We start from the raw sequence: 230,686 nt of genomic DNA on the forward strand, positions 1-230,686 counted from the left end.
GGTTATTTTAAGATGTTTTCAAAGTTTCCTCTGTAACATCAACCACTTGCGCTTTCGATCTCTCGTTAGCGGGAGGCGAATTCTACAGCGTTACACGCTGCTGTCAACACCTCATTTCCTGCTTCGATGACTTGAAGCTGACACCGCCGAAAACCATCCAACTCATTGAAACTCAAGGAGTTTTCCGTTTCGACTGCGCCGGAAGTGGGGCGAATTATAGACAGTTACAATTTCGAGTCAAGGGTTAATTGAACAAACCTATCAATTAACCCTAAACCCCAGCATTACTCGGCTTTCAGGGTGATTCGCGCGAAAGCCTTCTTACCTGCCTGACACACATGGGTGGAACCCAATGCATATATATAGGTGCGATCAACCACTTCACCATCTATACGCACACCACCCGACCCCAGCAGGTCGCGCGCCACTGCAGAGTTCTTCACCAGGCCCGCTTTATTAAGGACAGCAGCAATAGGCATATCCTCAGTAGCAGTCAGTTCAACCTCCGGCAGATCATCAGGCAGCTCGCCATCCTTCATCCGGTTACCGGCGCCACGATGCGCATTGGCAGCAGCCTCCTCACCGTGGAAGCGGGCAACAATCTCTTCAGCCAGCTTGATCTTGATGTCTCGAGGATTGGCACCGGCTTCGACTTCAGCCTTGAATGCATTGATTTCGTCCATGGAACGAAAGCTCAGCAATTCAAAGTAACGCCACATCAGAGCATCAGGAATGGAAACCAGCTTGCTGTACATCACGCCTGGCGCTTCCTGGATACCGACATAGTTACCCAGGGACTTGGACATCTTCTTGACGCCATCCAGACCTTCGAGCAAAGGCATGGTCACAATACACTGAGCTTCCTGACCGTAGCCGCGCTGCAACTCACGACCCATCAGCAAGTTGAACTTCTGATCAGTACCGCCCAACTCAACGTCTGCCTTGAGCGCAACCGAGTCATAACCCTGCACAAGCGGATAAAGGAACTCGTGAATCGCGATAGGCTGATTGGTGGTGTAGCGCTTGTCGAAGTCATCGCGCTCAAGCATGCGAGCAACGGTGTATTGAGAGGTAAGCCGAATGAAGTCGGCAGGCCCCATTTGATCCATCCAGGTGGAGTTGAATGCCACCTCGGTTTTTGCCGGATCAAGGATCTTGAACACCTGAGTCTTGTAGGTCTCGGCGTTCTCGAGCACCTGCTCACGCGTCAGCGGTGGACGGGTTGCGCTTTTGCCACTTGGATCACCGATCATCCCGGTGAAATCACCAATCAGGAAGATCACCTGATGACCCAGTTCCTGGAACTGGCGCAGCTTATTAATAAGCACGGTATGACCCAAGTGCAGATCGGGCGCCGTAGGGTCGAAGCCGGCCTTGATTCGCAACGGCTGACCGCGCTTGAGTTTCTCGACTAATTCAGACTCGACCAGTACCTCTTCGGCACCCCGCTTGATTAGCGCTAGCTGCTCTTCTACCGACTTCATATCAGACCCGTAAGGCTCAAATTCAAAGGGAACCAACGATACAAGATCAGGGACTAATTACAAGTTCCGGCAGGCATACGGCCGACTATCCGCGCGCGAATGGTTCGCAGACTTGCTTCAAGGGCGATTTGGTTATATTTTATACAGTTATTTCATATTCATTGTGTCAGTCATCTTTTCCAATTCATCCTTATCTCAAAGTCAAAATCATCTATGACCAGTCAACCGCCTAAAGCGCCACCGCTTTATCCGAAGACCCACCTGCTTGCCGCAAGTGGTATCGCCGCCCTCTTAAGTCTGGCCTTGCTGGTCTTTCCCTCCAGCGAAGTAGAAGCCAAAAGAACGACCCTGAGTCTGGAGCTGGAAAGCCCGGCAGAACAACTGACACAAGATCAAGACGCTGCAGATCTCGTTCAAGCCACAAATGAAGCGAATCCATCGCCATTTGCCCAGATTGAACAGCAGGACAGCGCCCCGGTAGCGACCGCCAAAGTCGAGCCAGAAGTTGCCCCTGCCCCAAGCCACCGCGAAGTGATCGTCAGCAAGGGCGATACGCTTTCAACCCTGTTCCAGAAGGTCGGCCTGCCTGCGACCTCCGTGCATGAAGTACTGGCAAGCGACAAGCAAGCCAAGCAGTTCAGCCAGCTCAAGCACGGCCAGAAACTCGAATTTGAAATGAGCCCCGACGGTCAGCAGCTGAACAAGCTGCACAGCCAGGTCAGCGACCTGGAGACCATCACCCTCAACAAAACCGCCAAAGGCTATACCTTTCGCCGCGTGACCACCCAGCCGACCATGCGTTCGGCGTATGCACACGGCGTGATCAGCAGCTCCCTGTCTGTTTCGGGTCAGCGCGCAGGCTTGCCACACAGCACCACGATGGATATGGCCAAAGTATTCGGTTACGACATCGACTTCGCCCAGGACATTCGCCCTGGCGACCAGTTTGAAGTGATCTATGAGCAGAAAGTGATCAACGGCAAAACCGTTGGCACCGGCAATATCCTCTCTGCACGCTTTACCAACCGCGGCAAAACCTTCACCGCAGTGCGCTATACCAATAAACAGGGGATCAGCAATTACTACACCGCTGATGGCAGCAGCATGCGCAAGGCATTCATCCGCACACCGGTGGACTTTGCCCGTATCAGCTCGCGCTTTTCCTCAGGCCGCAAGCACCCGATCCTGAACAAGATCCGCGCCCACAAAGGTGTGGATTACGCAGCGCCACGCGGTACTCCAATCAAGGCTACCGGTGACGGCAAAGTGCTTCTAGCCGGCCGTCGGGGAGGCTATGGCAACACCGTGATCATTCAACACGGCAACACCTACCGTACCCTTTACGGGCACATGCAAGGCTTCGCCAAGGGCGTGAAAACCGGCGGTTCGGTCAAGCAGGGCCAGGTGATTGGCTATATCGGGACTACCGGCCTTTCGACCGGCCCGCACTTGCACTACGAATTCCAGGTTAACGGCGTACACGTTGACCCGCTGGGCCAGAAACTGCCGATGGCCGACCCGATCGCCAAGGCCGAACGCACCCGCTTCCTGCAGCAGAGCCAGCCGTTGATGGCGCGCATGAACCAGGAAAAGGCCACTCTTCTGGCCTCGAGCAAGCGCTAAGCCATGGCCCTCTATATAGGCGTGATGTCCGGAACCAGCCTGGACGGTATGGACATTGCCCTTATAGAGCTGGAGGCAGGCATCAAGTTGCTCGCCACCCATTACACCCCCATGCCGAAGGCCTTGCGCAGCGAGTTGCTTGGCTTGTGCGCCAGCGGCACAGATGAAGTGGCCCGCTGTGCAATTGCCGAAAACCACTGGGTCGAGCTGGCGGCTCAGGGCGTCAACACCCTTCTCGCACAGCAACAACTCTCCCCTGCTGATATCCGCGCAATCGGCAGTCATGGTCAGACCATTCGCCACGAGCCCGCCCGGGGCTTTACCGTGCAGATCGGCAATCCGGCACTGCTGGCCGAACTGACTGACATCTGCGTCGTCGGTGATTTCCGTCGTCGCGATGTGGCTGCCGGGGGCCAGGGCGCGCCCTTGGTTCCTGCGTTCCACGAGGCCTTGTTCACAGGTGAAGGCGGCAACCGCGCGGTACTGAACGTAGGCGGCTTCAGTAATCTGAGCCTGATAACCCCCGCCCTTCCCGTTGCAGGATTCGACTGCGGCCCCGGAAACGTCTTGCTGGATGCCTGGATACAGGAAAAACGTGGCGAACTCTATGACCGCAACGGCGACTGGGCAGCCAGCGGCAAGGTTGAACCGCTGCTGCTCAACGCCCTGCTCAGCGACCCGTTCTTCCAGACCCAGGGCCCAAAAAGCACAGGCCGTGAGGTATTCAACCTCGCATGGCTGAAGCAGCACCTGTTCAATCTGCCGACCTTTCCTGCCGAAGACGTTCAAGCAACCTTGCTGGAACTCACCGCACAGACCATCGTGCAGTCGCTGCAAACAGCCCAGCCACACACGGACGAGCTGCTGGTATGCGGTGGTGGCGCCCATAACGCAGCCTTGATGGCCCGCCTTGGCGATTTGCTTGCACCCGCTCGAGTGAGCAGCACCCAGGCCAAGGGGGTTGACCCTGACTGGGTTGAAGCCATGGCCTTTGCCTGGCTTGCCCACTGCTGCCTGGAAGGCATCCCCACCAACCGCCCCAGCGTTACCGGCGCACGCGGCCTTCGCGTGCTGGGCGCCATCTACCCCGCCTGACTCCTCCGCCAAACGCCAGACAGCAAAACGCCGCGAATCGACGCGGCGTTGAGTTTAAAGCCTGTTAATGCAATCAGATCGAGAACGACGAGCCGCAACCACAGGTGGTGGTGGCATTCGGGTTCTTGATTACAAAGCGCGAGCCTTCCAGACCTTCCTGATAATCCACCTCGGCACCCGCCAGGTACTGGAAGCTCATGGGATCGACCACCAGGCTAACGCCTTCGCGCTCAACCAGGGTGTCGTCATCGGCCACTTCTTCATCGAAGGTGAAGCCATACTGAAAACCGGAACAACCGCCGCCCGTAACGAATACGCGCAACTTCAAACGATCATTACCCTCTTCATCGACCAGGCTCTTCACCTTGTGCGCAGCACCTTCGGTGAATTGCAAAGCCATGGGGGTGAAGGATTCGACGCTCATGCTGACTATCTCCCGGCGTTATGCCGCCATAATGCGTGATGACGCGCATTATCCGCTTCTCCTAGAAAAGCGGTCAACTATTCATAAGTAGCAACGGCAAGCGAAGCACTGCCCGCTTGCCGTTTGAAGCCGCAAATCTACGCTGCAGTCAAGGCAACATCCCAGCATGGGACAAGCCCAGACGCTCATCCAGACCGAACATGATGTTCATGTTCTGCACGGCCTGGCCAGACGCGCCCTTGACCAGGTTGTCGATCACCGACAACACCACCACCAGGTCGCCATCCTGCGGACGATGCACCGCAATACGGCATACGTTGGCACCGCGAACGCTACGGGTTTCAGGGTGGCTGCCAGCCGGCATCACATCGACGAAAGGTTCGTTGGCATAGCGCTTCTCGTACAAGACCTGCAGATCAACGGAGCGATCAACCACGGTTGCGTACAGCGTGGAATGGATACCACGGATCATCGGCGTCAAATGCGGAACGAAGGTCAGCCCCACATCCTTGCCCGCTGCGCGGCGCAGACCCTGACGAATTTCTGGCAAATGACGATGACCTTTAACGGCATACGCCTTCATGCTTTCTGACGTTTCGGCATACAGCGCGCCCACACTGGCACCCCGACCGGCACCGCTCACACCTGACTTGCAGTCAGCAATCAACTGCGTCGTCTCTGCAAGACCGGCCTCCAATAGCGGCAGGAAACCCAACTGCGCCGAGGTCGGATAGCAACCTGGCACAGCGATCAAGCGGGCCTTTTTGATTTGCTCGCGGTTCACTTCCGGCAGGCCGTATACGGCTTCGTCCAGTAATTCTGGCGCACCGTGGGGCTGACCGTACCACTTGGCCCACTCTTCGGCATCCTGCAGACGGAAGTCAGCAGAGAGGTCGATAACTTTGGTGCCTGCGGCCAGCAGTTCACCCGCCAGGGCATGGGCTACGCCGTGAGGTGTAGCGAAGAACACCACATCGCACGCGCCCAGGGTTTGCGTGTCCGGCACGCTGAAGGCCAGGCCGTCATAGTGGCCGCGCAGGTTGGGATACATATCGGCAACCGGCAGGCCCGCCTCGGATCGAGAAGTGATGACTACCACTTCTGCCTGCGGATGCTGTGCCAGCAAACGCAGCAATTCGACCCCGGTGTAACCCGTGCCGCCGACAATACCGACCTTGACCATAACCTGCCCTCAACGAAACCACTGGAAAGCCTTTGATAATAGGGTCAGCGCGCCCCTGCGACAACCGCCAAGGTGACTCACAGACGCTCTACTACTACTATTTGATCTACCGTGAACCTGGGAATAACTAAAAATGCTTTATCTATGGCTAAAAGCCTTCCACATCATCAGCATTGTCTGCTGGTTTGCAGGCCTTTTTTACTTGCCCCGCCTCTTTGTTTACCACGCACAAAGCGAAGATTCCGTCAGCAAAGAACGCTTCAGCATCATGGAACGCAAGCTGTATCGCGGCATCATGGGGCCTGCAATGATTGCGACCCTGATCTTCGGCGGCTGGCTATTGTGGCTAAGCCCAGGCTTTCTCAGCCAAGGCTGGATGCACGCCAAGTTGACACTGGTGTTTCTGCTGATTGGTTATCACCATATGTGCGGCGCACAGGTAAAGCGTTTTGCCCGTGGTGAAAACAAACGCACTCACGTGTTCTACCGTTGGTTCAACGAAGTACCGGTGTTGTTCTTGCTGGCTATCGTAATTCTGGTGGTGGTCAAACCGTTTTAAACTCACATCCTGACTAGCCGAGGTTATCCAATGTCGCTGCCCGCCCTGCTTGAACAACGCTTGCGCCTGCCGGTAGTTGCTGCGCCCATGTTTCTGATTTCCAACCCGCAACTGGTGCTGGCCTGCTGTCGCAACGGGGTAGTGGGCAGCTTCCCTGCACTCAACCAGCGTGAAAGCAGCGGGTTCAAGGCCTGGCTGGAAGAGATCGAAGCCGGGCTCGCCACATTGGATAACCCTGCGCCCTACGCCGTGAACCTGATCGTGCACAACAGCAACCCACGGCTACAGGCGGACCTGGCGATCTGCATCGAGCACAAGGTACCCATCGTCATTACCAGCCTGGGCGCAGTCAAAGAGGTGGTGGATGCCGTCCACAGTTATGGCGGGCTGGTGTTCCACGATGTCACCACCCGTCGTCATGCCGAAAAAGCCGCAGAAGCCGGGGTCGACGGGCTGATTGCCGTCGCCGCCGGAGCCGGTGGCCATGCGGGCACCTGGAGCCCGTTTGCATTGCTGGCCGAAATTCGCCAGTTCTTCGACAAAACCGTATTGCTCTCGGGTTGCCTGAACCACGGCCACGAAATCCTGGCCGCGCAGATTATGGGCGCAGACCTTGCCTACCTCGGCACGCGCTTTATCGCTACACAAGAGAGCCAAGCGCCTGATGCCTACAAAGAGATGCTGCTGGCATCCCGCGCTGCCGATATCATCCACACCCCGGCAGTGTCAGGGGTACCCGCCAGCTTTATGCGCCAAAGCCTTGAAAATGCAGGTTTCGACCTTGCGGCACTCCAGGGCAAAAGCGAAGCCAGGCTCAAACCGCTGACCGATGAAGCCAAAGCATGGAAAACGGTCTGGTCTGCGGGCCAAGGCGTAGGAGAAATCCACGATCTACCCACCACCGATCAATTGATTGCACGCCTCGATGAGGAATACCGCAAGGCGCATAACCTCACTTCGACGCTGGCCCGACATTGGCCGCATCACTGACAGCACCAAGCCCGCCAATCCCGGCGGGCTTTTGTTAAACACATCCGGACAAGGAAGCCACCATGCCCGAGCTGAGCCTGGACAAAACCCCTCAAGAACACTACGCACCGCTTGACCCTTTGGGATTCAGCGGCCGGATCGGGCGTTTACGGCTACTGGCCTGGAGCATGATCATCAGCATCATCGCCATGATCACGTCACTGCTGGTGCTGCTTGCCGTCAAGGTTTCCCCCACGCTTGGCATTACCTGTGGTGCAACGCTCACATTGGCCTACTTCATCATCAGCCTGAGAATCAGCGCCCAGCGTTTACACGACATAAACTGGTCTGCCTGGATGCTGTTGCTGCATCTGGTGCCAGTGGCCAATCTGGTTCTGTCCCTCATGATGCTGCTGATGCCCGGCACGCCCGGCCCAAATAAATATGGCCCGCCGCCACCGCCCAACAGCCGGGCCGTCAACGTGCTGGCGGCAATCACGATCTTTTTGATTGGATTGGGCATTTGCGCAATGGTTGCCGTGCTGGCTTTGGGCCTGATGACTGCGGTGATCAACGCAGTGAACAGCAACAGCCTGTAGACTGCGTGCCTTAATGAACGCGTTAACGCCAGGGACATCATTGTCACCGGACTGTACCGTTGCAATGGAGAACAGCATGACCCGTTACGCTTTAATCACTGGCGCCACCAGCGGCATTGGCCTGGCCCTGGCTGAAGCCCTTGCCCGACGTGGGCGCAGCCTGATTTTGGTGGCCCGCCAACGGGATGCGCTGGAAACCATTGCCCTTGAGCTGACCCAGCGTTTCGGTATCGAGGTGTTGTTCCGCGCCTGTGATCTTGGCGAGCCCCTGCGCCTGTCCGGTTTTTTGCTCGAACTCGAAGAAGGCGATCGTCAGATCGACCTGCTGGTCAACTGCGCGGGCATAGGCACCTGCGGGCCGTTCCTGGCCCATGACTGGAGTGCCGAACAAGATCTGATCGAGCTCAATGTGCTGGCGCTCACCCGCTTGTGCCACGCCGTCGGCAATATGATGGCCGTCCAGGGCGGTGGGCAAATTCTCAATGTAGCTTCGATCGCCGCCTTCCAGCCCGGGCCCTGGCTCAGCACCTACTTTGCGAGCAAGGCCTATGTGCTGCATTTTTCCGAAGGTTTGCGCGAGGAAGTGAAAAAAACCGGCATCAAGGTTTCAGTCCTTTGCCCCGGCATCACCCGCACCCGCTTTTTTGATGCAGCCAACATGAATACCGACGCCATCAAGCAAAGTACCAGCGCCATGACCCCAGAAGAAGTTGCGCTCTACACTGTGCGCGCACTCGACAAAAACAGGGCGATCATCATTCCCGGGTGGCGCAATCGCTGGATAACTCGCTTGCCACGCCTGCTCTCACGCTGGATGACGCGAAAAATAGCCGCCTCAGTCAACAAATCCTACTGCCCTCGTTAACGAGGCTGGGCGTAACTGACTGCCCTGAGTACACTCAGACCGGACTTCACTCACGGAGACACAGCTTTGGATACTCTGTTCACCAAGATCATCAACCGCGAAATACCCGCCAAGATCATCTATGAAGACGATCAAGTGTTGGCTTTTCACGATATCGCCCCACAAGCACCGGTCCACTTTCTGGTTATCCCGAAAAAACCGATCCGCACGCTCAACGACCTGACCGAAGAAGACAAGCCGCTGGCAGGCCATATCCTGTTCACGGCACAGCGTCTGGCCAAAGAGCTGGGCTGCGAAGACGGCTTTCGCGTGGTGATGAACTGCAATGAAAAGGGCGGTCAGACCGTCTACCACATTCATATGCATGTTCTGGGTCAGCGCCAGATGAACTGGCCGCCGGGTTGATTGATCAATAACTATGACGCGTGAGCCCGATGGCTCTCGCGTTCACCCGTGATCCAACGCAAACCCCGGCTGCGGGATTGGGGTAAACTGACCGCCGTGATTTTTTCCGGAGGTAAGCATGACTACCCAACGTCACTACTCGCCGATTGACCGTCTTCTGTTACAAGCCGATACCGCCTTGCGAACACTGCTGCCGTTCAGCGGTCAGCCGCATCGGCCGTCGCCTGCCATCGTCAAACCTGAACACCCTTTGGACCCACAGGCCAAGCGCCATGTTGCCGGTCTGATGCGTATCAACCATACCGGCGAAGTCTGTGCTCAAGCCTTGTATCAAGGCCAGGCGCTGACAGCCAAGCTTCCCCATGTGCGTGAGGCGATGGAACATGCCGCGGAAGAAGAAATCGATCATCTGGCCTGGTGTGAACAACGCATCCGTCAACTGGATAGCCACCCCAGCGTGCTGAACCCGTTATTTTACGGCATGTCCTTTGGGATAGGCGCCGCTGCCGGCTTGATTAGTGACAAAGTCAGCCTGGGGTTCGTGGCAGCGACTGAAGATCAGGTGTGCAAGCATCTGAACGAGCATCTTGAGCAACTGCCGCCTGAGGATGAAAAGTCCCGGGCAATTCTTGAGCAAATGCGTATCGACGAAGAACAGCACGCAGAGTCCGCGCTCAATGCCGGCGGTTTTCGCTTCCCTGCCCCGGTGAAGTTTGGCATGAGCCTGATGGCCAAGGTCATGACCAAAAGCACCTACCGGATCTGACAGCACAGTCTTTGTGCAAGCAGGCCAGTTCGCGATTCAAGCGCCGCGGCCTTTCTGTCTAACCGTGGTCAGGCCATCGCGAGCAAGCCCGCTCCCACAGGGGTTCTGCGAAGCACAAAAAAAGGCGGCTACCGTGAGGTAGCCGCCTTTTTATATGCCGAGAATTTACGCCATGTTGCGCGCGTAGAAAATCTCGAGCATTTCGTGTTTCACCCGTTCAGTGACCTGGGCGCGCTGTTCAACCGACAGATTGCTGGTGGCATCGCCGAACAGGTAGTTATCCAGTTCGAACTCCTTGAGCAGCATCTTGGTGTGGAACAGGTTTTCCTGGTACACATTTACGTCGGTCATCTGGTAACCGTCGCGGGTGTCTTCGGAGAGGTAGTTCTGGATCGAATTGATCTCGTGATCGATAAAGTGCTTTTTGCCTTCCACGTCACGGGTGAAACCCCGTACACGGTAATCGACAGTCACGATATCCGAATCAAACTGATGGATCAGATAGTTGAGAGCTTTAAGCGGTGAAATAACGCCGCACGTCGACACGTCAATATCCACACGGAATGTTGCAATCCCATCAACCGGATGAATTTCCGGGTAGGTATGCACCGTGATATGGCTTTTGTCGAGGTGAGCCAGGATGGTCTCGGGCAGCGGGCCTGGGGACTCTTCGATCTGGCTTTCGGTAGGTATTACCGGCTGCTCGGAGATCAGAATAGTCACGCTGGCGCCTTGGGGGTCGTAATCCTGACGGGCAATGTTCAGGATGTTGGCACCAATGATATCAACAACATCTGTAAGGATCTGCGTCAGGCGCTCTGCGTCGTACTCTTGATTGATGTACTCAACATATGCCTGCTGGTCTTGCGGGGTTTCCGCATAACAGATGTCATAGATGTTGAAGCTCAAGGTCTTTGTCAGGTTATTGAACCCGTGGAGCTTGAGTTTGCTTTTCACCGTTATAAAACTCTCTATGTCGATGCGGCTCGGCCGCGTGATCCAGCATGCCCGTCAAGTGCGTGGGACGCACCTGCGTAGGACGGTTAACACCTCTTCGCGATGGCGATTTTGGTTATCTGTTCGGACATGAGGCCGGGAATCAACCCCGCCACTACCCTGAAAAAAGTGGCGCATTATGCAGACGTCAGCGACTGATCGCCAGAGTCTGCATCGCTTTTATGAAAATTGAATGTCCGCTCAGGCCAGTTCAATAATTTCATAGTCATGGCTGATGGCAACACCCGCAGCGCCGAGCATGATCGAAGCCGAACAATACTTCTCGGCCGACAGCTCGATGGCGCGCTTGACCTGGGCTTCTTTCAAACCACGACCCTTGACCACAAAGTGCAGGTGTATTTTGGTGAACACCTTTGGATCTTCGGTGGCGCGCTCAGCCTCCAGAAACGCTTCACAGCTCTCAACCGCCTGACGCGACTTCTTGAGAATGCTGACCACGTCAAAGTTGCTGCAGCCGCCAAGGCCCAACAGCAGCATTTCCATCGGACGCACGCCCAGGTTGCGACCGCCACTCTCAGGCGGGCCATCCATTACAACAACGTGGCCACTACCGGATTCGCCCAAAAACATGGCTTCGCCAGCCCATTGAATGCGTGCCTTCATCGCCCAGACTCCACTGTTTTAAAAGGGGCGCCAGCTTAGCACAGGGCCAGAAACTCATAACTCGCCGCACTGAAGCGTTTCTCCGATAAGCCACTCTGAAAATTCTACTAACCACACAGAACCTGTCTGGTAAGCTGGCGCCAAATAGCCGGCGCCAGCCAGCTAGCACTCTATATAAAAATAGATCTGACCCTTACTGTGCCAGCTTTTCGGGAAACAACCATGGTTGCTCTTACTCCCATACCCAAGATCAAAAACCTCGACAAGTTTTTGACTTTTTGCCAGCGCAAACGCTACCCCGCCAAGAGCAATATCATCTGCGCTGGCGAATCTTCACACACCCTGTTTTTCATCATCAAAGGCTCGGTAACGGTTTTGATTGAAGACGAGGAAGGTCGTGAAATGATCATTGCCTACCTCAATAGCGGCGACTTTATCGGCGAGCTGGGTCTGTTTGAACAGGCAGGCCAGGAGCAGACGCGCAGTGCATGGGTTCGAGCCAAGACCGAGTGCGAAGTTGCTGAAATCAGCTACCCAAAATTCCGAGAGTACACCCAGCAAGAACCAGAAATTCTTTACGCGATGAGTGGCCAAATCGCACAGCGCCTGCGCAACACCACACGCAAGGTCGGTGATCTTGCGTTCTTTGATGTCACCGGAAGAGTGGCTCGCTGCCTGCTGGAACTGTGCAAGCAACCGGACGCCATGACCCATCCCGATGGCATGCAAATCAAGATCACTCGGCAGGAAATCGGCAGGATTGTCGGCTGTTCGCGAGAGATGGTAGGACGCGTACTCAAAAGCCTGGAAGAACAGAACCTGGTAAGCGTCAAAGGCAAGACCATGGTGGTGTTCGGTACGCGCTAAACCTTGAGCAAGGGCGCCAGGAGCTGTTGATAACTGGCACTCAGGCGCTCAAAGAAATCCGGAGCGGCAAAGGCCTCGTGCAGCGCAATATGGCTGTCGGCCATGCAATGTTGCTCCAGATCGCATAACCGATTGAATCGATTGACTGCAGCCACCATCGACTCACGTTCGTTATTCACCAGCAAGGCACCGTGCACAAGACCGACAGGGCGCTGCCCGCCTTTGCTCTGGCGCCAGCGCTGGGCGGTGCCTACCAGTTTTCGGGCATTGAGATTGACGTTGAAGCGACCATCACAAAACGCGCCTTCAACCTCCCCCAAAGACGCCTCCCCACCCAATTGCGTCAACAAATCACAGATGGGCTCGCACAAGCGGCGATAAGCCATTTCGATACGCCCATGATCGCCTTCACTGGGTAAAGGTGCGTAAACCAGGGCAATATTGACGGTCGATGCCGATTGCGGAACGGGTTCGCCACCGGTTTCACGCAGCAGGATTGGCCAGCCACTGGCAGCCAGTTCGACACTGGCCTGCTCAAAACCGGGCAGGCGACTCAAGCGCCGTGGCATGACCAGCGCCCGGTCGGTGGGCTGCCAGAACAGCACACCCGCCTCGCACTCACCGGCACACACAGATGCCAGTAAATCCTGTTCGGCCTTGAGGCCGGCTTCGACGGTGAGTTGCTGAATGGGTGTCATGGGATTCCTTATCAGACACTGAGCCCTTGTGGGAGCGGGCTTGCCCGCGATTCAGGCGCCGTGGCCTGACAGGCAAATCGCACTGATGCTATCGCGAGCAAGCCCGCTCCCACAGGGGGGGATTGGGTCAGTCCAGAGTCGAACCGGTTACCGCCACAGCACGCTCAGGGAAGAACAAGCGCTGCAGTTCATTGCCCGGGTTTTCGGCACGCATAAAGGCTTCGCCCACCAGGAACGAATACACTTCGCTGATTTCCATCAACTCCACATCCGCCCGGTTGAGAATGCCGCTTTCGGTAATCACCAAACGGTCACGGGGAACGCGCGGCAACAGGTCCAGCGTGGTTTCCAGGCTGACTTCAAAGGTGTGCAGGTTGCGGTTGTTGATACCCACCAGCGGTGTGTCGAGGGTTTTAAGCGCACGTTCAAGCTCATCGCCATCATGCACTTCAACCAGCACATCCAGCCCGACGCTTTTGGCAACAGCCGCCAGCTCGGCCATTTTTACGTCGTCCAGGGCAGAGACGATCAACAGCACACAGTCGGCGCCCAACGCCCGGGCTTCGACGATCTGGTAAGGGTCGATCATGAAGTCCTTGCGGATAACCGGCAAAGTACTCGCGGCACGTGCCTGCTGCAGGTACGCATCGGCACCCTGGAAGTAGTCGATATCGGTCAGCACTGACAGGCAGGTAGCGCCACCTGCCTGATAGCTTTTAGCAATCTCGGCAGGCACGAAGTGCTCGCGAATCACACCCTTGCTCGGCGATGCCTTTTTGATTTCAGCAATCACCGCGGGCTGTTTTTTCCTGGCCTGCGCCAGCAAGGCACTGGCGAAACCACGAACAGGATCAGCCTGAGCGGCCAAACGCTCAAGTTCAGCCAGGCTTACCCGCGCACTGCGCTCGGCAACCTCCTGAACTTTACGCGCCAGAATATTTTCCAGAACGGTTGGCACACTCATGCTTCATTCTCCTGCTTGAAAATCGCGGTAAAGGCGCCGAGCTCTTCGAGCTTTTCCCGGGCCAGCCCGGTATGCAGCGCGTCGTGGGCCAATTCCACACCTTCTTTGAGTGTGTAGGCAAGGTCCGCGGCGTACAGAGCAGCACCTGCATTGAGTACAATCATTTCAGCCGCTTTCTGGCCTGCTTCGGTTTTGCGCCGCCCCAAGGCATCACGGATCAGCTCCAGCGATTGCTCCGGGCTGTCGACCACCAGGCCAAACAGGCTTTGGCTCTTGATGCCAAGGTCTTCAGGCTGAACCCAATACTCCTTGATTTCACCTTTATGCAATTCCGCTACAAAGGTCGGTGCTGCCAGGCTGAACTCATCCAGGCCATCCTGCGAGTGCACCACCAGCACGTGCTTGCTGCCCAGACGCTGCAACACTTCAGCCAGGGGCCGGCACAGCGCCTGATTGAACACGCCGACCACTTGATGCAATACACCAGCCGGATTCGTAAGCGGGCCAAGCATATTGAACAGGGTACGCAGGCCAAGATCGCGACGAGGGATGGCCGCATGCTTCATGGCGCCATGATGGCATTGTGCGAACATAAAACCGATGCCCACGCTGTCAATGCAGCGGGCAACTTGAACCGGGGTCAGGTTCAGGTACACACCGGCCGCTTCCAGCAGGTCGGCACTGCCGCTTTTACCGGACACCGCGCGGTTGCCATGCTTGGCCACCGTGCAGCCAGCGGCCGAAATCACCAACGCCGAAGCGGTGGACACGTTGAAAATATTCGCGCCGTCGCCGCCGGTACCAACGATATCGACCACGCCGTCCAGGGTCTTGAGTTCAACCTTGTCTGCCAGCTCGCGCATCACGGTCACGGCACCGACGATTTCGTCGATGCTTTCGCTCTTCATGCGCATGCCCATCATGAACGCGCCAATCTGCGCCTCGGTGCATTGACCGGTCATGATGTCGCGCATCACATCACGCATTTCATCGGTGGTCAGGTCGAGGTGACCGACGATACGGTTCAGGGCTGTCTTGATATCCATTTGAAGTCCTTAGCGCGTGCCGCCGGTTTGTTTAAGAAAGTTGGCAAACAGTTCATGACCCTGTTCGGTCAGGATCGACTCAGGGTGAAACTGCACCCCTTCGATGTTCAGCGTCTTGTGGCGCAGGCCCATGATCTCGTCGACCGAGCCATCTTCAAGCTGGGTCCAGGCCGTCAGCTCCAGGCAATCCGGCAGGGTGTCGCGCTTGACCACCAACGAGTGGTAACGGGTTACGGTCAGCGGATTATTGAGGCCCTGGAACACTCCGGTATCGAGGTGATAAACCGGACTGGTCTTGCCGTGCATCACCTGGCGCGCGCGTACCACATCGCCGCCAAAGGCCTGGCCGATGGACTGATGGCCCAGGCACACGCCCAGGATCGGTAGTTTGCCCGCAAAGTGCTTGATGGCTTCAAGAGAGATGCCCGCCTCATTCGGCGTGCATGGACCGGGCGAGACCACAATGCGCTCGGGCTGGAGCGCTTCGATCTGGGCCACGGTCAACTCATCGTTGCGCACCACCCTGACCTCGGCACCCAACTCGCCGAGGTACTGCACAACGTTGTAAGTAAAAGAGTCGTAATTATCGATCATCAGCAACATGTTGCTAAACCTCTGAATTCACTGACATTCAAAACTGTTTTCAGAATGCATTACCCGCAGTTTCGATTGCTGGATTGAACACACCAACCGAGGGGTAGCCATTCAGGAAAACGCAGGGGGCAGGTCCGGCGAGGCCGGCAGAGAAATATTAGGCGCGCCAACGCCAACGGCCATGGGCCTTGAGAACTCGCATAAAGAGTTTGCTGATGATCAACACAGGAAGGGTCTCATTTCTACGTCATGGCACAGTAACGTAGCCTTGCAACAGGTGCAACACGGGGCAGCACATACGGGGAAAAACACCTGTTAAGTACTTTGTGACTTTGTTTTTCATGAAACATTTAATACAGATTGTCTTGCTAAGGTCTGTAACCCAAATAATAAAAACAGGTCGTCACATGCGCAGGTTTTCCCTACTTATCCCCCTGGCGGGATGTATCTTGTCCGTCGTCAGTGAACGAGCAGTTGCAGCACCCTCCCCGTACTCCACCATGATTGTGTTCGGCGACAGCCTGAGCGACTCGGGGCATTATCCAGGGGTAGGCAGTGGCATGCGTTTCACCAATCTCACCGGACCGACGTACAAGGAATACCGGGGTGAGGAATATGCTGGCGTTGCGCCCACTCGGCTGGGCATAAAACTGGGTATCGCACCCGCAGATCTGCGCCCGTCCACATCGCCGGGTAACTTTCTTACCGGGGAACCCGACGGCAACAACTGGGCGGTGGGCGGCTATCGCACAGACCAGATACTCAATTCAATCAAGACCGAGTCAAAGGTCGCCTTCCCGGATGACTGGGCCTTCGTAGGCGGCTACGTCCTGCGCAGCAAGCCTGGTTACCTTGTGCAGAACAGCTTCACGGCTGACCCCAAGGCGTTGTATTTCATTTCAGGTGGCGGCAATGACTTTCTCCAAGGCAAGGTCACCAACCCCGCCGAAGCAGGCCAAGCCGCACAAAGGCTGGTGGCAAGCGCCCACACCCTGCAACAGGCAGGGGCACGCTACATCATGGTCTGGCTGCTGCCCGATCTGGGCCTGACGCCAGCCGTTTACGGTACACCCACACAGGCTGGCACCAGCGCCCTGAGCGCTCTGTTCAATCATGAGCTAACCCAGCAACTGGCGCAGATTGACGCCGAGGTGATCCCCCTCAATATCCCGCTGCTGCTGCGTGAAGCCATCGCAGACCCCACCCGTTATGGCCTGGCACTGGGGCAGGACCTTGTCGCGACCTGTTTCAACGGCGAAGAGTGTACGGAAAACCCGCAGTACGGCCTCAACAGCGCAACCCCCAACCCGGCCAAACTGCTGTTCAACGACTCGGTACACCCCACCGAGACAGGGCAACAGCTGATTGCCGACTATGCCTACTCATTGCTGGCCGCCCCATGGGAGCTGACCTTGTTACCCGTCATGGCCCAAGGCTCGCTAAACGCCCATCAAGACCAACTGCGTCACCAATGGGCTGGCGATAACGGCCATTGGCAAGCCGTTGGCCAATGGAGACCCCTGCTCGCCGGTGGCGGGCAACGCCTGGAAATCGACAAGCAGGCCACGTCCGTGAGTGCCGATGGCAAAGGCTACAACCTGAACATCGGCACCAGCTACAGGCTGGATGAAACCTGGCGATTTGGCGTTGCAGGCGGGTTTTACCGGCAACGCCTGGAGACCGGAGCCAATGAATCGGACTACAAGCTCAACAGCTATATGGGCAGCGTGTTTGCCCAATACCAGCACAATCACTGGTGGGGTGATGCCGCACTGACTTTGGGCAGGTTGGATTACGACAGCCTAAAGCGTAAATTCGCGCTTGGCTTGGGTGAAGGCATGGAGCAAGGCCAGGCCGACGGACATCTGCGGGCATTAAGTACACGCCTGGGGTATGAAATCGCACAGGCTGCAGACCTGTGGCAGCTGTCGCCTTTTATCAGCGCCGACTACTCGCGGGTGGAAGTTAACCGCTATGAAGAAAAGGGCCGACGTTCGACTGCATTGAACTACGAAGAGCAGACACTGGTTTCAAAGCGCCTGGGCGCGGGTTTGCTCGCCAGTTACCAGGCCACCCCACAGACTCTGCTGTTCGGCGAAGCCGCCCATGAGCATGAGTTCCAGAGCGATACCCAGCGCCTGAATACCGCGCTCAACAGCCTGCCCAACAATCGCTTCAAACTCGAAGGCTATACGTCGCCAAGCAACCTCGGGCGTATCAGCCTGGGGGCTAGCCACAGGCTGACCGCCGACCTCAGGCTGCAGGCGACTTATAACGTAAGGAAAAGTGATGGCGTGACGCAACAGGGCGCCAATATCGGGCTAAGTCTGAATTACTAAAGCCTGTGGAAGGGAGCGGGCACGCTCGCTCCCACAAGCCGGTTGCAGGTTTTTAATCCCGCGGGGTGTGCTCGGCCAGGGCCACGGCACGGAACATTGCTCGGCGCTTGTTCAGCGTTTCTTCCCATTCCAGGGCCGGGACCGAGTCAGCAACAATGCCGCCACCGGCCTGCACATGAAGCTCTCCGTCCTTGATCACTGCAGTACGGATCGCAATCGCTGTATCCATATTGCCGTTCCAGGCGAAGTACCCCACAGCCCCGCCATACACACCGCGCTTGACCGGTTCCAGTTCGTCGATGATTTCCATCGCACGAATTTTCGGTGCGCCAGACAACGTACCCGCCGGCAGAATCGCCCGCAGTGCATCCATCGCTGTCAGCCCGCTTTTAAGCTGGCCGGTGACGTTGGACACAATGTGCATGACGTTGGAATAACGCTCGATCACCATTTTCTCGGTGAGCTTGACCGAACCGACTTCAGATACACGACCCGTGTCATTACGGCCCAGGTCGATCAGCATCAGGTGCTCGGCGATTTCCTTGTCATCACTGAGCAGGTCTTCTTCAAGCGCCAGATCAGCCTCTTCGGTTGCGCCACGCGGACGCGTGCCGGCAATCGGGCGTACGGTAATCAGATTGTCTTCAACCCGTACCAGCACTTCCGGCGAGCTGCCCACAACATGGAAGTCGCCAAAGTTGAAGAAGTACATATACGGCGTAGGGTTGAAGCAGCGCAGAGCGCGATACAGGTCGATGGGCGCAGCCTTGAAGTCGATGGACATTCGCTGCGAGGGCACTACCTGCATGCAATCGCCCGCAAGGATGTAGTCCTTGATGGTATCGACGGCTTTCTCGTAATCGCCCTGGGTGAAGCTGGAGCGAAACACCGGGTCAGCCGACTGCTGCGCTGTAAAGTCCAGGCCGCGACGCGGGGTGATCGGTTGACGCAGTTGTTCAAGCAGCGCCTCAAGCCGGGCCTGGCCTTCTTCATAAGCCTCAGGCTGAGCCGGGTCGACCAGCACAATCGCGTGCATCTTGCCCGCCAGGTTGTCGAACACCACCACGGCGTCCGATACCATCAGCAAAATATCCGGCACACCCAGAGGATCGGGGTTCGGGCACTTGCCCAGGCGTTTCTCCACATAACGTACGCAGTCATAGCCGAAATAGCCCACCAGGCCACCGTTGAAACGCGGTAAGCCGGCGATGGTCGGCACGTTGTAACGGGCCTTGAACTGCTCGACGAAGGTCAGTGGATCCTCAACCTCACAGGCTTCGATCTCGACACCGTCATGGGTCACGCTGACCTGATGATCATGCACACGCAACACAGTGCGGCATGGCAAGCCAATAATCGAATAACGCCCCCACTTCTCGCCGCCCTGCACCGACTCCAGCAAATAGGAGTTGGGCTGATCGGCCAGCTTCAGGTAGATCGACAACGGCGTGTCGAAGTCAGCCAGGGTTTCGCGTGCAAGGGGGATACGGTTATAGCCGGCAGCGGCCAAACGCAGGAATTCTTCGCGGATCATGAGGTGCCTCGTGGTCTGAGGGTAAAACGGTCAGGTATGCAAACGTGCCGACTGCGCGGCCAGATTCAAGTCAGGCGCGCCAACGCCAGCGGGCCAGGGCCTTGATGACTTTCATCCAGAGTTTGCGGGTGACCACCACGATGGAATCTCTTCGAGAGGGGGAAACAGAATTGCCCAACGTTATCTCAGGCGCAGATTCTAAGCAACCGGCTATCAGCTCTTGCAGGTTACCAATCACCATATCCGGTGACTCTTCTTCAATCGGGCGACCGTGGTTGTAGCCGTAACTCAGCGCTACGCAACGAACGCCGGCAGCCTTGGCGGCCAGCACGTCATTTCGCGAATCGCCGACAAATATCGATTGCGCGGGAGTGGCGCCAGCCATTTTCATTACAAACAGTAAGGCAGCAGGGTCGGGTTTTGTCTGTGGCAGGGTGTCGCCACCGATAATCCAGCGGAAAAACCGCCCCAGTTTCAACTCATCCAGTAATGGCGCCACGAAGCGTTCGGGCTTGTTGGTGATCAGGGCCATTTCAACACCCTGCTTTTGCAGCCACTTGAGGCTTTCACGCACACCGGGGTAGACCTTGGTGTGTGCATGGCCACCGTCGTAGGCTTCCATGAAAATTTCCAGTGCCTGTTCGGCCTCTGTGTCATCAACACCACTGCCGTCCATATTCCCGGCCAGGGCACGGCGCACCAGCATGGGCGCGCCGTTACCGATCCACAGCCGTACGTTTTCAATCCCGGCGGGCGGACGACCGAGCTTGAGCAGCATGGCCTCCACGGCAACGGCCAAATCCGGTACCGAATCAATCAGGGTGCCATCCAGATCGAACATCACCAATTTTGGCAGCTGCCCCTGGAGTAGCTGCTCAAAGCGGCTCATGGGCGGGCCAACGCAAGCTCGGCACGCATTTTCTGAATCACTTCTTCATAGTTTGGCGTGTTGAAAATGGCGGAGCCTGCGACAAAGGTATCGGCACCGGCTTCAGCGATTTCACGGATATTGCCAACGTTTACGCCGCCGTCGATTTCCAGGCGAATCTCGCGACCGCTGGCATCGATCAGGGCACGGGCTTCGCGCAGTTTGTTGAGCGTGCCGGGAATGAATTTTTGCCCGCCAAAGCCCGGGTTCACGCTCATCAGCAAGATCATGTCGACCTTGTCCATCACGTACTTGAGCACATCCAGCGGGGTGGCCGGGTTGAACACCAGACCTGCCTTGCAGCCGCCTTCGCGGATCAGTTGCAGGGAGCGGTCGATGTGCTGGGTCGCTTCGGGGTGGAAGGTGATATAGGTGGCGCCGGCTTCGATAAAGTCGCCGATGATGCGATCGACCGGGCTGACCATCAGATGCGCATCGATCGGTGCGGTGACGCCGTACTTGCGCAGGGCGGCGCAGACCATCGGGCCGATGGTCAGGTTGGGTACGTAATGGTTGTCCATGACATCGAAGTGAACGATATCAGCACCCGCGGCGAGTACGTTGTCCACTTCTTCGCCGAGACGGGCGAAATCGGCGGAAAGAATCGATGGGGCAATAGCGAAGGGCTGCATGACGCACCTTTTAGTGGGCTAAACACGGTGGCGCGCATTGTATACCGCTGGCTATGTGCCGCACACCGTAGCAGCGATGATTGGCCATTTGTAGCAGCTGCCGAAGGAACGAGGCTGCGTTCGGTTGCGCAGCGACCGTAAACCCTCAACCCCGGTTTTAGATGACACACCGTGTTGCCTGTTTTTACGACGGCTTCGCCGCCGAACGCAGCCTCGTTCCTTCGGCAGCTGCTACGCAAAGTGCAATATCCGGTTAAGTGTTCACTTTGATACTTGCCGATGGCTGATCTAGCGTTAGAAAAAAACAGACCGAGGGCAAAGGATTGCCAATTTCAAACAACGCTTGTCACCTGCGCACCGGGCGCTACTCCGAACCCGGCCACATATACCTGCTCACCGCCGTCACCGAGCTACGGCGACCCGTATTTACCGACTTCCATCTAGGCCGTCTTGTGGTGAACCAACTCCGGCATGCTCACGACGACGGCATCGTCAGGTCCATCGCCTGGGTGGTCATGCCTGACCACTGCCACTGGCTCGTAGAGTTACGTACCAAAACCCTGGGCGAGTTGATGTGCCGATTCAAGTCACGCAGCAGCATTACGGTCAATCAAGCATGCCGATCCAGTGAGCGAATCTGGCAAAGGGGCTATCACGACAGGGCTGTCAGACAGGAAGAGGACATTAAAAACATCGCCCGCTACATCATCAAAAACCCGATCCGCTCTCAACTGACCTCGCGGATCGGTGATTACCCCCTGTGGGATGCCTGCTGGATCTAGACCCGAGCCGTACGCATTTTCTCGCTACGCCCACGCAACCACAGCAGGAGCCGATAACTCACAGAGAGCAAAAACATTTCATCTCAACCGTCATACCCTGACAAATACTGATCAACCCATTACGCTGCCGGTACTACTTCTGGCCTGGAATAACCGATGTTTTCTTATCGTCTGGCACTACCGGCTTTGTGCCTGTCGCTGATATTGCCGTTCGCCCTGCCAGTGCTTGCAGCCGATACCAAGCCCCAAGTCGAGCCAGAACCCGCAGTTCGCGCGCCCCTGCCCGAGCGCAGTCAGGAAGATGCGGCGGCCCTTGAGCGGCAATTGCCGCAACATGAGCAACAACAACTGCAAGCACCCAATGACAGTTTTCTCGCCCTGTGGAAGCCCGCAAACAGCAGCGCCCCCGAGGGTGCGGTCATCATCATCCCCGGAGCCGGTGAAACCGCTGACTGGCCACTGACCGTCAGCCCTCTGCGCAACAAGCTGCCGGACGCCAACTGGGCCAGCCTGAGCCTGAGTCTGCCGGACATGCAAAGCGAAGCCAGCCAGCCGCGCGAAGCCGAACCAGAGAAACCTCCTGCTGCAATTGCGACAGACAGTAGCAGCAAGGCAGCCACCACCACGGCCAAACCCATCGAGCAGGCCGCCAGTGACGGCACCGAAAGCACGGAACCCGAAGCGGCTCAAACCGGGCAAGACCTGGACAAGGCCGATGCCGAGCGCATCTTCGCCCGTATTGATGCTGCGATTGCCTTTGCCCAGCACCAGAACATGCGCACTATCGTTCTGCTCGGCCATGGTTCCGGGGCCTACTGGGCGTCGCGTTATATCAGTACCAAGCATCCTGCCCAGATCCAGAAACTGATCATGGTGTCTGCCCGCAAACCTGTGTTGACAGAGCCGGACCTGAGCCAGTTGACCCCGGCCCTCAACGTGGCGCTGCTGGATATCTTCTATAAAGACCAACCCCTGGCCCGCGAAGCCGCCCTGCAAAGATTGCAGGCCAGCAAGCGAGCCAACGGGTCGAATTTCAAGCAGGTCGGATTGCTCGCCACCCCGGGCAACCGGGATGGTGAACAGGAGCAGTTGTTTCGCCGTGTACGCGGCTGGCTCAGCCCGCAACCTGTGGATAAGTAAACTGCGCTAAAAACCACGCCGTTCACGGATCGAGGCGTAGGCCTGGTGCAGTTCACGGGTTTTTTCCGTGGCCTCGCGCACCTGCGCCGGGCCCGCACCGCTGCCGGCAACCTTGTCAGGGTGATGACGACTGAGCAGGCGCCGATAGGCTCGCTTGATTTGCTCAGGATCACTGGCCTCGGTCACCCCCAGCAGAAGCAGCGCTTGCCGGTAGGTACCGCCACGGGTCGCCAGCGGTTTGGGCTGAGGCTCATGTTCGCCACCCAACACCAGAACCTGTTGGCGGGTCCAGCCCAGCCAGCCCCCCCAAAGCACTATCAGCTCACGTTCCTGGGGAGCCACCCGGCCATCGGCCAGGATCATTCGCCAGCAGGCACGCAATACACCTTCTGCCGCATGAGGCTGAGCCTTGAGCCGTTTCAGGTAACCGCGCAGCGAATCAGTACCGGATTTGCCACGGTTGAACGCGGCAATGGCACGCTTTTGCGCTGCAGGCTCCATATCGAGCTGACGCATTTCCAGCCGCGCCTGCTCGATATGCTTGCCCACCACCTGTCCGCCGCTTTTGGCCAGACGACCGAGCAACACAAACAACAACTCATCGTTGCGCAGCACCGGCCGGGCACCAAAACGCTCAAGCAGATCGGCCCAACTGTGCAGTTGCAAGCGCCGGTCGAGCGCCTGCCCCAGTAAAGCACCGAGCATGGCCCCCGGAATACTGGCTATGAAAAAGCCTGCTCCGGCTCCGATCAGAGTCCCTGGCCACAACATGCTAGCGCGCGTCCTTGATCAACGACTCGACCTCGGCCAGGCGCTCGTGCGTCCCTACATCCACCCAATGCCCTTGCAATCGCTCACCTGTCACTTGCCCTGCCGCCATGGCGTTACGTAATAGCGGTGCCAGTTTGAATGCACCCGCCGTACAGCCCCTGAACAGATCGGGGTGAAGCACGGCGATACCGCTGTAGGTCAGCGTATCGGCACCCGACATGCCATCTTGAACCTGTCCGCCGCTCAAGCTGAAATCACCGCTCGTGTGGTGTGCCGGGTTATCCACAAGAACCAGATGAGCCAGCCCGGTCAACGGCTGACGCAAGGCAGCAAACTCGTAATCGGTCCAGATATCACCGTTCACCACGGCAAAGGGTTCATCGCCAAGCAACGCCAGCGCCTGGAAAATTCCGCCACCGGTCTCTAGCGGTTCGCCTTCCGGGGAGTACTGGATGCTGACACCAAACTGCGAACCGTCGCCCAGATGATCTTCAATTTGCTGACCCAGCCAGGCGTGGTTGATCACAATGTCGGTAAAACCTGCCGCGGCCAGCGCCCGCAAGTGGTACTCAATCAACGGCACGCCACCCACACGCACCAAGGGCTTTGGTGTATGCAGGGTCAGTGGCCGCAAGCGCTCGCCCTTACCGGCGGCCAGAATCATCGCTTTCATGCATCGACCTCGCTGACCAGCCCCAGGCTGCTGAACAACTCACCCAGCTCTGCCAGCTCGGGACGTCGCGCCAGCACAGCTTCTATATAAGAGAAGAAGCGCGGTACATCGGCCAGATAGCGTGGTTTACCATCGCGATGACAAATGCGGGCAAAAATGCCGATCACTTTCAAATGCCGCTGCACACCCATCAGGTCGCTGGCGCGCAAGAATTCTTCAAAATCGCGCTGCACCGGGATGCCCAACGGCAGCGCCAGCTTCCAGTAATCCTGCAGCCAGTTGCGCACACGCTCTTCAGGCCAGCTCAAGAAGGCGTCCTTGAACAGGCACGTAATGTCGTACGTCACCGGGCCATACACTGCGTCCTGGAAATCCAGCACCCCAGGATTGGGAATGCTGAGCATCAGGTTGCGCGGCATAAAGTCGCGGTGCACCAGCACTTTGGGCTGCGCCAGGGCACTGTCGATCAGCAGCGTACTGACTCGTTGCCAGACGGCCTGTTGCTGCTCATTGAAATCCACCCCCAGGTGAGCTCGCACGTACCACTCGGGGAACAGCTCCAGCTCGCGACGCAACAAGGCCACGTCATAGCTGGGCAAAGGCTCGGTCATCGGCAATTGCTGAAAGGCCAGCAAGGCTTCAATGGCATCCTTGAACAACTCGTCGGCGTTGCTGCTGTTGATCACGTCCAGGAAGGTCTTGTTGCCCAGATCGTTGAGCAATAGAAAGCCGCGATCAAGATCCTGAGCGTAAATTTTCGGTACGTTAATCAGGCAAGTTCGCAAAAAATCAGCAATATCGACGAAAGGTTTGCAGTTTTCCTGGGGCGGCGGCGCGTCCATGACAACAAAACTGCGGCCCTCGCCCTCCCAGCGAAAATAGCGTCTGAAGCTCGCATCGCTACTGGCAGCAGTCAACGTGGCCGGGGGCACAGCTCCCCAACCCTCATTCTCGAACACGGTTGCCAGCTGCTCATCCAGCCAAACTTTCAGGTGTTGCAGGCGTACATCTTGGTCAGGCATTACAAGGGTCTCCGACGGCGCTAGCCGTCAAGCGGGTCATGCTTTATTATCCAGAATCTTTTCCAGACCATCGATAGGCGTGCGGTCCCCCACCGCGGGCTGATGGCACGCAGGAAGCCCGGACTAATAAGATGGCATTGAAATCCCCCGCGTTTCGTAAAAAATTTCCGTTGCTGGTAACCGGCAGTTTGCTGGCCATGCAACCTCTCGCCACGCCGTTCGCGTTTGCCGAGGAGCAGTATGACTGTTCCGTGTCGGCTACGGGGGGCTGGGATTGCGCACCAAAAACCAACGTGGCGCAACTGCCACCGCGTCCTGCGCACGGTGACGGGTCTGTGGGTGCCAGCGGTGAAACCAGCGAGCAGGCCAAACAGGCCCCGCTGGTCACCGAGGCCAAAGGCCGTGGGCTCAAGGCGCGCAGTGACGATTACAGTCACCTCGACTGGGTGCCCCGGGACAAGCTGACCGCTGCCCAGTTGGCCGAAACCGGCCCGTACTGCTCCGGTTCGTACGTAGAGCCCATCCGTCCGGGCATGAACGACCCCACCAGCAAAAGCGACGCCCCGACCTTTATCGGCGCCAAAGCCTCCCGCTATGAGCAGGAAGAGCAGGTTGCGACCCTGGCCGGTGACGTAGTCATGCGCCAGGGCAGCATGCAGATCGAAGCCGACGAAGCCAGCCTGTACCAGGCTGAAAGCCGTGGCGAGCTCAACGGCAAGGTGCGCCTGCGTGACAACGGCGCACTGATCGTCGGCGACCACGCCGATGTGCAACTGGACACGGGTGCGGCCAAGGTCGACAACGCGGAATATGTGCTGCACAAGTCGCGCATCCGCGGCAGTGCGCTGTATGCCAAGCGTGCCGAAGACTCGATCATCCGCCTCAAGGATGGTACCTACACCACCTGCGAGCCAAACAGCAACGCCTGGCAGCTCAAGGGCAATAACATCACGTTGAACCCGGCCACTGGTTTCGGTACGGCCACCAACGTGACGCTGCGGGTCAAGGACATTCCGGTGTTCTACACCCCGTACATCTATTTCCCGATCGACGATCGCCGCCAGTCCGGTTTCCTGCCGCCGTCCTTCAGCAGCAGCACCGACACCGGCTTTATGCTCGTGACCCCGTACTACTTCAACCTGGCACCCAACTACGATGCCACGTTGTACCCGCGCTACATGACCAAGCGCGGCCTGTTGATGGAAGGCGAGTTCCGCTACCTGACCGAATCGAGCGAAGGCCAGTTCGGTGCCGCGTACCTCAACGACGACAACGACGACCGCAAGCGCCAGACCGACTACACCGACAAGCGCTACATGCTTAACTGGCAGCACAAGGGTGGTCTCGACTCCCGTGTACTGACCGAAGTCGACTACACCAAAATCAGCGATCCGTATTACTTCCAGGACCTGGAAAGTGACCAGATCGGCGTTGAAAGCCGTGACTTCCTGAACCAGCAAGGCGCCGTCAGCTACCGTGGCGATGACTACACCGCCAAACTGAACGTGCAGGCCTATCAACTGGCCACCGTTACCCAGATCACGCCTTACGACAAGCTGCCGCAACTTACCCTCGATGGCATGCTGCCAAATCATCCGGGTGGCCTGAACTTCGCCTACAACACCGAGCTGGTACGGTTTGACCGCAGCCTGGAAAACGGCCAGTACACCAACGAGGACGGCACCACCGCCAATCGTCTGGATACCAACGTGACCGGCCTGGCCCGTGCCAACGGCACACGCATGAACCTTGCCCCAAGTGTCAGCCTGCCGCTGAACTGGAGCTATGGCTTCCTGACGCCGTCCCTGAAGTACATGTACACCCAGTACGATCTGGATCTGGATGGCACCGGCAAGACTCAGTTGACCAGTGCTGGCGGCAAGTTCGACAGCTCGGTCAACCGCAGCGTGCCAATCGCCAGCGTCGACAGCGGCCTGTACTTCGACCGCAACACCAACTGGTTCGGCACCGACTACCGCCAGACCCTGGAGCCGCGGGCGTTCTACCTGTATGTGCCGGAACGCAATCAGGATGACATCCCGATCTTCGACACCAGCGAAAGCACCTTCAGCTATTCCTCGCTGTGGCGTGACAACCGCTTTACCGGTACTGACCGTGTAGGCGACGAGAACAAGCTGTCGCTGGGTCTGACCAGCCGCCTGATCGAAGACAACGGCTTTGAACGTCAACGCATCAGCGTGGGCCAGGCCTACTACTTCAAGGATCGCAAAGTTCAGTTGCCAGGTATTGATGCTGACCGTGCCGATGCGACTGCCGGCATGTCTCCGTATGCACTGGAATACGCCTATCGCTTCAACCGCGACTGGCGTGCAACCGCTGACTACAACTGGGACCCGGAAAGCCACAGCCCGCGCTCAGGCAGTGCGATGATGCACTACCAGCCTGAAGACAACCCGAACAAGGTGGTCAACGTCGGCTATCGCTACCGCAACGACCAGGTTCGCTACGACCAGTACACCGGTAAATGGGTAGTGGGCGGTGGTGACTACGGCACCCCTGGCCAACCGGGTTACATCAAGGATTACTACAAAATCCAGCAGCACGACTTCTCGGTTATCTGGCCGATCGTGCCGCAATGGAACGCCATCAGCCGCTGGCAGTACGACTACAACCGCAACCGTACCCTGGAAGCCTTCGGTGGCTTCGAGTACGACAACTGCTGCTGGAAGCTTCGTCTGATCAGCCGTTACTGGGTATCCAACGACGAGTACACCCAGGAAGCCCCTCAAAACGAGAAGGGCGACCATGGTCTCTTCCTCCAAGTTGTGCTGAAAGGTCTCGGTGGCGTTGTTGGCACCAAAGTAGAGAGCTTCCTCGACAAAGGCATCCAAGGTTATCGTGAACGTGAAGATCAAGCTTTCTGAGTGTCTGCGCCCGCTAATGCTGGGCGCGTTGTTCCTGGGTACTGCAGCCAGCGCTGCAGTACAGCCCCTGGATAAAGTGGTGGCCATCGTCGACAACGACGTGATCATGCAGAGCCAACTGGACCAGCGTGTCCACGAAGTTCAGCAAACCATCGCCAAGCGTGGCCAGGGTGTACCGCCTGCCAGTGTTCTGGATCAGCAAGTGCTTGAGCGCCTGATCGTCGAAAACCTGCAACTGCAGATCGGCGAGCGTTCAGGCATTCGCATCACGGACGAAGAACTGAACCAGGCTATCGGCACCATTGCCCAGCGCAACAACATGACCATCGAGCAATTCCGTCAGGCCCTGGCCCACGACGGTCTGTCGTATGAAGATGCCCGTGAACAGGTGCGTCGCGAGATGATCATCAGCCGTGTGCGTCAGCGCCGCGTGGCTGAGCGCATTCAGGTCACGGATCAGGAAGTGAAAAACTTCCTGGCCTCGGACCTGGGCAAATTGCAGATGTCCGAAGAGTTCCACCTGGCCAATATCCTGATCCCGACGCCTGAAAGCGCGAGCTCGGAAGCCATCCAGAACGCAGCAAAGCAAGCTGAAGAGGTCTACAACAAGCTCAAACAGGGCGCTGACTTTGCCCAAATGGCCATCGCCCGCTCCGGCAGCGACACGGCACTGGAAGGTGGCGACATGGGCTGGCGTAAAGCTGCTCAACTGCCTCCCCCTTTCGACCGCATGCTCAGTGAGATGCCTGTAGGCGACGTTACACCTCCAGTGCGCACGCCAGGCGGCTTCATCATCCTCAAGCTGAACGCGAAACGCGGCGGTGGATCAGTGGTGGTGGACGAAGTCCATGTCCGTCATATCCTGATCAAGCCAAGCGAAATTCGTACTGAAGCGCAAACCAAAGAACTGGCAGCCAAAATCTACGACCGCATTACGTCGGGCGAAGACTTTGCCACCCTGGCCAAGACTTACTCGGAAGACCCGGGCTCCGCCCTCAACGGCGGCGACCTGAACTGGGTTGACCCGAATTCGCTGGTGCCCGAGTTCCGCGAAGCCATGGCCGACACTCCGCAAGGTGTGCTGTCCAAGCCGTTCAAGACCCAATACGGCTGGCATGTTCTGGAAGTCCTTGGCCGTCGTGCCACTGACAGCACCACCCAGGCGCGCGAGCAACAGGCTATGAACGCTCTGCGTAACCGCAAATACGATGAAGAGCTGCAATCCTGGCTGCGTCAGATCCGCGACGAAGCCTATGTTGAAATCAAGCTGCCAGGCGCAACCGGTACTGACAGCGCAGGCCAGGCCGCGCAGTGAACACACAGCGTTTTGCCCTGACACCCGGCGAACCGGCAGGCATAGGTCCCGACCTGTGCCTGCTACTCGCCTCGCAACACCAGCCACACCCCCTGATCGCCATCACCAGCTGCGACCTGCTCCTTGAGCGGGCCGCGCAGCTCGGTGTGGCTGTCAGCCTGCTACCGGTCGAGCCGGGCAACTGGCCCGATCAGCCGGCTCCGGCAGGCAGCCTGTACGTGTGGGACACCCCGTTGAACGCCACGGTTACCGCCGGCAAGCTGGACAAGGCCAACGCAGCCTTTGTGCTGCAAACCCTCACACGCGCCGCCCAGGGCTGCGTGGATGGCGACTTTGCCGGCATGATCACCGCCCCGGTGCATAAGGGCGTGATCAACGAAGCGGGCATCCCGTTCTCCGGGCATACCGAATTCCTCGCCGACCTGACCCATACACCGCAGGTCGTGATGATGCTTGCCACCCGCGGACTGCGCGTGGCACTGGTCACCACTCACCTGCCCCTGCGTCAGGTCAGCGATGCAATCACCCCCGAGCGACTGATGCGGGTCACCCGCATTCTGCACGCCGACCTAAAACAAAAATTTGGCATCGCCCGGCCGCGCATCCTGGTTTGCGGGCTCAACCCCCATGCAGGTGAAGGCGGCCATTTGGGCCACGAAGAAACAGACATCATCGAACCAACCCTGGAGCGCCTGCGCAGCGAGGGCATGGACCTGCGTGGCCCGCTGCCTGCCGACACTCTGTTTACCCCCAAATATCTGGAACACTGCGACGCAGTGCTGGCGATGTACCACGACCAAGGCCTGCCCGTACTCAAGTACAAAGGGTTTGGTGCCGCAGTCAACATCACCCTGGGCTTGCCGATTATCCGCACCTCTGTCGACCACGGCACCGCCCTGGATCTGGCGGGTAGTGGCAAGATCGATACCGGCAGCCTGCAAGTCGCCCTGGAAACCGCCTACCAGATGGCCGAGACCCGTATATGAACGAGCAATACCAACACAAGGCGCGCAAGCGCTTTGGTCAGAACTTCCTGCACGATGCCGGGGTTATCGACCGCATCCTGCGCGCCATCAACGCCAAGGCTGGCGAACGCCTGCTGGAAATCGGCCCGGGCCAGGGTGCCCTCACCGAAGGCATTCTCAACAGCGGTGGCCAGCTCGACGTTGTGGAGCTCGACAAGGATCTGGTGCCGATCCTCAACCGCCAGTTTGCCGGCATGAGCAACTTCACCCTGCACCAGGGTGATGCCCTGAAGTTCGACTTCAAGAGCCTCAATGCTGCCCCTCGCACCCTGCGCGTGGTTGGTAACCTGCCGTACAACATCTCCACGCCGCTGATTTTTCACCTGCTGAAAAACGCCGAGCTGATCCGCGACATGCACTTCATGCTGCAAAAAGAAGTGGTTGAGCGCATGGCCGCCGGGCCTGGCGGTGGTGATTGGGGTCGTCTGTCGATCATGGTTCAGTACCACTGCCGCGTCGAACACCTGTTCAACGTAGGCCCGGGTGCATTCAACCCGCCGCCGAAAGTTGATTCAGCGATTGTCCGTCTGGTGCCCCACGAAGTGCTGCCGCATCCGGCCAAAGACCACCGCCTGCTTGAGCGCGTGGTTCGCGAAGCCTTCAACCAGCGCCGCAAGACCCTGCGCAACACCCTCAAAGCCTTGCTCAGCAACGCTGAAATCGAAGCCGCAGGCGTCGATGGCAGCAAACGCCCGGAGCAACTCGACCTGGCCGCCTTCGTGCGCCTGGCCGACAAGCTCAGCGAGCAACCGGTCGTGGCGCCCGCCGCCGACTGATCGCCGAGAAAAAACGGGTACCCGGCCAGACGCCACGTCTAGCCGGGTACCCGCTGTTTGGCCTAGACTCAGGCATCAGTTTTATCCCGAACTGTGTCTTCGCTTTCAAGTAAGGCCTCTCGCATGCACGATCCCCGCTATCTGGTCGACGTCAGCGTCGTCACACGTTACCTGCCAGAACAATCACAGCCCGAGCATCAGCGCTTTGCCTTTGCGTACACCATCACGGTACGCAACAACGGTTCAATACCTGCCAAGCTGTTGTCACGGCACTGGGTAATCACCGACGGCGATGGTCATGTAGAAGAAGTCCGTGGCGCCGGTGTTGTAGGACTGCAACCCAAGATTGATCCCGGCAGCGAGCACACCTACAGCAGTGGGTCGGTCATCACAACCAAAGTCGGCACCATGCAGGGCAGCTACCTGATGCATGCCGATGACGGTCATGAGTTCAAAGCCATTATTGCGCCCTTTCGCCTGGCGGTACCCGGAGCCCTGCACTGATGGCGGTGTATGCCGTTGGCGACTTGCAAGGCTGCCTGAAACCGCTCAAGCGCCTGCTCGAACGCGTGGCCTTCGACCCCACCAAAGACAAGCTCTGGCTGGTGGGCGACCTGGTCAACCGCGGTCCCGAATCACTGGAAACCCTGCGCTTTCTGTATCGCATGCGCGAGTCGCTGGTGTGTGTACTGGGCAACCATGACCTGCACCTGCTGGCCGTGGGGCGCAATATCGAACGCCTGAAAAAAGGCGACACTTTGCGCGAAATTCTCCAGGCCCCCGATTGCGATGAGTTGTTGAACTGGCTGCGTCAGCAACCGCTGCTGCATTACGATGCCGAGCGTGAGGTTGCACTGGTGCATGCCGGAATACCGCCCCAGTGGACGCTGAAAAAAGCCCTCAAATGCGCCAGCGAAGTCGAACAGGCGCTGCGCGATGACAACCTTGTCGGCCCCTATCTCGACGGCATGTACGGCAACGACCCGGCCAAATGGGATAACGGACTGACCGGCGTTACCCGGTTGCGGGTTATTACCAACTATTTCACCCGTATGCGGTTCTGCACCCGGGACGGCAAGCTCGACCTGAAAAGCAAAGAAGGCGTAGGCACTGCACCGCCCGGCTTCGCTCCATGGTTCAGCTACAAAGAACGCAAAACCCAAGGCCTCAAGATCATCTTCGGGCATTGGGCAGCACTGGAAGGCAACTGCAAGGAACCCGGCATCTTCGCACTCGATACCGGCTGTGTCTGGGGCGGCGCCATGACCCTGCTCAATGTCGACACCGGCCAACGCCTGCTCTGCGATTGCGACGATCCAACACTTGCCGTACCCGGCATTGCCCCACACTCCGCACCAACTTCCCAACCCTTGGGCGCCAGCCAGCCGCGCCCGCTTTCAGGCCACAGGAATTTCCCATGACCGAATTCAAACGCATCCCGCCAGAACAGGCTCAGGCCCTGCGCGAACAAGGCGCCGTAGTCGTCGACGTGCGTGACCCGCAAGCTTTCGCCGCCAATCACATCAGCGGTTCAAAACATCTGGACAACCACTCGCTGCACGATTTCATCGCCAACGCCGACCTCGACGCCCCTCTGATCGTGGCCTGCTACCACGGCAACTCCAGCCAGAGCGCTGCGGCGTATCTTGTCGGCCAGGGCTTTAGCGAGGTCTACAGCCTGGATGGCGGCTTCGAGTTGTGGCGTACCACTTACCCGGACGAAACCGCCCAAAGCCCGGGCGAATAATATTTTTATCAGCCCCAGCCCCCGTGATCAGAGGGCTTGGGGCCTGCCTGACCAACGGTCTAAGGCAACAATTCACGCATCTGACCTTGACCTCCCGTATTACCAACTATCCTTTACCTCAGGCCATCCAAATCTGGGGAGAGCCGGTACACCGGCGAATGGATCATCGGTAGTAACTTCAAGGGGTTAGCCACCTTGATGGTGTCCTGGGGGGTACACAGCAGCTGAAATGCTGCTGCATGCCAGCACTCGAACTGACCGATCTATCGCCGACTCCACGTATCGAGCGAGGTGACGTCATGAGTATTTTTAGCCACTTCCAACAACGCTTCGAGTCCACACGCCAGGAAGAGCTTACGCTCCAGGAATATCTTGAGCTGTGCAAACAGGACAAAAGCACTTACGCCTCAGCCGCGGAACGGCTACTGCTGGCCATTGGCGAGCCGGAACTGCTGGACACCTCAACCGACTCCCGGCTGTCGAGGATTTTCTCCAACAAGGTGATTCGCCGCTACCCGGCCTTTGAAGACTTCCACGGAATGGAAGAATGCATCGACCAGATAGTTTCCTACTTCCGCCATGCCGCACAGGGCCTGGAAGAGAAAAAACAAATCCTTTACCTGCTGGGCCCGGTAGGGGGCGGCAAGTCATCCCTTGCCGAAAAGCTCAAACAGTTGATTGAAAAAGTCCCCTTCTATGCAATCAAGGGCTCACCGGTTTTCGAGTCGCCTTTGGGCCTGTTCAACGCCACCGAAGATGGCGCGATCCTCGAAGAAGACTTCGGCATTCCCAAACGCTACCTGAGCACCATCATGTCGCCGTGGGCCACCAAGCGCCTTGCCGAGTTTGGCGGTGATATCAGCCAGTTCCGCGTAGTAAAACTGTACCCGTCGATCCTCAACCAGATCGGTGTAGCCAAAACCGAACCCGGTGACGAAAACAACCAGGACATTTCGGCCCTTGTAGGTAAGGTCGATATCCGCAAACTGGAAGAATTCCCGCAGAACGATGCCGACGCCTACAGCTACTCGGGCGCTCTGTGCCGGTCCAACCAGGGCCTGATGGAGTTCGTCGAGATGTTCAAGGCACCCATCAAGGTGCTGCACCCACTGCTGACGGCTACCCAGGAAGGTAACTACAACAGTACCGAAGGCTTGGGCGCGATTCCGTTTACCGGCATCCTGCTTGCCCACTCCAACGAATCGGAATGGCATACCTTCCGCAACAACAAGAACAACGAAGCGTTTATCGACCGGATCTACATCGTCAAAGTACCGTACTGCCTGCGTGTCAGTGACGAAGTGAAAATCTACGACAAACTGCTGTTCAACAGCTCACTGGCCAAAGCCCATTGCGCACCCGACACCCTGAAGATGCTGGCCCAGTTCACCGTACTGTCGCGCCTCAAAGAACCGGAAAACTCCAACATCTACTCCAAGATGCGGGTTTATGACGGCGAGAACCTCAAGGACACCGACCCGAAAGCCAAGTCCATCCAGGAGTACCGTGACAACGCGGGTGTGGACGAAGGCATGAATGGCCTGTCGACCCGTTTTGCGTTCAAGATCCTGTCCAAGGTATTCAACTTCGACCCCCACGAAATTGCCGCCAACCCGGTGCACCTGCTTTATGTGCTCGAACAGCAGATCGAACAGGAACAATTCCAGGCCGAAACCCGCGAGCGCTACCTGCGTTTCCTCAAGGAATACCTGGCGCCGCGCTACATCGAATTTATCGGCAAGGAAATCCAGACCGCTTACCTGGAGTCCTACAGCGAATACGGGCAAAACATCTTCGACCGTTATGTGCTCTACGCCGACTTCTGGATTCAGGACCAGGAATACCGGGATCCGGAAACCGGCGAAATCCTCAACCGCGTGGCCCTCAACGAAGAGTTGGAAAAAATCGAGAAACCGGCCGGCATCAGCAATCCGAAAGATTTCCGCAACGAAATCGTCAACTTCGTACTGCGTGCCCGGGCGAACAACAACGGTAAGAATCCAACCTGGCTCAGTTACGAGAAACTGCGGGTGGTGATCGAGAAAAAAATGTTCTCCAACACCGAAGACCTGCTGCCGGTTATCAGTTTCAACGCCAAGGCAAGCAAAGAGGACCAGCAAAAACACAACGACTTTGTTACTCGAATGGTCGAACGTGGCTATACCGACAAACAAGTGCGGCTGCTCTCCGAGTGGTACCTGCGGGTCCGCAAGTCGCAGTGAGGCAGTTGTAAGCCTCAAGCCTCAAGCTGCAGGAAAAGGCATGGGTAAATGCCTGGACTTGCAGCTTGCAGCTCACAACTTGAAGCTGCCCGGAGGGCCTAATGAGCTATGTGATCGACCGACGCCTCAATGGCAAGAACAAGAGCACGGTTAACCGTCAGCGTTTTCTGCGTCGCTACCGTGACCACATTAAAAAGGCCGTAGAAGAGGCCGTGGGCCGCCGCTCCATTACGGATATGGAACATGGCGAGCAAATCAGCATCCCTGGCCGCGATATCGATGAACCGGTGATGCATCACGGGCGTGGTGGCAAGCAAACCGTGGTTCACCCCGGCAACAAGGAGTTTACCAGCGGCGAACATATCCCCCGGCCCCAAGGTGGATCGGGAGGTGGCGGCGGCCCTGGCAAAGCGGGGAACTCCGGCGAAGGCATGGACGAATTCGTGTTCCAGATCACTCAGGAAGAGTTCCTCGAATTCATGTTCGAAGACCTCGAACTGCCCAATCTGGTCAAACGCAACCTGACCGGCACCGACACGTTCAAAACCGTACGTGCCGGTATCAGCAACGAGGGCAACCCGTCTCGTATCAACATCATTCGTACCTTGCGCTCAGCTCACGCTCGACGCATCGCGCTGTCCGGCAGCAGCCGGGCGAAACTGCGGGAAGCCAAGGCCGAACTGGAGCGATTAAAACGCGAGGAGCCCGATAACTTCGGCGATATCAAGACCATCGAGGCCGAAATCGAGAAACTCAGCGCCCGCATTCATCGCGTGCCATTTCTCGACACCTTTGACCTCAAGTACAACCTGTTGATCAAACAGCCCAACCCCAGCTCCAAAGCCGTCATGTTCTGCCTCATGGACGTTTCAGGCTCCATGACCCAAGCCACCAAAGACATTGCCAAACGCTTTTTCATCCTTCTGTACCTGTTCCTGAAGCGTAACTACGACAAGATTGACGTAGTGTTTATTCGCCATCACACCAGCGCACGAGAGGTGGACGAAGAGGAGTTTTTCTATTCCCGGGAAACCGGCGGCACTATCGTCTCCAGCGCACTCAAACTGATGCAGGAGATCATGGCCGAACGCTACCCCACCAACGAATGGAACATCTACGCAGCCCAAGCCTCTGACGGAGACAACTGGAACGACGACTCACCCATCTGCCGCGATATTCTGATCAACCAGATCATGCCATTTGTGCAGTACTACACTTATGTAGAGATCACCCCGCGCGAACACCAGGCGCTCTGGTATGAGTACGAACGCATCAGCGAGGCGTTTTCCGACACCTTCGCTCAACAGCAACTGGTCTCGGCCGGCGATATTTATCCGGTCTTCCGTGAACTCTTCCAGCGCAGGTTAGTGACATGACCGCCAAAGAGAATAAGCGCCAACCCATCTCCACCGGCTCAGAGTGGACCTTTGACCTGATCCAGGCGTATGACCGCGAAATCGGCCGCCTGGCTGGCCGCTATGCGCTGGACACTTACCCCAACCAGATTGAAGTCATCACCGCCGAACAAATGATGGATGCCTACGCATCAGTGGGCATGCCGCTGGGTTATCACCACTGGTCCTACGGCAAACACTTCCTTAGTACTGAAAAATCCTACACTCGGGGTCAGATGGGTCTGGCCTACGAAATCGTTATCAACTCAGACCCCTGCATTGCCTATCTGATGGAAGAAAACACCATCTGCATGCAGGCATTGGTGGTGGCCCACGCCTGCTATGGCCACAACAGCTTCTTCAAGGGCAACTACCTGTTCCGCACCTGGACTGACGCCAGTTCGATCATCGATTACCTGGTATTCGCCAAGCAATACATCATGCAATGTGAGGAACGCCACGGCATCGATGCGGTGGAAGACCTGCTCGATTCCTGCCATGCCTTGATGAACTACGGTGTGGACCGCTACAAAAGGCCTGACCCGATCTCTGCCGAGGAGGAGCGCCGTCGACAAAAGGAACGCGAAGAGCACCTGCAAAAACAGATCAACGACCTGTGGCGCACCATCCCCAAAAGCGCAGACAAGCTCAGCGAGAAGGACAACGCCCGTTTCCCCGAAGAGCCTCAGGAAAACATCCTCTACTTCCTGGAAAAACACGCCCCGCTGCTGGAACCCTGGCAGCGCGAAGTTGTACGTATCGTGCGCAAAATAGCCCAGTACTTTTATCCGCAGCGGCAAACACAAGTGATGAACGAGGGGTGGGCGACTTTCTGGCATTACACCTTGATGAACGACCTGTACGACGAAGGCCTGGTGACCGAGGGCTTTATGATGGAGTTCCTCATTTCCCACACCAGCGTGGTGTTCCAGCCCGGCTTTGACAGCCCTTACTACAGCGGTATCAACCCCTACGCGCTTGGGTTTGCGATGTATTGCGATATCCGGCGCATATGCGAACACCCGACCGAGGAGGATCGTTACTGGTTCCCGGACCTTGCGGGCAGCGACTGGCTGTCGAGCATCAAATTCGCCATGAGCAGCTTCAAGGACGAGAGTTTTATCCTGCAATACCTCTCACCCAAAGTGATCCGCGACCTGAAGCTGTTCAGCATCATGGACGACGATCAAAAAGACGACCTGCTGGTGCCAGCCATCCACGACGAAAATGGCTACCGCATCATTCGCGAAACCCTGGCCGCGCAATACAACCTGGGCAATCGCGAACCCAATATCCAGATCTGGAGCATCGACCGCCGGGGCGACCGTTCACTGACCCTGCGTCACCAGCAACATGACCGCAAACCCCTGGGCGACTCCACCGAAGAAGTTCTCAAGCACTTGCACCGCTTGTGGGGCTTCGACATCCACCTGGAAACACTGCAAGGCGACCAGGTCATGAAGGTCCACCATGTCCCGCCAAAAGGCGACCACGGTGAGATTGACCGCGGTCGCCTGGATATGGGAGCCATTCACCTGTAAAGCAGGCCTCCGTTAGCACGGCACACGCGCTATCCTGTCGCGCTAACGGAGGTTTTTTATGAAGATCTATAAAGTTGGCGGCGCAGTGCGCGATCGCCTGCTGGGCAAGCCTGTCACCGATATTGACTGGGTGGTGGTGGGCGCAACGGCCGAACAAATGCAGGCCTTGGGCTATCGCCCTGTTGGTTCTGACTTCCCGGTATTTCTTCACCCCAAGACGGGTGAAGAATATGCACTGGCCCGCACCGAACGCAAAAGCGGGCATGGTTATGGGGGCTTTGTTTTTCACGCCAGCCCCGACGTCACCCTCGAAGAAGACCTGATCCGTCGCGACCTGACCATCAATGCGATGGCAGAGGACGAGGCTGGCAACGTAACCGACCCTTACCATGGCCAGCGCGACCTTGAAGCCCGCATTTTGCGCCACGTTTCCCCCGCATTCGCCGAAGATCCCCTAAGAGTACTGCGCGTAGCCCGATTCGCTGCGCGCTACGCCAGCCTGGGCTTCAGCATCGCTCCCGAGACTCTGGAGCTGATGCGCCAACTGTCCCGGTCCGGCGAACTGCAAGCCTTGACCCCGGAACGCTGCTGGAAGGAAATTTCCCGCGCCCTGATGGAAGATCAGCCTCAGGTTTTTATCGAAGTGCTGCGCAGCTGCGACGCTCTTGAAGTACTGCTACCCGAAGTGAACGCCCTGTTCGGCGTCCCTCAGCCCCCCGCCCATCACCCGGAAATCGACAGTGGTGTACATACCCTCAGCGTGCTGGAGCAATCGGCGCTGCACAAGCAACCGCTGACGGTTCGCTGGGCTTGTTTACTGCACGACCTGGGCAAGGGGCTTACGCCAGAGAAAGACTGGCCAAGGCATATTGCCCACGAACACAAGGGACTGCGCCTGATCAAGGCGGTCAATGAACGCTATAAGGTGCCGAGAGACTGTCAGGAGCTGGCGTTGCTGGTAGGCGAATACCACACCCACGGCCATCGCGCCCTTGAGCTCAAGGCTTCGACGCTACTGGAATTGCTGCAGCGCTTCGACGTATACCGTCGGCCACAGCGGTTCGAGGAGTTTATCGTAGCGTGCGAGATGGACGCCAAAGGCCGCCTGGGCCTGGAAGACCGGCCCTACCCGCAGGCCGACTACCTGCGCGGCGCGGCGCGGGCCGCCCTTTCGGTAGCGGTGCAGCCGTTACTGGAGCAGGGTTACAAGGGCCCCGAACTGGGCGAAGCACTCAAGCGCGAACGGCTCAAGGCACTACAAGCTTACAAGGATGCGGCGTAGTGCAAACCTTGTGGGAGCGGGCTTGCTCGTGATTAGGGCACCACGGTCTTTCACTCAGACCGCATCGACGCCATCGCGAGCAAGCCCGCTCCCACAAAAAAGCAGCAACCTGCAGCCCATTCAATCGACTCTCAGCCCGCCAGCATCTCCAGCGGCGTCAAGGACTCCCCCCGCCACTCGAAGGCTGCAGGCGCAAGCACCTGCTCGATCTGCGCCTCGGCCCAAATCTGCGCAAGCGTCTTGCCCACACCGGGATGAACTTTGTCTGGGGCAATCAAAGACAGCGGCCACAACACAAAAGCGTTCTTGAGGATTTCGGCACGGGGCAAGGTCAAACCGTCAAAGTTGCCCACCAGATCGCCAAAGAACAACACGTCGATATCCAGCGGCAAACCTTTGCGATCTTGAGCGTAACGCCCGTTATCAGCTTCGATCAGCTTCAAACGACGACTTAACTCAACCAGTGGCAAATCGGTTTTTGCCGACACCACGAGGTTGAAAAACGGCCCGCTCTTGATACCCACCGGCTGGCTTTCAAACACCGCCGAACAGCGCATCTCCTGCAAGAATCCGCTCAGCGCTTCCAGCCCTGCCAGCAAGTGCTTTTCACGCTCGACATTACTGCCCAGCCCGAGATAAACCTGAGTTAGCGACATCCGCGCTCAATCTCCACGCCCACCCCAGTGGCCGCCGCAACTGCGCCGGGCTTGGTCAGCTTGAGGTGCAGCCAGGGGATAGTGAACTCACTCATCAACACTTCGGCCAGTCGCTCTGCAAAGGTCTCCACCAGCTGGAATTGAGCCTGCTCGGCGAACGCCTGAATTCGCGACGAAACGCTCGCATAATCCAGCGCCAACGTCAGATCATCGCCAGCCGCAGCTGGACGGTTATCCCACGCAAAACTCAGATCAAGGCGCAGACACTGACGGATGCCACGTTCCCAGTCATAAGCACCGATTACGGTGTCAACTTCCAGGCCTTCGATAAACACTCTGTCCAAGCACTCTTCTCCGCAGCACGACAAGGGCGCAAAGCGCCGTTAGAATCAGGGCGTCCTCGCCCGGAATAGTTAGCATGTTTTGGTTACTGGCGATCCTCGCCTACCTGCTCGGCTCTCTGTCCTTTGCCATTTTGCTCAGCCGCCTGACGGGAACCCCCGACCCGCGAATGAGTGGCTCCGGCAATGCCGGCGCAACCAACATGTTGCGTCTGGCCGGCAAAAAACTTGCCGTCCTGACCTTGCTCGGCGACCTGTGCAAGGGGCTTTTGCCCGTCCTGCTGGCCAACCAACTGGATCTCTCGCTCCAGGACCAGGCCTGGATCGGCGGCTGCGCCGTTGTAGGTCACATGTACCCTGCCTACTTCCGCTTTCGCGGCGGCAAGGGTGTCGCCACGGCGGCCGGCATGCTGCTGGGACTGTATCCCCCTGCTGCACTGTTGGCAGTCGCCGCATGGCTGCTGACCTTCCAGCTGACCCGTACCAGCTCACTGGCGGCGTTGATCGCCACTCCCCTGACCCTGCCATTGCTGGCCTGGCAAGAGCCTGCCGCGCTACTGCCAATGAGCGCCTTGACGGCGCTGATTGTATGGCGCCATCGCGGCAATTTACGCGACCTGATGGCCGGGCGCGAACGGCATTTCTGAATCTTGCTCGTGAAAAATCTTCACGCCGGCTCCAGCCCCCACTCTCACAGGGGCTGCAATTGCTCCATCGGCCAGCGGGCCTGCACGCTGATCGCCAATGATTCGTGCTGACCGGCCTGCAAGCGCTGACAACCCGCAAACGCAATCATCGCGCCATTATCCGTACAAAATTCCGGACGGGCGTAATACACATTGCCCTTCATCTCACCGAGCATTTTCTCAAGGGAAACGCGCAGCGCCTTGTTGGCACTCACCCCGCCTGCAATCACCAGGCGCTTCATGCCTGCATGCTTCAAGGCACGCTTGCACTTGATGGTCAGCGTTTCAACCACGGCCTGCTGGAACGCCAGGGAGATATCGCAACGGGTCTGCTCAGTGTCGTCGCCCTCTGCCACACAACGCTGCCAGGTGTTCAGGGCAAACGTCTTGAGGCCGCTGAAGCTGAATTGCAGCCCCGGACGGTCTGTCATGGGCCTGGGGAAGACAAAGCGTCCTGCAACGCCCTGGGCGGCCAACCGCGCGATCTCAGGGCCGCCCGGGTAGTTAAGCCCCATCATCTTCGCGGTCTTGTCGAACGCTTCACCCGCGGCGTCATCCAGCGTCTCGCCCAGCAACTCGTATTGGCCGATGCCATCAACGCGAACCAGCTGCGTATGACCGCCCGAGACCAACAAAGCGACGAACGGAAATTCCGGAGGTTGCTCTTCCAGCATAGGGGCCAGTAAATGGCCTTCCATATGATGCACGCCAAGGGCCGGAATGCCCCAGGCAAACGCCAGCGCCTGGGCGCAAGAAGCCCCAACCAGCAGGGCTCCAACCAATCCCGGGCCCGCCGTATAGGCAATTGCGTCGATCTCGGTAGGCACACAGTCGGCCTCGGCCAGCACCTGACGAATCAACGGCAGCATTCGCTTGACGTGATCTCTGGAAGCCAGCTCCGGTACCACACCGCCATAGGCGCGGTGAAGGTCGATCTGACTGAACAGTGCATCGGCCAAAAGCCCGCGTTCACTGTCGTAAAGCGCGACGCCGGTTTCGTCGCAGGAGGTTTCTAATCCCAGTACTAGCATGGGTTTACGCCTTGTAGAGGCTAAATTCGAAGGCGCGCATAATAGTCGCCACTCCCGCCCCCGGCCAGCGGTTTTCGATCAGAGGCTTTGCATTCCGGGCGATGAGGGGTTAACATCCGCAACCCTTAAAAACCGACGTCTTCCAACGCGATTTTGCCTTGAGACGTTGACCCCGGTAATGAATGAAGGTAGCTCTGGATGCCAGCCGTCAAAGTAAAAGAGAACGAACCCTTCGACGTAGCTCTGCGTCGTTTCAAGCGCTCCTGCGAAAAAGCCGGTGTTCTGGCTGAAGTTCGCAGCCGCGAATTTTACGAGAAGCCGACTTCTGAGCGTAAGCGTAAAGCAGCAGCTGCTGTTAAGCGTCACGCGAAGAAAGTTCAGCGCGAGCAGCGCCGCGCCGTTCGTCTGTACTAATACACAGACGTTCGTTGCACGCTTCTGCCAAGCCCGGCCTAAAGCCGGGCCGTAGGCAGTTGTTGCAAGTTACATGCTTTATCGTCAAGGCCGCAGATGCGACCGCGACAAGCGTTACAACACGTCAGACCTGGCCTAATAGCCAGCGGTGCACGTCTTTACTGACGAGCCTTCCAAGGCTACCGACGAGCACACCTCTCTGATTATCCTTAAAGACGATCAGCCCAAGGCACCTCTCCAGTGCCTGCTTATGAGCTATCCGAGACCAGCCATTGGTCAGTGCCGGACTCAGAGCGTGACATTTATCGATCCCGTCGACTCTGATTAATATGAGTAGAGCGGATTTCGACAGATACACTTCCCCGAGATAATTGAGCAGACGCCCCACGATCGAGCAGAGCTTTTGCCTGCACGCACGATGACCAAGCTCTTTATTCGGACCCAATTCTGCGCAGTGATGACGAGAACGCCATGGCCGGGTTAATCCCCCAGAGCTTTATTGACGACCTTCTGAACCGTACCGATATCGTCGATGTCGTCAGCTCGCGCGTGCAAATGAAGAAAGCTGGCAAGAACTACACCGCCTGCTGTCCCTTCCACAAAGAAAAAACCCCGTCGTTCAGCGTCAGCCCGGACAAGCAGTTCTATTACTGCTTTGGCTGCGGCGCTGGCGGTAACGCCCTCGGCTTCATCATGGACCATGACAACCTGGACTTCCCCCAGGCTGTCGAAGAACTGGCCAAAGCTGCCGGGATGGAAATCCCACGGGAAGAAAGCGGCCGGGCGCACAAACCTCGGCAACCGACTGACTCCCCGCTGTACCCGCTTCTTACTGCAGCTGCTGACTTTTATCGCCAGGCCTTGAAAAGCCATCCGGCACGAAAAGCAGCGGTGGACTACCTGAAAGGCCGAGGCCTGACCGGCGAAATCGCTCGCGACTTCGGCTTGGGCTTTGCGCCACCAGGCTGGGACAACCTCTACAAACACCTGAGCAGTGACACGCTGCAACAAAAAGCCATGATCGACGCTGGCCTGCTGGTCGAGAACGCCGAGACCGGCAAGCGTTACGACCGCTTTCGCGACCGGGTAATGTTTCCGATCCGCGACAGCCGTGGCCGCATCATCGCTTTTGGTGGCCGGGTGCTCGGCGACGACAAGCCCAAATACCTGAACTCCCCGGAAACCCCGGTCTTTCACAAAGGCCAGGAACTGTACGGGCTGTTCGAAGCACGCAAGTTCAATCGCAGCCTCGACGAAATCATCGTGGTTGAAGGCTATATGGACGTCATTGCCCTGGCCCAGCAAGGCCTGCGCAATGCTGTCGCGACACTGGGCACCGCTACCAGCGAAGAGCACATGAAGCGCCTGTTTCGCGTGGTACCCAGCGTATTGTTCTGTTTTGACGGCGACCAGGCCGGCCGCAATGCGGCATGGCGCGCACTTGAAGCCACGCTGCCCTGCCTGCAGGACGGGCGCCGCGCACGCTTCCTGTTTTTGCCCGAGGGTGAAGACCCGGACACCCTGGTGCGCTCTGAAGGCACCGATGCTTTCAAGGCCCGTATCAACCAGCATGCCCAGCCACTGGCAGACTACTTCTTCCAGCAATTGACCGAAGAAGCCGACCCTCGCTCGCTCGAAGGCAAGGCCCATATGGCCACGCTGGCAGCACCGCTGATCGACAAAGTCCCGGGCGCCAACCTGCGGACCCTGATGCGTCAGCGCCTGAGCGAAATAACCGGCCTTACCAGCGAAACCGTCAGCCAGCTGGCACAAAATACGCCCGCAAAAATCCAGGCACAGCCAACCTATGACCCGGGCATTGATTACGATGCAATGCCCGACTACAGCGACTTCCAGCAACCGGACATGTACATTCCCCAACAGGAATGGACCCCGAAAAAGACCGGCGCTGGCGGCAAAAAGTGGGAAAACAAACCCTGGGACAAAAAAGGCAAGCGCGGCGGCGAACGCGAGCAGGCCTGGATCCCGGTAGGTGTTGAACCCCCGACCCTGACAGCCCTGCGCACCCTGCTGCATCACCCGCAACTGGCCAAAAAAGTTGAGGACGCCGGGCACTTTGCTGCAGAAGACCAGACTAATAATCAACTACTGATTGCTCTGGTCGAGGCTGTACAGAAAAATCCTAAGCTAAGCTCTATTCAGCTACTGTCCCGCTGGCACGGCACTGAACAGGGCCGTTTGCTGCAAAGACTGCTGGAAAAGGAATGGCTAATTGATGCCGATAACCTTGAACAACAGTTTTTCGACACCATAACTAGCCTGTCAGCTCGCCAACGCGAGCGAAATCTAGAGCAACTTCTTCGAAAAGCACGTCAAGGCGAGCTAAGTAGCGAGGAAAAAAATCAGTTACGCGACCTTTTAAGTCGCAATAATCCTGCATCAAACCCGACCTCAACTGGCGCGTGAGGTCATAGCTAAGGTATAATCCTCGGCTTGTTTTTTGCCCGCCAAGACCTTCAGTGGATAGGGTGTTATGTCCGGAAAAGCGCAACAGCAGTCTCGTATCAAAGAGTTGATCACCCTCGGCCGTGAGCAGAAGTATCTGACTTACGCAGAGGTCAACGACCACCTGCCCGAAGATATTTCAGATCCGGAGCAAGTGGAAGACATCATCCGCATGATTAATGACATGGGGATCCCCGTACACGAGAGTGCTCCGGATGCGGACGCCCTTATGTTGGCCGATGCCGACACCGACGAAGCAGCAGCTGAAGAAGCGGCTGCAGCGTTGGCGGCAGTAGAGACCGACATTGGTCGTACTACCGACCCTGTGCGCATGTATATGCGTGAAATGGGCACGGTAGAACTGCTGACACGTGAAGGCGAAATCGAAATCGCCAAGCGTATCGAAGAAGGCATCCGTGAAGTGATGGGCGCAATCGCGCACTTCCCTGGCACGGTTGACCATATTCTCTCCGAGTACACTCGCGTCACCACCGAAGGTGGCCGCCTGTCCGACGTCCTGAGCGGTTATATCGACCCGGACGACGGTATTGCGCCGCCCGCAGCCGAAGTACCTCCTCCTGTCGACACCAAGGTGAAAGCCGAAGGTGATGACGAAGAGGACGACAAGGAAGATTCCGGCGAAGACGAGGAAGAGGTCGAAAGCGGCCCTGATCCGATCATCGCGGCCCAGCGCTTTGGCGCTGTTTCCGATCAGATGGAAATCGCTCGCAAGGCCCTGAAAAAGCACGGTCGCGGCAGCAAGCAGGCAATTGCCGAGCTGGTTGCACTGGCTGAGCTGTTCATGCCGATCAAACTGGTTCCGAAGCAATTCGAAGGCCTGGTTGAGCGTGTTCGCAGCGCCCTGGAGCGTCTGCGTGCACAAGAGCGCGCAATCATGCAGCTGTGTGTACGTGATGCACGCATGCCGCGCACCGATTTCCTGCGCCTGTTCCCGGGCAACGAAGTCGACGAAAGCTGGAGCGATGCGCTGGCCAAAGGCAAAAGCAAATATGCTGAAGCCATTGGTCGCCTGCAACCGGACATCATCCGTTGCCAGCAAAAGCTCTCTGCTCTGGAAGCAGAAACCGGCTTGAAGATTGCCGAGATCAAGGACATCAACCGTCGCATGTCGATCGGCGAGGCCAAGGCCCGCCGCGCGAAGAAAGAAATGGTTGAAGCCAACTTGCGTCTGGTGATCTCCATCGCCAAGAAGTACACCAACCGTGGCCTGCAGTTCCTCGATCTGATCCAGGAAGGCAACATCGGCTTGATGAAAGCGGTAGACAAGTTTGAATACCGCCGCGGCTACAAATTCTCGACTTATGCCACCTGGTGGATCCGTCAGGCGATCACTCGCTCGATCGCCGACCAGGCCCGCACCATCCGTATTCCGGTGCACATGATCGAGACGATCAACAAGCTCAACCGTATTTCCCGTCAGATGTTGCAGGAAATGGGCCGTGAACCGACCCCGGAAGAGCTGGGCGAACGCATGGAAATGCCTGAGGATAAAATCCGCAAGGTATTGAAGATCGCTAAAGAGCCGATCTCCATGGAAACCCCGATCGGTGATGACGAAGACTCCCATCTGGGTGACTTCATCGAAGACTCGACCATGCAGTCGCCAATCGATGTTGCTACCGTTGAGAGCCTTAAAGAAGCGACACGCGACGTACTCGGCGGCCTCACAGCCCGTGAAGCCAAGGTACTGCGCATGCGTTTCGGTATCGACATGAATACCGACCACACCCTTGAGGAGGTTGGTAAACAGTTCGACGTTACCCGTGAGCGGATTCGTCAGATCGAAGCCAAGGCGCTGCGCAAGCTGCGCCACCCGACGAGAAGCGAGCATTTGCGCTCCTTCCTCGACGAGTGACAACAAAACCCCCGGCCCTGCCGGGGGTTTTGCTTTACAGCTAAAAACCTCCTGCTCCCTCCCCTCTGCCACAGCCCGACTACACTGGATGCATCCAGGTGTATTGAAGGGATGCGTATGTCACGCTTGCTGGCTACCCTGCTTCTGTCACTTCTCGTTTGGACCTCTGGCGCCCAAGCCCTGACGTTCACCGATGAAGAACAGCAATGGCTCAAGGAGCACCCCGAACTGCTCCTCGGCATCGATACCACATGGCCGCCTTTTGAGTTCCTCAACGCACAGGGCACCTATACAGGCCTCGCTGCCGACTATGTAAACCTGATCACCAACCAGTTGGGCGTAAGCGTCAAGCAAGTCGCTGCGTCAAGCTGGAGCGAAGTCCTGGAGCAAACCAAGGAAGGCAAACTCGACTGGCTACCCGGCGTCATGTCGACCCCCGAGCGGCAAAAACGCCTGGCATTTACCCGGCCCTATCTGGACTTCCCCATTGTCATCCTCGCCCACAAGGGCGGCGCGGCACCTAAAAATATCCAGGAACTCTACGGCCTCAGAGTGGGTGTAATTGAAAACTACGCCCCCCACGAATTGCTGCGCGCTCAACACCCTGACCTCAACATCGTCGCCCTGCCTAACGTCAGCTCGGCGTTGCAGGCTCTGGCCACGGACCAGGTAGATGCCATGGTGGGTGATCTGGCTTCCAGCGTATGGAGCTTGCGCCAGCTCAAGCTCGATGGCCTGTACGTCAGCGGGGAAACCCCGTATCGCTTTCAACTGGCCATGGCCGTTCCTAAAAACCAGACCGTCCTGCTAGGACTGCTGGACAAGGTGCTGGCCAATATAAGCCCGAGTGAAACCCAGCGCATTCAGCAGCACTGGGTAGGCGATATCAACGATTACCGCCCCCTGTGGCGCACCCTGCTGCTCTATGTCCTGCCTGGCATACTGCTCCTGATCATCATTTTGTTCGTAGTCATCCGCATCAACCGACGCCTGAGCTCCGAGATTTCCCGGCGAACCACCCTCGAACAGGAACTGCGCAGCAGCGAGGACCACTACAAGGGGTTGATTGAAAGCCTTTCGGCTATTGCCTGGGAAGCACAGCTGGACAACGACACCTATACCTATACCTATGTCTCCCCCCAGGCCGAAGCCTTGCTCGGCTATCCAGTCTCTGACTGGCTAAGCCCGGGGTTCTGGAAACGGGTCGTTCACCCCGATGACCTGCCCAGAATCCAGGCCTGGCGTAAAAAAGAGATCAGCGCAGGCCACGATCACAGTTTGGACTATCGGGTGATCACCGCAGAGGGCAACATCCTCTGGCTACGGGACATTGCCAGTATCACGACCCACAATCAGCAAGCCGTGGTTCGCGGCTTGCTGATCAATATCAGCGAAACCAAGCAGACTGAAGAAGCCTTGCTTCTTTCCGAAGAAAAGTTTGCCAAAGCATTTCATGCATCGCTGGACGGCCTTTTACTGAGCCGTCAAAGCGATGGCCTGATACTCGAGATCAACGAAGGTTTCAGCCGGGTCATCGGCTATGACAGTGCCAGTGCCTTGTACCACTCAACCCTGGAACTGCAATTGTGGGTCGACCCCCATGAGCGCCGTGAATTGCTTGCGGTCCTGGAAAAAAACGGCTTTGTGCGCGACTTCACCTGCCATATACGACACAAGGACGGGCAAGTTCGCCTCTGTGAAATCTCCAGCTACCCGTTGCTGATCGGCGCCGACGACTGCATTTTGACCATCGTCCACGACATTACCGAACGGCATCAGATGCAGGAAAAACTTCTGCAAACAGCCACCGTGTTCGAGAGCACGGCCGAAGGCATCATCTTTACCGATCCCGAGCAAAAAATTACCGCGGTCAACCGGGCCTTCGGCGAAATCACCGGTTACTCCGAAAGTGAAGTCCTGGGCCAGACGCCGCGCATGTTGGGGTCTGGCCGACACGACAAACTGTTCTTTGCAACCATGTGGTACCAGCTATCGACCGCTGACAACTGGCAGGGCGAAATCTTCAACAGACGCAAAAACGGTGAAATCTACCCCAGCTGGATGACCATCAGCGCCGTGCGCAACAACAATGATGTGGTGACACATTTCGTCGCCGTATTTTCTGATATTTCCACCCTCAAACTGGCCCAGGAACGCCTTGATCACCAGGCCCACCACGACCCGCTGACCAACCTTCCCAACCGTTTGCTGTTTGAAAGCCGGGTGCGCCAGGTACTCTCCGATCAGCGGCGCAATGATCAACATAGCGCGGTGCTGTTTCTGGACCTTGATCGCTTCAAGAACATCAATGACAGCCTCGGGCACCCTGTGGGCGATCAGTTGCTGAGGGGCATCGCAGTCCGCCTCACCGAACAATTGCGCGACATCGACACGGTCGCCCGTCTTGGCGGCGATGAATTTATCGTCCTGCTGCCTGGGCTCAAACACCCGGAAGATGCACAGAAGATTGCCGAAAAGCTGCTGAACAGCTTCAACGAACCCTTTCTGACCGACGAAAGCGAACTGTTTATCAGCGCCAGCGTTGGTATCAGCATCTACCCGGATGATGGCGACGACGTGGCCACACTGATCAAAAATGCCGATATCGCGATGTACCACTCCAAACTCAAAGGGCGCAATCGCGTCGAACGTTACAGCCACGACCTTAACTCCCAGACCAGTGCCCGCATCCTTCTGGGCCAGGAACTGCGCCGCGCCCTGGAGCGAGGCCAGGTCTCACTGCTGTATCAGCCCAAAGTCCGTTTGCGCGACCATACGCTGGCTGGCGCCGAAGCACTGTTGCATTGGAACCACCCTCTACTCGGAGGAATCTCGCATGAGCGCTTGATTCATCTGGCAGAAGAAAACGGCATGATCATTCAAATTGGTGACTGGATGCTCGAGCGTGCGTGCCAGCAACTGTGCACATGGAATCAACTGTACAAGCCCTTTGGCCCCATCTCGGTCAACCTTGCCAGCGCCCAATTACACCAGCCGGGGCTGATGGCGCACATCCAGCAACTGCTCGAAACCTGCAAGCTCAAACCCGAGAGCCTGAAACTGAAAATCACCGAAACTTTTCTCACCGGCCAGACCGAAGCGGCATTTGATGCCCTGCATCGGCTCAAACAACTGGGAGTAAAACTGTCCATCGACAATTTTGGTACTGGCAACTCGTCCCTCAGTTACCTGAAGCGCTTGCCGTTGGACACGTTGAAAATCGACCCGTCATTTGTACATGGCTTACCCGACGATCCCCATGATGCTGCCATCGTGCATGCCATCATCGCGCTGGGGCACAGCATGCACTTCACCATCATTGCCGACGGTGTTCAAAACCGGGAACAACAGATTTTCCTGGCGCAGGCAGGTTGCGAACTGATCCAGGGCGAGATCGTCAGCCCGCCGTTACTTCCCGAAAAATTTGCAGCAACTTTCCTTCACCTGGCAATTTCAGATCTTTCGGATAGCACTACTTAGAAACCATCGTTATAATCCGCGACCTACTGAGGGCCTATAGCTCAGTTGGTTAGAGCAGGGGACTCATAATCCCTTGGTCGTAGGTTCGAGTCCTACTGGGCCCACCAAACTCAAAGCCGCGCACTGCGCGGCTTTTGTGTTTCCGGGGTTTGGGATTTTGCTTTTCAAAACGCCCAGAAAACCGGTTTGCGTCCACAAAACGTCCACAGGCCAGCTCTATAGTCCTTTCGTCGGCTCACCCTGCATCCCAGGTTAGACAGTGAGCCGATTTGCCGGCATTATCGGCTCACTATATGAGCCGAATATATTCGTTAATCGGCTCATAGACGAGTAAAGCCCATGAACGATTCCCCCTGGATCTGGCAACAGCCCGGCTGGCCAAACTTTAGCTGGCAAGCTGAGATGCTTAACCCGCTATTGCGTGCCTGTACCCAGGCTCAGGGCCGTTTGCTGGGGATGATTGGCGCTGTCGGAAGTGATAATGAAGCGCTCAACAGCCTGGACACCATGCTGCAAAACATCGTTACCTCATCAGCCATTGAGGGCGAACAGCTGAATGCAGGCTCTGTACGTTCATCCCTGGCTCGCCGCATGGGGCTGACCGGAACAGGTCGCACAACTGCACGCTCCGAAGGCTTGGCACAATTGTTGTTCGATGCCACAAGTGCGAATCAACGCTTGCTGGATCTTGAACGCCTCTATAAGTGGCACTGCTGGCTGTTCCCCGGCGAGGACAAGCTGTTGGCCCGCCCACTGCACACTGGCACGCTGCGCGGCGAAGATCCCATGCAGGTAGTATCCGGGCCCCTCCACCACCCCACCGTGCATTTTGAAGCACCACCACGTGCCGGGCTGGAAGAGCAACTGGGCGACTTCCTCACTTGGTTCGAGAGCAGCAGAATCGATGTCAGCCTTGATCCTTTACTACGTGCTGGCATTGCCCACTTTTGGTTCGTTACCTTGCATCCGTTCGATGACGGCAACGGCCGCCTCACTCGCACGCTCACCGATTTGGCATTGGCCCAGAGTGAGCAGCAATCCATCCGCTTCTATGCCATGTCAGCCAGCATTCTTGATGACCGCACCGGTTATTACCGAATTCTGGAGTCCAGCCAGAAAGGCACACTGGATATCACTCCATGGTTGCAGTGGTTTCTAGCCACGCTGCTTAAAAGCCTGGAGCAGGCCCTTGCCCGGATTGAACGAGTATTGAGCAAGGCCCGTTTCTGGCAACTACACCGCAACCAGGCCCTGCTAGCCGAACAGCTCAAGGTGCTGAACCACCTGCTCGACGGTGGCGAACGCGGCTTCGAGAACGGTATAAACGCCGCTCAATACCAAGCCGTGACCAAAGTCTCCAAGGCTACCGCGACCCGCCACCTGGGTGACCTGCTTGCGAAAGGCTGCATCACTCGCCTGCCTGGCAGTGGGCGCAGCACACGCTACCAAATTCAGTACGGCGTCAGCCTCCAAGGTGACCAGACACTGAGTAGCAAACTCGACTAAGACCAACCATCACGCAGCCCCTGGAGCCACCCTTGCCTGACACCCGCCCCCCTGCACTGGATGAAATCGACCGTCAATTGATCGCGGCCTTGCAGCTCAATGCCCGGGAAAGCGTGGCAATGCTGGCACGCCAATTGGGGATTGCCCGCACCACCGTGACATCACGCCTGGCGCGGCTGGAGAAAACCGGGGTGATTACCGGCTACGGGGTTCGCTTGGGCCAGCGCCTGATTGATGGCGGCCTGCAGGCCTATGTCGGGATTACCGTGCAGCCACGCTCCGGCAAGGACGTGGTGCGACGCTTGAGTGCGATGGTCCAGGTGCAGCAACTGTGCGCAGTCAGTGGCGAATTCGATTACGTGGCTTGGCTGCGCAGCGATTCACCCGAGCAGCTGGACCAGTTGCTCGATCAGATCGGCAGTGTCGAAGGCGTCGAGAAAACCACCACCTCAATCATCCTCAGCAGCAAAGTTGATCGCGGATAAGTCATATCGACTAGCCGCTTCGTCATATTGACTAAATAAAAGTCATAACGACGACAGTTTGCGTCTTATTTACGTGTTCTGCGCTGCCTATCATGGTGCCTGTCTTTTTCTATACTCAAGGTAAAGCTTGGGTCGCCAGCAAGGTCAGCCATGAACAAGAATAATCGTCACCCTGTCGACGGTAAAAAACCCGTCACCATCTTCGGCCCGGACTTCCCGTTTGCCTTCGATGACTGGATCGAACACCCCGCTGGCCTGGGCAGTATTCCCACACATAAACTTGGCGCTGAGGTAGCGATTGTCGGTGCTGGCATGGCCGGGATGGTGGCGGCCTACGAGTTGATGAAGCTGGGCCTCAAACCCGTGGTATATGAAGCCTCGAAAATGGGTGGGCGCCTGCGCTCGCAAGCCTTTGAGGGCAGTGAAGGGGTGATTGCCGAGCTCGGCGGCATGCGCTTTCCGGTGTCTTCAACAGCGTTTTACCACTATGTCGACAAGCTGGGGCTGGAGACCAAACCCTTCCCCAACCCGCTGACCCCAGCTTCCGGCAGTACGGTTATCGACCTCGAAGGCCAAACCTTCTACGCACAAAAACTGGCGGATCTGCCTGCCCTGTTTCAGGAAGTGGCCGACGCCTGGGCCGATGCGCTGGAGGAAGGTTCGCGCTTTGGCGATATTCAGCAAGCCATCCGTGACCGCGACGTCCCTCGCCTCAAAGAACTGTGGAACACGCTGGTTCCTCTGTGGGACGACCGCACGTTCTACGACTTCGTCGCGACCTCCAAGGCCTTTGCCAAACTGTCATTCCAGCACCGCGAAGTGTTTGGCCAGGTGGGTTTCGGTACTGGCGGATGGGATTCGGACTTCCCCAACTCGATGCTGGAAATCTTCCGGGTGGTGATGACCAACTGCGACGACCATCAGCATCTGGTCGTTGGCGGTGTCGAGCAAGTGCCACTGGGAATCTGGCGCCACGCCCCCGAACGCTGTGCCCATTGGCCTACAGGCACCAGCCTGAGTTCGCTGCACAACGGCGCGCCTCGCACCGGGGTCAAGGCGATCTCACGCACACAGGATGGGATGTTTTCCGTCACTGACATTCTCGGTGTCACACGCCCCTACGAAGCCGTGCTGGTCACATGTCAAAGCTGGCTACTGACCACCCAGATCGAATGCGAAGAGTCGCTGTTCTCACAGAAACTGTGGATGGCCCTTGACCGTACGCGCTACATGCAATCATCGAAAACCTTTGTCATGGTCGACCGCCCGTTCTGGAAGGACAAAGACCCGGAAACCGGCCGCGACCTGATGAGCATGACCCTCACCGATCGCCTGACCCGTGGCACCTACCTGTTCGACAACGGCGACGACAAGCCGGGGGTGATATGCCTGTCGTACTCGTGGATGAGCGATGCGCTGAAAATGCTCCCGCACCCTGTGGAAAAGCGCGTGAAGCTGGCCCTCGACTCGCTGAAAAAGATTTATCCGAAGGTGGATATCGCCAGCCGCATCATCGGCGACCCGATCACCATTTCATGGGAGGCAGACCCGCATTTCCTGGGCGCCTTCAAGGGTGCACTGCCGGGGCATTACCGCTACAACCAGCGTATGTATGCGCACTTCATGCAACAGGACATGCCCGCAGAACAACGCGGGATCTTTATTGCCGGCGATGACGTGTCGTGGACCCCGGCCTGGGTTGAGGGCGCGGTGCAGACTTCATTGAACGCGGTCTGGGGCATCATGCATCACTTTGGCGGCAGCACCCATGCGGCCAACCCGGGGCCGGGAGATGTGTTCCACGACATTGGCCCGATTGCGCTGCCGGATTGACCCCGCAGGGTGAATTGATTCCAGTGGGAGCGGGCTTGCTCGCGATTCAGGCAACGCGGTGCATCAGGCATATCGGGTGGATGCCATCGCGAGCACGCCCGCTCCCACACCAACAGTCAACACCAGGAGAACCCCATGCGCATTGCCCTTTACCAATGCCCGCCTCTGCCCTTGGATGTTGCGGGCAATCTGCAGCGTTTGCGTGAAACAGCCCAGCAAGCCGATAACATTGACCTGCTGGTGTTGCCCGAAATGTTCCTCACCGGCTACAACATCGGCGCGCAAGCCGTAGCCGAACTCGCACAAGCCCACGACGGCGACGCCGCACAGCAAATTGCCAAACTGGCCAAAGCCACGGGCATGGCCATTGTGTACGGCTACCCCGAGCGCGGGGCAGACGGACATATCTACAACAGTGCACAGTTGATCGACGCACACGGCAAAAGTCTGTGCAACTACCGCAAGACTCACCTGTTCGGCGAACTCGATCACTCGATGTTCAGCCAGGGCCCCGACTCATTCCCGGTCATTGAACTCAACGGCTGGAAGCTCGGCCTGCTGATCTGCTACGACCTCGAGTTTCCGGAAAACACCCGCAGGCTGGCCTTGGCCGGAGCTGAAGTGATTGTGGTACCCACCGCGAATATGGTGCCCTTCGAGTTCATCGCCGATGTCACCGTGCGTTGCCGCGCTTTCGAAAACCACTGCTATGTAGCCTACGCCAACTACTGTGGCCATGAAGGCGAGATCCATTACTGCGGCCAAAGCAGCATCGCCGCACCCAACGGCAAGCAGATTGCCCTGGCCGAACAGGATGAGACCCTGCTGGTGGCAACGTTGCAACGCCAACAGCTGACTGATGCAAAAACCGGCAACTTTTACCTCGCAGACCGTCGGCCCGAGCTATATGGCGAGCTGAGCAAGGGCTAAATCCGCTAGCATGAGCGCTTCTCTGTTCCGGAAGTGCCCATGCCTGCGCTGAACCACCCTCACACCCAACGTCTGACCCTTGAAAACGGCCTGACCCTCTGCGTGCGCCACGAGCCGCGCCTCAAGCGCTGCGCGGCCGTTTTAAGGGTCGCCGCAGGCAGCCATGATGTGCCTGCGGCCTGGCCGGGCCTGGCGCACTTCCTTGAACACTTGCTGTTTCTGGGCACCGCACGCTTCCCAGCGGCAGACAACCTGATGGCCTGGGTACAGCGCCACGGCGGTCAGGTCAATGCCAGAACCTGCGAGCGACATACCGACTTCTTTTTCGAACTGCCAATGGGTGCTTTCGAAGGGGGTCTTGAACGCTTGTGCGACATGCTCGCCCATCCGCGCATGACTCTGCCTGACCAACTGCGCGAACGTGAAGTGCTACATGCCGAATTTATTGCCTGGGCCCGTGAGCCTTCGGCACAGCGTGAGATCAAACTGTTCCAGCCATTGAACCCGGCCCATCCACTGCGCGCATTCCATGCCGGTAACCGTTATAGCCTGCCAGTACCTCGCGCGGGTTTTCAGCAAGCCCTGAAAGGTTTCTACCAGACCTTTTATCAGGCCGGACAAATGACCTTGAGCCTGAGCGGCCCGTCGGCAATCCGTGAACTGAGCACCCTGGCCGAGCGCTGCAGCGCTGTGTTGCGCCCCGGCAAAGCCGTGCAACAGGCCGATGCACCCGCCTTGATGACCGGTCAGCAGCGACATTATCAACACATTGACGGCTCGCGCCTGAGCCTGATGTTTGCCCTGGAACAGCTGCCGCCGGAGTCTGACAAGGCGCTGGAGTTCCTGTGCAACTGGATCAATGCCGACAAAGCCGGCGGTCTGTTCGCACAGTTACGCCAGCAGCAACTGATCGACACCCTTAAGGCCACGTCGCTCTACTGTTTCAAAGACCAGGCACTGCTACAGATTGAGTTCACTGCAACCAACGCCATTGCCCAACATGCCACGCTAATCAGTGACACCTTCCATGACTGGCTGGGGTTCTTCCGCGCACAACAGGACTGGCCTGCGTTACGTGAAGAGTTCTGTCTGCTGCAACAACGCCAGCAAGACATCAGTGGCGCACTGGAGCTTGCTCGAAGTGACTGCAAGCAACATGTGCCCGGCTTATCGGATCAAGGCGTAACAACCCTCAAGGTCGTGCTGGGGCAGCTGCAGCCAGGGGCAATGCAGTTATCGCACCATGCCTGGCAACTGCCAGCGCCCAATCCATTTCTGCAAGCAGCGAAGGAGCCGGTGAGTGCCGGCCTGATTCGCGGGCAAACCAGCGCTCACCGTGGTTTGCGCACCTTTGCCCAGGATCGTTTGCGCAGTCGCCGCGACGTGTCTGCCATGAGTTTCAGCACGGCAATACCCAACCTCAGCGGCGAAGCAGCGATTTACCTGCGCTGGCGTTTGCCCGCTACATCTGCCGACAACCCGATGCCTGCGCTGCAGAACAGCCTGCGCCCGTTGATCCAGGATGCTCGTGACGCTGGTGTCGAACTTTCGCTCAACGCTTTGGGCAATGACTGGCTGCTGAAGATGTACGGTTACCACGAGCCGATGCCCGCCATTCTGGAAAGCGCCCTGCGTACGCTCGCCAGCCCGTGCACCGGGCTATCAGCCGGCACGCCCCCTGAGGCGACGTTGATGCCCATTCGCCAACTGCTCAAGCGCCTGCCCGAACTGTGCCCGCCCGCTGGCGCAAGTGACGGGGCCCACAATTGGTCAGAAACACGCTGGGACGGGCTGGCAGTCGGCCTGCCATCTGCCACACAGGCCTTGATTGGCCCCGTGCTGAACAAGGTGCCTGGTACCCCGGATGCGCAACTGACGCTTCAGTCCGGGCATCCTGTCGAGCGCCATTGGCACACAGTACCCTGTGATTCCAGCGAACACGCACTGCTGCTGTTTTGCCCGGCCGCCGAGGCCACAGTGGCGGGCGAAGCTGCCTGGCGTCTGCTTGCCCAAGTGGCGCAAACCCCTTTCTATCAACGCCTGCGGGTTGAACTGCAATTGGGATACGCGGTGTTCAGTGGCTTGCGCCAAATCAATGGCCAAACCGGCCTGCTGTTTGGTGTGCAATCGCCCCACGCGAGCACGGCACAAATCTTTGAGCACATCCGTAACTTCCTCGTAGATTTGCCAAATCTGGTCTCGGCACTGGATGAAACATCTTTCACCCAGGCCCGCGCCGCCCTGGCACAGCAATTCTCAAGTGAGGCCCTGGGCGTGTCACAGGCCAGCGAATTGCTATGGCAAAGCAAGCTGGCAGGCCACCCGTCGGATTACCTGGCAGCCCTCTACACTGCGCTTATGGCGCTGGATCAAAACACTACACTCAAGGCTGCACTGCAAACCACACAACCTGACAGCCGCTGGTTATGTGTGGCTACCGGTCCTGTAACTGAAACGTTTTATCCAGGAAGAAGCTGATAATTACCAACCCTGCAAAGGGCTTTCTTCGACATTGGGCGTTCAAAAAGCGTCAAATTTAGTAACATAGCCACCTAAGCTTTTGAACATCTCCTTCGGGAGCTGGACTAATCAAGAGACACTACTCACCCACCCGCTGAAGGAGTCATGTTATGGCTTGGACTAAACCTGCTTACACCGACCTGCGTATTGGCTTTGAAGTCACCATGTACTTCGCTAGCCGTTGATCTGCTTCTTCACTGAGCAGAGCAACCCAACGCCTCGGTTCGCCGGGGCGTTTTTATTTCCAGATTTGCAAGAGAACACGCCATGTTTGTCCAGATTCTAGGTTCCGCCGCTGGCGGTGGTTTCCCGCAGTGGAACTGCAACTGCGTCAACTGCGCGGGTTTTCGTGATGGTTCGTTAAACGCCAAGGCACGTACCCAATCGTCGATTGCGATCTCCGACGACGGCGTGAACTGGGTGCTGTGCAACACCTCGCCCGACATTCGCGCGCAACTCCAGGACTTCGCCCCGATGCAACCGGGCCGTGCCCTGCGTGATACCGGGATCAGCGCCATCATTCTGATGGACAGCCAGATCGACCACACCACCGGCCTGCTGAGCCTGCGCGAAGGCTGCCCCCACGAAGTCTGGTGCACTGACATGGTCCACGAAGACCTGAGCACCGGTTTCCCGCTGTTCACCATGCTCAAGCACTGGAATGGTGGCCTGAACTGGAACCGCATCGAGCTGGAAGGTTCGTTCACCATCCCGGCCTGCCCCAACCTGCGTTTCAGCCCGCTGCCCCTGCGCAGTGCCGCGCCGCCGTATTCGCCGCATCGCTTCGACCCGCACCCGGGCGACAATATCGGCCTGATCGTTGAAGACCTGCGCACCGGCGGTAAATTGTTCTATGCCCCAGGCCTGGGCAAGGTTGACGCGCCGTTGCTGGAAATCATGGCGGGCAGTGACTGCCTGCTGGTGGATGGCACCATGTGGGACGACGACGAAATGCAGCGCCGCGGCGTAGGCACCCGTACCGGCCGGGAAATGGGCCATCTGGCGCAAAACGGCCCCGGTGGCATGCTCGAAGTGCTTGAGCAACTGCCCGAGCAGCGCAAAGTGCTTATCCACATCAACAACACCAACCCGATTCTCGACGAAGACTCCGCCGAGCGTGCCGAACTGGTACGCCGGGGGGTTGAAGTGGCCTTTGATGGCATGAGCATCGAATTGTAAAAGCTGAATCTGTAGCAGCTGCCGAACGCAGCCTTCGGCAGCTGCTACAAAGGCATCACATTTTTTTGGAGGCACCAGATGACCCAAGCCCCACTCTCTACCGCCGAATTCGAGGCCGCCCTGCGGGCCAAAGGCGCGTATTACCACATCTACCACCCCTATCAGGTGGCAATGTACGAAGGCCGCGCGACTCGCGAGCAGATCCAGGGCTGGGTCGCCAACCGTTACTACTACCAGGTCAATATCCCGCTTAAGGATGCCGCGATCCTGGCCAACTGCCCTGACCGTGAAGTGCGCCGCGAGTGGATTCAACGCATGATCGACCACGACGGCGCGCCCGGTGAAGACGGCGGCATCGAAGCCTGGCTGCGCCTCGGTCAAGCGGTTGGCCTGGACCCGGATCAACTGCGCTCTCAAGAGCTGGTCCTGCCCGGCGTTCGTTTTGCCGTGGATGCCTACGTCAACTTCGCCCGCCGCGCTACATGGGAAGAAGCCGCCAGCAGCTCGCTGACCGAAATGTTTGCGCCGCAAATCCATCAGTCGCGCCTGGACAGCTGGCCCCAGCATTACCCGTGGATCGACCCCGCCGGCTACGAATACTTCCGCACCCGGTTGGGCCAGGCCCGACGCGACGTGGAGCACGGGCTGGCAATCACCCTGCAGCACTACACTACTTATGAAGGCCAGCAGCGCATGCTGGAAATCCTGCAGTTCAAACTCGATATCCTGTGGAGCATGCTCGATGCCATGACCATGGCCTACGAGCTGGACCGCCCGCCCTATCACAGCGTGACCAGCCAACGTGTCTGGCACAAAGGAATCACCCTATGAGCTTCGATCGCAGCAAAATCCCGACCTGGCGCACCGGCTATCGTTACCAGTACGAGCCCGCGCAAAAAGGCCATGTGTTGCTGTACCCCGAAGGCATGATCAAGCTCAATGACAGCGCGGCCCTGATCGGCGGCCTGATCGACGGCCAGCGCGACGTCGCGGCCATTATTGGCGAACTGGACAAACAGTTCCCCGGCGTACCCGAGCTCGGCGCAGATATCGAGCAATTTATGGAGGTCGCTCGTGCAGAGCACTGGATCGAACTTGCCTGACAGCCGTATCCCGCCCAAGCCTGAAGTCGGCCTGCCGCTGTGGCTGCTGGCTGAATTGACCTACCGCTGCCCGTTACAATGTCCGTATTGCTCCAACCCGCTGGACTTCGCCCAGCAGGGCAAAGAACTGAGCACCGAACAGTGGATCAAGGTGTTTCGCGAGGCGCGGGAGATGGGTGCAGCGCAACTGGGGTTCTCCGGTGGCGAGCCACTGGTGCGCCAGGATCTGGCCGAGTTGATTGGCGAAGCGCGCAAGCTGGGTTTCTATACCAACTTGATCACCTCGGGCATCGGCCTGACCGAGCAAAAGATCAGCGACTTCAAAAAAGCCGGGCTGGACCATATCCAGATCAGCTTCCAGGCCAGCGACGAGCAGGTCAACAACCTGCTGGCCGGCTCGAAAAAGGCCTTCGCGCAAAAGCTCGAAATGGCCAGGGCCGTCAAGGCCCACGGCTACCCGATGGTGCTGAACTTCGTCACCCATCGGCACAACATCGACAAAATCGACCGCATCATCGAGCTGTGCATCGCCCTTGAAGCCGACTTTGTTGAGCTGGCCACCTGTCAGTTCTACGGCTGGGCCCAGCTCAACCGTGTCGGCCTGCTGCCGACCAAGGAGCAACTGGTACGGGCTGAGCGCATCACCAACGAATACCGGGCCAAACTGGAAGCAGAGGGTCACCCCTGCAAGCTGATCTTCGTGACGCCGGACTATTACGAAGAACGCCCAAAAGCCTGCATGAACGGCTGGGGCAGCATCTTTTTGACCGTCACACCTGACGGCACGGCCCTGCCGTGTCATGGTGCCCGACAAATGCCGGTCGAGTTCCCCAATGTGCGTGACCACAGCATGCAGCACATCTGGTACGACTCGTTTGGCTTCAACCGTTTTCGTGGTTATGACTGGATGCCCGAGCCCTGCCGCTCGTGCGACGAGAAAGAAAAGGACTTCGGCGGCTGCCGTTGCCAGGCCTTTATGCTCACCGGGGACGCCAGCAATGCGGACCCGGTGTGCAGCAAATCGCCCCAACACAACCTGATTCTCAAGGCGCGCGAAGAAGCCGAGCACGCCACCCAGACCATCGAACAATTGGCCTTCCGAAATGAACGAAACTCACGTCTTATCGCCAAAAGCTGAGCCCTTCAGCGCCGCACTCGCCGTAGCCGCCGGGGTTGATTTCGCAGAATTGCGAGTCGGCCCTCAAGGCCTGTTCTGGAACGAATATCGTCCACAGGATGCGGCCTCGCGCATCTGGCACTGGCGCGATGGCCAGGCCCACTGCCTGACGCCCGCCGGTTTCAGCGCACGCAGCCGGGTCTATGAGTACGGCGGTGGCGGGTTTTGCCTGAGCGATAACGCCGTGGTGTTCGTCAACGAAACCGATCAGCAGCTGTATCTGCAACCTCTGGAAGGTAGCGCCCCGCAGGCACTGACCCAGGGTGAATGCCGCTACGGCGGCGTGCAGTTTGCCGGCGGGCAGGTGCTGGCAGTCGAAGAAACCGGCGACCAACACCGACTGGTAAGCATCGACCTGGACACCCTTGAACGTCAGATCCTGGCTGAAGGTGCCGACTTCTACGGCGCACCGGCGCTGAGCCCTGACGGCCAGCGCCTGGCCTGGGTCGAATGGAGCCGCCCACACCAACCGTGGACCTCTACCCGTCTGATGCTGGCCGAAGGCCAAACCGCCGGGCGCTGGAACACCGCGCAGTGCCTGGCCGGTGATCTTGATGAGGAATCGCTGCAACAGCCGCGTTTCGACGAACATAACCGGCTCCATTGCCTGACCGACCGCGCAGGTTTCTGGCAGCCCTGGGCCGAGTCTGGCGAAGGCCTGGTACCCGCGCCCAGCGCGCGCGCCGATCACGCCCCGGCCCCTTGGCAACTGGGCACCAGCACCTTTGTGCCACTGGGAGAGCAGGCCTATCTGGCCAGTTGGACCGAGGACGGCTTCGGGCGACTGGGCATCCGCACAGCTGACGGCAACCTCGAAGACTTCACCGGTGACTACAGCCATTTTCGCAGCCTGGCATTGGATGAGGCATTTATCTACTGCATCGCAGCATCGCCGATACGCCCTTCAGCCGTGATCCGTATCTGCCGTGCCGAGCATAAGGTCGAGGTACTGGCGGGTGGCATTGCACCGCTGCCCCCCGAACGTATCAGCCGCCCGAGAACTCTGCGTTATCCCTCTGGAACGGGCCATGCCCACGGTTTTTTCTACCCGGCTATGAACGGCGAAAAAAAACCGCCCCTGCTGGTATTTATCCACGGCGGTCCGACTTCGGCCTGTTACCCGATGCTCGACCCGCGCATTCAATACTGGACCCAGCGCGGCTTTGCCGTGGCTGACCTCAACTATCGCGGCAGCACCGGCTATGGCCGTGAGTATCGTCAAGCCTTGCATTTGAATTGGGGCGTGGTGGATGTCGAAGATGCCTGCGCGGTGGTCAGTTATCTCACCGAACAAGATCTGATTGCTCCCCGCCGTGCGTTTATTCGTGGCGGCAGCGCGGGGGGTTACACCACCTTGTGCGCGCTGGCATTCCATAAAGTGTTCCGGGCGGGTGCCAGCCTGTACGGGGTCAGCGACCCGATTGCGCTGACGCGGTCCACCCACAAGTTTGAAGGTGACTACCTTGACTGGCTGATTGGCGATCCGGAGCGCGACGCTGAACGCTATGCAGCGCGCACTCCGTTGCTGTACGCCAACCAGATCAGCGTGCCGGTTATTTTCTTCCAGGGTGAGCTGGACGCTGTAGTGGTGCCGCAACAAACCCGCGACATGCTCCAGGCCCTGCAATACAACGGCATCCCGGCCCAGGCCCATTACTACCCGGACGAACGCCACGGCTTTCGCAAGGCCAGTAACCAGGCCCATGCACTGGAACAGGAATGGTTGTTTTATAGCCAGGTGATGCAGGCCGATACATAACTGTAGTCGCTGCCTGTTTACCGCTTGGCGATAATCCACACCGCATGCACGATGCCCGGGATATAGCCGCACAGGGTCAGCAGAATATTCAGCCAGAACGCACCGGCAAAACCCACCTGCATAAACACACCCAGCGGTGGAAGCAGAATGGCAAAGATGATTTTAATAAGATCCATATGCGCAGCTCCCTGATAGTGGCGGGCCAGAAATGGCCCTGCTTCTAATCGACTCCAGGCGCAAGCCAAAGGTTCAGACTGAACTTATCCACAGACAAAAAAAACGCCCCGTACCGAAGAAATCAGGCACGGGGCGATGCGTTATACCGCGAGACGGTTCTTTAAATTCTGTGTAACGGCTGCAATCAGACGGCAACCCCGCGACGGCACTGCAATTGCGCCGTTCGAACCCGGGAAAACGCCCGGGCCAGACGCAGCAGCATTTCATCGATATTGCCCTTGCTCACACACAGGGCCGGGGTAAAACGCAGGCAGTCGGGCTGCGGGGCGCTGATCAGCAAGCCCTCATACAACGCCGCCTTGACCACAGCGTCTGCCGAGTTATCCGACAAGGTCAGACCCCAAAGCAGACCCTGGCCGCGTAATTCGCCCTGTGCATAACTATTTGCCAACCTGCCCAGCCCCTCGCGCAGGTGTTGCCCCGCGTCGCGAACCTGCTGCAGAAAGCCCTTGTCCAGCACGGTATCCAGCACCGCCAACCCCGCTGCGCTCATCAAGGCATTGCCATGATGGGTACCGCCCAGCTCGCCGGGCTCCAGGCAACAGGCCTTGCCCCGAGCCAGCAATGCGGCCACTGGTACACCGCCGCCCAGGCCCTTGCCTAACGTAATGATGTCGGCGCGAATGGCGTAATTCTGTTCTGCCAGCAAGGTGCCGCAACGCCCCACGCCGGTCTGCACTTCATCCAGGATCAGCAAAATGCCCAGCTCGCGACACAAGCGCTCAACACCCTTGAGGTAGTGCTCAGTCGCAGGAATCACCCCGGCTTCGCTTTGTACCGGCTCCAGCATTATGGCCACGGTCTGCGCATCGACTGCCGCATGCAGCGCCGGCAAATCGTTGAACGGCACATTGATAAAACCCGGCAACTGCGGCTCGAAGCGGTTATCCACAGAAGCGCCGCCCGAAGCCGACATCGCGCCGAAGCTGCGACCGTGGCAGCTGCGGCTGGCCGTGATGATCCGATGGGCGCCACCGCGATGCAGCTGGCCCCATTTACGCGCCAGCTTGATCGCACCTTCATTGGCCTCAGCGCCGGTGTTGAGCAAATGCACCTGATCACTACCGGTGCTTTCACACAAGCGCTGCGCCAGGTTCAACATCCCGCGGTTTAAAAAACCTGCACCCGGGTTTAGCAACGATTGCGCCTGCTCGGTCATTGCCTTGACCAGCACCGCCGGGCTGTGGCCCAGGCTGTTGGCCGCACTGCCCTGGGTAAAATCCAGATACGCACGGCTGTCGCTGTCCCACATCCATGAGCCCTGGCCGCGCACAAACACTTGGGCTTCACGCTCAACGCAGGGCATCAGGCAGTCTCGGGACGGGTGGTTGCCAGCTTTGGATGGCGCAGAGTGGGCGGCCATTTCTTCGAGGCTGGGGGAATGGCGACGCAGGTTAAACAGGTTCATGCACGCGGACCTTGTGACCATAAACAGATTCGATTTGCAACCGCCGACGCTTCATGGGAAAGGTAAACCTCTGCTCGGGTTTATTGTCCTGCCTATGTAAAACGCCGTTGCCTATCAGCATCTCTGGCTCGATGAGCCTTGTGGAATGGGCGTAGACTAGGCGCCGGCAGGCCGTTGAGCCATTTCGTTTTTTAAGCATTTTCGATAAGTATTACTTATGGATTTCAAGCAACTGCGTTATTTCGTCGCGGTCTATGAAGAAGGCCATGTGGGCCGTGCCGCCGAGCGGCTTTGCATCTCGCAGCCAGCCCTCTCCCAGCAGATCCGTCAGCTCGAACACAACCTTGATGTGAGCCTGTTCGAGCGCAGCAGCAAGCGCCTGCTGCCTACTTTGGCAGCACACACGCTGTACAACCACGCGCTGCCCTTGCTCGACGGATTGCAGCGGGCCAAAGAGGCTCTGCACAACTTTCAGGGCCAGGCCCTGCGCACCATTGCCATCGGTGTATTGCAAACTGTGCATACCAGCCTGGTGCCGCAGATGCTGGAGCGTGTACGTCAGGCCCAACCCCATTTGGTGGTACAGATCTACGAGCTCACGGGCATAGAGATCGAACGGCGCCTGCTGAATGGTTCACTCGACATTGGCATCAGTTACCTGCCGCCACGCCAGCCTGGGCTGCACGCCATGATGCTTTACGAAGACGAACTGCAACTGGTGATCCCGGCGGATCATCCGTTGCGCGAATTCAAGAAAGTGTCCTTGAGCCAGGCGGCAGAGCTGCCGATGTTGCTGCTGGGGGAGGAGTTTCAGGTGCGCCAGATCTGGCAAGCCCAGCTTGCCAATCTGGGCCGTCGCCCGCAGGTGCAGGCCGAGCTCAACACCATGGCGGGGATCCTCGACAGCCTGCCCCATAGCAAGCTGGCCACAGTCTTGCCGGGGCGCTCGCGCCATCAGCACGATGACAAGGCGCTGCTGTGGAAGCCGCTGAGCGAGCCACGGGTGCCGCTGCAAGTCGGGCTGGTGTGTCGCGATGTGCAACGCCAGCAAGCCACTTTGGGACTGTTGCGCACGTTGCTTGAAGATGTGATGCAGGGCGATGAAGGGGCTTTGTAGCTGACCACCTTGTGGGAGCTGGGAAATCGAGAAAATTCTGACGCACAAAAAAGAAAACCCCGCCGAGGCGGGGTTTTGCAGACTGTTTCCCTGACATCCTTTTCACTCCGCCATCCTGGCAGAATCCTACGTGTCCGTGTTGTTGCTTTGAGCTTCCTGCTCTACGTCCATGGAAAGTAGATTACCCCTGGATCCAATCTGCCGATATGGGAGATTGTCAGCATGTAATGTAAGCAAATGCTTACAAAACACTAAACAGGTTAAAAGTGTGCTTCGTCCAGCAGGTAAAGCGACTCGCTGCCCGCCTTGACCGACGCGCTCAGCGAGTGGATACGCGGCAGCAAACGGGCGAAATAGAAGCGTGCCGTGCCCAGCTTGCTGGCATAGAAGGCTTCATCGGCCTCTTTACCCAACGCGGCCCTGGCCATCAACGCCCACATGTACGCATACGTTGTGTAACCAAAAACCTGCAGGTACTCAACGGAGGCTGCGCCGATCTCGTTCGGGTTGTTTTGCGAACGGTCCAGTACCCAGGCTGTCAACTGGTCAAGTGTGTCCAAAGCCGCCGCCAGTGGCTGGGTAAACTCGTTCAGGTCGCTGTTGGCGGTGGCGATGAACTGACGGATTTCATCAGCAAACTGGCGGTAGTAAGCCCCGTGGTTGCCAACGATCTTGCGCCCCACCAGATCCAGCGCCTGGATACCGTTGGTGCCTTCGTAGATTTGCGTGATGCGCACATCACGCACCAACTGCTCCTGGCCCCACTCGCGAATATAGCCGTGGCCGCCGAACACCTGTTGGCCATGCACGGTGGTTTCCAGGCCCAGATCGGTCAGGAAGGCCTTGGCCACCGGGGTCAGCAAGGCCACCAGGCCATCGGCGCGCTCACGGGCTGCCGGGTCTTCACTGAACTTGGCGATATCCAGCTGGTTGGCAACATAAGTAGAGAAGGCCCGACCGCCTTCGTTCGAGGCCTTCATGGTCAGCAGCATGCGTCGGACGTCGGCGTGAACGATGATCGGGTCCGCCACTTTATCCTTGGCCACTGCGCCTGTTGCAGCGCGCCCCTGCAAGCGATCGCGGGCATATTCCACGGCGTTCTGATACGAACGCTCACCCGAAGCCAGGCCCTGGATGCCAACCCCCAGACGCTCATAGTTCATCATGGTGAACATGGCGGCCAAGCCACGGTTGGGCTCTCCCACCAGGTAGCCGACAGCTTCATCGAAGTTCATCACACAGGTGGCCGAAGCCTGAATACCCATCTTGTGCTCGATAGAGCCGCAGGTCACCGGGTTGCGCTCACCCAGGCTGCCATCAGCATTGACCATGAACTTGGGCACCAGAAACAGCGAGATGCCTTTAGGCCCCGCAGGCGCGTCCGGCAATTTGGCCAGTACCAGATGGATAATGTTTTCGGTCAGGTCGTGCTCACCACCGGTGATGAAAATCTTGGTGCCGCTGACTTTGTAGGAACCATCAACCTGAGGCTCGGCTTTTGTCCGAATAATCCCCAGATCAGTACCCGCATGGGGCTCGGTCAAACACATGGAACCCGCCCACACACCCGAGTACATATTCGGCAAATAGGTCGTTTTCAATGCTTCGCTGGCGTGCGCGTTGATCGACACACAGGCGCCGGCGGTCAACATCGGGTACAGGCCGAACGACAGGCTGGAGGAGTTGATCATCTCTTCGACCTGGGCCGACACAGCCTTGGGCATGCCCATGCCGCCGAACTGCGGGTCGCCGCCCACTCCCACCCAACCGCCTTCGGCGTAGGTGCGATAGGCATCGACAAAACCGGCCGGGGTGGTCACTGCACCATTGTCCCAGTGGCAGCCTTCCTCATCACCACTGCGGCTCAGCGGCGCGATGCTTTTCGCGGTGACCTTACCCGCTTCTTCGAGAATGGCTTCAACCGTTTCAGCATCTACGGTCTCTGCCAACGCAGGCAATTGCGCCCAGAGCTTGGCGACCTCAAAGACTTCATTGAGGACGAAGCGCATATCGCGCAGGGGCGCTTTGTAGTCAGCCATGGCAAACCTCGTAATCTGTAAACGGCGATTATTAATGTAGGACCCAGTCTAGCTTAACGACGATAGCGATACATAGGGTCATGCTGTGACTAATGTATATGTTTTGGTCGAGAGCATATCTGATGTGGGAGCGAGCCTGCTCGCGAGGGCTTTCGCGAGCAGGCTCGCTCCCACAGAAAGTTAAGGCGCACCAAAACTAAAAAAGCCGCCTCCCCCAAAAGGAGAAGCGGCTTTGCAAGATGACCCGCCGAGGCTTAGTAGCCCAGGTCGAAGTCTTCTTCTTTCATGTCCATCAGGTTGGCAGCGCCCGACAGCATGGTGGCAACGTGCGCGCGGGTGCGCGGCAGGATGCGCTGGAAGTAGAAGCGGGCCGTTTGCAGCTTGGCTTTGTAGAACGCTTCTTCGGACGTGCCGGCCGCCAGCTTTTCAGCTGCCAGGCGCGCCATGTCAGCCCAGAAGTAGGCCAGGCAGGCATAACCGGAATACATCAGGTAGTCGACCGAGGCCGCACCCACTTCTTCACGGTCTTTCATCGCGGCCATACCGACCTTCATGGTCAGCTCGCCCCATTCCTTGTTCAGCGCAGCCAGTGGCGTGACGAACTCGTTGAGTACGTCGTTGCCTTCGTTGCTCTGGCAGAACTTGTGCACGATCTTGGTGAAGCCCTTGAGCGCCTCGCCCTGGGTCATCAGCACTTTACGGCCCAGCAGGTCGAGTGCCTGGATGCCGGTGGTGCCTTCGTACAGCATCGAAATGCGGCTGTCGCGAACGTTCTGCTCCATGCCCCACTCGGCGATAAAGCCGTGGCCGCCGTAGATTTGCACGCCGTGGTTGGCGGACTCAAAACCGACTTCAGTCATAAAGGCTTTGGCGATCGGTGTCATGAAGGCCAGCAGTGCGTCAGCTTTCTTCTTCTCTTCTTCATCAACGCCGTATTTGACGATGTCGACTTGCTTGGCGGTGAAGTACACCATCGCACGGTTGCCTTCGGCGAATGCCTTGGTGGTCAACAGCATGCGACGTACGTCCGGGTGAACGATGATCGGGTCAGCCGCCTTTTCAGGCGCCTTCGGGCCGGTCAACGAACGCATCTGCAGACGGTCACGAGCGTATTTCAGGCCGCCCTGGAAGGCGATTTCAGCGTGGGACAGGCCTTGCAGCGCGGTGCCCAGACGTGCGGTGTTCATAAAGGTGAACATGCAGTTCAGGCCTTTGTTCGGCGGGCCGATCAGGTAGCCGGTGGCGCCGTCGAAGTTCATCACGCAGGTGGCGTTACCATGAATGCCCATTTTGTGCTCAAGCGAGCCACAGGACACGGCGTTGCGCTCACCGATGCTGCCATCGGCGTTGGCGTTGAACTTGGGCACGATAAACAGCGAAATGCCTTTGGTGCCAGCCGGTGCATCCGGCAGGCGAGCCAGCACGATGTGCACGATGTTATCGGCCATATCGTGTTCACCGGCCGAGATAAAGATCTTGGTGCCGGAAATTTTGTAGGAACCGTCAGCCTGAGGTTCAGCCTTGGTGCGCAGCAGGCCCAGGTCAGTACCGCAGTGCGATTCGGTCAGGCACATGGTGCCGGTCCATTCGCCGGTCACCAGCTTGGTCAGGTAGGTCTCTTGCTGCTCGGGGGTGCCGTGCTCGGAGATGGTGTTCATCGCACCATGGGACAGGCCAGGGTACATGCCCCACGACCAGTTGGCTGCACCGACCATTTCGCTCACGGCCAGACCCAGCGATTCCGGCAGGCCTTGACCACCGTGCTCTACGTCGTGAGCCAGGCTCGGCCAGCCGCCTTCAACGAATTGTTTGTAGGCTTCTTTGAAGCCTGTAGGGGTTTTAACCCCGGTTTCGCTCCAGGTGCAGCCTTCGATGTCACCCACGCGGTTCAGAGGTGCCAGCACCTGCTCACAAAACTTGGCGCCTTCTTCAAGAATGGCGTCAACCATATCTGGAGTGGCGTCCTGGCAAGCCGGCAGGCTCTGATAGTGCGCTTCGTAACCGAGCAGTTCGTCACGAACGAAGCGAATATCACGCAAGGGGGCCTTGTAGTCAGGCATAGCGATAAACCTCTGCTGATGAAACCGGGGATGAACAACCGCGTGGATTTGTTATGGCGGTCAAACAGGTGTTTGAAACATACGTTTACGCCTATTTATTGTCAAGCAGCGCGAAGCCGCCGTTCGTCTTGGGTCGGATTTGTCTGATCAAGGGAGGGGATATTTTTGGGGTGGGCTTGCTCGCAATACAGCCGGTTCGGACAGTCAGGCAGACCGAGGCGAGGCCATCGCGAGCAAGCCCGCTCCCACAGATTCAAGCGGTGTATCAGTCCAGCAAATCCAGTTGCAGGTATTCAGCCACGGACTGCGCCGACGCTGATTTGAGTTTAGGCACACGCCCAAGGCAAGGCGCGGGCAATCGCTCCGCCAGGGTGGCGAGGTTTTCTTCCAGGCGTGAGGTTTTCGGGCCAATGATATTGGCGACCCAGCCAGCCAGCTGCAGGCCATCACGGGCAATCGCCTCGGCGGTCAACAGTGCATGGCTGATACAGCCCAGACGCACGCCCACCACCAGGATTACCGGCAGGTCCAGCGCCTGTGCCAACTCCGACAAACTGTCCTGACCGGACAACGGCACGCGCCAGCCGCCGGCGCCTTCAATCAGGGTGAAGTCGGCCTTTTGACCCAGAATGTGCTGCATCGGCTCCAGCAGCGAGCGCACCGTCAGTACCACCCCGGCTTCACGCGCCGCGATATGCGGGGCGATGGCCGGCTCGAACGCCACCGGGTTGACCTCGTCATAACTCAACTTGATCGAGCTCTCGGCCATCAATGCCAGTGCGTCAGCATTGCGCAATCCCTGGGGAGTGACTTCACAACCCGAGGCAACCGGCTTGCCCGCGGCCGTACTCAGCCCGGCCGTGCGCGCGGCATACAGAAAACCTGCCGCCACCGTGGTTTTGCCTACATCTGTGTCCGTACCGGTGATGAAGTACGCTGGGCTCATCGCGCTTTCTCCAGAATGCCGTAGACCACCTGATAAGTCGCCGGTAACCCCAGCGGCTGACGAAACTGCTCGTAGGCGCCAACCAGCCCCTGAACCCGCGCCCTGCCGGTCAGCCCCTCAGGACGTCCCGGGTTGAGATTATGTGCACCGAGCGCTTTAAGCTCATGGGTCAGCTGGCGTACTTGCGGGTAGTGCAGCACATGCGGCTGATTCTGCAAGCCGAGCACCTGCAGACCGCTGTCGGCGCAAAGCTGCTGATAGGCCGTGAACTCACGAAAACGATTGACGTGAGCCTGGCCGTCGACTGCCCGCCAGCTATCACGCAGCTCATTCAAGGTGCCCACGCACAAACTGGTGAAGGCCAGGACCCCACCAGGTTTGAGCACACGCTGGGCCTCATTCAGCACCGCGCGAAAATCAGCACACCATTGCAGCGCCAGGCTGGAGAAAATCAGATCACAACTGTTTGCTTGCAGCGGCAGGCTTTCGGCATCGCCAGCGATAAAATGCTGTGCCCCGCCCAAAGGCCGGGCATACGCCAGCATGCCTTGGGCGATATCCAGTGCCACCCCCTGACTATGGGTAAAGCGCTGACCCAGCACGCGGCTGAAATAACCTGTGCCACTGCCCAGATCCAGCCAGCGCTGCGGGCTCAAATCCTGCGGTAAACGGGCCATCAGCTCATGGCCAACGTCACGCTGCAATTGGGCGACGCTGTCGTAACTGGCGGCCGCACGGGAAAACGAGACAGCCACTTGACGCTTGTTCGGCAAGCTGGCCGCAAGCATCGCAATACTCAAATCATTCATCGCCCGACTCGTGTAAAAAAGCCTGAATCGCCGCCGCCAGTTCGTGCGGGGCTTCCAGTAAAAATGCATGACAGGCCTGTTCAATCAGACCCACTTCGACATCGGGTAACAGCGCCAGCACATCACTTGCCGCCTGCTCCGGAACCAGCGCATCAAGCCCCGCGAACAGGTGCAATTGCGGCCCGTTGAAACGCTGCAAGGCTGCCCGCGTATCCAGCCTGCCGAGCAATTCAAGGCCGGCCGACAAGGCATCGGGCTGAGCATTGGGTGCGCCGGCCAGCAGCAGGCTGGCAAGCGCCCGCGGCTCATCCGAGCCCTGGCTGCAGAGCAGGCAAAAACGTTTGAGCGTGGTATTCGGCGCATCACCAAAACCGCTCAGGAACGGCTCGAACGTGGAGACAGGCATGGCGCCTGGCCAATCCGCGCGACTGACAAAGCTCGGGTTGCTGGCCAAGGTAACCAGCCCGCAGCAGCGATCGCCGCGACGCGCAGCCAGCTCGCTGGCAAGCATCCCGCCCAGCGACCATCCACCCAGCCAGACGTTGTCGGGCAGGGTCGCGTCGAGTTCATCGAGCCAGTCGTCAAGAGCGGTGGACAGCAGCACCGGTAGCGGTTCGATTTCGACCCGCAAGTGCTCGTCCAGCCCGCGCAAGGCCTCGGCCAGAGGCTCCAGAGGTGAAACCCCCAGGCCCCAGCCCGGCAGCAAAATCAAACGATCACGCATGAGCAGGCTCCAACGTACGCCAACAGTCGTCGAGTGCCGTTAACAATAGCTGTACCTGTGCTTCTGTGTGGGCGGCCGACAGTGTCACGCGCAAACGGGCGCTGCCTGCGGGGACAGTGGGCGGGCGAATTGCAGTCACCAGCAAGCCGCGTTCGCGCAGCCTCTGCGACAGGCGAATGGCTTGGCCACTGTCACCGATCATGATCGGCTGGATCGGCGTAAAGCTGTCCATCAACTGCAGGCCAATTTGCTCGGCACCAAGGCGAAACTGAGCAATCAACTTGTTCAAATGCTCACGGCGCCAATGCTCGGTGCGCAGCAGCTCAAGGCTTTTGAGCGTCGCACAGGCCAGCGCCGGAGGCTGGCTGGTGGTGTAGATGTAAGGTCGGGCGAACTGGATCAGGCTTTCGATCAGTTCTTCGCTGCCCGCGACAAATGCACCGCTGGTGCCAAATGCCTTGCCCAGCGTTCCGACCAGTACCGGCACATCGTCAGCACTCAGGCCAAAATGTTCGGCAATCCCGCCGCCATTGGCGCCCAACGGACCAAAACCGTGGGCATCGTCTACCATCAACCAGGCACCCTTGGCCCTGGTTTCACGGGCCAGAGCGGGGAGGTCGGCCAGATCGCCGTCCATGCTGAATACGCCATCGGTGACCACCAGCGTACTGCCGCTGGCTTTTTCCAGACGCTTGGCAAGGCTACTTGCATCGTTATGCAGGTAGCGGTTGAAGCGCGCCCCGCTCAACAAACCGGCATCCAGCAGGGAGGCATGGTTGAGGCGGTCTTCCAGCACCGTATCGCCTTGCCCGACCAACGCGGTGACGGCTCCCATGTTGGCCATGTATCCGTTACTGAACAGCAGCGCACGCGGGCGACCGGTGAACTCGGCCAGGGCCTCCTCCAGTGCGTGGTGCGGGGTGCTGTGACCGATGACCAGATGCGACGCACCGCCGCCTACGCCCCAGCGCGATGCTCCCGCTTGCCAGGCTTCAATCACTTGCGGGTGACTGGCCAGGCCCAGGTAGTCGTTATTGCAGAAGGCGAGCAGAGGCTTGCCATCGACCACCACCTGCGGCCCTTGCGGGCTTTCTAGCAGCGGGCGCTGGCGATACAGGTTATCGGCGCGGCGTGCGGCCAGCCGGGAGCGTAGATCGAATGACATGCTGACTATAATCCCTTGTAGCCGCTGGCGCAGGCTGCGATGGGCAGCGAAGCGGCCCCGGCTTCGGTATTGAAAGCGAAGGTCCTGCGGACCTTATCGCAGCCTGCGGCAACGACTACAGGCCTGCACGGTGGTTAAACCACAGCGTTATAGAACTGCTCGCTGGACTTCTGATCCCTAAGCGCGTGCTCTATCGCCGCCTGATGCACCTCGTCGGCGTGATCTTTACCCTCCTCCGGCAGAATGCCCAAACGGCTGAACAGCCGCATGTCCTTGTCTGCCTGCGGGTTGGCCGTGGTCAGCAGTTTGTCGCCGTAAAAGATAGAGTTGGCCCCGGCAAAGAACGCCAGCGCCTGCATTTGCTCGTTCATTGCCTCACGACCTGCGGACAGGCGTACATGGCTCAGAGGCATCATGATTCGCGCTACTGCCAGCATGCGGATGAAATCAAAGGGGTCGATGTCTTCGGCGTTCTCCATCGGTGTGCCGGCCACTTTCACCAGCATGTTGATGGGCACCGATTCCGGGTGCTCAGGCAGATTGGCCAGCTGGATCAGCAGGTTGGCGCGGTCGTCCAGCGACTCGCCCATGCCCAGGATGCCGCCGGAGCAGATTTTCATCCCGCTGTCGCGCACGTAACTCAGGGTTTGCAGGCGTTCGCTGTAAGTCCGCGTGGTGATGATGCTGGTGTAGAACTCGGGCGAGGTGTCGAGGTTGTGGTTGTAGTAGTCAAGACCGGCATGGGCCAGTGCAGCGGTCTGCTCCTGATCTAGCTTGCCCAGGGTCATGCAGGTTTCCAGGCCCATGGCCTTCACCCCTTTGACCATTTCCAGCACGTAGGGCATGTCTTTGGCCGAAGGGTGCTTCCAGGCTGCGCCCATGCAAAAACGGGTGGCACCGATGTCCTTGGCCCGCTGTGCTTCTTCAAGCACCTTCTGCACCTGCATCAGCTTCTCTTTGGCCAGGCCGGTGTTGTAGTGGCCCGACTGCGGACAATATTTGCAATCTTCCGGGCAGGCCCCGGTCTTGATCGATAACAGCGTCGAAACTTGAACCCGGTTGGCATTGAAATGCTTGCGGTGAACGGTCTGCGCCTCGAAAAGCAGGTCGTTGAAAGGCTGGGTGAACATCGCCCGGACTTCGGCTAATGACCAATCATGTCGCAAGTTGGCAAGGCTGCTGGCGCTCATCGGCGTTTCTCTTGTTTATGCTTTGACTAGAACCCGAGGCAAAAAACCCAGGCACGGCACGGATATCGGCATGTTTAAGGATGTGACATGAACTGTCAACCACTATGGATTCGATTGGTTTACAATTGGTTAATAAACAACCAGTCATGTTTGTTGTGTGACGAGCGCGCCCGTACAGAGCAGGCCCTGTGCGTCGCCTGCGAACTGGAACTGCCCTGGCTGGGTGACCGTTGCCAGCGCTGCGCTTTGCCGCTGCCCATGGCGGGGCTGGTTTGCGGCCATTGCATCAGACAGCCACCCGCCTTCGAACGAGTTCATGCTCCTTGGGTGTATGGCTTTCCGATCGACAGCCTGATCGTGCGCTTCAAGCACCACAGCAAATGGCCCTACGGCCGCCTTTTGGCCGAAATTCTTGGGCAATCACTGCTTGATAGCTTCAACATGGGTGAACCTCGACCTGACGCCCTGCTGCCGGTACCCCTGTCCACCAAACGCTTGCGTGAGCGTGGCTATAACCAGGCCGGGATGCTGGGGGATTGGCTCGGCAAGCAGTTGTGCATCCCCTGCCAGCCGCACTGGCTGCTGCGTTCGCGGAACACCGCTGCGCAACAGGATCTGGACGCCAAAACCCGCAAACGCAACCTGCGCCACGCATTCAGCCTCGCGCCAGGGGTGCAGGTGAATGGCTTGCATCTGGCCCTGATCGATGACGTGCTGACCACCGGCGCCACGGCAGAAAGCCTGGCGCGCCTGTTGCTCAAGGGTGGGGCGCGGCGGGTCGATGTGTATTGCCTGGCGCGCACGCCAAAACCCGATGGGCTTGCTTGACGTCTCCCCGTGGAGCAGGCACTTTTCGGGCACTCCCCGTCTTGCGAACCTGCCTTCATGCACCTGCCTGCCCTGCTTGCCCAGCATATTGTCCACCGCCCGCAACGTATTGCCCTGTTGCAACACATCGCCGAGCAGGGCTCGATCACGGCTGCCGCCAAAAGTGCGGGCATCAGCTACAAGGCTGCGTGGGATGCCATCGATGAGCTGAACAACCTGGCGCAAACCCCCTTGGTGCAGCGCAGCATTGGCGGCAAGGGCGGAGGCGGCGCCCGGTTGTCCGTGGCCGGTGAGCGGGTGCTGCGCCTTTATCAGCGCTTGCAGGCGTTACAGGCTCAGGTGCTGGACGCCGCCGAAGACGCCCGGGATCTCGACCTGCTCGGCCGCCTGATGTTGCGTACCAGCGCCCGTAACCAGTTGCACGGTACCGTGATTGCCATCCACAGGCATGGTCACAACGATCTGATTGACCTTGAGTTGCCCGGTGGCCTGACCTTGCAGGCGCAAATCACCCACGACAGCACCCAGCACCTGGAACTGGCGATCAATAGCCCGGCGGTGGCGCTGATCAAAGCGGGCTGGCTGCAGTTGATCGACGTCGCACAAGTGCCCAGCCCCGAACACAATCACCTGCACGGGCAGATCCAACAGATTCTGCACATCGCCGACGGCCCCAGTGAAGTGCGTATCAGCCTGCCTGGCGGCCAGACGCTGTGTGCGCTGACCGAACCGCAACACCTTGAAACACTTGGACTGGCCGTGGGCAGTACGGCACAGGTGCAGTTTGCGCCGACGCTGGTGTTGCTGGGCACAGCGCTCTAAACCGCTGCCCTCACCCCACCCTTCTCCAGGAGGGAGAGGGAGCTGACCGCATGCGCCTTCACCCCCCCCTAAACCAGTCCCCTCTCCCTATGGGAGAGGGGCTTTTCAAACAAAAACTGAAACATCCCTGTCATACCCGCTGCTTATGGTGTCTGCCAAAACCGTTGCCAGACGAGCCAGCCATGAGCCTATTAGAAGAAAACCAATCCACCGACCTTGAGCAGATCATCGGCCTGAGCCGTCGGGGCTTTATCAGTGCGGGCGCCTTGTGTGGTGCGGCGATGTTCCTCGGCGGCGGCCTGCTTGGTCGCAGCGCCCTGGCGGCCGGGGTCAGCGCCGCCAACAGCAACCTGCTGGGGTTCGACAGCATCAACGCAGCCACCACCGACACCATCAGCCTGCCGCCCGGCTACCGTTCCTCGGTGCTCATCAGCTGGGGTCAGCCGCTGCAGGCCAAAGGCCCGGCGTTTGACCCTTCCGGTAAAGGCACCGCCAGCGAGCAGGAAGTGCAATTTGGCGACAACAATGACGGCATGAGCCTGTTCGCCTTCCCCGATGACCCGAACCGGGCCCTCATGGCGATCAACAACGAATACACCAACTACCGCTACCTCTACCCTCACGGTGGCTCGCCCACTTCCCTTGAAGAAGTGCGCAAGGCCCTGGCCAGTGAAGGCGTGTCGGTGATCGAAATCCAGCGCAAGGGCGACAGCTGGCAGTTTGTTCAGGGCTCACCCTTTAACCGGCGCATCCACGGCAACACGCCGATCCGCCTCAGCGGTCCCGCGGCGGGCCACGAACTGCTGCGCACCCGGGCCGATGCCACCGGCAGCCGTGCCCTGGGCACGTTCCAGAACTGCGCCAACGGCAAAACCCCGTGGGGCACTTATCTGACGTGCGAAGAAAACTTCACTGATTGTTTCGGCAGCTCTGATGCCAAGCAAACCTTCGACACCGCGCAAAAGCGCTATGGTGCCGTGGCGGCCAGCAAGGATATCAACTGGCACCAACACGACCCGCGCTTCGACCTGGCACTCAACCCCAACGAACTCAACCGTCACGGCTGGGTAGTGGAAATCGACCCGTTCGACCCGCTTTCAACACCGGTCAAACGCACCGCCCTGGGCCGTTTCAAACACGAAAACGCCGCCCTGACCGAAACCGGCGACGGTCGTGCCGTGGTCTATATGGGCGACGATGAACGCGGCGAGTTCATCTACAAATTTATCAGCCGCGACAAGATCGACCACCAGAACCCCAAGGCCAATCGCGACCTGCTCGACCACGGCACGCTTTATGTGGCGCGCTTTGACAATGGCGACAGCAACCCTGATCGCCCCAAGGGCCAGGGCCAGTGGCTTGAACTGAGTCACGGCAAAAACGGCATTGATGCCGACCATGGTTTCGCCAGCCAGGCCGATACCCTGATCCATGCCCGCCTGGCAGGCAGCACAGTCGGCGCCACACGCATGGACCGCCCGGAATGGATAGTGGTCAGCCCCAAAGACGGCCAGGTTTATTGCACCCTGACCAACAACGTCAAACGTGGCGAGGATGGACAACCGGCTGGCGGACCCAACCCGCGTGAGAAAAACGTCTACGGACAAATCCTGCGCTGGAACGCCCATAAGGGTGATCACGGCTCGGACACCTTTGACTGGGACCTGTTCGTGGTGGCCGGCAACCCGGCAGTGCACGGCAAAACGGCCAAAGGTGGCTCGGCCAACATTACCCCGCAAAACATGTTCAACAGCCCCGACGGCCTGGGTTTCGACGACGCAGGGCGCTTGTGGATCCTCACCGACGGCGATGCCAGTAACAGCGGTGACTTTGCCGGCATGGGCAATAACCAGATGCTCTGCGCCGACCCGGCCAGCGGTGAAATCCGCCGCTTCATGGTCGGGCCGATTGGCTGTGAAGTCACCGGCATCAGCTTCTCGCCCGACCACAAAACCCTGTTCGTTGGTATTCAGCACCCCGGCGAAAACGGCGGATCCACCTTCCCCGAGCATCTGCCCAACGGCAAACCGCGTTCTTCGGTCATGGCCATCAGCCGTGAAGACGGCGGTATCGTCGGCGCCTGACCCTTTCGGTGTGGGAGCGGGCTCGCTCGCGATCGGGTTGGTGCGATTTAACTGACAGACCGCAGCGCCTGCATCGTGAGCAAGCCCGCTCCCACAGCGGATTAAGTCGCCTTCCGGGCCCCGGTCTGCGCTAACATGCATGGCCGGACGCGGCAGCCTGCTGCGCGCAGGAGTCAGCATGTCTCATCCGTTTGCAACACTTACCCCTGATCTGGTCCTCGACGCCGTCGAGAGCATCGGTTTCCTGAGCGATGCCCGCGTGTTGGCGCTCAACAGCTACGAAAACCGCGTGTATCAGGTCGGCATCGAAGACTCGCAGCCGCTGATCGCCAAGTTCTATCGCCCTCAGCGCTGGACCAACGAAGCGATCCTCGAAGAGCACCGCTTCACCTTCGAACTGGCCGACTGCGAAGTCCCGGTCGTGGCCCCGATGATTCACAACGGCCAAAGCCTGTTCGAGCACCAGGGCTTTCGCTTTACCTTGTTCCCACGCCGTGGTGGCCGTGCGCCAGAGCCGGGAAACCTCGACCAGCTGTATCGTCTCGGGCAACTGCTCGGCCGCCTGCATGCCGTAGGCGCAACCAAGCCGTTCGAACACCGCGAAGCACTGGGCGTGAAAAACTTCGGTCACGACTCGCTGACCACCCTGCTCGAAGGCAACTTCATACCGCGCAGCTTGCTCCCGGCCTACGAGTCCGTCGCCCGCGACCTGCTCAAGCGCGTTGAAGACGTCTACGCCGCCACCCCGCACACCAACATCCGCATGCATGGTGATTGCCACCCCGGCAACATGATGTGCCGCGACGAAGTGTTCCATATCGTCGACCTCGATGACTGCCGCATGGGCCCTGCGGTGCAGGATTTGTGGATGATGCTCGCCGGTGATCGCCAGGAATGCCTGGGCCAGCTGTCAGAGTTGATGGACGGTTACAGCGAATTCCATGACTTCAACCCGCGGGAGCTGGCATTGATCGAGCCGCTGCGCGCCTTGCGCCTGATGCACTACAGTGCCTGGCTGGCGCGACGCTGGGACGACCCGGCCTTCCCCCACAGCTTCCCGTGGTTTGGTACCGAACGCTACTGGGGCGACCAGATCCTGGCATTGCGTGAACAACTTTCAGCACTCAATGAGGAGCCGCTGAAACTGTTCTGACGCCATGTATGTGGCTCTTGCAGGAGCGGGCTTGCTCGCGATTGGGTCGATGCGGTTTAACTGTCAGACCGCAGCGCCCGCATCGCGAGCAAGCCCGCTCCCACAGAAAATCCGGGACCGCTGCTGGTGCAAAAACAACTGTCTGCCTTGCAAATCTCCTGCACGACACGCCTGCAAAACCTGCTTACAATCCTGACTTCTTCCGTGTCTGTTAGTTGCCTAAGCAAGGATTCTGCATGCAAGCCGCCAACCCGCGCCGCGGGTATATTTTAGGCCTCACGGCCTATGTCATCTGGGGCATCTTCCCGCTCTACTTCAAACTGCTGGCCAGCGTTCCGGCGGCCGAAATCATCGTCAACCGGGTGCTTTGGTCGGCCTTGTTCGGCTCGTTGCTGCTGCTGGTGTGGAAGCACCCCGGCTGGTGGCAGGAACTGCGCGACAACCCCAAACGCCTGGGCGTGCTGACCATCAGCGGCCTGCTGATTGCCGCCAACTGGCTGACCTATGTATGGGCCGTAAATAACGACCGCATGGTCGAAGCCAGCCTGGGCTATTACATCAACCCGCTGGTAAACGTACTGCTCGGCATGTTGCTGCTGGGCGAACGCCTGCGCCGCTTGCAGTGGATTGCCGTAGGCCTGGCAGCTGCGGGCGTGGCACAACAAGTGTGGCAAGTGGGCAGCCTGCCGTGGGTATCGCTGGTGCTGGCGCTGACGTTTGGCTTTTACGGGCTGATTCGCAAGCAAGCACCGGTCAAGGCGCTGCCGGGGCTGGTGGTAGAAACCTGGATCCTGGTCCCGGTTGCCATCGGCTGGCTGTTGCTGCATCCGGAAGCCAACAGCGCCCACGTTGACTTCTGGAGTACCTCAGAGGCCTGGCTGCTGGTATTTGCCGGCCCGGCCACGCTGATACCCCTGGTCAGTTTCAACGCCGCCGCACGACATCTGCCCTACACGACCCTGGGCTTTATGCAGTACATCGCGCCGACGCTGGTGCTGATCCTGGCGGTCTGGGTGTATGGCGAACACCTGTCCGAAAGCACCTTGATCGCCTTTGCGTTTATCTGGGCCGGGCTGGTGGTGTACAGCCTCGATGCCTGGTTCAGCCTGCGCCAGCGCAGCTGAACCGGCGCAGTTACTCTTCGGTGCTGAACTTGAGGTCTACCAGCAGTTCATCGGCCAGGGTTTCCAGACGCTTTTGCAGCACGTCCAGCGACAAGGTCAGGGGCACCGCCAAAATGGCCTCGGCATGAAACAGCGGCTCGTTGCTCATGGGCGCGGGCCGCACATCGGTCACCAGCCGCTCCAGGCTCACCCCCTGCTCCGTCAGCACCCGGGTGATATCGCGCACAATGCCGGGGCGGTCGTTGCCCACCAGCTCCATGGCGATGGGCTTCCAGGTGCAGGACTGCTCGATCCCGCTTTCGGCGATCAATACCCGAATCCCTTCCTTGCCCAACCGCTGCAGCGCATCGACCAGCTCATCGTGGGCTTCGGCAGGCACGCCGACACGCAGGATCCCGGCAAATTGCCCGGCCATACGCGACATGCGACTCTCCAGCCAGTTACCTCCATGCTCGGCGATGCACTGGGCAATACGCTCGACCTGCCCGGCCTTGTCCTGGGCAAAGACAGTGATAACAAGATGATTCATGGCGGGACTCTCTTATTAGGGGGTCGATTGAGTATAGGCAACACCCTTCCCTGTGGGAGCGGGCTTGCTCGCGATGGTCTCGCCACGGTTTGCCTGACAGACCGCGTCGCCCGAATCACGAGCAAGCCTGCTCCACAGATGCCTTCAAAATCACAAATTGTGTACTGTTTTTAGAATTATCTGGAACAACCTGCCTGTTTCTTGAGAACATCCCGTTCTTCTGAGTGACCGTTCGCGTAAAAATGGTCGCAGAACGACGTGATCAGTCTGATTTTCACATCTGCAATTGATCATGTAGTATACCTCGGCGACCACTACATAACTTGCAACATGGTCTGCCAAAGCGTCTGCAATCCCCGTACAAACCCGCTCTGGCGGTGTTTTGAGAAGCGCTCCAGGCTTTAAATAAAAATGAGTGAGGCAAGCAATGACTGAACACGTTCACGTCGGTGGCCTGCAGGTCGCCAAAGTCCTGTTCGACTTCGTCAACAACGAAGCTATCCCCGGTACCGGCCTCACCGCCGATCAGTTCTGGGCCGGTGCCGACAAGGTCATCAACGACCTGGCACCCAAGAACAAAGCACTGCTCGCCAAACGCGATGATTTGCAGGCGCGCATCGACGCCTGGCACCAGGCGCAGGCCGGCAAGGCCCATGACGCCGTGGCTTATAAGGCCTTCCTCCAGGATATCGGGTATCTGCAGCCAGAAGCTGCGGATTTCCAGGCAACGACGCAAAACGTCGATGACGAAATCGCCCGCATGGCCGGCCCGCAATTGGTGGTGCCGGTGATGAATGCGCGCTTTGCCCTCAACGCCTCTAACGCCCGTTGGGGCTCGCTGTACGACGCGCTTTACGGCACCGACGCCATCAGCGAAGCCGACGGCGCCGAAAAGGGCAAAGGCTACAACAAGGTTCGCGGCGACAAGGTCATCGCCTTCGCCCGCGCCTTTCTCGACGAAGCTGCACCTCTGGCCAGCGGCTCCCACGTTGATTCCAGCGGCTACGCCATTGTTGACGGCGCCTTGCAGGTCACCCTCAAGGGCGGCGCCAGCACCGGCCTGCGCGACACCGCGCAGTTGATCGGTTACCACGGCACGGCCGCAGCGCCGACGGCCGTGCTGCTCAAGCACAACGGCCTGCATTTCGAAATCCAGGTCGACGCGGCCAGCCCCGTCGGCCAGACCGATGCTGCAGGCGTCAAAGACGTGCTGATGGAAGCCGCCCTGACCACCATCATGGACTGCGAAGACTCGGTCGCTGCGGTCGATGCCGATGACAAGGTGGTGATCTACCGCAACTGGCTCGGCCTGATGAAGGGTGACCTCAGCGAGCAAGTATCCAAGGGCGGCCAGACCTTTACCCGCACCATGAACCCGGATCGCGAGTACACCGCGCCAAACGGCGGCACCGTCAGCCTCCATGGCCGCTCGCTGTTGTTCGTGCGCAACGTCGGCCACCTGATGACCATCGATGCGATCCTCGACAAAGACGGCAACGAAGTGCCCGAAGGCATCCTCGACGGCCTGCTCACCAGCCTTGCGGCTATCCACAGCCTCAATGGCCAGACCACGCGCAGCAACAGCCGCACCGGCTCGGTGTATATCGTCAAGCCGAAGATGCACGGGGCTGAAGAAGCCGCGTTCACCAACGAGCTGTTCGGCCGCATCGAAGACGTGCTCAAGCTGCCACGCAACACGCTCAAGGTCGGAATCATGGACGAAGAGCGCCGTACCACGATCAACCTCAAGGCCTGCATCAAGGCCGCCAGCGAGCGAGTGGTGTTTATCAACACCGGCTTCCTGGACCGTACCGGCGACGAGATTCACACCTCGATGGAAGCCGGCCCGGTCGTACGCAAGGCCGACATGAAAGCCCAGAAGTGGATTTCGGCCTACGAAAACAACAACGTCGATGTCGGCTTGAGCACTGGCCTGCAAGGTCGTGCACAAATCGGTAAAGGCATGTGGGCCATGCCCGATCTGATGGCCGCCATGCTGGAGCAGAAAATCGCTCACCCGCTGGCCGGTGCCAACACTGCCTGGGTGCCGTCACCGACCGCCGCCGCCCTGCACGCGCTGCATTACCACAAGGTTGACGTGTTCGCCCGTCAGGCCGAACTGGCCAAGCGCGCTCCGGCTTCGGTGGACGACATCCTGACCATCCCGCTGGCGGTGAACCCGCAGTGGACCCCGGAACAGATCCAGAACGAACTGGACAACAACTCCCAGGGCATCCTGGGCTACGTTGTGCGCTGGATCGACCAGGGCGTGGGGTGCTCCAAGGTGCCGGACATCAACGACATCGGCCTGATGGAAGACCGTGCCACGCTGCGTATCTCCAGCCAGCACATCGCCAACTGGCTGCGTCACGGCATCGTCAACGAAGAGCAGGTCATGGCAAGCCTCAAGCGCATGGCACCGGTGGTTGACCGCCAGAACGCCAACGACGCGCTGTACCGTCCGCTGGCGCCGGACTTCGACAGCAATATCGCCTTCCAGGCGGCGGTCGAACTGGTCATCGAAGGCACCAAACAGCCTAACGGCTACACCGAGCCGGTACTGCACCGTCGTCGGCGCGAGTTCAAGGCCAGAAACGGCCTGTAACCCGCAGCAATAAAAAAAGCCCCGATCATTCGGGGCTTTTTTTTGACACGGTGGGAGACCAACCTTACATCCCCAACTCCTCACGGATCAGCTTGAGCAACCTGTCGGTATCAATCGGCTTGAGCAAAAAGTCCACCACGCTCAAATGCATGGCATCGATGGCATCCCGTACATTCGCATCCCCCGACATGATGATAACCGGCAAGGCCGCCCGCTCGGATTCACGCACTTTGCGGATCAGATGCAAGCCATCGTGGGGCAGCATGCGCAAATCGGTGAGCATCAGGTTGATCGGCTGGCCCGATGCCAATAGCGCCAGCGCTTCTTCTTCATTGCTGGCCTGGAGGCACTCAATGGCATTGAGTTCAAGAAACTCCGCCAACAACTCCCGAGCCAAAACATCATCTTCGACAATCAACACACATGACGAGACCGAAGCAGGTGTCTGCATGACCTCTTGTAAGGCCTCTCTTTCGGCGTCAGTCAAAATGTCGTGTTCGGTCATAGGCTTCTCGGAAGCTGACTTGCAGGCGAAATATCCTAATAGCGTAGTCGGTTATCCATTACTTGGTGTAAATGTGCGCTCACATTCCGGTATTTCCAAGCCTGCCAGCACAAGAAATATCTGAAACCAATGTGCGATGTTTTTAAAACAGCAGCACAACGCTGCCCCATAGACTTACGTCCAATGGGCACCCGCGCGCAGACCACCGAGCATGAGGGATAGAAATACACCTTGGGGCGATGCCCTGTCCGGTCATAACAACAACGGCTCACAACCAACGACGCGGTATCAGTAATGAGTAAATCGGATGCGTTTCTCCAGGCAGGGAAAACCGCGGTGTTGCAGAACATTCACGGCACCATGCAATTCTTGCAGCGATTCCCGCCCTTCAACCAAATGGAAAACACTCACCTGGCGTACCTGGTCGAGCAGTGCCAACTGCGCTTCTATGCCCCGGGCGAAAGCATCATCCGACCCACCGACGGGCCGGTGGAGCACTTCTATATCGTCAAGCAGGGCCGAGTGGTGGGCGAGCGCACCCACGCCGGTCGCGAAGAAGCCCAGACCACCTTCGAGATCACCGCCGGCGAATGCTTCCCCCTGGCCGCGCTGCTGGGCGAGCGCGCCACCCGCACCGAACACCGGGCCGCCGAAGATACGTTCTGCCTGCAACTGAACAAAACCGCGTTTATCAAACTGTTTGGCCTGTCCGACGAATTTCGCGACTTTGCCTTGCGCGGCGTCAGCAGCCTGCTGGACAAGGTCAATCAGCAGGTGCAGCAAAAAGCCGCTGAAACCCTCGGCACCCAGTACTCGCTCAACACCCGCCTGGGTGAACTGGCCATGCGTCATCCCGTGACCTGCGCGCCTCAGGTTGCACTGCGTGAAGCCGTGCGTCTGATGCACGAACAGCAGGTGGGCAGCATTGTGGTGGTCGACGAGTTCAAGGCCCCGCTGGGGATTTTCACCCTGCGCGACCTGCGTCAGGTCGTTGCCAATGGCATTGAGGATTTCGACCAGGCCATCGACCTGCACATGACCCCCGGGCCGTTCTACCTGAGCCCCGATCACAGCGCTTTCGACGCTGCAATCGCCATGACCCAGCGGCATATTGCCCACGTGTGCCTGGTTAAAGATCAACGCCTGTGTGGGGTTGTTTCCGAGCGTGACCTGTTTTCGCTGCAACGGGTCGACCTGGTGCATCTGGCACGTACCATCCGCCATGCTCCACGGCTGGAAACCCTGATCAGCCTGCGCGGCGAAATCGGCCAGCTGGTTGAGCGCATGCTGGCCCACGGCGCATCTTCCACGCAAATCACCCATATCATCACCCAACTGAACGATCACACCGTCTGCCGGGTGATTGAACTGGTGCTGGCCGACAAGGGTGACCCCGGCGTGCCGTTTACCTGGCTGTGTTTTGGCAGCGAAGGACGGAGCGAACAAACCCTGCACACCGACCAGGACAACGGCATCCTGTTCGAGGCCAGGGACGCTGCCGAGGCCGCCGACATTCGCCAGCGCCTGCTGCCCATCGCCCAGCAGATCAACCAGCACCTGGCGGCCTGCGGCTTTACCCTGTGCAAGGGCAATATCATGGCCGGCAACCCCGACCTGTGCTTGTCCCGTACCGAATGGGCGCGGCGCTTTGCGGCGTTTATTCGTGAAGCCACCCCGGAAAACCTGCTGGCCTCCACCATCTACTTCGACCTGCGCGTGGTCTGGGGCGATGAACAGGGCTGCGCGCAACTACGTCGCGGCATCCTTGAGCAAGTGGCCGACAACCGCCTGTTCCAGCGCATGATGGCCGACAACGCCCTGCGTCACCGGCCGCCGGTGGGGCGCTTTCGCGAGTTTGTGCTGGAGCGCAAAGGCAGTGACAAGGCCACCCTCGACCTCAAGGTGCAGGGCCTTACGCCCTTTGTCGACGGGGCTCGCTTGCTGGCACTGGCCAACGGTGTAGAAGCCAACAATACCCTTGAGCGCTTGCGCCAACTGGTTGCTCTCGACGTGATCGAACCGCTGGACGGCGGTGCCTACGAAGAGGCTTACCACTTTATCCAGCAAACCCGCATGCAGCAGCACCAGTTGCAAACCCGGGAAAATCGCCCGTACTCCAATCGCGTCGACCCGGACAACCTCAACCAGCTGGATCGCCGTATCCTGCGTGAAGCCCTGCGCCAGGCCCAGCGCCTGCAAAGCAGCCTGGCCCTGCGGTATCAGCTATGAGCCTGTTGTCCTGGCTGTTACCCCGCAAAAAACCGCTGCTAAGCCTTGAGCAACAGCAACGCCTGCTGCAATTGCCGTCCGCCACCGCCTTGAGCAATGTGCCATTGCGCAGTCAGCGTTGGGTGGTGGTAGACCTGGAAACCAGCGGTCTTAATCTCAACCGCGATCAAGTGTTGTCGATTGGCGCAGTAGTGATTGAAGACGGCGCCATTGACTTGAGCCAGGCCTTTGAGCGCACCCTGCTGCGCCCCGACCACCCCCTGAGCCCCAGCATGCTGCTGCATGAACTGGGACCTGCCGCCATTGCCGCCGGCAGCGACCCGGTGGATGCGCTGCTGGATTTCATGGACTTTGTCGGCGATAGCCCGGTACTGGCCTTCCATGCACCATTTGACCAGCACATGCTCACCCGAGCCCTCAAGGACAGCCTGGGCTATCGGTTGCAGCATCCGTTTATGGATGTGGCCGCACTGGCACCGATGCTCTGCCCGCAGTTCAACCCGCGCCAGGCAGGGCTGGATCACTGGATCAACCACTTCAACCTGCAGGTTGAAGACCGTCACAACGCCAGTGCAGACGCGCTGGCCACGGCCGAGCTGGCACTGATCCTGTTCAGCCGTGCCAGCGTCCAGGGCATCGACAGCCCCCTGGCCTTGCAACAGCGGCTTAACCAGTGGCAGCGACGCAAGCAGATTCACGGCTTTTAATCTGTGGGAGGGGTCTTGCTCGCGATTCATGCGACGCGGCTCATCAGGCGAAACGCGGCGATCCCATCGCGTGCAAGCCCGCTCCCACAATAACGACCCTCCCCCGCTTATATGTCATCCGATGAGCGTCAATTGCGTAGGATCACTCCCTCTGCCACAATCGCGAATAATTATCGTTAGTTAAAACTTGCAGTCGGTGATGCTCTTGTCGTCAGTCCAAACCCCCCACAGTGAGCTGGTTGGAGCGCTTTATCGCGACCATCGCGGCTGGCTGCTGGCGTGGTTACGGCGCAACGTGGCCTGCCCGCAGCGGGCAGAGGACCTCAGCCAGGACACTTTTGTACGCCTGCTTGGCCGTACCGAACTGCAAGCCCCGCGCGAACCCCGGGCCTTTCTGGCGGCCATCGCCAAAGGCCTGCTGTTCGACTATTTTCGCCGCGCCGCCCTGGAGCAGGCCTGGCTCAACGAGTTGATGCTGATCCCCGAAGCCGAGCACCCCTCGCCCGAGGCCCAGCAGTTGATCCTCGAAGACCTGCGAGCCATCGACCGCATATTGGCCAAACTGTCGAGCAAGTCGCGTGCGGCCTTCCTGCACAGTCGGCTCGACGGCATGACCCATGCCGAAATCGCCGAACGCCTGGGCGTGTCGGTGCCCCGTGTACGTCAATACCTGGCCCAGGGCATCCGCCAGTGCTACATCGCCCTGTATGGTGAGCCGACATGAGCCAGGCCAACGGCAAACCGGTCTCGGCCCAGGTGCTGGACGCCGCCATCGCCTGGCAACTGTGCCTGGATTGCGGCAACGGCAGCGCCGTGGAACAGGCCGAGTTCGCCAAGTGGTACAGCGCCAGCGAAGAACACGCCCGGGCCTGGTTACAACTGGGCATGCTCGACCAGCGCTTCAGCAATACCGGCATCCCGGCACGCAACGCCCTGCTCAATGCGCGCAATGGCGTGCAGCAGCAGGCGCGCAAGATCGGCAGCGGCCTGGCGAGTATCGCCCTGGTGTGCGGGCTGGCCCTGTTTGCCGGCAAGAACTACTTGCCCATCGATTACTGGATGGCCGACCAGCGCACTGCCACCGGTGAACAGCGCCAGATGCGCCTGGCCGACGGCACGTTGCTCAACCTCAATACCCACAGTGCAGTTGATGTACGTTTTGACAACAGCACCCGGCGCATCATCCTGCAAGAAGGCGAGATCATGGTCGAAACCGGCCACGGCGACCCTCGCCCGTTTATCGTACAAACCCGCGATGGCAGCTTGCTGGCCCTTGGCACCCGGTTCATGGTCAAACGCGAAGCCGACGGCACGCGCCTGAGCGTGCTGCAATCGCGTGTCCAGGCCCATCCAGAAGATAGCGTCGAACAGACCATCTACAGCGAAGGGCAGCAAGTGCTGATGCACCGCGACCGTCTGGGCCAGATGTATGCAGTGAGCCCCGGGGCCGACGCCTGGACACGGGGCATGCTGGTACTGGACAACGTGCGCCTGGGCGACATGGTTGGCGAACTCAACCGCTATCACCGTGGCCACCTGGGTGTAGCCCCCGAAGTGGCCGACCTGCGCATCACTGGCAGCTTCCCGCTGAACAACGTCGAACTGGCGCTCAACGCCCTGTTGCCGACCTTGCCGGTGCAAATCGAACAGCGCACCCCGTGGTGGGTCACTGTCAGCGCCAGGCCTGCGGCGAACTGAATCTAAATTATTTTCAATAAGCCCTATCACTTTTCAAATCTCGTGCGGCAGATAGGCATTGAGAAACATTTCCATTCAGGAACCCGCCGAATGTCCCGCACCCTCGACACGTTTTTGCGCCCCAGCCTGTTGGCTGTTGCCATTGCCCTTGGCGCTCCGCTGGCCAGCACCACGCTGATTGCCGCCGAACAGGCATCCTCTGCGCGCAGCTACAACCTGCCCGCCGGCCCATTGGCGGCCACCCTGAACCAGATCGCCAGCCAGGCTGGCATCACCCTGGCCATCGACTCGTCCTTGCTGGCAGGCAAAACCTCGGCACCGGTCAACGGCACATTTGAAGCCACGACTGCGTTGCGTGAGGCGTTGCAGGGGAGCGGCTTGCAGCTGGTGCCCGGCTCGGCTGGCAGCTTTACTCTGATCGAGATTCCCCAGGGCGCATTGGCTCTAGGAGCAACGACCATCTCCGCCCAGGGCAGCTACGAAAGCGCCTGGGGTCCGGTGGACGGCTACCTCGCCCAGCGCACGGCGTCGGGTACCAAAACCGATACCTCTTTGGCTGAAGCCCCGCGCTCCATCTCCGTGGCCACCCGTAGCCAAATGCAGGACCGGGCGGTGCAGAACCTGGATGATGCAGTACGTTACATGCCCGGCGTTACGGCCAGCAGCTATGGCAGCGACAGCCGCTCGGAGTGGCTGAAGGTACGCGGCTTCGAACCCACCCAGTTTCTCGACGGCCTACCGCTGCCCAAGGGCTCCTACACCATGCCCAAGCTGGAAACCTGGGACCTGGAGCGCGTAGCCCTGCTGCGTGGCCCAGCGTCATCGGTCTACGGCCAGACACCTGCCGGGGGTTTGCTGGACATGGTCAGCCGTCGCCCGCAGGACACCCCCAGCCATGAAGTGCAGGTCCAGGTCGGCAGCTACCAGCGCAAGCAGATCAGCTTCGACAGCACTGGCCCGATCGATGATGAAGGCCGCTTTTTGTACCGTATCAGCGGCCTGGTACGCGACAGCAACACCGCCATCGATCACAACGAAGACAAGCGCTATAACCTCGCGCCCAGTCTGACCTGGAACATCGACCCGGACACCAAACTGACGTTCCTCAGCCAGTTCAATCGTGACGACACCGGTATCACAAGTCAGTTCTTGCCGATCCAGGGCACTAAGGTTGACTCACCGGCGGGCAGTGTGAAGTATCACGAGAACCTGGGTGATCCGAAGTGGGAGTTCTACGACAAGACCTACTACGCACTCGGCTACGCCTTCGAACACCGCTTTGACGATGTGTGGCAGTTCCGTCAGAACTTGCGCTACACCAAAAGCGACCTGTCATTTCAGGGCATCACTGCAGGCGGTTACTACGGCTCCGTTGCCGACGACGGTACCGTGCAGCGCGGCGCCAATATCGTGAACGAAGACATCAGCCAGTTCGCCGTGGATAACAACTTCCAGGCAGACTTCAATACGGGCGCCCTCAAGCACACTGTACTGATCGGCCTCGATCACCAACGCGTCAATACCAACTACAAGTGGCAATACGGCGCGGCCCCGGCCAGCAACATCATCAACCCGATCTACGGGCAGGATTTCAGCAACGTCAAATACACCGCTTACAACGACTACAACCAGAAAACCCGTGACACCGGCCTCTACCTGCAAGACCAGATGGCGCTGGATAACTGGCGTTTGACCTTGGGCGGACGCCAGGATTGGCTGCACACCGACACCACGTTCTACAACGAGAACAATGCGCGCGACAAACGTGACGACAGCGCCTTCACCGGCAATGCCGCGCTGAGCTATGTGTTCGATTCCGGCTTCACGCCTTATGTGTCCTATGCCGAATCGTTCCAGGCCGAGCCGGGTGGTTTTGGCGGCAAGGCGTTCAAGCCCGGTACTGGCAAGCAATACGAAGTGGGCCTCAAGTACCAGCCACCCGGCACCGAGATGCTGTTCACCGCTGCCGTGTATGACCTGACCCGTAAAAACATCGTGCTCAGCGACACCCTGGGTGTAAGCCGGCCACTGGGTGAAGCCAACGTGCGCGGCGTGGAGCTGGAGGCCGTGGGTAACGTCAACGAGAACCTTAAACTGACCGCTGCCTACACCTATGCCAACACCAAGATGACCAAGGTCTCCGACCCGCTGGACAAGAACCGTCCACTGCCCCTGACGCCTGAACATCAAGCCTCGATCTGGGCTGACTACACCTGGCAGAAAGGCGTTCTGGATGGCTTCGGCGTCGGCTTTGGTGCCCGCTACATTGGTGAGACCGACAACATCGCAATCGGCAGCATGGCTTATGTGCCCGACGCTTCTTATGGCCACACCGACGCTTATACCGTCTACGACGCCGCGGTGCATTACGACTTGGGCAAGGTCAGCAAAACGCTCAAGGGCGCCACGGTTTCTGTGAACGCCAACAACGTATTCGACAAGGAATACCTGTCGACCTGCGACGGTTTCTATTGCTACTACGGCGACCGGCGTAACGTCATGGCCAGCGTCAACTACAAGTGGTAACCCGCTAAGGGCTGCACCACCTTCCCCCTGTGGGAGCGGGCTTGCCCGCGATGCAGACAACTCGGTGCAACTGAAAAAACGAGTTGATGCCATCGCGAGCAAGCCCGCTCCCACAGAGGGTTTACGCATTCAGGATTTTCATGAAAAGCAAAACCATCCGCCGCTGGTCCTTTATCCACACCTGGACCAGCCTGATTTGCACTGCGTTCTTGCTGATGCTGGCACTGACCGGCCTGCCGTTGATTTTTCATCATGAAATCGACCATCTGCTAGGCGATGCTCCGCAGGTCAAAACCCTGCCCGCCGACACCCCGACCCTTGACCTGCAACAACTGGTGCGCGCCGCCGAAGCTCATCGCCCGGGCGAGGTCATGCAGTATTTTGGCTGGGAAGAGGACGAACCCAATGCAGTCCTGAGCATCATGGCGCCCACCGCCGGCACCGAACCCAATTCGTCCCACACCTTTATGCTCGATGCGCGCACCGGCGAAGCCATAGAGGTGCCGTCAGCCAATGGCGGACTCATGATGGTCATGCTGCGCCTGCATGTGGACATGTTCGCCGGGCTGCCCGGCAAGCTGCTACTCGCGTTTATGGGCCTGCTGTTTGTATTGGCCATCATCTCCGGCACAGTGCTGTACCTGCCTTTTATGCGCCGCCATGAATTCGCTACCGTGCGCACCGACAAATCCAAACGCCTGCGCTGGCTCGACCTGCACAACCTGATTGGCGCCGTGACCCTGACTTGGGCCCTGGTGGTAGGGGTGACCGGCGTTATCAGTGCCTGTGCTGACCTGATCATTGCCGCATGGCGCAATGACAGCCTCAGCGCCATGATCGAACCCTACCGCGATGCTCCGCCACTGACCCGTCTTGCCCCGGCCAGCCAGTTGCTGGAGATCGCAGCCAAAGCCGCGCCCGGCATGCGCCCGGACTTTATCGCCTTCCCCGGTACACGGTTCTCCAGCGAGCACCATTACGCGGTCTTTATGAAAGGCAGCACGCACCTGACTTCTCACCTGCTGACCCCGGTATTGATCGATGCCAGTACCCTGGAGGTCACCGCAGTGGCCGGGCGCCCGTGGTACATGGACGCTATGGGCATGTCGCAACCGCTACACTTCGGCGATTACGGCGGCATGCCAATGAAAATTCTCTGGGCGGCTCTCGACGTGCTGACCATTGTGGTGCTCGGCAGCGGACTCTACCTGTGGTGGGTGCGCCGCCGAGCGGCCAGGGAGAGCGCACGATGAGGCCCCGTCAGTCGAACTTCTGGAAAGTGTTTTCCATCCCGCTGGCGATTGGCCTGGTCAGCGTGATGGGCTTGTTCAGTGCGCTATTGGGTGACGAGGCGTGGGATGTGTTGAGCTGGATTTGCTTGGGTATTCCTGTGTGGATCAGTGTGCGCGGGTTGCTCAAACACTGAGCCAGACCGCTGCCCTCACCCTCTCCCTCAGGGAGAGGGCTTCAACTGACAGCCACAAAAAAGCCCGCATCGCTGCGGGCTTTTTTGTACGCGCCGGTCTTAGTTGACCTTGGCGTTCAGCTCACCTTTGAGGTAACGCTGGTACATGGCTTCGAGGGAGATCGGCTTGATCTTCGAAGCATTACCGGCAGTACCGAAGGCTTCGTAACGGGCAATACACACGTCACGCATGGCCGTTACAGTGGCACCGAAGAACTTGCGCGGGTCAAACTCGCTCGGGTTGGTTGCCATCAGGCGACGCATCGCGCCAGTCGATGCCAGACGCAGGTCGGTGTCGATGTTGACCTTGCGCACGCCGTGCTTGATGCCTTCAACGATTTCTTCTACCGGCACACCGTAGGTTTCTTTGATGTCGCCGCCGAACTCGTTGATGATCGCCAGCCACTCTTGTGGAACAGAGGACGAACCGTGCATCACCAGGTGAGTGTTCGGAATGCGCTTGTGGATCTCTTTGATACGGTCGATTGCCAGTACGTCGCCAGTCGGTGGCTTGGTGAACTTGTAAGCGCCGTGGGAAGTACCGATGGCAATTGCCAGGGCATCTACCTGGGTGCGCTTGACGAAGTCAGCCGCTTCTTCCGGGTCGGTCAGCATCTGGCTGTGATCCAGAACGCCTTCTGCACCGATGCCGTCTTCTTCGCCAGCCATACCGGTTTCCAGCGAACCCAGGCAACCCAGCTCGCCTTCAACCGAAACACCACAAGCGTGCGCCAGGGCAACGGTTTGTTGAGTCACGCGAACGTTGTAGTCGTAGTCGGTCGGGGTCTTGCCGTCTTCACCCAGCGAGCCGTCCATCATCACCGAGCTGAAGCCCAGCTGGATCGAGCGCTGGCATACGTCAGGGCTGGTGCCGTGGTCCTGGTGCATGCACACCGGGATATGCGGGAATTCTTCGATTGCAGCCAGGATCAGGTGACGCAGGAAAGGAGCACCCGCGTACTTGCGCGCACCGGCCGAGGCCTGAACGATCACCGGGGAGTCGGTCTTGTCAGCGGCTTCCATAATGGCGCGCATCTGCTCAAGGTTGTTTACGTTGAAGGCTGGAACGCCGTAGCCGAATTCGGCGGCGTGGTCCAACATCTGGCGCATGCTGATAAGTGCCATTGTGTGTGTCTCTCCCGGACAAGGGTCGTTAATCGTGCAAGCCTGCCGTAGCGGCGGCTGCTATTCAAGTTATTGCAGATCGGGGGTTTGCCCCGATATGGCCAATGCGATTTAGCTGAAACGTTACAGCCTCAGCTATAGCTTTGCAGCCCATTGGGTGGGCCGCATTTCAAATCATGGGCACCCGCGCTCTTGTGAAGGCTTGGGCGACTCGTATTTTTCCAGCGCCTCGGGCCCTGAGCGTTTATTGACCAGCGGCACGCTTTGCGCCTGCCAGTCAGCCTGGTAACAACCACTCTCTTCAGGGGTTGCAGCCTCGGGCACCGACTCGCTCGAGCCGGCGCAACCGGCCAAAAAGCCCGCGATCATCAACAGCGGTAACAACTTGACCATGTCCATGCTTCCTTTCAGGGCCTGAAACACCTTCAGGCTTTGGCGCGGCTTTCCAGGATTTCAACGGCAGGCAGTACCTTGCCTTCGACGAACTCCAGGAATGCACCACCGCCGGTGGAGATGTAGGAGATTTGATCAGCAATGCCGTATTTGTCGATCGCCGCCAGAGTGTCGCCGCCACCCGCAATCGAGAACGCTGCGCTGTCGGCAATGGCCCGGGCCAGAACCTTGGTGCCGTTGCCGAACTGGTCGAACTCGAACACGCCAACCGGACCGTTCCACAGGATAGTCTTCGAAGACTTGAGCAGCTCGGCGAAATGCGCAGCAGTTTGCGGGCCGATATCCAGAATCATGTCGTCAGCAGCCACGTCGGCAATCAGCTTGACGGTGGCAGCGGCACTTTCAGCGAACTCCTTGGCCACGACTACGTCGGTAGGCAGGGGCACGTTGACCTTGGCAGCGATGGCGCGGGCAGTTTCCAGCAGGTCGGGCTCGTACAGCGACTTGCCCACCGGGTGACCGGCAGCGGCCAGGAAAGTGTTGGCGATACCGCCACCCACGATCAGCAGATCGCAGATCTGGCTCAGGCTGTTGAGCACTTCAAGCTTGGTCGACACCTTGGAGCCGGCAACAATGGCCGCCATTGGCTTGGCCGGGGCGCCCAGGGCCTTGCCCAGTGCTTCCAGTTCAGCAGCCAGCAGAGGGCCTGCCGCAGCAACCTTGGCAAACTTGGCCACGCCGTGGGTCGAACCTTCGGCGCGGTGAGCGGTGCCGAAAGCGTCCATCACAAACACGTCGCACAGTGCTGCGTATTGCTTGGCCAGTTCGTCGGCGTTTTTCTTTTCGCCCTTGTTGAAGCGCACGTTCTCGAACAGCACGATGTCGCCGGCTTTGACGTCGACACCATTGAGGTAATCGCTGACCAGCGGCACTTCACGGCCCAGGGCCTTGCTCAGGTACTCGGCTACAGGCTTGAGGCTGTTTTCAGCCGAGAACTCGCCTTCAGTCGGACGTCCCAGGTGCGAGCAGACCATAACCGCCGCGCCTTTTTCCAACGCCAGCTTGATGGTCGGCAGCGAAGCGAGGATACGCGCATCGCTGGTGACTACACCGTCCTTGACTGGGACGTTGAGGTCTTCGCGGATCAGTACGCGTTTACCTTGCAGATCGAGGTCGGTCATCTTCAACACGGTCATGGGTCGCAATTCCTGAGTTTCTAATGTTAGAGAACGGATTTTGGGTGGGTAACGTGCAAGTAGTGCTCTGCCACATCGATCATTCGATTGGCAAAACCCCATTCGTTGTCGAACCAGGCCAGCAGGTTCACCAGCCGGGGGCCGGAAACGCGGGTTTGGCTGGCATCGACAATGGCCGAATGAGGGTCATGATTGAAATCACAGCTGGCGTGCGGCAGCTCGGTGTAGGCCAGCAAGCCTTTGAGCGGGCCGCTGGTGGCAGCCTCGCGCAGCAGGCGGTTCACTTCTGCGGCATCGGTATCCCGGGCCGTGGTCAGGGTGATGTCCAGGCACGACACGTTCAAGGTCGGCACCCGTACTGCTTTGGCCTGAATTCGGCCGGCAAGTTCCGGCAACAGGCGCTCAATGCCTTTGGCCAGGCCGGTCGATACCGGAATCACCGACTGAAAGGCCGAGCGAGTACGTCGCAGGTCTTCATGATGGTAGGCATCGATGACCGGCTGATCGTTCATCGCCGAGTGAATCGTGGTGATCGACACGTACTCCAGGCCCAGCGCCTGATCCAGCAGACGCAACAGCGGTACGCCGCAATTGGTGGTGCAGGAAGCGTTGGACACCAGGCGCTCTTCGCCCGTCAGGCTGTGCTGGTTGACGCCGTAGACAATGGTGGCGTCGACATCGGCGTCGCTGGCCATCGGTTGCGAAAAAAGTACGCCGGGAGCCCCGGCATCCAGAAAGCGCTGGCCGTCGGCACGGGTGTTGTAGACACCGGAGCATTCCAGCACCAGGTCAATGCCCAGCGCGGCCCAGTCGATCCCTTCGGGGGTAGCACTGCGGAACACTTTCACGCAGTCGCCATTGATATGCAGGCAGTCGCCTTCGATCCGTATCTCGCCGGGAAACCGGCCATGGGTGGAGTCGAAGCGCGTCAAATATTCGAGACTGGCCATATCGGCCAAATCATTGAGTGCAACAATTTCAAACCCGGCAGAAGCCCCTCGCTCGAACAACGCACGCAAGACACAACGACCAATCCGGCCGTAGCCGTTGAGTGCAACTTTGTAGGGACGCGGTTGAGGCATGGGGTTCTCGATTACCAAGGTGAATCCTTCACCACTACTATTTCGCGAGCAGGCTCGCTCCCACAGGGATCTACATAGCCCATGTGGGAGCGAGCCTGCTCGCGAATAAGGCAGCCACTTTGTTACTTAGTCTTCCAGCAGCTCGTCAGCCTGACCCAGGATGTTTTCCAGGGTGAAGCCGAACTCCTCGAACAAGGCAGGCGCAGGCGCCGACTCGCCGTAGGTGGTCATGCCGATCACGCGGCCTTCCAGGCCCACGTACTTGTACCAGTAGTCAGCGTGGGAGGCTTCAATGGCGATACGGGCGCTCACCTGCAGCGGCAGAACCGACTGCTTGTAGCCCGCATCTTGAGCTTCGTACACGCTGGTGCATGGCATCGACACCACACGAACCTTGCGGCCCTGTTCGGTCAGTTTTTCCCAGGCCTGAACAGCCAGGCCCACTTCGGAACCGGCCGAGATCAGGATCAGCTCAGGCTCGCCTGCGCAGTCCTTGAGCACGTAGCCACCACGGTTGATATCGGCAATCTGGCCGGCATCACGGGTCTGGTGGTTGAGGTTCTGACGCGAGAAGATCAACGCGGACGGGCCGTCGTTGCGCTCCAGGGCGTATTTCCAGGCAGCTGCGGATTCCACCGCATCGGCCGGGCGCCAGGTGTCCAGGTTCGGCGTGGTACGCAGGCTGGTCAGCTGTTCGATCGGCTGGTGAGTCGGGCCGTCTTCGCCCAGACCGATGGAGTCGTGGGTGAACACATAGATCACGCGCTGTTTCATCAGGGCCGACATGCGGATGGCGTTGCGGGCGTATTCCATGAACATCAGGAAGGTTGCACCGTAAGGCACCAGGCCGCCGTGCAGGGCAACGCCGTTCATGATGGCGCTCATGCCGAACTCACGTACACCGTAGTACACGTAGTTGCCGCTGGCGTCTTCAGCCGAAACACCTTTGCAACCTTTCCACAGGGTCAGGTTGGAGCCGGCCAGGTCAGCGGAGCCGCCCAGCAATTCAGGCAGCAACGGGCCGAAGGCATTCAGCGCGTTCTGGCTGGCTTTACGGCTGGCGATGGTTTCGCCTTTGGCCGCGACTTCAGCGATGTAGGCGTTGGCCTTGGCATCGAAGTCAGCTGGCAGCTTGCCGCTCAGGCGACGGGACAGCTCGGCGGCCAGCTCAGGGAACTCGGCAGCGTAGGCAGCGAAGCGCTTGTCCCACTCGGACTCAACCGCAGCACCGACTTCCTTGGCATCCCATTCGGCGTAGATATCAGCCGGGATTTCAAATGGACCGTGGTTCCAGTTCAGGGCCTTGCGGGTCAGGGCGATTTCATCGTTGCCCAGTGGAGCACCGTGGCAGTCTTCCTTGCCCTGCTTGTTCGGCGAACCGAAACCGATGGTGGTCTTGCAGCAGATCAGCGTTGGCTGGTCGCTTTTGCGTGCGGTTTCGATCGCGGTCTTGATTTCTTCCGGGTCGTGACCGTCAACGTTACGGATCACTTGCCAGTTGTAGGCTTCGAAACGCTTTGGCGTGTCGTCGGTAAACCAGCCTTCAACTTCGCCATCGATGGAGATGCCGTTGTCATCGTAGAAAGCGATCAGTTTGCTCAGGCCCAGGGTGCCGGCCAGCGAGCCCACTTCGTGGGAAATGCCTTCCATCATGCAGCCATCACCCAGGAACACGTAGGTGTGGTGATCGACAACGTTATGGCCAGGACGGTTGAACTGCGCGCCCATGACTTTTTCGGCCAGGGCAAAGCCCACAGCGTTGGCCAGGCCCTGACCCAACGGGCCAGTGGTGGTTTCAACGCCCGGCGTGTAGCCCAGCTCCGGGTGGCCCGGGGTGCGGCTGTGCAGCTGGCGGAAGTTTTTCAGGTCGTCGATCGACAGGTCATAGCCGGTCAGGTGCAACAACGAGTAGATCAGCATCGAACCGTGGCCGTTGGACAGCACGAAGCGGTCACGGTCAGCGAACGAAGGATTGCTCGGGTTGTGCTTCAGATAATCGCGCCACAGTACTTCGGCGATATCCGCCATACCCATAGGGGCACCTGGATGACCGCTGTTGGCTTTTTGCACGGCATCCATGCTGAGTGCACGAATGGCGTTGGCACGCTCACGACGGCTGGGCATCGCTGTTCTCCTGGGTATTGGAAGTTAAATCGAAACGGAAAAAAGGCGAGCATTTTCCCTCACCCACCCCCTCGGGGCAATGACAGATAGTCAGCTGAAACGTTTTTCCTTTGTTCAGGCAGGCAATCTGTTAAGGATCGGACATTTCATTTCGTTAATAAGCACATTCCACCCGACAAACGTGCCATTTATCGACCAATATCAAAAAGTTTTGATATTGAACTTGCGGGGGCTTGAGCGGGTAACTAGACTGCGGCCCCATGAACTTACGCGTGCCTTCAATCCGCCATGACGATTGCGACGAGCTCTCCGCCCTGTGCAAGGCTGGAGGCGACCCGCTGCGACTCAATGTGCTGCGCGCGTTGGCCAATGATTCGTTTGGTGTGCTGGAACTGACACAGATTTTCGCCACCGGGCAGTCCGGCATGAGCCACCACCTCAAGGTGCTGTCCCAGGCACGGCTGGTTGCAACCCGGCGCGAAGGCAACGCGATTTTTTATCGCCGCGCCCTGCCCCATACCGAACAACTGGGCGGCAAATTGCATGCAGCACTGCTGGAAGAGGTCGATAACCTGGCCTTGCCCGCCGATGTACAGGCGCGCATCAGCGCCGTACACGGCCAACGTGCAGCCGCCAGTCAGGACTTTTTCTCACGCATAGCCGAGAAATTTCGCGCTCAACAGGATTTGATCGCCGGCTTGCCGCAATACCGTGACAGTGTTTTAACCCTGCTCGACAAACTGAGCTTCGGCCCGGGGGCCACAGCCCTGGAAGTCGGCCCCGGCGATGGCAGCTTCTTGCCCGACCTGGCCCGTCGTTTCCATCAGGTCACGGCGCTGGACAACAGCCCGGTGATGCTGGAGCTGGCCCGCCAGTTGTGTGAACGCGAGTCACTGAACAACGTCAGCCTGATCCTGGCCGACGCGCTGCATGAAGCACCGATCCAGGTCGATTGCGTGGTCGTGAACATGGTCTTGCACCATTTCGCTGCACCGGCCGAAGCACTCAGGCAACTGGCGACCTTGCTGCAACCGGGCGGTAGCCTGCTGGTAACAGAGTTGTGCAGCCATAATCAGGCGTGGGCCCGCGAGGCCTGCGGTGATTTATGGCTGGGTTTTGAACAAGATGATCTGGCCCGTTGGGCCACCGCTGCGGGACTCGTTCCCGGGGAAAGCCTCTATGTAGGCTTACGTAATGGTTTCCAGCTTCAGGTCCGCCACTTTCAGCGGCCAGCTGGCGACACTCACCATCGGTAAATATTAGGAAACCGTCGAGATGAGCGAATACTCCCTTTTCACCTCCGAGTCCGTGTCTGAAGGGCATCCGGACAAAATCGCCGACCAGATTTCTGACGCGGTGCTGGACGCCATCATTGCTGAAGACAAGTTCGCCCGTGTGGCGTGCGAGACTCTGGTGAAAACCGGCGTAGCAATCATCGCCGGCGAAGTCACCACTTCGGCCTGGGTTGACCTGGAGCAGATCGTTCGTGACGTGATCACCGACATCGGTTACACCAGCTCCGACGTCGGCTTCGACGGTGCTACCTGCGGCGTGATGAACATCATCGGCAAGCAGTCTCCTGACATCAACCAGGGTGTAGACCGCGCCAAGCCTGAAGATCAGGGCGCCGGCGACCAGGGCCTGATGTTCGGCTACGCCAGCAACGAAACCGACGTGCTGATGCCTGCACCGATCACCTTCTCTCACCAGTTGGTACAGCGCCAGGCAGAAGCCCGCAAATCCGGCCTGCTGCCGTGGCTGCGCCCGGACGCCAAGTCCCAGGTCACTTGCCGTTACGAAGGCGGCAAGGTTGTGGCCATCGACGCCATCGTGCTGTCGACCCAGCACAACCCGGAAGTGTCGAACAAAGACCTGCGCGAAGGCGTGATGGAGCTGATCGTCAAGCACGTGCTGCCTGCTGATCTGTTGCACAAAGACACCCAGTTCCACATCAACCCTACTGGCCAGTTCATCATCGGTGGCCCGGTTGGCGACTGCGGCCTGACCGGTCGCAAGATCATCGTTGACACCTACGGCGGCATGGCCCGTCACGGCGGCGGCGCGTTCTCGGGTAAAGATCCATCCAAGGTTGACCGTTCGGCGGCCTACGCCGGTCGTTACGTGGCCAAGAACATCGTGGCTGCCGGCCTGGCTGAGCGTTGCGAGATCCAGGTTTCCTACGCAATCGGCGTCGCTCAACCGACTTCGATTTCGTTGAATACTTTCGGCACTGGCAAAATTTCCGACGACAAGATCATCAAGCTGGTGCGTGAGGTGTTCGACTTGCGTCCATACGCCATCACCAAGATGCTTGATCTGCTGCACCCGATGTACCAGGAAACTGCAGCATACGGTCACTTCGGCCGTATCCCGCAGACCAAAACGGTTGGCGACGATACCTTCACCACGTTCACGTGGGAGCGTACCGACCGCGCTGAAGAACTGCGTACTGCCGCTGGTTTGTAAGTAAGCCTGCTGCACCAAAAGCCCCGGACAGGCGACTGTTCGGGGCTTTTTGCTGCTGGCGGGCATCGCGCAACGGATTGCTTGCGTACGGATGCTGCTAACATCCACGGTTTCGAACCGCCGAACGACGCTTGTGCAGCGTTCTTTCGACCTTATTTAATTGTCATCTTTGGTCATGGAGCTATTTATGAAATTACTTTCACCGCTCGCCCTGTTTACTGTCTGCGGCCTGTTGGCTGCCCCGCTGATGGCCGCCGACACAGCGCCTGAACTGACCGGCTGTGCTGCCAAGAAGCAGGCCATCACCCTGCAACTTGAGCAAGCGCGTGCCCACGGCAACAGCAACCAGGTAGCAGGCCTGGAAAAAGCCCTGAGCGAAGTTGAAGCCCATTGCACCGACGCGGGCCTGCGCAAGGAACGCGAAAACAAGGTGCTGGAAGCCAAGCACGAAGTCAGCAAGCGCCAGGCAGATCTGGACAAGGCCATGAAGAAAGGCGATCCGGAAAAAATCGACAAGCGCAAAAACAAGCTGGCCGAATCGCGCAAGGAACTGCAGGAAGCGCTGGATCAGCTGGACAAGTAATTCGCCCTGTGGGAGCGGGCTTGCTCGCGATGGGATCGCTGCGGTCTGCCTGACAGATCGCGTCGCCTGCATCGCGAGCAAGCCCGCTCCCACAGCAGGTGGGTACCGGCTCAACTTTACTCAGTGATTCCTGAATGCCTTGTGGCACGCACTGCAGGTGTCTTCGACCTTCTGCACCGCAGGCATCAGGTTACTGGCCTTGTAGGGTTGCACCTGGCTGGCGATAACCAGCTCACCCGTAGCAGCCTCCAACTGCCGCGCCAACTCCTGAAAACGTGCCTGCTTTTGCCAGACGTCATCAGTAGCGCTGGTTTGATCGCTCTCCTTTACTTGAGGGAAATGCTTCCACGGCTCGTAAGCCAACGCATCCAACTTGATAGCGCCTGCGGTAAAGCGCGGACCATCGAACGGAATTCGACCCCGCAACATGCCGCCCAGATCTTCACTGGTCTTTAGCATTTGCTTGAAAATCGCTTTACGCTGGCCTAGCGGCGAATCGGGATCAACCCCGCCACACGCCGTCAGCGTCAGGCAGGCCAGCACTACAACAGTCAATCGTTTAAGAATCATGGTGGCTTCAGGTCACGGAAATCGGCCGCCAGTATCCTCGTGTCACCCGTAAAGACCAATACCCTTATTAAATATACGGGTTGCCTTGAAGGCCATCAGACCTCGGCAGCCGTTAAGGAACAGCGTCAATGAACATATTTTTCAAACCACTGGCCTGGGCGCTGCCCGTTGTCATGCTCCTGGCCGGGTGCAACGGCACCGACAAGGATGCGGACAAAAATGCCGCAAAACCTGAACCTCACACGACCTACAGCAAAGCCGACTGGAGTGCGCTGCCGGAAGTGACAGGCAATGACCTGCAAAGCGGCTTCGCTTCATGGCGCAGCGCCTGCACCCGTCTCAAGGCCGACGCCAACTGGGGTCCGGTATGCAGCGACGCTGCGGCCCTGCCTGCCAGCCCCAGCGTGGCTGAAATCAGCAATTTCCTGCAAACCCACCTCGACGTCTACAGCTTGCGTTCGGCCGAAGGCAGCAGCGACGGCCTGATCACCGGTTACTACGAACCCGTTTACCCGGGCAGCCTCAAGCCCACCCAGGCGGCCAATGTGCCGATCTACGGCGTACCGTCTGATCTGATCGTGGTCAATCTGGACAGCATTTACCCCGAGCTCAAAGGCAAACGTCTGCGCGGTCGCCTCGAAGGCCGTGTACTCAAGCCTTATGACACAGCCGAAACCATCAACAGCAACGGCCTGAATGCTCCGGTACTGGCGTGGCTGACCGATCCGATGGATCTGCAATTCCTGCAGATCCAGGGCTCTGGCCGGGTCCAGCTGGACAATGGCCGTCAACTGCGCATTGGCTATGCCGACCAGAACGGCCACCCGTACAAACCGATTGGCCGCTGGCTGGTCGAGCAAGGCGAATTGAAGAAAGAAGACGTGACCATGGGCACCATTCACGCCTGGGCCATGGCCAACCCGCAGCGTGTCCACGAGATGCTTGCCAGCAACCCGAGCTATGTATTTTTCACCCAGAACGCCGACAGCAACGAAGGCCCGCGCGGCTCGCTGAACGTGCCGCTGACGGCCGGTTACAGCGTGGCCGTGGACCGCAAGGTAATCCCGCTGGGCAGCCTGTTGTGGTTATCGACCACCCAGGCCGACGGCCAGCCCATCGTGCGCCCGGTTGCCGCCCAGGACACCGGCGGCGCCATTGCCGGCGAAGTGCGGGCCGACTTCTTTGTCGGTACGGGCCCCGAGGCAGGGCAAATTGCAGGTGACATGAAACAGAAGGGCAATATCTGGCTGCTGTGGCCTAAAGGGGCGGCGTTGCCGTTGTAATAGCACCTGCAAACAATAGAAACAGACTTTTGTGGGAGCGGGCTTGCCCGCGATGCAGACGATGCGGTTTGCCTGATGCACCGCGCTGATGCCATCGCGAGCAAGCCCGCTCCCACAGACAGTGTGGTGATTGCGTTACATCGACACAAAAAAGAAGCTGACCACCAGCCCCATGCCGATAAACCACACGATGGAACGCAGCATCGCCCAGTCAGCCAGGTAGCAGATGATGTAGAGCATGCGACTGGTAATAAACAGCACCGCCAGCACGTCAATGGTCACCGGCTGGGCGTTGCCGACGATATCGGCAATGATCACCGCCGCGGCAAAAGCCGGGGTCACTTCAAAGCTGTTGAGCTGGGCACTGTGGGCACGCTTGGCAAACCCTTGCAGGCCGTCAAGAAACGTACGCGGATCATGGTTTTGCCTGGGCCCGAACTTGCCGTCACTGAACTTGGCAAAGGCGGTACACACATAGGTCAAACAGAAGGCAATCAGCACACACCAGAAAGCAACCGTCATTGGAATTTCCTTTTTAGAGTTTCATCACGAGCATGCCGATCAGCACCAGCCCACAGGCTAAGAGCCTCGGTCCGCCGAAAGGTTCTTTGAGGTAACGCATACCGAACAGCACCACCAGAATCACACTGACTTCACGCAGCGCCGCCGCCTCGGCAATCGAGCCCAGTTGCATGGCCCACAGCACCAGCGCATAGCTGGCCAGCACGCAAACCCCCACCGCCACGCCCAATCGCCATTGTGTACGCCAGAACAGCGCAAACGCGGCACGCTTGCGGGTAACCGCCAGCAACGGAAACGGCCAGGCGCTGAGCAGCGTGACCCACACCAGGTAATCCAGCGGGTGCGACCAGCGGCGGATAGCCTGGCCATCCAGGAAGGTATAGCAACCAATGCACAGGCCGATCAGCGCCACGACCGGCAGCATCGACCAGGGCAGACGATCACCGCCACCGCCCTGCCACAACAGGCAGGCCATGCCGCACGGGATCAGCAAAATACCGATAATCTGCTGCCCGGTCAGCACTTCTCCGGCAAAGGTCAGGGTCAGCGCCAGCACCACCAGCGGCGAAAGCCCGCGCATCAGCGGGTACACCAGACCCAGATCCCCCACCCGATAGGCGCGGATCAGCAGCACCCGATACACCAGTTCGAAAAATACCGACGCCAGGATCCACGGCCAGATATCCGCCGGTGGCCATTGTGCAAACCCCACCAGCGCCGCCACCACCACCAGCGCCACCGTGTCCATGCAGGCGATCACCAGCAAACGCTCACCGCTGAACTTGATCAGGGTGTTCCAGATCGCGTGCAATACCGCCGCGACCAACACCAACACCGTTGCCAGCACCGCAGACTCCTTATTGTTATCAACCTGCGACTGCCGCAAGCGCCACCATGCAACCTCAGTGCAGCATTGTGGTCAATGACCTCGCACTTCGCGTCCGTTTGCCACACCCCCGGGATGTGCCCCTGACGCCCGTTTTTGCATCCAAACATGACCCGAACCCATCGGATTTCCATTCACTCTCGCCACCACAGGATCCCGGATGCTTGAGCTTGTTGCTGCGTTTATCTGCCTGACCTCACTACTGACTTATGTGAACTTCCGCTTTATCGGCCTGCCGCCGACGATTGGCGTGATGGTCACCGCCCTGATGTTTTCCCTGCTGTTGCAAGGCTTGAGCTTTCTCGGTTACCCCGGGCTGGAAGAGCGCGTGCAAGAGCTGATCGGCCAGATCGACTTCGGCGACCTGCTGATGAACTGGATGCTGTCGTTCCTGCTGTTCGCCGGCGCCCTGCATGTGAATTTCAACGACGTGCGCAGCTATCGCTGGCCCATTGGTTTGCTGGCCACGGTCGGCGTATTGATCGCCACTACGGTGATCGGCAGCCTGGCGTACTGGATTTTCGGCCTCTTCGGCTGGCATATCAGCTTCCTGTACTGCCTGCTGTTCGGTGCACTGATCTCCCCCACCGATCCGATTGCCGTGCTCGGCGTGCTGCGTACGGCCAATGCCTCCAAGCCACTGAAAACCACCATCGTCGGTGAGTCGCTGTTCAATGACGGCACCGCCGTTGTGGTGTTCACCGTGCTGTTGGGCATCGTGCAACTGGGCGAAACACCTAGCCTGAGCGCCACGGCCATGCTGTTCGCCCACGAAGCTATTGGCGGCGTGGTGTTCGGCGGCCTGATCGGTTACCTGGTGTACCGCATGATCAAGAGCATCGAGCAATACCAGATCGAAGTGATGCTGACCCTGGCCCTGGTGATTGGCGGCTCGGCCATGGCCAGTGAGCTGCATGTATCGGCGCCGATTGCGATGGTGGTCGCCGGTTTGATCATCGGCAACCTGGGCCGCAACAAGGCCATGAACGAGATGACCCGTCGCTACATGGACGGTTTTTGGGAGCTGCTGGATGACATGCTCAATGCGCTGCTGTTTGCGCTGATCGGCATGGAACTGTTGCTGCTGCCGTTCTCGTGGCTGCATTTGCTGGCTGCCAGTGGTTTGGCCGTGGCCATTTTGCTGTCGCGCCTGCTGACTGTGGCCCCGGCCATTGTCTTGCTGCGCCGCTGGCGCACCGTGCCGCGCGGCACTATCCGCATCCTCACCTGGGGCGGCTTGCGCGGTGGTGTTTCGGTGGCGCTGGCCCTGGCCTTGCCGCTGGGCCCGGAGCGCGACCTGATCCTGAGTATCACTTATATCGTAGTGCTGTCCTCGATCCTGTTCCAGGGCCTGACTATCGGCAAACTGGTCAAGCATGTGACCAAGGATGCGCCGGTAGAGGCTGAGCAGGCGCACTGACACTCACATTTCCTGTGGGAGCGGGCTTGCCCGCGATGGCATCTACTCGGTCTGTCAAAGAGACCGAGCCGCCTGTATAGCGAGCAAGCCCGCTCCCACAAAGATTGCTGCCGCTTGCATCCTCCCGGCGATTTCCTCCGCCTTGGCTACACTCACTTTCCGTGATGCCCTCGGGCATGAATCGCTAAGGAGAAAGGGATGAGTACTTCTGCAGCCTACGCACCGCCCAGGCGCCAACTGGGTGCCCATATCATGATCATCGCGGCTCTGGCTGCCCTGGCCATTACGGCAGGGCGGTTCTTTATGCCATTGTCCGGTGTGACGGGTTCCGGCGGGGCAATGACCACTATGTTTGCCGAACTGGTGCTGTTTGTCCTGGGCGTACTGCTGCTCAAGACCGGGGCAGGAGGCTTGCGCAACTTCGTCCTGTTTCTGGGCTGGGCCGGTGCGATAGGCACCATTTTTGCCGCCAGCCTGCTGCATGGTTGGTGGACAGTGATTGCCCTGCTGGTCTACGCCGTGGGTGTTGTCATTGAAACCTTTGGCCCCAAGCCAGCAAGGAGCGCGATATGAACGGGATCAAGAAGCACATTTTGACAGCACCGGCGCTGTGCCTGCTCGCCGGGGTATCCAACGCTTACGCCCAGGACACCTACACCGTACCGCCACCGTTGCTGGCACCGTCGAGCGTCTCTGCCGAAGACGCCAGAATCCCGATCCCCAGCGGCAAGGAATGGGACAGCTTCCACGGCCAGCTCAGCTCGCAGAAGTACTCGCCCCTCACCCAGATCAACAAGGACAACGTCGGTAAACTGACCAAAGTCTGGCAGTACTTCACCGGCGACATGTCCACCGGCACCGGCAAAATTCCGCCGTCGGTGTGGTCCGCCACGCCCATTTTCGCCAATGACACACTCTACGTCGGCACGCCGTTCTACCGGATCATCGCCCTTGAGCCCGAGACCGGCAAAGAGAAGTGGACCTACGACACCAAATCGCCCCTGGTGGCCGAAACCCAGCCCGCGCTTAAATCACGCGGCGTGGCCTACTGGCAGGAAAAAAACCCGCAAGCGGGCGTGGCCTGCCAGAAGGTCGTGTACCTGGGCAATATGACCGCACAGCTGTACGCGGTGGATGCCGATACCGGCAAACCCTGCGAAGGCTTCGGTAAAAATGGCGTGGTGGACGTCAACCAGTGGAACAAGGTCAACGCCAAGTGGCCACTTTCCCAGCTGCAACCCCCCACCGTTATTGGCGACAAGCTGATCGTGGGCTGGGCCGGCAAAGACTGGGAATACGAAGTTGAATCACCGGGCTCGCTGTTTGCCCTCAATGCTCGCACCGGTGAGCTGGAATGGGAATTCAAGCCGATCCCGGATGAAGAAGCTGGCAAAACCGGTACCGCCAACATCTGGACCGCGATGTCTTATGACCCGGCTCTGGGCTTGCTGTACATCCCCGTGTCCTCACCGTCACCCAACTACTGGGGCGGCAACCGGACCAAACCGATTCCTCTGGGAACCTCCACCACTGCGCTGGATATCAATACCGGCAAGGTCGTCTGGTCTCGTCAGTGGGTTCACCATGACTTGTGGGACTACGACATCAACTCGGCGCCAACGCTGATGGATATCACCGTCGACGGCAAGCCTGTCGCCGCGCTGGTGCAAGCGACCAAGATGGGTTTCCTGTTCACTGTTGACCGCCGTACCGGTGAAGACGTGTGGCCGATCGAAGAGCGCCCGGTGCCCAAAGGCGACGCCGACGGCGAAGTCTACTCACCGACCCAGCCGTTCCCGACCAAACCTGCGCCGCTGCTGGATCAGTCGAAAAAACCAGCCATCTGGAAAATCGCCGATATCGTCGGTTTCGGCCAGTGCAGCAAAATGTGGGACGGCCTGGAATACAACGGCATGTACTCACCGCCTTCGACCAAAGGCAACGGCGTCCTGGCTTACCCGGACAGTGCCGGTGGGGTGCAATGGGGCGGTGTCGCGTTTGACCCGGTGAGCCAGGTGGCCATTGTGAACACCTCGCACATCGTGCAGATGATCAAGCTGTGGGATCGCGCTTCCTACGACAAGCAGCCTAAAGACTCCGGCAACGAAAACGGCTTCTACCCACAGATCGGCGCGCCTTACGGCATGAGTTTGCTGAACGCGCAAAACTGGGCAGGCATGCCGTGCTGGGCACCGCCTTTCGGTGAAATCGTGGCAATCAACATGAACACCGGTGACGTGAAATGGCGTCGGCCGATGGGTGCCGTGCAGCAGTGGGGCTGGTACATGCCTGAAAGCATGGGCTCACCGACCATTGGCGGCCCGGCAGTAACGGCCGGTGGCGTGGTGTTTATCGGTGCCTCGATGGATGCCAAGGTGCGCGCCTACTCCCTGGATGACGGCAAGGAATTGTGGTCGGACATCGTTATGGCCCCTGCCGTGGCCAACCCCGCGATCTATGAATACAAGGGCCGTCAGTATGTGGCGTTTGTAGCGGGGGGCAACTCGATCTTGAAAGATCAGGTAGGTGATCAGGTGGTGGTGTACGCCTTGCCGAAGTAACCCCCCACCCTGTGGGAGCGGGCTTGCTCGCGATGGTAGCGCCGTGGTCACTCAGACAAATCGCGCGGCCATTATCGCGAGCAAGCCCGTTCCCACACTGTTAAATCGCGTTATCAACCCGCCAACCGCTGCAACTGTTCGCTGGCACGCTCTGCGAACAGTTGCAGCAACCCTTCCAGCGTATGTACCGGGGCCTCATCGGCCCGGGTCAGCGCATACAGCGTAATCGGTAGTGCGGGGCTCAGAGGCCGGATCACGGTACTCGCCCGCGACGCTCCCAGCGCCGTAAACGGATCGATCACCGCCAACCCGGCCCCCGCCTCCACCATCGCCCGCGCCAGTGAATAGGTTTGTACCGCAATGCTGATACGTGGCGGCGGCTCAACCGATTGCAGGTAGCTGTCCAGCCGTGCAAACAACGGATCGGCACTGCTCAGGCCGATCAAAGGCGCATCCGCCAGATCATCCAGCGCCAGTGGCACACCTTCACTTGCATCAGGCCAGAACCCCCGCGGAGCCAGTGCCACCAATACGCCGTGGGCCAACGCCTGGGCCTTGAGGCCCGGGTGATCGGGCAGTTTGAAGGTCAGGGCTACGTCCAGTTCGCGCATCAACAGGTTCTGGATCAATTCACGTGTATGAGCACTGACCAGCTCACAGTTGATGTCCGGATATCGGTGCTTCCATTCGCTGATCACGGGCGGCAGTAGCGCCAATGCCAAGGCTGGCGTACTGCCAATGCGCAAACGATGCCCCGGCGTACGCCGCAGGCTTTGCGCCAGACGCTGCACCCCTTGCAGGCTCTCGGTCACCTTGTCGACTTCGCGCTCCAGCAATAGCGCTTCCGGGGTGGGCTGCAATTTGCCGCGTACCCGCAGAAACAACGGGAACCCCAGCCGCTGCTCAGCGTGTTGCAGCACCTTGCTCACCGCAGGCTGCGACACATGCAGCAACTGCGCCGCCGCACTGACAGAACCGGTTTGGCGAATCGCCTGAAACACTTCGATATGACGCAAGCGCATGGCAGTAGTCCATAACCTTTGTTTATGGGATGACCATCTTTATTCATTGTTCGCCGCCTGTCACCTGCCCCTAATCTGAAGCCCGAACAACAAGGGTGAGGACTGACATGGCACAGCGAGTTTGCATCATCGGCGGGGGCGTAATTGGGCTGGCTACAGCGTATGCCCTGGTGCGCGACGGCTTTGAAGTGACGGTGATCGAGGCCCGCCCGACCTTGGGCAGCCAGACCAGCTTTGCCAATGGTGGCCAGCTCTCCTACCGCTATGTAGCACCGCTGGCCGATGCCGGCGTGCCGTGGCAAGCGATGGGCTGGATGTTGCGCGGCGACTCGCCCCTCAAGCTGCGCCCGCGCATGGACCCGGCCCAATGGCGCTGGCTGGCCTCGTTTGTGGCTGCCTGCCGTGGCTCGGTGAACCAGCGCAATGGCGCGCATTTGCTGCGCCTGGCATTGCTCAGCCAGGCCACGCTGCAGCAGTGGCGCGAAGAAGATCAGCTCGACGGCTTCGCCTGGCAGCGCAACGGCAAGCTGGTGGCGTTCCGTGAACGCGGCAACTTTGAAAAGGCCCGGAAAAAAGTTATCCACAGCTCATTTCAACAAGCACTGACTGCCGGCGAGTGCGCCAGCCTGGAACCCGGGCTGCAAGGCTCGTCGTTTATCGGCGGTATCTATACACCCAGCGAAGAGGTCGGGGATTGCCACGGGTTCTGTCAGCAACTGGCCGCCCGCTTGCAGGCCAGTGGCCGTTGCACCTTTATGCTGGGCAAGACCGTCACCCGGCTTCGCCACGCCAACGGGGCGGTACAGGCGGTGGAAATGGGCGAGGAGGTTCTGGCCGTGGACCAACTGGTGCTCGCCGCCGGGCACAACAGCCCGGCCCTGCGCCTGCCGGGGCTGCACCTGCCGTTGTACCCGCTCAAGGGTTACAGCCTTACGCTGGCCCTGACCGACCCGCAAAAGGCACCACAAGTGAGCATTACCGACTACGACCGCAAAATTGTTTACGCGCGTATCGGCGAGCAACTGCGCATCGCCGCGATGGTCGATATCGTCGGCTTCGACCCTGCCCCGGACCCCAAGCGCCTGGCGCAAATGCGTCAACTGGCCAGCAGCACTTTCCCGGATGCAGGCAACTATCAAACCGCCATCGAATGGGCTGGCATGCGCCCTGCAACCCCCAGCGGCGTACCCATCCTGGGTGCCAGCGGTTATCGCAACCTGTGGCTCAACCTGGGCCACGGCGCCCTGGGCTTCACCCTGGCCTGCGGCAGCGGGCGCTTGCTCAGCGAGCTGATTGCACAACGCAAAACCTCCATTGACATGCAAGGTCTGGCCGCCTGAGTGCGCCATCCCGTCCACAAGGAAAGCCCTATGACCATTCAACGCATCAACAGCAATGACCGCTTGAGCGCCGCCGCGACGTTTGAAGCCCTGGTGTTTCTGTCGGGACAGGTGCCTACGCAAAGCGAGGACATTACGGCGCAAACGCAAGAAGTGTTGAGCAAGATCGACGCCCTGTTGGCCGAAGCTGGCAGCGATAAAGACCACATCGTTAACGCCACCCTTTACCTGCAAAACATCCAGCGCGACTTTGCGGCCATGAATGCCGTGTGGTCAGCCTGGCTGTCGGCAGGCAAGGCGCCCACCCGCACCACCCTGCAGGCGGAGCTGGCACGGCCTGAGGTATTGGTGGAAATCAGCGTGATTGCAGTTCGTCATTAATCTGTGTGAGGGGAAAACAACAATGAACAAATTTGCCTTGATCAGTTGCACGCTGGGCCTGTTAATCAGCCATGCCGTACAAGCCAACGAAGCCCCGTTGCAGGGCACACTGAAAAAAATCGCCGACTCGGGAAGTATTACCCTGGGTTATCGCGATGCATCGGTGCCGTTCTCCTATGTCGGCGATAACAGCGGCAAGCCCATGGGCTATTCGGTGGAGCTGGCCAATAAAATCGTCGAGCGCATCCAGCAGCAAGTGGGCAGCAAACCGCTGAAGGTCAAATACAACCTGGTGACCTCGCAAACCCGCATCCCGCTGGTGCAGAACGGCACCGTAGACCTGGAATGCGGCTCAACCGGCGTGACCGCCGAACGGCAAAAACAGGTGGCATTTTCCTATGGGTTTATTTACGTCAAAGGCCAACTGCTGACCGCCAAGGACAGCGGCATCAAGGGCTTTGATGATTTGCGCGACAAAAACGTGGTGACAACGGCAGGCACCACCAACGAACGCTTTATCAAAAGCTACAGCGCCGACCACAAAATGGGCATGAACGTGATCAGTGCCAAAGATCATGGTGAAGCCTTCAAGATGCTCGAAACCGGCCGCGCCGTTGCGTTTTATATGGACGATGCGCTGCTCTACGGCGAACGTGCCAAAGCTCGTGATCCGCACAAATGGGTGGTTGTAGGGGATGAGCAATCCCGTGAAATCTACAGCTGCATGGTGCGCAAGGACGACCCGCAGTTCCTGGCGGTGGTGAACAAGACCCTGGCCGACCTGTATCAGTCCGGGGAAATCACCAGCATTTACCAGCGCTGGTTCGAACAACCAATCCCGCCCAACGGCCTGAACCTGGAGTTCCCGATGACCGCCGAGCTAAAACAGATCATCGCCAAGCCGGTGAGTGATCCGGTGGAGTAAGGGCGTCAAAAAAAGTCTTCCGTTACACCCTCACCTTCACGCCAGCTGCCCCAAGACGCGCCTGCTGCACTCAGGCGCGTGCTGCTTCAGTGCGTTGCCAGCGTATCCAGCGACTTGTCGACATAACCCTTGGCCAGCTCCACCAAGTGCATGATCGACAACACCAAAACAAACGGGTGGCAGCCGTACGCAGGTTAGTAGACCGGTGAGCTCGGAAACCGGCGCGCCCGAGGGCGCCCTGCGCACGGCCACCATAAAGCGGGGCCGAAAAAAAGCGCCTCACTAAGGTGGCGCCTTGCGCCTTGCTCATCTACCAGGCTACTAAACCCGACCGCTGATTTGCAGCGATGGGCCGAGACTATTCCCCGATTTGAACAGGCGCAAGCGAGCGGAATCTTCTCGGATGATTCACGAGAATGAAAGCGAAACGTCGTACGAAACGACTGAAATTGAAGGCCACACCTTTGTGGGAGCGGGCTTGCTCGCGATGCAGGCGCCGCGGTAGGTCTAGATAATCGCGTCGACCCCATCGCGAGCAAGCCCGCTCTCACAAAAGCAAAAAAGCAGGACCTGACTTAGAAATCACCCCACAACTGCTGCGCCACGGCCAGGGCTACAACCGGCGCAGTTTCGGTACGCAGCACCCGTGGGCCAAGGCGTGCAGGCTGGTAGCCGGCGGCCTGGGCCAGGTCGATTTCGTTATCGGTCAGGCCGCCTTCGGGGCCGATCAAAAACGCCAGGCGCGAAGGTTTCGCGTGGCTGGCCAAGGGTTCTGACACCGGGTGCAGCACCAGCTTGAGGTCGGCTTCAGTGGTTTTGATCCAGTCGCTGAGCAACACCGGCGGATGGATAACGGGCACCCGCGAACGGCCGCATTGCTCACAGGCGCTGATCGCCACCTGCCGCCAGTGGGCCAGACGTTTGTCGGCGCGTTCGTCCTTGAGCCGCACTTCGCAGCGCTCGCTCATGATCGGGGTGATTTCAGTCACGCCCAGCTCGGTGGCCTTTTGAATAGCCCAGTCCATACGCTCGCCACGGGACAGGCCCTGACCGAGGTGAATGGCCAATGGCGATTCAACTTGCCCTGCGAAGGTTTCGTCCAGCAGCACGCGTACGCGCTTTTTGCCGACTTCCAGCAAGCGTCCCAGAAACTCCTGGCCCGAGCCGTCGAACACTTGCAAGGCATCGCCCTCGGCCATACGCAGCACGCGGCCAATGTAATGCGCCTGAGCCTCAGGCAATTCATGCTCACCAAGGCTCAAAGGAGCGTCGATAAAAAAGCGGGACAATCTCATTTAAATTCTCTGAAAATTCGGGTGCTAATGTGGGAGCAGGCCCGCTCCCACAGGAGATACAGTACGGCCCGGTTTAACCCGGGTCACGGAAGTCCGGGTGAAAATTCGATGGCACGGCCACGCTGATGTCGCTGCGGGTCGCGATATCGATCCCTTCACTGGCCACTTCAGCCAAAAAGTCGATCTGCTCGGGGGTGATCACGTAAGGCGGCAAGAAATACACCACGCTACCCAGTGGGCGCAACAACGCACCCCGCTCCAGGGCGTGCTGGAAGACTTTAAGCCCCCGACGCTCCTGCCACGGGTAAGCGGTTTTGCTGGCCTTGTCCTGAACCATTTCAATGGCCAGCACCATACCGGTCTGACGCACTTCCGAGACATGAGGGTGATCAACCAGATGGGCAGTCGCCAGGGCCATACGTTGAGCCAGGGCCTTGTTATTCTCGATGACGTTATCTTCTTCGAAGATATCCAGCGTCGCCAACGCTGCGGCACAGGCCAGCGGATTACCCGTATAGCTGTGGGAATGCAGGAAGGCGCGCAGGGTCGGGTAATCGTCGTAGAACGCGCTGTACACCTCATCCGTGGTCATGCAGGCCGCCAACGGCAAATAGCCACCGGTCAACGCTTTGGACAGACACAGGAAGTCCGGCGTGATACCCGCCTGTTCGCAGGCGAACATGGTACCGGTGCGGCCAAAGCCCACGGCAATTTCATCAAGGATCAAGTGCACGCCGTAACGGTCACAGGCCTCGCGCAGCAGTGTGAGGTACACCGGGTGGTACATGCGCATGCCACCCGCGCCCTGAATCAGCGGCTCAACGATAACCGCAGCCACGGTTTGATGATTTTCGGCGAGAGTCTGCTCCATCGCCAAAAACATCGTGCGCGAATGCGCTTCCCAGCTCACGCCTTCAGGGCGCAGGTAGCAGTCGGGGCTCGGCACCTTGATGGTGTCGAGCAGCAACGCCTTGTAGGTTTCAGTGAACAACGGCACATCGCCCACGGCCATCGCGGCCATGGTTTCACCGTGATAGCTGTTGGTCAGGGTAACGAAGCGTTTTTTGTCTGGCTGTTCACGGTTGAGCCAGTAGTGAAAGCTCATCTTCAGCGCAACTTCGATGCACGACGAGCCGTTATCGGCATAGAAGCAACGGGTCAGGCCTTCAGGTGTCATCTTGACCAGCCGCTCGGACAGTTCGATCACCGGCTGATGGCTGAAGCCTGCAAGGATCACGTGCTCCAACTGATCGACCTGATCCTTGATGCGCTGGTTGATTCGCGGGTTGCAGTGGCCAAACACATTGACCCACCAGGAACTCACGGCATCGAGGTAGCGCTTGCCTTCAAAGTCTTCCAGCCACACGCCTTCGCCGCGCTTGATAGGGATCAAGGGCAGTTGTTCATGGTCTTTCATTTGGGTGCAGGGATGCCACAACACGGCAAGGTCGCGTTGCATCCACTGGTTATTCAGGCCCATTTTCACTCTCCTGGCGCTGGCTCCCGGCGTGTGCGGGCAAACAAGAGTGCAAGCCTATGCAATGCGCAGGCGTGTAACAACCTATTACGTTTACTCCGTATTCAAAGACGGCCTTGGACACCCACAGGCAACACAAATATTGTTAACGTTTGCTTAACGTTTGACTCTCAGGCTTCAGATCGTATTTATCGATAGCTTGCAGCAATAAAATGCGCTTTCAATCGATAGGTAAACCATTAGTCTTAGACCCAAGTTCCTACAGGATGTTGGTCATGCAGCTACGTAACTCTTCTTCTCGCTATGGTGCCGTCAGCATCTTCATGCACTGGTCTGTTGCGTTGGCGGTGTTCGGGTTGTTCGCACTGGGGTTGTGGATGGTCGGTCTGGACTATTACAGCCCTTGGCGCAAAGAGGCGCCTGACCTGCATAAAAGCATTGGTCTGACGCTATTCGCTGTAATGCTGCTACGCGTTGTATGGATCTGGTTCAGCCCGGCACCACCGGCACTGGCCAGTTACAGCCGTGCAACACGAATCGGTGCCAAACTCGGGCATGGTTTTTTGTATCTGGGTTTGTTTGCCGTGATGATCGCCGGCTACCTGATTTCCACCTCTGAAGGCGTGGGCATTCCGGTTTTCGGCCTGTTTGAAGTCCCTGCACTGATTTCCAACCTGCCTGACCAGGCTGATGTAGCGGGTGTCGTGCATCTTTACCTGGCATGGGCCGTGGTCATTTTTGCAGGGCTTCATGGTCTGGTTGCTTTGAAACACCACTTTATCGATCGTGATGCGACCCTGAACCGTATGCTGGGGCGCAAAGCCTGATGCTCAACCTCAACTCAAAAGGAATAGAACGCATGTTGAAAAAGACCCTCGCTGCGCTGGCTCTCGGAACCGCAATGCTGACCGCAGGTCAGGCCATGGCGGCTGACTACACCATCGACAAAGAAGGCCAGCACGCCTTTATCGACTGGAAAGTCAGCCACCTGGGCTTCAGCTTCATTCACGGTACTTTCAAGGACTGGAGCGGTACGTTCTCGTGGGACGCAGCCAAACCTGCCGACAGCAAGATTGACGTGACCCTGAAAACCGCCAGCCTGTTTTCCAACCACGCCGAACGTGACAAGCATATCGCCAGCAAAGATTTCCTGGACGTGAGCAAGTACCCGGAAGCGACCTTCAAGTCGACCAAGGTTGTGCCGACTGGCGACAACACAGCTGACGTAACAGGTGACCTGACCCTGCACGGTGTGACCAAGCCTGTAACCTTCAAGGCAACGTTCAACGGCGAAGGCAAGGATCCGTGGGGCGGCGAACGTGCTGGCTTCAACGCGACCACCACCATCAACCTGCAGGATTTCGGCATCAAGTCCCCAAGCAAGGACCAGACCCTGAGCCTGGATATCTCGCTGGAAGGCGTAAAGGCCAAGTAATAGCGCTTTTAAACGGCTAAAAAAAACGCCCCGGCTTGTGAGAGCCGGGGCGTTTTTTTGTGTGCTGTCGTAGGAGCGGGCTTGCTCGCGATTGGATTGCCTCGGTGCAGCCGTTAACCCGAAGTACCTGAATCGCGAGCAAGCCCGCTCCCACAATTTTTAGCGGTTACGCGTCAGCAGCGCTGGCTTCTCGCCACGCGGGCGGTTCGGCAATTGATCGAGCTGCTCAGGCGTCGGGAAGCGATCGCTTTTCGACTCTTTGTGCATGATCTTCGGCTGGTTCTCGCGTGGGCCTTTAACCGCTGGCTCTTGACGGGCATCGTCACGGGCCGGGCGGTTTTCGCGACGGGCCTGGCCGTCACGCGGAGCGCCACTGCGTGGACCGCTGCGCTTGGCAGGCGGAGTGCCAGTGCTGGCACCGCTACCGGTACGCGGACCGTTCTGACGGCCACCGGTACGACCCGCTGGCGCAGCGCCAGTGCCTGCGCCCTGGGCCGGAGCCCCCGGACGACGGCCACGGCTCTGGTTGTTCTTGTTCTGGTACGGGCTGACGTAATCAGCGCGGTTACCAAAGTTATCCACATCGTCATCACGGAACTCGTCCGGCGCACGATTGGCGTCGGCACGCGGAGCAGGCTGACGCTGTTCACGGGCAGGCTGAGCTTCGCGCGGCTTTTGCTCACGAGCTGGACGCTCGCTGCGAGCAGCTGCCGGCTTTTCTTTGCTCTTTTCCTTGCCCTTGTCTTTACGACCGCCGCCACCGCCCGGGTTACCCGGACCGTCGCCACGCGGGCCGCGCGGCGGGTTGCGCGGGTTACGCACATCCGGACGCTCGCGTACTTCAGGCTTTTCAGCTTCAACCGTGCTCGAGTCAAAACCCATCAGGTCGCCATCGGCGATTTTCTGTTTGGTCATGCGCTCGATGCTTTTCAGCAGTTTTTCTTCGTCCGGCGCTACCAGCGAGATCGCCTCGCCCGAACGACCGGCACGGCCAGTACGGCCGATACGGTGAACGTAATCTTCGTCGACGTTTGGCAGCTCGAAGTTGACCACATGCGGCAGCTGGTCGATGTCCAGGCCACGAGCGGCAATGTCGGTCGCTACCAGAATGCGTACGGTACCGGCCTTGAAGTCGGCCAGGGCTTTGGTGCGCGCGTTCTGGCTCTTGTTACCGTGGATGGCCACAGCGCTGAGGCCGTGCTTGTCCAGGTACTCGGCCAGGCGGTTTGCACCGTGCTTGGTACGAGTGAAGACCAGAACCTGTTCCCAGGCGCCAGCGGTGATCAGGTGCGCCAGCAAGGCACGCTTGTGCGTGGCAGGCAGACGGAACACGCGTTGCTCGATACGCTCGACCGTGGTGTTCGGTGGCGTTACTTCGATGCGTTCCGGGTTGCGCAGCAGCTTGCCAGCCAGATCGGTGATGTCCTTGGAGAACGTCGCCGAAAACAGCAGGTTTTGACGCTTGGCCGGCAGACGAGCGAGGACTTTTTTCACGTCATGGACAAAGCCCATGTCGAGCATACGGTCGGCTTCGTCGAGTACCAGGATTTCAACGTGGGACAGGTCAACACTGCCTTGACCGGCCAGGTCGAGCAAACGACCGGGGCAGGCAACCAGTACGTCAACACCACGGGCCAGGGCCTGAACCTGCGGGTTGGTGCCCACACCGCCAAAAACACAGGCGCTCACGAACTTCAGGTCGCGGGCATAGAGCTTGAAGCTCTCATGTACCTGGGCGGCGAGTTCGCGGGTAGGCGTCAGGACCAGCACGCGTGGTTGGCGTGGGCCGTGGCGCTGGGATTTGTCCGGGTGGCCATTGGGAAACAGCTTTTCCAGAATCGGAAGAGCGAAGCCACCGGTTTTACCAGTACCTGTCTGTGCCGCAACCATCAGGTCGCGACCTTGCAACACGGCGGGAATGGCCCGCTGTTGCACCGGAGTAGGCTCGGTATAGCCCGCAGCTTCAATGGCGCGGACTAAAGCCTCGGAGAGACCGAGGGAAGCAAAGGACATGAGAAATCCTGTTCTAGTTAGGGCTTGGCCCAAAGGGATAGTCTTGCCTGGCGTGAATGGCGTTTAAGATGACGCAATCCCGTCCGGTCCTGCTCCAGTCCTGAAGGCCCATTCATGCCGCTCGCGCTGGCTGAGAGCTGCGCCGTAACGGGAGGTTGAATGCCTTGTACAAGGACGAGCGGCCGGGCGTAAGCCTGGCGGAAAAACCGGAGTATAACAGAGCAATCACGACGCGCCGATTTCATGCTGCCCAACGGCTTTAAACCCATGTGGGAGCGGGCTTGCTCGCGATGCATACGACGCGCATCCCTTGACGGACCGCAGCGATGCCATCGCGGGCAAGCCCGCTCCCACAAAGGCAGATCAGCGCGGCAGCTTGAGGTTGTTCCAGATCGCCAGGCTCGGATCAGCCTGGTTCAGGGTGTAGAAGTGCAACCCCGGGGCGCCGCCGTCGAGCAGGCGTTCGCACATTTCGCTGATGACCTGCTCACCAAATGCCTGGATGCTCTGCGTGTCGTCGCCGTAGGCTTCAAGTTGCTTGCGGATCCAGCGCGGGATTTCAGCGCCACAGGCGTCAGAGAACCGCGCCAGCTTGCTGTAATTGGTGATCGGCATGATGCCCGGCACCACAGGAATCATCACTCCCGCTGCTTGTACGCGCTCGACAAAACGGAAGTAACTGTCGGCGTTGAAGAAGTACTGGGTGATGGCACTGTCAGCGCCAGCATGGGCCTTGCGCACGAAGTTGTTGATATCGTCTTCGAAGTTGCGCGCTTGCGGGTGCATTTCCGGGTAAGCCGCCACTTCGATATGGAAGTGGTCACCGGTTTCTTCACGAATGAAGCTCACCAGGTCATTGGCATAGCGCAGTTCGCCGCTGGCCATGCCCATGCCCGAAGGCAGGTCGCCACGCAGCGCAACGATGCGCTTGATGCCCGCGGCCTTGTACTGGGCCAGCAGGCCGCGCAAATCGGCCTTGCTGTCACCCACGCAGGACAGGTGCGGAGCAGCAGGTACTTTTACTTCGCTCTCCAGTTGCAGCACGGTATTGATCGTGCGGTCACGGGTCGAGCCACCGGCACCGTAGGTGCAGGAGAAGAAATCCGGGTTGTAGGTCGCCAGCTGGCGAGCCGTGTTCATCAGTTTTTCATGTCCAGCATCGGTCTTGGTCGGGAAGAACTCGAAGCTGTAACGACGGTCTTGAGACATGGGAATACCCTGGCGTGCGCGAGGGGGGCATGGACAACCCCTGACGCTGAACTTTCACACAAAAAAAAGGCGGTCAGTGCAAGCCTGACCGCCTTTCTTTAATCAGTAACGGTAGGTTTCTGGCTTGAACGGGCCTTCGACGGTGACGCCGATGTAGTCAGCCTGTTGCTTGGTCAGTTGCGTTACAACGCCACCGAAACCACGAACCATTTCCAGGGCCACTTCTTCGTCCAGCTTCTTCGGCAGCACTTCTACGGTCAGACGCTCGGCTTGAAGCTCGGCTGGCAGGTCAGCGTACTTCTGGGCGAACAGGAAGATCTGCGCCAGCACCTGGTTGGCGAACGAACCGTCCATGATGCGGCTTGGGTGACCTGTGGCGTTGCCCAGGTTAACCAGACGGCCTTCAGCCAGCAGGATCAGGTAGTCATCGTTCTGTGGGTCGAATTCGCCCAGGCCAGTACGGTGAACCTTGTGAACCTGTGGCTTCACTTCTTCCCATGCCCAGTTTTTGCGCATGAAAGCGGTGTCGATTTCGTTGTCGAAGTGACCGATGTTGCACACCACAGCGCGTTTTTTCAGCGCGGCCAGCATGTTCTTGTCGCACACGTTGACGTTACCGGTGGTGGTCACGATCAGGTCGATCTTGCCCAGCAGCGCAGCGTCGATGCTGGCAGCGGTGCCATCGTTCTGGCCGTTGATGAACGGCGAAACCACTTCAAAACCGTCCATGCAGGCTTGCATGGCGCAGATCGGGTCAACTTCGGACACTTTAACGATCATGCCTTCCTGACGCAGGGACTGGGACGAACCCTTGCCCACGTCACCGTAGCCGATAACCAGTGCCTGCTTGCCGGACAGCAGGTGGTCAGTACCACGCTTGATGGCATCGTTCAGGCTGTGACGGCAGCCGTACTTGTTGTCGTTTTTGCTTTTGGTGACCGAGTCGTTCACGTTGATCGCAGGGATCATCAGCTCGCCTTTGGCCAGCATGTCCAGCAGACGATGAACACCGGTGGTGGTTTCTTCAGTCACGCCGTGGATCTTTTTCAGCATGGCCGGGTATTTCTTGTGCAGCAGCTCGGTCAGGTCGCCGCCGTCGTCGAGGATCATGTTGGCATCCCATGGCTCGCCATCTTTAAGGATGGTTTGCTCCAGGCACCACTCGTACTCTTCTTCGGTTTCGCCTTTCCAGGCGAAAACCGGGATACCTGCAGCTGCGATAGCGGCAGCAGCCTGATCCTGAGTCGAGAAGATGTTGCACGACGACCAACGCACTTCGGCACCCAGGGCAACCAGGGTTTCGATCAGTACGGCAGTCTGGATAGTCATGTGGATGCAACCCAGAATCTTCGCGCCCTTGAGCGGTTGTTCTGCTGCATAACGGCGACGCAGGCCCATCAGGGCAGGCATTTCGGACTCGGCGATAAAGGTTTCGCGGCGGCCCCATTGGGCTAGGGACATATCGGCGACTTTAAAGTCGTTAAAACCTGCAGGCGTGTTTACAGCGCTCATCAAGAGCCTCCATTCGTTTAATCGCGAATGGGCGCCGTTGTGCGTTTAGTGCCTGCCCAGGGAGCCCTGAACAAACAACGCCCCATCCGAGCCTGACAGGTTGAACCTGCTGCAGCGCCCCTCGGACAGGTGGCGGGAACGGTACCGGGTAAAAATGACCGTTTTGAAGCGAGGGGCATTATAGCCATCCGCGCCGATGTTCCCAAGGATTTATCCACGGCATTTTGATTTGCCTAATCGAGACCATAGTCGAAGCTTAATAGAGCTGAGTGCCGTGGTCTGACATCATGGTCGGCATCTAAGGCAAGACGGTCAGGAGCGAATATGAATTTTCACACCCGCAAATGGGTTAAACCCGAAGACCTCAACCCCAACGGCACCCTGTTCGGTGGCAGCCTGCTGCGCTGGATCGACGAAGAAGCCGCGATTTACGCCATCGTCCAGCTGGGCAACCAGCGTGTGGTGACCAAGTACATCTCCGAAATCAACTTCGTCAGTGCCTCGCGCCAGGGCGACATCATCGAACTGGGCATCACCGCCACCGAGTTCGGCCGCACCTCGATCACCCTGACCTGCGAAGTGCGCAACAAGATCACCCGCAAAAGCATCCTGACTGTGGACAAGATGGTTTTCGTCAACCTGGGTGAAGACGGCCTGCCGGCGCCGCACGGGCGTACCGAGATCAAATACGTCAAGGACCAGTTCCAGGATGACAGCCAGGCTTGATGCCTGGCTCCCGTAGCAGCTGCCGAAGGTCTGAAGGGAATTTTAACTGTGGGAGCGAGCCTGCTCGCGAACGACTTTCGCGAGCAGGCTCGCTCCCACAGGGAGGGTTGACCGGCAACAGAGTATCTACAGGTCAAGAGTGAACAGCTACAGTCCATGCGTGTCGTACCTTCACACGCCCACGGTTCTGGAGCCTTATGGACACTCAAAATTCAGGCAAAACCCCCAACCTGACGGCTGAAGAAAAGCACGAGGTCAGCAAAAACCAGCCACCGCGCGCCGCGGTGCTGCACGAAATCATCCGCCAGCAGGGCGATCTGGAACTGGAGCGCAGCATCGCCGCCCTGTTCTGGTCGGCACTGGCCGCCGGGCTGACCATGGGCCTGTCCCTTATGGCCATGGGCCTGCTCAACTCACGCCTGCCCGACGGCGACGGGTTCAAGGTCATCGCCAGCTTCGGTTATTGCGCAGGCTTTCTGGCGGTCATTCTCTCTCGCCAGCAACTGTTCACCGAAAACACCCTGACTGCCGTTCTGCCGATCATGAGCAAACCCACACTCAACAATTTCGGGCGGCTGCTGCGGCTGTGGGCGGTGGTGCTGGTGGGCAACCTGATGGGCACCCTGCTGGTGGCCTATGTGATGCTGCATTTGCCGATTTTCGACACGCAGACCGACAAGGCCTTTCTGGAAATCGGCCGCAAGGTCATGGAAAACGACGCCAGCCAGATGTTCGCCAAAGGCATTATCTCGGGCTGGATGATTGCCACCATGGTGTGGATGATCCCGTCCATGGAAAGCGCCAAGATGTGGATCATCATCCTCATCACCTACCTGATGGCCCTGGGTGACTTCACCCATATCGTGGTCGGTACGGCCGAGGTGTCGTATCTGGTGTTTGCTGGCGAGTTGCCCTGGAAGGACTTCTGGCTGATCTTTGCCGGCCCCACCCTGGCCGGCAATATCATTGGTGGCAGTTTTATCTTCGCCCTGATCAGCCACGCGCAGATCCGCAGCGACACCCAGAAGCCCAAGCAGGAGGTTCAGTAGCCCCGAGTCAGATCACATAATGGGCGATGGCCACAAAGTGCAGCAGGCTGCCGGCGATCACAAACAGGTGCCAGATGCCGTGGGCATGGCGCAGACGGTGGTCGAGGGCAAAAAAGATGATCCCCACGGTGTACATCACCCCGCCGGTGGCCAGCCATACAAAGCCTGCGGTACCCAGCGCTGCCAGCAAGGGCTTGACGGCCACCAGTACAATCCAGCCCATGACCGCGTAGATAACGATGGACAGGATGCGGGCTTCGGAGCGCGGTTTGATCTCTTGCAGCATGCCGATCACCGCCATTCCCCACACGATGCCAAACAACGACCAGCCCCAGGGGCCGTGCAGCGTGACCAGGCAAAACGGCGTGTAACTGCCGGCGATCAGCAGGTAAATGGAGAGATGATCGAACTTCTGCATGATCACCTTGGAGCGCCCGCGCACGCTGTGGTACACGGTGGATACGCTGTACAACAGCACCAGCGTGACACCATAAATGGCCACACTGACAATCTTCTGCGGGCTACCGTCCAGGCAGGCCATTACCAACAACCAGATACTGCCTATTGCTGCCGCCACGGCACCCACCAGATGGGTCCAGGCGTTGAGTTTTTCCCCGTGATACATGTGCAAGATCCTCAAGAGCCGATAGTGCGACTGTGTCACCTGGTTATGAGATAAGGGTCAAGGTTGCGAGGTTAAAGGGCAATGCGGCGTTCGTCGAGCAGGGCAACCTGCACCCCCGGGTTTTGCAGTGTTCACCGAATTCGGGGCCTGCCACTGAACTCTGTGGGAGCGGGCTTGCTCGCGATAGCAGCACCGCGGTTTATCTGACTGACCGCATCGCCTGCATCGCAGGCAAGCCAGCTCCCACAGGTTTTGCAGTGTTCCCAGAATTCGGGGCCTGCCACTGAGCTCTGTGGGAGCGGGCTTGCTCGCGATAGCAGCACCGCGGTTTAACTGACTGAGCGCATCGCCTGCATCGCAGGCAAGCCAGCTCCCACAGGTTTTGCAGTGTTCACCGAATTCGGGGCCTGCCGCTGAGCTCTTTGGGAGCGGGCTTGCTCGCGATAGCAGCACCGCGGTTTAACTGACTGACCGCATCGCCTGCATCGCAGGCAAGCCAGCTCCCACAGGTTTTGCAGTGTTCACCGAATTCGGGGCCTGCCACGAAACTCTGTGGGAGCGGGCTTGCTCGCGATAGCAGCACCGCGGTTTATCTGACTGAGCGCATCGCCTGCTCGCGAGCAAGCCAGCTCCCACAAGTGCTGCTTAATCCGCGCTGCCCCGCACCAACCGTTCCAGCGCCAGCAAGTCCGGGATTTTCGCCACATGATCGCCCACCTGTACCGCCGCGCGCTCCAGCGGGCACAGCGGCACGTCGACAAAGCTCAACTGGCTGTCGACCTTGTAGGAGCGCGGGATGCCCTGAATCACCATGGCCATGAATTTGAAATCCGGGTCACCACCCAGCGTGTTGAGGATGACGATCCGCGCCCGCTCTCCGATCACCAGTGGCCCGCCGCATGCCGCTTCAAAGCTGATCAACGGCAGTTGGTGGTCGCGCCAGGTAATCTGGCGCAGGTGCCAGGGCGGGGAGTCGCTGCTGGGCTCGCCGCGCTGCCAGCCGATAAGCTCGGCAATGGCCACATTGGGCAGCAACAGATAGCGATCGGCTAGCGGCAGCAGCAAGCCGGTCAGGCTGCCCACGCGATGGTCAAGCATGGAAGTTGCTCCAGTAGGCAATGCGCTCCAGCAGCACGGACTCTTGATAAGGTTTGCCCAGGTAGTCGTTGACGCCAATGGCCATCGCCCGGTTCTGGTGTTTTTGCCCGGTGCGCGAGGTGATCATGATGATCGGCAGGTCCTTGAGGCGCGGGTCGTTACGCACGCGGGTAGCCACTTCGAAGCCGTCCATGCGCGGCATTTCAATGTCCAGCAGCATCAGGTCAGGGGTGTGCTCTTCCAGTACGCTCATGGCGTCGACCCCGTCCTTGGCCGTGATGACGTTCATGCCGTTGCGCTCCAGCAGGCGGCTGGTGACTTTGCGCACGGTGACCGAGTCGTCCACCACCAGTACCAGCGGCGGGCGCACGGCCGGGGTGAATTCCAGGGCGCCCACCGCCTCGTGCTGCGCCCGCTGCAACGGCTGACGCGCCTGATGGGCACGGATATAGGCCGGTAGGTCTAGGATCAGCACCACCCGCCCGTCCCCCAGAATGGTCGCGCCCGACAGGCCCTGTACCCCGGTAAATTGCGGGCCGAGGCTCTTGACCACAATCTCCCGCGAACCCAACAGCGCATCCACCTGCAACGCCACGCGCTGGTCCTGGCAATGCACCAGCAGCACCGGCAGCGAATGGCTTTCGCCCACCAGCTTGGGTTTGCCCACGGTTTGCAGCAACTCGCCCAGGTAACGCAGCTCGTAGGTTTGCCCACCGTAGTGATAAAGCGGCGGGTTGAGCTGGTAATAGCCTTCCAGCTCGTTGGGCATGACGCGCACCACACCTTCAACGGTGTCGAGGGCAATGGCGTATTGTTCGTCTGCGCACTGCACCATCAGGGCCCGGTTGAGCGACACGCTGAAGGGCAGGCGAATCTGAAAATGCACGCCCTGGCCCGCCACCGAATCGATGGTCATGCTGCCGCCCAACTGGCGCACCTCTTCATGTACCACGTCCATGCCGACGCCACGCCCGGAAATCTGGGTGATTTTTTCGGCCGTGGAAAACCCGGGCTGCAGGATGAACTGCAGCACCTCACGGTCGCTGATGCTTGCTTCAGGGTTCAGCAAGCCACGCAGGATGGCTTTGCGGCGCACGGCTTCCAGCGGCACTCCCGCGCCATCGTCGTGCATGTCGAATACTACGTCGCCGCCTTCATAGGACAGTTCCAGGCTGATCAGCCCCTGCTCCGGCTTGCCGCTGGCATGGCGCACGTCGGCCGGTTCCAGGCCATGGTCGACGGCATTGCGCAGCATATGCTCCAGGGGCGCAACCATGCGTTCCAGAACGTTGCGATCGATCTCGGCTTCGGCATTGATCACGCTGAATTCAACCTGCTTGCCCAGCTCGCTGGCAACCTGGCGCACCACCCGCTTGAGGCGCGGCAATACGCGCTCGAACGGCACCATGCGCGTGCCCATCAGGCCTTCTTGCAATTGCGTGTTCACCCGCGCCTGTTTTTGCAGCAGCCCGTGGGCGTCCTGGTAGCGGGCCGTCAGGGTCGCCTTGAGGTCGAGCAGATCGGAAGCTGATTCGAACAGGGCTCGGGACAGCTGCTGCAGCAGGGAATGGCGGTCCATTTCCAGCGGGTCGAATTCGTCGTAGGCCACGCCATCGGCTTCGGTGTGCGCGCGGTTGTGCAGGCGACCCTGGGTTTCGATGTCGAGGCGCCGCAGTTGATCCTGCATCCGCTCAAGGGTGGTCTGCATCTCGTTGAGGGCGACCTGACCGTCGTTGACCTGCTGTTCCACACGCCCTCGAATGATCGAGGCTTCACCCGCCAGGTTGACCAGGTCTTCGAGCAGCTCGGCCGGAACCTTGAGGGTGTCCAGCCCGGTGCGCTCACCTTCGGGCACCGGTGCAGGCGCAGGCTCGGGCTTGACCGGGGTGGCAGGTGTCGGCCGGGCGTTACGCTCAATCTGGCGGATTTTCTCGATCAGCACCTGGGGCGAAGGCAGCGCCTGACCACTGCGCAGCGCGTCAAGCATTTGCGCAAGCTGGTCGTGGCAACGCTGCAGCAACACAAAGAGCCCATCACTGGGCGTGATGGCACCTACCGAAATATCCTCGAAAAGGGTTTCAAGCTCATGGGAAAAATCGCCAATCGCGGCGACCTCCACCATCCGCGCCCCGCCCTTGAGGGTATGCAGGTCGCGCAGCAGGTTTTCCACTTCAAGGTGGCTTTGCGGCTCGGCTTGCCAACGCGCCAGGGCCGCACCCGAGCTTTCGAGAATATCGAAGGCTTCTTCGAGGAAGATTTCCTGTAACTGCGGATCTTCATTGCTCGGTGGCGCTTGCGGGGCAACGCTGCCAGCATCAGGCAGGGCTGCACTGTAAAGACGAAAGCCGCGAATCGCCTCGATCAGTTCATAAGGCTCGCTCAACGTTTGCTTGTGCAGCAATTTTTCAAGCATCAGCGCCAGTTGCTCGTGGCTGCGCTCCAGCAGGCGAGCCAGTGCCGGACTGTCACTCAGGCGCCGGTCCAGCAAGCCTTCATACAAGTGTTCAAGCTCATGGGCCAGTTCAGCGATCGGTTCAATACCGGCCATGCGCGCCCCACCCTTGAGGGTGTGCAAATCGCGCTGCAAGGACGACAGCGACGCCAGGCTGTCGGGTGCACTGAGCCAGCGCTGCAAGGCCTGCGCGGCACTCTCGAGGATATCCACCGCCTCTTCGAGAAAAATCTCGACGATTTCATCATCGATGTCCTCGTCCTGGCCTCCACCCAATTGCCTGGTGGCGGCCCCCAGCTCGGTAACCCGCCCGCCATCACCGCGAATCAGCCCTGTGGCGTCAGGCGCGAGCCCCTCGTGCAGCAGCGCGTGCAGGGTCTGGACCAACTGCGGCTGCGGGGTGATTTCCTGCCCTGCCGCCAACTGGTCGAGCATGTTGATCAGGGCTTCCTGGGCATCATCGGCCGCTTCGAAAAAACGCTCGCTGGGTGCCAGGCTGCTTTCTTCGACCGCGCCATAGAGGTCAAGCAGGGCTTCGCACAGCGCATCCATGGGCTGCAAGTCCAGCAGGTGGGCAGACTCACCCAGGGTGGTCAGCTGATCCAGCAGGCTGTCCAGGCCATCGCGTTCATGGGGGTTCTGGTGCCAGGTTTTAAGCAGCTCCTGGGCATCGAACAGAATATCCATGCTCTCGGCCAGAAACTCGGCAATGCGCTGCGGGTCACGCCTGGCCACCCAACTGCTTGCAGGGCTATTGAGCAGGGTATCCAGGCGGCTGGCGATCAGTTGCTCGGTGCGCTCGATCAGTGAGCGCGCACCCTGGATCTCGGCCAGCGGGTCGCTATCCAGTTGCTTGAGCCCCGCATGCAGCAGGGTGTCAGCTTCCAGCAGCAGGTCGATTTCATCCTCCCCCAGGGCAAGCGTGTGCGCCTTGTATTCACGCACCAGATGGTCCAACGGCGCGGCCAGTTCAGCCATGGGCATCACGCCTGCCATATGTGCGCTGCCTTTGAGGGTGTGCACGGCCAGTTGCAAATCGTCACTGGCCTGCAGCGGCATGTGTGCACGGGCCTGGTCCAGAAAACGGTCAAGGCGCTCAAGGTGGGCTTGTGCTTCCTGACGGAAGATATCCAGCAACTGTGGATCGAAACTGCCGGCGTCCTGGGCAATCAACAGTGGTTGCGGCTCGCCTTGGGCCAGGTGCTGCGCGCGTGCGGCCAGTTGGTCGACGTCTTCGCGTTGACGCTGGCTTTGTTCGGCAAAGGCCTGAATCAGTTCGGGCAGCATGGCCATAACGTCTTCAAGCAGTTGGAAGATCTGCGCAGACGGCGCCACGCTGCGCTCAATCACCCGGTTGAGCAGGTTTTCGACCGCCCACGCCAGCTCTGCCAGCACCAGCGCACGCACCATGCGCCCGCTGCCCTTGAGGGTATGGAAGCCGCGCCGCAACTCGGCCAGCGCAACACTGTCTGCCGGGTTGGCGACCCATTGCGGCAGGCTGTCGTGCAGGCTGATCAGGACTTCGTCCGTTTCTTCGAGAAAGACTTCCAGCAGTTCTTCGTCCAGCGGCGCTTCATCCACGGGTGGCGGTAGCAAACTGGCAGGCATGTGTTGCGCCGGAGGATTGAGCGCCGACAGCGGGCTGGCCAGTACATCGGCCAGGCCAGGCGCCTGCAGGTCCGGCATCAGCGATTGCTCTTGGCCGCCAGGCCTATCATCGGACAACGGCACGGGGTGCGTCGCCGGCGCGTAACCCAGTGCAGCCAGGCTGTTTTCGGCCCGATCCAGCACCTGCTCGCTCGAAGCACCAGGGTCCTGGGCCAGGCGTTCCAGGTAATACTCAATGCTGATCAACGCATCGGCCAAGTGATCAAGTTGCTCGTGCGCGGGGTGATCAGACCCTTGCAGCACGCGCTCACGCAAATATTCATTGCAGGCTTGCAGCAAACTGGCCGCGCGATTCAGGGGAATCATCGCCAGCGCCCCGCGGATTTGCGTCAACAGCGCAGGCACGGACTGCAAGTGCTGGCGGTCGTACTCGGCCGCCAGATAATCGCCGATCAGGTCTTTGACTTCTTCAAGGCCGATGCGGGCTTCCTTGATTACCAACTGGTGAATCTGCATCAGGTCAGTGGTGGGCAACCGGCTTTCTTCACGCAGCGAGGGCTCGACGCTGCCGACCATACCGGCCAGGGTGGCCTCGACATAAAGCAGGGCCGAGGCCACATCCATCAACACCGCATCGGTGGGTTCGCGCTGGCCCTGGGCCAGGCTTTGCAACACCGCCAGTTGATCAATGATGACTTTACGCGGTTGCCCGAACCCCAGTACGGCCAGGGTGTCAGCGATCTGACGCAGTGGCGCCATCAGGCTGCTCAGTTCCGAGACATGCAGGCGATCACTGCGCACAAACAGGTCGAGGCGTTCCTTGACCCGCACCAGTTCTTCGCACAACGCCGCCACCACCGAGCGCATGGCATCCCGGTCAGGGCCGGCCAACCGCGCCCGCTCCTCGTCGACCATCGCCGCATCGGGCATGGCCTGATCCAGTTCGTAGTGGTTTTTCAGCGCGAGCATTTTCGTGGTCGGATGCTCGGCCTTGGCAATATAAAACAGCAGGCTGGTCAGCAGGTCTTCGGGGGCAGGATGGTTGATGGCCTCGATGCCCTGTGCCAGCAGGCGCTTGAGTTCCTTGTCGGATTTTTTCAGCAGGCTGCGCAGGGCCGGGCTGTTGGGCACCCGACCTTTAAGCATGCCGTCGACCAGTGCAGCGGCAATTTTCCACAAGGCGTTGAGCGGTGCTCCCTGGCAAATGCCTTGCAGTTGCGCGAACACCGCGGCCATTTTTTCCAGGTTGGCCTGCACCGCTTCACCGCGGCGCAAAGCCAGGAACGCGGCCTGCAGGGTGTGGCGCATCACGCGCAGCTGGCTCGGCAAGTCAGCAGGTGCCAGCCGGGCCAGGGCGGCCTCATCCAGGGCGGGCAACACCTGCAAGGGCGGGCTGAACAGGCTGGTTTCCGAGAGCAGGGCCTGGCCACGGGCGCTGCGCAAATCGTTGAGCAACGGCAACACCACCAGGGGCCAGTCGCGCCGGGCACTGTGGACGCGGTCCAGATACAACGGCAATTGGCTGAACGCTTGCTGCAGCAGGCGCAGGGCTTCGTCGAGCTGGCTGACGCGGCCCTCCTGCAGGGCAATCACCAGTTGCTCCATCTCTTCGGCCAGCAAAGCCGCGCCATAGAATTCAACCATCAGCAAACTGCCATGCACCTGATGAATGCAATCCAGGCACTGTTCCAGCACGTCGGCGGCTGGCCGCTGGGCATAGGCGTCCAGCGCCACTCGGGCCTGTTTCAGGGTATGGGCAATTTCGCCTTTGACCCATTCAAGGGCCACATAGTCGTGCCGGTCAACCATAACGACTCCAGTCAGAATTGCAGCGCATTACTGTGGCTCATGGTCTTTGGACGGAGCTGGCAACGTAAAACCGGACACTGAGCGCCGCAGCTGGCTGGCCATTTTGGCCAGATTGCCGATGCTTTCGGCGGTCGCTGTGGAGCCGGACGAGGTCTGATTGGTGATTTGCTGAATGACACTCATGGTCAGGGAAATCTGCGCCGCCGAAGTGGTCTGCTTTTGTGCGGCGTTGGAGATACTTTGAATCAGGTCTGCCAGGTTTTGCGACACCCCTTCGATCTCTTCCAGCGCCACGCCAGCGTCATGGGCCAGACGGGCACCGCGCACCACTTCGGTAGTGGTTTGCTCCATCGAAATCACGGCCTCGTTGGTATCGGCCTGAATGGCCCGCACCAGGGTTTCGATTTGCCGCGTCGCCGCCGATGAGCGCTCGGCCAGGCGCTGCACTTCGTCGGCCACCACGGCAAAGCCGCGCCCGGCATCACCGGCCATCGAGGCCTGAATGGCGGCGTTGAGCGCCAAAATATTGGTCTGATCGGCAATATCATCAATCAGGCTGACAATATCGCCGATTTCCTGTGAAGACTCGCCCAGACGCTTGATTCGCTTGGCGGTGTCCTGGATCTGATCGCGAATATTGTCCATGCCGCGGATGGTGTTATGAACCACTTCATTGCCCTTGTTGGCAATCGCTACGGAACGCTCGGCAACCGCCGAAGATTCGGAAGCGTTGGCCGATACCTCGTCGATCGAATGGGCCATTTCCTGGATCGCCCCGGAGGCCTCGGCAATCTGCTGGGCCTGATGCTCGGAAGCTTCGGCCAACTGCATGGCGGTGGCCTGGGTTTCCTGTACCGCTGCCGCGACCTGGCCTGCGGTGAGGTTGATGGTGGCCACCAGTTCACGCAGCTGGTCGATGGAGTAATTGATCGAGTCGGCGATGGCACCGGTGAAATCTTCGGTCACCGAGGCGGTCACCGTCAGGTCGCCGTCCGCCAGATCGGCAATCTCGTCAAGCAAGCGCATGATCGCGTTCTGGTTTCGCTCGTTCTTTTCCGCCGTCTCGCGCAATTGGCGATTGGTTTCGCGCACCATCACCAGGCCGATCAAGATAATCGATGCCAGAGCCAGCAAGCCCAGAACATAACCGCCGATGATATCCAGCGAGCGCCCGCTGGCGAGGTTTTCAAAACCATTGGCCAGGGTCGAGGCTTCATCGAGGAGGGTTTGCGACAGGCTGAAAATGTTGTTTGCCGCTTCGCGCACATGGAACAGTTGCGGCGAGGTTTCAAGGATTTCATCCACCGTACCGGACACAAACTGGAACAGCTCGGAAATCTCCTGCAAGCGGGCGCGGGCATCCTTGTCTTCAACCTGGGTAATTCTCATCCCTTCATTGCCTTCGAGCATGCCGTTGAGCACCAGCCCGAAGCGGTTGGCATCACGGCCAAAGGCACCGGCGGCCTGGGCAGCGTTTTCGTCACCGGCCAGCACGGTATTGACCGCACCCAGAATACGCTCGGCCAACAAGGACTGGCGCTGGGCCAGGGCTACCTGGCTGGCAGGGGCGCCTCGCTGCAAAAGGATTTCGACGACTTTTTCGTATTCGACCTGCAACTGCGGCACGGTCTCGGCCAGGGTTGCAGCCACCTGATGCAGCGACAGCACGGTTTGTTCGCTGGCCAGAATGGCGTTGACGTTGTTGAGCAGCAGCTCCCAGTCACGTTGCACCGCCTGCATTTCTTTATGTACGGCTGCAGGAGCAGGAGGCAGGCCGGTGGCCGGGTCGCCTTTTCTCAGATAACCCCAGCGCTGGCTGAAATCATTGCGCGCATCAATCAGCAACTTGAATGCGGCGGCTTTGCCGGCAGCGGCCTCGGTGGCGTTTTTGGCGATACGCTGGGACAGCACCCGCAACTCACCTGCGTGGCTGATGTACTGCTTGTCGTAGTTGGACTGGGTATTGAGGTAAGCAAAGTTGGCGAATAACAGCATGATGAACACGATCAGGGCGATAAAAAGCACGATGATCTGCGAACGACTGCGCGACCCTTCCAGTGGTTTAGCGGTATTGGCTGTGGTCATCGATCAGGTCCCGAAATCCCGTTTTAAAGCTGAAAGCCTGCTCATACGGCCACCGCCCAGAACTGTGGCGCCCGGGCCAGGGCAAACGGGCTGAACACCCACCACAGGTGCTCAGCGGCAAAGTGCCCTTGCACATAAGGTGCAAATACCGGGTGGGGCAAGGTTTGCGTATCCGTATTGAGGTCGGCATGGGCGAAGTGCTGCATGCCCTGCACTTCATCGACCTGCAAGCCGACAAACACGTCTTTGTATTCCAGCACCAATACACGGCGCTGTTTACGCAAGGGTGACAGCTCGACCCCGAAAAAACCGCACAGATCCATGATCGGCAGCAGTTGCCCACGCAAATTGGCCACGCCCTTGACCCAGGGTTTTACCCCGGGCAGCAGGGTGAACCGTGGTTCATGCAGGATCTCGGCAATTTCGCCCATCGGCGCCACAAAACAATGCTCGCCGATGCGAAAACCAATACCGCTCCAGGTGTCGAGCTGCGCCTGTGCAGGCGCCAGACCCGCCGCCAGCGAGCGACAACGCTGGTCGATCTCAAGCAGCAGTTCGAAGGCTGTCAGTGCGCCGGGCATAGGATGACCGTCATTTAGGAGGGTTTTCTTCCAGGATTTGTTTCACCTTGAGGATCAGTTGCTCTTCATCCACCGGTTTGGTCAGGTAGCCCTTGGCACCCTGGCGCTGGGCCCAGACCATGTCGGTTTCCTGATCCTTGGTCGTCACGACGATCACCGGGATGTTGCCGGTTTCCGGATCTTTTGTGAGCTGACGCGTCGCCTGAAAGCCGTTGAGGCCCGGCATCACAATGTCCATCAAGACCACATCGGGCTTTTCCTGACGCGCCAGGGCAACACCGTCTGCGCCGTTTTCGGCCTTGAGCACTACATGGCCGTGCTTTTCGAGCATGCCGGTCAATTTGTACATTTCAGTCGGCGAATCATCGACGATCAGAATGCGAGCCATGGTGTTCCCCATTTATCAGGTGGTTGGCCGGCTGGCCGGTGTTATTGGGCACTTTGGGTGATAGTGAAGGCTGGCACATGTGCCTTGATTGCGCTCAGCAGTTCGTCGCGACTGAAGGGCTTGGTCAAAAATTGATCAGAGCCAACAATCCGCCCCTTGGCCTTGTCGAACAGACCGTCCTTGGACGACAACATGATCACCGGGATCGACTTGAAAGCCCGGTTGCTCTTGATCAGGGCGCAGGTCTGATAGCCATCCAGGCGCGGCATCATGATGTCGACAAAGATAATGTGCGGGTGGTGGTCGACAATCTTGGCCAGCGCATCAAAGCCATCGATGGCGGTAATCACCTCGCAGCCCACGTTTTTCAACAGTGTTTCGGCGGTGCGGCGAATGGTTTTCGAATCGTCGATCACCATCACCTTCAAGGCGCTGGAATGCTTTTCCATATCTGCTCTACCATCGCCAAGGCGACCCGTTTTGTTACAACTGTACGGCCTGAAACCCCAACTCCTTGATGGACAAGGGCTGCAAGCACTGTGCGAGCCTTTTTAGCACAGTCACGACCTTCAATCTATCGAAGGGCTGCGGGCTGACTGGAGCAGGCGGTTTTTCCTTGACCGGGGCCACACTCAGCGCCACTCTGGCGCCACTTTTCAAAGCCTTTGCGCCCACTATTTATTTGAGGAATTTGCCATGAGCGTTCGAGTCGGGATTGTCATGGACCCCATTGCGGGCATCTCCTATAAAAAGGACAGCTCGCTGGCCATGTTGCTGGCAGCCCAGGACCGTGGCTGGACCCTGTTCTACATGGAGCAGCAAGACCTTTACCTGAATGAAGGCAAGGCCCGGGCCCGCATGAAGCCGCTGAAGGTGTTCGCCAACCCGCAAAAGTGGTTTGAGCTGGACGCCGAGACCGACACGGCCCTGAGCGATCTGGACGTGATCCTGATGCGCAAGGACCCGCCCTTCGACATGGAGTTTGTGTACTCCACCTACCTGCTGGAACAGGCCGAGCGCGATGGCGTACTGATCGTCAACAAACCGCAGAGCCTGCGCGACTGTAACGAAAAACTGTTCGCCACCCAGTTCACCCAATGCACGCCGCCAACCGTGGTCAGCCGCCGCGCCGACGTGCTGCGTGAATTTGCTGCCTTGCACGGTGACGTGATCCTCAAACCGCTGGACGGCATGGGCGGCACCTCGATTTTCCGCCACCGAGTGGGCGACCCGAACCTGTCGGTGATTCTCGAAACTCTGACCAACAACGGCACTCAGCAGATCATGGCACAGGGCTATTTGCCGGCGATCAAGGATGGCGACAAACGCATCCTGATGATTGACGGCGAGCCGGTAGATTACTGCCTGGCGCGTATTCCGGCGCAAGGTGAGACCCGCGGCAACCTCGCCGCAGGCGGTCGTGGCGAAGCCCGCCCGTTGAGCGAAAAGGACCGCTGGATTGCAGCTCAGGTCGGCCCGACGCTGCGTGAAAAGGGTCTGCTATTTGTAGGTCTGGACGTAATCGGTGAGCACCTGACTGAAATCAACGTTACCAGCCCGACCTGCATCCGCGAGATCGATAATGCGTTCGGCACCAATATCGGCGCCCTGTTGATGGATGCGATAGAGCGCAAGCTCGCTGCACGCTGATCTGCAAGCCCTATAAAAGACCAACATTGCGCTATCATGGGCACCCCGTGAAACCCGCGATGTTGGTCTTTTTGCCATGACACCTCCCAACGACCTGCCCCCCGAACTCGGCCATAAAGGCGTGCGTGCGGCCGATCGCCTCGGATTTACCCTGTTTGTCGCGGCACTGCTGCATATTGCAGTGATCGTCGGCGTGGGGTTCAACATGGAAGCGCCCAAACAGATCAGCAAAACCCTGGAAATCACCCTGTCCACGTTCAAAAGCGAAAAAGCGCCGGAAAAAGCCGACTTTTTAGCCCAGGACAACCAGCAGGGCAGCGGCACGCTGGACAAGAAAGCCGTGCCCAAGACGACGGAAATCGCCCCTTTCCAGGACAACAGCGTCAAGAAGGTCACCCCGCCGCCTGCCGCCAAACCCGAACAGACCCAGGCCGCACCCAAGGCCGCCGTGACTACCGTGGCGCCCACGGCAAAAAAAGCCCCGAGCCAGCCGCAGAAGGTCAAGACCGAAGCGGCACCCAAGGCCAGCATTCCAACGTTCGACAGTTCCCAGCTGTCCAGCGAGATTTCCAGCCTCGAAGCCGAACTGGCCAACGAGCAGCAGCTGTACGCCAAGCGCCCGAAGATCTACCGCATGAGCGCGGCTTCGACCATGCGCGACAAGGGCGCCTGGTATAAAGAAGACTGGCGCAAGAAGATTGAACGCATCGGCAACCTCAACTACCCCGAGCAGGCACGCCGGGAAAAGATCTACGGCAAACTGCGCCTGCTGGTGTCGATCAACCGCGACGGTTCGCTGCATGAAGTGCTGGTGCTTGAATCGTCGGGCCAGCCGCTGCTGGACCAGGCGGCACAACGCATCGTGCGCCTGGCGGCACCTTTTGCCCCCTTTACCGGTGATCTGGCGGACATCGACCGGCTGGAGATCATCCGCACCTGGAAATTCGCCGAAGGCGACCGCCTGTCCAGCAACTGAAGCACTGTGGGAGCGGGCTTGCTCGCGATTGGATCGCTGCGTTTTAACGTTAAACCGCGCCGCCTGTATCGCGAGCAAGCCCGCTCCCACAAAGACCCAGGAATCTTGAGCTGCAAACTTGTCAGTTCACGCTGCCAGCGCCACACTAAGACTCATGAAAAAACACGCGCCGACTTACCTCAAGCATCAATTCCTGATCGCCATGCCCCATATGGCCGACCCGAACTTTGCCCACTCCTTGACCTACATCGTCGAGCACACGGCCAATGGTGCAATGGGGTTGATGATCAACCGTCCGCTGGAACTGAACCTGGCGGATGTTCTTGAGCAGTTGCGCCCGGAAAAACTTTCTTCACCCCTGTGCCAGCACGTGCCGGTCTTCGGTGGCGGGCCTGTCATGATCGACCGTGGCTTTGTCCTGCATCCGGCCAGCATGAACTTTGACGCTACAGTCGAACTCGACGACGGGCTGGCCCTGAGTACCTCTGCCGATGTGTTGTTCAGCATTGCCGACGGCCGCGGCCCGAACCGCAGCCTGATCTGCCTGGGCTATGCCGGCTGGGATGCTGGCCAGCTGGAGGCCGAATTGGCCGACAACGCCTGGCTGACCTGCCCCTATTCTGCTCATATCCTGTTTGATACCCCAAGCGAGCTGCGCCTCGACGCAGCCGCCAAACACCTCGGAGTGAACCTCAATTTGTTAAGCACCCAAGCAGGCCATTGCTGATGGCCAGCCTTCGTTTACTGCTGGGCTTCGACTACGGCACCCGCTCCATCGGCGTGGCTGTGGGCCAGATGATTACTGGCCAGGCACGCGAACTGTGCAACCTGAAAGCCGAGAATGGCATCCCCAAGTGGGAAGAAATCGAAAAGCTGATCAAGGAGTGGCAGCCCGACGCAATGGTGGTCGGCATGCCCCTGAACATGGACGGCACCCCGAGCGACTTCTGCGCCCGGGCGCAGAAATTTGCCAATCGTCTGAATGGCCGCTTCAATTTGCCGGTTTTTACCCATGATGAACGCCTGACCACCTTCGAGGCCAAGGGCGAGCGCCGGGCCCAGGGCGGCCAGCGCGGCAGCTACCGCGACAACCCCGTTGATGCCATCGCCGCCAAACTGGTGCTGCAAGGCTGGCTCGACGAAAACCCGGCGCACTCTCAAGACTGACCCGGCGCTTGTACAATTGACCCGCCTCATTGTTTGCGCCCGCCGCCGCACGTTCTGCTGCGCGGGCCTTTTAAGGAGCCACCATGATCCTGCCTGTTCCCGCTGAACTGATCTCCCAGATGGCCCTTGATCTCAAGGCCCACCTGGCCCGTCGCGGTATCACCGAACCACGTTACATCGGTATCCGCACCGGCGGCATCTGGGTTGCCCAGGCGCTGCTCAAGGCGCTGAACAGCGACGCCCCGCTGGGCACGCTGGACGTGTCGTTCTACCGCGATGATTTCAGCCAGAACGGCCTGCACCCACAAGTGCGGCCTTCCGAATTGCCATTCGAAATTGAAGGCCAGCACCTGGTGCTGATCGACGATGTGCTGATGAGCGGTCGGACCATTCGCGCAGCGCTGAACGAGCTGTTCGACTATGGTCGTCCGGCCAGCGTGACCCTGGTCAGCCTGCTGGACCTGGACGCCGCCGAGCTGCCGATCCGTCCGGATGTGGTGGGCGCGACCTTGTCGCTCAAGCCGAGCGAGCGGGTAAAATTGTCCGGCCCCGCGCCACTGACACTCGAACTTCAAGACCTAGCCCTCTAAGAGACCATTGCGATGACGCCTACAGACGCCAAGCGCCCGCTGCAGCTCAATGATCAGGGCCAGCTGCGCCACTTTCTGTCGCTCGACGGTTTGCCCCGTGAACTGCTGACAGAAATCCTCGACACCGCCGACTCGTTCCTTGAAGTCGGCGCCCGAGCCGTGAAAAAAGTCCCGTTGTTGCGCGGCAAGACCGTGTGCAACGTGTTCTTCGAAAACTCCACCCGCACCCGCACCACCTTTGAAATGGCCGCCCAGCGCCTGTCGGCCGACGTGATCACGCTGAACGTGTCGACCTCGTCGGCGAGCAAGGGCGAAACCCTGCTCGACACCCTGCGCAACCTAGAAGCCATGGCCGCCGACATGTTTGTGGTGCGCCACGGTGACTCCGGCGCCGCGCACTTCATTGCCGAGCACGTGTGCCCGCAGGTGGCAATCATCAACGGCGGCGACGGCCGCCATGCCCACCCGACCCAGGGCATGCTCGACATGCTGACCATCCGTCGGCACAAGGGCGGCTTCGAAAACCTGTCGGTGGCCATCGTCGGTGACATCCTGCACTCGCGGGTGGCACGTTCGAACATGATCGCCCTCAAGACCCTGGGTTGTAAGGACATTCGCGTTATCGCGCCGAAGACCCTGTTGCCGATCGGCATCGAGCAGTATGGCGTGAAGGTCTACACCGACATGAACGAAGGCCTGAAAGACGTGGATGTGGTGATCATGCTGCGCCTGCAGCGCGAGCGCATGTCCGGTGGCCTGCTGCCGAGCGAAGGCGAGTTCTACCGCCTGTTCGGCCTGACCACCGCCCGCCTGGCCGGGGCCAAGCCTGATTGCATCGTGATGCACCCGGGGCCGATCAACCGGGGGGTCGAGATTGAATCCGCGGTGGCCGATGGCCCGCACTCGGTGATCCTCAACCAGGTGACCTACGGCATTGCCGTGCGCATGGCGGTGTTGTCCATGACCATGAGCGGGCAAACCGCCCAGCGCCAATTCGAACAGGAGAACGCCCAGTGAAGCTCAGCATTCTCGGCGCCCGTGTAATTGATCCGACCAGCCAGCTGGATCAAGTGACTGACCTGCACCTGGAGGCCGGCAAGATCGTTGCCATTGGCGCAGCGCCAGCCGGTTTCACCCCGACGCAAACCATCGAAGCCAAAGGCCTGGTGGCCGCCCCCGGGCTGGTTGACCTCAACGTTGCCCTGCGTGAACCGGGCTACAGCCGCAAAGGCACCATCGCCAGCGAGACCCGCGCGGCTGCGGCCGGTGGCGTCACCAGCCTGTGCTGCCCACCGCACACCAAGCCGGTGCTGGACACCTCGGCCGTTGCCGAGCTGATCCTTGACCGCGCCCGCGAAGCCGGTAACTGCAAGGTGTTCCCGATCGGTGCATTGAGCAAAGGCCTGGACGGCGAGCAACTGGCCGAACTGATCGCCCTGCGCGACGCGGGCTGCGTGGCATTTGGCAACGGTCTCAACAGCTTCAGCAACACCCGCACCCTGTGCCGGGCACTGGAGTACGCCGCCACGTTCGACCTGACGGTGATCTTCCACTCCCAGGACCGTGATCTGGCCGAAGGCGGGATTGCCCACGACGGTGCAATGGCTGCGTTCCGCGGTTTACCGGGCATTCCGGAAACCGCCGAAACCGTAGCCCTGGCCCGCGACCTGCTGCTGGTTGAACAAAGTGGCGTGCGCGCACACTTCAGCCAGCTGACCAGCGCCCGTGGCGTGGCCCTGATCGCTCAGGCCCAGGCTCGTGGCCTGAAAGTCACTGCGGATGTGGCGTTGTATCAGCTGATTCTGACTGACGAAGCACTAGTAGATTTTTCCAGCGTTTACCATGTGCAACCGCCACTGCGCACCCGCGCCGACCGTGACGGCCTGCGCGAAGCTGTGAAGTCGGGCGTGGTGCAAGCCATCTCCAGCCATCACCAGCCCCACGAACGCGATGCCAAACTGGCACCGTTCGGCGCGACCGAACCGGGCATGAGCAGCGTTGAAGTGCTTCTGCCGCTGGCGATGACACTGGTAGAAGACGGTTTGCTCGACCTGCCGACGCTGCTCAACCGCCTGAGCGCTGGCCCGGCTGACGCCTTGCGCCTGCCAGCCGGCAAACTGGCAGTGGGTTCGGCGGCAGACCTGGTGCTGTTTGACCCGGCGGCCTCGACCCTGGTCGGTGAACAATGGCACTCCAAAGGCGACAACTGCCCGTTCCTCGGCCATTGCCTGCCGAGTGCCGTGCGTTACACGCTGGTGGATGGGCGGATCAGTTACGAAGGCTAACGCGCTACCAATAACCTGTAGTCGTGGGAGCGAGCCTGCTCGCGAAGATCATTCGCGAGCAGGCTCGCTCCCACATAGGCAGGATTTGTGTCTTAACGACGCTCTGCGTTCTTGATCGAAATCTGATCGTTCAGAGTCCAGAAGTCATACAGGACGCCGATCAGGAAAAAACCGCCGGTGAACAGGTAAATGATCCCTGTGATCCATTTGCCCATGTACATCCGATGTACGCCCAAGACGCCCAGAAACGTCAGCAGAATCCAGGCCACGCTGTAGTCAGTATTACCTGCGGTAAACCGCAAGTCGGCTTCACGGTCCATGCTCGGGATCAGGAACAAGTCGATCAACCAGCCAATACCCAACAAGCCCAGGGTGAAAAACCAGATCGTCCCGGTTACCGGCTTGCCGTAATAAAAGCGGTGCGCGCCCAGGAAACCAAAAATCCACAGCAAATAGCCCAGCACTTTGCTGTGAGTATCGCGCTGAACATCGTCTCGATAGCCGCTCATAAATGCCCTCTTTGCTGCTGATAGAAAAATATTGTGAAGTTTTTTGTGACTTTTTTACTGTCGTGCAAAAGGTAAAAGTGTCTTACAGAAATTGGCGCAAAGCCTTGTGTTACCTGACCTGCACCCTCGCCATGCGACAATTTGCCATCATCGTTACGGAAATTGACCCTACAGTCCACCTGACAAATGGCCTGAGAAAGGACAAAAAAGCTGTTATAAAGTTTCGCGTTTATAACCATTGAGCCCTGCCGAATGCGTCCTATATTCAAGACATGGCTAACCATTTGCCTATTATTGCCACTGGCCGCCCACGCCACCAATCGTGAGCAACACCTTCCTTCGGGCTTCACCGGCTACACCGCAAAGTCATCTGCGAGTGCGCCTTATGTTGCCTCTACCAGCAAGACCGTAGCACGTCCTGCCTCCAGTAAAGCCCACCGCAAGGCCCCGGGCAAAATTGCGGCCGCTTCCCTGGCCGCCGCCAACAAGCAGAGCAGCACGGTGCTGAGCCGCGCCGTCAACGTGCTGGGCACCCCTTATCGTTGGGGCGGCAGCAGCCCAAGTAAAGGGTTCGACTGCAGCGGGCTGGTCAAATACGCCTTTAATGACGTGGCCGCCGTTGATTTGCCACGCACCTCCAGCGAAATGGCCAGCGGCCATGGCCAAAAGGTCGAGCGCAAGGACTTGAAGCCTGGCGACTTGCTGTTTTTCAACATCAAGAGCCGCAAGGTCAACCACGTTGCCATCTACCTGGGCAACGACCGCTTTATCCACGCTCCGCGTCGCGGCAAGTCGGTGACTATCGACACGCTGCAAAAGCCTTACTGGCAGAACCACTATGTGGTTGCCAAGCGTGTGCTGCCTAAAGAGAAAGGCGCGCTGCAGGTTGTGCAACGCTAAGCGCAGGCAAATCATGCAGCCGCTTCCAGCGGCTGCATGCCAACCAGGTCAGCGATATCCATCCCCCCTCCCAATTCCAGTAGAATGCCGCTGACTTTCACAACAGCGGGCTTACACGAATGTCCACGATAGCAGGCAACATTGCCCGGGTTGAGGCGCGCATCCGTGCAGCCGCACTGGCTGTGCAACGTGATGTAACGAGCATTCATCTACTCGCTGTCAGCAAGACCAAACCTGCTGGCGCGCTGCGTGAAGCCCATGCCGCGGGCATTCGCGACTTTGGCGAAAACTACCTGCAGGAAGCCCGCGCCAAACAGCTCGAATTAGCCGACCTGCCCTTGTGTTGGCACTTCATCGGCCCCATTCAATCGAACAAGACGCGCGACATCGCCGAGCATTTTGCGTGGGTGCATTCCGTTGACCGGCTCAAAATTGCCCAGCGCCTGTCTGAACAGCGCCCGGCAAACCTGCCGCCGCTCAATATCTGCATTCAGGTCAATGTCAGCGGTGAGGCCAGCAAGTCGGGCTGTACCCCGGCAGACCTTCCTGCGCTGGCGGCCGCCATCAGCGCCCTGCCACGCTTGAAACTGCGCGGCCTGATGGCGATACCCGAGCCCACGGAGGACCGCGCCGAGCAGGACGCAGCCTTTGCGACAGTACGCACATTGCAAGAAAGCCTGAACATGGGCCTTGATACGCTTTCAATGGGCATGAGCCATGACCTGGAGTCTGCGATTGCCCAAGGCGCCACCTGGGTACGCATCGGCACTGCATTATTTGGCGCCCGCGACTACGGCCAGGCCTGAAACGGCCTGTCTCATTTTTTATAAGGATCGGTTATGAGCAAAATGCGTATTGCCTTTATCGGCGCCGGCAACATGGCTTCCAGCTTGATCGGCGGCCTGTTGGCCAAAGGCCTGGATGCAGCACAGATCCGCGCCAGCGATCCGGGTGCCGAGACGCGGGCCAAAGTGGCCGCCGAGCATGGCATCGAACTGTTTGCCGATAACGCGCAAGCCATTCAGGACGCCGATGTGATCGTGATCGCGGTCAAGCCACAGGCCATGAAAGCCGTGTGCCAGGACCTGCGCCCGCACCTCAAGCCCCATCAACTGCTGGTATCCATTGCCGCCGGCATTACCTGCGCCAGCCTGCTTGAATGGCTGGGCAACCAGCCGCTGGTACGCTGCATGCCCAACACCCCGGCCCTGCTGGGCAAGGGCGTAAGTGGCCTGTTTGCCACCGCCGATGTTACCGCCGAGCAACGCCAGCAGGCTGAACAACTGCTAAGCGCCGTGGGCATTGTGGTGTGGGTGGACAGCGAAGCGCAGATCGATGCCGTGACTGCCGTGTCCGGCAGCGGCCCGGCGTACTTCTTCCTGTTGATCGAAGCCATGACCGATGCCGGCGTCAAGCTCGGCCTGCCCCGTGACGTGGCCAAGCAGCTTGCCGAGCAGACTGCACTGGGTGCCGCGCACATGGCCGTGGCCAGCGATGTCGATGCTGCCGAGCTGCGCCGCCGCGTGACCTCGCCTGCCGGTACTACTGAAGCAGCGATCAAGTCATTCCAGGCCGACGGCTTTGCCGCCACGGTCGAAAAAGCATTGAGTGCCGCCGCGCACCGCTCGGCCGAAATGGCCGAACAACTAGGTCAATAAAGGAGCACATGATGTCCGGACTTAATGGCGCTGCCATTTTCGTGATTCAAACCCTGGGTAGCCTCTACCTGCTGATCGTACTGCTGCGGTTTATCCTGCAACTGGTGCGGGCGAACTTCTACAACCCGCTGTGCCAGTTCATCGTCAAGGCCACCCAGCCGCTGCTCAAGCCGCTGCGCCGGGTGATCCCGAGCCTGTTCGGCCTGGACATGTCATCGCTGGTACTGGCGATCATCGTGCAGATGGTGATCTTCGCCGTGGTCCTGACGCTCAGCTACATGTCGTTCAACGTCTTTGGCCTGCTGCTCTGGGCGATCATTGGCGTGACTGCGCTGTTTTTGAAAGTGTTCTTCTTCGCCATGATCATCAGCGTGATCCTGTCGTGGGTGGCACCCGGCAGCACCAGCCCTGGTGCTGAACTGGTCAACCAGATCACCGAACCTGCCCTGGCCCCGTTCCGCCGCTTCCTGCCAAGCATGGGCGGCCTGGATATCTCGCCCATCCTGGCGTTTATGGTGATCCAGCTGATCCAGAGCTTCGTGATCCCGCCATTGGCCATGTACGTCGGCATGCCGGTCATCTTGTTCGGCCTGATCTGATGAGCTACTACCGTTGGGACGGCGAGGACCTGATTCTCGACTGTCACCTGCAACCCAAGGCCAGCAGCGACGAGTTCGCCGGCCTGCACGGTGACCGCCTGAAAATCCGTCTCACCGCCCCACCGGTAGAGGGCAAGGCCAACGCCCACCTGATGGCCTTTCTGGCCAAGGCGTTCGGCATAGCCAAAAGTCAGGTCAGCCTGGTGAGCGGCGAGCTTAACCGGCAGAAACGCGTGCGCTTGCATGCACCCAAAAAACTGCCGGACTTGCCGGGGCTGGCCAGGCCCTGAACCTGTGGGAGCGGGCTTGCTCGCGATACTGGCACCGCGCTCGGTCGACAAACTGCGGTGATGCAATCGCGAGCAAGCCCGCTCCCACAGAGTTTGGCTACAGGTCATAAAATCAGCCCAGACCATTGCTTGCTGCTACGCCCCCCGCTCATTAGACTTACGCCTCATTTAAATGAGAGCAGGGTCGATGCCAGCTGCCTTTCCCCCCGATTCCGTTGGTCTGGTCGTGCCGCAAACAGCGCACTTCAACGAGCCCCTGGCGCTAGCCTGCGGTCGCTCACTGCCTGCCTATGATCTGATCTACGAAACCTACGGCCAGCTCAATGCCTCGGCCAGCAACGCCGTACTCATCTGTCACGCACTGTCAGGGCACCATCACGCGGCGGGCTACCACAGCGCCGATGATCGCAAGCCCGGCTGGTGGGACAGTTGCATCGGTCCCGGCAAGCCAATCGACACCAACAAGTTCTTCGTCGTCAGCCTCAACAACCTGGGCGGCTGCAACGGTTCTACCGGCCCAAGCAGCATGAACCCTGAAACCGGCCGGCCGTTTGGCGCCGAGTTCCCGGTGTTGACCGTTGAAGATTGGGTCCACAGTCAGGCTCGCCTGGCGGACCGGCTGGGCATCAGCCAATGGGCCGCCGTGATCGGCGGCAGCCTGGGTGGCATGCAGGCGCTGCAGTGGAGCATCAGTTACCCTGATCGCCTGCGCCATTGCCTGGCGATTGCCTCGGCGCCCAAATTGTCCGCGCAAAATATCGCGTTCAACGAAGTCGCTCGTCAGGCCATCCTTACCGACCCCGAGTTCCACGGCGGTTCGTTCCAGGAAAAAGGCGTGATTCCCAAGCGCGGCCTGATGCTGGCACGCATGGTCGGGCATATCACCTACCTGTCCGATGACTCGATGGGCGAAAAATTCGGCCGTGGCCTGAAGAACGAAAACCTCAACTACGACTTCCACAGCGTCGAGTTCCAGGTCGAGAGCTACCTGCGTTATCAGGGCGAAGAGTTCTCCGGGCGTTTCGACGCCAACACTTACCTGTTGATGACCAAGGCGCTGGACTACTTCGACCCGGCGGCCAACTTTGACGACGACCTGGCCAAAACCTTTGCCGGGGCCAAGGCACGCTTCTGCGTGATGTCGTTCACCACCGACTGGCGCTTCTCGCCGGCCCGCTCGCGGGAGCTGGTGGATGCATTGATGGCCGCGAAAAAAGACGTCTGCTACCTGGAAATCGACGCTCCGCAAGGCCATGACGCCTTTCTGATCCCGATTCCGCGCTACCTGCAAGCCTTCAGCAATTACATGAACCGCATAGAACTGTGAGAACGCCATGAGAGCCGACCTGGAAATCATCCAAGACTGGATCCCCGCCGGCAGCCGCGTGCTCGACCTTGGTTGTGGTGATGGCGAACTGCTGAGCTGGCTGCGCGACAACAAGCAAGTCACCGGTTACGGCCTGGAAAACGACCCGGACAACATTGCCGAATGTGTGGCCAAGGGCATCAACGTCATCGAGCAGGACCTCGACAAGGGCCTGGGCAACTTCGCCAGCAACAGCTTTGATATCGTGGTCATGACCCAGGCGCTGCAAGCCGTGCACTACCCCGACCGGATCCTCGATGAAATGCTGCGCGTCGGTCGCCAGTGCATCATCACCTTTCCGAACTTCGGCCACTGGCGTTGCCGCTGGTACCTGGCCAGCAAGGGGCGGATGCCGGTCTCCGAATTCCTGCCTTACACCTGGTACAACACGCCGAACATTCACTTCTGTACTTTCGAAGACTTCGAGGCGCTGTGCCGCGAGCGCGAAGCACAAGTGATCAACCGCCTTGCCGTAGATCAACAACACCGACACGGGTGGGCGAGCAAGATATGGCCTAACCTGTTGGGCGAGATTGGCATTTATCGTGTCAGCAGTCCCGGCCTTCAGGATCATCAGGTCGCGGTCTAAACCAGCAAGTTCTAAGGAGAGTGACAATGGGTCGTATTGGATTACTACTGCTTTCGATGTGTTTTGGCATGCAGGCTTTTGCCGGTGACGGCACATCTGCCCAGCGTCAACAGACGTTTGGCGACACAACGGTGTATTACAACGCGTTCCCGTCGACTTTCCTGACGCCGGAAATCGCCAACGAATTTGAAGTCACCCGCAGCAAAACCAATGCGGTGCTCAACATCACCCTGAACAAGGGCGGCAAGAACATTGCCGCCAACGTTCAAGGCACGGTCCGGACGGGCGATGCCAAGCCGATACCCTTGACCTTCCGTCAGGTGGGCAAGAACGGCGAAATCAATTATCTGGCCCAGTTCCCGGTGGCCGGGCCGCAGACCTTCACCTTCAAAGTGGATGTGAAGGCAGGCGGCGCTACCTCTGAAACCATCCAATTTTCTCAAATGGTCGCTCCAATCGAATGATGAACCTCACGCAACTGGTACTGGCTAGCCACAACGCCGGCAAACTCAAAGAACTTCAGGCCATGCTCGGCGAGTCGGTGCAGTTGCGCTCGATTGGAGAATTCAGCAGCGTTGAGCCGGAAGAAACCGGCTTGTCGTTTGTTGAGAACGCAATTCTTAAAGCCCGCAATGCCGCACGCCTCTCGGGCTTGCCGGCACTGGCCGACGACTCGGGGCTGGCCGTGGACTTTCTCGGCGGCGCGCCGGGCATTTATTCGGCACGTTATGCAGACGGCAAAGGCGACGCGGCCAACAACGCCAAGCTGCTCGACGCCCTCAAAGACGTGCCCGAGGCAGAGCGCGGTGCACAGTTTGTCTGCGTGCTGGCACTGGTACGCCACGCCGACGACCCGCTGCCGATCATCTGTGAAGGCCTGTGGCACGGGCGCATCCTGCCTGCAGCCAGCGGCGAACACGGTTTCGGCTATGACCCGCTGTTCTGGGTACCGGAGCGCAACTGCTCCAGCGCCGAACTCAGCCCCACGGAGAAAAACCAGCTGAGCCACCGTGCGCGCGCCATGGTTTTGCTGCGTCAGCGTTTGGGCCTGAAATGACCCACGACACACCTCCACAGCCGCTCTATCTGGGCGCGGCTGGCTTTACCCAGCAGGCGCCGCGCGCGCCGCTGAGCCAATTGCCCCCTCTGTCGCTGTATATCCATATTCCGTGGTGCGTGCGCAAATGCCCGTATTGCGACTTCAACTCCCACACCGCCAGCCCGGTGCTGCCCGAAGACGAATACGTCGACGCGCTGCTGGCCGACCTCGATCAGGACCTGCACGCTGTTTATGGTCGCGAGCTCAGCTCGATCTTCTTCGGCGGCGGCACACCGAGCCTGTTCAGCGCACACGCTCTGGGGCGCCTGCTAAAAGGCGTTGAAGCGCGCATCCCGTTTGCCAGTGATATCGAAATCACCCTAGAAGCCAACCCGGGCACATTCGAGCAGGAAAAGTTCGTGGCTTACCGCAAGCTGGGCATCAATCGCCTGTCGATCGGTATCCAGAGCTTCCAGCAAGAGAAGCTGCAGGCCCTGGGTCGCATCCACAACGGCGATGAAGCTGTGCGTGCAGCCTCAATGGCGCGACTGGCGGGCTTTGACAACTTCAACCTGGACCTGATGCACGGCTTGCCCGATCAGTCCCTGGAGGACGCCCTGAGCGACCTGCGCCAGGCTATTGCACTCAAGCCGACGCATCTGTCGTGGTATCAGCTGACCCTGGAGCCCAACACGGTGTTCTGGAACCAGCCCCCCGTGCTGCCGGAAGACGACACCCTGTGGGACATTCAGGAAGCCGGTCAAGCGCTGCTCGCCGAGCACGGCTACACCCAGTACGAAGTGTCGGCCTACGCCCAGCCCGGCCGGCCGGCGCGGCACAATCTCAATTACTGGAGTTTCGGCGACTTTATCGGCATCGGCGCTGGCGCCCACGGCAAACTGAGCCATCCTGATGGCCGTATCGTGCGCACCTGGAAAACTCGTCTGCCAAAGGACTACCTGAATCCAGCGAAATCCTTTCAAGCAGGAGAGAAAGCTCTTACAGCAGAAGAGCTGCCATTTGAGTTTCTAATGAACGCCTTGCGCCTGACCGACGGCGTTGACTCGGCGCTCTACCCTCAGCGCACGGGGTTACCACTGGACAGCTTGAGCACTGGACGCAAAGCAGCCGAACAAAGTGGCTTATTGCAGGTCGAACCGTCACGCCTGGCGGCAACTGCCCGGGGCCAGCTGTTTCTCAATGACCTGTTGCAGCACTTTTTGACCTAAGGAAATCGAATGGACTTGGTACTCGACCTGCTTGCCAACGTATCGCGCTGGAGCCGCAGTCACCTCTCGGAGATCGCTCTGGCCTTGATTGGCTGTGTACTGGTGCTGTTCGGTGCCGACTTCAAGGGCTGGGTCGAACAACGTCTGGGCAGCATTGCGGGCGCCCTGCGCGTGCCGCTGATGGCCCTGCTTTGCCTGATCGGCAGCGGTGCGGCCCTGATCTACGCCACGCCCTGGGTCGAACGCGGGTTGAGCCAGTTCAACAACTACAGCCTGGCACCGGTGCTGTTGGTGGTGCTGGTATTGATCGGGGTGGTGGCGGATCGGCGCTGAAGAACACCCAGGATATCGTGTGGGAGCGGGCTTGCTCGCGATACAGGCTACGCGGTGCATCTGATTCACCGCTGTGATGCCATCGCGAGCAAGCCCGCTCCCACAGATTTCGTACGAACTTCACCGACCCCAAAGCAGGGTGGGGCCGGTGATTGAAAAACCGCTTAAGCCAGTTTTTCGAACTTCAAATCCCACACACCGTGCCCAAGACGTTCGCCGCGGCGTTCGAACTTGGTCACCGGGCGCTCAGGCGGACGTGGCACGCACTTGCCGTCTTCAGCCAGATTGCGGTAACCCGGCGCGACGTTCATCACTTCCAGCATGTATTCAGCATACGGTTCCCAGTCGGTAGCCATGTGCAACACGCCGCCAACCTTGAGCTTGGAGCGCACCAGTTCGGCGAAGGACGCTTGCACGATCCGGCGCTTGTGGTGACGGCTCTTGTGCCAAGGGTCCGGGAAGAACAGCAGCAGGCGATCAAGGCTGTTGTCTGCCACGCAACGGGTCAGGACTTCGATTGCATCGCAATCGTATACCCGCAAGTTGGTCAGGCCCTGGGTCAACACGCCGTTAAGCAGCGCGCCCACACCCGGACGGTGAACCTCTACGCCGATAAAGTCCTGTTCAGGCGAAGCCGCTGCCATTTCCAGCAGGGAATGGCCCATGCCAAAACCGATTTCCAGGGTGCGCGGCGCAGAGCGACCAAACACCTGGTCGAAATCGACCGGCGCGTCAGCCAGTGGCAGTACATACAGCGGCGTGCCTTGATCGAGGCCGCGTTGCTGGCCTTCGGTCATGCGCCCGGCGCGCATCACAAAACTCTTGATGCGACGGTGTTGGCGATCGTCGCCTTCTTCCGGGATTGGGGTGTCTAGTGATTCAGTCATCAGTGGCTCTTACTTGATCAGACCATCCAGCGGCGAAGAGGCGCTGGCATAGAGTTTTTTCGGCATGCGCCCGGCCAGGTACGCCAGGCGGCCCGCCACAATGGCGTGTTTCATGGCTTCGGCCATGATGATCGGATGCTGGGCATTGGCGATGGCCGAGTTCATCAGCACCGCTTCGCAGCCCATTTCCATGGCGATGGTCGCGTCGGAGGCAGTGCCCACACCCGCATCGACCAGTACCGGAATTTTTGCTTCTTCAAGGATGATGCGCAGGTTGTAGGGATTGCAGATCCCCAGACCGGTGCCAATCAGGCCAGCCAGCGGCATCACGGCAATGCAGCCCATGGCTTCCAGCTCGCGGGCAATGATCGGATCATCGCTGGTGTACACCATTACGTCGAAACCGTCCTTGACCAGAATCTCGGCGGCCTTGAGGGTTTCGATCACGTTGGGGAACAGGGTTTTCTGGTCGGCCAGCACTTCAAGCTTGACCAGCTTGTGGCCATCGAGCAGTTCACGGGCCAGGCGGCAGGTACGTACGGCTTCAACCGCGTCATAGCAGCCTGCAGTGTTGGGCAGGATGGTGTAGCGATCCGGCGGCAACACATCGAGCAGGTTCGGCTCGCCCGGGTTCTGACCGATGTTGGTGCGGCGTACGGCGACGGTGACGATCTCGGCACCCGAGGCTTCAATGGCCAGGCGGGTTTCTTCAAGGTCACGGTACTTGCCGGTGCCCACCAGCAGGCGCGACTGGTAAGTACGGCCGGCCAGGGTAAAAGGCTTGTCGCTGCGAACGTTGCTCATCGGGAATCCTCTTTAATTATGTGCACTTGCGGGTCGAGCATGATGGGCAGGGCAAAAACCTAGCCGCCACCGATGGCATGCACCACTTCGACCTGGTCACCGGCTTTGAGTACCGTCTCGGCATGCTGGCTGCGCGGGACAATGTCCAGGTTCAGCTCGACCGCAACCCTGCGGCCGGTCAGTTCCTGACGGGCCAGCAAGTCGGCGACGGTCTCGCCGTCGGGTAGTTCAAAGGATTCACCGTTCAACTGAATGAGCATGCGCGACGCTGCCTTCATTTTAAGGGGCCAGCATTCTAGCCCGATCAGTCAGGCCGACCCAAGCCATTCATCTTGCAGGCTCAGCTCAGGCGCCAGGCGGCCAGCCCCAAACACAGCCAGCCGGCCAGAAATGCCAGGCCGCCGAAGGGCGTGATGATCCCCAGCTTGCTGATGCCGGTCATGGTCAGCACATACAGGCTGCCGGAAAACAGCACAATGCCGACAGCAAAACAGACACCTGCCCAGGTCACCAGGCGCCCGGGCAGATGAGTGGCCAGCAAGGCCACGCCAAACAGGGCCAGGGTGTGGACCAACTGGTAGGTCACGCCTGTATGAAAAATAGCCAGATACTGTTCAGTCAGGCGGCCTTTAAGGCCATGGGCCGCGAAAGCACCCAAAGCAACACCGGTAAAGCCGAAGAATGCGGCCAGCATCAAAAAAACGCGCAGCATGGGGTTACTCCAGTCAGGATCATGGAATGGCGCAGGGTCTGTATAATGGCCCGCTCAACGGGTTCGGCCAAGTCATCCATGCTGCGTTTTCTTGTTCATCGCTTTCTCAAGGTCCTGCTCTGGTTCGCAGTGGGCAGCGCATTGCTGGTGCTGGTTTTTCGCTGGGTACCGCTTCCCGGCACGGCGCTGATGGTCGAACGCAAGGTCGAGTCATGGCTTGACGGCCAGCCGATTGACCTGCAGCGCAGTTGGCGGCCGTGGGATGAAATATCCGACGAACTGAAAGTTGCGGTCATGGCAGGTGAGGATCAGAAATTCCCCGAGCACTGGGGTTTTGACTTCGGGGCGATCAGGGCTGCGCTGATCCACAACGAACAAGGCGGAACGCTGCGCGGTGCCAGTACGCTGAGCCAGCAAGTGTCGAAGAACCTGTTTTTGTGGTCCGGTCGCAGCTGGCTGCGCAAAGGCCTGGAAGCCTGGTTTACCGCGTTGATCGAGGTGTTGTGGCCCAAGCAGCGGATTCTTGAGGTGTACCTCAATAGTGCGGAGTGGGATGAAGGCGTGTTCGGCGCCGAGGCTGCAGCGCAGCATCACTTTGGCGTGAGTGCCAAAAACCTTACGCGCCAGCAGGCCAGTTATCTGGCGGCCGTGCTGCCCAGCCCGCTGAACTGGAGTGCAAGCCACCCCAGCACCTATGTCAGCCGCCGCGCCGGGTGGATTCGTCAGCAGATGAGCCAGTTGGGGGGCGACAGCTATCTCACCACACTGAACAACTCACGCAAGGCGCCTTGGGCGGGCTAACCTGAAAATCTGCAAGCCCCTCACCCCAGCCCTCTCCCAAAGGGCGAGGGGGCCGATCTCCAGCGAATTCAAAATCCGCGTCAACCCCGATCAAGCGGCTGGGGTGAGGGCCAAGCACTCACTCAGCAATCCGGTTTGTCCGCTGTATAGCGCCGCGCCGGGTTTACCGCCGCACCAAACTCACGCAGTGCCTTGGCGCCAATCAACAGCGGGTAGTTGAAGCTGCTCCGGTCGGTGAGGTTGACCTCCACCGTGCGTTTGACATCACCCAGGCACATTTCCAGATCGACCACCGGGCGCTTGGCGCTTTCGGGGGTTTCCCGGTCTTCATCTTCATCGGCGCGGCTTTTGATCTTGCTGATGCGCGCCACCTTATGTTCATACACTTTGCTGCTGGCACCTTCGGTGGCCAGCTGGAAGCGCACCCACTCTTCACCGTCACGGGTAAAGGTCTGGATATTTTTGGCCGACAGCGACGCGGTCAAGGCACCCGTGTCCATCTTGGCTTTAAGGGTCTCGCCGATTTCCGGCAATTTGATGTACTCGTAACGCCCGTAAAGGGTCGGCTCGGCGGCCATCACCGGCAGCGCCAATACAGACAGCAACGCAAGAACAGACTTCATGCAGGCATTTCCTTTGAAAAAGTAAGAGTTAGACCACTTATCCACAGTAGGTTCACACTGTGTGTGTGGGAGCGAGCCTGCTCGCGATACTGGCGACCTGGTGAGTCTGCTTCACCGCGTTGAGGCTATCGCGAGCAGGCTCGCTCCCACAAGGTCCATGGATTTGGCGTTCAGCACCAGTCTGCTTATCATGGCCAGTCCTTAAACGTTCAAGAGTTGCTTATGCGCCGCCTGCTCACCGGCTGTCTGGTTACCCTGCTGTTGCTGTGCAACACCCTGATCCTGTTCGGGCCGTTGATGCTGTTTGCCCTGCTCAAACTGGCATCATCGGGGCGCCTGCGCGATTACAATTCGCGGGCGGTGATGTGGATTGCCGAAACCTGGTCCGAAATCGACAAACGCATTTTTGCCCTGTGCCTGCCCACCCAATGGGATATTCGCGGCGCCGAAGGTCTGAGCCGCGATACCTCGTATCTGGTGATCAGCAACCACCAGTCGTGGGTCGATATCCCCGCGTTAATGCAGGGCCTGAACCGGCGCACGCCGTTCTTCAAATTCTTCCTGAAAAAAGAACTGATCTGGGTCCCCTTTCTGGGCCTGGCATGGTGGGCGCTCGACTACCCGTTCATGAAGCGCTATTCCAAGGCCTTTCTGGCCAAACATCCGCAGCTCAAAGGCGAAGACCTGAAGATCACCCGGGCTGCCTGCGAACTGTTCAAGCGCCAGCCGGTGACGATCGTCAATTACCTCGAGGGCACGCGCTTTACCCCGGCCAAACACGCGCAACAACATTCACCCTATACCTGGCTGCTCAAGCCCAAGGCAGGCGGGGTGGCGTTTGTGCTGGCGGCGATGGGCGAACAGCTGGATGCCGTGCTCGACGTGACTGTGGTGTATCCACAGGCAAAGATTCCGGGCTTTTGGCAGTTGATCAGCGGGCAGGTGCCCAAGGTGATTGTCGATATACAGACCCGCGAACTGGATCCGGCATTGTGGCAGGGGGATTACGAAAACGACCCGGTGTTTCGTGAGCAGGTCCAGAGCTGGGTCAACCAGCTCTGGACCCTGAAAGACCAGCGTATCAGCACCTTGCGTGCCGAGCGCGGCTAGCCTTTAAACGCCCCAGGCGCTGCCCAGCTTGCTCAGCAGCGAAGTGCTGACGTTCTGGCCCTTGAAGTAGTCCAGCAGTACCGGAGCAAACTTGGCAACCATACCGTCCTGCATGCCCAGCGCCGTGAATGCGGCGTTCAGCTGGTCAGTGTTGGCCACGTTGCTGACAGCGCTGGTCGCGGTCTCGGAAACACCGCTGGATTTGCCCAGCAGGCCGCCCAACTGGCTCAACTGACCCAGGGCACCGGCGCCAGCCAGCTTGTTCACGCCCGGCACTTGCTGAGTCAGTTCGGAGTAGTCGCTGGAGGTCAGCTGGTTTTTCGCCAGGCTCAACATCGCGCCAATACCGCCCGCTGCCTGCTCAGGCTTGACGCCCAGCTCGTTGACCTTGGTCAGCATCTGCACGGCCTGGGCCGATTTGTCCGTGGTGGCGCCATTACCGTTGCCACCCTGAACCTGCGCGGCCACGTTGGCTACGTCGCTCAGGCTGAAACCTGCGAACACCGGGCTCGCTGCCACGGTCATCAATGTTGCCAGTGCCACGCCGCTCAACTTTTTCATCGCTTCAACCTCTAGAACCAAAAAGCCGCCCGCCAGGGAGCGGTAAAACTATGGGTAAGACCCAAAAACCGGGCAGATGTTCCCAAGTGCCACTATCAGGTCAAACGGTCTGTAATCTTAATTGAAAACGTGTGCATCCGCTGAGCCCTTGCCTGCGTATACAGAGCAGCGAGGTAACTCACATGATTGGAACAACCCTATACCCTGAACTACCCTCAACCGACAACTGGTCTGAAGTCCTGGCTTTTTTTGAGGGGAGAACAGCTATTTTAACCGCCAATACCGATTACCTTGAAAAGCTGTTGGCCCAATGTTCATTGGGTAATCGACGCGCCTTTGAAACCCTCTACCGCAGCGTGGCCCCGCGCTTGTACAGCGTGGCCTTGCGCTGCATGGGCCGACGCGACCTGGCAGAGGATGTGGTGCAGGAAAGTTTTGTGCGTATCTGGCACAGCGCCTCACGTTACGAAGCCCATTTGTCGGCACCGCTGACCTGGATGATCACCATCACCCGCAACCAGGCCATCGACCAGTTGCGCAAACACCGTGAATTGCCCTTGAGTGACCAGCAGCAAGACAACGTGGCCGATGACAGTCCCAGCGCCCTCGACCAACTGGGCAGCGCCCGTGAAGCCTGCGCCCTCAACCAGTGCCTGGAACAACTCGAAGGCATGCAACTCCAGAGCATCACCAGCGCCTACTTCCATGGGCTGAGCGCCAGCGAGCTGGCACAGCAACTGGCGGCACCCCTCGGTTCGGTCAAATCCTGGATTCGCCGGGGTATGCAGCGACTGCGCAGGTGCCTCGAATCATGAACTATCAAACACCCGAGTTACGCCGTGCGCTGACCGCCGATTACGCCATCGGGCTGATGCCGCCCACGGCCCGCAGGCGTTTTGAGCACCTGCTGCAGGGCGACGCGCTCCTGCGCGCCGAACTGGCCCGCTGGCTGGAACACCTCAACCTGCTGACCGAGCCACTGATCGAGCAACCCGTACCGGATCGCGTGTGGCGGGCCATCGTGGCCCGTATCGAGCCGCAAACCCTGCATGTGCCGGCAAAGCGTCCGTTCTGGAACTGGCTGCGTTTGAGTGCACTTGCCTGCTCATTGCTGATCGTCGTGACTGCCGGCCTGCTCTACAATCGCGACAGCGTGCAGTACAAAGCCACCCTGCTCAGCGGCACTGCGCAGCCCGGCCTGAGCATCGAGGCCCACAGCGATTATCTGAAAGTAAAACCGCTGGAGCTGTCGGCGGTGGATGGGGGCAGCAGCCTGGAACTGTGGGCGATACCGGTTGAAGGCAAACCGGTGTCCCTTGGACTGATCCCCCGCGATGGCGATGGCCGCATAACCCTTAGCCAAAGTCAGCAGCAACTCATCAGGGTGCCGGTGGTGCTCGCCGTGAGCCTGGAACCGCAAGGCGGCTCGCCAACCGGTCAGCCGACGGGCCCCGTGCTGTATCAGGGGCCGCTGGCCAGCCTGTAAAAACAATCCACGCACTTGTGGCAGCGGGCTTGCTCGCGATGCAGACAACTCGGTACATCTCAATAACCGAGGTGCTGCAATCGCGGGCAAGCCCGCTCCCACAGGGTTGGCGCTGGTGTTTATGCCTTGCTGAACATCCGGTGCGGGTCGATCACGAACTTCTTCGGCACACCGGCATCGAACTCGCCATAGCCCCGCGGCGCGTCGTCCAGGCTGATCACTTCAACACCTACGATGTCAGCGATCTTGATCCGGTCCCACATGATCGCCTGCATCAGCTGGCGGTTGTATTTCATCACTGGCGTCTGCCCGGTGTGAAAGCTGTGGGACTTGGCCCAGCCCAACCCGAAGCGGATGCTCAGGCTGCCCTTCTTCGCCGCCGCGTCTACCGCACCCGGGTCTTCGGTCACATACAGGCCCGGAATGCCGATCTTGCCCGCCACCCGCACCACGCCCATCAGCGAGTTGAGCACCGTGGCCGGTGCTTCATGCTTGACCCCGTCATGGCCGTGCCCGCGAGCTTCAAAACCCACTGCATCCACCGCACAATCCACTTCCGGCTCGCCCAGCAGTTCGGCGATCTGTTCGTGCAGGGGCGTATCTTTGGACAGGTCGGCAATTTCAAAACCCTGCGCCTTGGCGTGGGCCAGACGAATCGGATTAACGTCACCGACAATCACCACCGCCGCACCCAGCAAGCGCGCCGAAGCCGCAGCCGCCAGCCCCACCGGGCCAGCACCGGCGATATACACCGTGCTGCCAGGGCCAACGCCAGCAGTGACGGCGCCGTGATAGCCGGTGGGCAGGATGTCGGAGAGGCAGGTCAGGTCGCGGATTTTTTCCATCGCCGCATCGCGATTCGGCAGCTTGAGCAGGTTGAAATCGGCGTAAGGCACCAATACATATTCAGCCTGACCGCCAACCCAGTCGCCCATGTCCACGTAACCATATGCGCCGCCGGGACGGGCCGGGTTGACGGTCAGGCACACGCCGGTGTTCTGTTCCTTGCAGCTGCGGCAGCGGCCGCACGCCACGTTGAACGGCACCGAAACCAGGTCGCCGACTTTCAGGTGTTCCACATCACGCCCGGCCTCGATCACCTCGCCGGTGATCTCATGACCCAGCACCAGCCCGGTTTGCGCCGTGGTGCGGCCACGCACCATATGCTGGTCGGAGCCGCAGATATTGGTCGACACTACCCGCAGGATTACGCCGTGGTGGATGGGCTTGCCCTGAGGGTTCTGCATCTTGGGGAAAGGAATGCTTTGCACTTCAACCTGGCCGTTGCCCAGGTACACCACACCGCGATTGTCAGCCATCGTATTCACCCTTAGTTGTTATTGGCGGGATTAACTTGCTGCTTGCAGCTTAGAAGGTGGCGCGGGCTCACAGCACCACGGTACGACCTCCATTTAGGAAAACGCGCCGCTCAATGTGATAGCCCACGCCTCGAGCCAGGGTTTGCGCTTCGATGTCACGGCCCTTGGCGATCAGGTCTTCGGGGTAGTGGCTGTGGTCTACCACCTCGACGCCCTGGGCAATGATCGGGCCTTCGTCGAGGTCGTTGTTGATGTAATGGGCGGTAGCACCGACCAGTTTGACGCCCTTCTCGTAGGCCTGATGATAGGGCTTGGCGCCCTTGAAGCCGGGCAGCAGGGAGTGGTGAATGTTGATCGCCTTGCCGTCGAGCTTGCGACACAGCTCGGGGGACAGCACTTGCATATAGCGGGCGAGGATCACCAGCTCGGCGCCGGTGTCTTCGATCACCTGCCAAACCTTGGCCTCCTGCGCAGGCTTGTTGGCCGGGTCGAGGGCGAAGTGGTGGTAGGGGATGCCGTGCCACTGCGCCAGAGGCTCCAGATCGGGGTGATTGGAGACCACGGCCACCACGTCCATCGACAACTGGCCAATGCGCTGGCGATAGAGCAGGTCGTTGAGGCAGTGGTCAGCCTTGGACACCATAATCAGCACTTTGGGCCGATGGTGTGGCGGTGTCAGTTCGAACGTCATGCCAAAGGCCTGGCCGCGCTCGGCCAGGCCGGCGCGAAATTCGTGTTCATCGAAGCCGTCGGGCTGGCGGAACTCAACGCGGATAAAAAAACGCGCCGAACGCTGATCGTCGAAGGAATGGTGCTCGGTGACGTAGCAGCGGTGCTCAAACAGATAACGCGTCACCGCGTCGACGGTACCCAGCAGGCTCGGGCAGTCGGCGGTGAGGATCCAGGTGTCGGGGGCGCGGCTCATGGCGGGAGTCCTTGGTTGTTGTTGGAATGCGCACTTACAGGTGTGGGAGCGGGCTTGCCCGCGATGCAAACAACTCGGTGCATCCGGTTGACCGAGGGGCTGCCATCGCGAGCAAGCCCGCTCCCACAGGGGACAGCAGGCGGGTTTACGCCTCCACGCTCAACCCGTATTCAGCCGCCGCATCCTGCAACCATAACCACCAGTAATCCGAAAAACTGCGGCGGATCAGCAGTTCCCAGGTGTCTTCGCCGGTATGACGAATCACCAGCTGCGACTTGGCGAAGACCGTGCCCACCGCCTTGCCCACCGGGAAATTGTCGGGGTGTACGTCATAACTGGTGGACTTCATCAGCACCTCGCGCACCTTCGGCCCGCTCAGTTCCAGCAGCTGTTGCCCGCCACTGACGTTGACCACCGAAATATGCAGCCCAGCCAGCGCCGCCCGCAGAGCTTGCTCCACGGCGAACTCCTGGCCACCGGGGACGATCAGCAGCCACTCATCCGGCCCCATCCATTGCAGCGAGGTATCAGCGTTGGCCACCAGGCTCAGGGCCACGGGCAGTTCCAGGCCCAGGGCCTTGTGCACGCCTTCGGCAAAGGCCGGGTCTTTGGCGTCACCGCGCAGGGTCAGGTGGCCCAGCAGTTTTTTCTCGCGTACGGTCACGCCAGGGTTTTTCCGGCCCTTGCCGATCAGGCCGGCCAGGCTGGCATGGTGCAGCGAGGATTCGGCTTTGGCGCCCGACTCCGGGCGCTGTTGGTATACGTTGGCTGTGGTCATGAGATCACCCATTCAAATATTCTGCCGGTCGCCTTTCGGGTCGAAGAACACCGAAGACACAATTTCAGCCTCGATCACGCTGCCGTCGACCTGGGGCGAGAACACCCGTTCGCCGATACGCTTCAAGCCGCCCTTGACCACACCCATGGCAAATGAATAACCCAGTGAGTTGTGGGCATAACTCGACGTCACGTGGCCGACCATGGTCATCGGGATCGACTGCTTGGCATCGAACACCAGTTGCGCGCCTTCGGGCAGCCATTGGGTCGGGTTGATGGGCTTGAGCCCCACCAACTGCTTGCGCTGGTCACGTACGCAGTCTTCACGGTTCATGCCGCGCCAGCCGATCCACGAGAACGGTTTGGTGCGGCCCACGCACCAGCCCATGTTCAGGTCGTCGGGGGTCATGGAACCGTCAGTGTCCTGACCAACGATGATGAAGCCCTTCTCGGCCCGCAACACGTGCATGGTCTCGGTGCCATAAGGGGTGAGGTTGTACTGCTTGCCCGCCTCAACGATTTTTTCCAGCACGCCCATGGCGTAGTCAGCCTGGATATTGACCTCATAGGACAGCTCGCCGGTAAACGAGATACGGAACACCCGCGCCGGTACACCGCCCACCAGGCCTTCTTTCCAGGTCATGAACGGGAACGCCTCGCGATCCAGATCAATGTCGGTCACTTCGCTCAGCAACTTGCGGCTATTGGGGCCGGACAAGGTCAGGGTCGCGTAGTGGTCGGTGACCGAGGTGAAGTAGACCTTCAGCTCGGGCCATTCGGTCTGCTGGTAAATTTCCAGCCACTGCAACACACGGGCCGCGCCGCCGGTAGTGGTGGTCATGACGAAATGATTGTCGGCCAGGCAGGCCGTCACGCCGTCGTCGAAGACCATGCCGTCTTCCTTGCACATCAGCCCGTAGCGGGCCTTGCCCACATCAAGTTTGGTCCAGGCATTGGTGTAGATACGGTTGAGAAACTCGCGGGCATCCGGGCCCTGGATGTCGATCTTGCCCAGGGTAGAGGCATCGAGAATGCCGACGCTGTCACGCACCGCTTTGCATTCGCGCTTGACCGCCGCATGCATGTCTTCGCCGTTACGCGGGAAGTACCACGGCCGTTTCCACTGGCCGACGTCTTCAAATTCAGCGCCTTGCTTGACGTGCCAGGCTTGCAGCGCGGTGTAGCGCACCGGCTCGAAAATATGCCCGCAATGGCGCCCCGCCACCGCGCCGAAGGTCACCGGCGTGTAGTTGGGGCGGAACATGGTGGTGCCCATCTGCGGGATGGTCACGTTCAGCGAGCGGGCGGCAATGGCCAGGCCGTTGACGTTGCCCAGCTTGCCTTGATCCGTGCCGAAGCCCAGCGCGGTATAGCGTTTAACGTGCTCAACCGACTCGAACCCTTCACGGGTCGCCAATTCGATGGCCGCAGCAGTGACGTCGTTTTGCAGGTCGACAAATTGCTTCGGTGCCCGCGCCGTACCTTTTTCGTGGGGCACATGGAACAGCGCCAGGGTCGGTTCCTGCAGCTGATTCAGGGCTTTGGGCAACACCCCTTCCACGGCCTTGAAACCGGCTTCGCTGGCCGCACGTGCGCCGCCCTCAAAACCATCGGCCAGGCTGTCGCCCAGCGGGTAGACACCATTGATACCGCCCACACATACGCGCTTTTGCGGTGCTTCGCCGGGGACGAAACCGAGAATATCTTCACGCCAGGTCGGCTTGCCGCCCAGGTGCGAGGCCAAGTGAACTACCGGGCTGTAGCCGCCCGAAGTGGCCAGCAAATCGCACTCCAGCCACTCGCCGGGGCTGGCAACGCTGAGAGCCTTGACGTCGATCGCCGCCACTCGTGCACCCGTTACATGCTTGCTGCCACGGGCTTCGATCACCGCACTCCCGGTGAGGATGCGAATGCCTTTGGCCCGAGCTTCTTCGACCAGCGCACCACGGGGGTTGCTGCGTGCATCGGCAACAGCAACCACTTGCTGGCCGGCGTCGAGCCAGTCCAGGGCTACGCGGTAGGCATGATCGTTGTTGGTACTGAGCACCAGTTTTTTGCCCGGTGCCACACCATAGCGGCGCACATAGGTGGACACGGCTCCGGCGAGCATATTGCCCGGTACGTCGTTGTTGCCGTACACCAACGGCCGCTCGCAGGCACCGGTGGCCAATACCACGCGCTTGGCCCGGACCCGGTGGATACGCTGGCGTACCTGACCGATAGGGGCGCGATCGCCGAGGTGGTCGGTGATACGTTCGTGAATAGTCAGGAAGTTGTGGTCGTGATAGCCGTTCACCGTCGCGCGGGGCAACAGGATCACGTCGGGTAGCGTCTTGAGTTCGGCGATCACCTTGGCCACCCACTCCATGGCCGGTTTGCCGTCCAGGCTTTCGCGGCTGTCGAGCAGGCTGCCGCCGAATTCTTCCTGTTCATCGGCGATGATCACCCGCGCACCGCTGCGCGCTGCTGCCAGTGCTGCGGCCAGACCTGCAGGGCCTGCGCCGACAATCAGCACGTCGCAGTGGTGGTTCATATAGTCGTAGGTGTCGGGATCGTTCTGGGTCGGCGAGCGACCCAGGCCTGCGGCTTTGCGGATGTACTTCTCGTAAGTCATCCAGAACGACTGCGGGTACATAAAAGTTTTGTAGTAAAAGCCCGGCGGCATCAGCTTGCCGCCGACCTTGCCGAGGATGCCCATCACATCATTGTTGACGTTGGGCCAGCCGTTGGTGCTGGTGGCCACCAGGCCCTGGTACAAAGCCTGCTGCGTGGCGCGCACGTTGGGGATTTGCGTGGCCTCGGTGGCACCGATCTGCAACACCGCGTTGGGCTCTTCAGCACCGGCGGCGTAAATGCCTCGGGGCCGGGAATATTTGAAACTGCGGCCAATCACGTCAACGCCGTTGGCCAGCAAAGCGGCCGCCAGGCTGTCGCCCTCGTAGCCTTTGTATTGTTGACCGTTGAATGTGAAGCTCAGCACCTTGGTGCGGTCAACGCGGCCGCCATTGGGCAAGCGATGGGTCTGGCTCATACTTTTTCTCCCAGCTCGCGGGTGGCCGTGGTGGCCGCAGGTGCTGCCTGCTCAGTGAACTGCGGCTTGCTGCCGATCAGGTAGGTTTCAAGAATTTCGTAGGTCACGGTATTGCGCGTGGCATTGAAAAACTGCCGGCAACCGGCGACGTGGTTCCACAGTTCGTGGTGCAGGCCACGGGGGTTGTCGCGAAAGAACAGGTAGTCGCCCCATTCTGCGTCGGTGCAACTGCCAGGGTCGAGCGGGCGCGGGATATGCGCCTGGCCGCTGGCGTGGAATTCCTCTTCGGAGCGAAGCTCGCCGCAATGGGGACAGAAGATATGCAACATGGGTATTTCTCCTGTTAGTGGGCGACAGCGGCAGCGCCGTGTTCGTCGATCAGGGCACCGGTGTGGAACCGGTCAATGGAAAACGGCGCGGCCAGCGGGTGCATCTCGCCCTTGGCCAGGCTGGCAGCGAACACGTTGCCCGAACCCGGCGTGGCCTTGAATCCACCCGTGCCCCAGCCGCAGTTAAAGAACAGATTGGGCACCGGGGTTTTCGAGATGATCGGGCAGGCGTCGGGTGTGGTGTCGACGATGCCGCCCCACTGACGGTTCATGCGCACGCGGGACAACACAGGGAACATTTCCACAATCGCCTGGATCGTGTGCTCGATCACCGGGTACGAACCGCGCTGGCCGTAGCCGACCCAACCGTCGATACCCGCGCCGATCACCAGGTCGCCCTTGTCGGACTGGCTGATATAGCCGTGTACGGCGTTGGACATGATCACGCTGTCGATAATCGGCTTGATCGGCTCCGACACCAGCGCTTGCAGCGGGTGGGATTCGATCGGCAGGCGAAAGCCGGCCTGACGCGCCATATGCCCCGAGTTGCCAGCCGTGACCACACCAACGCGCTTGGCGCCGATAAAGCCCTTGCTGGTTTCGACGCCGATGCACACGCCGTTTTCCTTGCGAAAGCCGAGCACTTCGGTTTGCTGGATCAGGTCTACGCCCAGAGCATCGGCGGCACGGGCAAAGCCCCAGGCCACGGCATCATGGCGGGCCACGCCGCCACGCCGTTGTACGGTGGCGCCGATGATCGGGTAGCGGGTGTTCTTCGAGCAATCGAGGTAGGGAATCTCGTCCGCTACTTGTTTGCCGTTGAGCAGTTCACCGTCCACACCATTGAGGCGGTTGGCGCTGACCCGACGCTCGGAGTCACGCATGTCCTGCAGGGTGTGGCATAGGTTATAGACGCCGCGCTGGGAGAACATCACGTTGTAGTTCAAGTCCTGGGACAAACCTTCCCATAGCTTCATCGCGTGTTCGTACAGGTGCGCCGACTCGTCCCACAAATAGTTGGAGCGCACGATGGTGGTGTTGCGTGCCGTGTTGCCGCCACCCAACCAGCCTTTTTCAACCACGGCCACGTTGGTGATGCCGTGTTCCTTGGCCAGATAGTAAGCAGTTGCCAGACCATGGCCGCCGCCGCCGACGATGACCACGTCATAGACCTTTTTCGGGGTCGGCGTGCGCCACATCTTCTGCCAGTTTTCGTGGTGGCTGAGGGAGTGCTTGAAGAGGCCGAAGCCTGAATACCGTTGCATAGGATCTACTCCAAAAACGCGCTCAGCGATAAACCGGGAAGTCTTGGCACAGCGAAGTCACCTGGCGGGCCACATCGGCCTCGATATCGGCATCGCCGAGGTGATCGAGAACGTCGCAGATCCAGCCTGCCAGCTCCGTGCATTGCGCCACTTTGAAACCACGGCTGGTCACCGCCGGGGTGCCGATACGCAGGCCCGAGGTCACAAAGGGTGATTGCGGGTCGTTAGGCACGGCATTCTTGTTGACCGTGATATGGGCGCGGCCCAGGGCGGCGTCGGCGTCCTTGCCGGTCAATCCCTGGCGGATCAGGCTGAGCAGGAACAGATGATTGTCGGTACCACCCGAGACCACGTCATAGCCACGCTTGATAAACACCTCGGCCATGGCCTGGGCGTTGTCGATGACCTGCTTTTGATAGGTTTTGAAACCCGGTTCCAGCGCTTCCTTGAAGCACACTGCCTTGGCCGCGATCACGTGCATCAAGGGCCCGCCCTGACCGCCGGGGAACACCGCCGAATTGAGTTTCTTTTCCAGGGCTTCGTTGGCCTTGGCCAGAATCAGGCCGCCACGGGGGCCGCGCAGGGTTTTGTGGGTGGTGGTGGTCACCACATCGGCATACGGCAGCGGGTTGGGGTACAACCCGGCAGCGACCAGACCGGCAACGTGGGCCATGTCGACAAACAGGTAGGCTCCCACCTTGTCTGCAATCTGACGAAAGCGTGGGAAGTCGAGGAATTTTGAGTAGGCCGAGAACCCGGCAATGATCATTTTGGGTTGATGTTCAACAGCCAGACGCTCAACTTCGTCGTAGTCGATCAAGCCGGTGCTGGTGTCGATGCCGTACTGCACGGCGTTGTACAGCTTGCCCGAAAAACTGACGCTGGCCCCATGGGTCAAGTGACCGCCATGGGCCAGACTCATGCCCAGCACGGTGTCACCGGCGTTGAGCAATGCCAGGTAGACGGCTGCGTTGGCCTGGCTGCCGGAATGCGGCTGCACGTTGGCGTAATCGGCGCCGAACAACTGTTTGGCGCGGTCGATGGCCAACTGCTCAACTTTATCCACATGTTCGCAGCCGCCGTAATAGCGTTTGCCTGGGTAGCCTTCGGCGTACTTGTTGGTCAGACCGCTGCCCTGGGCTTCCATCACCCGCTGGCTGGTGTAGTTTTCGGAGGCGATCAGTTCGATGTGATCTTCCTGGCGCTGATCTTCAGCATTCATGGCCGCCAACAAGGCGTCATCGTAACCCTGGATCTGATCCTGCTTGCTGAACATCGCGTTCTCCCAGCGCCAGCGCGCCTTTTGGTCTCGGTGGGGCTAATGCCCTTTGAGCCAGATGGTAGAGCTGGCGCAGGCAGACCAAATGCCCATGGACGCCACGCAATGGTGCGTTTACGACATGGTTTCCCATAACCCTGTGGGAGCGGGCTTGCTCGCGATACTGGCTGCGAGGTTTGTCTGGCGAAACCGGGAGATGCCATCGCGGGCAAGCCCGCTCCCACATTTTGTTACAGGCCTTTGGGTTATTCTTTTGTAGGGCATTTCCGCACTTTAAGTCGCGCCTGTGCACCTGCCAGATTCTTGGATAAAGTGCACAACACTATTCGACCATGGAACCGGGAAATGACTGACAAGAGCCAACAATTCGCCAGCGACAACTACTCCGGTATCTGCCCTGAAGTCTGGTCCGCCATGGAAAAAGCCAACCACGGCCACCAGCGCTCTTACGGCGACGACGAATGGACGCTGCGCGCCTCGAACGATTTTCGCAAACTGTTCGAAACCGACTGCGAAGTGTATTTCGCCTTTAACGGCACGGCGGCCAACTCCCTGGCGCTGTCGTCCCTGTGCCAGAGCTTTCACAGCGTGATCTGCTCCGAGACCGCCCACGTCGAGACGGACGAATGTGGCGCTCCGGAATTTTTTTCCAACGGCTCCAAGCTGCTGATCGCCCGCACTGAAAACGGCAAGATCACCCCCGAGTCAATCCGCGAGATCGCCCTCAAGCGCAAAGATATCCACTATCCAAAACCGCGGGTGGTCACCATCACCCAGGCCACTGAAGTCGGCAGCGTGTACCGCCCTGAAGAAATCCGCGCGATCAGCGACACCTGCAAGGAGTTGGGCCTGTTGTTGCACATGGACGGCGCGCGGTTCTCCAATGCCTGCGCTTTTCTGGGCTGCACGCCCGCCGAACTGAGCTGGAAAGCCGGGGTGGATGTGCTGTGCTTTGGCGGCACCAAGAACGGTATGGCGGTGGGCGAGGCGATTCTGTTTTTCGACCATGCCTTGTCAGTGGATTTTGACTACCGCTGCAAACAGGCCGGGCAACTGGCTTCGAAGATGCGCTTTCTGTCTGCGCCCTGGGTGGGCCTGCTGGAAAACGACGCCTGGCTCAAACACTCGCGCCACGCCAACCACTGCGCGCAGTTGCTGAGCCAACTGGTGAGTGACATTCCGGGGGTCGAGCTGATGTTTCCGGTGGAAGCCAATGGCGTATTCCTGCAACTGTCGGAACCGGCCCTAGCGGCACTGACCGCCAGGGGCTGGCGCTTCTATACCTTTATCGGCAAGGGCGGGGCACGCTTCATGTGCTCGTGGGATACCGAGGAAGCACGGGTGCGGGAACTTGCGGCGGATATTCGCGAAGTGATGTCCGCTTAAAGCGCACGTAACATCAATAACACTGTGGGAGCGGGCTTGCTCGCGATTCAGGCAACGCGGTTAGTCTGAACGACTGCGCTGATGCCATCGCGGGCAAGCCCGCTCCTACAGAGGGTGACTGATTTACGAATACTCAGGATTGCCCCAGGGTTCGCTCAATCACATCGACCGTGGCGCTGACTTGCTCTTGATAACGGTCGAGTTCCTGTTTGTGGCTCAGTTGCAACTCAATCTGTTTTGAACACAGATTCAGTGCTGCCAGCACCAGCAGCTTGTCCCCGATCAGGCTCGGGTACTTTCTTTTCGTTTCGGCCAGGGCGGCTTTCAACATGACCGTGGCCGCCATCAGGGTTTTCTGCTCCCCCTCCGGCGCCTTGATCGTGTAGTCGTTACCCAAAATCGAGACGACATTTACTCCGTCTCTGTCAAGGCTCATGCGCTGACAGGGCTCGCGCGCTCAACCAGTGCCTGGATGCGGGCTGCGGTCGCGCCTTGCTTTTCTTCCTGTTCCATCAGGGTCAGTTGCAGGCTTTCGTTCTCGTCACGGGCCTGGGCCAGTTCGGTGTTCAGTTGCTCGTTGGCATCCAGCAGTTCTTGTTTTTGCTGTACCAGGTCGCTGACCAGTTGTTCCAGTTTGCTAAGGGATGACTCAATCATGATGATGTTCTCAAGCAGTTTCGAAGGGCGCGTACGATAAAGAAAAGTCAGCGGCTAAGCTAGCGGCAACCTTGCTTTCAGACCCCTAAAGACTGTGGTTTGCAACCTTTGTTCCCTGCCAGGGTTCTGGAGCCACGAAAGCCCGTCAAAACTCAATCCGCACATCCCCTTTCGGTACGCTGCAGCACGACAGGATATAACCCTCGGCCACATCTTCGTCGGTAATGCCGCCGTTGTGCTCCATGTCCACCTCCCCCCCCAGTTTCAACACCTTGCATGTCCCGCAAATGCCCATGCCGCAAGCCTTGGGGATCATCAGTCCGAGTTTGGCCGCTGCCGCATGCACGGTCTCGGCTGGTCCCACACGAATGCTCTTGCCGGACGCGGTGAATTCCACCTGGTTCAAATCCGCCAGGTCCGGCTCCGGTGCATCTGCCGCCTGCTCGGCCTGTTCTACCGCTTCAGCCCGCACTTCAGGCGGCGTCGCCCCAAAGGATTCTTCGTGGTAACGGCTCATGTCAAAACCGTTGCTTTCCAGCAGGCGCTTGACCGCGTTCATGTAAGGCGTCGGCCCGCAGCAAAACACCTCGCGCTCCATGAAGTCGGGGGCCATCAGGTCGAGCATCTTATGGTTCAGGTAACCGCGATACCCGGCCCAGGGCTCACCCAGCCCGTGCTTCTCGCAGATCAGGTGCAGGCTGAAGTTGTCGATACGCGAGGCCATATGCTCCAGCTCGCGGTGATAAATGATGTCCTTGGGCGAGCGGGCGCTGTGGATAAACACCATGTCGACATTGGCGTTGGTGTCGTAAAACCAGCGTGCCATCGACATTACCGGGGTTATACCTACACCACCGCTCAGATAGAGCACTTTGGGGCTCGGCGCGTCGATGGCGTTAAACAGTCCCACCGGCCCGTGCACGGCCAGCTCCTGGCCTTCGCTCAAGGTGTCGTGCAGCCAGTTGGAGACGCGGCCACCGGGCACCCGCTTGATGGTCACCGAAAAGCTGTACGGCACCGAGGGTGAGCTGGAAATAGTGTACGAGCGCATCACCGGGTCACCGTCGATTTCCAGCTCCAGGGTCACGAATTGCCCCGGTTTGAAAAAGAACAGGATCGGCTGGTCGGCCATAAAACAGAAGGTGCGCACATCCCAGGTTTCCTGAATCACTTTGACGCATCGCACGATGTGTCGGCCATTGGCCCAGGTCTGGGTGGTTACCGGGTTCAGAAAGCTATTGGACATGCGCTTCTCCACGGCCGACAGCCGGCCTCTTGCTGGCGATTCTGCGCATGCCCCGAAGCGGCCATTTACCCATTCGCGACATCCACATACTTATCGCGACCAGCCCCTGAAAACAGCACCTTCAGCGTCGGGAACAGATTGGGCCATGTCGCCCGTAGATATGGCTGCGGCGCACTTCGAACGCACACTCAGCGCCACTACCACTTGTATTGCTTTGCCTTGCGTCGAACCCCTGATCAGCCATTTTTAGGCCACATCCGATGGCCATGAGGACTACAACGATGGACGTCACCGCAAACTTGAGCCTGGGCGATCCACTGGAACCCGCACGCAAGGCCACCGCCGAGATGCTGCAGAACCGCGAGCGGACATTTTCGCTGCCACAGCCGTTTTATAACGACGAGCGCCTGTTCGAAATCGATATGCAGGAGATCTTCCAGAAGGAGTGGCTGATTGCAGGCATGACTTGCGAGATACCGGCCAAGGGCAACTTCCTGACCCTGCAGGTGGGCAAGAACCCGATTATCGTGATTCGCGGCGCAGAAGGTCAGGTGCATGCCTTTCATAATGTGTGCCGCCATCGTGGTTCGCGACTGTGCACCAGCGAAAAAGGCAAGGTCGCCAAACTGGTGTGTCATTACCACCAATGGACCTATGAGCTGGACGGGCGCCTGCTGTTTGCCGGCACCGAGATGGGTGCGGACTTCGACATGAAGCAATACGGCCTCAAGCCGGTGAACGTCAAAACCGCGGGCGGCTATATCTTTATCAGCCTGGCCGAGAACCCTCCCGCCATCGATGAGTTCCTCGCCACACTGAACCACTATATGGAACCTTACGACATGGAAAACACCAAGGTGGCGATTCAAACCACCCTGGTGGAAAAGGCCAACTGGAAACTGGTGCTGGAAAACAACCGCGAGTGCTACCACTGCAACGCGTCGCACCCCGAGTTGCTCAAGACCCTGCTCGAATGGGACGACGTCACCGACCCGCGCGCCGACCAAGCATTCAAGGATCACGTCGCCGCCTCAGCAGCCGCCTGGGACGCCGAGAAAATTCCTTATGCCCACGCCAGCTTCGGCCTGCGTAACCGCATCGTGCGCATGCCACTGCTCAAGGGCACGGTCTCGATGACCCTGGACGGCAAGCAAGGCTGTGCAAAACTGATGGGGCGCATCAAAAACCCGGACCTGGGCTCAATGCGCATCCTGCACTTGCCGCATTCGTGGAACCACTGCATGGGCGACCATATCATCGTATTTACCTTATGTCCGATCAGCGCGCAGGAAACCGTGGTCAGCACCAAATGGCTGGTGCACAAGGATGCGGTAGAAGGCGTGGACTACGACGTGGAGCGCATGCGCAAGGTCTGGGACGCCACCAACGACCAGGATCGCCGGCTGGCTGAAGAAAACCAGCGCGGCATCAACTCGGTCGCCTACCAGCCAGGGCCGTACTCGCAAACCTACGAGTTTGGCGTGGTCAACTTTGTCGACTGGTACAGCGAGCGGCTGCTGAACAACCTGGGGGCGGCGCCTGCGGCGTATCTTAAAGGGGTAGTGGCGCAATAAAAGCACCTCACTAAGCCTCTCCCTTAGGGAGAGGGTTGGGGGTGAGGACCTGGAACACTCTTGATCAGTTTTTGATCAGCGCGCCACACCCCCCGTATTCAAAGGCCCGCAGCCCTTCACCAACATCTTGTCCACAGGCACACCCACAGCAACTGTGGGGAAGTCATGGATCACTACCGGGGCAGACATCTGTACATTTTTTGTGCAAACCTGCACAAGCCACGGTTTTAAAGGCCTGCAGATAACCACACCCACCTTATCCACAGTTTGACCAACTGAATATGTGCGCAACTTTATCCACCCTGTTGAAAACTCCCTTAGCCCTTGTATTGGCTGGTTTTATCCCATCAAAAGACGATGCCAACGTGGATTGAACATTTTTTGATCAGCACCTTGGAGCCCTTTAATATAAAGGCCTGCAGGATAGAGCGAACAACTTATCCACACCTTCACCAACAGAGTTTGTGGGTAAACAGAGCAAGCGCTCTGCAAGTGTGATTTCCTGGCAGCGATCATTTTTTGTACAAACCTGCAGGAGCCACGTCAGCCGGGCCCTGCAAGCAAATACAGACAGGTTACCCACAGGCAGGCACACAGAAACCCGGGGTAACTTTGCGCAGATGCTGGCAGTACCTTGCCTACTAAAATGCTGTCCGCAAACTCGCTCGCGAAGGCAGTGATATCAGACGTTAAAAACAATGGATCGATCACCATCATCTGCCACGTTTCTTAGACTTTTTAGAGATTTGGCATCACGCCAAACATTATATCAATTTCAGCCTGCAAGGCCCCTCCCCCTTATTAAACAACTCTAAACACTCACAAAATGAACAATCCAACAAAAAGATAACCAACTCACTATTAGCTGGTTCATTTCAATGGATCCAATTTTGATTGCAGGATAATTGCCATCAATCGAATAAGTCCTATATTTATTTTTATGCAGCCTGTTCGCTACCCTGTTTATACAGGCACTCAACCACCTACAAAAACTGCAGGTAACACGACCCTAAAACCCGCCAATACTTATAGTTTAAACGTGAAAACTTTGTGATCTTGCGCGCCACACTTAACACTGCGGATTCCTTATTAATTATCAATAAAACCGTGCAGATTCAACAGGATAAAACAATCTATCGATTAGATTGGCACCCCTGCTTTATCCGTTATCTGAAACGGCGAGGTCTTGATATGAAACATTCATTTTTGATTATACTTGTCATATGTGCGGGACTAACACCGACCTTCGCACATGCTAATTGCTGGCAGGATGCAGGCAACCGCTATGACATTGATCCGTTGCTGTTACATGCCATTGCCCAAGTTGAATCGAAAATGAATCCGGCCGCACGCAACGTCAATAAAGACGGGACTTACGATATAGGCTTGATGCAAGTCAACAGTCGCCATTTGAAACACCTTGCCACTTTTGGCATTAGTGAATATCAACTACAGACTCAACCCTGCACCAGTGTCATGGCCGGTGCCTGGATCCTCGCCAAATTTGTCAAACAACTGGGTTACAGCTGGGACGCCGTGGGCGCCTATAACGCCGGAACAAAGCCTAATCGTGAACATCTGCGCAATCGTTACGCCCTTCGCGTCAAGGGGTACTACGGGCAGTTAGTCAGCCAGCGCGAGCAAAGACTCCAGGCTGCCGCCCGTAAATCTCAGGCCATATTTGCATCTGGCGGCGAGCGCAAATTCAAATGATGTCGCTGACTCAGGTTCCGGCCGCAAACGCTAGCGCACAACGCCTTCTTCGATCAGGAGCTTGAGAATCACCTCGGCTCCCGCTTGAGCACTGAGCCCTTTGTGAACTTGCCCGGAACCCCCAGCCGCCTTGGCGGTAGCTGCTTTCATGCGATCTGCACCACTTTTGGCCCTTATCACCTTCAAGCGCTTGGGCCGTGGTCGGGCAGGTTGCAATACGCCGGTTGTGGATAACTCATCGGCAACGATTTCAACTACTTCGGCGTTAACCACACCCCGCGTGGCGGGGCCGTAGGCGCTTTGGCGCGCCTTGGGAGCAGCGTTATCCACAGTAACCATAAATGGCAGTCGCACTTGCAGCCTGCGCCGCTGCCCCCGGGGCAAGGCTTGCAGCACCTGGGCCACGCCATTGTGGATAGATTCGATCTGCGCCACGCCTACCAGCAGTGGCCAGCCCAGCTCTTCGGCCAACAGGTACGGCAGCATGCCCGAGCCCTCACCGGTTTCGGCCTGGCTGCCGGTGAGCACCAGTTGCACGCCCGCTTCACGGATGTAATCGCGCAACGCTGGCACGGCATCGGCGCCGTCGGGTTGCTCCAGCACATGCAACTCCTCCAGCCCCATGCCCAGATAGGCGCGCAAGGCCGGCTCCCGGGGGTTACCCGCGTGCAGCACGTGCAGGCTGTCTCCGGCCAGTTGCAGGCCCAGTTCGACAGCACGGGCGTCCTGTTCGGCGCGACGGGCGCGGCCTGAAGCAGGATGGGCGCCGATTGAAACCAGTGCAACGGTGGCGATGGTCATTTGCAAATCTCCAGACTGAACTCAATCCTGTGGGAGCGGGCTTGCTCGCGATGGAATCACTGTGGTGTATCAGGCTGACCGGGTCGCCCGAATTGCGGGCAAGCCCGCTCCCACAGAGGTTGCGTTGCGCCAGTTATCCACAGCCTCGATCAGTGCCTCAAGCACCGCCGTACCGTCACCAATCACCGACACATCCGCGCGTTTGACCATATCGCAGCCAGGGTCATGGTTGATCGCCACCACCTTGTCACAGGCACCAATCCCTTGCAGATGCTGGATCGCCCCGCTGATCCCGACCGCCACATACACCCGCGCCGTGACCCATACCCCGCTGGCCCCCACCTGACGCTCGCGACCCATAAAGCCATCGTCCACCGCCACCCGTGATGCACCTTCGGTGGCGCCAAGGGCAGTGGCAGCCCTGTGGAAAAGTCCCCAGTCCTTGATCCCGTTACCACCGCTGAGGATAAATTCGGCTTCAACCATGGGAATCGCAGCAGGGTCAACTTCAACCGCGCCCAGATCCTCAATACGCGGCAAACAGCTGGCAGCTGCTGTGGATAACTGCACCTCCAGCGCTTCATGCCGGGTTTCACTGACAGGCTCGGCACACTCGGCCGCTGCCAGAATCAACCGCCGCAACGGCTGGACGACATCTTGCTGACCTGCCCCGGCACGGCCGATGCAAACGCCATCCTTGAGTTGCCACACCCGCGTGGCCGGGCGCTCTCCCAGGCTGGCGGCAAAGCGCCGGCCCAATTCACCGCCACCACTGCGGCTGTCAGGCAATAGCCAGTGGCGTGGCGTGAACTGGTTATCCACAGCCCGTAAACCCAGCACCTGGTGCTCCGGTGCATAACCTTCACTGTCGAGCATCAACAGCCGATCAACCCCGGCCGTGGCAAAGGCGGTCTCCCTGGACTCGCCGAATACCACCGCCAGCACCGCTCCATCGCTGCCCGCCAATTGATGGGCCAGCCCCAGCAGATCGCGGTCGTGGCTGCTCAGGCGGCCCCCGACCATATCCGGCACCACGGCGATATAAAACGCCGGGGCCGCGACCTGATGCAGCGGTAATTGCACCTCAACGCTGGCCGCGCGCCTGCTGGTCCCGCCCTGCTGCACGCCGCTGCGGTCTATGCGCTTGATGCCGTTGGGGCCGATGAAACCCGCACCATGGACATTTTTGCGCACTACGCCATTGGGCCCCATCCAGCTCTGCTGCACGGGTTGCATGGCCGCGTGCAACGGATGCAGACGGTTACGGGCGATCCACTCGGCCCGTGGGTCACGGCGGATAATGTCACTCATGCGATCACCTCCGATTCTGGCCGTCGGACAGGTTTGGCCGCGACGTCTTCAATCAGCGCATCGGCCACCAGTTCGGCAATGTCCTTGATTTGCGGACGGGGTTCGACCACCCCTTCGAGCATCGCCGTGCATTGCGGGCAACCCACCGCCACACGCTCGGCGCCCGTCTCACGGATATCGTCCATGCGCATGTCGGGGATCCTCTGCTTGCCGGGGATGTCGGTAATCGGCGCGCCGCCACCGCCACCACAGCAACGGGAACGAAAGCCCGAACGCTGCATCTCCTTGACCTCGATACCCAAGGCGCGCAGTACCGCACGCGGCGCCTCGTATTCGCCGTTATAGCGGCCCAGGTAGCAGGGGTCGTGATAGGTCACGCTACCGCCCGCATCCGCGGCAAGATTGAGCAGGCCGGCATCGATCAACTCGGCCATATAAGTGCTGTGATGTTGCACAAGGTAGTCGCCGCCAAAGGCGCCGTATTCGTTTTTCAGCACATGAAAACTGTGCGGATCGCAGGTGACGATGCGCTGGAAGCTGTACTGCGCCAGAGTCTGGATATTGCGCTTAGCCAGCGCCTGAAAGGTCGCTTCATCCCCCAGACGCCGGGCCACGTCGCCACTGTCGCGCTCTTCCAGGCCCAGCACGGCAAAGTTGACCCGGGCGGCCTTGAGCACTTTGACAAAGGCACGCAAGGTGCGCTGGTTACGCATGTCGAAAGCCCCGTCACCGACCCAGAACAACACGTCCACGGCGGGCTTGTCGCGCATCAGGTCGAGGTTCAGGTCCGCTGCCCAGTTCATCCGCCCGCCGGGGGCAAAACCGCCGGGGTTATCGGTGGCGATCAGGTTGTCCAGCACCTGCGCGCCATTGTTCGGTGTCGCACCTTTTTCCAGGGTCAGGAAACGGCGCATATCGACGATGGCGTCCACATGCTCGATCATCATCGGGCACTCTTCAACGCAGGCGCGGCAAGTGGTGCAGGACCACAGCGTGTCGGCATCGACCAGCCCGTTGACGATCGGCTGATGCGGGTTGCCGCCATGCTCACCAATAGGTTTACCGGGATAGGGACTGCCAGCAAAGTGAGCATCGGTGCCGCCCGCGAGGCCGACCACCATGTCCTGAATCAGTTTCTTTGGATTGAGCGGCTGGCCGGCGGCGAAAGCCGGGCAGGCGGCTTCGCATTTGCCGCATTGCACGCAGGCGTCAAACCCCAGCAATTGGTTCCAGGTGAAATCCTTGGGTTTTTCCACGCCCAGGGGCGCACTGCGATCGTTTAAATCCAGCGGTTTTAGCCCTGTTGAACGGCCGCCGCCAAAGCGCTCGGCGCGGCGGTGCCAGGCCAGATGCAATGCGCCCGCGAAGGCGTGCTTCATCGGCCCGCCCCAGGTCATGCCGAAAAATAATTCCGACACACCCCACGCCACGCCCACGCTTAAAACCGCCGCCAGCACCCAACCGCCGAAGCCTTCGGGCAACAGCCCTGCAACCGGCAAGGTGAGGATGAAAAAACTGGCGGAAAACACCAGCAAGCTTTTCGGCAGGCGCATCCACGGGCCTTTGGACAGGCGCGAGGGTGGGTTCAGGCGACGCTTGAACACGAACAGCGCGCCCACAAACATCAGCGCCGTGGCCAACAGCAAGGCATAGCCGAGGATGCGGTTATGCAGGCCCAGGCCATGCACCAGGATCGCCAGCACGGCCGCCAGCACAAAGCCGCCAGCAGTGGCGACGTGGGTGTTGGCCATGTATTTGTCGCGGGCGACCACGTGGTGCAGGTCGACCATGTAGCGCCGGGGCATGGCCAGCAGCCCGCCAAGCAGATCGACCTTGGCCGGGCGACCACGGCGCCACATGTTCATGCGCCGAATGGCGCCCGCAATCGCCAGGACGAGGGCGGCGAACAGCAGGATGGGGAGAACGATATTGAGCATGGTGAAGCTCCCAAAGACCACGCAGGTCTGATGTGAGAGCGGGCTTGCTCGCGATTCAGGCGACGCGGTGCATCAGCAACACCGCGTGATCGTTTATCGCGAGCAAGCCCGCTCCCACATTGGTTCGGTGTCGGGTCAAAAATCCTTGCACAACCGCAGCGCGTCATAGATCGCTGCATGCACGTTGCGCTGGGCCACACAGTCACCGATACGAAACAGCAGGTAGCCGTCCCCCGCCTCGCTCAAGCACGGTTGCGGCTTGATCGCGAACAGCGCTTCGACGTCGATCTGGCCCTTGTTGCGCGAATCCGGCTTGAGCCCGTAATACAGCTCTTCATCCGGTCGCACACCGTTTTCGATGATTACCTGATCGACCACCCGCTCCTCTTTGACACCGGTGTATTCGTTCTCCAGCACAGCAATCACCTTGTCACCCTCGCGGTAGACCTTCTCCAGCATCATGTCGCCGGTCATGACCACTTCCTTGGGATACAGGCTGCGGTAATACGTGGGGAATGACGTGCCGCCAATGGCCACACCGGGCTTGATGTCGTCGGTCACGATCTCGACCTGCGCTCCCTTGTCCGCCGCAAAATCGGCCACCGACATACCGGTAAATTCGCAAATGGTGTCGTACACCAGCACGTTTTTACCGGGCGCCACTTTGCCGTCGAGTACATCCCAGCTGCTGACCACCAGCCCTTCGGCCGCGCCCCAGTGTTCGTTCTGCTCCACAAACGGGTGCCCGCCCACCGCCAGCACCACAATGTCCGGCCGCAAGTCCATGATCGTCGCCGCATCCGCTGCGGTGCCCAGGCGCAGGTCAACTTTCAGGCGCGCCAGTTCCAGTTGAAACCAGCGGGTGATGCCTGCCATCTGGTCACGCTGGGGCGCTTTGGAGGCGGTGGTGATCTGCCCGCCGATGGCGTCCTTTTTCTCGAACAGGGTCACGTCATGACCGCGCTCGGCAGCTACACGTGCCGCCTCCATCCCTGCTGGCCCGGCGCCGACAATCACCACCTTGCGTTTGGCCCCGGTGGATTTTTCGATGATATGCGGCACGCCCATATATTCCCGGGAGGTGGCCGCGTTCTGGATGCACAGCACGTCCAGCCCCTGGTACTGACGGTCAATGCAGTAGTTGGCACCCACGCATTGTTTAATCTGGTCGACCTGGCCCATCTTGATCTTGGCGATCAGGTGCGGATCGGCGATATGGGCACGGGTCATGCCCACCATGTCGACATAACCCCCCTCCAGAATCCGCGTGGCCTGGTTCGGGTCCTTGATGTTCTGCGCATGCAGCACCGGGGCCTTGACCACTTCCTTGATCCCGGCGGCCAGGTGCAAAAACGGCTCCGGCGGAAAGCTCATGTTGGGGATTACGTTGGCCAGGGTGTTGTGGGTGTCACAGCCCGAGCCGACCACGCCGATAAAGTCGAGCATGCCGGTGTCGTCGTAGTACTTGGCGATTTGTTTCATGTCCTCATGGCTCAGGCCATCAGGGTGAAACTCATCCCCGCACAGGCGGATGCCCACGCAGAAATCCGGGCCGACTTCAGCGCGCACGGCCTTGAGCACTTCGAGGCCGAAACGCATGCGATTTTCAAAACTGCCGCCCCATTCATCGGTGCGTTTGTTGACACGCGGGCTCCAGAACTGGTCGATCATGTGCTGGTGCACCGCCGACAGCTCAACCCCGTCCAGTCCACCGGCTTTGGCCCGGCCTGCGGCACTGGCGTAGTTACCGATGATCCGCCAGATTTCTTCAGGCTCGATGGTTTTGCATGTGGCACGGTGCACCGGCTCACGTACACCGGAAGGTGACATCAGGGTCGGCCAGTTGAAGCCGTCCCAGCGCGAGCGGCGGCCCATGTGGGTAATCTGGATCATGATCTTGGCGCCATGCTTGTGCATGGCATCGGCCAGGTTCTGGAAGTGCGGGATAATGCGGTCGGTGCTCAGGTTGACCGAACTCCACCACTCTTGCGGACTGTCGATGGCCACCACCGAAGAGCCGCCGCAAATCGCCAGGCCGATACCGCCCTTGGCCTTTTCTTCGTAGTACTGCACATAACGCTCGGTGGTCATGCCGCCATCGGTGGCATACACCTCGGCATGGGCGGTGCTCAGCACACGGTTGCGGATGGTCAGCTTGCCGATTTGAATCGGCTCAAACATTGCTTCGAACGCCATATCCCGATCCTCGACTTACAACGGCTTGACGATAAACAGGCCGTGGTCGTGGCCTTCTTCCGATCCGCTATAAACCTGTTCTGCCACGGTGCGGATATTGCTGCCACGGGCGTGCAGAATCTGGTCCATGGCGCCGGCAAACCAGCCGGTGAACATGTAGTCGACCTTGCGCCCGACCTTGCCGTACACGTACACAAAGCAGGAGTGTTCCAGCTTGATGGTGGCAGTGCCTTTGTCGAGATCGATGTCCTGAATCTTGAACAGGCCCCAGCCGCGCTGGGACAGGCGTTTCATGTAGTGTTCGAACACCGCGACGCCTTCGATGCCGTGGCATTCGGCTTCTTTTTCGCACCAGTGCCAGGCGGATTTGTAGCCGGCCTTGTAAAGAATGTCGGCGTAGGTATCAGCGCCAAGGACTTCTTCAATGCCCATGTGGTTGTTGACGAAAAAGTGGCGCGGCACATAGAGCATCGGCAAGGCGTCGGAAGTCCAGACGCCGGTTTCGCTGTCGACTTCGATGGGTAATTGCGGGGCGATTTTGGCCATGGGTAGCGCTCCAAAAGATGATGAAGTCCCGTGCAGCTGTCGAAGGCTGCGTTCGAGCGCGAAGCGGTCGCAAAACCGCTCACTGCGCCCTGACAGGAAAAATGTGCAATATGGGTTTACGACTGCTTCGCAGCCGGACGCAGCCTTCGGCAGCTGCTACGCAACAAATACGGTGCGGTTACTCGCCCCAGACATCCTTGAGCACGTTGACCCAGTTCTCGCCCATGATCTTGCGCACCACGCGCTCGTTGTGGCCGCGCTTGAGCAGGGTTTCGGTCAGGTTGGGGAACTCGCCCACGGTGCGGATGCCCAGCGGGTTGATGATCTTGCCGAAGCTGGTCAGGCGGCGGGCGTAGCCCTTGTCGTGGGTCAGCATTTCGAAAAAGTCCTGACCGTGGCCCTGGGTAAAGTCAGTGCCGATACCGATCGAATCTTCGCCGACAATATTCATGGTGTATTCGATCGCTTCGGCGTAGTCGTCGATGGTCGAATCAATACCCTTGGCCAGAAACGGCGCGAACATGGTCACCCCGACAAAACCGCCATGGTCGGCAATGAACTTGAGCTCGGCGTCGGATTTGTTGCGTGGATGTTCCTTGAGGCCGGAAGGCAGGCAGTGGGAATAGCAGACCGGTTTTTTCGATTCCAGAATCACCTCTTCCGAGGTTTTCGAACCCACGTGGGACAGGTCGCACATGATCCCGACACGGTTCATTTCAGCCACTACTTCACGGCCAAACCCCGAGAGCCCGCCATCGCGTTCATAGCAGCCGGTGCCCACCAGGTTCTGGGTGTTGTAGCACATCTGCACCACGCCAACGCCGAGCTGCTTGAAGATCTCGATATAGCCCAACTGGTCTTCAAAGGCATGGGCATTCTGGAAGCCGAAGATGATCCCGGTCTTGCCCTGTTCCTTGGCGCGACGGATATCGGCAGTGGTCTTGACCGCAAGCACCAGGTCGCTGTTGTCGCGGATCAGGGTCTGGCTGGCGACGATGTTGTTGATCGTGGCCTGGAAGCCCTCCCATACCGACACAGTGCAGTTGGCAGCGGTGAGGCCGCCCTTGCGCATGTCTTCAAACAGTTCGCGGTTCCATTTGGCAATGATCAGCCCGTCGATAACGATACTGTCTGCGTGCAACTCGGTTGGGCTCATCAGGCGTCCCCTTATTGGCGTTTGCTGCGCCGAATCGTCTGCCGGCGCTATTGGGGCCAGCATAGGCCCGGGGTCAAAACCAGCCGGGTGCAAAAGCGACAGCGCAATTGCCGAAAGCGTCAACACGCGACAAAGCCGCCGACAGCAATGTCATGAGCTATCTGTTCTTTGGCTCACGCATAAGCCAGAATCGGCCCCAACTATGGATTAGGAAGCGGCAATGAAATCGATTCTCCTGGCCTTGGCATTGTTCACCGGCGGCGCTCATGCAGCTGAAAATGCCGACTACAACCCGTGCGACGCGGTAGAAAACGACCGCCAAACCCTGGCGTGCTCGGTGTTCAGCAAGAATGCTGCCGAACAATTGCTGAGCGAAAACTACGAAGCCCTGCAGGAACGCATGACTTCGCTGTACGGCAGTAACGCGACGCAACTCAATAACATCCTGAGCAAGATAAAGACCGCCCAGGCCCTGTGGTTGCACCAGCGCGACGCCGATTGCGCAATTGCCGTGTTCCCCGCCACCGCCGGCACCGAAGCGTTCAACATCGCCCAGAACGATTGCATGGCGCGTATCAGCGATGACCGTTCAGAGTTTCTGGAATCGATCGGGCAGGACTGATCTTCATATTGAATAAACCAGGGTTTTTATGACTATTTGCGGTATCGAGATCAAAGGCAGCGAAGCCATTTTTGCAATGGCAGCCCAAGGCGCCAATGGCCTTGAACACAGGGCCAATGCCACCAAGAAAATCGCCCTGGACGACGATGACGAGAGCGTCAACGTCAAAGCCTTCGCCATGCAAATAGCGGCCTTTGTGAAAGCCAACGGCATCACCCGCATTGCAATCAAGAAGCGCAGCAAAAAGGGTGAATTTGCCGGTGGCCCGACTACCTTCAAGATCGAGGGCATCATCCAGTTGCTGGACGATTGCGAGGTGCAGTTGCTGTCGCCACAGACCCTCAATGCGCAATACAAGAAACACGCCTTCGACTTGCCCGCCTCGCTGAACAAGTATCAGCATGAGGCCTACAAGGCGGCGTGTGCGGCGTTGCTCAAGGGTTAGTAGCGGCAACCCGATCCTGCCTCGGCGCACAGGTAAACCGCGCCCGGTAGCTGCGGGTGAAATACGACGGTGACTCAAAGCCGCAGGCAATGCTGATGTCCAGCACGCTCATGTCGGTCTGACGCAGCAGTTGCCGGGCCTTTTCCAGGCGCAGGCCCAGATAGAAGTTGCGCGGGGTGTCGTTCAGGTGCAAACGGAACAGACGCTCCAGCTGGCGCCGCGTAACGTTGATGCCAAGCGCCAGTTGCGCAGTGCTCAGTGGCGGCTCGCTGTGCTGTTCCATCTCGCCAATCACCTGCACCAATTTCTTGTTATGAATGCCATAACGGCTGGCGACCTGCATGCGCTGGTGGTCTTTGCGCTGACGGATACGGCCAAGCACGAATTGCTCGGACACCTGAATCGCCAACTCAGGCCCATAAGCCTGGGCTATCAGGTCGAGCATCAGGTCGATGGAGGCTGTACCGCCCGCACAGGTGATGCGCTGGCGGTCAATCTCAAACAGCTCTTGAGTCACATGCAGCCTGGGGTATGACTCCTTGAACGCTTCCAGCGCCTCCCAATGCAAGGTCAGGCGATAGCCGTCGAGCAAACCTGCCTGCGCCAGTACCACGCTACCCGTGTCGATGCCACCCAAAGTGACGCCGTCGTTGTCCAGGCGACGCAGCCACTGAATCAGCGCCGGGGTCACGTGGGTCAGCGGATCAAAGCCGGCCACCACCAACAACGTCGCCCCGGCTTCAAGTGCCTCAAACCCGCCTTCGGCATTGACCGACATACCGTTGCTCGCCAACACGGCGCCACCCCCGCAACTGAGCACATGCCAGCGGTACAGCTCACCGCGAAAACGGTTGGCCACCCGCAGCGGCTCGATGGCCGAAATAAAGCCCATTGAGGAAAAGCCGGGCAGCAGAAGGAAGTAGAAATCCTGGGCCATAGGGGGCGCTCTCACGTCGGTTCAGCGGATTGAACCACAGTCAGGTCGCTGCAGTGCAAATCCACGTCGCCCCAGTGCGGTTGCGCAGCACGCCGCCTGCGTACCTTGGCATCACGGTGCACAAAGACGCCGATCCCCCAATAACAACCTGCCGAGGCCCTCCCCATGAAACGACTGATCAGCTGTTGCCTGCTGGTACTGAGCCCCTACGCGTTGGCGGCTGAAGATGCTTCGTGCAAGAACGTACGCATGGGCGTGGTCAATTGGACCGATGTAATCGCCACCAGCGCCATGGCGCAAACCCTGCTCGACGGTCTGGGCTATAAAACCAAACAGACCAGTGCCTCACAGCAAATTATTTTCGCCGGCTTGCGTGACAAGCGGCTGGACATGTTTCTGGGTTACTGGAACCCGATCATGAACCAGAGCATTACCCCGTTTGTGGACGCCAAACAGGTCACGGTACTGGCCGAACCGAGCCTTAAAGACGCCAAGGCCATGCTTGCCGTTCCAACCTATATGGCTGACAAGGGGCTCAAAAGCTTTGCTGACATTGCCACATTCGAGAAAGAACTGGGCGGCAGGATTTACGGGATCGAACCGGGCTCCGGCGCCAATACCCAGATCAAGGCCATGATCGAGAAAAACCAGTTTGGCCTGGGCAAGTTCCAGTTGGTGGAGTCCAGTGAAGCCGGCATGCTCTCGGCGGTGACCCGCGCAGTAAAACGCAATGAGCCGATTGTGTTCTTCGGCTGGACCCCACACCCGATGAATATTAATCAGGACATGACCTACCTGACGGGCAGTGAAGATGCCCTTGGCCCCGATGAAGGCCGGGCCACGGTGTGGACGGTCACTGCCCCGGACTACGCCAGCCGCTGCCCGAACGTCAGCCGTTTGCTCAGCAACCTGACCTTCAGCGCCGAAGACGAGAGCCGCATGATGCAGCCGCTGCTTGATCACAAGGATGCTCAAGCCTCCGCCCGGCAGTGGCTCAAGGACCACCCGCAAGACCAGCAGCGCTGGCTTGAAGGGGTGACCACGGTAGACGGCAAACCCGCTGCCGGGAACCTGAAACTCAGCGCTAAATAATTCAACACCGAGCCCGCCCTGCGCAGCCTGCAATGGCTGCGGTGTGGCGCTCTACGCCCCGAGGAAATGCCCCATGAACCACGACGTCATCATCACCTGCGCACTCACCGGTGCCGGCGACACCAGCGGCCGCAGCCCTTTGGTACCGGTCACCCCCAAGCAAATTGCCGAAGCTGCCGTGGAAGCGGCCAAGGCCGGAGCCACAGTGGTGCATTGCCATGTACGCGACCCGAAAACCGGGCAGTTCAGCCGCGATGTAGCGCTGTACCGCGAACTGATGGAGCGCATCCGCGAGGCGGACATCGACATCATCGTCAACCTCACGGCCGGGATGGGGGGGGACTTGCATATCGGCCCGGGTGAGAACCCGATGGAGTTTGGTCCCAACACCGACCTGGTCGGCCCGCTGACCCGTCTGGCTCACGTCGAGGAGCTGTTGCCGGAAATTTGCACCCTGGACTGCGGCACCCTGAACTTTGGCGACGGCGACACGATTTACGTGTCCACCCCGGCACAGCTGCGAGCGGGCGCCAAGCGCATCCAGGAACTTGGCGTTAAAGCCGAACTGGAAATTTTCGACACCGGCCATTTGTGGTTCGCCAAACAGATGATCAAGGAAGGCCTGCTGGATGACCCGCTGTTTCAACTATGCCTGGGTATCCCGTGGGGCGCTCCGGCAGACACCACCAGCATGAAAGCCATGGTCGACAATTTGCCGCCTGATGCGGTGTGGGCCGGTTTCGGCATTGGTCGCATGCAAATGCCGATGGCCGCGCAGGCGGTGCTGCTGGGCGGCAACGTGCGGGTCGGGCTTGAGGACAATTTATGGCTGGACCGAGGAGTGCTGGCCACCAACGGGCAACTGGTGGAGCGTGCCACAGAGATCCTCAGCCGCCTGGGTGCACGGGTGCTGAGCCCGGCAGAAGGCCGGGTGAAGATGGGCCTTAAAGAACGCCGCTAAGCAACTACGCAGCAGCATTGCCTGTGGGAGCGAGCCTGCTCGCGAAGGTCGTCAACGATAACGCCTGTTGATTGAGTTATCGCGGTGCCCTTGGGGCCTTCGCGAGCAGGCTCGCTCCCACGCACTCTCATTATTTTTATCCAGGAGCACGCCATGACCTTTATCACCGAGATTAAAACCTTCGCCGCCCTGGGCAGCGGTGTCATTGGCAGCGGCTGGGTTGCTCGCGCCCTCGCCCACGGCCTGGACGTGGTGGCCTGGGATCCGGCCCCCGGTGCCGAAGCGGCCCTGCGCAAACGCGTCGCCAAAGCCTGGCCCGCACTGGAAAAAAGCGGCCTTGCTGAAGGCGCATCCCAACACCGGTTGCGGTTTGTCAGCACCATTGATGAATGCGTGCGCGATGCCGATTTTATTCAGGAAAGCGCCCCGGAGCGGCTCGACCTGAAGCTTGAACTGCACAGCAAAATCAGCGCCGCCGCCAAACCCGATGCATTGATCGGCTCCAGCACCTCGGGCCTGCTGCCCAGCGAATTTTATGAAACCTCCACACACCCCGAGCGCTGCATTGTCGGGCACCCGTTCAACCCGGTTTACCTGTTGCCATTAGTCGAGGTGGTGGGCGGGCAAAAAACCGCTCCCGAGGCCATTCAGGCGGCAATCAAGGTTTATCAATCCCTGGGCATGCGCCCTCTACATGTGCGTAAGGAAGTGCCCGGGTTTATTGCCGACCGTCTGCTCGAAGCCTTGTGGCGCGAGGCGCTGCACCTGGTCAATGACGGGGTGGCCAGCACCGGTGAAATTGACGACGCCATTCGCTTTGGCGCAGGGTTGCGCTGGTCGTTCATGGGTACCTTTTTGACCTACACCCTGGCCGGTGGCGATGCCGGAATGCGACATTTCATGAACCAGTTCGGCCCGGCGCTGCAACTGCCGTGGACGTATTTGCCCGCCCCGGAACTGAGCGAAAAACTGATCGACGATGTGGTGGAAGGCACCACTGAACAACTCGGCCAGCACAGCATTGCCGCGCTGGAAAGCTATCGGGATGACTGCCTGCTGGCGGTGATGGAAGCGGTGAACGCAACCAGACTCAAACATGGCATGACCATCAACGACTGATCGAACCGCGAGGTACAGCATGCCCACCCTCACCACCTACACCACGCCCATTCTTGAAGAATGGGTCGATTACAACGGCCACTTGCGCGACGCCTTTTATCTGCTGATTTTCAGCTACGCCACGGATGCCCTGATGGACCGCCTGGGGCTGGACAGCCAGGGCCGCGAAGCCAGCGGTCATTCACTGTTCACCCTGGAGGTGCATCTTAATTACCTGCACGAGGTGAAGCTCGGCGCCCACGTTGGAGTGCGTACCCAGCTCATCGGCCACGACAAAAAACGCCTGCATGTCTATCACAGCCTGCACCTGACAGGTGATGGGCGAGCCCTCGCGGGCAATGAGCAAATGCTGCTGCACGTGGACTTGGCAGGCCCGCGTTCCGCACCCTTTGGCGAGCACACGCTGGCCGTATTGCAGGCCATCGGGGAGCAACAGCGTGATCTGCCGAGACCCGAGTATGTGAGTCGGGTGATTGCCTTGCCTGTGCCTTAAAACGACCTGTTCTTAGGCATATCAGACATATCATCAAACCGCCCTTGCCCACTGGCTAAAGCCCTACCAGAATCAGACTTCGATCGCGCTTTGTAGAAGGATAAAAAGTCATGATGCACGCGGATTTGATTGATGAGCAGGATCTGGTTGGCCAACTGCGCTCGCTGGGCTTTGAAGTGTCAGGTACGGCGGAGCAGGCCTGCACAACGGCAGTCTGTGGGCTGAACGAGACCAATGCCCGCGCCCTCAAGGGGTTGGTCGAAAAGCTCTACACCGGCAGCGCAACCATTTTGCCTGCAGTGCGCGAGGCCATTGACCGGCAGTTGCTGCCGGGCTTGGCGCAGTTCAAGCAGAGCAAGGTCGGGTAAGGCAAAAGCGTCCTCACCCTAGCCCTCTCCCGAAGGGAGGGGGACTAAAAGCAAAAGCAGTTTTGCGCCTCGATACAGATCAAGCGCCCTCCCCACCCCGGGTGAGGGCGCTTTTGATTGTTAAATCCTCACACTGGCAAACGTCGACTCATTGCGCGCCTGATTCAACGCCGACATCGGCCCGGCCAGCGGCGCCAGCAACAGGGACTGCGGGATCTGCACCAGGGTGGTCTGCTGCGCAGTGTTGGAACCCACCCGCTCATCCCGTGGCGGAATGCCGAAGTATTCGCGGTAGCACTTGGAAAAATGCGGCGTGGACACAAAGCCGCACACCGCCGCCACTTCAATAATCGACATCGGTGTTTGCTTGAGCAACTGCCGCGCCCGCACCAGCCGCAACTTCAGGTAATAGCGCGACGGCGAACAATGCAGGTACTTCTGGAACAAGCGCTCGAGCTGGCGCCGCGACACAGTCACATACACCGCCAGCTCATCAAGGTCGATGGGCTCTTCGAGGTTGGCTTCCATCAACGCGACGATTTCCTGCAGCTTGGGCTGGTTGGTGCCGAGCATGTGCTTGAGCGGCACGCGCTGGTGGTCCTGCTCGTTGCGGATACGTTCATACACAAACATTTCCGAAATCGCCGCCGACAGTTCACGGCCATGATCGCGGCTGATCAGGTGCAGCATCATGTCCAGCGGTGCCGTGCCGCCCGAGCTGGTAAAACGGCTGCGGTCGAGGGTAAACAGCCGCGTGCTCATGGCCACGCGCGGGAAGGCTTCCTGCATCGAGGCCAGGCATTCCCAGTGCACACTGCAATCAAAACCGTCGAGCAAGCCGGCATAGGCCAGGGCCCAGCTGCCGGTGCACACGGCACCCAGGCGACGGGACTGGCGCGCCTGACTCTGCAACCAGGACACATGCTCACGGGTCACGGTGCGCTGAATGCCGATACCACCACACACGATGACCATGTCCAGCGCCGGAGCCTTGTGCATGCTGGCGTCGGGGGTCACCTGCAGACCGTCACTGGCCCAGACCTGACTGCCATCGGCGCTGAGGGTGCTCCAGCGATACAACTCACGGCCCGACAACTGGTTGGCCATGCGCAAAGGTTCTATCGCGGAAGCCAGGGAAATGAGCGTGAAATTGTCCAGCAGCAGAAAGCCGATGGATTGAGGCGTACGGTTCTGGGGTTGGACCCCGGAGTTGAACGACGTCATCGCGGTATCTCCTCACACAAAGCGGGTGATGGCCTCAGGCACAGGCTCTTGTTATTACCCTCGTTTCACGGGGCTTTGAAATGACAACGCAAATGCCATGCCTAAACTTGAATGGCTATTCAACAAAGCCTGAAAACGACGTCGCAATGTGTCTGGCAGGGTGATGGGAAATGACGGTTAAACACGGATACACAGGTGCTGACCGAGGCTGTTGAGCACATCGGTAGCACTTGTGGGAAGGGTGTAGGAGCTGCTCGGTTACAGAATGTCACCGAAAGTACGAGTGCGCCAAAACGGGTCGGTGTGCGCTGAAAAAGCGCCGAGGCTGTAGGAGCAAGCCCGCTCCCAGAGGTGTTTGGGGGCTCAACATTCCACCGCACTGACCGCCAGGCCGCCGCGCGAGGTTTCCTTGTATTTGTCGTGCATGTCGGCACCGGTGTCGCGCATGGTGCGGATCACCCGGTCCAGGGAAATAAAGTGCTGGCCGTCACCGCGCAAGGCCATCTGCGCCGCATTGATCGCCTTGACTGCGGCAATGGCATTGCGCTCGATGCAGGGTACTTGAACCAACCCGCCCACCGGGTCACAGGTCAGGCCCAGGTTATGCTCCAGACCAATTTCAGCGGCGTTGCACAGTTGCTCCGGGGTGGCGCCGAGGATTTGCGCCAGCCCGGCAGCCGCCATCGCGCAGGCCGAGCCGACTTCGCCCTGGCAGCCCACTTCAGCCCCGGAAATCGACGCATTCTTTTTGCACAAAATGCCGATCGCCGCGGCGCTCAGCAGGTAGTCGACCACATGCGCTTCGCTGACTTCATCGCTGAATTTCATAAAGTAGTGCAACACTGCCGGGATGATCCCTGCCGCACCATTGGTGGGCGCCGTGACCATGCGCCCGCCGGCTGCGTTTTCTTCGTTGACCGCCAGGGCGAACAGGTTGACCCATTCCATCGCGCTCAGGGTCGAGCCGATCACATTGGGCTTGCCCAGTTCCAGCAGGCTGCGGTGCAGGCGCGCAGCACGCCGACGTACATTGAGGCCGCCGGGCAGGATGCCTTCATGTTTCAGGCCTTGCTCCACGCAGTCCTGCATGGCGCGCCAAAGTTTGATCAGACCGCAGCGGATTTCATCTTCGCTGCGCCAGATGCGTTCGTTGGCCATCATCAATGCCGCCACGCTCAGGTGATGTGTGCGGCACAGGTCCAGCAGTTCGACGGCACTATTAAAATCGTAAGGCAGCTCGGTGCGATCCATGTCCAATACGCCACTGGCCGCTTGCGCCGCATCCACTACAAAGCCACCGCCAACCGAGTAATAAGTATCGCCATGCAATATGCCGTGCCCGCTGTGCGCTATCAGGGTCATGGCATTGGGATGAAATGCCAGGTTCTCGTCTATCAGGCGCATATCCTGCGCCCAGTCGAACGGAATCGGTACATGGCCGTCGAGTAACAGGGTGCGGCTTTCGCGCAGCTGCGCGATACGCGAACCAATGCAGGACGGATCAATCGCATCCGGCCATTCCCCCATCAAACCCATGATGACCGCGTTGTCACTGCCATGACCGATACCGGTGGCCGACAGCGAGCCATAGAGCTGCACTTCGATACGGCTTACCTGTTGCAGTTGATCGCGTTCACGCAAGCCCTGCACAAACAGCGCCGCCGCCCGCATCGGTCCCACGGTGTGGGAACTGGAAGGGCCGATACCGATCTTGAACAGGTCAAACACGCTGATAGCCATGAGCACGAACCTCGGGGGTGAATGCCTTGCATCATGGGGTGTTTGCAGTCGGCAAAAACGTCCAGCTACGACCCGCCTTTGCCTGCCAGCGCCCCCGACGTTTTATAGGGCGCAGAGGTATGAAAAAGACAGTTTTCAAGCCTCATTCGTCCAGATACGACCTCGCAGGTACTAGATACGACCCTGCCTGTACTGGATGCGACGCCCCCTGTAGGCGTTTGATTTTCGCTGTTACATGATCGGTTCTGACTCGATTGCAAGATGCGCTGGCAACACGCCTGCCGGGCATCGCCCGACCGCAACTGATATGTGCGGCTTTTCGATCGAAAACCGCAACCCGGACACACAGGAGTCGCTCCATGACACATTCCTCATCGTTGTTGCTGGCTGCATTGCTGAGTCTGCCCGTCATCGCCCAGGCAGCAGAACCGGCGCAATGCAGTACCGTCAATTTTTCGGATGTCGGCTGGACCGACATCACCGTCACCACCGCCGTTACCAGCGAAGTGCTCAAGGGCCTGGGCTACAAAACCAAAACCACCATGATTTCCGTGCCGGTTACCTACAAGTCGCTGGCCGATGGCAAGAACATGGACGTGTTTCTCGGCAACTGGATGCCGACCATGGAAAACGACATCAAGGCCTACCGCGACGCGGGCACCGTCGAGACAGTGCGCGCCAACCTGGAGAACGCCAAATACACCCTCGCCGTTCCCGAAGCCCTCTATGAGAAGGGCCTCAAGGACTTCTCCGACCTGCCCAAATTCAGCAAGGAACTGGACGGCAAGATCTACGGCATCGAGCCGGGCAACGACGGCAACCGCATGATCCAGACCATGATCGACAAAAACGCCTTCGGCCTGAAGGACGCCGGCTTCAAGGTGGTGGAATCCAGCGAAGCGGGCATGCTGTCGCAGGTTGACCGCGCCCAGCGTCGTGGCACCGAGGTGGTGTTCCTGGGCTGGGAACCCCACCCGATGAACACTCGCTTCAAAATGAAATACCTCACCGGTGGCGATGAGTTCTTCGGCCCCAACTATGGTCAGGCGACCATCTACACCAACACCCGCAAGGGCTACACCGAAGAATGCAGCAACGTGGGTCAGTTACTGAAGAATCTGGTGTTTACCCTGGACATGGAAAGCACCCTGATGGGCAAGGTGCTGGACGACAAGATCAAACCCGACGCGGCCGCCAAAGCCTGGCTCAAACAAAACCCGCAAGTGCTTGAAAGCTGGCTCGCGGGTGTTACCACGGTGGATGGCAAACCCGGGCTTGAGGCCGTTAAAGCCAGCCTTGCGAAGTAATCGCGGGCGTCGGGCGGCAACTGCGCCCGGCTCCGTTTCAATTCCCCTGCATGCGGACGTTCACTACCATGCTGATTGATCAAAAAATCCCTCTGGGCGATTACATTGCAAACTTCGTCGACTGGCTGACCCAGCACGGCGCCAGCACCTTCGATGCCATCGCCAGCACGCTGGAAGCCATGATCCACGCTGTGACCTTTGCCCTGACCTGGTTCAATCCCTTTGTGTTTATCGGGCTGATTGCACTGTTTGCCCACTTTATCCAGCGCAAGTGGGGGCTCACGGTTTTTGTGGCGCTGTCGTTTCTGCTGATCCTTAACCTGGGGTATTGGCAAGAAACCATGGAAACCCTGGCCCAGGTGCTGTTCGCTACATTTGTATGCGTGATCATCGGCGTGCCGCTAGGAATTCTCGCGGCGCACAAACCCATGTTCTACACCTTTATGCGTCCTGTTCTCGACCTGATGCAGACCGTTCCTACCTTCGTTTACCTGATCCCGACCCTGACCCTATTCGGGCTGGGCGTGGTGCCGGGGCTGATTTCCACAGTGGTATTTGCCATTGCCGCGCCGATCCGCCTGACTTACCTGGGCATCCGCGATGTCCCCCATGAGTTGCTTGATGCGGGCAAGGCCTTTGGCTGCTCCCGTCGCCAGTTGCTCACCCGTATCGAGCTTCCCCACGCCATGCCGAGCATCGCCGCCGGGATTACCCAATGCATCATGCTGTCATTGTCGATGGTGGTGATCGCCGCCCTGGTGGGTGCCGATGGTCTGGGCAAACCGGTGGTCAATGCCCTCAACACTGCCGATATCGCCTTGGGCTTTGAAGCCGGGCTGGCGATCGTGCTGCTGGCCATCATGCTCGACCGTATCTGCAAGCAGCCGGACGCCAAAGCAGGAGCCGACGCATGAGTATTATCCGTTTCGATAATGTTGACGTGATCTTCGCCAAAGACCCCCGCGCAGCACTCGGCCTTCTGGACCAGGGCTTGTCGCGGGATCAGATCCTGAAAAAAACCGGGCAGATTGTTGGCGTCGAAAAGGCCAGCCTGGACATCGAAAAAGGTGAAATCTGCGTACTGATGGGTTTGTCAGGCTCGGGAAAATCCAGCTTGCTGCGCTGCATCAACGGGCTCAATACGGTCAGTCGCGGCCAGTTGTATGTAGAGCACGAAGGCAAGCAGATAGACATTGCCTCGTGCACCCCTGCCGAACTGAAGATGATGCGCACCAAGCGCATCGCCATGGTGTTTCAGAAATTCGCCCTGATGCCCTGGCTGACGGTGCGCGAAAACATCAGCTTCGGGCTGGAGATGCAGGGCCGTCCCGAAAAGGAACGCCGCACCCTGGTGGATGAAAAACTTGAGCTGGTGGGTCTGACCCAATGGCGCAATAAAAAGCCCGATGAGTTGAGCGGCGGCATGCAGCAGCGGGTTGGCCTGGCGCGGGCACTGGCGATGGACGCCGATATCCTGCTGATGGACGAACCCTTTTCGGCACTTGACCCGTTGATCCGCCAGGGCTTGCAGGATGAGCTGCTGGAACTGCAACACAAGCTGAACAAGACCATTGTGTTTGTCAGCCATGACCTGGACGAAGCTCTCAAGCTGGGCAGCCGCATTGCGATCATGAAAGACGGCAAGATCGTGCAGTACAGCAAGCCTGAAGAAATCGTGCTCAACCCCGCCGATGACTATGTACGCACCTTTGTTGCCCATACCAACCCGCTCAACGTGCTGTGCGGACGCAGCCTGATGCGCACACTGGACAACTGCAAACGCATCAATGGCTCGGTGTGCATCGACCCGGGGGATGACTCGTGGATTGATCTGGCGGAGGGCAACACCATAAAAGGCGTGCGCCAGGGTGCTGCTGTGGTGGACCTGCAACACTGGAAAAGCGGTCAGGCAGTAGAAGGCCTGGGGCGTGGGCCAACCCTGGTGGACAGTGGCATCGGCATGCGCGATGCACTACAGATCCGTTACCAGACCGGCAACAAACTGGTGCTGCACGACGATCACAAAGTGGTAGGGATACTGGGGGATACAGAGCTGTATCACGCGCTGCTGGGCAAGAATCTGGGGTAGGCATTACCCTCACCCCAACCCTCTCCCGGAGGGAGAGGGAGCTGACTTGTGGAGATAGTGAGTCAGCATGCAGTCAGTCCCCTCTCCCTCCGGGAGAGGGTTAGGGTGAGGGGCTTTTGCAGTTCTTAGCTATATACGCGGCCAAGGAGTTGGCGATGGCTTTCAAACTGATCGAGCACGTCACGGCTGATCTGCTCCTGGGTGAAGCCCATCAAGTCGTACTCCTGGTTACCGTTGTGCAAGTACACCTCAGCGCGGTAATAACGGCTGCGCACTTCGTCTTCACCCGACTCGCTCGGTGCGGCCAGGTAGCCATCCAGGCTGACTTCGTAGACAAACGGGTTACCTTCTTCCATTTCAACCCGCACGCCCATGCAACGCTTGGCGCTGCCCAGCAGGGTCTGCACATCAAGCCCCTGACTACGCAATTGTACCGCCGCATCTTCCAGTGCCGGGGTCACGTGTTTGTCCATAAAACGCTGCACCACGGCTTGAGTCGGCTGCAGGTCCTGTGCAGTCAGCCGCTCGCTGAAACCACGACGGCCACGGGCAGCCAGCTCGGCTTGTTCCTGTTCAACCAGAGTATCCTGGCGCATCGCCTTGTGCAGGCCAAACATAAACAGGATCAATACCACCGAAAACGGCAAACCGGCCAGTACCACCATGGTTTGCATCGCCGCAAAGTTACCGGCAAACAGCAGGCCGATAGTCACCAGCGTGATTACCGCCGACCAGAAGATCCGCAGCCAGTGCGGCGCATCTTCGTCCACATCACCGCCTTTGCACGACAGGTTGGCCATCATCACCGCGCCGGAGTCGGCCGGGGTCAGGAACAGCACAAAGCCGACAAAGATCGAGACACCGATAACAACTTTCGACGCAGGGTAATGCTCAAGCAGTTGATAAATCGCCATCGACGGCTGCTCAAGCGCCGTTTTACCCAGCTCCACGGCACCGTGGTTAACCACCAGGTCCAGCGCCGAGTTACCGAAGATCGACAACCAGGCCAAAGTGAAGCCCAACGGAATCAACAGCACGCCCGCCACCAGTTCACGCACCGTGCGACCACGGGAAATACGCGCGATAAACATCCCGACAAATGGGGCCCAGGAAATCCACCAGGCCCAGTAGAACAGAGTCCACAGGCCCAGCCAGCCTTCGGTTTTCCTGCTGTCGCCTTCGTACACGTACAGGTCGAAGGTTTTCATCACGATACCGTTGAGGTAGTCGCCGGTGTTTTGCACAAAACCGTTGAGCAGATGCAGGGTCGGACCGAACAGCAGCACGAAAATCAGCAGGCCACTGAACAGGATAATGTTCAGGTTGGACAGTCGGCGGATGCCGTTCTCAACGCCCGAGACTGCAGCAATGGTCGCCACGGTGCTCATCACGATGATCACGATCAACAGGTTGGTGTTGCTGTGTTCCATGCCGAACAGGTTCTCAAGCCCCGACGACACCTGCATCGAACCAATGCCCAGGTTGGTCACCAGGCCCAGCAGCGTCACGAACATACCGAAGCCGTCCACCGCATGGCCCGCAGCACCTTTGACCCAGCGCTCGCCCATCAACGGATACAGCGCCGAACGCAACGCCAGCGGCTGGTTGTGACGGTAGGCAAAATAGGCCACGGCCAGACCGACCAGTGCGTAAATCGCCCAGCCATGCAGGCCCCAGTGCAGGAAAGTCAGTTGCAACGCCTGGCGCGCTGCTTCATGGCTGCCCGACACGCCTTCAGGCGGGTTGAAGTAGTGATCCAGCGGCTCGGATGCGCCGAAGTACAGCAGCGAAATACCGATACCGGACGAGAACAGCATCCCGGCCCAGGCGCCATAGCTGAAATCCGGGGTGTCCTGTTTCGTTCCCAGTTTCAATTTTCCGTAGGACGAAAACGCCAACCCGACCACAAAGATCAGATAAGCAGCGATGACTACCATGTAGTACCAGCCGAAGCTGCGCGACAGCCATTCCTGGGCCACACCCAGGATACGGCCCGCTTCTTCGGGGGCAATGATCAGGATGGCAGTCAGCAAAAGTATCAAGGCAGTGGAGGTGTAAAACACCCAACCGTTGACCGTCACCTTTTGCGGTGGGGTCTTTATAAGAGAGGCAGAACTCATTGCACGGATGCTCCAGGGAGTGCGAGACAAGGACTTAAGGCAACGCACCACACGACCATTCGCCTAGATAGCGACCAACGGTCGAGTGATATAAAGACACCGCTAAAAAACCGGACCCGCCCAGACCGCGTTCAAAACCTGTGTGCGTCCCCTTGAAATCAAGGGCTGCCCCGCGTGGTCTGATGCGTTGTGCCTGTTTGGATCTCCCGTCAGCGCCTGCGAAAGCCTGCTTCTGCTTGGGTTCCATGGGAATTTACCGTGTCGATTTGCGCCATTCATGCGTAGGAAAACGACATAAATCGCGACGATTTGTCGCAGAGCTTATTCTTTGTTGATTGAACGTTCAATCAAAACAAAATAGACTGGCTGCCGTTCAGTGATGTTTTTGCACTGACCGCCGGCCCAAGGAGATTTGCGAAATGCCCAAGGTCGGTATGCAACCCATACGCCGCCAGCAGTTGATCGAAGCCACATTGACGGCTGTCGATCAGGTCGGGATGGCAGATGCCAGCATTGCGCTGATTGCCCGTCTGGCCGGTGTGTCCAACGGCATCATCAGTCACTACTTCAAAGACAAGAACGGTCTGATTGCCGCCACCATGCGGTACTTGATGAACGTCTTGATCGACAACGTCACCGAGCGCCGCCAGGCGTTGGGCGACGACAGCCCGCGGGCTCATTTACAGGTCATCGTCGAGGGCAACTTCGACGCCAGCCAGGTCAATGGCCCGGCAATGAAAACCTGGCTGGCCTTTTGGGCGGCCAGCATGCACCAACCGTCGTTGCACAGATTGCAGCGGATCAACGACCACCGCTTGTACTCCAATCTGTGCTGCCAGTTCCGCCGGGTGTTGCCCCAGGCCCAGGCCCGCAATGCAGCACGAGGCCTGGCAGCGCTCATCGATGGTCTATGGTTGCGGGGTGCCCTTTCCGGTGACGGCTTCGACACCGACCAGGCACAACGCATCTGCTACGAATATATGGATCTACAACTGGCGAAACAGGTGAGTTAGGCCCAATTAACGCTTAACCCCTGAACTGTCGTGAATCTGCGGTGCCACAGCTAGAGGGCACCCGACTCACGATTAACGCCCACCACTTGTCTGCACTTGCGAGGATTTTATGGCCCGTTTCGAACTGCAAAAACTCTACATCGACGGCGGCTACACCGACGCCGGTAGCGACGCTACTTTCGATGCCATCAACCCGGCTAACGGCGAAGTCCTCGCGCAAGTGCAACGCGCTACCAAAGAAGACGTCGAGCGCGCTGTAGTCAGCGCCGAAAAAGGCCAGAAAATCTGGGCCGCCATGACGTCCATGGAGCGTTCGCGCATCCTGCGTCGCGCCGTGGAAATCCTGCGCGAGCGCAACGATGAACTGGCCGCCCTGGAAACCCTGGACACCGGCAAGTCGTACTCCGAAACCCGTTATGTCGACATCGTCACCGGCGCCGACGTACTGGAGTACTACGCTGGCCTGGCGCCCGCCATCGAAGGCGAGCAAATCCCGCTGCGCGACACTTCGTTCGTGTACACCCGTCGCGAGCCGTTGGGCGTTGTGGCCGGTATCGGCGCGTGGAACTACCCGATCCAGATCGCCCTGTGGAAATCCGCACCGGCCCTGGCTGCCGGCAACGCGATGATCTTCAAGCCAAGTGAAGTCACTTCCCTGACTACCCTGAAGCTCGCCGAAGTCTTCACCGCAGCGGGCCTGCCGGACGGCGTGTTCAACGTTCTGACTGGCAGCGGCCGTGAAGTGGGCACCTGGCTGACCGAGCACCCGCGCATCGCGAAAATCTCGTTCACCGGCGGCACCGATACCGGCAAGAAAGTCACCGCCAGTGCTACCCAGTCGTCGCTCAAAGACGTGACCATGGAACTGGGCGGCAAATCACCGCTGATCATTTTCGACGACGCCGACCTGGATCGCGCCGCGGATACCGCGATGATGGCCAACTTCTACAGCTCGGGCCAGGTGTGCACCAACGGCACCCGCGTATTTATCCCGACGGCCATGAAAGCGGCGTTTGAAGCCAAGATTCTGGAGCGCGTAGCGCGCATCCGTATCGGCAACCCGCAAGACGAAAACACCAACTTCGGCCCGCTGGTCAGCTTTGCTCACATGGAAAGCGTGCTGGGCTACATTGCCAAGGGCAAAGAAGAAGGCGCCCGCCTGCTGTGCGGCGGTGAACGCCTGACCGAAGGTGATCTGGCCAAAGGCGCATTCGTGGCACCGACCGTGTTCACCGACTGCACCGATGACATGACCATCGTCAAAGAAGAAATCTTCGGCCCGGTCTTGAGCATCCTCACCTACGACAGCGAAGAAGAAGTGATCCGCCGCGCCAACGACACCGAGTTCGGCCTGGCTGCCGGCGTCGTGACCAAGGACCTGAACCGCGCTCACCGCGTGATTCATCAGCTGGAAGCGGGCATTTGCTGGATCAACGCCTGGGGTGAGTCCGACGCAAAAATGCCGGTGGGCGGCTACAAGCAATCGGGCATTGGCCGTGAAAACGGTATCAGCTCGCTGGCTCAGTACACCCAGATCAAATCGGTACAGGTAGAGCTGGGCGACTACGTTTCGGTGTTCTAAACCGACAGGCCCGCATAAACCCTGTGGGAGCGGGCTTGCTCGCGATACAGGCGACGCGGTGCATCAGTTGCACCGCGCTGATGCAATCGCGAGCAGGCTCGCTCCCACAAGCTCTGCCACAACTTCAAAGAGGGTGCATTTATGTCCCAAGAATTCGATTACATCATCATTGGTGCCGGCTCTGCCGGTAACACCCTGGCGACCCGTCTGACTGAAGACCAAGGCGTCACCGTGCTGCTGCTTGAAGCAGGCGGCCCGGACTACCGTTTCGACTTCCGCACGCAGATGCCTGCGGCGCTGGCATTCCCGCTGCAAGGGCGTCGCTACAACTGGGCCTTCGAGACCGATCCAGAGCCACACATGGATAACCGTCGCATGGAATGTGGCCGCGGCAAGGGCCTGGGCGGTTCGTCCCTGATCAACGGCATGTGCTACATCCGCGGTAACGCGATGGACTACGACGGCTGGGCGAAATACCCGGGCCTCGAAGACTGGTCGTACCTGGACTGCCTGCCGTACTTCCGCAAAGCCGAAACCCGCGATATCGGCCCCAACGACTACCACGGTGGCGATGGTCCGGTCAGCGTGACCACGCCCAAAGCCGGGAACAACGTGTTGTTCCACGCCATGGTTGAAGCCGGTGTACAGGCCGGTTACCCGCGCACCGAAGACCTGAACGGCTATCAGCAGGAAGGTTTCGGCCCGATGGACCGTACCGTGACGCCGAACGGCCGTCGCGCCAGTACCGCCCGCGGCTACCTGGACACGGCCAAGCAGCGTTCGACCCTGAAAATCGTCACCCACGCCCTGACCGACAAGATCCTGTTTGAAGGTAAACGCGCCGTTGGCGTTTCCTATATGGTCGGCGACAGCGACACCCGCATCCAGGCCAAGGCCCGCAAGGAAGTACTGCTGTGCAGCGGCGCAATCGGCTCGCCAACCGTGCTGCAACGTTCCGGCGTCGGCCCGGCCGAATTGCTCAACAGCCTCGATATCCCGGTGGTGCACGACCTCCCGGGCGTTGGCCAGAACCTGCAGGATCACCTTGAGTTGTACCTGCAATACGCCTGCACCCAGCCGGTGTCGCTGTACCCGTCGCTGCTTTGGTACAACCAGCCGGCCATTGGTGCCGAGTGGCTGTTCCTGGGCAAAGGCATCGGTGCCAGCAACCAGTTTGAAGCCGGTGGTTTTATCCGCACCCGCGAAGAATTCGAATGGCCGAACATCCAGTACCACTTCCTGCCGGTAGCGATTAACTACAACGGCAGCAACGGGGTGAAAGAACACGGTTTCCAGGCGCACATGGGCTCCATGCGTTCGCCGAGCCGTGGCCGGATCAATGTGAAGTCCAAGGACCCGCGCGAGTATCCGAGCATCCTGTTCAACTACATGGCCAGCGAGCAGGACTGGCAGGAATTCCGCGACGGCATCCGCCTGACCCGTGAAATCATGCAGCAGCCAGCACTGGATGCATTCCGTGGCCGTGAAATCAGCCCGGGCATCGACAAGCAGACCGACGAAGAGCTGGATACCTTTATCCGCGAACACGCCGAGACCGCGTTCCACCCGTCTTGCTCGTGCAAAATGGGCACCGACGAAATGGCTGTAGTCGACGGCGAAGGCCGTGTGCATGGCATGCAGGGCCTGCGTGTGGTCGATGCCTCGATCATGCCGCTGATCACCACCGGCAACCTCAACGCACCGACGATCATGATCGCCGAGAAAATTGCCGACAAGATCCGTGGCCGCCAGCCGGAGCCGCGCAGCACTGCCGACTACTACGTCGCAGGCGACGCGCCGGTACGCGGCAAGCCGCTGCGTGAAGTGAGCCGTACCGCGCAGTAAGCACTATCCGTAGCAGTTGACGAGCGGAGCGAGGCTACGTCCGGCGGCACAGCCGTCGTAAATTCAGGCTACGCGGTTCTTCTGATGAATCGCGTCATCTGGTTTCACGGTCGCTTCGCAACCGGACGCAGCCTCGTTCCGTCGGCAGCTGCTACGAATTTTGTGTAACTCTTGAGTTTCATCTTGCCCCGCTTGCCCCCGCTTCAGCGCAGGCCTAATCTAGTGCCTCGCTTCGCGCCACACCCCCCCGCCCCACCCGACATGCCAGCCTTGCCTGGCCAAGAGGTTTTCTATGTTTGATGTTGTCTCTTCGAGCAAATGGCCGACCGGCTTCCTGATTAATCCAAACGCAGAACCTCTCGATCCAAAATGGCTCACCGAATTCAGCAAGATCCCCGCAGCCGCAGTCAGTGACTGTCTGGGCCGCAACGTGGGTGGTCTGGGCCTCAAGCCGTTCCACGGTACCCGCCCGATGCTGGGCAGCGCGCTGACCGTCCGTGTACGCCCGGGCGACAACCTGATGATCCTCAAAGCCATGCAAATGGCCCGCCCCGGCGATGTACTGGTGATCGACGGCAGTGCCGACCTGACCCGTGCCGTGTTCGGCGGCATCATGCGTGCCATGGCCCTCAAGGCCGGGATTGTCGGCGTGGTGATCAACGGCGCCCTGCGCGACCTCGACGAGTGGCAGACCGGTGAACTGCCCGCCTATGCCATCGGCGGCGTACATCGCGGTCCGAGCACTGACGGCGGCGGCGAAATCAACGTCCCCATCTCGTGTGCCGGTATGCTGGTAATGCCAGGCGATCTGATGATCGGCGACGGTGACGGCGTGGTTGCGGCTTCGCGCAGTGAACTGCCGGAATTGCTCAAGCGTTGCCACGATCTGCTGGCCCGTGAACAGGCAACGCTCAAGGCAATCAAAGAAGGCACCCTGGACCCGGACCGTTTTGACGCCATCCTGCGCGCCAAGGGTTGCCCGGTTTAACACGCTACGCGCGCCCCTGTGGGAGCGGGCTTGCTCGCGATGGCATCACCGCGGTCCAGCGGGTTAACCGCACTGCCTGCATCGTGAACAAGCCCGCTCCCACAGACCCACCAAGTCCAAGGAGGTCTGTGCATGTTCGATTTCTACCCTCAGCTCAAGCAGCGCTTTGCCGCGCTGCGCACCCGGGCCGAGTTCTTTTCGTTACGTTATGTACGCGAGTCCGGGCAATACCTGTCGGTACGCAAGAACGTCGCAGAGCCTCCCTCATTCAGTCACGACCAGGGCGCCATGCTCACCGTGCGGTTGCGCGGTATCGAAGCCTACGCCGCCACCAACGACCTGTCCCAGGCCGGCCTGCAGGCGGCCCTCGACCGCGCCGAAGCCCAGGCCCAGCTGATCGCCGGGCATGCGCTGCTCAACCTGAGCCAGGAACCGGTGTGCCATGAGCGCGCCGACTTTTTCTCACCCGATCTTGACCAGGCTTTCCCCTCACTCAGCGAGTGCTTTGCCCTGCTGAGCGCCGAATCAGCCGCCGTACCCAAAGACGAGCGGCTGGTGAGCTGGGTGGTTTCGCTGGGCCTCAATCACGTCGAGCAAATTTACCTGAACAGCGCCGGCGCCGAGCTGCGCCGGGCGCAGCGCTTTGTTTACCCGGGCATGAGTGTCACTGCCTATGACGGCAACGACAGTCAAAGCCGTAGCCTGGGCCGCGAAAACTTCGGCCAGCAAGGTGGCGCCGATGTGATCAGCCGCTGCGGGCTGATCGGTGCCGCACCCCAGGTCGCCGATCAGGCCCTGCAATTGCTGCTGGCACCCAATGCTCCGGTCGGCAAACGCGATCTGCTGCTGATGCCCGACCAGATGATCCTGCAAATCCATGAGTCCATCGGACACCCGCTGGAACTGGATCGCATTCTCGGTGACGAGCGCAATTACGCCGGTACCAGCTTCGTCAAGACCAGCGACTTCGGCAGCCTGCAATATGGCTCAAAGCTGCTGAACGTGACCTTCGACCCAACCATCCCCGAGGAGCTCGCCAGCTACCGCTTCGACGACGACGGCACCCCGGCCTACAAGGAGTTCCTGATCCGCGAAGGCTTGCTGCTACGCCCGCTGGGTGGCGCACTGTCACAGTTCCGCTCGGGCCTCGAAGGCGTGGCCAACAGCCGCGCCTGCGGCTGGAACCGGCCACCGATTGACCGTATGGCCAACCTCAATATCGAGCCAGGCGATCAGTCGCTTGAGCAAATGATCGGCGGTATCGAAAGCGGCATTCTGATGGCCACCAACCGGTCCTGGTCGATCGACGACGCGCGCAACAAGTTCCAGTTCGGTTGCGAGTGGGGCCAGTTGATCGAGGACGGTGAACTCAAGGGCGTGGTCAAGAACCCCAACTACCGGGGCATTTCCGATCAGTTCTGGCGCAACCTCAGCGCCGTGGGCGACGCCAGCACCTTCAAGGTGCTGGGCACCCCGAACTGCGGCAAGGGCGAACCCAACCAGGTGATCCGCGTGGGCCATGCGTCCCCCGCCTGCGTGTTCAGTCAAATCGATGTGTTTGGAGGTGATGCCTGATGAGTACCCCATTGAGTCAGGCCGAGCAGTTCAAGGGGTTGGTCGAGTGGTTGGGCAAAGCGATCCTTGCGCCTGAGCAGTTCACCCTGGGCTATAACGGCGAAGCATCGGAATTTATCCGTTTCAACAAGGGCAAGGTGCGTCAGGCCGGGCAGGTGCAACAGGCCAGCCTGAGCCTGAAGCTGATCCACGACGGCCGCCACGCCGATGTGAACCTCACCCTGGCTGGCGAGCCTAATGTCGACAAACAGCGCCTGGCCGATGCCCTTCGGCAACTGCGCGACACCTTGCCATTGTTGCCCGCCGATCCGTATTTACTGCTCAACCCGCAGCCGTGGAACAGCCATAACGTGCAGAACCAGCCCCTGCCGGACACGGCCCGTGTTCTGGAAGAAATCCGCAGTGCATCCAAAGGCGTAGATCTGGTCGGATTTTATGCCAGCGGCCCGATCAGCTACGGCTATGCCAGCTCCGAGGGCGCGTTTGGCTGGCATCAGGCCAATAGCTTCAATTTCGACTGGAGTTTGTTCCACAGCAACGGTCAGGCGGTCAAGGCCAGCTACGCCGGCGCCGACTGGGACAGCGAACGTTTCGCCCGGCGCATGCAACTGGCCCGCGAGCAACTGAGTTTCCTCGATCGCCCGCTGCATGCCCTGGCGCCCGGTGAGTACCGAGCCTACCTGGCGCCGGCGGCGCTGGAAGAAGTGATGAGCATGCTGTGCTGGGGCGGTTTTTCGGCCCAAGCACTGGCCAGCAAATCCAGCCCGCTGCAAAAGCTCTACGCGGGCGATGCGCAACTGAGCCCGCTGGTGTCGTTTGACGAGCAGGTCAGCCAGTCCCTGAGCCCGGCGTTTTCCGGCGAGGGGTATCCGCGTCAGGACTTGTCGTTGGTCAAACACGGCAAGGCCGAGCAGCAACTGGTGAGTTCTCGCAGTGCCGCCGAGTATGGCCTTGAGGTCAACGGCGCACCGGAGGGCGAAGCCCCGAGCGCACTGGCGATGGCGGCAGGGAGCCTGGTGCAGGCCGACATCCTCAAGCAGTTGGGCACCGGGTTGTATATCAGCAACCTGTGGTACCTGAACTACTCGGACCAACCGGCCGCCCGCCTGACCGGCATGACCCGCTTTGCCACTTTCTGGGTGGAAAACGGCGAGATAAAGGCCCCGGTCAACACCATGCGCTTTGATGACAGCGTCTATAGTCTGCTGGGTTCACAACTGGAAGCGCTGACAGCCGAGCGTGAGTTGTTGCTGTCGGCCAGCACCTACGACCAGCGCCAGACGGCGTCAAATCTGCTGCCGGGGGCATTGGTCAAAAAGCTCACGCTGACGCTGTAACACCTGTGGGAGCGGGCTTGCTCGCGATTGCGTCGCTGCGGTTTACCTGAAAAAACCCGGGCCTCTGCATCGCGAGCAAGCCCGCTCCCACAGAGGATTATCGACAGTCCATAAAAAGAGGTCCTATGCCCGTACGCCCGGTTCTAAGCCCTGAAACCCTGCGCTGGTTGCCGTGGGTGGTGGCCATCGCGTTTTTCATGCAGTCACTCGACGGCACCATCCTCAACACAGCCCTGCCCGACATGGCTCGCGACCTCGACGAAAACCCGCTGCGCATGCAGGGTGTGATCGTTGCCTACATGCTCACCGTCGCCTTGCTGATCCCGGCCTCGGGGTGGATCGCCGACCGCTTCGGCACCAAAAAAATCTTTTTCAGCGCCATCCTGCTGTTCAGTTTCGGCTCGTTGGTCTGCGCCCTGTCCGGCACTCTCAACGAGCTGATCGGCGCACGGATCGTCCAGGGCCTGGGTGGTGCCCTGATGCTGCCCATCGGCCGGCTGGTGGTGCTCAAGGCCTATCCGCGCTCGGAGCTGGTGCGGATCATGGGTTTTATCACCATTCCCGGCCTGCTCGGCCCGCTGATCGGCCCCACGATGGGCGGCTGGATGGTGCAGTATCTGAGCTGGCACTGGATTTTCCTGATCAACCTGCCCGTGGGCGTTCTCGGTTGCTGGGCCGTCTGGCACTTCATTCCGGATTTGCGCGGCAGCGAGCGCACCCGTTTTGACGGGTTGGGTTTTGTGCTGTTTGGCGCGGCGATGGTGTTTATCACCATCGCCATGGAAGGCCTGGGCGAGCTGCATATGCCGCACCTGCGGGTGATGTTGCTGCTGTTTGCGGGCATGGCCTGTCTGGCAGCGTACTGGTTACGCGCGGGCAATATCAGCAACCCGCTGTTCTCCCCGGTGCTGTTTAAAACCAAGACCTTCGCAGTGGGCATCCTCGGTAACCTGTTCGCCCGCTTGGGCAGCGGCGCCCTGCCGTTTCTGGTGCCCTTGCTGTTGCAGGTCGCGCTGGGCTATTCCCCGTCACAGGCCGGGATGAGCATGCTGCCACTGGCCGCGGCCGCCATGCTGGCCAAATGGGTGGCCAGGCCGTTGATCGAGCGCGTGGGCTATCGCACCGTGCTGACGGCCAACACCTTCGCCCTGGGCCTGATGCTGGCCAGCATGGGGCTGGTTACCGAACACACGCCATACCCGTTGTTGCTGTCAATGCTCGCCGTTTTGGGAGCGATCAACTCATTGCAGTTCACCGCCATGAACACCGTCACCCTGATCGATCTCGACGACGCCAGTGCCAGCAGCGGCAACAGTTTGCTGTCAGTGGTGGCGCAGCTGTCCCTGAGCCTGGGCGTGGCTTGCGCCGGGGCATTGCTTGGCGGCTTTACCGGGGATGGCGGCAACGATGGGGTGGACACGGTGCTGGGCGCGTTCCAGCTGACCTTCCTCACAGTAGGGATCATGGCGATGCTGGCAGCGGCGATTTTCCTGCAACTGTCACCCCAGGATGGCCGCAAACCCAAGGCCAACTCGGAACATGAGCTGGAACATTAAGCTACTTTTCGCCAAGAACTGGATGACATCTCGTCCAGAATGTTCAGGCAAAGGGCATGGGACTGGTACACTGCGCGACATTTTGTTTTGCAGGCCAGTCCCGTGACCACCATTGCCACCGCTTTTAACACTCTGCCTCTGTCCGCCGCCATGCTGGCTAACCTCGACTCCCTCGGTTATGCCCAGATGACGCCGATTCAGGCGCAGAGCTTGCCGGTGATCCTCAAAGGCATGGACCTGATCGCCCAGGCCAAGACCGGTAGTGGCAAAACTGCCGCCTTCGGCATCGGCCTGCTGAACCCGATCAACCCGCGCTTCTTCGGCTGCCAGGCCCTTGTGATCTGCCCGACCCGCGAACTGGCTGACCAGGTCGCCAAGGAAATCCGCCGCCTGGCCCGCGCCGAAGACAACATCAAGGTGCTGACCCTGTGTGGCGGCGTGTCGTTCGGCCCGCAGATCGGTTCGCTGGAGCACGGCGCGCACATCATTGTCGGCACTCCGGGGCGTATCCAGCAACACTTGCGCAAAGGCTCGCTGGTACTGGACGGTCTGAACACCCTGGTACTGGACGAAGCTGACCGCATGCTGGACATGGGCTTCTATGACGCCATCGAAGACATCATTGTCAAAACCCCGGAGCGTCGCCAGACCTTGCTGTTCTCGGCCACTTACCCGGCCGGTATCAAGCAGCTGTCGTCCAAGTTCATGCGCAACCCTCAGCAGGTAAAAGCAGAGGCGCTGCACACTGACAGCCAAATCGAGCAGCGTTTCTACGAAATCTCGCCTGAAGAGCGCATGAGCGCCGTGACCAAGGTACTGGGCCACTTCCGCCCGCAGTCTTGCGTGGCGTTCTGCTTCACCAAGCAGCAGGTGCAGGAAACCGTTGATCACCTGACCTCCAAGGGCATTTCGGCCGTCGGCCTGCACGGCGACCTGGAGCAGCGCGACCGTGACCAGGTACTGGCCATGTTTGCCAACCGTTCGACTTCGGTACTGGTTGCCACCGACGTAGCCGCCCGTGGTCTGGACATCGACGCGCTGGACATGGTGCTCAACGTTGAGCTGGCCCGCGATTCGGAAATCCATATTCACCGTGTTGGCCGTACCGGCCGTGCGGGCGAAAAAGGCGTGGCCATCAGCCTGGTTGCACCGTCCGAAGCGCACCGCGCCCAGGCCATCGAGCAGTTGCAGAAAGCTCCGCTGAACTGGGAAACCCTGGACACCCTCACCTCTCAGGGCGGCGCACCGTTGCTGCCGGCCATGAGCACACTGGTGATCGGCGCAGGTCGTAAAGACAAGGTTCGCCCAGGCGATATCCTTGGCGCACTGACCGGCGACGCAGGCATCCCGGGTGCCCAGGTTGGCAAGATCGCCATCTTTGACTTCCAGGCCTATGTGGCGGTTGACCGCACCATTGCCAAGCAGGCTGCACAGCGCCTGAGCGAAGGCAAAATCAAAGGCCGCGTATTGCGCGTGCGGGTTTTGTAAGACGCTTCAAGAGCCCCCTCACCCCAACCCTCTCCCGGAGGGAGAGGGGGCAGATTTGCATAGAATTCGAAATCACCCTGGTCAAGCTCCCTCTCCCTCAGGGAGAGGGCTGGGGTGAGGGCTGCTTTTACCGAGGACACCGCTTTGCGCTCTACCGACGTTGTGATTATTGGCGCTGGCGCCGCAGGCCTGATGTGCACACTGACCGCCGCCAACCGTGGGCGCAAGGTGATGCTGATCGACCACGCCAACAAGGCAGGCAAAAAGATCCTGATGTCGGGCGGTGGCCGCTGCAACTTCACCAACATGTACACCGAGCCCAACAATTTCCTGTCGCAGAACCCGCACTTTTGCAAGTCGGCCCTGGCCCGCTACACCCAGTGGGACTTTATCGAGATGGTCGCCAAACACGGCGTGCCCTACCACGAGAAAAAACTCGGCCAGCTGTTTTGCGACAACAAATCCAGCGACATCCTCGAAATGCTCCTCGACGAGTGCAAACAGGCCGGCGTCAGCCTGCACCTGGACACTTCAGTCGAACAGATCGAAAAAACCGACAACGGCTACAGCCTCAATACAACGCTGGGGCCGGTTGACTGCCAGTCTCTGGTGGTCGCCACCGGCGGGCTGTCGATCCCGACCCTGGGCGCCACAGGCTTCGGCTATCAAATCGCCAAACAGTTCGGCCACACCTTGCTGCCAACCCGCGCAGGCCTGGTGCCGTTCACCATCACCGATCAGCTCAAAGAGATCTGCGCCGAGCTGTCGGGCACGTCGGTGGATTGCCTGGTGAGCTGCAACGACCAGAGCTTTCGCGAAAATATCCTGTTCACCCACCGTGGTTTGAGCGGGCCGGCGATCTTGCAGATTTCCTCGTTCTGGAACCCCGGCGATACGGTTGAGATCAATCTGCTGCCCGACCTCGACGCCCTGAGCTGGCTGCAAACACAGCAGGCTGAACGCCCCAACAGCGAGTTGAAAACCCTGCTGGGTGAAATCTTCACCAAGAAGATGGCCAATCTGCTGGCCGAGCACTGGTTCGAGTCCAAGCCAATGAAGCAGTACACCCCGGCGGAGCTGGCGCAGGTGGCGGACAAACTGGCGTGCTGGAAGGTGGTCCCCGCGGGCACCGAAGGTTATCGCACCGCTGAAGTGACCCTGGGTGGGGTCGATACCCGCGAAGTGTCGTCCAAGACCATGGAATCGCTGAAAAGCCCCGGCCTGTATTTTGTCGGCGAAGTGCTGGATGTAAGCGGCCATCTTGGCGGCTTCAACTTCCAGTGGGCGTGGGCTTCGGGGTATGCAGCGGCGCAGTACGTCTGACCTGCCCCCCCTGCAGTCGCTGCTGCAACCTGCAGCAGCGACTGCAGGGGCGCATGAAAAATATTTTTGGTTCGATGTGACAGCCCCATTGCACTGTCGTCTTATCTGGCTCAAGTTAGCGAATCACGAGCCAGGCACCGCCACTTCATGTCATCGAAAAGCTTTCAGCATTCCCTGCGCCGCCTGTGGGCACTGGACAAGTTCAGTTACAGCGTGCGGGTATTTGTCGCCCTGACCGGCAGCATGGCTTTTTGCTGGTATCAGGATGAGATGTCACTGCTGATCCCGTTGTTTCTGGGGGTTATCGCCAGTGCGCTGTCTGAAACCGATGACAGCTGGCAAGGCCGTCTCAACGCCTTGCTGGTGACGCTGGTGTGTTTCACCGCCTCAGCCCTGAGTGTCGAGCTGCTTTTCCCCTACCCCTGGCTGATGGTCTGCGCGCTGGCCCTGGCCAGTTTCGGCCTGACCATGCTCGGCGCGCTGGGCGAGCGCTACGGGGCGATTGCTTCAGCCACACTGATTCTGGCCGTGTACACCATGATCGGCGTGGATCAGCGCGGCGGCGAAGTCACCAACTTCTGGCATGAACCCTTGCTGCTGGTGGCCGGTGCCGCCTGGTACGGGATACTGTCGGTGCTGTGGCAGGCGCTGTTTTCCAATCAGCCGGTGCAACAGAGCCTGGCCCGGTTGTTCTGGGAACTTGGCCTGTACCTGAAAATCAAGTCGGCGCTGTTCGAGCCGATCCGCAAACTGGACGTGGAAGCGGGCCGGCTGGAACTGGCCCGGCAAAACGGCAGGGTGGTGGCGGCGCTGAACACCGCCAAGGAAATCATCCTGCACCGGGTCGGCAATACTCGGCCAGGCTCCAAACTCAGCCGCTACCTCAAGCTGTATTTCCTCGCCCAAGACATCCACGAACGTGCCAGCTCTTCGCACTACCCGTACAACGCCCTGGCCGACGCCTTCTTCCACAGTGATGTGATGTTCCGCTGCCAACGTCTGCTACGCCAGCAAGGCGTGGCCTGCCAGCGCCTGTCGGAGTCGATCAAGCTGCGCCAGCCATTCGTCTATGACGACAGCTTTGCCGAGGCTCTGGGAGACCTGCACGCCTCCCTCGAACACTTGCGCATCCAGAGCAACCCGGCCTGGCGCGGACTGTTGCGTTCATTGCGGGCACTGGCCGCCAACCTCGGCACCCTCGACCGCCTGCTGAGCGATGCAAGCAACCCCGACACCCTGGCCGATGCCACCGATAGCAGCCTGCTCGACCGTTCGCCACGCAACCTCAAGGATGTCTGGTCACGCCTGCGCCAGCATCTGACACCCACCTCGCTGATCTTCCGCCACGCCTTGCGCCTGCCCCTGGCGCTGAGTATCGGTTTTGCGATGGTGCACTGGATTCACCCAAGCCAGGGCTACTGGATCATCCTCACCACGCTGTTCGTGTGCCAGCCAAGCTACGGCGCCACGCGGCGCAAGTTCAGCCAGCGGATTATCGGCACGGCCATCGGCCTGGCCGTGGGCTGGGCGTTGTTCGATCTGTTCCCCAACCCGCTGGTGCAGTCGATGTTTGCCGTCGTGGCCGGGGTGGTGTTCTTTATCAACCGCACCACGCGCTACACCCTGAGCACGGCGGCCATCACCCTGATGATTCTGTTTTGCTTCAATCAGGTGGGCGATGGTTACGGACTGTTCCTGCCGCGCCTGTTCGACACCCTGGTGGGTAGCGTGATCGCGGCAGCGGCGGTGTTCCTGTTCTTGCCTGACTGGCAGGGTCGTCGCCTGAACCAGGTGCTGGCCAATACCCTGAGCTGCAACAGCCAGTACCTGCGCCAGATCATGCAGCAATATGCCCAGGGTAAAAGCGACAGCCTGGCCTATCGGTTGGCACGGCGTAACGCACATAACGCCGATGCGGCGCTGTCGACCACCCTGGCCAATATGCTGATGGAACCCGGGCATTTCCGTAAGGATGCAGACATGGGCTTCCGCTTTTTGGTGCTGTCCCATACTTTGCTCAGTTACCTCTCTGGCCTGGGCGCCCACCGCGACACCCAATTGCCTGCCGAAGTGCGCGAGCAGTTGATTGAAGGGGCCGGGGGCAAGATTGCCGACAGCATCGACCAGATTGCCCAGGGCCTGGCCACCAAACAGGCGGTTGCAGTGCAAAGTGATGAGGAAGAGGCCCTGGCCGGCGAACTTGAACAAATGCCCGATGAAATAGATGAAAACCAGAGGCTGGTACAAACCCAACTGGCGCTGATTTGCCGCCAGCTCGGGCCACTGCGCACCCTGGCCGCGCATTTGGTCAAGGCACCTTAGGCCTTGGCGCCAGTCGGCATCGCGCCTACTATCGAGACATGAACTCGCCAACAAGGACAAGATCGTGACCACCGACTGGCTCTGCAAACACCACAACGACCTGGGCAAGGAACAGCTCTACGCAATCCTCGAATTGCGCTCAAAAGTATTTGTCGCCGAGCAGAAATGCGCCTATCAGGACGTCGACGGGCAAGACCTGACGGGCGATACGCTGCATGTGATGGGCTGGCAAGACGACCAGCTGGTGGCCTACGCCCGCATCCTCGACCCCGAGTCCCAGGGCGGTGACGTAGTGATCGGCCGCGTAATCGTTGCCGTCGAAGGCCGCGGGCAAAAGCTTGGGCATACCCTGCTTGAACAGGCCCTGAAAAATATCGAAGAGTACTGGGCGGGGCAGCCCGTATTCCTGTCCGCCCAAGCGCACCTGCAACCCTTTTACGAGCAACACGGGTTCAACACCCAGGGCGAGATCTACCTAGAAGACAACATCCCGCACATCGGCATGCGCCTGACATCTCAGGGGTAACCCAGCACCTGCTTGATCTGCACCAGATGCCCAGCGACCCAGTTTTTGTCCACCGGCCCCCAGTTGCGGATCAGGTAGCGTCCGGCATGGTTGCGGGCGCCATCCTGCTGTTCAAATTCGCAGATGATGTCCAGATCGGCCAGGGCAGCAATGGTGTCCTGGGCGGTACGACGCGGCATGCCGGTGACTTCGGTCAAGGCAGGCACGCTGCTGGCGATCTGGCTATCGATCAACCAGGCCACATACAAGCGCCGGTAAAAGCTGCTTTTGGTTTTGCTGACTTCCATTCAGAACTCCTGCCCGTCTATACGGGTCCGCTCCCACACATAAAGTAAGTGTCAGGTTTTGCCCTGCATATCCCGCCACGTGAGGTACACCCGCAGGTCGAACTCCAGCTGGTGATAACCCGGCAACATGTGCTCACACAGCTTGTAGAACGCCTTGTTGTGGTCTGACTCTTTCAAGTGGGCCAGCTCGTGGACCACGATCATCTTCAAAAACTCGGGCGCCGCTTCCTTGAACAGCGAGGCCACGCGCAGTTCCTTTTTAGCCTTGAGCTTGCCGCCCTGAACCCGTGAAATAGCAGTATGCAAACCCAGCGCACGGTGGGTCAGGTCGAGCCGGTTATCAAACAGCACCTTGTCAAAGGATGGCGCATTGCGCAGGTATTCCTGTTTGAGCTCCTGAGCGTAGGCATACAGGGCCTTGTCGCTTTGCACGGCATGACGCTGTGGATAACGCTCGCTCAGGTAAATGCCCAGCTGGTTGCGCTCGATCAATTGGCGCACCTGCTCTTGCAAGGTCTGGGGGTAAGCCTGGAGGTATTTGAGCACAGTCATGGGGCGCCAACGCACAGCGTAAAAGTGCGCCAGTGTAGCGAATTCGATCCCCGGGCGCCCACGTCAGACTTTTACGCTGCCAAAAGGCAGACGCTTCCGAGAAAACACGATGCACACAAGCGCTGCTTGCGACCCGCAAACTCACAGGGCTATCTTCACCAGTCGCCGATGCTCCCCCGTGGAAGAAACATGAAAAAGCCGACGCCCGACGATCCCAAAGCCATTCACACTCCCCGGGATGATCATCAGCACGATGAAACCACCCGGCTTATTCTCGACGCCCTGCTTCAGGCCCCGCCCGTTTGCCTGGAAAACCTCAAACCCACCCGTGCACTAAGGGCAGGCAAGCAATCACCCTTTGCCGTGCTGCCTGATATCCGTGCAATCGAAGCGCTGTCCCATGTGTCGCTGATGCTCAAAAGCGCAGAAGAGGTCTCGGATGAAATCACCGCATACGCCAGCGGCATAGAGCGTGGGCTGGTGTGGTCGCTGGTGCATTCGGTGGAGATGTCCCGATCACTGGTGGACTCACTGCTCAGGGCCAATGGTGTTGATCCAGAGTTGCTAAAGGCACAACCGTCAAACTGGCCCTGCGCGAAGCAGGCTGGCAAGGGGGGGCTTTAATTCCTCCAAAAAAAAACGCCCCGATCAGATCGAGGCGTTTTTTGGTCGGGCCGGTCAGGCGGCAATCGACAGTTTGAGCTTGTTCATCGCGCTTTTTTCCAGCTGACGAATCCGCTCGGCTGACACGTTGTACTTCTGCGCCAGGTCGTGCAGCGTGGCTTTTTCTTCAGCCAGCCAGCGCTGATACAGAATGTCACGGCTGCGGTCGTCCAGCACTTCCAGCGCTTCGTGAAGGTTGCTGGTGGAGTTGTCGGTCCAGTCAGCATCTTCCAGTTGGCGCGCCGGGTCATACCGGTGGTCTTCCAGGTAGTTGGCTGGCGACTGGAACGCACTGTCGTCGTCAGCTTCGGCTGCCGGGTCGAACGCCATATCATGACCGGTCAGGCGGCTTTCCATCTCGCGCACTTCGCGAGGCTCTACGCCGAGGCTTTCAGCCACACGATGCACTTCATCGTTGTTCAACCAGGCCAGACGTTTTTTCTGGCTGCGCAGGTTGAAGAACAATTTGCGCTGAGCCTTGGTGGTCGCAACTTTCACGATCCGCCAGTTGCGCAGGATAAATTCGTGGATCTCTGCCTTGATCCAGTGCACCGCAAAAGATACCAGACGCACACCCATTTCAGGGTTGAAGCGTTTGACCGCCTTCATCAGGCCGACGTTGCCTTCCTGGATCAGGTCAGCCTGAGCCAGGCCATAGCCCGAATAACTACGGGCAATGTGTACAACAAAACGCAGGTGGGCGAGCACCATCTGCCGAGCCGCCCCCAAATCCTGCTCATAATAGAGACTCTCGGCCAGTTCACGCTCCTGCTCCGGTGTCAGCAATGGAATGCTGTTCACCGTATTGACATAGGCCTCGAGGTTCGCACCAGGGACCAACGCATACGCAGGTTGCAAAGAAGTGGTCATACGAAAAAACCTCCGTCTCACATAACTCGTGCAGTTCAGCACTGCGAAAGTTGACCGGAAACCTGGAAAAAAGTTCCCAAAAAAAGCTGAAAAGGTCAACAGGCAAAAAGAAAACTATTTAGGCGAAAGCTCACGTAAGTGACGCGCAACTGCAATCCATGCACCGATATACCCTAACAGCACCGCGCCAAGCAAGAGAGACAGACCATCGGCTACCGGCACACCCGCCAAGGCAAAATTGCTGCCGTACAAGCCAGCCAGCCCCACCACCGCGTCGTTAAGCCAGTTCAGGCCGAATGCCAAAACGCCCCAGGATAAAACTCCCGCACCAAAGCCATAGAGCGCACCCATATAAAGAAAGGGCCTGCGCACATAGCTGTCAGTACCGCCGACCAGCTTGATGACTTCGATTTCGATGCGACGATTCTCGATATGCAAACGAATCGTATTACCGATAACCAGCAGCAAAGCTGAAACCAGCAACACCGTCAAGCCAAACACAAAACGGTCACCCAATTTCAGGATTGCCGCCAGACGTTCGACCCAGACTAGATCAAGTTGCGCCTGTTGCACCTTCGGCAACTGCGCAAGGCGTTCGCGAAGGGCTTCAAGCGTCGCTTTATCGACTTCTGCCGGGGTTACCAGGACCACACCGGGCAACGGGTTATCGGGCAACTCTTTAAGCGCTTCGCCCAGCCCTGACTGCTGCTGGAACTCTTCGAGTGCCTTTTCGCGGCTGATAAATTCCGCGTCAGCCACACCTGCCATACCTTTTATCTGATCGCTGAGATTTTCACCCTGCTGGCTGCTGGCATCCATCTGCAGATACAGCGAAATCTGTGCTGCACGCTGCCAGGAACCACCCAGGCGCTCGACGTTGTTAAGCAACAACGACAGGCCCATCGGCAGACTCAAGGCAACCGCCATCACCAGGCAGGTAAAAAAGCTGCCAATCGGCTGCTTGCCAAGGCGCTTCAGGCTGTCGAGCAGACTGGCCCGGTGAGCCTCAACCCAGGCGTGAAACAACATGGCGAAGGTCGGGCCATCGTCATCATCGTGTTTTTTCTTCGGCGGCTGCGGGTCGGCAGCCTTTGGAGCTACGCGCTCGGATACTTTGGAACTGCGGGTGGCACTCATTGCGCGGCCTCCCCGTCACCGATCAGACGTCCGCGCTGCAAGGTCAGCATGCGATGGCGCATGCGTGCGATCAGCGCCAGGTCATGACTGGCAATCAGTACGCTGGTGCCCAAGCGGTTGATGTCTTCAAATACGCCCATGATTTCCGCCGCCAGACGCGGGTCGAGGTTACCGGTGGGTTCATCGGCCAGCAGCAAGGCCGGGCGATGCACGATGGCGCGGGCAATGCCTACACGCTGTTGCTGACCCGTGGATAAGTCACCCGGGTACAGGTCGGTCTTGTCCGACAGCGCTACGCGCTCCAGCGCCGAGTCGACACGCTTGGCGACTTCAGCCTTGGACAGGCCGAGAATTTGCAGCGGCAGGGCGACGTTGTTGAACACTGTGCGGTCAAACAGCAACTGGTGGTTCTGGAAAACCACACCGATCTGGCGACGTAAAAAAGGGATCTGCGCGTTGCTGATTTGCCCCAAGTCCTGCCCCGCCAGTAGCAATTTGCCGCTGGTCGGGCGTTCCATCGCCAGCAACAGGCGCAACAGCGTGCTTTTACCTGCGCCGGAGTGGCCGGTCACAAAAAGGAATTCGCCTCGACGGACCCGAAAGCTCAGCTCGTGCAGGCCCACGTGTCCATTTGGATAGCGCTTACCGACCTGCTCGAAACGAATCATGGACGCTCCCGCTCCGCAAACAGAGCCTGGACAAAGGGTTCGGACTCAAAATCACGCAAATCATCGATGCCTTCACCCACACCGATAAAGCGGATAGGAATATTGAATTGCTTGGCCAGGGCGAAAATCACCCCGCCTTTGGCCGTGCCATCGAGCTTGGTCAGTGCCAGACCCGTGAGGGCAACGGTCTGATCAAACTGCTTGGTCTGGTTGATAGCGTTCTGCCCGGTACCGGCATCGAGCACCAACAGCACTTCGTGGGGAGCGTCTTCGTCAAGCTTGCCCATGACCCGGCGAACTTTCTTGAGTTCTTCCATCAGGTTGTCTTTGGTATGCAGGCGACCAGCGGTATCGGCGATCAATACGTCGATGCCACGGGCCTTGGCAGCTTGCACAGCGTCAAAAATCACCGACGCCGAATCCGCGCCAGTGTGCTGGGCAATGACCGGGATATGGTTGCGCTCGCCCCACACCTGCAGCTGCTCGACGGCGGCCGCACGGAAGGTATCACCGGCAGCCAGCATGACTTTCTTGCCTTCAAGCTGCAGTTTTTTCGCCAGTTTGCCGATGGTGGTGGTTTTACCCGCGCCGTTGACGCCTACCACCAGAATCACGAATGGCTTGTTTTGCGATTCGATTTTAAGCGGTTGCTCCACCGGCTTGAGCATGGCCGCCAGCTCGTCCTGCAGCGACTTGTAGAGTGCATCGGCATCGGTCAGTTGCTTGCGCGCGACCTTCTGCGTCAGGTTCTTGATGATCACCGAGGTTGCTTCAACACCCACGTCGGCGGTCAACAGCCGGGTTTCGATCTCTTCGAGCAGATCGTCATCAATGGCTTTTTTGCCCAGAAACAGACTGGCCATGCCTTCGCCAATGCTGGCGCTGGTCTTGGACAAGCCTTGCTTGAGACGAGCGAAAAAGCCTGTTTTTTGCTCGGGGGGCGCAACTGGCGCGGGGGCCGGGGCCTCGACCAACGGGGCTGGGGCAGCCACCACAGGTGCAGGTGCAGGAGCAACTACAGGCGCGACGACGGCAACTGGCTCTGGCTCTGGCTCTGGCTCTGGCTCTGGCTCTGGCTCAACAACAGTCTCGACCACCGCAAGCGCTTCAACAACAGGCTCGGGCTCGGGGATCGGCGGCACGATATGCGGTGCCTGCACATCCTCGACAAGCGCCACCGGTTCTTCGGCGACAGGCAAGTGCGGCCACGGTGCCGGCTCGGGGGCCAATTCAACCGCAGGCTCGGCGGCAACCACGACCACTTCGGGCGCGGCCTCGACCTCCACCGGAGTGGCCTCAACCAGCGTCTCAGGGATGATTTCGGGCGCAGGCGCGGGTTGTTCCACGACGGTTTCCTGCGGCTTTCTGCGCAGCCATCCGAACAGGCCTTTTTTCTCGCCAGCCGCAGCTGGGGTCTTCTTGTCGTCGTTGGAACCAAACATGGAGGACGGCTATCTCATCGTAGCGACGCGCCACTGTGGCGCCCCGGCAAATAATATTCGGTGTGAAACAGACTGTAATTTTGTCAGCTTGTTCGCACGCAACTGTATTCAGAGGGTAAAACACACCTCGTAAACTTCGTCTTAACTCGGGTCTGTCACGGGAAAGTCGGCAAAAATGCGAAATTTACCGGTATACATCCACACTTCCAAGCGGGCTCCTATACTGCCCGATCAAACGTCGTCTGATCGTCAAAGGCCTGATAGGCGTGGCCGCCAGTAAAACGGATCAGTATCCTAGCACCTCCTCACCCGCAGACGCTAAGGCCGAGCGGGTAGCCCAACAGGTTAAAAAACGAATGAATCTAGCCCGCCGCGCTGCTGGCCTGTTGCTCAGCACAGTTTTATTACCGCTTTCGGCCCTGGCGGCCGAACCGCAGCCCACCCACGAGTTCCGCCTGGACAACGGCCTCAAGGTCATCGTGCGCGAAGACCATCGCGCCCCGGTGGTGGTCTCCCAGGTCTGGTACAAAGTGGGTTCCAGCTACGAAACCCCTGGCAAGACCGGCCTGTCCCACGCGCTTGAGCACATGATGTTCAAGGGCAGCAACAAGGTCGGTCCCGGCGAAGCCTCGTTGATCCTGCGCGACCTTGGCGCCCAGGAAAACGCCTTCACCAGCGACGACTACACCGCCTACTACCAGGTACTGGCCCGTGACCGCCTGGGCGTGGCCTTTGAGCTTGAGGCCGACCGCATGGCCAGCCTTCGCTTGCCGCCCGAAGAATTCAAGCGCGAGATCGAAGTCATCAAGGAAGAGCGCCGCCTGCGCACCGACGACCAGCCCATGAGCAAAGCCTACGAGCTGTTCAGCGCCATGGCCTTCCCTTCCAGCGGCTACCACACCCCGACCATCGGCTGGATGGTCGACCTGGAGCGCATGAGCGTTGGCGAACTGCGCGCATGGTATGAAGAGTGGTATGCCCCCAACAACGCCACTTTGGTGGTGGTCGGTGACGTCACCCCGGATGAAGTCAAAGCCCTGGCCCAGCGTTACTTTGGCAAGGTGCAAAAACGCGAGATACCTGTCGCCAAAATCCCGCTGGAACTGCCGACCCCTGGCGAACGCCTGCTCAAGATCCACGTCCAGACCCAACTGCCAAGCTTGATGCTGGGCTTTAACGTGCCCAGCGTTGCCACGGCCAAGGACCCGATCACCGCCAATGCCCTGCGCCTGATTTCCGCGCTGCTGGACGGCGGCTACAGCGCACGCATGCCGACGCAGCTGGAGCGGGGCGAAGAACTGGTCTCCGGTGCATCGTCCAGCTACAACGCCTTCACCCGTGGTGACAGCCTGTTCATGCTTTCGGCGATGCCCAACAGCCAGAAGAAAGTCACCATGGCCCAGGCCGAGGCAGGCTTGTGGCGCTTGCTCGATGACCTGAAAAAGACCCCGCCGACCACTGAAGAGCTTGAACGTGTGCGTGCCCAGGTAATTGCCGGACTGGTCTACGAGCGCGACTCGATCACCAGCCAGGCCACTTCGATCGGCCAGCTGGAAACCGTCGGCCTGTCGTGGAAGCTGATGGACTCCGAACTGGCCGACCTGCAAAAGGTCACCCCGGCCGATATCCAGCAGGCTGCCCGCACCTATTTCACTCGCGACCGTCTCAGCGTTGCCCATGTACTGCCCGAGGAGAAAACCCATGAGTGAGCGTAAAGGCCCCCGCTACGCCCTGCTTGGTCTGAGCGCCGCCATACTGGTGGGTGCACTCGGCTACTTTTTTACCAACCCGCAGCAATCGGTCGCCAGCCAGGCACTGGACCAGGCCAAGAGCGAGCACAAGCTCGAATCCCTGGCCGAGCTGGACGGCAAGGCGCCCAGCCACCGTGCGCTGAACGTGCAAACCTGGAAAACCGCCGAAGGCTCCAAGGTGCTGTTCGTCGAAGCCCGGCAGTTGCCGATGTTCGACCTGCGCCTGACCTTCGCCGCTGGCAGCAGCCAGGACGAAAACACCCCGGGCCTGGCCCTGCTGACCAACGCCATGCTCAACGAAGGTGTAGCGGGTAAAGATGTGGGCGCCATCGCCCAGGGCTTTGAAGGCCTGGGCGCGGACTTCGGCAATGGCGCATATCGCGACATGGCCGTGGCCTCGCTGCGCAGCCTGAGCGATGTAGATAAACGCACACCTGCGCTCAACCTGTTCGCCGAGGTGGTGGGCAAACCCACCTTCCCGGCCGACTCCCTGGCGCGGATCAAGAACCAGTTGCTCGCCAGCTTCGAGTTTCAGAAACAAAACCCCGGCAAACTGGCCAGCGACGAACTGTTCAAGCGCCTGTACGGTAACCACCCGTATGCCCACGCCAGTGATGGCAATGCCCAAAGCATCGCCGCGATCACCATTGACCAGCTCAAGGCCTTTCACAACAAGGCCTACACCGCAGGCAACGCCGTGATTGCGATTGTTGGCGACCTGTCGCGTGCCGAAGCCGAAGCCATTGCAGCCCAGGTATCTGCCGCACTGCCCAAAGGCCCTGCAGTGGCCAAGACCGTGCAACCAAGCGAGCCCAAGGCTGGCCAAACCCATATCGAGTTCCCGTCCAAACAAACCCACCTGCTGCTGTCGCAGCTGGGCATTGACCGTGACGATCCCGACTATGCCGCACTGGCATTGGGCAACAGCATTCTGGGCGGTGGCGGTTTCGGTACGCGCCTGATGACCGAAGTGCGTGAAAAGCGCGGCCTGACCTACGGCGTGTACTCCGGCTTCAGCCCGATGCAGGCTCGCGGCCCGTTCATGATCAACCTGCAAACCCGCGCCGAACTGAGCGAAGGTACGCTCAAACTGGTGCAAGACATTTTGGCCGACTACCTGAAAAATGGTCCGACGCAAAAAGAACTCGACGATGCCAAGCGTGAACTGGCTGGCAGCTTCCCGCTGTCCACGGCCAGCAACGCCGCCATCGTCGGCCAACTTGGCGCAATGGGCTTTTATGATTTGCCCCTGGATTACCTGGAAACCTTCATGCAGAAGTCCCAGGACCTGACCACCGAACAGGTCAAGGACGCCATGAACAAGCACCTGAGCGCCGACAAAATGGTCGTAGTGACCGCCGGCCCGACCGTGCCGCAAAAACCACTGCCACCTCCTACCGACAAACCTTCAGAGCAACCTCTTGGGGTTCCGGAGCATTAATGGCAAAGCCAAAAAACACATCGCACTCAGGTGCTGGTCAGTTACGCATCATTGGCGGGGAATGGCGCAGCCGCAAGCTGGACTTCCCCCATGTAGAGGGCCTGCGCCCGACGCCAGATCGCGTGCGTGAAACCCTGTTCAACTGGTTGGCCCCCTATATCGGCGGCGCCAGGGTACTGGACGTTTTCGCCGGCAGCGGCGCACTGTTCCTTGAAGCCATGTCCCGCGGCGCAGCCAAGGGCGTGGCACTGGACAGCAACCGCGATGCGATCTCCAACATCCGCGAGAACATGGGCATTCTGCGCTGCACTGTCGGCGAAGTTCAGCAGACTGACGCCCTGCGTTATCTGGACACCACGCCAAGCACAACCTTTGACGTGGTATTCCTCGACCCGCCGTTCAACAAGGACCTGCTCAAACCTGCTTGTGATCTGCTCGAGCAACGCGGCTGGCTGGCTGAAGACGCCTGGGTTTACACCGAAAGCGAGTTGCGCCCGTCAGAGCTGGGCTTGCCTGCCAACTGGCGCCTGCACCGCGAGCAAAAAGCCGGCGGCGTGAACTACGCCCTGTGGCAACGCGAAGCCACTCAAGCCTGATGAACCTGTAGTCGCTGCCGCAGGCTGCGATCAAGCCCGGAGGGGTCGCTTTTTCAAAAGCGAAGGCCCTTCGGTCCTTATCGCAGCCTGCGCCAGCGGCTACAGATTTTTGCGGTACAAGGTATCTATGTACCGCCCGCCTCTCCCCTCTCAAGCCCAATCTGTTCTGACGATAAACAGTCAGGACACCCACCATGAAACACCCCCTTGCCGGGCTGGCTCTCGGCTTTATGTTGCAACCGCTGATGGCCCTGGCCAGCAGCCAACCCTCCACTCAACATTTCACCCTGGATAACGGCCTCAAGGTTATCGTTCACGAAGACCACCGTGCAGCCGTGGTTCACTCACAGCTCTGGTATAGGGTCGGCTCAAGCTATGAGCCCCCAGGCCAATCCGGGTTGTCCCACGCCCTTGAACACATGATTTTCAAAGGCAGCAGCAAACTATGTCCGGCCGAGTCAGACCACATCTTTCAAAGCCTGGGCGCAACGGACAATGCGGCGACGCAAAATGACGCCACCATTTTCTTTCAAACCCTGCCCCCCCATGCCCTGGCAGTCGCACTTGAAGTGATGGCAGACCAGATGAGCACTGCACACCTGTCCGCTGCTCATTGGGCCGGTGAGCGCGAAGTCATCAAAAGCGAACGCAGCGAAAGCGTCGACAACGACCCCCATCAGCGCGCACTTGAACTGCCACGCCGCCTGGCATTCCTGACCAGCGCTTCCGGCAGCCCGGTCATCGGCTGGATGCACGACCTCGAACGCATGCACATCGATGAACTCAAGCACTGGTATAGAAGCTGGTATGCGCCCAATAACGCCACCCTGATCATCGTCGGCGATATCGACACCGAGCAGGTCAAGGCCCTGGCCACACGCTACTTCGGCCCGATTGCCTCACGCAAGCTACCTGTGATCAAGGCCCCGCTCGAACTGGCAGCTCCCGGTGAGCGCACCATGACTCAGTACATCGATCATCAAATCCCGAACCTGAGCATGACGTTCAACGTGCCAAGCCTGCACACCCAGACCGACCCGCGTTCAGCTCCAGCACTGGAGCTGCTCAGCGAGTTGCTCGGTGGCGGCGACAGTTCAGAACTCAAAAGCAGATTGTGGCGCGGCGAGGAATTGCTGATCAGCGTCGGCTCACATTACAGCAGCATCAGCCGCGGTGATGAGCTGTTCAGCATCGACGCCACCCTCAACCTTAAAAAGATGAAACCGCTGAGCGAGGTTCAAGAACGGATTTGGGCCGTGATCGACTCAGTGAAAAAAACACCCCCCTCCGGCAGTGACCTTGAACGCGCCCGTACGCGGATCATTGCACGGCATGTTTTCAGCCGTGATGACCTGCAAAGCCTGGCTCTGTATCTCGGTGAACTGGACATTGCGGGCTTGTCGCCAGAGGACGACGAAAAGCGCATGCAGATATTGGCGAAAATCACCCCTGAAGATATCCAGCTCGCCGCTCAAACGTTCCTGACCCACGACCGCTTGACCCTCAGCTATGTACTGCCCAAGGAGGCGCGCCATGAATAAGCCTCACGCAATCGCAGCCAGCCGCGCCTTGCGCGTCGCTACGCTGCTGTTCACCCTTGCCTGTGTCTGCGTGCAAGCCCGAGCACAAGAACCACAAGCACGACTGCAATCGCTGCTTGAGTTGAGCTCTGCCGTGCCTGCCACCCGCCTGCCGACAATCAAGGCCTGGAAACTGAGCCAAAACACCAAAGTCCTGTTTGTCGAAAGCCACACCTTGCCCATGATCGATGTGCAAATCACCTTTGCCGCGGGCAGCAATCAGGATGGCGATACACCCGGCCTGGCAGCGACTGTACTGAGCCTGTTTAACGAAGGCTCGACGCTCAAGGACGCCAACGCACTGGCCAAGGGGTTTGATAGCCTGGGCGTGGATCTGGGTAACGGTATCGATAAAGAGCGGAGTTTCTTCACCCTGCGCAGCTTGAGCGCCCCGCACATCCGCGAACCCGCCATGCAGTTGTTCACCGAGATGCTCGCCCAACCGGGCTTTACCGTCGAAGGCCAGCGACGGGTCAAAAACGAACTGTTCACCAAACTCAAAATAAACCACGAAGACCCACACGCTCTTGCACGGATGCAGATCTACAACGAACTCTATCCGGGGCAACCTTACACCCGCTCCGACTACGGCTCGGTCGAGAGCCTGGAGCGCATAGATGAATCACAGCTAAGGGCCTTTTACCGTCGCGCCTACACTGCTGCCAACGCACAGATCGTGATCGTCGGCGACCTGACCCTGCAACAGGCGCAGAGCCTCAGCCGCTCACTGGCCAATGCCTTGCCCGCCGGACCAGCACTCGCTGAAAAACACTCGGTGCCTGCCCCGCTGCCCCATGGCAAAACACTGCATATCGAAGATGAAGCAACCCATACCGTACTGATGCTGGCACAGAATGCCTTGCCCAATCAGCACCCTGACGGGGTAGCGATCCGGGCCGGGCATATTATTTTCAGCCATATCCTCAACAGGCAGTTAAGGGAGGAGCGCAGCATCACCTATGGCGTGCTATCGCAAATTCCCCATGCGCAGGGACCAACCCCCTGGATCATCAGCCTCAATACCCCCTCGCGCTACAGCCAAAGCGCCCTGGTTCATATCAAAGCCCTGTTTGCCCAGTACCTGCAGGACGGACCCAGCGAAACCGAACTGGACGACATCAAGCAGTTCCTGCTGCGGGCGCTGCCACAGCTCACGGCCAGCAACCTGGATATGCGCAACGAACTGTCCATCATCAACCGCTTTAACCAGCCCCTGGCCTTCAACTACAAGATCCAACAGATTCAAGCCTTGACCAGAGAGCAAATCAAAGCGGCGATGAACCGTCACTTCACGGCTGACGGCTGGGTCGGCGTAACCGTCGGCCCCAGTGTTGCTCAACTGCCCCTGCCCAAGGTGATGGTGCCAGAAACGACGATGGCACAAAGTTGTATGCCTGCCATCAGATAACCCCGGCACCCGCACGCAACACTTGGGTGTCGGGCCCTGATGTGGCAATTTAGACATCCGCCGTACCTGTTACTCGATGAGAACCTCCGTGCCTTTTCCAGCCAGTCATGCTTCACCCCTCAAGCCTTTTACTCCGGCTACGGGTCTGGGCAACCCCCATGTCCAGACGCTATGGGGGCCGTTGTGGCGTACCAAGCCTGCCATTGAACATCGACGTGAACGTATCTGGCTAAAGGATGGCGATTTTCTCGATCTGGACTGGCACGGCACACCCTCAGACCATGCGCCGGTGGTACTGGTGCTGCACGGCCTGACCGGCTCGTCGGGCTCTCACTATGTGCTGGGCCTGCAAACCGCCCTCGCCGCACGCGGCTGGACCAGCGCCGCACTGAACTGGCGAGGGTGCTCCGGCGAACCCAATTTACTGGCCCGCAGTTATCACTCAGGGGCCAGCGAAGACCTGGCCGAGGCAGTGGCCCATTTACGTGCCGCACATCCGCTGACCCCCTTGTATGCCGTAGGCTATTCGCTGGGGGGCAATGTGCTGCTCAAGTATCTGGGCGAAAGCGGCAGCGACAGCGGGTTGCAAGGCGCTGTCGCGGTATCGGTGCCGTTCCGGCTTGACCAGTGTGCCGACCGGATCGGTATGGGATTTTCCAGGGTCTATCAAGCTCACTTCATGCGCGAGATGCTGGCTTACGTCAAAGACAAAAAACATCGATTCCAGCTCGATGCCCAACACGAAGGTCTGGCCAGCCTGACCAGGCTTGGCTCGGTCGAAGCCCTGAGCAAAATGCGCACCTTCTGGGAGTTCGATGACCGCGTAACGGCACCTCTTAACGGCTATCTGAATGTCGATGACTACTACCGTCGCGCCTCCAGCCGCTACTTCCTCGGCGCCATCCACACACCGACGCTGATTATCCAGGCCATGGACGATCCGTTCGTGTTCAAGCACAGCATCCCCGACACCAGCGAGCTGTCAGCCTGCACGCAACTGGAGTTGCACACCAGGGGCGGGCATGTCGGATTTCTGGAGGGCTCCCCAAGAAAACCGGGCTATTACCTTGAACGAAGAATTCCGCAATGGCTGGCCGCACTGCGGCTTGAATCTGCGTAATGGACGTAGAACAGGGTGAGTCGATCCGTTTCTGGCAAACACCCCCCCTGACGGGTGTCGAACTGCTGACGGCACGTTATATCGAACATCGCTTTGTGCCCCATGTGCATGATGGTTTTGTGATCGGCATGATCCTCGAAGGCGCCCAGCGCTATCGCTATCGCGGCGCCGAGCATCTGGCTGCCACCGGTACGCTGGTGCTGATCAACCCGGACGAAGTCCATAACGGTCACAAAGGTCATGATGCGGGCTGGCGTTACCGGGCTTTTTACCCGGACAACGTGCAAATTCAGCAGTTGCTGGAAGAACTGGAACTGCCCGCCACCCACTTGCCGACCTTCAATGACACATTGCTGTACGACTGCGACCTGTTTCGCGGGTTGTTCCAGCTACATCAATTGCTCGAAGGGCCAGAGACTGCGCTGCAACAGCAAACCGCATGGCGCCAGATGATGCTTGCCCTGCTCAACCGCCATGCCCGCCTGCCACTACCAGCCAAGCCCGGGGTCGAACACCGCGCTGTAAGCCGTGCCAAGGAAGTACTGCAAGCCCGGCTGGCAGAGCCACCATCACTGGAAGAACTCGCCGCCGCAGTCAATCTGTCGCCATTCCACTTTGCCCGCGTATTTCAGCGCGCCACCGGCATGCCACCGCACACCTGGTTGATGCAACAGCGTATCGCCCATGCCAGAGCCTTGCTGCAACAAGGCTGTTTGCCACTCCAGGTGGCGACGCAACTGGGCTTTGCCGACCAGAGCCACCTGAACCGGCAATTCAAGAAAGTCTATGGTGTTGGCCCCGGTGCATACCGGTTGGCCAGTGTCGGCACCCCTTAAGCCAACTGGCTCAATCGCCAGTAGCAATGCCCCGCGCAGGATCATTGATCCACTCGCTCCACGAACCCGCATAAAGCTTGCCTAGCGGATAACCCGCCAAGCCCAATGCAAAAAGGTTGTGACACGCCGTCACCCCGGAGCCGCAATAGGCAACCAGCTCCTCGGGAGAGCGGCCGGCAAGTTTTTCGGCAAAGCGCTGCTTGAGCTGCGCCGCAGGCAAAAAGCGCCCCGTAGGATCCAGGTTTTCGCTGAAGGCGGCACATTGCGCGCCCGGAATATGCCCGGCGATCGGGTCAATCGGCTCGACCTCACCTCGAAAGCGCGGCTGGGCACGGGCATCGATCAGGGTCAGCCCCGGCTTGGCCAGACGCTTTTGCAATTGTTCTGCGCTCAGCAGCATATGGCTGTCGGGTTTGCCTTCGAAAGTGCCACGCAAGGTCGGTGACGCATCCAGGCTCAGCGGGAAGCCCGCGGCATGCCAGGCCTTGAGACCACCATCAAGGATAAATACACCCTCGCGCTTGCCCAACCAGGTCAGCAACCACCATGCCCGGGCCGCAAAAGCACCCGGGCCGTCGTCATACAACACCACATCGCTGTCGGCATTGATGCCCCAGGCCTGCAGACGCTCAACCAGAGTACGTGGATCGGGCAATGGATGACGACCGGTCACACCTTTGATTACAGGCCCGCTCAAGTCTCGTTCGAGATCGGCAAATTGCGCGCCGGCAATATGCCCCTCGGCATAACTGCAACGGCCGTAGTCCGGGTCTTCGAGGGCAAAGCGGCAATCCAGGATAACCAGGCCGGGCTGCGCCTGACGTTCATTCAGGGCATGAGGGCTGATCAGTTGCGCAACGGGCATAGTGAACTCCTGTGAGGGGGTGAAATGCAGTTATTGAACGTACAACGCGTGTTCCAGAGGGACGTAGTATTCCTTGATCAACTCATCGATGGCTTCACGTGCCTGGTCGGTAACAAAACCTGATTCCAGCACCAGCAGTTGGTACACACCGCGCTTGATGGCCTGCTCGCTGAGCTGGTCACTGTTTTCACGGGTGGCGCATAAAAAACCTACCCAGGAGGTGAGAATAATCCATGCATTCAGGCTCAGGGATTCAATTTGCCGGGGGCTCATGCACAAGATTTCGGCCTCGACAAAGCCAGCGTATATGGCCTGGGCCTGTGTGAGGCAGTGCTGGGAAAAACGTCGATAGCGGATGGCCAGTTCCGTGTCGCTGTGCAATAAATGCTCGATATCTCGATACAAAAAACGGTAGCGCCACATGGCATCCAGCAGTTGCTGCAGGTAGTGGTGCTTGTCGGCAACGGTTGGCAAACGCCCTTGGGGAGGGTGCAAAAAGCTCAATACCAGCGTTTCGTACTCGCTGAACAAGACCGCGATAATCGCCTGTTTGTTGGGGAAGTGGTAGTACAGATTACCGGGCGAAATTTCCATATGGGCCGCAATGTGATTAGTGCTCACACTGCGTTCGCCCAACTGGTTGAAAAGCTCCAGGCTGCTGTTGGCGATGCGCTGACTGGTTTTTAGTCGTATGGCCATGGGCTTGCGCTTAAATTAAAAACGAAAGGCATCTTACGGCCTAACCTTGAATCGATAAACAACACGGGGCAGGCCTTCAATTGACAGGTTAGAGCACAAGCTCTAAAAACATAGTGCTCTTCTACGATAAATACCGATAAAAACTGCCTGGAGCCATCATGCCTGTCGACAGCACTCACACTCACGACGCCCCGGTTCAACCGGACGCTCTCCAGTCCCTGCTCGACAAGCAGCGCCAGGCCTATGCCGCTCATCCATTCCCGCCACTTGCGCAGCGCCAGCAATGGCTCAAAAGCCTGCGCCAGCTGTTGAGCCGCGAGCGCGAGGTGCTGATCGATGCCATCAGCCAGGATTTCAGCCATCGCAGCCCGGACGAGACCCTGTTTGCCGAATTGATGCCGTGCTTGCACAGCATTGATTATGCCCTCAAACACCTTAAGCGCTGGATGAAACCTTCCTCACGCAGCGTAGGCATGATGTTCGCGCCCGCCAGTGCCAAAGTGATGTATCAGCCGCTGGGGGTTGTGGGAGTTATTGTGCCGTGGAACTACCCGCTGTATCTGGCCATCGGCCCGTTGGTTGGCGCATTGGCTGCCGGCAACCGGGTCATGCTCAAGCTCAGCGAGTTCACCCCGGTCACCGGGCACTGGCTCAAGGATTTGCTGGGGCGGATCTTCCCCGAAGACATGGTTGCGGTGGTACTGGGCGAGGCAGATGTGGCGGTGGCGTTCTCCGGGCTGGCGTTCGATCACTTGCTGTTCACCGGTTCCACCCATGTGGGCAAACGGGTGATGCGTGCAGCTTCTGAAAACCTGACGCCCGTAACACTGGAGCTGGGTGGTAAATCTCCCGCTATCGTGTCGGCCGATGTACCGCTCAAAGACGCTGCCCAGCGCATCGCCTGGGGCAAAACACTCAACGCCGGGCAAACCTGTATCGCTCCGGATTATGTGCTGGTACCCCAGGATCGGGTAGACGGCTTCGTCGATGCCTACCGCCAGGCCGTTCACAGCTTTTATCCGACCCTCATCGACAACCCGGACTACACCGCAATTATCAATGACCGGCAGCTGGCGCGCCTTGAACGGCTGCAAACCGACGCCGCCCTCAAGGGCGCACGGTTGATCCCGCTGTATGAACAGGGCCAGGGGCGGCGCATGCCCCATACGCTGGTGCTGGATGTAAACGACGAGATGCACGTCATGCAGGACGAAATCTTCGGCCCTCTACTACCCGTTGTGCCCTACTCCAATCTGGATCAGGCAATGGCCTACATCAACCGTAGACCCCGCCCTCTGGCACTGTATTACTTCGGCTACAACAAAGCCGAGCAACAGAGGGTTATCCACACCACTCACTCGGGCGGGGTCAGCATCAACGAAACGTTGTTGCATGTGGCTATCGACGACCTGCCTTTTGGCGGCGTCGGGCATTCAGGCATGGGGCATTACCACGGCCACGAAGGTTTCCTGACCTTCAGCAAAGCCAAGGGCGTGCTGTGCAAACAGCGCCTGAACAGCTCGCCGATGATCTATCCGCCTTATGACCGGCAACTGGTACGCATGATCCAGAAGCTGTTTATCCGCTAACGGGCTTTATCGAAAAACTGGCGAGCCTACTGGGCCAACGCCTGAAAAAATCATGAAAAAGCAGTAAATTCGTCGCGTCTATAGTGCTTTCTTCTGCGAATGGCGACTTGGCCGACCGGGAATGCTGCGATACCATCCGACTCCCCAACGGATTCCCGCCAGGACGACGCGATGAACCGAGTGTTGTACCCAGGTACATTCGACCCTATTACCAAGGGCCATGGCGATCTGGTCGAACGCGCTTCGCGCCTGTTTGACCACGTGATCATTGCTGTCGCTGCCAGCACCAAGAAAAACCCGCTATTCCCTCTGGAACAGCGGGTGGAGCTGGCTCGTGAAGTCACCAAACACCTGCCCAATGTTGAGGTGGTCGGTTTCTCGACGCTGCTCGCGCACTTTGCCAAAGAACAGAATGCCAATGTGTTCCTGCGTGGCCTGCGTGCCGTGTCGGACTTCGAATACGAGTTCCAGCTGGCGAACATGAATCGCCAACTGGCCCCCGATGTCGAGAGCCTGTTCCTCACGCCGTCAGAACGTTATTCGTTTATATCCTCGACGTTGGTGCGCGAAATCGCAGCATTAGGCGGTGATATCAACAAATTCGTACACCCGGCCGTGGCTGATGCCCTGACCGAGCGTTTTCGCAAGAAATAACCACTGAAGCGGCGTCCGCGTGCACTGCGGGCGCCAATGCGGCACAATTGCCGCATTCGATTTCAGTTGCCCGGGCCGAGCGCCCCGGCCGGAGTACCCATGTCCCTGATCATCACCGACGATTGCATTAACTGCGACGTCTGCGAACCCGAGTGTCCGAACGCTGCCATTTCCCAGGGTGAAGAGATCTACGTGATCGACCCCAACCTGTGCACCCAGTGCGTTGGCCATTACGATGAGCCGCAATGCCAGCAGGTGTGCCCGGTTGACTGCATCCCGCTGGATGAAGCCCACCCGGAAACCGAAGAACAGCTGATGGAAAAGTACCGGGCAATTACCGGGAAGGCCTGATTCATCGTCTATGCGATGTGTGTGGGAGCGGGCTGCTCGCGATAGATTCACTGCGATCGACCCGTTCGACCGAGGTGGTTGCATCGCGAGCAAGCCCGCTCCCACAAGAGTTCAGCGCAGGACTGGTGGCTACGTCTGGCAACGCGGGCAAAACACGCTCGCACGCTGGCCCAGTTTGACGTCACGCAGTTCCGTGCCGCAAATCTTGCACGGTTCATAACCACGCCCGTATACAAACAGCTCCTGCTGAAAATAACCGGGCTGGCCATCGCCACCAATAAAGTCGCGCAATGTGGTGCCGCCCCGCTCGATAGCGGCCGCCAGAATCCGCTTGATCTCAATCGCCAGCTTCAAATAGCGTGCCCGGGAAATACTCCCGGCAGCGCGACGCGGGTCAATACCTGCGGCAAACAGCGCTTCGGTCGCATAAATATTGCCGACCCCCACCACCACCGCGTTGTCCATGATGAAGGGTTTGACCGCCATCGAACGCTTGCGCGACAGCTGAAACAGCCGCTCACCATCAAACAGGTCGGTCAGCGGCTCCGGACCCAGGCGCACCAGCAGCTCATGGTTCAGCGGGTCAAGGCTCCAGAGCATCGCCCCGAACCGGCGCGGGTCGGTATAACGCAGGGCCAGCCCGGACTCCAGCTCGATATCCACATGCTCATGCCTGGCCGCAGGTAACCCGGCCTCCACCAGCCGCAGGTTGCCCGACATGCCCAAGTGGCTGATCAATGTCCCAACCTCGGCATTGATCAGCAAATACTTGGCCCGGCGCTCGACCAGCACAATACGCTGCCCCGACAACCGCACATCGAGATCCTCAGGGATCGGCCAGCGCAAACGACGCTCGCGCACAATCACCCGACTGACCCGCTGCCCTTCAAGGTGCGGGGCGATGCCGCGGCGGGTGGTTTCGACTTCAGGTAATTCAGGCATGGGGGCTCCGCACTCTGGAATAGCTGGCGATTCTAGCGGAAATTTCAGCGCCACTGACCCCGTGATCCGACGCAATGCGGTGAATCAGCCAAGCCTCAGGGTTGCGTCTAAGGCTATAATCGCGCCCTTTTCAATACCCGGAGCGACGTCATGTCCCTGCCAAGCCTGCGCCTTAAAGCCAATGCCGATCGACGCCTGCGCGCCGGCCACCTGTGGGTCTACAGCAACGAAATCGATGTAGCTGCCACACCACTGAACGGTTTTAAGGCCGGCGACCAAGCGGTACTCGAAACCGCCGGCGGCAAGCCGCTGGGCATCGTTGCCATGAGCCCCAACAACCTGATCTGTGCACGCCTGCTGTCGCGTGACATCAAGCTGCCACTGGACAAGTCGCTGCTGGTACACCGCCTGAACGTGGCCCTGTCCCTGCGTGAGCGCCTGTTCGACAAGCCTTACTACCGCCTGGTCTACGGCGACTCCGATTTGCTGCCGGGCCTGGTGGTTGACCGTTTCGGCGACATTCTGGTGGTTCAACTGGCCTCGGCCACAATGGAACACCACAAAGAAGACGTGATCGCAGCCCTGGTGCAAGTCATCAAGCCAAGCGGCATCCTGTTCAAGAACGACTCGGCTGCCCGTGATGCCGAAGGCCTTGAACGCTACGTTGAAACCGTCTTCGGCCTGGTACCGGAGTGGGTTGCCCTGGAAGAAAACGGCGTGAAGTTCGAAGCACCGGTGATCGCCGGGCAAAAAACCGGCTGGTTCTATGACCACCGCATGAACCGTGCGCGTCTGGCCCCGTACGTCAAAGGTAAACGCGTACTGGATCTGTACAGCTACATCGGCGGCTGGGGTATTCAAGCCGGTGCGTTTGGCGCCAGCGAAGTGTTCTGCGTTGACGCCTCGTCCTTCGCCCTTGACGGCGTTGAGCGCAACGCTGCGCTGAACGGCTTTGCCGAGAAAGTCACCTGCATGGAAGGCGACGTGTTTGAAGCTCTCAAGGAGCTTAAAGCCAACGAAGAGCGTTTCGACGTGATCGTGGCCGACCCACCGGCGTTCATCAAACGCAAAAAAGACCTGAAAAATGGCGAAGGCGCTTACCGCCGCCTGAACGAGCAAGCCATGCGCC

General features: G+C 59.2%; 211 protein-coding genes, 1 tRNA gene and 1 riboswitch (1 of these 213 cut by a window edge). Of the genes, 126 read left to right on the plus strand and 86 right to left on the minus strand.

Features of this window, described 5'->3' with window-relative positions; translation table 11 throughout:
• Positions 1–284: 284 nt before the first annotated feature.
• Positions 285–1,484: a tyrosine--tRNA ligase gene (gene tyrS / locus ACP7BE_RS12810; RefSeq protein ID WP_094999963.1), complete on the minus strand. Its 1,200-nt coding sequence runs from the start codon at positions 1,482–1,484 to the stop codon at positions 285–287.
• Positions 1,485–1,697: 213 nt separating this feature from the next.
• Here tyrS and ACP7BE_RS12815 point away from each other — a divergent pair, with 213 nt between their 5' ends.
• Positions 1,698–3,107 (plus strand): peptidoglycan DD-metalloendopeptidase family protein, encoded by a 1,410-nt coding sequence (locus ACP7BE_RS12815; RefSeq protein ID WP_095020426.1) that lies wholly within the window; start codon positions 1,698–1,700, stop codon positions 3,105–3,107.
• 3 nt (positions 3,108–3,110) lie between these two features.
• Complete coding sequence (locus ACP7BE_RS12820) at positions 3,111–4,202, plus strand: anhydro-N-acetylmuramic acid kinase (RefSeq protein WP_095020427.1); 1,092 nt, start codon at positions 3,111–3,113, stop codon at positions 4,200–4,202.
• Between the two features lie 73 nt (positions 4,203–4,275).
• On the opposite strand, the gene erpA is transcribed toward ACP7BE_RS12820, so the two are convergent.
• Positions 4,276–4,626, minus strand: coding sequence for an iron-sulfur cluster insertion protein ErpA (gene erpA, locus ACP7BE_RS12825; protein ID WP_016782396.1), 351 nt, complete (start codon positions 4,624–4,626; stop codon positions 4,276–4,278).
• Positions 4,627–4,774: 148 nt separating this feature from the next.
• A complete protein-coding gene (argC, locus tag ACP7BE_RS12830; protein WP_426106095.1) occupies positions 4,775–5,809 on the minus strand; it encodes an N-acetyl-gamma-glutamyl-phosphate reductase in 1,035 nt (344 codons plus the stop codon).
• A 133-nt stretch (positions 5,810–5,942) separates the two neighbouring features.
• On the opposite strand from argC, the gene hemJ reads away from it, so the two are divergent.
• The 6 genes from hemJ (at position 5,943) to coq7 (ending at position 9,972) form a co-directional block, all read left to right on the plus strand.
• Positions 5,943–6,368, plus strand: coding sequence for a protoporphyrinogen oxidase HemJ (gene hemJ / locus ACP7BE_RS12835; RefSeq protein WP_094999959.1), 426 nt, complete (start codon positions 5,943–5,945; stop codon positions 6,366–6,368).
• Positions 6,369–6,398: 30 nt separating this feature from the next.
• Positions 6,399–7,358 (plus strand): NAD(P)H-dependent flavin oxidoreductase, encoded by a 960-nt coding sequence (locus ACP7BE_RS12840; protein ID WP_094999958.1) that lies wholly within the window; start codon positions 6,399–6,401, stop codon positions 7,356–7,358.
• 62 nt (positions 7,359–7,420) lie between these two features.
• Positions 7,421–7,936, plus strand: coding sequence for a DUF805 domain-containing protein (locus tag ACP7BE_RS12845; protein ID WP_094999957.1), 516 nt, complete (start codon positions 7,421–7,423; stop codon positions 7,934–7,936).
• 76 nt (positions 7,937–8,012) lie between these two features.
• Positions 8,013–8,801, plus strand: a complete 789-nt coding sequence (locus ACP7BE_RS12850; RefSeq protein WP_094999956.1) for an SDR family NAD(P)-dependent oxidoreductase — start codon at positions 8,013–8,015, stop codon at positions 8,799–8,801.
• A gap of 66 nt (positions 8,802–8,867) precedes the next feature.
• Positions 8,868–9,206, plus strand: coding sequence for a histidine triad nucleotide-binding protein (locus ACP7BE_RS12855; RefSeq protein ID WP_094999955.1), 339 nt, complete (start codon positions 8,868–8,870; stop codon positions 9,204–9,206).
• A gap of 118 nt (positions 9,207–9,324) precedes the next feature.
• A complete protein-coding gene (gene coq7 / locus ACP7BE_RS12860) occupies positions 9,325–9,972 on the plus strand; it encodes a 2-polyprenyl-3-methyl-6-methoxy-1,4-benzoquinone monooxygenase (RefSeq protein ID WP_094999954.1) in 648 nt (215 codons plus the stop codon).
• Positions 9,973–10,137: 165 nt separating this feature from the next.
• Here coq7 and speD read toward each other — a convergent pair whose 3' ends face one another.
• Both speD and ACP7BE_RS12870 read right to left on the minus strand, forming a co-directional pair.
• Positions 10,138–10,929 carry an adenosylmethionine decarboxylase gene (gene speD, locus ACP7BE_RS12865; RefSeq protein ID WP_016782404.1) on the minus strand — a complete coding sequence of 264 codons (792 nt, stop codon included), beginning with the start codon at positions 10,927–10,929 and terminating at the stop codon, positions 10,138–10,140.
• 240 nt (positions 10,930–11,169) lie between these two features.
• Positions 11,170–11,592 carry an OsmC family protein gene (locus tag ACP7BE_RS12870; protein WP_016782405.1) on the minus strand — a complete coding sequence of 141 codons (423 nt, stop codon included), beginning with the start codon at positions 11,590–11,592 and terminating at the stop codon, positions 11,170–11,172.
• Positions 11,593–11,814: 222 nt separating this feature from the next.
• Here ACP7BE_RS12870 and crp point away from each other — a divergent pair, with 222 nt between their 5' ends.
• Positions 11,815–12,459, plus strand: a complete 645-nt coding sequence (gene crp, locus ACP7BE_RS12875) for a cAMP-activated global transcriptional regulator CRP (protein ID WP_094999953.1) — start codon at positions 11,815–11,817, stop codon at positions 12,457–12,459.
• Here crp and ACP7BE_RS12880 read toward each other — a convergent pair.
• From ACP7BE_RS12880 to ACP7BE_RS12895, 4 genes are all read right to left on the minus strand, one after another.
• Entirely contained in the window at positions 12,456–13,157 is a 702-nt protein-coding gene (locus ACP7BE_RS12880; RefSeq protein WP_094999952.1) for a lipoate--protein ligase family protein, read from the minus strand. The genes crp and ACP7BE_RS12880 overlap by 4 nt on opposite strands.
• A gap of 127 nt (positions 13,158–13,284) precedes the next feature.
• Complete coding sequence (trpC, locus tag ACP7BE_RS12885) at positions 13,285–14,121, minus strand: indole-3-glycerol phosphate synthase TrpC (protein ID WP_095031838.1); 837 nt, start codon at positions 14,119–14,121, stop codon at positions 13,285–13,287.
• Positions 14,118–15,167, minus strand: a complete 1,050-nt coding sequence (trpD, locus tag ACP7BE_RS12890) for an anthranilate phosphoribosyltransferase (RefSeq protein WP_094999950.1) — start codon at positions 15,165–15,167, stop codon at positions 14,118–14,120. Before trpD ends, trpC begins: the two co-directional genes overlap by 4 nt.
• 9 nt (positions 15,168–15,176) lie before the next feature.
• Positions 15,177–15,770: an aminodeoxychorismate/anthranilate synthase component II gene (locus ACP7BE_RS12895; protein ID WP_426106101.1), complete on the minus strand. Its 594-nt coding sequence runs from the start codon at positions 15,768–15,770 to the stop codon at positions 15,177–15,179.
• Positions 15,771–16,168: 398 nt separating this feature from the next.
• Here ACP7BE_RS12895 and estP point away from each other — a divergent pair, with 398 nt between their 5' ends.
• A complete protein-coding gene (estP, locus tag ACP7BE_RS12900; RefSeq protein ID WP_426106103.1) occupies positions 16,169–18,100 on the plus strand; it encodes an esterase EstP in 1,932 nt (643 codons plus the stop codon).
• A gap of 52 nt (positions 18,101–18,152) precedes the next feature.
• Here estP and trpE read toward each other — a convergent pair whose 3' ends face one another.
• The 3 genes from trpE to rpe form a co-directional block, all read right to left on the minus strand.
• Entirely contained in the window at positions 18,153–19,634 is a 1,482-nt protein-coding gene (gene trpE, locus ACP7BE_RS12905) for an anthranilate synthase component I (RefSeq protein WP_095019503.1), read from the minus strand.
• 70 nt (positions 19,635–19,704) lie between these two features.
• Positions 19,705–20,523, minus strand: coding sequence for a phosphoglycolate phosphatase (locus ACP7BE_RS12910; RefSeq protein ID WP_094999946.1), 819 nt, complete (start codon positions 20,521–20,523; stop codon positions 19,705–19,707).
• Positions 20,520–21,194, minus strand: coding sequence for a ribulose-phosphate 3-epimerase (gene rpe, locus ACP7BE_RS12915; RefSeq protein WP_016782414.1), 675 nt, complete (start codon positions 21,192–21,194; stop codon positions 20,520–20,522). The genes ACP7BE_RS12910 and rpe overlap by 4 nt, the downstream gene beginning before the upstream one ends.
• Before the next feature lie 323 nt (positions 21,195–21,517).
• On the opposite strand from rpe, the gene ACP7BE_RS12920 reads away from it, so the two are divergent.
• Both ACP7BE_RS12920 and ACP7BE_RS12925 read left to right on the plus strand, forming a co-directional pair.
• The gene (locus ACP7BE_RS12920) at positions 21,518–21,976 is read left to right on the plus strand and encodes an REP-associated tyrosine transposase (RefSeq protein ID WP_094999944.1); all 459 of its coding nucleotides are present in this window, start codon (positions 21,518–21,520) and stop codon (positions 21,974–21,976) included.
• 156 nt (positions 21,977–22,132) lie between these two features.
• Entirely contained in the window at positions 22,133–23,116 is a 984-nt protein-coding gene (locus tag ACP7BE_RS12925) for an alpha/beta hydrolase family protein (RefSeq protein ID WP_426106106.1), read from the plus strand.
• A 6-nt stretch (positions 23,117–23,122) separates the two neighbouring features.
• Here the strand turns inward: ACP7BE_RS12925 and ACP7BE_RS12930 are convergent, their stop codons facing one another.
• The 3 genes from ACP7BE_RS12930 to ACP7BE_RS12940 are packed head-to-tail and all read right to left on the minus strand — an operon-like array spanning position 23,123 to position 25,582.
• Positions 23,123–23,887, minus strand: coding sequence for a DnaJ domain-containing protein (locus tag ACP7BE_RS12930; protein ID WP_094999942.1), 765 nt, complete (start codon positions 23,885–23,887; stop codon positions 23,123–23,125).
• Position 23,888: 1 nt separating this feature from the next.
• Positions 23,889–24,560 (minus strand): N-acetylmuramate alpha-1-phosphate uridylyltransferase MurU, encoded by a 672-nt coding sequence (murU, locus tag ACP7BE_RS12935; RefSeq protein ID WP_153327912.1) that lies wholly within the window; start codon positions 24,558–24,560, stop codon positions 23,889–23,891.
• Positions 24,557–25,582, minus strand: coding sequence for an aminoglycoside phosphotransferase family protein (locus ACP7BE_RS12940; protein ID WP_094999940.1), 1,026 nt, complete (start codon positions 25,580–25,582; stop codon positions 24,557–24,559). The genes murU and ACP7BE_RS12940 overlap by 4 nt, the downstream gene beginning before the upstream one ends.
• Positions 25,583–25,713: 131 nt before the next feature.
• On the opposite strand from ACP7BE_RS12940, the gene ACP7BE_RS12945 reads away from it, so the two are divergent.
• The 11 genes from ACP7BE_RS12945 (at position 25,714) to ACP7BE_RS12995 (ending at position 39,769) form a co-directional block, all read left to right on the plus strand.
• Positions 25,714–28,467, plus strand: coding sequence for an LPS-assembly protein LptD (locus ACP7BE_RS12945; protein ID WP_150629056.1), 2,754 nt, complete (start codon positions 25,714–25,716; stop codon positions 28,465–28,467).
• Entirely contained in the window at positions 28,442–29,782 is a 1,341-nt protein-coding gene (gene surA, locus ACP7BE_RS12950) for a peptidylprolyl isomerase SurA (RefSeq protein ID WP_169916416.1), read from the plus strand. The genes ACP7BE_RS12945 and surA overlap by 26 nt, the downstream gene beginning before the upstream one ends.
• Positions 29,779–30,768, plus strand: coding sequence for a 4-hydroxythreonine-4-phosphate dehydrogenase PdxA (pdxA, locus tag ACP7BE_RS12955; protein ID WP_094999937.1), 990 nt, complete (start codon positions 29,779–29,781; stop codon positions 30,766–30,768). Before surA ends, pdxA begins: the two co-directional genes overlap by 4 nt.
• Complete coding sequence (gene rsmA, locus ACP7BE_RS12960; protein ID WP_094999936.1) at positions 30,765–31,583, plus strand: 16S rRNA (adenine(1518)-N(6)/adenine(1519)-N(6))-dimethyltransferase RsmA; 819 nt, start codon at positions 30,765–30,767, stop codon at positions 31,581–31,583. Before pdxA ends, rsmA begins: the two co-directional genes overlap by 4 nt.
• A 123-nt stretch (positions 31,584–31,706) precedes the next feature.
• A complete protein-coding gene (gene apaG / locus ACP7BE_RS12965; protein ID WP_094999935.1) occupies positions 31,707–32,087 on the plus strand; it encodes a Co2+/Mg2+ efflux protein ApaG in 381 nt (126 codons plus the stop codon).
• Positions 32,087–33,004: a symmetrical bis(5'-nucleosyl)-tetraphosphatase gene (locus tag ACP7BE_RS12970; protein ID WP_094999934.1), complete on the plus strand. Its 918-nt coding sequence runs from the start codon at positions 32,087–32,089 to the stop codon at positions 33,002–33,004. Before apaG ends, ACP7BE_RS12970 begins: the two co-directional genes overlap by 1 nt.
• The gene (gene glpE, locus ACP7BE_RS12975; protein ID WP_094999933.1) at positions 33,001–33,330 is read left to right on the plus strand and encodes a thiosulfate sulfurtransferase GlpE; all 330 of its coding nucleotides are present in this window, start codon (positions 33,001–33,003) and stop codon (positions 33,328–33,330) included. The genes ACP7BE_RS12970 and glpE overlap by 4 nt, the downstream gene beginning before the upstream one ends.
• Positions 33,331–33,629: 299 nt before the next feature.
• Positions 33,630–35,552, plus strand: a complete 1,923-nt coding sequence (locus ACP7BE_RS12980; protein ID WP_016782433.1) for a PrkA family serine protein kinase — start codon at positions 33,630–33,632, stop codon at positions 35,550–35,552.
• A gap of 101 nt (positions 35,553–35,653) precedes the next feature.
• Positions 35,654–36,928 (plus strand): YeaH/YhbH family protein, encoded by a 1,275-nt coding sequence (locus tag ACP7BE_RS12985; RefSeq protein ID WP_094999932.1) that lies wholly within the window; start codon positions 35,654–35,656, stop codon positions 36,926–36,928.
• Complete coding sequence (locus ACP7BE_RS12990; RefSeq protein ID WP_094999931.1) at positions 36,925–38,487, plus strand: SpoVR family protein; 1,563 nt, start codon at positions 36,925–36,927, stop codon at positions 38,485–38,487. Before ACP7BE_RS12985 ends, ACP7BE_RS12990 begins: the two co-directional genes overlap by 4 nt.
• A gap of 58 nt (positions 38,488–38,545) precedes the next feature.
• Complete coding sequence (locus ACP7BE_RS12995; RefSeq protein WP_426106113.1) at positions 38,546–39,769, plus strand: multifunctional CCA addition/repair protein; 1,224 nt, start codon at positions 38,546–38,548, stop codon at positions 39,767–39,769.
• Positions 39,770–39,900: 131 nt separating this feature from the next.
• Here ACP7BE_RS12995 and folK read toward each other — a convergent pair whose 3' ends face one another.
• The gene (folK, locus tag ACP7BE_RS13000) at positions 39,901–40,425 is read right to left on the minus strand and encodes a 2-amino-4-hydroxy-6-hydroxymethyldihydropteridine diphosphokinase (RefSeq protein ID WP_095020439.1); all 525 of its coding nucleotides are present in this window, start codon (positions 40,423–40,425) and stop codon (positions 39,901–39,903) included.
• Positions 40,416–40,769 carry a dihydroneopterin aldolase gene (folB, locus tag ACP7BE_RS13005; protein WP_094999928.1) on the minus strand — a complete coding sequence of 118 codons (354 nt, stop codon included), beginning with the start codon at positions 40,767–40,769 and terminating at the stop codon, positions 40,416–40,418. The genes folK and folB overlap by 10 nt, the downstream gene beginning before the upstream one ends.
• A gap of 74 nt (positions 40,770–40,843) precedes the next feature.
• Here folB and plsY point away from each other — a divergent pair, with 74 nt between their 5' ends.
• Positions 40,844–41,413 carry a glycerol-3-phosphate 1-O-acyltransferase PlsY gene (plsY, locus tag ACP7BE_RS13010; protein ID WP_094999927.1) on the plus strand — a complete coding sequence of 190 codons (570 nt, stop codon included), beginning with the start codon at positions 40,844–40,846 and terminating at the stop codon, positions 41,411–41,413.
• A 44-nt stretch (positions 41,414–41,457) separates the two neighbouring features.
• Here plsY and tsaD read toward each other — a convergent pair whose 3' ends face one another.
• Entirely contained in the window at positions 41,458–42,483 is a 1,026-nt protein-coding gene (tsaD, locus tag ACP7BE_RS13015; RefSeq protein ID WP_094999926.1) for a tRNA (adenosine(37)-N6)-threonylcarbamoyltransferase complex transferase subunit TsaD, read from the minus strand.
• A 198-nt stretch (positions 42,484–42,681) separates the two neighbouring features.
• Between tsaD and rpsU the strand changes: the two genes are divergently transcribed.
• The 16 genes from rpsU (at position 42,682) to ACP7BE_RS13095 (ending at position 63,211) form a co-directional block, all read left to right on the plus strand.
• Positions 42,682–42,897, plus strand: coding sequence for a 30S ribosomal protein S21 (gene rpsU / locus ACP7BE_RS13020; RefSeq protein ID WP_002551877.1), 216 nt, complete (start codon positions 42,682–42,684; stop codon positions 42,895–42,897).
• Positions 42,898–43,368: 471 nt separating this feature from the next.
• Positions 43,369–45,324, plus strand: coding sequence for a DNA primase (gene dnaG, locus ACP7BE_RS13025; protein WP_095019496.1), 1,956 nt, complete (start codon positions 43,369–43,371; stop codon positions 45,322–45,324).
• Between the two features lie 67 nt (positions 45,325–45,391).
• Positions 45,392–47,239, plus strand: coding sequence for an RNA polymerase sigma factor RpoD (rpoD, locus tag ACP7BE_RS13030; protein WP_094999924.1), 1,848 nt, complete (start codon positions 45,392–45,394; stop codon positions 47,237–47,239).
• Positions 47,240–47,356: 117 nt separating this feature from the next.
• On the plus strand, positions 47,357–50,719 hold the full coding sequence (locus ACP7BE_RS13035; RefSeq protein ID WP_426106430.1) for a bifunctional diguanylate cyclase/phosphodiesterase: 3,363 nt from the start codon (positions 47,357–47,359) through the stop codon (positions 50,717–50,719).
• 30 nt (positions 50,720–50,749) lie between these two features.
• Positions 50,750–50,826 (plus strand) — tRNA-Ile (locus tag ACP7BE_RS13040).
• A gap of 232 nt (positions 50,827–51,058) precedes the next feature.
• On the plus strand, positions 51,059–52,225 hold the full coding sequence (locus tag ACP7BE_RS13045; protein ID WP_426106117.1) for a Fic family protein: 1,167 nt from the start codon (positions 51,059–51,061) through the stop codon (positions 52,223–52,225).
• A 32-nt stretch (positions 52,226–52,257) separates the two neighbouring features.
• The gene (locus tag ACP7BE_RS13050; protein ID WP_095031829.1) at positions 52,258–52,710 is read left to right on the plus strand and encodes an Lrp/AsnC family transcriptional regulator; all 453 of its coding nucleotides are present in this window, start codon (positions 52,258–52,260) and stop codon (positions 52,708–52,710) included.
• 150 nt (positions 52,711–52,860) lie between these two features.
• On the plus strand, positions 52,861–54,543 hold the full coding sequence (locus ACP7BE_RS13055) for a flavin monoamine oxidase family protein (protein WP_094999922.1): 1,683 nt from the start codon (positions 52,861–52,863) through the stop codon (positions 54,541–54,543).
• 135 nt (positions 54,544–54,678) lie between these two features.
• Complete coding sequence (locus ACP7BE_RS13060; RefSeq protein WP_095025312.1) at positions 54,679–55,473, plus strand: carbon-nitrogen hydrolase family protein; 795 nt, start codon at positions 54,679–54,681, stop codon at positions 55,471–55,473.
• Between the two features lie 39 nt (positions 55,474–55,512).
• The gene (pqqF, locus tag ACP7BE_RS13065) at positions 55,513–57,951 is read left to right on the plus strand and encodes a pyrroloquinoline quinone biosynthesis protein PqqF (RefSeq protein ID WP_426106120.1); all 2,439 of its coding nucleotides are present in this window, start codon (positions 55,513–55,515) and stop codon (positions 57,949–57,951) included.
• 152 nt (positions 57,952–58,103) lie between these two features.
• Positions 58,104–58,178, plus strand: a complete 75-nt coding sequence (gene pqqA / locus ACP7BE_RS13070) for a pyrroloquinoline quinone precursor peptide PqqA (RefSeq protein WP_003444522.1) — start codon at positions 58,104–58,106, stop codon at positions 58,176–58,178.
• A gap of 82 nt (positions 58,179–58,260) precedes the next feature.
• The gene (gene pqqB, locus ACP7BE_RS13075; RefSeq protein ID WP_048361138.1) at positions 58,261–59,172 is read left to right on the plus strand and encodes a pyrroloquinoline quinone biosynthesis protein PqqB; all 912 of its coding nucleotides are present in this window, start codon (positions 58,261–58,263) and stop codon (positions 59,170–59,172) included.
• A gap of 78 nt (positions 59,173–59,250) precedes the next feature.
• Positions 59,251–60,003: a pyrroloquinoline-quinone synthase PqqC gene (gene pqqC, locus ACP7BE_RS13080; RefSeq protein WP_016782463.1), complete on the plus strand. Its 753-nt coding sequence runs from the start codon at positions 59,251–59,253 to the stop codon at positions 60,001–60,003.
• Entirely contained in the window at positions 60,000–60,275 is a 276-nt protein-coding gene (gene pqqD / locus ACP7BE_RS13085; RefSeq protein WP_094999919.1) for a pyrroloquinoline quinone biosynthesis peptide chaperone PqqD, read from the plus strand. Before pqqC ends, pqqD begins: the two co-directional genes overlap by 4 nt.
• Positions 60,268–61,413, plus strand: coding sequence for a pyrroloquinoline quinone biosynthesis protein PqqE (gene pqqE, locus ACP7BE_RS13090; RefSeq protein ID WP_153327691.1), 1,146 nt, complete (start codon positions 60,268–60,270; stop codon positions 61,411–61,413). Before pqqD ends, pqqE begins: the two co-directional genes overlap by 8 nt.
• The gene (locus ACP7BE_RS13095; protein WP_095019490.1) at positions 61,379–63,211 is read left to right on the plus strand and encodes a S9 family peptidase; all 1,833 of its coding nucleotides are present in this window, start codon (positions 61,379–61,381) and stop codon (positions 63,209–63,211) included. Before pqqE ends, ACP7BE_RS13095 begins: the two co-directional genes overlap by 35 nt.
• A 17-nt stretch (positions 63,212–63,228) precedes the next feature.
• Here the strand turns inward: ACP7BE_RS13095 and ACP7BE_RS13100 are convergent, their stop codons facing one another.
• The gene (locus ACP7BE_RS13100) at positions 63,229–63,387 is read right to left on the minus strand and encodes a YqaE/Pmp3 family membrane protein (RefSeq protein ID WP_004419451.1); all 159 of its coding nucleotides are present in this window, start codon (positions 63,385–63,387) and stop codon (positions 63,229–63,231) included.
• Between the two features lie 185 nt (positions 63,388–63,572).
• Positions 63,573–64,856, minus strand: a complete 1,284-nt coding sequence (locus ACP7BE_RS13105; protein WP_095019489.1) for an aspartate aminotransferase family protein — start codon at positions 64,854–64,856, stop codon at positions 63,573–63,575.
• A gap of 217 nt (positions 64,857–65,073) precedes the next feature.
• Between ACP7BE_RS13105 and ACP7BE_RS13110 the strand changes: the two genes are divergently transcribed.
• A complete protein-coding gene (locus tag ACP7BE_RS13110) occupies positions 65,074–65,973 on the plus strand; it encodes a LysR family transcriptional regulator (RefSeq protein WP_094999915.1) in 900 nt (299 codons plus the stop codon).
• Between the two features lie 260 nt (positions 65,974–66,233).
• Here ACP7BE_RS13110 and ACP7BE_RS13115 read toward each other — a convergent pair whose 3' ends face one another.
• From ACP7BE_RS13115 to bioB, 7 genes are all read right to left on the minus strand, one after another.
• Positions 66,234–68,012 (minus strand): acyl-CoA dehydrogenase C-terminal domain-containing protein, encoded by a 1,779-nt coding sequence (locus ACP7BE_RS13115; protein WP_094999914.1) that lies wholly within the window; start codon positions 68,010–68,012, stop codon positions 66,234–66,236.
• A gap of 254 nt (positions 68,013–68,266) precedes the next feature.
• Positions 68,267–70,072, minus strand: a complete 1,806-nt coding sequence (locus tag ACP7BE_RS13120; protein ID WP_094999913.1) for a phenylacyl-CoA dehydrogenase — start codon at positions 70,070–70,072, stop codon at positions 68,267–68,269.
• A gap of 265 nt (positions 70,073–70,337) precedes the next feature.
• A complete protein-coding gene (gene bioD, locus ACP7BE_RS13125) occupies positions 70,338–71,018 on the minus strand; it encodes a dethiobiotin synthase (RefSeq protein WP_094999912.1) in 681 nt (226 codons plus the stop codon).
• Entirely contained in the window at positions 71,015–71,827 is an 813-nt protein-coding gene (gene bioC, locus ACP7BE_RS13130) for a malonyl-ACP O-methyltransferase BioC (protein WP_095019487.1), read from the minus strand. The genes bioD and bioC overlap by 4 nt, the downstream gene beginning before the upstream one ends.
• Complete coding sequence (locus tag ACP7BE_RS13135; protein WP_094999910.1) at positions 71,820–72,551, minus strand: alpha/beta fold hydrolase; 732 nt, start codon at positions 72,549–72,551, stop codon at positions 71,820–71,822. The genes bioC and ACP7BE_RS13135 overlap by 8 nt, the downstream gene beginning before the upstream one ends.
• Positions 72,544–73,716 carry an 8-amino-7-oxononanoate synthase gene (bioF, locus tag ACP7BE_RS13140; protein WP_095019486.1) on the minus strand — a complete coding sequence of 391 codons (1,173 nt, stop codon included), beginning with the start codon at positions 73,714–73,716 and terminating at the stop codon, positions 72,544–72,546. The genes ACP7BE_RS13135 and bioF overlap by 8 nt, the downstream gene beginning before the upstream one ends.
• A 134-nt stretch (positions 73,717–73,850) precedes the next feature.
• Positions 73,851–74,906 carry a biotin synthase BioB gene (gene bioB / locus ACP7BE_RS13145; RefSeq protein WP_094999908.1) on the minus strand — a complete coding sequence of 352 codons (1,056 nt, stop codon included), beginning with the start codon at positions 74,904–74,906 and terminating at the stop codon, positions 73,851–73,853.
• Between the two features lie 87 nt (positions 74,907–74,993).
• Between bioB and ACP7BE_RS13150 the strand changes: the two genes are divergently transcribed.
• The 5 genes from ACP7BE_RS13150 to rarD all read left to right on the plus strand — a co-directional run bounded on the left by ACP7BE_RS13150 (position 74,994) and on the right by rarD (position 80,917).
• Positions 74,994–75,734: a ComF family protein gene (locus tag ACP7BE_RS13150; protein WP_130872142.1), complete on the plus strand. Its 741-nt coding sequence runs from the start codon at positions 74,994–74,996 to the stop codon at positions 75,732–75,734.
• A 57-nt stretch (positions 75,735–75,791) separates the two neighbouring features.
• Positions 75,792–76,556, plus strand: a complete 765-nt coding sequence (locus ACP7BE_RS13155; protein WP_094999906.1) for a TOBE domain-containing protein — start codon at positions 75,792–75,794, stop codon at positions 76,554–76,556.
• A gap of 182 nt (positions 76,557–76,738) precedes the next feature.
• Entirely contained in the window at positions 76,739–78,640 is a 1,902-nt protein-coding gene (locus tag ACP7BE_RS13160; protein ID WP_153399157.1) for a PhoX family protein, read from the plus strand.
• Between the two features lie 178 nt (positions 78,641–78,818).
• Entirely contained in the window at positions 78,819–79,793 is a 975-nt protein-coding gene (locus tag ACP7BE_RS13165; protein ID WP_094999904.1) for a serine/threonine protein kinase, read from the plus strand.
• Positions 79,794–80,029: 236 nt separating this feature from the next.
• Complete coding sequence (rarD, locus tag ACP7BE_RS13170) at positions 80,030–80,917, plus strand: EamA family transporter RarD (protein WP_094999903.1); 888 nt, start codon at positions 80,030–80,032, stop codon at positions 80,915–80,917.
• Positions 80,918–80,927: 10 nt separating this feature from the next.
• Here the strand turns inward: rarD and ACP7BE_RS13175 are convergent, their stop codons facing one another.
• A complete protein-coding gene (locus tag ACP7BE_RS13175; RefSeq protein ID WP_016782481.1) occupies positions 80,928–81,446 on the minus strand; it encodes a glycine cleavage system protein R in 519 nt (172 codons plus the stop codon).
• 427 nt (positions 81,447–81,873) lie between these two features.
• On the opposite strand from ACP7BE_RS13175, the gene ACP7BE_RS13180 reads away from it, so the two are divergent.
• Complete coding sequence (locus ACP7BE_RS13180; RefSeq protein WP_094999902.1) at positions 81,874–84,051, plus strand: malate synthase G; 2,178 nt, start codon at positions 81,874–81,876, stop codon at positions 84,049–84,051.
• A 64-nt stretch (positions 84,052–84,115) separates the two neighbouring features.
• On the opposite strand, the gene ACP7BE_RS13185 is transcribed toward ACP7BE_RS13180, so the two are convergent.
• Positions 84,116–84,556 carry a response regulator gene (locus ACP7BE_RS13185; RefSeq protein WP_094999901.1) on the minus strand — a complete coding sequence of 147 codons (441 nt, stop codon included), beginning with the start codon at positions 84,554–84,556 and terminating at the stop codon, positions 84,116–84,118.
• A gap of 294 nt (positions 84,557–84,850) precedes the next feature.
• Between ACP7BE_RS13185 and ACP7BE_RS13190 the strand changes: the two genes are divergently transcribed.
• The 7 genes from ACP7BE_RS13190 (at position 84,851) to ACP7BE_RS13220 (ending at position 93,142) form a co-directional block, all read left to right on the plus strand.
• Positions 84,851–86,785, plus strand: a complete 1,935-nt coding sequence (locus ACP7BE_RS13190) for a putative nucleotidyltransferase substrate binding domain-containing protein (RefSeq protein WP_094999900.1) — start codon at positions 84,851–84,853, stop codon at positions 86,783–86,785.
• Positions 86,782–87,492: a 3'-5' exonuclease gene (locus ACP7BE_RS13195; protein ID WP_094999899.1), complete on the plus strand. Its 711-nt coding sequence runs from the start codon at positions 86,782–86,784 to the stop codon at positions 87,490–87,492. The genes ACP7BE_RS13190 and ACP7BE_RS13195 overlap by 4 nt, the downstream gene beginning before the upstream one ends.
• 199 nt (positions 87,493–87,691) lie before the next feature.
• On the plus strand, positions 87,692–88,216 hold the full coding sequence (locus ACP7BE_RS13200; RefSeq protein WP_426106131.1) for an RNA polymerase sigma factor: 525 nt from the start codon (positions 87,692–87,694) through the stop codon (positions 88,214–88,216).
• Complete coding sequence (locus ACP7BE_RS13205) at positions 88,213–89,190, plus strand: FecR family protein (RefSeq protein WP_337859661.1); 978 nt, start codon at positions 88,213–88,215, stop codon at positions 89,188–89,190. Before ACP7BE_RS13200 ends, ACP7BE_RS13205 begins: the two co-directional genes overlap by 4 nt.
• Before the next feature lie 90 nt (positions 89,191–89,280).
• Complete coding sequence (locus tag ACP7BE_RS13210; protein WP_426106133.1) at positions 89,281–91,716, plus strand: TonB-dependent siderophore receptor; 2,436 nt, start codon at positions 89,281–89,283, stop codon at positions 91,714–91,716.
• A gap of 140 nt (positions 91,717–91,856) precedes the next feature.
• Positions 91,857–92,969 carry a PepSY-associated TM helix domain-containing protein gene (locus tag ACP7BE_RS13215; RefSeq protein ID WP_094999896.1) on the plus strand — a complete coding sequence of 371 codons (1,113 nt, stop codon included), beginning with the start codon at positions 91,857–91,859 and terminating at the stop codon, positions 92,967–92,969.
• The gene (locus ACP7BE_RS13220; RefSeq protein WP_426106136.1) at positions 92,966–93,142 is read left to right on the plus strand and encodes a hypothetical protein; all 177 of its coding nucleotides are present in this window, start codon (positions 92,966–92,968) and stop codon (positions 93,140–93,142) included. Before ACP7BE_RS13215 ends, ACP7BE_RS13220 begins: the two co-directional genes overlap by 4 nt.
• Before the next feature lie 99 nt (positions 93,143–93,241).
• Here the strand turns inward: ACP7BE_RS13220 and fba are convergent, their stop codons facing one another.
• From fba to tkt, 5 genes are all read right to left on the minus strand, one after another.
• Positions 93,242–94,306: a class II fructose-bisphosphate aldolase gene (gene fba, locus ACP7BE_RS13225; RefSeq protein WP_004419605.1), complete on the minus strand. Its 1,065-nt coding sequence runs from the start codon at positions 94,304–94,306 to the stop codon at positions 93,242–93,244.
• 174 nt (positions 94,307–94,480) lie between these two features.
• Positions 94,481–94,699, minus strand: a complete 219-nt coding sequence (locus ACP7BE_RS13230; protein WP_094999894.1) for a hypothetical protein — start codon at positions 94,697–94,699, stop codon at positions 94,481–94,483.
• 32 nt (positions 94,700–94,731) lie between these two features.
• Entirely contained in the window at positions 94,732–95,895 is a 1,164-nt protein-coding gene (locus ACP7BE_RS13235; RefSeq protein WP_094999893.1) for a phosphoglycerate kinase, read from the minus strand.
• 26 nt (positions 95,896–95,921) lie between these two features.
• Positions 95,922–96,977, minus strand: coding sequence for an erythrose-4-phosphate dehydrogenase (epd, locus tag ACP7BE_RS13240; RefSeq protein WP_095019480.1), 1,056 nt, complete (start codon positions 96,975–96,977; stop codon positions 95,922–95,924).
• A 126-nt stretch (positions 96,978–97,103) separates the two neighbouring features.
• Entirely contained in the window at positions 97,104–99,101 is a 1,998-nt protein-coding gene (gene tkt, locus ACP7BE_RS13245; protein ID WP_094999891.1) for a transketolase, read from the minus strand.
• A 260-nt stretch (positions 99,102–99,361) separates the two neighbouring features.
• Here tkt and ACP7BE_RS13250 point away from each other — a divergent pair, with 260 nt between their 5' ends.
• From ACP7BE_RS13250 to ACP7BE_RS13260, 3 genes are all read left to right on the plus strand, one after another.
• Entirely contained in the window at positions 99,362–100,357 is a 996-nt protein-coding gene (locus ACP7BE_RS13250) for an ArsR/SmtB family transcription factor (protein ID WP_094999890.1), read from the plus strand.
• A 19-nt stretch (positions 100,358–100,376) separates the two neighbouring features.
• Entirely contained in the window at positions 100,377–101,567 is a 1,191-nt protein-coding gene (metK, locus tag ACP7BE_RS13255; RefSeq protein WP_094999889.1) for a methionine adenosyltransferase, read from the plus strand.
• Positions 101,568–101,754: 187 nt separating this feature from the next.
• Entirely contained in the window at positions 101,755–102,150 is a 396-nt protein-coding gene (locus ACP7BE_RS13260; protein WP_094999888.1) for a DUF1090 domain-containing protein, read from the plus strand.
• 120 nt (positions 102,151–102,270) lie between these two features.
• Here the strand turns inward: ACP7BE_RS13260 and ACP7BE_RS13265 are convergent, their stop codons facing one another.
• A complete protein-coding gene (locus tag ACP7BE_RS13265) occupies positions 102,271–102,720 on the minus strand; it encodes a c-type cytochrome (RefSeq protein ID WP_094999887.1) in 450 nt (149 codons plus the stop codon).
• A gap of 128 nt (positions 102,721–102,848) precedes the next feature.
• Between ACP7BE_RS13265 and mltA the strand changes: the two genes are divergently transcribed.
• Entirely contained in the window at positions 102,849–104,003 is a 1,155-nt protein-coding gene (gene mltA / locus ACP7BE_RS13270; protein WP_095019478.1) for a murein transglycosylase A, read from the plus strand.
• A gap of 135 nt (positions 104,004–104,138) precedes the next feature.
• Here the strand turns inward: mltA and ACP7BE_RS13275 are convergent, their stop codons facing one another.
• Together ACP7BE_RS13275 and ACP7BE_RS13280 are read right to left on the minus strand one after the other, a co-directional pair.
• Complete coding sequence (locus ACP7BE_RS13275) at positions 104,139–104,525, minus strand: MAPEG family protein (protein ID WP_095019477.1); 387 nt, start codon at positions 104,523–104,525, stop codon at positions 104,139–104,141.
• Between the two features lie 13 nt (positions 104,526–104,538).
• Positions 104,539–105,372, minus strand: a complete 834-nt coding sequence (locus ACP7BE_RS13280; protein WP_094999884.1) for a DMT family transporter — start codon at positions 105,370–105,372, stop codon at positions 104,539–104,541.
• Positions 105,373–105,571: 199 nt separating this feature from the next.
• Here ACP7BE_RS13280 and ACP7BE_RS13285 point away from each other — a divergent pair, with 199 nt between their 5' ends.
• The 3 genes from ACP7BE_RS13285 (at position 105,572) to ACP7BE_RS13295 (ending at position 109,392) form a co-directional block, all read left to right on the plus strand.
• Positions 105,572–106,831, plus strand: coding sequence for a cation:proton antiporter (locus ACP7BE_RS13285; protein ID WP_083369739.1), 1,260 nt, complete (start codon positions 105,572–105,574; stop codon positions 106,829–106,831).
• Between the two features lie 198 nt (positions 106,832–107,029).
• A complete protein-coding gene (locus ACP7BE_RS13290) occupies positions 107,030–107,404 on the plus strand; it encodes a hypothetical protein (protein WP_094999883.1) in 375 nt (124 codons plus the stop codon).
• Entirely contained in the window at positions 107,401–109,392 is a 1,992-nt protein-coding gene (locus tag ACP7BE_RS13295) for a pyrroloquinoline quinone-dependent dehydrogenase (RefSeq protein WP_150628468.1), read from the plus strand. Before ACP7BE_RS13290 ends, ACP7BE_RS13295 begins: the two co-directional genes overlap by 4 nt.
• A 113-nt stretch (positions 109,393–109,505) precedes the next feature.
• On the opposite strand, the gene ACP7BE_RS13300 is transcribed toward ACP7BE_RS13295, so the two are convergent.
• Positions 109,506–110,414, minus strand: a complete 909-nt coding sequence (locus ACP7BE_RS13300; protein WP_150628469.1) for a LysR family transcriptional regulator — start codon at positions 110,412–110,414, stop codon at positions 109,506–109,508.
• 107 nt (positions 110,415–110,521) lie between these two features.
• Between ACP7BE_RS13300 and ACP7BE_RS13305 the strand changes: the two genes are divergently transcribed.
• The 3 genes from ACP7BE_RS13305 to ACP7BE_RS13315 are packed head-to-tail and all read left to right on the plus strand — an operon-like array spanning position 110,522 to position 113,060.
• The gene (locus ACP7BE_RS13305; protein ID WP_426106144.1) at positions 110,522–111,754 is read left to right on the plus strand and encodes a D-amino acid dehydrogenase; all 1,233 of its coding nucleotides are present in this window, start codon (positions 110,522–110,524) and stop codon (positions 111,752–111,754) included.
• 30 nt (positions 111,755–111,784) lie between these two features.
• Positions 111,785–112,135, plus strand: coding sequence for a RidA family protein (locus tag ACP7BE_RS13310; RefSeq protein ID WP_094999879.1), 351 nt, complete (start codon positions 111,785–111,787; stop codon positions 112,133–112,135).
• Positions 112,136–112,157: 22 nt separating this feature from the next.
• Positions 112,158–113,060, plus strand: coding sequence for a transporter substrate-binding domain-containing protein (locus tag ACP7BE_RS13315; protein WP_150628471.1), 903 nt, complete (start codon positions 112,158–112,160; stop codon positions 113,058–113,060).
• Positions 113,061–113,635: 575 nt separating this feature from the next.
• Here ACP7BE_RS13315 and ACP7BE_RS13320 read toward each other — a convergent pair.
• Both ACP7BE_RS13320 and ACP7BE_RS13325 read right to left on the minus strand, forming a co-directional pair.
• Positions 113,636–114,355, minus strand: a complete 720-nt coding sequence (locus tag ACP7BE_RS13320; protein WP_094999877.1) for a 16S rRNA (uracil(1498)-N(3))-methyltransferase — start codon at positions 114,353–114,355, stop codon at positions 113,636–113,638.
• A gap of 73 nt (positions 114,356–114,428) precedes the next feature.
• Entirely contained in the window at positions 114,429–115,835 is a 1,407-nt protein-coding gene (locus ACP7BE_RS13325) for an adenosylmethionine--8-amino-7-oxononanoate transaminase (protein WP_095020460.1), read from the minus strand.
• A gap of 272 nt (positions 115,836–116,107) precedes the next feature.
• Here ACP7BE_RS13325 and ACP7BE_RS13330 point away from each other — a divergent pair, with 272 nt between their 5' ends.
• Positions 116,108–116,659, plus strand: a complete 552-nt coding sequence (locus ACP7BE_RS13330; protein ID WP_094999875.1) for a cytochrome b — start codon at positions 116,108–116,110, stop codon at positions 116,657–116,659.
• 32 nt (positions 116,660–116,691) lie between these two features.
• A complete protein-coding gene (locus ACP7BE_RS13335; protein WP_094999874.1) occupies positions 116,692–117,267 on the plus strand; it encodes a YceI family protein in 576 nt (191 codons plus the stop codon).
• A gap of 159 nt (positions 117,268–117,426) precedes the next feature.
• Here ACP7BE_RS13335 and ACP7BE_RS13340 read toward each other — a convergent pair whose 3' ends face one another.
• The 3 genes from ACP7BE_RS13340 to ahcY all read right to left on the minus strand — a co-directional run bounded on the left by ACP7BE_RS13340 (position 117,427) and on the right by ahcY (position 122,001).
• The gene (locus tag ACP7BE_RS13340; RefSeq protein WP_146541314.1) at positions 117,427–119,280 is read right to left on the minus strand and encodes a DEAD/DEAH box helicase; all 1,854 of its coding nucleotides are present in this window, start codon (positions 119,278–119,280) and stop codon (positions 117,427–117,429) included.
• 363 nt (positions 119,281–119,643) lie between these two features.
• Entirely contained in the window at positions 119,644–120,489 is an 846-nt protein-coding gene (gene metF / locus ACP7BE_RS13345) for a methylenetetrahydrofolate reductase [NAD(P)H] (RefSeq protein WP_094999872.1), read from the minus strand.
• Positions 120,490–120,591: 102 nt separating this feature from the next.
• Complete coding sequence (gene ahcY, locus ACP7BE_RS13350; RefSeq protein WP_088378781.1) at positions 120,592–122,001, minus strand: adenosylhomocysteinase; 1,410 nt, start codon at positions 121,999–122,001, stop codon at positions 120,592–120,594.
• 22 nt (positions 122,002–122,023) lie between these two features.
• Positions 122,024–122,130: riboswitch (S-adenosyl-L-homocysteine riboswitch) on the minus strand.
• Positions 122,131–122,325: 195 nt separating this feature from the next.
• On the opposite strand from ahcY, the gene ACP7BE_RS13355 reads away from it, so the two are divergent.
• On the plus strand, positions 122,326–122,727 hold the full coding sequence (locus tag ACP7BE_RS13355) for an acyl-CoA thioesterase (protein ID WP_016782518.1): 402 nt from the start codon (positions 122,326–122,328) through the stop codon (positions 122,725–122,727).
• 197 nt (positions 122,728–122,924) lie between these two features.
• Positions 122,925–123,776, plus strand: coding sequence for a formate/nitrite transporter family protein (locus tag ACP7BE_RS13360; RefSeq protein WP_094999871.1), 852 nt, complete (start codon positions 122,925–122,927; stop codon positions 123,774–123,776).
• Positions 123,777–123,783: 7 nt separating this feature from the next.
• On the opposite strand, the gene trhA is transcribed toward ACP7BE_RS13360, so the two are convergent.
• The 7 genes from trhA to pilG form a co-directional block, all read right to left on the minus strand.
• On the minus strand, positions 123,784–124,401 hold the full coding sequence (gene trhA / locus ACP7BE_RS13365) for a PAQR family membrane homeostasis protein TrhA (protein ID WP_094999870.1): 618 nt from the start codon (positions 124,399–124,401) through the stop codon (positions 123,784–123,786).
• Between the two features lie 645 nt (positions 124,402–125,046).
• The gene (locus tag ACP7BE_RS13370) at positions 125,047–125,499 is read right to left on the minus strand and encodes a chemotaxis protein CheW (RefSeq protein WP_094999869.1); all 453 of its coding nucleotides are present in this window, start codon (positions 125,497–125,499) and stop codon (positions 125,047–125,049) included.
• Entirely contained in the window at positions 125,492–131,368 is a 5,877-nt protein-coding gene (locus tag ACP7BE_RS13375; RefSeq protein WP_426106151.1) for an Hpt domain-containing protein, read from the minus strand. The genes ACP7BE_RS13370 and ACP7BE_RS13375 overlap by 8 nt, the downstream gene beginning before the upstream one ends.
• A 27-nt stretch (positions 131,369–131,395) precedes the next feature.
• Complete coding sequence (locus ACP7BE_RS13380) at positions 131,396–133,453, minus strand: methyl-accepting chemotaxis protein (RefSeq protein ID WP_094999867.1); 2,058 nt, start codon at positions 133,451–133,453, stop codon at positions 131,396–131,398.
• Positions 133,454–133,494: 41 nt separating this feature from the next.
• The gene (locus ACP7BE_RS13385; RefSeq protein WP_094999866.1) at positions 133,495–134,034 is read right to left on the minus strand and encodes a chemotaxis protein CheW; all 540 of its coding nucleotides are present in this window, start codon (positions 134,032–134,034) and stop codon (positions 133,495–133,497) included.
• Positions 134,035–134,044: 10 nt separating this feature from the next.
• A complete protein-coding gene (gene pilH, locus ACP7BE_RS13390) occupies positions 134,045–134,422 on the minus strand; it encodes a twitching motility response regulator PilH (protein ID WP_095019611.1) in 378 nt (125 codons plus the stop codon).
• A 41-nt stretch (positions 134,423–134,463) separates the two neighbouring features.
• Complete coding sequence (gene pilG, locus ACP7BE_RS13395; RefSeq protein ID WP_095019610.1) at positions 134,464–134,871, minus strand: twitching motility response regulator PilG; 408 nt, start codon at positions 134,869–134,871, stop codon at positions 134,464–134,466.
• A 247-nt stretch (positions 134,872–135,118) separates the two neighbouring features.
• On the opposite strand from pilG, the gene gshB reads away from it, so the two are divergent.
• From gshB to ACP7BE_RS13430, 7 genes are all read left to right on the plus strand, one after another.
• On the plus strand, positions 135,119–136,072 hold the full coding sequence (gshB, locus tag ACP7BE_RS13400; protein ID WP_094999863.1) for a glutathione synthase: 954 nt from the start codon (positions 135,119–135,121) through the stop codon (positions 136,070–136,072).
• A gap of 76 nt (positions 136,073–136,148) precedes the next feature.
• Positions 136,149–137,048 (plus strand): energy transducer TonB, encoded by a 900-nt coding sequence (locus tag ACP7BE_RS13405; protein ID WP_094999862.1) that lies wholly within the window; start codon positions 136,149–136,151, stop codon positions 137,046–137,048.
• Between the two features lie 154 nt (positions 137,049–137,202).
• Complete coding sequence (locus ACP7BE_RS13410) at positions 137,203–137,775, plus strand: YqgE/AlgH family protein (protein ID WP_094999861.1); 573 nt, start codon at positions 137,203–137,205, stop codon at positions 137,773–137,775.
• Positions 137,775–138,215, plus strand: a complete 441-nt coding sequence (gene ruvX / locus ACP7BE_RS13415) for a Holliday junction resolvase RuvX (RefSeq protein ID WP_088378774.1) — start codon at positions 137,775–137,777, stop codon at positions 138,213–138,215. The genes ACP7BE_RS13410 and ruvX overlap by 1 nt, the downstream gene beginning before the upstream one ends.
• Before the next feature lie 83 nt (positions 138,216–138,298).
• Positions 138,299–138,805 carry a bifunctional pyr operon transcriptional regulator/uracil phosphoribosyltransferase PyrR gene (gene pyrR / locus ACP7BE_RS13420; RefSeq protein WP_095023228.1) on the plus strand — a complete coding sequence of 169 codons (507 nt, stop codon included), beginning with the start codon at positions 138,299–138,301 and terminating at the stop codon, positions 138,803–138,805.
• A gap of 12 nt (positions 138,806–138,817) precedes the next feature.
• A complete protein-coding gene (locus ACP7BE_RS13425; RefSeq protein WP_095026642.1) occupies positions 138,818–139,822 on the plus strand; it encodes an aspartate carbamoyltransferase catalytic subunit in 1,005 nt (334 codons plus the stop codon).
• Positions 139,819–141,090 (plus strand): dihydroorotase, encoded by a 1,272-nt coding sequence (locus tag ACP7BE_RS13430; RefSeq protein WP_094999858.1) that lies wholly within the window; start codon positions 139,819–139,821, stop codon positions 141,088–141,090. Before ACP7BE_RS13425 ends, ACP7BE_RS13430 begins: the two co-directional genes overlap by 4 nt.
• 92 nt (positions 141,091–141,182) lie before the next feature.
• Here the strand turns inward: ACP7BE_RS13430 and ACP7BE_RS13435 are convergent, their stop codons facing one another.
• Complete coding sequence (locus ACP7BE_RS13435; RefSeq protein ID WP_094999857.1) at positions 141,183–141,599, minus strand: NINE protein; 417 nt, start codon at positions 141,597–141,599, stop codon at positions 141,183–141,185.
• A 252-nt stretch (positions 141,600–141,851) separates the two neighbouring features.
• On the opposite strand from ACP7BE_RS13435, the gene ACP7BE_RS13440 reads away from it, so the two are divergent.
• The 11 genes from ACP7BE_RS13440 (at position 141,852) to ACP7BE_RS13490 (ending at position 149,602) form a co-directional block, all read left to right on the plus strand.
• Positions 141,852–142,499: a C40 family peptidase gene (locus tag ACP7BE_RS13440; RefSeq protein ID WP_094999855.1), complete on the plus strand. Its 648-nt coding sequence runs from the start codon at positions 141,852–141,854 to the stop codon at positions 142,497–142,499.
• 119 nt (positions 142,500–142,618) lie between these two features.
• Positions 142,619–143,305 carry a YggS family pyridoxal phosphate-dependent enzyme gene (locus ACP7BE_RS13445; RefSeq protein WP_095019608.1) on the plus strand — a complete coding sequence of 229 codons (687 nt, stop codon included), beginning with the start codon at positions 142,619–142,621 and terminating at the stop codon, positions 143,303–143,305.
• 33 nt (positions 143,306–143,338) lie between these two features.
• Positions 143,339–144,157, plus strand: coding sequence for a pyrroline-5-carboxylate reductase (proC, locus tag ACP7BE_RS13450; protein ID WP_426106159.1), 819 nt, complete (start codon positions 143,339–143,341; stop codon positions 144,155–144,157).
• Positions 144,158–144,168: 11 nt separating this feature from the next.
• Positions 144,169–144,756: a YggT family protein gene (locus ACP7BE_RS13455; protein ID WP_094999852.1), complete on the plus strand. Its 588-nt coding sequence runs from the start codon at positions 144,169–144,171 to the stop codon at positions 144,754–144,756.
• On the plus strand, positions 144,756–145,046 hold the full coding sequence (locus tag ACP7BE_RS13460) for a DUF167 domain-containing protein (RefSeq protein ID WP_095019607.1): 291 nt from the start codon (positions 144,756–144,758) through the stop codon (positions 145,044–145,046). The genes ACP7BE_RS13455 and ACP7BE_RS13460 overlap by 1 nt, the downstream gene beginning before the upstream one ends.
• A gap of 187 nt (positions 145,047–145,233) precedes the next feature.
• Complete coding sequence (gene metX, locus ACP7BE_RS13465; protein ID WP_094999850.1) at positions 145,234–146,373, plus strand: homoserine O-succinyltransferase MetX; 1,140 nt, start codon at positions 145,234–145,236, stop codon at positions 146,371–146,373.
• A gap of 7 nt (positions 146,374–146,380) precedes the next feature.
• Positions 146,381–147,001, plus strand: coding sequence for a methionine biosynthesis protein MetW (gene metW / locus ACP7BE_RS13470; RefSeq protein WP_016782543.1), 621 nt, complete (start codon positions 146,381–146,383; stop codon positions 146,999–147,001).
• A gap of 26 nt (positions 147,002–147,027) precedes the next feature.
• Positions 147,028–147,465, plus strand: coding sequence for a DUF4426 domain-containing protein (locus ACP7BE_RS13475; RefSeq protein ID WP_094999849.1), 438 nt, complete (start codon positions 147,028–147,030; stop codon positions 147,463–147,465).
• Entirely contained in the window at positions 147,462–148,058 is a 597-nt protein-coding gene (gene rdgB / locus ACP7BE_RS13480) for an RdgB/HAM1 family non-canonical purine NTP pyrophosphatase (protein WP_094999848.1), read from the plus strand. Before ACP7BE_RS13475 ends, rdgB begins: the two co-directional genes overlap by 4 nt.
• Positions 148,055–149,269, plus strand: a complete 1,215-nt coding sequence (gene hemW, locus ACP7BE_RS13485) for a radical SAM family heme chaperone HemW (protein ID WP_094999847.1) — start codon at positions 148,055–148,057, stop codon at positions 149,267–149,269. Before rdgB ends, hemW begins: the two co-directional genes overlap by 4 nt.
• 9 nt (positions 149,270–149,278) lie before the next feature.
• The gene (locus tag ACP7BE_RS13490; protein WP_016782547.1) at positions 149,279–149,602 is read left to right on the plus strand and encodes a DUF3392 domain-containing protein; all 324 of its coding nucleotides are present in this window, start codon (positions 149,279–149,281) and stop codon (positions 149,600–149,602) included.
• A gap of 164 nt (positions 149,603–149,766) precedes the next feature.
• Here ACP7BE_RS13490 and trmB read toward each other — a convergent pair whose 3' ends face one another.
• The 4 genes from trmB to ACP7BE_RS13510 form a co-directional block, all read right to left on the minus strand.
• Complete coding sequence (gene trmB / locus ACP7BE_RS13495) at positions 149,767–150,489, minus strand: tRNA (guanosine(46)-N7)-methyltransferase TrmB (protein ID WP_094999846.1); 723 nt, start codon at positions 150,487–150,489, stop codon at positions 149,767–149,769.
• A 9-nt stretch (positions 150,490–150,498) separates the two neighbouring features.
• On the minus strand, positions 150,499–151,293 hold the full coding sequence (locus tag ACP7BE_RS13500; protein ID WP_019828053.1) for a thiazole synthase: 795 nt from the start codon (positions 151,291–151,293) through the stop codon (positions 150,499–150,501).
• A 59-nt stretch (positions 151,294–151,352) separates the two neighbouring features.
• Positions 151,353–151,553 (minus strand): sulfur carrier protein ThiS, encoded by a 201-nt coding sequence (thiS, locus tag ACP7BE_RS13505; protein ID WP_016782550.1) that lies wholly within the window; start codon positions 151,551–151,553, stop codon positions 151,353–151,355.
• A gap of 80 nt (positions 151,554–151,633) precedes the next feature.
• Positions 151,634–152,005, minus strand: coding sequence for a DUF423 domain-containing protein (locus ACP7BE_RS13510; RefSeq protein ID WP_094999845.1), 372 nt, complete (start codon positions 152,003–152,005; stop codon positions 151,634–151,636).
• Between the two features lie 45 nt (positions 152,006–152,050).
• Here ACP7BE_RS13510 and mtgA point away from each other — a divergent pair, with 45 nt between their 5' ends.
• Positions 152,051–152,806 carry a monofunctional biosynthetic peptidoglycan transglycosylase gene (gene mtgA, locus ACP7BE_RS13515; RefSeq protein ID WP_370688633.1) on the plus strand — a complete coding sequence of 252 codons (756 nt, stop codon included), beginning with the start codon at positions 152,051–152,053 and terminating at the stop codon, positions 152,804–152,806.
• Positions 152,807–152,928: 122 nt separating this feature from the next.
• Here the strand turns inward: mtgA and ACP7BE_RS13520 are convergent, their stop codons facing one another.
• Complete coding sequence (locus ACP7BE_RS13520) at positions 152,929–153,429, minus strand: ATP-dependent zinc protease family protein (protein WP_095019604.1); 501 nt, start codon at positions 153,427–153,429, stop codon at positions 152,929–152,931.
• A 222-nt stretch (positions 153,430–153,651) separates the two neighbouring features.
• On the opposite strand from ACP7BE_RS13520, the gene ACP7BE_RS13525 reads away from it, so the two are divergent.
• Positions 153,652–154,539 (plus strand): acyltransferase, encoded by an 888-nt coding sequence (locus tag ACP7BE_RS13525; protein ID WP_094999843.1) that lies wholly within the window; start codon positions 153,652–153,654, stop codon positions 154,537–154,539.
• A 3-nt stretch (positions 154,540–154,542) separates the two neighbouring features.
• Here ACP7BE_RS13525 and ACP7BE_RS13530 read toward each other — a convergent pair whose 3' ends face one another.
• Positions 154,543–155,100: a DUF2780 domain-containing protein gene (locus tag ACP7BE_RS13530; protein WP_094999842.1), complete on the minus strand. Its 558-nt coding sequence runs from the start codon at positions 155,098–155,100 to the stop codon at positions 154,543–154,545.
• Between the two features lie 182 nt (positions 155,101–155,282).
• Here ACP7BE_RS13530 and ACP7BE_RS13535 point away from each other — a divergent pair, with 182 nt between their 5' ends.
• Complete coding sequence (locus ACP7BE_RS13535) at positions 155,283–155,915, plus strand: sigma-70 family RNA polymerase sigma factor (RefSeq protein ID WP_232527652.1); 633 nt, start codon at positions 155,283–155,285, stop codon at positions 155,913–155,915.
• Positions 155,912–156,586: an anti-sigma factor gene (locus ACP7BE_RS13540; protein WP_095019602.1), complete on the plus strand. Its 675-nt coding sequence runs from the start codon at positions 155,912–155,914 to the stop codon at positions 156,584–156,586. The genes ACP7BE_RS13535 and ACP7BE_RS13540 overlap by 4 nt, the downstream gene beginning before the upstream one ends.
• A gap of 119 nt (positions 156,587–156,705) precedes the next feature.
• Here ACP7BE_RS13540 and fdhA read toward each other — a convergent pair whose 3' ends face one another.
• The 7 genes from fdhA to glyA all read right to left on the minus strand — a co-directional run bounded on the left by fdhA (position 156,706) and on the right by glyA (position 165,508).
• Complete coding sequence (gene fdhA, locus ACP7BE_RS13545; protein ID WP_094999840.1) at positions 156,706–157,905, minus strand: formaldehyde dehydrogenase, glutathione-independent; 1,200 nt, start codon at positions 157,903–157,905, stop codon at positions 156,706–156,708.
• Between the two features lie 67 nt (positions 157,906–157,972).
• Positions 157,973–158,830: a formyltetrahydrofolate deformylase gene (gene purU, locus ACP7BE_RS13550; RefSeq protein WP_016782559.1), complete on the minus strand. Its 858-nt coding sequence runs from the start codon at positions 158,828–158,830 to the stop codon at positions 157,973–157,975.
• A gap of 145 nt (positions 158,831–158,975) precedes the next feature.
• Positions 158,976–159,608, minus strand: a complete 633-nt coding sequence (locus tag ACP7BE_RS13555) for a sarcosine oxidase subunit gamma (RefSeq protein ID WP_094999980.1) — start codon at positions 159,606–159,608, stop codon at positions 158,976–158,978.
• Positions 159,609–159,620: 12 nt separating this feature from the next.
• A complete protein-coding gene (locus ACP7BE_RS13560) occupies positions 159,621–162,638 on the minus strand; it encodes a sarcosine oxidase subunit alpha (protein WP_094999839.1) in 3,018 nt (1,005 codons plus the stop codon).
• Complete coding sequence (locus ACP7BE_RS13565; RefSeq protein WP_016782562.1) at positions 162,635–162,967, minus strand: sarcosine oxidase subunit delta; 333 nt, start codon at positions 162,965–162,967, stop codon at positions 162,635–162,637. The genes ACP7BE_RS13560 and ACP7BE_RS13565 overlap by 4 nt, the downstream gene beginning before the upstream one ends.
• 14 nt (positions 162,968–162,981) lie before the next feature.
• Entirely contained in the window at positions 162,982–164,232 is a 1,251-nt protein-coding gene (locus ACP7BE_RS13570) for a sarcosine oxidase subunit beta family protein (protein ID WP_016782563.1), read from the minus strand.
• Between the two features lie 22 nt (positions 164,233–164,254).
• Entirely contained in the window at positions 164,255–165,508 is a 1,254-nt protein-coding gene (gene glyA / locus ACP7BE_RS13575; protein ID WP_426106170.1) for a serine hydroxymethyltransferase, read from the minus strand.
• Positions 165,509–165,856: 348 nt separating this feature from the next.
• Here glyA and ACP7BE_RS13580 point away from each other — a divergent pair, with 348 nt between their 5' ends.
• Positions 165,857–166,897, plus strand: a complete 1,041-nt coding sequence (locus ACP7BE_RS13580; RefSeq protein WP_426106172.1) for a threonine aldolase family protein — start codon at positions 165,857–165,859, stop codon at positions 166,895–166,897.
• A gap of 133 nt (positions 166,898–167,030) precedes the next feature.
• On the opposite strand, the gene ACP7BE_RS13585 is transcribed toward ACP7BE_RS13580, so the two are convergent.
• The 3 genes from ACP7BE_RS13585 to gbcB all read right to left on the minus strand — a co-directional run bounded on the left by ACP7BE_RS13585 (position 167,031) and on the right by gbcB (position 168,800).
• Positions 167,031–167,333 carry a cell division protein ZapA gene (locus ACP7BE_RS13585; RefSeq protein WP_094999834.1) on the minus strand — a complete coding sequence of 101 codons (303 nt, stop codon included), beginning with the start codon at positions 167,331–167,333 and terminating at the stop codon, positions 167,031–167,033.
• Complete coding sequence (locus ACP7BE_RS13590) at positions 167,330–167,554, minus strand: hypothetical protein (RefSeq protein WP_016782568.1); 225 nt, start codon at positions 167,552–167,554, stop codon at positions 167,330–167,332. Before ACP7BE_RS13590 ends, ACP7BE_RS13585 begins: the two co-directional genes overlap by 4 nt.
• Positions 167,555–167,699: 145 nt before the next feature.
• Positions 167,700–168,800: a glycine-betaine demethylase subunit GbcB gene (gbcB, locus tag ACP7BE_RS13595; RefSeq protein WP_095020470.1), complete on the minus strand. Its 1,101-nt coding sequence runs from the start codon at positions 168,798–168,800 to the stop codon at positions 167,700–167,702.
• A 281-nt stretch (positions 168,801–169,081) separates the two neighbouring features.
• Here gbcB and gbcA point away from each other — a divergent pair, with 281 nt between their 5' ends.
• Both gbcA and ACP7BE_RS13605 read left to right on the plus strand, forming a co-directional pair.
• A complete protein-coding gene (gene gbcA, locus ACP7BE_RS13600; protein WP_426106175.1) occupies positions 169,082–170,374 on the plus strand; it encodes a glycine-betaine demethylase subunit GbcA in 1,293 nt (430 codons plus the stop codon).
• Between the two features lie 1,050 nt (positions 170,375–171,424).
• Positions 171,425–172,087, plus strand: coding sequence for a transglycosylase SLT domain-containing protein (locus tag ACP7BE_RS13605; protein ID WP_426106177.1), 663 nt, complete (start codon positions 171,425–171,427; stop codon positions 172,085–172,087).
• A gap of 30 nt (positions 172,088–172,117) precedes the next feature.
• Here ACP7BE_RS13605 and ACP7BE_RS13610 read toward each other — a convergent pair whose 3' ends face one another.
• The 6 genes from ACP7BE_RS13610 to ACP7BE_RS13635 all read right to left on the minus strand — a co-directional run bounded on the left by ACP7BE_RS13610 (position 172,118) and on the right by ACP7BE_RS13635 (position 180,034).
• Positions 172,118–172,888, minus strand: a complete 771-nt coding sequence (locus ACP7BE_RS13610) for an electron transfer flavoprotein subunit beta (protein ID WP_095026635.1) — start codon at positions 172,886–172,888, stop codon at positions 172,118–172,120.
• Positions 172,889–172,957: 69 nt separating this feature from the next.
• Entirely contained in the window at positions 172,958–174,199 is a 1,242-nt protein-coding gene (locus tag ACP7BE_RS13615) for an electron transfer flavoprotein subunit alpha/FixB family protein (RefSeq protein WP_426106179.1), read from the minus strand.
• Positions 174,196–176,136 carry a dimethylglycine demethylation protein DgcB gene (gene dgcB, locus ACP7BE_RS13620; protein ID WP_426106181.1) on the minus strand — a complete coding sequence of 647 codons (1,941 nt, stop codon included), beginning with the start codon at positions 176,134–176,136 and terminating at the stop codon, positions 174,196–174,198. The genes ACP7BE_RS13615 and dgcB overlap by 4 nt, the downstream gene beginning before the upstream one ends.
• Positions 176,137–176,271: 135 nt before the next feature.
• Entirely contained in the window at positions 176,272–178,332 is a 2,061-nt protein-coding gene (gene dgcA / locus ACP7BE_RS13625) for a dimethylglycine demethylation protein DgcA (RefSeq protein ID WP_426106183.1), read from the minus strand.
• Positions 178,333–178,347: 15 nt separating this feature from the next.
• Complete coding sequence (locus tag ACP7BE_RS13630; protein WP_094999825.1) at positions 178,348–178,878, minus strand: 4-vinyl reductase; 531 nt, start codon at positions 178,876–178,878, stop codon at positions 178,348–178,350.
• Between the two features lie 178 nt (positions 178,879–179,056).
• Positions 179,057–180,034: a dipeptidase gene (locus tag ACP7BE_RS13635; protein WP_094999824.1), complete on the minus strand. Its 978-nt coding sequence runs from the start codon at positions 180,032–180,034 to the stop codon at positions 179,057–179,059.
• 220 nt (positions 180,035–180,254) lie between these two features.
• On the opposite strand from ACP7BE_RS13635, the gene ACP7BE_RS13640 reads away from it, so the two are divergent.
• Together ACP7BE_RS13640 and ACP7BE_RS13645 are read left to right on the plus strand one after the other, a co-directional pair.
• Positions 180,255–180,656 carry a lysozyme inhibitor LprI family protein gene (locus tag ACP7BE_RS13640; RefSeq protein ID WP_094999823.1) on the plus strand — a complete coding sequence of 134 codons (402 nt, stop codon included), beginning with the start codon at positions 180,255–180,257 and terminating at the stop codon, positions 180,654–180,656.
• Between the two features lie 28 nt (positions 180,657–180,684).
• Complete coding sequence (locus ACP7BE_RS13645; RefSeq protein ID WP_094999822.1) at positions 180,685–181,101, plus strand: DUF3010 family protein; 417 nt, start codon at positions 180,685–180,687, stop codon at positions 181,099–181,101.
• Here ACP7BE_RS13645 and ACP7BE_RS13650 read toward each other — a convergent pair.
• A complete protein-coding gene (locus ACP7BE_RS13650; protein WP_095019593.1) occupies positions 181,091–182,038 on the minus strand; it encodes a GlxA family transcriptional regulator in 948 nt (315 codons plus the stop codon). The genes ACP7BE_RS13645 and ACP7BE_RS13650 overlap by 11 nt on opposite strands.
• Positions 182,039–182,203: 165 nt before the next feature.
• On the opposite strand from ACP7BE_RS13650, the gene choX reads away from it, so the two are divergent.
• The 5 genes from choX to ACP7BE_RS13675 all read left to right on the plus strand — a co-directional run bounded on the left by choX (position 182,204) and on the right by ACP7BE_RS13675 (position 186,071).
• Positions 182,204–183,130, plus strand: coding sequence for a choline ABC transporter substrate-binding protein (choX, locus tag ACP7BE_RS13655; RefSeq protein WP_094999820.1), 927 nt, complete (start codon positions 182,204–182,206; stop codon positions 183,128–183,130).
• Between the two features lie 73 nt (positions 183,131–183,203).
• A complete protein-coding gene (locus ACP7BE_RS13660; RefSeq protein WP_094999819.1) occupies positions 183,204–184,091 on the plus strand; it encodes a 3-keto-5-aminohexanoate cleavage protein in 888 nt (295 codons plus the stop codon).
• A gap of 153 nt (positions 184,092–184,244) precedes the next feature.
• The gene (locus tag ACP7BE_RS13665) at positions 184,245–185,210 is read left to right on the plus strand and encodes an L-carnitine dehydrogenase (RefSeq protein WP_094999818.1); all 966 of its coding nucleotides are present in this window, start codon (positions 184,245–184,247) and stop codon (positions 185,208–185,210) included.
• A 19-nt stretch (positions 185,211–185,229) separates the two neighbouring features.
• Complete coding sequence (locus ACP7BE_RS13670) at positions 185,230–185,703, plus strand: thioesterase family protein (protein WP_426106188.1); 474 nt, start codon at positions 185,230–185,232, stop codon at positions 185,701–185,703.
• 110 nt (positions 185,704–185,813) lie between these two features.
• Positions 185,814–186,071, plus strand: coding sequence for a hypothetical protein (locus ACP7BE_RS13675; protein WP_094999816.1), 258 nt, complete (start codon positions 185,814–185,816; stop codon positions 186,069–186,071).
• Between the two features lie 120 nt (positions 186,072–186,191).
• Here the strand turns inward: ACP7BE_RS13675 and ACP7BE_RS13680 are convergent, their stop codons facing one another.
• Positions 186,192–187,295, minus strand: a complete 1,104-nt coding sequence (locus ACP7BE_RS13680; RefSeq protein ID WP_088378748.1) for a GlxA family transcriptional regulator — start codon at positions 187,293–187,295, stop codon at positions 186,192–186,194.
• A gap of 363 nt (positions 187,296–187,658) precedes the next feature.
• Positions 187,659–189,035 (minus strand): L-serine ammonia-lyase, encoded by a 1,377-nt coding sequence (locus ACP7BE_RS13685; RefSeq protein WP_426106191.1) that lies wholly within the window; start codon positions 189,033–189,035, stop codon positions 187,659–187,661.
• 359 nt (positions 189,036–189,394) lie between these two features.
• Here ACP7BE_RS13685 and ACP7BE_RS13690 point away from each other — a divergent pair, with 359 nt between their 5' ends.
• The 3 genes from ACP7BE_RS13690 to choV all read left to right on the plus strand — a co-directional run bounded on the left by ACP7BE_RS13690 (position 189,395) and on the right by choV (position 192,431).
• Positions 189,395–190,342 carry a choline ABC transporter substrate-binding protein gene (locus ACP7BE_RS13690; protein WP_095019590.1) on the plus strand — a complete coding sequence of 316 codons (948 nt, stop codon included), beginning with the start codon at positions 189,395–189,397 and terminating at the stop codon, positions 190,340–190,342.
• 68 nt (positions 190,343–190,410) lie between these two features.
• Complete coding sequence (gene choW / locus ACP7BE_RS13695; protein ID WP_094999813.1) at positions 190,411–191,256, plus strand: choline ABC transporter permease subunit; 846 nt, start codon at positions 190,411–190,413, stop codon at positions 191,254–191,256.
• Positions 191,253–192,431 (plus strand): choline ABC transporter ATP-binding protein, encoded by a 1,179-nt coding sequence (gene choV, locus ACP7BE_RS13700; protein WP_094999812.1) that lies wholly within the window; start codon positions 191,253–191,255, stop codon positions 192,429–192,431. The genes choW and choV overlap by 4 nt, the downstream gene beginning before the upstream one ends.
• Positions 192,432–192,556: 125 nt before the next feature.
• Here choV and ACP7BE_RS13705 read toward each other — a convergent pair whose 3' ends face one another.
• Positions 192,557–194,494 (minus strand): BCCT family transporter, encoded by a 1,938-nt coding sequence (locus ACP7BE_RS13705; RefSeq protein WP_232527653.1) that lies wholly within the window; start codon positions 194,492–194,494, stop codon positions 192,557–192,559.
• Positions 194,495–194,970: 476 nt separating this feature from the next.
• Here ACP7BE_RS13705 and betI point away from each other — a divergent pair, with 476 nt between their 5' ends.
• From betI to ACP7BE_RS13760, 11 genes are all read left to right on the plus strand, one after another.
• On the plus strand, positions 194,971–195,564 hold the full coding sequence (betI, locus tag ACP7BE_RS13710) for a transcriptional regulator BetI (RefSeq protein ID WP_094999810.1): 594 nt from the start codon (positions 194,971–194,973) through the stop codon (positions 195,562–195,564).
• Positions 195,565–195,673: 109 nt separating this feature from the next.
• Positions 195,674–197,146, plus strand: coding sequence for a betaine-aldehyde dehydrogenase (gene betB / locus ACP7BE_RS13715; protein ID WP_426106194.1), 1,473 nt, complete (start codon positions 195,674–195,676; stop codon positions 197,144–197,146).
• Between the two features lie 141 nt (positions 197,147–197,287).
• The gene (gene betA / locus ACP7BE_RS13720; protein ID WP_094999808.1) at positions 197,288–198,991 is read left to right on the plus strand and encodes a choline dehydrogenase; all 1,704 of its coding nucleotides are present in this window, start codon (positions 197,288–197,290) and stop codon (positions 198,989–198,991) included.
• 292 nt (positions 198,992–199,283) lie between these two features.
• On the plus strand, positions 199,284–199,979 hold the full coding sequence (locus tag ACP7BE_RS13725; RefSeq protein ID WP_153326889.1) for an RraA family protein: 696 nt from the start codon (positions 199,284–199,286) through the stop codon (positions 199,977–199,979).
• A gap of 132 nt (positions 199,980–200,111) precedes the next feature.
• The gene (locus ACP7BE_RS13730) at positions 200,112–201,554 is read left to right on the plus strand and encodes a TldD/PmbA family protein (protein ID WP_426106197.1); all 1,443 of its coding nucleotides are present in this window, start codon (positions 200,112–200,114) and stop codon (positions 201,552–201,554) included.
• Positions 201,554–202,891, plus strand: a complete 1,338-nt coding sequence (locus ACP7BE_RS13735; protein ID WP_094999805.1) for a TldD/PmbA family protein — start codon at positions 201,554–201,556, stop codon at positions 202,889–202,891. Before ACP7BE_RS13730 ends, ACP7BE_RS13735 begins: the two co-directional genes overlap by 1 nt.
• 125 nt (positions 202,892–203,016) lie before the next feature.
• Complete coding sequence (gene mdtD, locus ACP7BE_RS13740) at positions 203,017–204,447, plus strand: multidrug transporter subunit MdtD (protein WP_426106200.1); 1,431 nt, start codon at positions 203,017–203,019, stop codon at positions 204,445–204,447.
• 150 nt (positions 204,448–204,597) lie between these two features.
• Positions 204,598–205,935: an ATP-dependent RNA helicase DbpA gene (gene dbpA / locus ACP7BE_RS13745; RefSeq protein WP_228795946.1), complete on the plus strand. Its 1,338-nt coding sequence runs from the start codon at positions 204,598–204,600 to the stop codon at positions 205,933–205,935.
• Between the two features lie 144 nt (positions 205,936–206,079).
• A complete protein-coding gene (locus ACP7BE_RS13750) occupies positions 206,080–207,258 on the plus strand; it encodes an NAD(P)/FAD-dependent oxidoreductase (RefSeq protein ID WP_426106433.1) in 1,179 nt (392 codons plus the stop codon).
• Between the two features lie 147 nt (positions 207,259–207,405).
• Positions 207,406–209,580, plus strand: coding sequence for a YccS family putative transporter (gene yccS, locus ACP7BE_RS13755; protein WP_094999803.1), 2,175 nt, complete (start codon positions 207,406–207,408; stop codon positions 209,578–209,580).
• Positions 209,581–209,644: 64 nt separating this feature from the next.
• Positions 209,645–210,106, plus strand: coding sequence for a GNAT family N-acetyltransferase (locus ACP7BE_RS13760; protein ID WP_094999802.1), 462 nt, complete (start codon positions 209,645–209,647; stop codon positions 210,104–210,106).
• On the opposite strand, the gene ACP7BE_RS13765 is transcribed toward ACP7BE_RS13760, so the two are convergent.
• A complete protein-coding gene (locus ACP7BE_RS13765; RefSeq protein WP_094999801.1) occupies positions 210,097–210,393 on the minus strand; it encodes a winged helix-turn-helix domain-containing protein in 297 nt (98 codons plus the stop codon). The genes ACP7BE_RS13760 and ACP7BE_RS13765 overlap by 10 nt on opposite strands.
• A 51-nt stretch (positions 210,394–210,444) precedes the next feature.
• On the minus strand, positions 210,445–210,945 hold the full coding sequence (locus ACP7BE_RS13770; protein ID WP_094999800.1) for a YgjP-like metallopeptidase domain-containing protein: 501 nt from the start codon (positions 210,943–210,945) through the stop codon (positions 210,445–210,447).
• Positions 210,946–211,134: 189 nt separating this feature from the next.
• Here ACP7BE_RS13770 and ACP7BE_RS13775 point away from each other — a divergent pair, with 189 nt between their 5' ends.
• Positions 211,135–211,569 carry a hypothetical protein gene (locus tag ACP7BE_RS13775; protein ID WP_094999799.1) on the plus strand — a complete coding sequence of 145 codons (435 nt, stop codon included), beginning with the start codon at positions 211,135–211,137 and terminating at the stop codon, positions 211,567–211,569.
• Between the two features lie 54 nt (positions 211,570–211,623).
• Here ACP7BE_RS13775 and rpoH read toward each other — a convergent pair whose 3' ends face one another.
• The 4 genes from rpoH to ftsY all read right to left on the minus strand — a co-directional run bounded on the left by rpoH (position 211,624) and on the right by ftsY (position 215,725).
• Positions 211,624–212,478, minus strand: a complete 855-nt coding sequence (gene rpoH, locus ACP7BE_RS13780) for an RNA polymerase sigma factor RpoH (RefSeq protein WP_004419731.1) — start codon at positions 212,476–212,478, stop codon at positions 211,624–211,626.
• A 114-nt stretch (positions 212,479–212,592) separates the two neighbouring features.
• The gene (gene ftsX / locus ACP7BE_RS13785; protein WP_094999798.1) at positions 212,593–213,615 is read right to left on the minus strand and encodes a permease-like cell division protein FtsX; all 1,023 of its coding nucleotides are present in this window, start codon (positions 213,613–213,615) and stop codon (positions 212,593–212,595) included.
• A complete protein-coding gene (gene ftsE, locus ACP7BE_RS13790; RefSeq protein ID WP_016782600.1) occupies positions 213,612–214,283 on the minus strand; it encodes a cell division ATP-binding protein FtsE in 672 nt (223 codons plus the stop codon). Before ftsE ends, ftsX begins: the two co-directional genes overlap by 4 nt.
• Positions 214,280–215,725, minus strand: a complete 1,446-nt coding sequence (gene ftsY, locus ACP7BE_RS13795) for a signal recognition particle-docking protein FtsY (RefSeq protein WP_426106205.1) — start codon at positions 215,723–215,725, stop codon at positions 214,280–214,282. The genes ftsE and ftsY overlap by 4 nt, the downstream gene beginning before the upstream one ends.
• Positions 215,726–216,081: 356 nt before the next feature.
• Here ftsY and ACP7BE_RS13800 point away from each other — a divergent pair, with 356 nt between their 5' ends.
• From ACP7BE_RS13800 to ACP7BE_RS13830, 7 genes are all read left to right on the plus strand, one after another.
• Positions 216,082–217,434: a M16 family metallopeptidase gene (locus tag ACP7BE_RS13800; RefSeq protein ID WP_094999796.1), complete on the plus strand. Its 1,353-nt coding sequence runs from the start codon at positions 216,082–216,084 to the stop codon at positions 217,432–217,434.
• Entirely contained in the window at positions 217,427–218,917 is a 1,491-nt protein-coding gene (locus ACP7BE_RS13805) for a M16 family metallopeptidase (protein ID WP_095020482.1), read from the plus strand. Before ACP7BE_RS13800 ends, ACP7BE_RS13805 begins: the two co-directional genes overlap by 8 nt.
• On the plus strand, positions 218,917–219,513 hold the full coding sequence (gene rsmD / locus ACP7BE_RS13810; protein ID WP_094999794.1) for a 16S rRNA (guanine(966)-N(2))-methyltransferase RsmD: 597 nt from the start codon (positions 218,917–218,919) through the stop codon (positions 219,511–219,513). The genes ACP7BE_RS13805 and rsmD overlap by 1 nt, the downstream gene beginning before the upstream one ends.
• Before the next feature lie 194 nt (positions 219,514–219,707).
• Positions 219,708–221,054, plus strand: a complete 1,347-nt coding sequence (locus ACP7BE_RS13815) for a M16 family metallopeptidase (protein WP_094999793.1) — start codon at positions 219,708–219,710, stop codon at positions 221,052–221,054.
• A complete protein-coding gene (locus ACP7BE_RS13820; RefSeq protein WP_426106208.1) occupies positions 221,047–222,501 on the plus strand; it encodes a M16 family metallopeptidase in 1,455 nt (484 codons plus the stop codon). The genes ACP7BE_RS13815 and ACP7BE_RS13820 overlap by 8 nt, the downstream gene beginning before the upstream one ends.
• Positions 222,502–222,577: 76 nt before the next feature.
• Positions 222,578–223,621: a hydrolase gene (locus ACP7BE_RS13825; protein ID WP_094999791.1), complete on the plus strand. Its 1,044-nt coding sequence runs from the start codon at positions 222,578–222,580 to the stop codon at positions 223,619–223,621.
• Positions 223,621–224,457: an AraC family transcriptional regulator gene (locus ACP7BE_RS13830; protein ID WP_095020485.1), complete on the plus strand. Its 837-nt coding sequence runs from the start codon at positions 223,621–223,623 to the stop codon at positions 224,455–224,457. The genes ACP7BE_RS13825 and ACP7BE_RS13830 overlap by 1 nt, the downstream gene beginning before the upstream one ends.
• A gap of 10 nt (positions 224,458–224,467) precedes the next feature.
• Here the strand turns inward: ACP7BE_RS13830 and ACP7BE_RS13835 are convergent, their stop codons facing one another.
• Together ACP7BE_RS13835 and ACP7BE_RS13840 are read right to left on the minus strand one after the other, a co-directional pair.
• Positions 224,468–225,322 (minus strand): sulfurtransferase, encoded by an 855-nt coding sequence (locus ACP7BE_RS13835; RefSeq protein WP_095023210.1) that lies wholly within the window; start codon positions 225,320–225,322, stop codon positions 224,468–224,470.
• Between the two features lie 30 nt (positions 225,323–225,352).
• Entirely contained in the window at positions 225,353–226,021 is a 669-nt protein-coding gene (locus ACP7BE_RS13840) for a TetR/AcrR family transcriptional regulator (RefSeq protein ID WP_315265819.1), read from the minus strand.
• A gap of 158 nt (positions 226,022–226,179) precedes the next feature.
• Here ACP7BE_RS13840 and ACP7BE_RS13845 point away from each other — a divergent pair, with 158 nt between their 5' ends.
• The 3 genes from ACP7BE_RS13845 to ACP7BE_RS13855 all read left to right on the plus strand — a co-directional run bounded on the left by ACP7BE_RS13845 (position 226,180) and on the right by ACP7BE_RS13855 (position 228,615).
• Complete coding sequence (locus tag ACP7BE_RS13845) at positions 226,180–227,610, plus strand: coniferyl aldehyde dehydrogenase (protein ID WP_426106211.1); 1,431 nt, start codon at positions 226,180–226,182, stop codon at positions 227,608–227,610.
• 171 nt (positions 227,611–227,781) lie between these two features.
• Positions 227,782–228,264 (plus strand): pantetheine-phosphate adenylyltransferase, encoded by a 483-nt coding sequence (coaD, locus tag ACP7BE_RS13850; protein ID WP_004419754.1) that lies wholly within the window; start codon positions 227,782–227,784, stop codon positions 228,262–228,264.
• A 99-nt stretch (positions 228,265–228,363) separates the two neighbouring features.
• Positions 228,364–228,615: a YfhL family 4Fe-4S dicluster ferredoxin gene (locus ACP7BE_RS13855; RefSeq protein ID WP_016782613.1), complete on the plus strand. Its 252-nt coding sequence runs from the start codon at positions 228,364–228,366 to the stop codon at positions 228,613–228,615.
• Positions 228,616–228,744: 129 nt separating this feature from the next.
• Here ACP7BE_RS13855 and mutM read toward each other — a convergent pair whose 3' ends face one another.
• Positions 228,745–229,557 carry a bifunctional DNA-formamidopyrimidine glycosylase/DNA-(apurinic or apyrimidinic site) lyase gene (mutM, locus tag ACP7BE_RS13860; RefSeq protein ID WP_095031519.1) on the minus strand — a complete coding sequence of 271 codons (813 nt, stop codon included), beginning with the start codon at positions 229,555–229,557 and terminating at the stop codon, positions 228,745–228,747.
• A 150-nt stretch (positions 229,558–229,707) separates the two neighbouring features.
• Between mutM and ACP7BE_RS13865 the strand changes: the two genes are divergently transcribed.
• On the plus strand, positions 229,708–230,686 hold the 5' portion of the coding sequence (locus ACP7BE_RS13865; protein WP_094999786.1) for a class I SAM-dependent rRNA methyltransferase. The gene runs 218 nt beyond the window's last position; only the first 979 of its 1,197 coding nucleotides appear in the window; the start codon lies at positions 229,708–229,710; the stop codon falls past the right edge of the window.

It is taken from the genome of Pseudomonas sp. TWR1-1-3 (assembly GCF_049896805.1).
GTDB classification, from domain to species: domain Bacteria; phylum Pseudomonadota; class Gammaproteobacteria; order Pseudomonadales; family Pseudomonadaceae; genus Aquipseudomonas; species Aquipseudomonas bubulae.

Bases quoted from the DNA above. Each gene is read 5' to 3' on its own strand.
- tyrS (WP_094999963.1), bottom strand. From the start codon at position 1,484: ATGAAGTCGGTAGAAGAGCAGCTAGCGCTAATCAAGCGGGGTGCCGAA.
- ACP7BE_RS12815 (WP_095020426.1), top strand. From the start codon at position 1,698: ATGACCAGTCAACCGCCTAAAGCGCCACCGCTTTATCCGAAGACCCAC.
- ACP7BE_RS12820 (WP_095020427.1), top strand. From the start codon at position 3,111: ATGGCCCTCTATATAGGCGTGATGTCCGGAACCAGCCTGGACGGTATG.
- erpA (WP_016782396.1), bottom strand. From the start codon at position 4,626: ATGAGCGTCGAATCCTTCACCCCCATGGCTTTGCAATTCACCGAAGGT.
- argC (WP_426106095.1), bottom strand. From the start codon at position 5,809: ATGGTCAAGGTCGGTATTGTCGGCGGCACGGGTTACACCGGGGTCGAA.
- hemJ (WP_094999959.1), top strand. From the start codon at position 5,943: ATGCTTTATCTATGGCTAAAAGCCTTCCACATCATCAGCATTGTCTGC.
- ACP7BE_RS12840 (WP_094999958.1), top strand. From the start codon at position 6,399: ATGTCGCTGCCCGCCCTGCTTGAACAACGCTTGCGCCTGCCGGTAGTT.
- ACP7BE_RS12845 (WP_094999957.1), top strand. From the start codon at position 7,421: ATGCCCGAGCTGAGCCTGGACAAAACCCCTCAAGAACACTACGCACCG.
- ACP7BE_RS12850 (WP_094999956.1), top strand. From the start codon at position 8,013: ATGACCCGTTACGCTTTAATCACTGGCGCCACCAGCGGCATTGGCCTG.
- coq7 (WP_094999954.1), top strand. From the start codon at position 9,325: ATGACTACCCAACGTCACTACTCGCCGATTGACCGTCTTCTGTTACAA.
- ACP7BE_RS12870 (WP_016782405.1), bottom strand. From the start codon at position 11,592: ATGAAGGCACGCATTCAATGGGCTGGCGAAGCCATGTTTTTGGGCGAA.
- crp (WP_094999953.1), top strand. From the start codon at position 11,815: ATGGTTGCTCTTACTCCCATACCCAAGATCAAAAACCTCGACAAGTTT.
- ACP7BE_RS12880 (WP_094999952.1), bottom strand. From the start codon at position 13,157: ATGACACCCATTCAGCAACTCACCGTCGAAGCCGGCCTCAAGGCCGAA.
- trpC (WP_095031838.1), bottom strand. From the start codon at position 14,121: ATGAGTGTGCCAACCGTTCTGGAAAATATTCTGGCGCGTAAAGTTCAG.
- trpD (WP_094999950.1), bottom strand. From the start codon at position 15,167: ATGGATATCAAGACAGCCCTGAACCGTATCGTCGGTCACCTCGACCTG.
- ACP7BE_RS12895 (WP_426106101.1), bottom strand. From the start codon at position 15,770: ATGTTGCTGATGATCGATAATTACGACTCTTTTACTTACAACGTTGTG.
- estP (WP_426106103.1), top strand. From the start codon at position 16,169: ATGCGCAGGTTTTCCCTACTTATCCCCCTGGCGGGATGTATCTTGTCC.
- trpE (WP_095019503.1), bottom strand. From the start codon at position 19,634: ATGATCCGCGAAGAATTCCTGCGTTTGGCCGCTGCCGGCTATAACCGT.
- ACP7BE_RS12910 (WP_094999946.1), bottom strand. From the start codon at position 20,523: ATGAGCCGCTTTGAGCAGCTACTCCAGGGGCAGCTGCCAAAATTGGTG.
- rpe (WP_016782414.1), bottom strand. From the start codon at position 21,194: ATGCAGCCCTTCGCTATTGCCCCATCGATTCTTTCCGCCGATTTCGCC.
- ACP7BE_RS12925 (WP_426106106.1), top strand. From the start codon at position 22,133: ATGTTTTCTTATCGTCTGGCACTACCGGCTTTGTGCCTGTCGCTGATA.
- ACP7BE_RS12930 (WP_094999942.1), bottom strand. From the start codon at position 23,887: ATGTTGTGGCCAGGGACTCTGATCGGAGCCGGAGCAGGCTTTTTCATA.
- murU (WP_153327912.1), bottom strand. From the start codon at position 24,560: ATGAAAGCGATGATTCTGGCCGCCGGTAAGGGCGAGCGCTTGCGGCCA.
- ACP7BE_RS12940 (WP_094999940.1), bottom strand. From the start codon at position 25,582: ATGCCTGACCAAGATGTACGCCTGCAACACCTGAAAGTTTGGCTGGAT.
- ACP7BE_RS12945 (WP_150629056.1), top strand. From the start codon at position 25,714: ATGGCATTGAAATCCCCCGCGTTTCGTAAAAAATTTCCGTTGCTGGTA.
- rsmA (WP_094999936.1), top strand. From the start codon at position 30,765: ATGAACGAGCAATACCAACACAAGGCGCGCAAGCGCTTTGGTCAGAAC.
- apaG (WP_094999935.1), top strand. From the start codon at position 31,707: ATGCACGATCCCCGCTATCTGGTCGACGTCAGCGTCGTCACACGTTAC.
- ACP7BE_RS12970 (WP_094999934.1), top strand. From the start codon at position 32,087: ATGGCGGTGTATGCCGTTGGCGACTTGCAAGGCTGCCTGAAACCGCTC.
- glpE (WP_094999933.1), top strand. From the start codon at position 33,001: ATGACCGAATTCAAACGCATCCCGCCAGAACAGGCTCAGGCCCTGCGC.
- ACP7BE_RS12980 (WP_016782433.1), top strand. From the start codon at position 33,630: ATGAGTATTTTTAGCCACTTCCAACAACGCTTCGAGTCCACACGCCAG.
- ACP7BE_RS12985 (WP_094999932.1), top strand. From the start codon at position 35,654: ATGAGCTATGTGATCGACCGACGCCTCAATGGCAAGAACAAGAGCACG.
- ACP7BE_RS12990 (WP_094999931.1), top strand. From the start codon at position 36,925: ATGACCGCCAAAGAGAATAAGCGCCAACCCATCTCCACCGGCTCAGAG.
- ACP7BE_RS12995 (WP_426106113.1), top strand. From the start codon at position 38,546: ATGAAGATCTATAAAGTTGGCGGCGCAGTGCGCGATCGCCTGCTGGGC.
- folK (WP_095020439.1), bottom strand. From the start codon at position 40,425: ATGTCGCTAACTCAGGTTTATCTCGGGCTGGGCAGTAATGTCGAGCGT.
- plsY (WP_094999927.1), top strand. From the start codon at position 40,844: ATGTTTTGGTTACTGGCGATCCTCGCCTACCTGCTCGGCTCTCTGTCC.
- tsaD (WP_094999926.1), bottom strand. From the start codon at position 42,483: ATGCTAGTACTGGGATTAGAAACCTCCTGCGACGAAACCGGCGTCGCG.
- rpsU (WP_002551877.1), top strand. From the start codon at position 42,682: ATGCCAGCCGTCAAAGTAAAAGAGAACGAACCCTTCGACGTAGCTCTG.
- dnaG (WP_095019496.1), top strand. From the start codon at position 43,369: ATGGCCGGGTTAATCCCCCAGAGCTTTATTGACGACCTTCTGAACCGT.
- rpoD (WP_094999924.1), top strand. From the start codon at position 45,392: ATGTCCGGAAAAGCGCAACAGCAGTCTCGTATCAAAGAGTTGATCACC.
- ACP7BE_RS13035 (WP_426106430.1), top strand. From the start codon at position 47,357: ATGTCACGCTTGCTGGCTACCCTGCTTCTGTCACTTCTCGTTTGGACC.
- ACP7BE_RS13045 (WP_426106117.1), top strand. From the start codon at position 51,059: ATGAACGATTCCCCCTGGATCTGGCAACAGCCCGGCTGGCCAAACTTT.
- ACP7BE_RS13055 (WP_094999922.1), top strand. From the start codon at position 52,861: ATGAACAAGAATAATCGTCACCCTGTCGACGGTAAAAAACCCGTCACC.
- ACP7BE_RS13060 (WP_095025312.1), top strand. From the start codon at position 54,679: ATGCGCATTGCCCTTTACCAATGCCCGCCTCTGCCCTTGGATGTTGCG.
- pqqF (WP_426106120.1), top strand. From the start codon at position 55,513: ATGCCTGCGCTGAACCACCCTCACACCCAACGTCTGACCCTTGAAAAC.
- pqqB (WP_048361138.1), top strand. From the start codon at position 58,261: ATGTTTGTCCAGATTCTAGGTTCCGCCGCTGGCGGTGGTTTCCCGCAG.
- pqqC (WP_016782463.1), top strand. From the start codon at position 59,251: ATGACCCAAGCCCCACTCTCTACCGCCGAATTCGAGGCCGCCCTGCGG.
- pqqD (WP_094999919.1), top strand. From the start codon at position 60,000: ATGAGCTTCGATCGCAGCAAAATCCCGACCTGGCGCACCGGCTATCGT.
- ACP7BE_RS13095 (WP_095019490.1), top strand. From the start codon at position 61,379: ATGAACGAAACTCACGTCTTATCGCCAAAAGCTGAGCCCTTCAGCGCC.
- ACP7BE_RS13100 (WP_004419451.1), bottom strand. From the start codon at position 63,387: ATGGATCTTATTAAAATCATCTTTGCCATTCTGCTTCCACCGCTGGGT.
- ACP7BE_RS13105 (WP_095019489.1), bottom strand. From the start codon at position 64,856: ATGAACCTGTTTAACCTGCGTCGCCATTCCCCCAGCCTCGAAGAAATG.
- ACP7BE_RS13110 (WP_094999915.1), top strand. From the start codon at position 65,074: ATGGATTTCAAGCAACTGCGTTATTTCGTCGCGGTCTATGAAGAAGGC.
- ACP7BE_RS13115 (WP_094999914.1), bottom strand. From the start codon at position 68,012: ATGGCTGACTACAAAGCGCCCCTGCGCGATATGCGCTTCGTCCTCAAT.
- ACP7BE_RS13120 (WP_094999913.1), bottom strand. From the start codon at position 70,072: ATGCCTGACTACAAGGCCCCCTTGCGTGATATTCGCTTCGTTCGTGAC.
- bioD (WP_094999912.1), bottom strand. From the start codon at position 71,018: ATGAGCCCAGCGTACTTCATCACCGGTACGGACACAGATGTAGGCAAA.
- bioC (WP_095019487.1), bottom strand. From the start codon at position 71,827: ATGAATGATTTGAGTATTGCGATGCTTGCGGCCAGCTTGCCGAACAAG.
- ACP7BE_RS13135 (WP_094999910.1), bottom strand. From the start codon at position 72,551: ATGCGTGATCGTTTGATTTTGCTGCCGGGCTGGGGCCTGGGGGTTTCA.
- bioF (WP_095019486.1), bottom strand. From the start codon at position 73,716: ATGTCATTCGATCTACGCTCCCGGCTGGCCGCACGCCGCGCCGATAAC.
- bioB (WP_094999908.1), bottom strand. From the start codon at position 74,906: ATGAGCGCCAGCAGCCTTGCCAACTTGCGACATGATTGGTCATTAGCC.
- ACP7BE_RS13150 (WP_130872142.1), top strand. From the start codon at position 74,994: ATGAACTGTCAACCACTATGGATTCGATTGGTTTACAATTGGTTAATA.
- ACP7BE_RS13155 (WP_094999906.1), top strand. From the start codon at position 75,792: ATGCACCTGCCTGCCCTGCTTGCCCAGCATATTGTCCACCGCCCGCAA.
- ACP7BE_RS13160 (WP_153399157.1), top strand. From the start codon at position 76,739: ATGAGCCTATTAGAAGAAAACCAATCCACCGACCTTGAGCAGATCATC.
- ACP7BE_RS13165 (WP_094999904.1), top strand. From the start codon at position 78,819: ATGTCTCATCCGTTTGCAACACTTACCCCTGATCTGGTCCTCGACGCC.
- rarD (WP_094999903.1), top strand. From the start codon at position 80,030: ATGCAAGCCGCCAACCCGCGCCGCGGGTATATTTTAGGCCTCACGGCC.
- ACP7BE_RS13175 (WP_016782481.1), bottom strand. From the start codon at position 81,446: ATGAATCATCTTGTTATCACTGTCTTTGCCCAGGACAAGGCCGGGCAG.
- ACP7BE_RS13180 (WP_094999902.1), top strand. From the start codon at position 81,874: ATGACTGAACACGTTCACGTCGGTGGCCTGCAGGTCGCCAAAGTCCTG.
- ACP7BE_RS13185 (WP_094999901.1), bottom strand. From the start codon at position 84,556: ATGACCGAACACGACATTTTGACTGACGCCGAAAGAGAGGCCTTACAA.
- ACP7BE_RS13190 (WP_094999900.1), top strand. From the start codon at position 84,851: ATGAGTAAATCGGATGCGTTTCTCCAGGCAGGGAAAACCGCGGTGTTG.
- ACP7BE_RS13195 (WP_094999899.1), top strand. From the start codon at position 86,782: ATGAGCCTGTTGTCCTGGCTGTTACCCCGCAAAAAACCGCTGCTAAGC.
- ACP7BE_RS13200 (WP_426106131.1), top strand. From the start codon at position 87,692: ATGCTCTTGTCGTCAGTCCAAACCCCCCACAGTGAGCTGGTTGGAGCG.
- ACP7BE_RS13205 (WP_337859661.1), top strand. From the start codon at position 88,213: ATGAGCCAGGCCAACGGCAAACCGGTCTCGGCCCAGGTGCTGGACGCC.
- ACP7BE_RS13210 (WP_426106133.1), top strand. From the start codon at position 89,281: ATGTCCCGCACCCTCGACACGTTTTTGCGCCCCAGCCTGTTGGCTGTT.
- ACP7BE_RS13215 (WP_094999896.1), top strand. From the start codon at position 91,857: ATGAAAAGCAAAACCATCCGCCGCTGGTCCTTTATCCACACCTGGACC.
- ACP7BE_RS13220 (WP_426106136.1), top strand. From the start codon at position 92,966: ATGAGGCCCCGTCAGTCGAACTTCTGGAAAGTGTTTTCCATCCCGCTG.
- fba (WP_004419605.1), bottom strand. From the start codon at position 94,306: ATGGCACTTATCAGCATGCGCCAGATGTTGGACCACGCCGCCGAATTC.
- ACP7BE_RS13230 (WP_094999894.1), bottom strand. From the start codon at position 94,699: ATGGTCAAGTTGTTACCGCTGTTGATGATCGCGGGCTTTTTGGCCGGT.
- ACP7BE_RS13235 (WP_094999893.1), bottom strand. From the start codon at position 95,895: ATGACCGTGTTGAAGATGACCGACCTCGATCTGCAAGGTAAACGCGTA.
- epd (WP_095019480.1), bottom strand. From the start codon at position 96,977: ATGCCTCAACCGCGTCCCTACAAAGTTGCACTCAACGGCTACGGCCGG.
- tkt (WP_094999891.1), bottom strand. From the start codon at position 99,101: ATGCCCAGCCGTCGTGAGCGTGCCAACGCCATTCGTGCACTCAGCATG.
- ACP7BE_RS13250 (WP_094999890.1), top strand. From the start codon at position 99,362: ATGAACTTACGCGTGCCTTCAATCCGCCATGACGATTGCGACGAGCTC.
- metK (WP_094999889.1), top strand. From the start codon at position 100,377: ATGAGCGAATACTCCCTTTTCACCTCCGAGTCCGTGTCTGAAGGGCAT.
- ACP7BE_RS13260 (WP_094999888.1), top strand. From the start codon at position 101,755: ATGAAATTACTTTCACCGCTCGCCCTGTTTACTGTCTGCGGCCTGTTG.
- ACP7BE_RS13265 (WP_094999887.1), bottom strand. From the start codon at position 102,720: ATGATTCTTAAACGATTGACTGTTGTAGTGCTGGCCTGCCTGACGCTG.
- mltA (WP_095019478.1), top strand. From the start codon at position 102,849: ATGAACATATTTTTCAAACCACTGGCCTGGGCGCTGCCCGTTGTCATG.
- ACP7BE_RS13275 (WP_095019477.1), bottom strand. From the start codon at position 104,525: ATGACGGTTGCTTTCTGGTGTGTGCTGATTGCCTTCTGTTTGACCTAT.
- ACP7BE_RS13285 (WP_083369739.1), top strand. From the start codon at position 105,572: ATGCTTGAGCTTGTTGCTGCGTTTATCTGCCTGACCTCACTACTGACT.
- ACP7BE_RS13290 (WP_094999883.1), top strand. From the start codon at position 107,030: ATGAGTACTTCTGCAGCCTACGCACCGCCCAGGCGCCAACTGGGTGCC.
- ACP7BE_RS13295 (WP_150628468.1), top strand. From the start codon at position 107,401: ATGAACGGGATCAAGAAGCACATTTTGACAGCACCGGCGCTGTGCCTG.
- ACP7BE_RS13300 (WP_150628469.1), bottom strand. From the start codon at position 110,414: ATGCGCTTGCGTCATATCGAAGTGTTTCAGGCGATTCGCCAAACCGGT.
- ACP7BE_RS13305 (WP_426106144.1), top strand. From the start codon at position 110,522: ATGGCACAGCGAGTTTGCATCATCGGCGGGGGCGTAATTGGGCTGGCT.
- ACP7BE_RS13310 (WP_094999879.1), top strand. From the start codon at position 111,785: ATGACCATTCAACGCATCAACAGCAATGACCGCTTGAGCGCCGCCGCG.
- ACP7BE_RS13315 (WP_150628471.1), top strand. From the start codon at position 112,158: ATGAACAAATTTGCCTTGATCAGTTGCACGCTGGGCCTGTTAATCAGC.
- ACP7BE_RS13320 (WP_094999877.1), bottom strand. From the start codon at position 114,355: ATGAGATTGTCCCGCTTTTTTATCGACGCTCCTTTGAGCCTTGGTGAG.
- ACP7BE_RS13325 (WP_095020460.1), bottom strand. From the start codon at position 115,835: ATGGGCCTGAATAACCAGTGGATGCAACGCGACCTTGCCGTGTTGTGG.
- ACP7BE_RS13330 (WP_094999875.1), top strand. From the start codon at position 116,108: ATGCAGCTACGTAACTCTTCTTCTCGCTATGGTGCCGTCAGCATCTTC.
- ACP7BE_RS13335 (WP_094999874.1), top strand. From the start codon at position 116,692: ATGTTGAAAAAGACCCTCGCTGCGCTGGCTCTCGGAACCGCAATGCTG.
- ACP7BE_RS13340 (WP_146541314.1), bottom strand. From the start codon at position 119,280: ATGTCCTTTGCTTCCCTCGGTCTCTCCGAGGCTTTAGTCCGCGCCATT.
- metF (WP_094999872.1), bottom strand. From the start codon at position 120,489: ATGTCTCAAGACCGTCGTTACAGCTTCGAGTTCTTCCCGACCAAGACC.
- ahcY (WP_088378781.1), bottom strand. From the start codon at position 122,001: ATGAGCGCTGTAAACACGCCTGCAGGTTTTAACGACTTTAAAGTCGCC.
- ACP7BE_RS13355 (WP_016782518.1), top strand. From the start codon at position 122,326: ATGAATTTTCACACCCGCAAATGGGTTAAACCCGAAGACCTCAACCCC.
- ACP7BE_RS13360 (WP_094999871.1), top strand. From the start codon at position 122,925: ATGGACACTCAAAATTCAGGCAAAACCCCCAACCTGACGGCTGAAGAA.
- trhA (WP_094999870.1), bottom strand. From the start codon at position 124,401: ATGTATCACGGGGAAAAACTCAACGCCTGGACCCATCTGGTGGGTGCC.
- ACP7BE_RS13370 (WP_094999869.1), bottom strand. From the start codon at position 125,499: ATGCTTGACCATCGCGTGGGCAGCCTGACCGGCTTGCTGCTGCCGCTA.
- ACP7BE_RS13375 (WP_426106151.1), bottom strand. From the start codon at position 131,368: ATGGTTGACCGGCACGACTATGTGGCCCTTGAATGGGTCAAAGGCGAA.
- ACP7BE_RS13380 (WP_094999867.1), bottom strand. From the start codon at position 133,453: ATGACCACAGCCAATACCGCTAAACCACTGGAAGGGTCGCGCAGTCGT.
- ACP7BE_RS13385 (WP_094999866.1), bottom strand. From the start codon at position 134,034: ATGCCCGGCGCACTGACAGCCTTCGAACTGCTGCTTGAGATCGACCAG.
- pilH (WP_095019611.1), bottom strand. From the start codon at position 134,422: ATGGCTCGCATTCTGATCGTCGATGATTCGCCGACTGAAATGTACAAA.
- pilG (WP_095019610.1), bottom strand. From the start codon at position 134,871: ATGGAAAAGCATTCCAGCGCCTTGAAGGTGATGGTGATCGACGATTCG.
- gshB (WP_094999863.1), top strand. From the start codon at position 135,119: ATGAGCGTTCGAGTCGGGATTGTCATGGACCCCATTGCGGGCATCTCC.
- ACP7BE_RS13405 (WP_094999862.1), top strand. From the start codon at position 136,149: ATGACACCTCCCAACGACCTGCCCCCCGAACTCGGCCATAAAGGCGTG.
- ACP7BE_RS13410 (WP_094999861.1), top strand. From the start codon at position 137,203: ATGAAAAAACACGCGCCGACTTACCTCAAGCATCAATTCCTGATCGCC.
- ruvX (WP_088378774.1), top strand. From the start codon at position 137,775: ATGGCCAGCCTTCGTTTACTGCTGGGCTTCGACTACGGCACCCGCTCC.
- pyrR (WP_095023228.1), top strand. From the start codon at position 138,299: ATGATCCTGCCTGTTCCCGCTGAACTGATCTCCCAGATGGCCCTTGAT.
- ACP7BE_RS13425 (WP_095026642.1), top strand. From the start codon at position 138,818: ATGACGCCTACAGACGCCAAGCGCCCGCTGCAGCTCAATGATCAGGGC.
- ACP7BE_RS13435 (WP_094999857.1), bottom strand. From the start codon at position 141,599: ATGAGCGGCTATCGAGACGATGTTCAGCGCGATACTCACAGCAAAGTG.
- ACP7BE_RS13440 (WP_094999855.1), top strand. From the start codon at position 141,852: ATGCGTCCTATATTCAAGACATGGCTAACCATTTGCCTATTATTGCCA.
- ACP7BE_RS13445 (WP_095019608.1), top strand. From the start codon at position 142,619: ATGTCCACGATAGCAGGCAACATTGCCCGGGTTGAGGCGCGCATCCGT.
- proC (WP_426106159.1), top strand. From the start codon at position 143,339: ATGAGCAAAATGCGTATTGCCTTTATCGGCGCCGGCAACATGGCTTCC.
- ACP7BE_RS13455 (WP_094999852.1), top strand. From the start codon at position 144,169: ATGTCCGGACTTAATGGCGCTGCCATTTTCGTGATTCAAACCCTGGGT.
- ACP7BE_RS13460 (WP_095019607.1), top strand. From the start codon at position 144,756: ATGAGCTACTACCGTTGGGACGGCGAGGACCTGATTCTCGACTGTCAC.
- metX (WP_094999850.1), top strand. From the start codon at position 145,234: ATGCCAGCTGCCTTTCCCCCCGATTCCGTTGGTCTGGTCGTGCCGCAA.
- metW (WP_016782543.1), top strand. From the start codon at position 146,381: ATGAGAGCCGACCTGGAAATCATCCAAGACTGGATCCCCGCCGGCAGC.
- ACP7BE_RS13475 (WP_094999849.1), top strand. From the start codon at position 147,028: ATGGGTCGTATTGGATTACTACTGCTTTCGATGTGTTTTGGCATGCAG.
- rdgB (WP_094999848.1), top strand. From the start codon at position 147,462: ATGATGAACCTCACGCAACTGGTACTGGCTAGCCACAACGCCGGCAAA.
- hemW (WP_094999847.1), top strand. From the start codon at position 148,055: ATGACCCACGACACACCTCCACAGCCGCTCTATCTGGGCGCGGCTGGC.
- ACP7BE_RS13490 (WP_016782547.1), top strand. From the start codon at position 149,279: ATGGACTTGGTACTCGACCTGCTTGCCAACGTATCGCGCTGGAGCCGC.
- trmB (WP_094999846.1), bottom strand. From the start codon at position 150,489: ATGACTGAATCACTAGACACCCCAATCCCGGAAGAAGGCGACGATCGC.
- ACP7BE_RS13500 (WP_019828053.1), bottom strand. From the start codon at position 151,293: ATGAGCAACGTTCGCAGCGACAAGCCTTTTACCCTGGCCGGCCGTACT.
- thiS (WP_016782550.1), bottom strand. From the start codon at position 151,553: ATGCTCATTCAGTTGAACGGTGAATCCTTTGAACTACCCGACGGCGAG.
- ACP7BE_RS13510 (WP_094999845.1), bottom strand. From the start codon at position 152,005: ATGCTGCGCGTTTTTTTGATGCTGGCCGCATTCTTCGGCTTTACCGGT.
- mtgA (WP_370688633.1), top strand. From the start codon at position 152,051: ATGGCCCGCTCAACGGGTTCGGCCAAGTCATCCATGCTGCGTTTTCTT.
- ACP7BE_RS13520 (WP_095019604.1), bottom strand. From the start codon at position 153,429: ATGAAGTCTGTTCTTGCGTTGCTGTCTGTATTGGCGCTGCCGGTGATG.
- ACP7BE_RS13525 (WP_094999843.1), top strand. From the start codon at position 153,652: ATGCGCCGCCTGCTCACCGGCTGTCTGGTTACCCTGCTGTTGCTGTGC.
- ACP7BE_RS13530 (WP_094999842.1), bottom strand. From the start codon at position 155,100: ATGAAAAAGTTGAGCGGCGTGGCACTGGCAACATTGATGACCGTGGCA.
- ACP7BE_RS13535 (WP_232527652.1), top strand. From the start codon at position 155,283: ATGATTGGAACAACCCTATACCCTGAACTACCCTCAACCGACAACTGG.
- ACP7BE_RS13540 (WP_095019602.1), top strand. From the start codon at position 155,912: ATGAACTATCAAACACCCGAGTTACGCCGTGCGCTGACCGCCGATTAC.
- fdhA (WP_094999840.1), bottom strand. From the start codon at position 157,905: ATGGCTGACAATCGCGGTGTGGTGTACCTGGGCAACGGCCAGGTTGAA.
- purU (WP_016782559.1), bottom strand. From the start codon at position 158,830: ATGAGCCGCGCCCCCGACACCTGGATCCTCACCGCCGACTGCCCGAGC.
- ACP7BE_RS13555 (WP_094999980.1), bottom strand. From the start codon at position 159,608: ATGACCACAGCCAACGTATACCAACAGCGCCCGGAGTCGGGCGCCAAA.
- ACP7BE_RS13560 (WP_094999839.1), bottom strand. From the start codon at position 162,638: ATGAGCCAGACCCATCGCTTGCCCAATGGCGGCCGCGTTGACCGCACC.
- ACP7BE_RS13565 (WP_016782562.1), bottom strand. From the start codon at position 162,967: ATGTTGCATATCTTCTGTCCCCATTGCGGCGAGCTTCGCTCCGAAGAG.
- ACP7BE_RS13570 (WP_016782563.1), bottom strand. From the start codon at position 164,232: ATGCAACGGTATTCAGGCTTCGGCCTCTTCAAGCACTCCCTCAGCCAC.
- glyA (WP_426106170.1), bottom strand. From the start codon at position 165,508: ATGTTCAGCAAGCAGGATCAGATCCAGGGTTACGATGACGCCTTGTTG.
- ACP7BE_RS13580 (WP_426106172.1), top strand. From the start codon at position 165,857: ATGACTGACAAGAGCCAACAATTCGCCAGCGACAACTACTCCGGTATC.
- ACP7BE_RS13585 (WP_094999834.1), bottom strand. From the start codon at position 167,333: ATGAGCCTTGACAGAGACGGAGTAAATGTCGTCTCGATTTTGGGTAAC.
- ACP7BE_RS13590 (WP_016782568.1), bottom strand. From the start codon at position 167,554: ATGATTGAGTCATCCCTTAGCAAACTGGAACAACTGGTCAGCGACCTG.
- gbcB (WP_095020470.1), bottom strand. From the start codon at position 168,800: ATGTCCAATAGCTTTCTGAACCCGGTAACCACCCAGACCTGGGCCAAT.
- gbcA (WP_426106175.1), top strand. From the start codon at position 169,082: ATGGACGTCACCGCAAACTTGAGCCTGGGCGATCCACTGGAACCCGCA.
- ACP7BE_RS13610 (WP_095026635.1), bottom strand. From the start codon at position 172,888: ATGACCATCGCCACCGTTGCACTGGTTTCAATCGGCGCCCATCCTGCT.
- ACP7BE_RS13615 (WP_426106179.1), bottom strand. From the start codon at position 174,199: ATGAGTGACATTATCCGCCGTGACCCACGGGCCGAGTGGATCGCCCGT.
- dgcB (WP_426106181.1), bottom strand. From the start codon at position 176,136: ATGCTCAATATCGTTCTCCCCATCCTGCTGTTCGCCGCCCTCGTCCTG.
- dgcA (WP_426106183.1), bottom strand. From the start codon at position 178,332: ATGGCGTTCGAAGCAATGTTTGAGCCGATTCAAATCGGCAAGCTGACC.
- ACP7BE_RS13630 (WP_094999825.1), bottom strand. From the start codon at position 178,878: ATGGCCAAAATCGCCCCGCAATTACCCATCGAAGTCGACAGCGAAACC.
- ACP7BE_RS13635 (WP_094999824.1), bottom strand. From the start codon at position 180,034: ATGAGCCCAACCGAGTTGCACGCAGACAGTATCGTTATCGACGGGCTG.
- ACP7BE_RS13640 (WP_094999823.1), top strand. From the start codon at position 180,255: ATGAAATCGATTCTCCTGGCCTTGGCATTGTTCACCGGCGGCGCTCAT.
- ACP7BE_RS13645 (WP_094999822.1), top strand. From the start codon at position 180,685: ATGACTATTTGCGGTATCGAGATCAAAGGCAGCGAAGCCATTTTTGCA.
- ACP7BE_RS13650 (WP_095019593.1), bottom strand. From the start codon at position 182,038: ATGGCCCAGGATTTCTACTTCCTTCTGCTGCCCGGCTTTTCCTCAATG.
- choX (WP_094999820.1), top strand. From the start codon at position 182,204: ATGAAACGACTGATCAGCTGTTGCCTGCTGGTACTGAGCCCCTACGCG.
- ACP7BE_RS13660 (WP_094999819.1), top strand. From the start codon at position 183,204: ATGAACCACGACGTCATCATCACCTGCGCACTCACCGGTGCCGGCGAC.
- ACP7BE_RS13665 (WP_094999818.1), top strand. From the start codon at position 184,245: ATGACCTTTATCACCGAGATTAAAACCTTCGCCGCCCTGGGCAGCGGT.
- ACP7BE_RS13670 (WP_426106188.1), top strand. From the start codon at position 185,230: ATGCCCACCCTCACCACCTACACCACGCCCATTCTTGAAGAATGGGTC.
- ACP7BE_RS13675 (WP_094999816.1), top strand. From the start codon at position 185,814: ATGATGCACGCGGATTTGATTGATGAGCAGGATCTGGTTGGCCAACTG.
- ACP7BE_RS13680 (WP_088378748.1), bottom strand. From the start codon at position 187,295: ATGACGTCGTTCAACTCCGGGGTCCAACCCCAGAACCGTACGCCTCAA.
- ACP7BE_RS13685 (WP_426106191.1), bottom strand. From the start codon at position 189,035: ATGGCTATCAGCGTGTTTGACCTGTTCAAGATCGGTATCGGCCCTTCC.
- ACP7BE_RS13690 (WP_095019590.1), top strand. From the start codon at position 189,395: ATGACACATTCCTCATCGTTGTTGCTGGCTGCATTGCTGAGTCTGCCC.
- choW (WP_094999813.1), top strand. From the start codon at position 190,411: ATGCTGATTGATCAAAAAATCCCTCTGGGCGATTACATTGCAAACTTC.
- choV (WP_094999812.1), top strand. From the start codon at position 191,253: ATGAGTATTATCCGTTTCGATAATGTTGACGTGATCTTCGCCAAAGAC.
- betI (WP_094999810.1), top strand. From the start codon at position 194,971: ATGCCCAAGGTCGGTATGCAACCCATACGCCGCCAGCAGTTGATCGAA.
- betB (WP_426106194.1), top strand. From the start codon at position 195,674: ATGGCCCGTTTCGAACTGCAAAAACTCTACATCGACGGCGGCTACACC.
- betA (WP_094999808.1), top strand. From the start codon at position 197,288: ATGTCCCAAGAATTCGATTACATCATCATTGGTGCCGGCTCTGCCGGT.
- ACP7BE_RS13725 (WP_153326889.1), top strand. From the start codon at position 199,284: ATGTTTGATGTTGTCTCTTCGAGCAAATGGCCGACCGGCTTCCTGATT.
- ACP7BE_RS13730 (WP_426106197.1), top strand. From the start codon at position 200,112: ATGTTCGATTTCTACCCTCAGCTCAAGCAGCGCTTTGCCGCGCTGCGC.
- ACP7BE_RS13735 (WP_094999805.1), top strand. From the start codon at position 201,554: ATGAGTACCCCATTGAGTCAGGCCGAGCAGTTCAAGGGGTTGGTCGAG.
- mdtD (WP_426106200.1), top strand. From the start codon at position 203,017: ATGCCCGTACGCCCGGTTCTAAGCCCTGAAACCCTGCGCTGGTTGCCG.
- dbpA (WP_228795946.1), top strand. From the start codon at position 204,598: ATGCTGGCTAACCTCGACTCCCTCGGTTATGCCCAGATGACGCCGATT.
- yccS (WP_094999803.1), top strand. From the start codon at position 207,406: ATGTCATCGAAAAGCTTTCAGCATTCCCTGCGCCGCCTGTGGGCACTG.
- ACP7BE_RS13765 (WP_094999801.1), bottom strand. From the start codon at position 210,393: ATGGAAGTCAGCAAAACCAAAAGCAGCTTTTACCGGCGCTTGTATGTG.
- ACP7BE_RS13770 (WP_094999800.1), bottom strand. From the start codon at position 210,945: ATGACTGTGCTCAAATACCTCCAGGCTTACCCCCAGACCTTGCAAGAG.
- ACP7BE_RS13775 (WP_094999799.1), top strand. From the start codon at position 211,135: ATGAAAAAGCCGACGCCCGACGATCCCAAAGCCATTCACACTCCCCGG.
- rpoH (WP_004419731.1), bottom strand. From the start codon at position 212,478: ATGACCACTTCTTTGCAACCTGCGTATGCGTTGGTCCCTGGTGCGAAC.
- ftsX (WP_094999798.1), bottom strand. From the start codon at position 213,615: ATGAGTGCCACCCGCAGTTCCAAAGTATCCGAGCGCGTAGCTCCAAAG.
- ftsE (WP_016782600.1), bottom strand. From the start codon at position 214,283: ATGATTCGTTTCGAGCAGGTCGGTAAGCGCTATCCAAATGGACACGTG.
- ftsY (WP_426106205.1), bottom strand. From the start codon at position 215,725: ATGTTTGGTTCCAACGACGACAAGAAGACCCCAGCTGCGGCTGGCGAG.
- ACP7BE_RS13800 (WP_094999796.1), top strand. From the start codon at position 216,082: ATGAATCTAGCCCGCCGCGCTGCTGGCCTGTTGCTCAGCACAGTTTTA.
- ACP7BE_RS13805 (WP_095020482.1), top strand. From the start codon at position 217,427: ATGAGTGAGCGTAAAGGCCCCCGCTACGCCCTGCTTGGTCTGAGCGCC.
- rsmD (WP_094999794.1), top strand. From the start codon at position 218,917: ATGGCAAAGCCAAAAAACACATCGCACTCAGGTGCTGGTCAGTTACGC.
- ACP7BE_RS13815 (WP_094999793.1), top strand. From the start codon at position 219,708: ATGAAACACCCCCTTGCCGGGCTGGCTCTCGGCTTTATGTTGCAACCG.
- ACP7BE_RS13820 (WP_426106208.1), top strand. From the start codon at position 221,047: ATGAATAAGCCTCACGCAATCGCAGCCAGCCGCGCCTTGCGCGTCGCT.
- ACP7BE_RS13825 (WP_094999791.1), top strand. From the start codon at position 222,578: ATGAGAACCTCCGTGCCTTTTCCAGCCAGTCATGCTTCACCCCTCAAG.
- ACP7BE_RS13830 (WP_095020485.1), top strand. From the start codon at position 223,621: ATGGACGTAGAACAGGGTGAGTCGATCCGTTTCTGGCAAACACCCCCC.
- ACP7BE_RS13835 (WP_095023210.1), bottom strand. From the start codon at position 225,322: ATGCCCGTTGCGCAACTGATCAGCCCTCATGCCCTGAATGAACGTCAG.
- ACP7BE_RS13840 (WP_315265819.1), bottom strand. From the start codon at position 226,021: ATGGCCATACGACTAAAAACCAGTCAGCGCATCGCCAACAGCAGCCTG.
- ACP7BE_RS13845 (WP_426106211.1), top strand. From the start codon at position 226,180: ATGCCTGTCGACAGCACTCACACTCACGACGCCCCGGTTCAACCGGAC.
- coaD (WP_004419754.1), top strand. From the start codon at position 227,782: ATGAACCGAGTGTTGTACCCAGGTACATTCGACCCTATTACCAAGGGC.
- ACP7BE_RS13855 (WP_016782613.1), top strand. From the start codon at position 228,364: ATGTCCCTGATCATCACCGACGATTGCATTAACTGCGACGTCTGCGAA.
- mutM (WP_095031519.1), bottom strand. From the start codon at position 229,557: ATGCCTGAATTACCTGAAGTCGAAACCACCCGCCGCGGCATCGCCCCG.